Raw genomic sequence first — 230,686 nt, forward strand, 5'->3', positions numbered from 1 at the left:
AGCTTGCCCTTCCAGTTGCCGGGCCCCTTGCCTGGCGCCAACGGATTCTTGGGGAGGGTTTCATGTACAAGCGCACCGGGCTCGTCAGCTTTACGCTTACCGCCTTGGCCCTGGCGATCACCTGCGAGCGGCTCAACGCTGCCGAGACCGAGCATGTCGAGGTGGTCGGCCAGGCCGCCGCCATCGGCAGCGCCCTCAAGGAACAGCGCAGCTCCGACAGCATCAAGAGCGTGGTGCATGCCGACGGTGTGGCGCAGTTGCCGGACGAGAACGTCGCCGAGGCGGTGCAGCGCCTGCCGGGGATCAGTGTGGAGCGCGACCAGGGCGAAGGCCGGTTCGTCAGCGTGCGCGGCCTGGGCCCGGACCTCAACAGCGTGACCATCAACGGCACCCTGGTGCCGTCGCCCGAGAGCGAGCGCCGCGCCGTGGCCCTCGACGTACTGCCCTCGGAACTGGTGCAGTCGCTGTCGGTGATCAAGACCCTCACGCCGGACATGGACGCCAACTCCCTCGGCGGCACCGTCGACGTGAAAAGCCTGTCGGCGTTCGACCACAAGGGCCTGTTCTATACCGGCAGTACCGAGGCCAGCTATGACAAGAACACCGCCCAGACCAGCCCGAAATTCTCCGGCGCCGCCAGCAACCGCTTCAGCCTCGGCGACGGTGTCGACAACTTCGGCGTGGCCGCGGCCCTCAGTTGGCAGCAGCGTGATTTCGGCTCGGACAACGTCGAGACCGGCGGCGCCTGGGATTTCAGCAACGGCGCCAGGCTCAACGAGTTCGAACAGCGCGACTACGACATCCGCCGCGAACGCGCCGGTGGCGGGCTGAACTTCGACTACAAACCCGATGACCTGAGCAGCTACTACCTGCGCACCCTCTACAGTCGCTACAAGGACACCGAAACCCGCAACGCCGCCAGCCTCGAATTCGCAGACCCCCAGGCGACGGGCGAACTGGGCGAGGCCGAGGGTAAGCGCAAGCTGAAGAACCGCGAAGAAACCCAGCAAATCCAGTCCTACGTGTTCGGCGGCGAGCGCATGCTTGGCCTCTGGACCTTGAGCGGCCAGGCCGGCTACAGCCGCTCCAGTGAAGACAGCCCGGCGCATATTGCCGGGGCCACGTTCGACGGCGGTGACTTTGCCGACAGCGGCTTCTACGACACGGCCAAGCCACGCCCGATCATCGGCAGCGGCTTCTACGACCCCGGCAATTTCACCCTCGACAAGGTCGACTGGGAAAAACAGCACACCCAGGACACCGAGAAAAACCTGCGCCTGGACCTGGCCCGCGACTATGACCTGAGTGGCTACGCCTCCCAGTTCAAGTTCGGCGGCAAAGTCAGCCGGCGCCACAAGGACAACGACCTGGAGGCCTGGGCCTACAAGGACCTGGATGAACAGGGCTTGACTGACGAACAGCTCAACCTCAGCCAATTCCAGAAGGGTAATGTCGACTACCGCCTTGGCCGTTTCGGGCCGGGCATCAGCGCGGGTAACATCCGCCAACTGATCGGCGGCCTCAACCGCGATGACTTCTACGACCCCACCGAATCCAGGGTCAACGACTTCACCATTCACGAAGACATCAACGCCGGCTACCTGATGAACACCGTCGATATCGACGACTGGCGCTTCATCGCCGGGATGCGCTACGAGGGCACCGAGTTCGAGGCCAAGGGCACCGGCGCCACGGACGGCCAGTTCAGCGCCACCGAGACCAAACGCCGCTATCACCACTGGCTGCCAGGCCTGCATGCGCGCTACCAGATCGACAAGAACACCCAGGTGCGCGCTGCCTGGACCAAATCCGTGGTGCGCCCGACCTTCGGCCAGTTGGCCCCAGGTTTCGTGATCGATGATGACGAAGCCACCTTCGGCAACCCGGACCTCAAGCCCCTGGAATCGAGCAACCTGGACCTGGGCATCGAACACTTCATGGGCCGCGCCGGTACCGTGTCGGCGTTCGTGTTCTACAAGGACATCCAGAACTTCGTCTACAACACCGACGTCGCCGGCACTGGTGCCTGGGCCAACTTTGCCGAGGCCCACACCTTCGCCAACGGCGACAGCGCCAAGCTGTATGGCCTGGAACTGGCCTACTCGCAAAAATTCGACTGGCTGCCCGCACCGTGGAACGGCCTGCTGATCGGCGCCAACAGCACCTTCAGCCGCTCCAGCGCGGATATCGAGGGCTTCGACAGCGCCAGTGGCGGTAACCGCAAGCGCAACATCAGCCTGCCCAACCAGTCGGACACCGTCGGCAACCTGATGCTGGGCTGGGAAGACGACAGGCTCAGCCTGCGCGTTTCGGCCAACTACAAGTCGGCCTACCTGTACGAGCTGGCGTCGATCAACGACAAAGCCCACGACCTGCATGTGGATGCGCAGACCTTCGTCGATTTCAGCGCGCGCTATTCGCTGAGCAAAAACCTGCAAGTCAGCTTCGAGGCGCAGAACCTCACGGATGAGTCGTACTTCGTCTACACCGGCCACCGCAGCTACAACGGCCAGTACGAAGAGTACGGGCCCACTTACAAGCTGGGCCTGACCTTCACTCATTTCTAACCCACACCTCGGTCGAAATGTGGGAGGGGGCTTGCTCCCGATAGCGGTGTGTCTGGCAGCACATGCATTGACTGAGCCACCGCCATCGGGAGCAAGCCCCCTCCCACATTGGATCTTCACCGTATTGAAAGGATTTGTTTGTCCATGAGAATTTGCAAGCTGTTGCTGTTGATGGCGCTGTCAGGCCAGGTGTTCGCAGTTGACCTGGCCCTGGCTCCCTGGGCGCCGGGGTTGAATGCCGAAGCCGTGGTCTTCCTGCCCAACGCCACTGAACGCCTCGCCGCCAGCACCCGCGATGGCCTGTTGCTGCTTGACGATAAAGGCGTCGAACTGGCCCGATTCAAGGGTAATTTCAGCAGCCTCGACACACGCACCGTTGGCACTCAAACGCTGGTCGCCAGCCTCGACAACGATCGCCAACAGGCCTTGCTGATCAGCCTGGACAGCGCCGGCAAAACCTGGGGCAACCCCCTGTACCTGCCGACCCGCGATTACCCGGTGAACGGCCTGTGCCTGTACCGCGATTCGGCGGCAAACCTGTTTGTGTTCCTGGTGGGCGAGGAGGGCAAGGGCGAGCAATGGCTGGTGGGCAACGGCGCGACGCTGCTGGTCCAGGCGCAGCGTGTACGCGGGCTGCCGCTGCCGCCATCGGCGCAGTTCTGCCAGGTGGATGATGCGGCCGCGCGCCTGGTGGTGAACGAGGCCAATATCGGCTGGTGGGCCTACCCGGCGCACCCGGAAGCCGCGGTGAAACGCACGCCCGTGGCGCTGTTCGATGACCCCAGGCGCGAAGCCGGCGCCATGGCGCTGGTGCCGGGTGGAATGGTGGCCCTGGACCCGAAAACCGCGCAATTGCATCTGTTCCAGCAAACCGGCGAACGTTGGGTCGAGCAGTCGAGCCTGAGCTTGCCGGGCCTCAAGGAGCCGGAGCAACTGGCGATCCACGGCCGGCAGTTGCTGGTACGCGATGACGACAGCGGCCAGCTGTATCAGGGCCGCCTCGACTGGCAGGCCACACCGGTGCCAGTTGCCCCGGTGCTGCCCCACGTCGCCGCAGTGCGCCAGACCGAACCGGTGAGCCGCCAGGGCGATGCAGCGGATGATCCGGCCATCTGGATCCACCCGCACACCCCCGCGAAAAGTCGCGTGCTGGGCACCAACAAAAAACAGGGCCTGCTGGCCTACGACCTCAACGGCAAGCTGTTGCAGGAACTGGCCGTGGGCCGCCTGAACAACGTCGACGTACGCCCCAACTTCAAGCTTGGCGCGCAGACCGTCGACCTCGCCGTCGCCAGCAATCGCGATCACAACAGCCTGAGCCTGTTCAGCATCGACCGTCAGAGCGGCGAGCTGCAGGCAGTCGGCGAAGTGCCGACGCCGCTCAAGGAAATCTACGGCATCTGCCTGTTCCAGCCAGCCAGCGGCGAGCTCTATGCGATCGCCAATGGCAAGGACGGCACCTTCCTGCAATACCGCCTGAGTGCGCCGGCCGGGCGCGTGCAGGGCGAGCTGGTGCGCCAGTTCAAGGTCGACAGCCAGCCGGAAGGCTGCGTGGCCGACGATCAACGCCAGCGCTTGTTTCTCGGGGAAGAAGACGTCGGCGTGTGGGCGGTGGATGCGCGTGCCGACCAGCCCGCGACGCTGACCAGCGTGATCAAGGTGGGCGCGCAGCTGCACGCGGACGTCGAGGGCCTGGCGTTGTACCAGAGCCCCGCGCGGGATTACCTGGTGGTCTCCAGCCAGGGCAATGACAGCTACCTGGTGCTCGACGCCGAACCGCCGTTCGCCGTGCGAGGGGCGTTTCGCGTCGGTTTGAACGCCGCCGCCGGCATCGATGGCGCCTCGGAAACCGATGGCCTCGAGGCTACCGCCGTCAACCTGGGTGGGCCGTGGAGCCAAGGCATACTGGTGGTGCAGGACGGGCGCAAGCGCATGCCCGAGCAAGCCCAGAACTTCAAGTTCGTGCCCTGGGCCGAGGTGACCCGCGCCTTGCAATTGCCCTGAGCTGTCATCACCCAGTCATGCATTTTTAATCGAATAGGAGCTTCACCATGCACGCGACGATGGAACATATGACGATCTGGAGCTTGATCAGCGACGCCAGCCTATTGGTCAAGGCGGTGATGATCACCTTGCTGTTGGCATCGGTGATCAGTTGGTACCTGATCATCCGGCGCGGCACTGTGCTGCGGCGCATGGAGCGGCAGTTGCACGCCTTCGTGGTGCGCTTTCGCGCCGCATCGGATCTGCAACCGCTGTATCGCGACGCCGTGCAGGCGGGCGAGGGCGGTGTGACGCCGATTTTTATCGCCGGCCTGCAGGAATACCAGCACCTGCACAATCACGATCCCGCAGTGCTCGAAGGCGTGGAGCGCGCCTTGCAGGTGGCGATCACCGAGCAGGAGCTGGAGCTGGAAAAGGGCCTGCAATTTCTCGCGACAGTGGGCTCGGTCAGCCCCTACATCGGCCTGTTCGGCACGGTGTGGGGCATCATGAATTCCTTCCTCGGCTTGTCCCAGGTGCAACAGGCCACGCTGTCGACGGTGGCGCCGGGCATCGCCGAAGCCTTGATTGCCACGGCCATCGGCCTGTTCGCGGCGATCCCGGCGGTGATCGCCTATAACCGCTTTGCCGCGCGCAGCCAGAACCTGCTCACCCGTTACTACGCCTTCGGCAACGAACTGCAAGTGCGCCTGCACCGTGCCCTGCGCGGTACCCCGATCAACCTGGCCGTGGCCGCCTGAACAAGGAGCGAACCGATGTTGACCAGGCCGCAACGCAAGCACGGGCCCAAGGCCGAGATGAACGTGGTGCCTTACATCGACGTGATGCTGGTGCTGCTGGTGATCTTCATGGTCACCGCGCCCATGCTGACCCAGGGTGTGAAGATCGAGTTGCCCAAGGTCGCCGCCGAGGCGCTGGCCACCGACACCCGCCAGCAGATCCTCACGCTGTCGGTGCAGGCGAACGGCGGTTACTACTGGAACCTGGGCGGCGAGCTGGATACCCGGCACCAGACCGACAGCGCCGTGAGCCTGGAGGAAATGGGCGCCAAGGTCATGCAGGTGGTGGCGGCGCGCAGCGACACCCAGGTGTATATCCGCGCGGACGACAACGCCGGGTACGGCCGCGTGGTGGCGGCCATGGCGGTGTTGCAGAAGGGCGGTGTCAGCAACCTGGGGCTGGTGACCGAGGCCCCGCAATGACGGCGATGATCATGCACAGCCCGACACAGGCGCGGGCGCCACACAGCGACGGGATGTGGCGCATCAGCCTGGCAGCAAGCCTCGCCGTGGCGTTGCATGTGGCGGTAGTGGCGGCATTGATGCTGGGCTGGTCGCCGCAGACACCGCAGGTGGACGCGCCTCGGGTGATGCATACGCAACTGGTGATGATGCCGGCGCCGGCGCCTGAGCCTGTAGCGCCCGCATTGCCTGAGCCGGTTGCGGTCCCGGTACCGGTAGCGGCCAAACCGAAGGTTGACCCGCAGATCCAGGCGCAGAAAATCGAGAAGGCCGCTCTGGCGCGCAAACGGGTCGAAGCGCAGAGAATCGAGCAGCAACAGCAGCGCCTGGCCACCGAGCAACGCAATCGGGAGCTGGAACAGCAACGCCTGAACCAGGAGCGTGTGGCTTCCGAGAAAGCCCAAGTTGCTGTACCGGTAACCACTCCCGCGTTCGACAGCCGCCAGTACCAGCCCTTGAGCAAGGCCGCCCCGGACTACCCGGAGCGCGCACTGGATAAAAATATCGAAGGCGACTGTTCGGTGGAGTACACCGTCAATACCCAGGGCCGCGTGGAAAATCCCAAGGTGCTGGACGGCTGTCATCCGTTGTTTATCCGGCCTTCGCTGGCGGCGGCGAATACCTTTCGCTATCAGCCCAGGGTCGTCGACGGCCAGCCAGTCGCCGTGCCGGCGGTGCGCAACACTTTTCACTACCGCATCAAATAATGGCGAACACCGAACCAATGTGGGAGGGGGCTTGCTCCCGATTGCTGAGTGTCAGCCACTGCATCTTTTGACTGACCCACCGCTATCGGGAGCAAGCCCCCTCCCACAGTTGGTTTTGCATCAGGCGTTCGCTACGTTGGCTAACTCAAGGCCGTCCACGTAGCGCTCCAGATTGGCCAGAAACGTATCGGCAATCTCATTGCGGCTATTGGTCGAAATCGCCGACGTATGCGGCGACAACCGCACCCTCGGATGGCTGTACAACGGATGCCCATCCGGCAACGGCTCCGGCTCGGTCACGTCCAGTGACGCCAGGCCGATCTGGCCATTGTCCAGTGCCTCTAGCAATGCTTCCTGATCCAGCAACCCACCGCGCGCGATATTGATCAGGTGCAGCCCCGGTTTGGCGCTGCCCAGCACGTCACGGTTGATGATGTGCCGCGTGGCCTCGGTCAGCGGTGCTGCCACCACCAGGTGGTCGGCACGGGCGAACAGGTCGTGGATGTCCTTGGCGGCTTCTACACCCACGCCAAACGGTGCCAGGCTCTGCCGCAATGCGACGACATGGATGCCCAGGGCCAGGGCTTTCTGCGCCAGGCTTTGACCAATCGCGCCGAAGCCGAGGATGCCCAGGGTGGTGCCCTTGAGTGGGCGCAGGGCGGTGAATTGCCACTGCGCGTCTTTCACCCAAATGTCCGGCAAATGCTTGGACGCGGCAAAGATCGCCGCCAGGGCGAACTCGGCGAGGTTGTCGGCGGCGCTGCCCCGTGAGGTGGTGACAGGAGGGCCGTTGAACAGCCAATGCGGGTAGAAGTCGATGCCCGATGACACCAGGTGCACCCATTGTGCGCCGTAGGGCCAGCCCGGTGGTGGCGTATCCGGTGCGGTGTAGCCGCGCACATTGATAGGGCGCAGCAGCAGGATATTCGCCTGGGGCGGCAGGTCGCTCGGCACGCCGGCGGGCACGCCGATCACCTGGGCGTGGGGGTGCCGCGTGGCCAGACGTGCGCGGATTACGTCGTTGTAGTCCTCGTCCAACTGGCTGGCAATAATCAGCTGACTCATGTGCGTTCCTTCTGGCGTTGGGCGAACACCGCTTTACCGACGCCTTGCAGCACGGCGTCGTTCTGCGGGGTGTGGACGCGACTGCACAGCACATCGCGGTAGTGCCGTTGCAGTGGGCTGTGCCGTGACAGGCCGGGGTTGCCCGAGGCTTCGATGGCCAACTCGACCGCACGAATGGCGTTGCCGGTCACCAGGTACTTCAATTGCGCCGCGTTGGTGGCCGGCGTGTGGCCGTCGGCGGCGGCATCGAGCAGGCTGCGGTTGGCAAACAACAGGGTGTCGATATGGCCGACGGTCTCCTGGAAACGCGGCAAGGTGGACAGCGCCGCGCCGAGATTCGACGGCTGGCGTTCTTCGAGCCAGTTCACCAGCCAGTCCCGCGCGGCCTGGGCCACGGCGTCGTACACCGAGGACAGCAGCACCGACATCCACAGCAGGCCCTCGCCATCCAGCTCCGGCTGCGGCGCGCTGCGCGGGCTGACGCTGACGGCGTGGTCCAGCGGCACCAGCACGTTGTCGAGCACCACTTCATGGCTGCAGGTGGCGCGCATGCCCAGGTGATCCCAGGTGTCGATGATGCTCACACCGGGGCTGTCCTTGGGCACCAGCCAGGCGCCCACCAGCGGATCGGCGTCGTCGCTGCGCGCCCACACGCTGAACCAGCTCAGGCCATGGCTGCCGGTGGAGTAGATTTTGCGCCCGCTGATACGCCAGCCCTCGGCGCTGCGTACGGCGGTGGTCGCCGGCAAGCCGCCACGGGCCGGTGTGCCCAGGTCGGGCTCGACGCGCAGGGCATTGATCAGCGCGCCATGGCGCACCGCGTCTTCGCCGACGCGCACACGCAAGTGCCGGGGCCAGGTCTTGCTGTCCTGCAAGCGGCTGTGCTGCAGGTATTGCATCACCAGGATCAGCGCGGTGGAGGGCTCGCCCTTGGCAATCGCGCTGATGGCCTTGCGCGCCAGGGGCAGGCTGGCACCGCCGCCGCCGAGGGCGCTGGGCACGGTGAGGGCGATCAGACCGTGCTCATGCAGCCGCTTGAAATTATCGTGGGGGAAGGCGCCGCTTTCATCGTACAGGTGGGCGGTACTGGCCAGCTCGGCGCTGAGGCGTTCGAGCGTCGTGTCGAAATCGACCGCTTCCACAGCACGTAGGGACAATTGAGTCATGAGGATGTACTCGGTCAAAAATGTGGGAGGGGGCTTGCCCCCGATGGCGGCGTGTCAGGCGGCAGATTTATTGGCTGAACCACCGCTATCGGGGGCAAGCCCCCTCCCACAGGGGATGGTGTCAGGCCAGGGCTGTCTCAGGGGTTTCAACCACGCTATAGCGGTTGGCCGGCACCTCCAGTCCTAGGTTGTCGCGCAACGTCTGACCGCTGTACTCGGTACGAAACAACCCACGCTGCTGCAGCACCGGCACCACCAGCTCAGTGAAGTACTGCAAGCCATCGGGCAGCACCGAGTTGATGATGAAGCCATCGCTGGCTCCCTCTTCGAACCAGCGCTGGATCGCATCGGCGACCTGCTCCGGTGTGCCGACGAAGTCGCGCTTGGGCCGTGAGAAGCGCAGCGCCACTTCGCGCAGGGTCAGGCCTTCGTCCCTGGCCAATTGCTTGATGCGTTCGGAGCCGCCTTTCTGGCTGTTGGCGCCCAGGTCGCCGAGTTCCGGGAACGGAGCGTCAAGCGGGTATTGGCTGAAGTCATGGTCGTTGAACGGACGGCCGAGGGCGACGATGGCATCTTCGACGGTGACCAGTTCCACCGCCTGCTGATAACGGCTTTCCACTTCGGCGGCATCGCGCCCGACAATCGGGCGGATACCCGGCAGGATCGACAGGCTGTCGGGGTCACGCCCGAAGCCCTTGGCCCGGCGTTTCAAGTCGGCGGTATAGGCTTTGCCCTCGTCGACAGTCTCCACATGCACAAAGATCGCATCAGCATTCTGCGCGGCGAAGTTGCGCCCGTCTTCCGAGGTGCCGGCCTGGAAAATCACCGGCTGGCCTTGGCGCGAACGCGCGATATTCAGCGGGCCCTTGACCGAGAAAAATTCGCCCTGGTGGTTAAGCGCATGCAACTTGTGCGGGGTGAAGAATTCGCCGCTGTGCTTGTTATAGGCAAAGGCGTCGTCTTCCCAGGAGTCCCACAGGCCCTTGACCACATTCAGGTGTTCCTTGGCGATGCGGTAGCGCACGGCGTGAGGCGGGTGTTCGGCTTTGCCGAAGTTATCGGCGGTGCCGCTCAGCCACGAAGTGACCACGTTCCAACCGGCGCGGCCACCGCTGAAATGGTCCAGCGAGGCAAACTGGCGCGCCACCTGGTAGGGCTCGGTGTAGCTGACGGTCACGGTGGCGACCAGGCCGATGTGCGTGGTCAGCGCGGCCAGGGCCGACAGGATGGTCAGCGGTTCAAACCGGTTGAGGTAGTGCGGGCTAGACTTGGCGTGGATATGCAGGCTGTCGGCGATGAACACGAAGTCGAACCGGGCGGCTTCGGCCAGTTCGGTCTGCTGTCTGTAAAAGCCGAAATTCGTGCTGGCGTTGGGTTGCGCCTGCGGGTGGCGCCATTCGCCCCAACCGTGGCCGACACCGTGGACCATGGCCCCGAGTTTCAATTGACGTGGCTTGCTCATGTTCTGCTCCTTAGCGCGATGCTTGGGAATTGGGGGCACGCAGGGTGTTGAAGCTTTTGTCGAAGCCTTGGGACACGTCGATGCGCCGGCTCAACAGGCCTTCCTTCTGGTAGGTGTCGGCGGTGGTTTGCAGGCCGCTGATCACCGCGTCGTCAATCTGCACCGGGGACAGGTGGGTGTCCTTGGCCACTTCAATGTGCACCGCCAACGGCAGGCCGGTGATTTTGGCCTGGGCGGCGGCGTATTCGTCGGGGTGGTTGTTGGCCCAGGCGTAGGCCCGGTCGACACGGGCGACAAAGTCGTCCAGTTGCACGCGTTTGTCGGCAATGGCCTGGCTGGTGGCGGCGAAGTACAGGTGGTTGCTCAGCAGGTTCCTGCCGCTGACCAGCACACGGGCGTTGCTTTGTGAGGTGACCACGGTGGTGTACGGGTCCCAGGTCGCCCAGGCATCGGCGGTGCCGTTATCCAGCACCAAGCGGGACTCGGCGGGCAGCAGGAAAATGAACTGCACATCCTTTGAGGTCAGGCCGGCGCTGGCCAGGGCCTTGATCGCCAGGTAATGGCCGATGGAGCCGCGCCCGGTGACGATTTTCTTGCCCTTGAGGTCGGCTGCGGTCTTGATCGGCGAATCCTGGGGCACCAGCAACGCGGTGGTGTTACGCCCTTCGGCGTGGATGATGCTGATCACTTTGAGCGACGCACCGGCGCCCAGGGCGAACACATAGGGCGCATCGCCCAGGGCGCCGACATCCACCGCGCCGGCATTCAGCGCTTCGCCCAGGGGCGAGGCCGAGGGGAATTCCGACCACTTGATCTCGTAGGGTACGTTTTTAGTTTCGCCGGAGGCTTCCAGCAGCGCCTTGATCGTTGACTTCTGGTTGGCCACCCGCAGGGGTTGCAGGTCGGCGGCGTGGGCATTGGCAAGCAGGCCGAGCGCCAGGGCGCTGCCCAGCAGCAGGCGTGAGAGGGGGGTATTGAACAGCATGGGACAGACTCCAGGCGTTGGGTAAAGGAAGGTACCTCCGCCTGGAGAAGGGGTCGGATATCCGGGAACGGTGCTGCGGTGGATCAGATCACGTAGAAACCGTGGGTGCCGTCGCGGGCCAGTTGCTCGACCAGGCCGAACTCCCAATCCAGGTAGGCCTGCATGGCTTCCCGTGGGTTATCGGTGCCTTCATAGGGGCGGCGGTAGCGGTCGATACGCGGTGACGCCAGGTGCGTGTCGCCTTCTTCGAGCGGCAGTTGCGCAGCGATCCAGGCGGCGGTGCCGCCCTCCAGCAGGAACACTTGTTTGCCGGTCAGGGTTTCGACTTCGGGCACCGCCAGGCGCGCCAATTGGCTGCTGCCGCAGGTCAATACGTAGCGCTGCGCGCGGGGCACCTTTGCCAGCGCCTGGGGCAGTTGCGCACGCAACGTCCACCAGGCACCGGGGATATGGCGCTTCACGTAATTGGCGCTGGCGGTGAAGTCCAGCACCACCGTGTCGCCATGTTCGAGCCAGTCGGCGAGGGTGTGCGCGCTGATCAGTTCGGCCTGGGGTGGCGCGGGCACCGGCGCGACCCAGGCGCCGTGTTCGCTGAAATGCGCGGCGTGTACCTCGTCGAGCACATAGACGTCCCAACCCAGTTGGGCGAGCCAGGAGGCCGACATATTTGCACGCACGCCGTCATCGTCCACCAGCACCAGGCGCGCACCACGCACGCTGGCGACATGGTCGGTTTCCTGCACCAGTTGCCCGCCCGGTGTGGAGCGGGCGCCGGGCAGGTGGCCGGCCTCGAATTCTTCCGGGGTGCGGACATCGAACAGGTAGGTGGTGCGTGTCGCGTCCTGCTGCCAGCGTTGCAGATCATCGAGGGTGGCACGGCCGACGCGGGCCTTGTCGGCCACGCCGCGGGCCTTTTGGGCAGCGATCAGGCGATGTTCCTCTGACGTCGGCGCGAAGCGGCGTGCTTGACCATGGGCGAGTGTCTGCCCGGCCAGGGTCCAGCCGATGGTGCCGTTGCGCAGCGCCGACACCGGGTTGGCCACGCCAGCATTGATCAATGACTGGGTGCCGATGATGCTGCGGGTACGCCCGGCGCAGTTGACGATAATGCGCGTGGCCGGATCCGGGGCCAGTTCACGGGCGCGCAGCACCAGTTCGGCACCGGGCACGCTGATGCCGGTGGGGATGCTCATGGTCTGGTATTCATCGAAACGCCGGGCGTCGAGTACCACCACATCGGCCTGGCTCTCGAGCAGCGCCTGGACTTCCTCGGCCGCCAGGGACGGCGTGTGGCGCTGGCTTTCCACCAGTTCGCCAAAGGCCTTGCTCGGTACGTTGACGTCGATAAACAGCTCGCCACCGGCCTGGCGCCAACCCTCAAGCCCACCTTCCAGCAGGCTGACCTGGGTGTAACCCAGCGCAACCAGGCGTTCGGCGGCGCGCTCGGCCAGGCCTTCACCGTTGTCATACAGCGTGACCTGGGTATCGCGGCGTGGAATGCGCGCATACACCTCCAGTTCCAGCTTGGACAGGGCAATGTTTGCGGCAAACAGCGGGTGGCCTTCGGCGAACGGCGCTTCCTCGCGCACGTCTACCAGGGCGACTTCCTCATGGTCCAACAGGGCCTGGCGAATCTGGGCGTAGCTGCGGGTCGATACGGTGCTCATAGGGCAGGGCTCTTTTCTTTGGACAGGTCCCAGATATTCGGGAGGTAGGCGTTGGAATAACCGGAGATAAACAGCTTCTCGCTGCCGTCGGGTTGATACACCGCCCGACGCACCGCGCCGATGTTGGCGCCGTACACATGAATGCTGATGGACACCTGGTCGTCGTGGGCATTGCTGACTTGATGGATATCGCCGATCTTCGGCGACACCGCTTCGACCTGGCCCGGCAGCAGTTGCACCGGCGTGCCCTCGGCGACCAGCGCGCCATCGGGCGCCCGGGCAAAACCTTGGGAAAATTCCGCGCCGCGTAACATGCCGATCAGCCCCCACACCCGATGATCATGAATCGGCGTGCGTTGCCCCGGCCCCCACACAAAGCTGACGATGCTGAAACGCTGGCGCGAATCGGCATGCAGCAGAAATTGCTGGTAGCGCTCGGGGTCGGGTTGGGCGAATTCGTCCGGGAGCCAGTCATCATGGCTGACCAGTTGCGCCAGCAGCTTGCCGCCACGGTGCAGCAGGTCGCCCTCGCGCGGGTTGCCGTCGATCAGCTCAGCCAAGGCGCCGATGAAGGCGCGTAATCTCTCGGGGTGTCGGGCCTGGCTCATGAACATTCCATTCGCGGTAGTTGATGGGCTTATCTAAGCATAATGTTTGTTGTTAATATGCTATTTTTTAATGATTAGCTTATAGCTGTAAGTAATTTAGAATCGTCCTGTATAGCGTTAGACGTTATTGATCACAGCACGGGCTATTCAGACCGGGTGGCGCCAACTATGCTTGGCGCACATCTTAACGACTGTTCTCTATGTGCGGCCCAAATGAAAATTGACGATATCGATGCCTTTGTCGAAGTGATTCGTTGCCAGTCCATCAGCCATGCCGCCGAGTCGTTGCAGTTGACCCAGCCGGCCATCACCCGTCGCGTGCAGAATTTCGAGCAGGCGCTGGGGGTTGAGCTGTTCGACCGCAACACCAAACCACTCAAGCCAACGCGGATCGGCACCCGGGTGTATGAGCAATGCCGCTCGATCCTGCGCGAGATGGACGCGCTGCGCGAGCTGGTCGCCACTGACGCACCGCCCAGCGGCGTGCTGCGCCTGGGGGTGCCGCAGACCATCGGCGACGTGGTGCTGCTCGATGCGCTCAAGCACCTGCGCAGCGAGTACGCCGACCTGCGCGCCCAGGTGGCGACCGGCTGGGGCAGCCAGTTGGTCGGCAAGATCGAGCGCGGCGAGCTGGATGCGGCGGTGGCGTTATTCCCGGCGGGCAAGATTTTTCCGGACAACATCGTCGGGGAGTCCATCGGCAAAATGGACTTGGTGGTGGTGTGTGCCACGGCGCAACTGCCGAAAAAGCCGTGCAAGCTGGCCGACGTGTACCAGCACGGTTGGATCCTCAACCCGGACGGCTGCGGCTTCCGTGCCGGTCTACAACGTACCCTGTCGGACCAGGGCCTGGCCTTGCGGGTGAACCTGGAAACCTTCGGCACCGAGTTGCAATTGGGGCTGGTGGCGGATGGGCTGGGCCTTGGCCTGGTGCCGCGCCCGTTGCTTGCGCGCAGTGCCCATCGCGAGCAACTGGCGGTGATGCCGTTGAAGGACTTCAAGCCGGTGATGGATTTATGGCTGATCTATCCGCACTTTCTTGGCAACCTGCAAGGGCCGGTGGATGCGTTTGGCCAATGGGTGGCCGATTCCCTGCACAAGATCCGCAACGCTGCCTGAACCTCTGTGGGAGGGGGCTTGCTCCCGATGGCGGAGTTTCAGTCAAAGATGATTTGACTGACCCACCGCCATCGGGAGCAAGCCCCCTCCCACATTGGTTATGTGTTGTCGGCGTGGGATTTTATAAAAATTAATAATAATTAGCTTAGATTAAAATGTGCTTTTTATTATTTTTGCGCATCGCCTAGGCTGGCCGGGAAGTCCTTAAGGCCATCCAGGAAGTTTTGCCATGAGCAGCGTCACCTCGCTATCGAGCGTTTCCAGTACCGTCCGCCAACGCGTCACGCCAGAGGAATGGGAGGTGCGCGTCAAACTGGCCGCCGCCTATCGACTGGCGGCCTTGTACAACTGGACCGACCATATCTACACGCATTTCTCCGCCCGTGTGCCAGGCCCTGAGGAACATTTCCTGATCAACGCCTTCGGCCTGCTGTTCGATGAAATCAGCGCCTCCAACCTGGTCAAGGTCGACCTCGACGGCACCCTGGTCGATGACCCCACCGGCCTTGGCATCAACTACGCCGGCTACGTGATCCACAGCGCCATCCATGGCGCGCGCCACGACCTGCAGGCGGTGCTGCACACCCATACCCGCGACGGGATTGCGGTATCCGCGCAGAAGGACGGGCTGTTACCGATCTCCCAGCATTCCATCGCGTTTTCCGGACGCGTGGCCTATCACGGCTACGAAGGCGTGGCCCTGGACCTGGACGAACGCGAGCGGCTGGTGGCGGACCTGGGCGACAAGAGCGTGATGATCCTGCGCAACCATGGGCTGTTGACCGCAGGCATCAGCGTGGAGCATGCATTCCAGCAGCTGCAGGGATTGGAGCGCGCCTGCAACATCCAGATTGCGGCGCAGGCAGGCGGGAATGCGGAACTGGTATTTCCACCGGCTGAAGTGGTGGCCAGGGTCGAGCAGCAGGCCAAGGTCTTCAGCAGTGGGGAAGGCCCGGGGGTGGCGCGGCATTGGAATGCGTTGATCCGGCAGTTGGAGCGTAGGGATACCGACTACAAGAATTGAGTCATCGCCGGTCTGGATGCAGGAGGGGAGCAAGCCCCCCCTGCGCATTGAGAGGGGTTACTCAGCCCGGTTGTGCTGGATCTGCTGTTTAGCCAACTTCACCACATTTTCCTTAGTGAACCCGTACTTTTCCTGCAACTTTGCCAGCGGCGCCGACGCGCCAAAGCTGTTCATCACCACTTTGGCCCCGGTCTGCCCGACGTAGCGGTCCCAGCCCAACGGGCCGGCCTGTTCCACCACCACGCGCGCCTTCACCGCCGGCGGTAACACGCTGTCGCGGTAGGCCTGGTCCTGGTCTTCGAACAGTTCCCAACTGGGCATCGACACCACCTGCGCGGCAATGCCTTCGTCCGTGAGTTGTTCGTAGGCGGCGACCGCCAGGCTGACTTCACTGCCGGTGGCGATCAGGATCACTTCAGGCTTGTCTGCGCCGGCCAGCACGTAGGCGCCTTTGGCCGCACCGGAGGCGGCGGCATAGCGGCTGCGATCCAGGGTTGGCAGCGGTTGGCGCGACAACACCACGCAGCTTGGCCGATCGGTCTGCGCCAGCGCAACCTTCCACAATTCCAGGGTTTCATTCGCGTCCCCTGGGCGCAGGGTCAGCAGGCCTGGGGTGGCGCGCAGTTGGGTCAGGTGTTCGATGGGTTGGTGGGTGGGGCCGTCTTCGCCGACGCCGATCGAGTCATGGGTAAACACGAAGACCACCGGCAACTCCATGATCGCCGCCAGGCGGATCGGCGGTTTCATGTAGTCGCTGAACACCAGGAACGTCGAGGTGTACGGCCGCAGATAGGACAGCGCCATGCCGTTGGCAATTGCGCCCATGGCGTGCTCGCGAATGCCGAAGTGCAGGTTGCGCCCGCTGTAGTCATCGGCGCTGAAACGGCCGGCGCCGTCGAAGGTGAGGTTGGTCTTGGTCGAGGGCGATAGATCTGCCGAGCCGCCGAGCAGCCAGGGGATCTGTTGAGCGAAGGCGTTCAGCACCTCGCCGCCCGATGCCCGGCTGGCGACACCCTTGGCATCGGTCGCAAAGCGCGGCAGGTCGGCCTGCCAGTGCTCGGGCATTTCCCCGGCGCGCATGCGCTGCAGTTCATCGGCGCGTTGCGGGTCGAGGGATGACAAGGTCTGGTTCCACTCGGCATACAGCGGTTCGGCACGCTCATGCAGTGCGTCGCGCAACGTGGTGCGTGCCTCATCGGGCACCAGGAAACTGGAATCCTCTGGCCATCCATACGCGGCTTTGGTCAGGCGGATTTCATCCTCGCCCAACGGCTCGCCATGGGCCGCAGCGGTGTTGTGTTTGTGCGGCGAGCCGTAGCCGATCACGCTGTCGACCACGATCAGGGTCGGCGCGCCGGTATTGGCCTTGAAGGTTTCCAGCGCCACGCTCAAGGCTTGCAGGTCATTGGCATCGGTGACGTGCACGGTGTGCCAGCCATATGCCTGGAAACGCTTGATCACATCTTCACTGAAGGCCAGCTCGGTGTGGCCCTCGATGCTGATGGTGTTGTTGTCGTAGATCCAGCACAGGTTATCCAGCTGCAGATGCCCGGCCATCGACGCCGCTTCGCTGCTGATGCCTTCCATCATGTCGCCGTCACCGCACAGGGTGTAGACGTCGTAGTCGAACAGCACCTGGCCGTCGCGGTTGAACCGCTGGGCCAGCCACCGCTCGGCCATCGCCATGCCCACGCTGTTGGCACAGCCCTGGCCCAAGGGGCCGGTGGTGGTTTCCACCCCGGTGGTCATGCGGTATTCGGGGTGGCCCGGGGTTTTGGAGCCCATTTGCCGGAACTGCTTGATATCGTCCAGGCTGACCGCCGGTTGCCCGGAGCGCTTGCCGTGGGCATCGATTTCCACCACACCGGCCAGGTGCAGCAGCGAATACAACAGCATCGACGCATGCCCCACCGACAACACAAAGCGGTCACGGTTGGGCCAGTCGGGATGTTCCGGGTGGTAGCGCAGGAAGCGACTCCACAACGTGTAGCCCACCGGCGCCAGGCCCATGGGCGTGCCGGGGTGGCCCGAGTTGGCCTTCTGCACGGCATCCATGGCCAGGGTGCGGATGGTGTTGATGCATTGCGTGTCGGCAGCAGTGGCAGTGTGATTCATAAAACCGGTCTCCCTCGGGTGGCGATCTACAGTGGAGGGCAGGGCACGGCAAAGGTTTGATTGCATCGCCGGGGTTACGACGAACGGAGAGGGTTTGACCTTGAACATGACAAGACCCCTGGGAATGGGCTAGTTTCAAGGGTAGGCCATTGATCAACTTGTGGAGGTACGCCATGCCAGTGAAACACGACCTGTATCAGGACTTGGGGATGAGCAAGGAAGTTGTTCACGAACGCAGGGCGAGTGACAAGCGTCTGGACTCGTTGCTCACGCAATACGACGCTGCCGATGGGGAGGTGCTGAAGGCGGAGTCGGCAAGTGCCAACGATGAGGATGTGGAAAAACTGAAGAAGAAACGGCTGTTGATCAAAGATGAGATTGTCGCAAAGTTGAGTTGAGCAAACCCCCAACCCGTGGCGAGGGAGCAAGCTCCCTCACCACAACCCGTGCCCCATTCGAATGTGCATATTTTTTTATACCAGCAGCGTGCTCATGCATTGATCCACGGAACGCTGCTGCGTCTCGCCATACAGCTGCAACTCGTCAATCGTGCTGCGGCCCAGCGCCAGCTCGAACTCATCCTTGTTTGAATTCGCCGCGTAGTGACTCTGCGCCGCATCGCCCAGGTTCGACTGAAAAATCCCCGCCGCGCTCACCGGCAGGAAATCCTCGTACACCAGTGGTTCCACCTCCACATGCCCCGCGCTGATCAGTCCCTCCAGTGTGCGCGGTTGGTCGGACTTGCCGCGGGCCGCCAGGCCTGTTTCGCTGGGGAAGTAGCGGAAATACGCCAAGCCTTGCTCACGCATTTGCGCGTGGTCATCCGGGAAGGCCTGGAAGTGTTGCTCCATCAATTGTTCATAACGCGTGGCATTGGACTCGTTGGGGAAGGCACCGAGTTCATCGCGAGCGGCATTCAGCAGTTGGTCGTACAGGGCGCGCCCCTTGGGGGTGAGCGCGACGCCGCGTTGTTCGATTTCGCCGAAGCGTGCGCTGTGGCTGCCCTGGGCATCGGTAAAGCCAATGGTCTCGTCGAGGGCCTTGAAGCTGGTCTGGCGCAGCAGGATCGGGCACTTGCGCCGAGGTGGGCCTTCGATCACGGCTTTGGGGGTGATGCCGTGGCCGGGCATGGCCGCCTGCACCTGGTCGATGTCCAGGGTGCGCGGGGTGAGGTGATTGATGTGCGGGCCTCTGAAGGCCACTACGTCGGCGATCAGGCGATGCTGGTCGCTGAGCTGCCGATACTGCGCGGCCGTGACGGTGGCGGTGGGGTGCCAGCGAAACGTCTCCAGCGCCTGGCGTATGAATTCCTCGGCGTCAGAGGCTCCGAGGCCGCCGTCTGTTTCGGCCTGTTCGATCAGCGCCAGGGCGCCGGGGGTGAAGATCGAGCGCTTGGCCAGGGCGGTTTCGGCAAAGCTGCGCAGCGCCGGGCTTTCGATCAGTTCCAGGCGCAGCAGCGAGGTGAACACGCGAAACGGGCTGGTTTGCAGCGACTGTTCGTGGACGGCGCGAAAGGCCGTGGAATGGACCGGCACGCCAGCCGGTGTCAGGTCGTAATAGCCCACCGGTTGCATGCCCATGACCGCGAACAGACGGCTGATGGTCGCCAGCTCCGCAGCGGTACCCAGGCGGATCGCACCGTGGCGCTCCATGTCCAGGCGCTCGATCTCGCCGGTACGTTGCAGGTGCTCGGCCAGCTCCGGGTTGCTCTCCAGCACCTGTGCATTGGTCTGCGCCATCAGACTCATCAGCGCGCCGTACAACGGCACTTCATCCCTGTACATATCGGACATCGCCCGGGAAAAGCCCTTACGGATCTCGTCGGGGCTGATATGTGCGGTACCTGGCATAGAAAAATTCCTGAAGGCTGAGGCGAGGTGTGTGGCTTTCCCTGGATTTTGTTGGGCCCAAGAGGCGTGTGCAAACGAAGTTTCCTCTGGACTTCATTCTGCAAATGAATGAGGTGACACCCCTATGCAGTCTTCATGTGCATCCGGGCGGCATTGGGTTCTACACTGCTGCTCATCCGACCGGCGATGGAGGACTCAATGACGGCCGCACCTACACACCGACTGCTCGACACCCTCGAAGGTCAACGCCTGGCGACGGAGCATGCAGAAAGCTGGCGCGAGTGGGGGCCGTACCTGAGTGAACGCCAATGGGGCACCGTACGCGAGGACTACAGCGCCGACGGCGACGCCTGGGCCTATTTTCCCCATGAACATGCCCGCAGCCGCGCCTACCGGTGGGGCGAGGATGGCCTGGCCGGTTTCAGCGACAAGGCGCAACGCTGGTGCCTGGGCCTGGCGCTGTGGAACGAACGCGACGCGATCCTCAAGGAACGCCTGTTCGGCCTCGACAACGCCGAGGGCAACCACGGTGAAGACGTCAAAGAACTGTACTTTTTCGTCGATGGCGTGCCGAGCCATGCCTACATGCGCATGCTCTACAAATACCCCCATGAGGCATTTCCCTACGCCGACCTGATCGCCGAAAACGCCCGCCGTGGGTTGGCTGACGCTGAGTATGAAATCCTCGATACCGGCGTGTTTGACGATAACCGCTACTGCGACGTCAGCGTTGAGTACGCCAAGCATCAACCCGACGATATTTTCATGCGCATCACCGTGCACAACCGTGCCGAGCAGCCCACGCGCCTGCAGGTATTGCCCCAGCTGTGGGCGCGCAATGACTGGAGCTGGACCTTCGGCGCCCCCAAGCCCGGCTTGACCCTGGACGGTGACCGCGTGCGAGCGCGTCATCATGAGCTGGGCGACCGCCATCTCAGCGCCTGGGGCCAGGACAGCGTGGAATGGTTGTTTTGTGAAAACCTGACCAACGCCCCCAGGCTGGGTGGGCCGGCGGCGCCGGGGCCGTTCAAGGACGGTATCAACGATTACGTGGTCGGCGGTGTGCAAGACGCGATTCGCAGGGATACGGGCACCAAGGTGGCGGCGCGGTTCGTGCTGGAACTGGCAGGCGATGAGCGCAAAGTCCTGTACCTGCGCTTTGCCCCTGTGGACGCGCCCGAGGTCAACGCGCGCAAGCTGTTCGAACAGCGCCGCCAGGAGGCCGACGATTTCTACGCGGCGCTGCAACAGGGCATCGCCGACGACGATGCACGCAATGTGCAGCGTCAGGCCCTGGCCGGGTTGTTGTGGTCCAAGCAGTTGTACTATTTCGACGTGAACCAGTGGCTCGACGGCGACCCGGCCCAGCCCGCGCCGCCGCCCGAGCGCCTGCATCTGCGCAATACCCATTGGCGGCACCTGTCCAATTTCGACATTCTCTCCATGCCCGATACCTGGGAATACCCGTGGTATGCCTCGTGGGACCAGGGCTTTCAGGCGGTGGCGATGGCGCTGATCGATCCGGGCTACGCCAAGCAACAGCTGTTATTGCTGGTGAAGGACCGCTTCATGCACCCCAATGGCCAGTTGCCGGCTTATGAGTGGCGCTTCGACGATGCCAACCCACCCGTGCATGCCTGGGCCAGCTGGCGCGTGTATCAGCAGGACAAGGCGTTGACTGGTGTGGCCGACCTGGACTTCCTGGAGCGAATTTTCCACAAACTGCTGCTGAATTTTTCCTGGTGGGTCAACCGCAAGGACGCCGAGGGCCGCAACCTGTTCCAGGGCGGCTTCCTCGGGCTGGACAATATCGCCCTGTTCGACCGCTCTGCCGCGCTGCCGCCGGGCTATCAGCTGGACCAGGCGGACGGTACGGCGTGGGTGGCCGCCTATGCGCTGGACCTGATGCGCATCGCCCTGGAGCTGGCCAAGCGCAATGGCGTGTATGTGGATATCGCGGTGAAATTCTTCGAGCACTTCCTGTATATCGCCGGCGCCATCAACCGCGTCGACGACAGCGCCGACGGGCTGTGGGATGAGCAGGATCTGTTTTTCTACGACGTGCTGCACCGCCCCGATGGCGAGAGCGAACCGGTGCGCCTGCGTTCTCTTGTCGGGCTGATGCCGTTGTTCGCGGTGCTGGTGCTGGAGCAGCGCGAGCATGAAGGCCTGGCGGGCTTGCGCGAGCGGCTGTTGGGCTTCATGCACCATCGGCCGGATCTGGCCAGGCTGGTATCGCGTTGGAACGAACCGGGGCAGGGCAATCGGCTGCTACTGGCATTGCTGCGCGGCGAGCGCACCAAGGATTTGCTGCGGCGCATGCTGGATGACGATGAGTTCTTGTCGGCGTTTGGCGTGCGCTCCTTGTCCAAGGCCTTCGCCGAGCAGCCCCTGGCCTTGAAGATGAATGGCAACACCCTGTGCGCCAGTTACCAGCCCGGCGAATCCGACTCACGCTTGTACGGTGGCAACTCCAATTGGCGCGGGCCATTGTGGATGCCGGTCAACTACATGCTGATCGAGTCGCTGCGCGAATTTCATCGCTATTACGCGGATAACTTTTCGGTGGAGTACCCCAAGGGCAGCGGTTATCTGTCATCCCTGGAGGAAGTGGCCGACAGCCTCAGTCAGCGCCTGACCGGGTTGTTTCTAAGGGACGAAAATGGCCTGCGCCCGTCGATGGCGGCGTATGCGCAGTTGGAGGCGGACCCGCTCAGCCGTGACCTGGTGTTGTTCCATGAGTATTTTCATGGGGAAACTGGCAGGGGGCTGGGGGCGTCGCACCAGACAGGGTGGAGTGCGCTGGTGGCGTTGTTGCTGCAACCTAAAACTTAACGTGGGAGGGGGCTTGCTCCCGATAGCGGTGTCTCAGCCAGCTCACCTGTCACTGATACACCGCTATCGGGAGCAAGCCCCCTCCCACACTGGATCTTTATCTGACTCAGGATTGCCCTGGAATCAGGAAGGAAACAGCTCGCTCAGCTTCATGGCCAGCATCATGTCGCCTTCGGTGCGCAGTTTGCCGCCCATGAAGGCCTGCATGCCGTCGGTGGAGCCGTCGACAATGCCTTCCAGGGTTTCGCTGTCCATCACCAGGGTCACCTGGGCGTCCGGGTTTTCACCTTCCTGCAGTTCGCAGGTCTTGTCTTTGACTACCAGCGAAAAGTTCTTGGTGTCGTCGATACGGAAACCGAATACCAGGTCCAGGCCTTCGGCAGCGCTTGGGTTGAATTTGGCTTTCATTGCTTCTACGGCTTTAGCTACGTCAGTCATGGTTTCGATCCTTTAGGGTAGAGTCCAGTGACCTTGGGGTCACGGTTGGCCGCACTTCATCGGAAAGTGATGAACTGCGGCGCCTTCAACAGCTGCAAGTGGGTATGACTGTTGAAGGAAGCCAGTGCCACCTCGCGACCACGGAATTTCAGTTGGTTGAGCGAGGTGTTGACAATTTGCCAGTTCAGTTCGAATGCCTGGGCGGCCGGCATCCGAGTAATCAGGTGGAGCAGGGCGGTGATGGTGCCGCCGGAGGTAAATACCGCGATTTTCTGCGAGTTGTCGGCTGCTTCAAGGATGCGCTGCAAGCCGCCCTGGACACGCTCGACAAACCCCAGCCAGCTTTCCAGTCCCGGCGGGTCGTAGGTGCCGGCCAGCCAGCGCTCGATGATCAGGGCGAAGATGCGCTGGAATTCGCTGCGGTTCTGCGCACCATTGCGCAGGATGTGCACGGCGTCGGGTTCGGCGCCGAGCAAGTCGGGGAGCAGGCCGCGAATAATCGCCTCGCCGTCGAATTCGTTGAACGCGCTGTCGATTTCCAGCGGCGGAACCGGCAGGCCGAGGGCGCTGTATTGATCGAACGTGGCGGTGGCGGTGTGCTGCTGGCGGCGCAGGTCACCCGACAGGCAGCGATCGAACCTCAGCCCCAGGTCGGCCAGGTGGCGACCGAGTACCTGGGCTTGTTCCACGCCGACGGGCGACAAGACGTCATAGTCGTCTGCACCGAAGGAGGCCTGGCCATGTCGAATCAGATAGATGCTGCCCACGTCCGTTTTCCCGGTACGTTGAAAGTCCGGCGAGGTTATGAGGATGCCCGCGAGCTGTCAATGAAAAAACATACGCTTGTTTTAAAAGCCTGTTAGAGGTGCGCTGGTGGCGGTTTGGGCACTGGTCCGCGGGCATTGGCGCCGGTATGCTGGGCCATCCGCGCCTGGCGCAGTGCATTCTTAAGGAGACATATGGATTTTTTGGCCGAATATGCGAGCTTTCTGGCGAAGACCGTCACCCTGGTGGTCGCTATTCTGGTGGTGCTGATCAGCTTCGCGGCGCTGCGCAGCAAAGGGCGTCGCAAATCCGCTGGCCAGTTGCAGGTCAGCAAGCTGAACGATTTCTACAAGGGCTTGCGCGAGCGCCTGGAATCGAGCCTGCTTGACAAGGACCAGCTCAAGGCCCTGCGCAAATCCGAAAGCAAAGCCGAAAAAAAGCAGGGCAAGAAGAAGCCCGAGCCTAAGGCGCGGGTATTCGTGCTGGATTTCGACGGTGACATCAAGGCCTCCGCCACTGAAAGCCTGCGCCATGAAATCACCGCACTGCTGAGCCTGGCCACGCCCAAGGACGAAGTGGTGCTGCGCCTGGAAAGCGGCGGCGGCATGGTGCACAGCTACGGCCTGGCCTCTTCCCAACTGGCGCGCATTCGTCAAGCGGGTGTGCCATTGACCGTGTGCATCGACAAGGTCGCGGCCAGCGGCGGTTATATGATGGCGTGCATCGGCGAGAAGATCATCAGCGCCCCGTTCGCGATCCTCGGTTCCATCGGCGTGGTCGCGCAGTTGCCCAACGTCAACCGCTTGCTGAAAAAGCATGATATCGACTTCGAAGTGCTGACCGCCGGCGAATACAAACGCACGCTGACGGTGTTTGGCGAAAACACCGAGAAGGGGCGCGAGAAATTCCAGGAAGACCTGGACATCACGCACCAATTGTTCAAGAACTTCGTCTCGCGTTACCGCCCGCAGTTGGCGATTGACGAGGTAGCCACCGGAGAAGTGTGGCTGGGTGTCGCCGCCCTCGACAAGCAACTGGTCGACGAGCTGCAGACCAGCGACGAATACCTGGCCACCAAGGCCAAGACCGCCGAGGTGTTCCACCTGCACTACGCCGAGCGTAAAAGCCTGCAGGAGCGGGTAGGGCTGGCGGCCAGTGGTTCGGTGGACCGGGTGCTGCTGACCTGGTGGAGCCGGCTGACTCAGCAGCGGTTCTGGTAACCCGAGACTGCAAACACCGATCGATCGCTCCCACGCTCTGCGTGGGCGCGCATCCCGTGACGCTCTGCGTCACCCTCGCGCAGGCGGGACGCGGAGCGTCCAGGGCTGTATTCCCACGCGGAGCGTGGGAACGATCACCGGTCAGGCCAAGCGGGGCTGGATGGAATCCGCCAGCCGCGTGAGTATCAGGCAGCACGACACCGCCCCAGCATCCAGCGCCCCGAGCGATCGTTCACCCAGGCGGCTGGCCCTACCGATCTTCGCCACCAGGTCCCTGGTCGAATCACGCCCCTGGGAAGCAGCGCTCTTCATTGCTTCCAGCGCCGTATTGAACGAAGCCCCATCGGCATGCGCTCGCTCAAAGGCTTGCACCGCCGGAATCAGGGTGTCCATCAAACACTTGTCACCCACACCCGCCTCGGTAATGTCCTGCAACGACGTCAGGCCGCCGCGCAGCAAGCGGGCGAAGGTGGCGGCGTCAATGTCTTCACTGCCGCGCACTTCGTCGGCCATGCCGATAAACAGGCTGCCATACAGCGGGCCCATCGAGCCGCCGATGCCCTCCATCAGGCTCAGGGTCAGTTCGTCCAAGGCTGCCGCCAGGGTCAGTTGGCGACCTTCAAGCGCGCGCCCACAATGGGCGAAGCCCTTGGCCATGTTGATGCCGTGGTCACCGTCGCCAATCGCACCGTCGATTTCGCTGAGGTAGTCACGGTTGGCCACGATCACGCTGACCAGGTCGGCGACGATGGCGCTGCCGTCGTGGCTGGAAAAATGCTCACTCATGGTTCACTCCGCCTGGGTCATGCCGATGGAACGGCAGGGTTGGTCGATCAGGGTTTTCAGCTCCGCGTCCAGGCCGAGCAGGGTCAGGGTTACGCCCATCATTTCCAGGGAGGTGAAGTAGTTGCCGACATAGCAGCGGTGAATCTTCAAACCCTTGGCCGTGAGCTGGCGTTCCACCTCGGCATAGAACACGTACAGTTCCATCACCGGCGTGGCGCCGAGACCGGAGACCAGCACCACCACGCTGTCGTCCTGGCTGAAGTCGCGGTCTGCGAGGATGGGGGCGAGCATGCGCTCGGCCATGGCGGCGGCGGATTCGATGGGAATCACTTCGATGCCCGGTTCGCCATGATGGCCGATGCCCAGTTCCATCTGGCCGTCGGGGATCTGGAAGTTCGGCTTGCCCACTGCGGCGATGGTGCAGGGCGTGAGGCCGATGCCGATCGAGCGACAGTGGTCGACGGTTTTCTGCGCGACGCGAATCACGCCGTCCAGGTCGTAATGCTGGGCGGCGGCGGCTCCGCCGATCTTCCACATGAAGATTTCCCCGGCCACCCCACGACGCTTGGCGATTTCCGCCTGGGGCGCGGAGGCGACGTCGTCGTTGGCGACCACGGTGCGAATACGCATGTCTTTGCTGGCGGCCATTTTCATCGCCAGCTTCACGTTCATGTTGTCACCCGCGTAGTTGCCGTACAGGCAGGCCACGCCCGCGCCATGGTCGGCGGCGCGGAAGGCGTCGAAAAAGCTCTTGGCGGTAGGCGAGGAGAAAATCTCACCGACCGCCACCGCATCCACCAGGCCCGGGCCGACGTAGCCGAGAAAGGCCGGTTCATGCCCGGAGCCACCGCCGGTGACGATGCCGACACGGCCCTGGGCCGAGGGTTTGGCCTTGACGATGACCCGTGGGTTGGCTTCGTACTGGCGCAGTTCAGGGTGCGCGACCAGGACGCCGCGCAGCATGTCTTCGACCACTTGGTCCGGATCGTTGATGACTCGATTCATAACGCGGGTTCCTGTTTTTTTATTGGTTCACCGCTATCCGGTGTGGGAGGGGGCTTGCTCCCGATAGCGGTGGTTCAGTAATAGATGTGCTGACTGTCACACCGCCATCGGGGGCAAGTCGAATCGTCGCACCGCCCCTCCCACATGGATCTGTGGTGTGCTTAAGGCTCAAGTACCACCTTGAGCGACTTGTCGCCACGCTCCATCACCGCAAACGCTTCCTTGAAATCCGCCAGCGCAAACTTGTGGGTTACCACATCGCGCATGTCTATCTTGCGGCTGCCGATAAAATCGATGGCGCGCGGGTACATATACGGCCCCAGGTGTGAGCCGAGAATATCGAGCTCCTTGCGGTCGCCGATGATCGACCAATCCACCGTGGCTTCATCATTGAACACGCTGAATTCAACAAAACGTCCCAATTTGCGCAGCATCGCCAGGCCCTGGTTCACTGCCTTGTGGTGCCCGGTGGCTTCGATATAGATGTCGCAGCCGTAGCCATCGGTGATCGCGCGGATTTTCGCCAGCACATCGACTTCGGCCGGGTTCCATACTTCATCGGCGCCCATGCGCAGGGCCAGGGCGGCGCGTTCGGGTTTCATGTCCAGCACGATGAGTTTTTTCGGGTTGCGCAAACGCACCGCGCCGATGATGCCCAGGCCCAGAGTGCCGGCCCCGGCGACCACGACGATGTCGTCGTGGTCGACATCGGCGCGTTCCGCCGCGTGCAGCGAGCAGGCCAGGGGTTCGATCAGGATCGCTTCATCCGGGGCGATGGATTCCGGCACCTTATGGATGATGCCTTCCTTGGTGAAAATCATGTACTGGGCCATGGCGCCCTGCACATTGTTCTGGAAGCCGTAGAGGTCATGCTTCTGGCACATCCAGTATTGGCCGTGGTTGCAGAACCGGCAGCCCCAGCACGGCACGATCTGCTCGGAAATCACCCGCTCACCGACCGCCACGCCGCGTTTTTTCGCGCCAGGGCCAAGGGCAACCACACGGCACACGAATTCATGCCCGGGGATCATCGGCGGTTTCACGTAGCGCGGTTGCTCGGCATCGCCCCAGAACGACGGCGCGCCGCGATAGGTCTTGATGTCGCCCATGCAGATGCCGCACAGCTCGACCTTGGTGAGAATTTCATCAGGCCCGGGTGTGGGCACGTCGACGGTTTCCAGGCGGTAGTCTTCCGGGCCATGGCACACCACGGCCTGCATGGTTTTCGGGATGACTGGAGCGAGTTGTTCAGCACTGCGTTCGGTAACGGTGGACATGACAAACCCTCACGACATAAAGATGAATTACTGAATGCTGTAGCCGCCGTCGATCAGCATATTGGCGCCGGTGATCATCTGCGCGGCATCGCTGAGCAGGTACAGCGCCAGCCCGGCGATCTCCTCGGGCTGGGCGAAACGTCCCGCCGGGATCTGCGCCTTGGCCCGTTCGCCCACTGCTCCGGCCCAGGCTTGCTTGCCCAGGGCGGTCTCGACGATGGTAGGGGAGATGGCGTTGACGTTGATCTGCGGCGCCCACTCCATGGCCAATACCTTGGTCATGCCGACAATGGCGGCCTTGCTCGCGCAGTAGGCGACGTGGCGGTCCAGGCCGATCACGGCAGCCTGGGAGGCGAGGTTGACGATGCGCCCGCTGCCCTGGGCCAGCATGTGGCGGGCGCAGGCCTGGGCCACGAAGAAGCTGGCCTTGAGGTTGATATCCAGGGTGGTGTCCCAGGCGCTTTCGCTGACCTCGACGGCCTTGTCCAGCAACACCACGCCGGCGCTGTTGACCAGGTAATCCAGGCGTTGGAAGTGTTCGAAAACGTGATCGATGGTGGGTTGTATCTGGCCGATCTGGCCGAGGTCGACGGCAATGCCCAGATGCCCGGCACCGAGGCGGGCGGCCACCTCGACCACTGCCGGGTCGCGGTCCAGCAGCGCCACGCGTGCACCACGTTCCGCCAGCAGGGTGGCGCAGGCCAGGCCGATGCCGGCGGCGCCCCCGGTGATCACGGCGCAACGGCCGCTGAGGTCGAAGGCTTGGTTCCAGAAACCTGACATGAATGACTCCTCTTTCAATAACGCTGGAGATCCAATGTGGGAGGGGGCTTGCTCCCGATGGCGGTGTAACAGTGATAAATCAGGCGACTGACACACCGCTATCGGGAGCAAGCCCCCTCCCACAGTTGACTGCATTTCAAGTCAATAACTACTTACCGCCACTGACCTGCTTGTACAGCGCATCGGCGTTGGCATTCGTGACCGGCACCCATGGCAGGATGTAGTTCTTGGCCGTGCCATCCCCCCATTTCACGTCGTTGCCGTAGCGCGCCCAGATCACCGATTGCGGCTTGTAGTCCTTGCCGGCCAATGCGCGCAACGCCACGTCCAGCGCACCCTGGGACTGGGCCTGGGCATCCTGGAGGAAGGTGGTGACTTCGTCTTTTTTCGCCGCCTGGATCGCATCCGGCATGCCGTCGATGGAGGTGACGGGCACGTCCTTGGAAGTCAGCCCATGGGACTTCAACGCCTGTACCGCACCGAGGGCCATGTCGTCGTTCTGGGCGATGACGCCATTGATGCCTTTGGGGTGAGCGTTCAGCCAGTCTTCGGTAAGGGTCAGCGCCTGGGCGCGGTCCCAGTTGGCGGTTTTTTTCTCGATGATCTTGATGTCCGGGTGTTTGCCCAGCACTTCCAGTTCGCCCTTTTCCCGGTCGATCTGTGCCGACTGGCCAATCGGGCCCTGGATGATCACCACGTTGCCCTTGCCATTGAGCTTGTCGACCATGGCCTGGGCCTGCAGGCGGCCGCCTTCGACATCGTCGTTACCCACATACGGCACGTTGGCATCGGCTACTTTCGTATTGGAGGCGATGACCACCACGTCGTTGCTCATGGCGGCTTTCACCGTGCCGACGCCGGCCTTGGTGTCGATGGGTACGAACAGGATGGCGTCGTAGCGCTGGGTCACCATGTTTTCGATCTGGTTGTTCTGCGTCAGCGCGTCGTAGTTGCCGTCGAACACGGTCAATTGCACGGTGCCGTCCTTGACCGCAGGGTGTTCCTTGAGCTCGCGGACCCAGTTCTGCATGAACTGGCCCTTGAGGCCGTAGACGGCGGCGCCGATCTTGTAGGTTTTGCCATCGGCGGCCAGGGCGATACTGCTGGCCAGCAGGGTAAAGGTCGCCGCAGCGGCCAAGGTGGTACCCAGTTTCATAAGTAGAACTCCGGTTATTGTTGTGGGTCGTTCTCTAGCGTTTTTTCTTGCGCCACACGTCGATCAGTACTGCAAACACGATGATCAGGCCCTTGGCGACCTGCTGGTAATAGGAGGACACGCCGAGCAGGTTCAGCCCGTTGTTGATCACGCCGATCAACAGCGCGCCGAACAATGTGCCGACGATGCTGCCGGTACCGCCCGACAGGCTGGTACCCCCGATCACCACGGCGGCAATCGCATCCAGCTCATAGGAAACCCCGGCCTGGGGCAGGGCGGAGGTGGTGCGCGCCGACAGCACCACGCCGGCCAGTCCCGCCAGCAGGCCCGACACCACATACACCGAGAACAGCACCTTGCGCACACCGATACCGGAGGTGCGCGCGCTTTTTTCATTGCCGCCCACCGCGTACACATAGCGCCCGTACGTGGTGTAGCGCAGCACCATCCAGAAGATCAGTGCGACCACTGCGAAGATGATGATCGGCACGCCAATCGGGCCGATCTTGCCGATGCCCAGCGCCAGGTAGGCGTCAGGCAGGTCGGTGATCGGGCTGCCGTCGTTGAGGATGAAGGTCATGCCGCGGGCAATGCTGAGCATGCCGAGGGTGGCCACGAACGGCGGGATCGACAGGTTGGCGACCATGAAGCCGTTGACCACGCCGAGCATCGCCCCAGCGAACATCCCCGCGCTGACCGCCGCCAGCAGGCCATAGCCCTGGGTCGCGACCATGGCGCTGCACAGCCCGGCAAACGCCAGGATCGAGCCCACCGAGAGGTCAATGCCCTTGGTCAGGATCACATAGGTCATGCCCACGGCAAGGATGCCGTTGATGGAGGTCTGGCGCAGGATGTCCATCCAATTGCGCCAGGTCATGAAGTACTCGCTGGAAAACGCCATCACCACGCACAGCAAGATAAACACCAGCGGCAGGCCGAAGCGGTCGAGGGACAGGCGCACGCGGTTGCGCGGTGCGGCGGTAACGGGCGCAACAATCGTTTTGGCATTCATGAGGCAAGACTCAACAAGGCTTCCTGGGAAAGGGCGGTGTCGCTGCTGATGGTCACCAGCCGGCCGCCCTTGAAGACGGCGATGCGATCGCTCAAGTGCAGCAGCTCCGGGGCTTCCGACGACACCACGATGGCCGCGCCCCCGGCGCGTACGAACTGGTCGAGCAAGTGGTAGATCTCTTGCTTGGCGCCTTCATCGATGCCCCGGGTCGGTTCATCGCAGAGCAGGCAGATCGGTTCGGTGGACAAGCATTTGGCGAGCACCACTTTCTGCTGGTTGCCACCGCTCATGGAGGCCACCGGCAGGTCCAGGGAACTGGTCTTGATCTGCAGGCGCTTGACCATGTTTTCAGCCAATTGGGTTTCCTTGCGTGCGTTGATCAGCGACCAGCTCGACAAGCGCTTGTAAGCCGACAGCGCAATATTGGAAAGAATGCTGCCGGTGAGCACCAGGCCGCTGTCCTTGCGGTCTTCGGTGACCAGCGACATGCCGGCGTTGATGGTCGCCTTGGGCAGCCCGACAGGCATGGGCTTGCCTTGCAGGGTGACGCTGCCGGAGTCCGGCGTGGTCAGGCCGTAGATGCAATTGAGGAATTCGCTGCGCCCCGAACCCATCAGGCCGTAGATGCCGAGGATTTCGCCCTGGCGCAGTTGCAGGCTGATGTCGTGAAATTCGCCGTTGCGGCTCAGGTTGTCGACTTGCAGGCAGGTGGCGGCGGCGCACTCACGGCCGACCTTGTGGTCGATCCGCGTCAGCTCCTGGCCGACGATGCCGCGCACCAGGTGGTTGCGGTCGATATCGGCCATGCGTCCGCTTTCCACAAAGGCGCCGTCGCGAAAGATGCTGTAGTCGTCGGCGATCTGCGCCAACTCGCTCAGGCGGTGCGACACGTACACAATGCCCGCGCCGCGTGCAGTGAGGCGGCGAATCGCCTTGAACAGGGTTTCTGCCTCGCGCTCGCCGATGGCCGAGGTGGGTTCGTCCATGATCATCACCTGGCAGTCATGGCTGAACGCCTTGGCGATTTCCACCAGTTGGATCTGCGCCACGCTCAAGCGGTGCATGGGGCTGGTGGGGTCGACGTCGAACTCCAGGCCTTCGAGTAGCTCGCGGGTGCGGCGGTTGAGGGCCTTGCTGTCGACAATGCAGCCGGCGCGGCGCGGTTCGCGGCCCAGCCAGATATTTTCGGCGACGCTCATGTAGGGAATGGGTTCCAGCTCCTGGGTGATCATCGCGATCCCCGCCGCCAAGGCTTCGCTCGGGCGGTTGAACTGCACGGCAACGCCATTGAGCAGGATACTGCCGGCGTCGCGCGGGGTGATGCCCATCAGGATACTCAGGAAGGTCGACTTGCCGGCGCCGTTGCCGCCACACAGGGCATGCACGCTGCCGGCCCGCAGAGAGAGGCGCCCGTCACGCAGGGCAGGGACCCCGGCGTAAGCCTTGGCGACGTGTTCAGCCTGGAGCAGTAATGGCGTGGCCATCGGCGTGTCCTCGTGCTGTTAATTCTTATTAGGTCGCACAGTCATGTTTCGCTGTGAGCATATGTGTACCAAATGAAATTCTGATCAGTCAATCTCTTTCACTTGAAAGCGATGATTCTCATCTTGCGTGGTGGTATTGGCTTTTAATGCCGCATTAGCGGGAGCCTGAATAAAAACGAGCTTGACAGATCAGCCCATATGCCCGAGAAATGCCTGAGCGAAATTTCATTGAGTGATCATATGATCAGTCGTAAGTACGATGACGGCAGCGGAGCCAGACGCCATGAACACACCTTTCCCGGTGGCTATCGGATGCGATGAAGCGGGCTTTGAGCTCAAGGAATTGTTGAAGCGGCATATCGAAGCGCTGGGTTACCCGGTGACCGATTTCGGCACGCATTCCACCGCTCCGGTGCTGTACCCGGACATTGCTCTGGCGGTGGCCAATGCCATCACCGCTGGGCAGCAGCGTCTCGGCGTGCTGGTTTGTGGCACCGGGATCGGCATGGCTATTTCCGCCAACAAAGTGTTCGGCATTCGTGCGGCCCAGGCCCACGACACCTACTCGGCCGAGCGTGCGCGCAAGAGCAACGATGCGCAGATCCTGTCCATCGGCGCGCGGGTCATCGGCATTGAACTGGCCAAGAGCGTCGTCACCGCGTTCCTGGCCTCGGAGTTCGAGGCTGCGCGCTCGGGGGCCAAGGTCGAGCGCATCAATGCGATCGAGCGCGATGGGCATCAATAGTGGACGGCGCGGGGCAAGAGTCGGGAGAATGCGCCTTTGACGCCGAAACGGAAGCCCGTCCCCATGAGTGACAGTAGCCAGCGCATGGCCAGCGATATCGATCAGATGACCGAAGTGGCGATGCTCTATTACCTCGAGAACGTCACTCAGGAGGCTATCGCCAAGCGCTTCGACCTGTCGCGGGCCAAGGTCAGCCGCTTGCTCAAGCGGGCACGCGATGAAGGCATTGTCGAGGTGCGGGTGTTGCAGCACCCGGCGATGAACAACGAGCTGGAGCGGGCGCTGGTCGAGCGCTTCAAGCTGGATCGCGCGTTGATCGCGGTCGATCACAGCGACCCGGACACCCAGCGCTCGGCCGTCGCCAGCCTGGTGGCCAATTACCTGAATAAAACCCTGGGCGACGGCATGATCGTCGCGGTGGGCATGGGGCGTAACGTCGGCGCGGTGGCTGACAACGTCTTTCTGCCAGTGACGCGCAACTGCACGTTTGTCTGCGCCATCGGCGGTTCGCTCAAGGCCGGCGAGTACATGAACCCCGACCATATCTGCCGGCGCCTGGCCCTGCGCTTTGGCGGTGAAAGTGAAAGCCTGTACGCCCCGGCGCTGGTGGCCAACCCGGAACTGCGCGGTGTGTTGATCAATAACGACACGGTGCGCTCGACCCTGGACCGCGCGCGCCGCGCCGATATTGCCTTGATCGGCATCGGCGACATGAGCGAAAACAGCAACATGGTGCGCATGGGCTGGTTCTCGCCCCAGGAAATCGCCCAGGCACGCTTGTCCGGCACGGTGGGCGACATGATGGGTTACGACTTTATCGATATCCACGGCCAGCCGGCGGTCAACGCCATCCAGGGGCGGGTCATCGGCCTGACGGTGCAGGAACTGTTCCGCATTCCGGACGTGGTGGCGATTGCCAGTGAGAATACGAAGGCGGCAGCGACCTTGGGGGCGTTGCGATCGGGGGTGATCAATACCCTGGCAACGACCGTCACCAATGCTCACACCATCCTCGCGCTGGATGATGCCACCCGAAAATCCTGACACGCCGCAGATCAAAATGTGGGAGGGGCTTGCCCCCGATTGATCGTTCCCACGCTCCGCGTGGTAACGCCGCTCGGGACGCTCCGCGTCCCGCCAACGTCCGGTGACGCAGAGCGTCACGGGCTGCATTCCCACGCGGGAGCGTGGGCACGATCTTGACAGATGCGCTCACTGGCACACCGCCATCGGGAGCAAGCCCACTCCCACATGGGTTTTGTGTGAGTTTTTAGGACAGGTTTTGTAATAGTTTTGCATTGTAGGCAAATCGTATTTGGGCTGTAGGATTCAAGTCCTTTCGTTACCTCAGGACTTGCATGAACACCCTCTCGGAGCCTCCCAGTCGTCTTTCCCCAAGACCCCCGCCCAAGCACCCCATATTGCATCGACTAACCTTGTCCCGGTCCATTGACCGCGCTTTGCCGTGCCCGGCATTCTTGAATACAGAGACTCTATAAATGGAATGGTTAGCGGATCCAACGGCCTGGCTCGGCCTGGCGACCTTGATTGTGCTGGAACTGGTGCTGGGTATCGACAACCTGGTGTTTATCGCGATCCTGGCGGACAAGCTGCCGCCGGAGCAGCGCGACCGTGCGCGGCTGATCGGCTTGTCCCTGGCCCTGCTGATGCGCCTGGGCCTGCTGGCAAGTATTTCCTGGTTGGTGACGCTGACCCAGCCGCTGTTCGAAGTGTTCGACAAAAGCTTCTCCGGCCGTGACCTGATTATGCTGTTCGGCGGTGTGTTCCTGTTGTTCAAGGCCACCATGGAGTTGCATGAGCGCCTGGAAGGGCATGTGGCCCAGCATAAGGGCAATGTGGCTTACGCAATGTTCTGGCCGATCGTGGCGCAGATCGTGGTGCTCGACGCGGTGTTCTCCCTCGATGCGGTGATTACCGCCGTGGGCATGGTCGATGAGCTGGCGGTGATGATGATCGCGGTGATCGTGTCCATCGGCCTGATGATCGTGGCGAGCAAGCCGCTGACCCGCTTCGTCAACGCACACCCGACCGTGATCATGCTCTGCCTGGGCTTCCTGATGATGATCGGCTTTGCGCTGACTGCCGAAGGCCTGGGCTTCCATATTCCCAAAGGCTACCTGTACGCGGCGATCGGCTTCTCGATCCTGATTGAAGTGTTCAACCAGATCGCCCGTTCGCGGCGCAAGAAATCGGCCCAAGGCGTATTACCAGTGCGCGAGCGTACGGCCCACGCAGTGATGCGCTTGCTCGGCGGTCGCAGCCTGGCGGTGGAAGAGGTGGGTGAAGAGGTCGCCGACCTGCTGGGCGAGGTGGATACTGCGCAAGGCCCGCTGTTCGACCGACGCGAACGGGTGATGATCAGCGGTGTGCTGCAACTGGCCGAACGGCCGATCCGCACGATGATGACGCCACGGGCCAAGGTTGACTTTATCGACCTGGCGGACGATCCCGAGAGTATTCGCCTCAAATTGATGCATTCGTCCTACTCGCGACTGCCGTTGATCCGTAACGGAGCGGTGGATGAGCCCCTGGGCTTTGTGCACAAAAAGGAATTGCTCAAGGAGTATCTGGCCGGCAACGAGCCGAACCTTGAGCATCTGGCGCGTCGGGCGATCAACCTGCTGGAGAGCTTTTCGATCCTCAATGCCCTGGAGCAGATGCGTCAGGAATCCACCCACATCGCCTTTGTGATCAACGAATTCGGCGACTTCATGGGGGTGTTGAGCATGACCGACATCCTCGAGTCCATCGCCGGTGAATTGCCGGACGCCAGCGAAATCGAGGGGCCGGATATCGTCGAGGAGGGTGACGGATTTCGCGCCAGTGGCGCCTTGAATCTGAGCCAGGTCGGTCAGCGCACGGGCTTCAAGGCGGCGGCTACCGAGGATTATCAAACGCTGGCTGGCCTGCTGATGAGCCTGCTCGATCGTCTGCCTGTGGTGGGCGATAGCCTGGAATATGAGGGCTGGCGATTAACGGTGGCTGCGGTTGAAGAGCGGCGGGTGACCCAGGTGGTTTTGCGGCCTTGCTCCGGTCAAAGCGCATGAATAGCGCGTGCACGAACTGCTGTTGCTCCTCCACGGGGCCGAAACCCTTGTGCAGTTCCACCCTGTTGCCGCGCTCGTAGACCAGCAGCGTTGGCGTACCGGTAACGTCAGGGTGCCTTGGGGTGTGCGCGCAATCGAGCACCATGCGCACGATCCACGGATGTTGCCAGGCAACCTGTTCGAATAACGGGACTGCGCTGGCGCAGGCAGGGCAGTGCTCTGAAACGAACAGGATGAAGACCGGGCGCGGTGTGTTCAGCACGCGCTGGAAGTCCTTGGCGCTGGAAATTGTTCGCGTGGCTGCGCCCATGGTGATCTCCTGCCGCTAGCGTGGGTGTGTGGCAACGCTAAGCCGCTGGCTCACCCGCGTCTACTGTCAACCTTCACAGGTCCGGCCCACGCTCCAGCCGTTCCCGTGCCTTGCGCGCCTGGCTTGCGCACTTGCGGTATTCCTCATTGTCTCGGGCCGCTTTGGCGTCGCGGTAGTCATGGTGGTTCTGGCTGGTGTAGTTGGTGTCGAAGGCTTCCTTGAGTTTTTGCAATTCTTCCTTGCAGTCGCGGCGGTCGTTGCTGGCCAGGGCGTTGCCGGCCAGCAACGTGCCAATGATCAACAGGCTAAGGCTAAGCTTCATCAGGGCGGGATCCTTGTAGGAGCGAGCTTGCTCGCGAAAATCGTCAACGATAACGCGGGCAGCCTGCTTCTACCGGGTGGCTGGGCGTTCTTCGCGAGCAAGGGCTAGCCGCCCGCCTCGCTCCTACAGGCTAGCGCATCACATTGAATCTTCCATTTGCCCAGTGTTGGTGCGCAGTAACACTGTGTGAGGTCATGCGTAGCAGTGCACCGCAAAGTAATGGCGCGACGCCCTTACGGCATTGATGACTATCTCACTGATACCGATAGAGTTTTCCTACAGCATATTTTTCTTACCACGCCTATGGCACACTTTCTGCTGTCTATTCCGTTGTTACATACTAAGTTCCGGTATAGCGGAATACACAACTCCTGGAGTGCTTGTCATGCATCACCGACCTTCCGTGTTCAAAGCGTGTGTTTTTCTCTTCGCCGCATCGGCTACCGTTGCCAGCCTCGCGCAGGCAGCGGACAGCAAGCTCGATGATGTGCTCAAGCGTGGGCACCTCATCGTGGGTACAGGCAGTACCAATGCGCCGTGGCACTTCCAGGGAGCGGATGGCAAGTTGCAGGGGTTTGATATCGACATCGGCCGCATCGTGGCCAAGGGCTTGTTCAACGACCCGAGCAAGGTCGAGTACGTGGTGCAGTCTTCCGACGCGCGTATTCCCAATCTGCTGACCGACAAGGTCGACATGAGCTGCCAGTTCATCACCGTCACCGCCAGCCGTGCGCAGCAAGTGGCCTTCACCCTGCCGTATTACCGCGAAGGCGTGGGCCTGCTGCTGCCGAACAACAGCAAGTACAAGGAAATCGAAGACCTGCAGGCGGCCGGCGATGGTGTCACCGTGGCCGTGCTGCAGAACGTGTATGCCGAAGAATTGGTCCATCAGGCGCTGCCCAAGGCCAAGGTCGATCAGTACGACAGCGTCGACCTGATGTACCAGGCCGTGAACTCTGGTCGCGCCGATGCCGCCGCCACCGATCAGTCTTCGGTCAAATACCTGATGGTGCAAAACCCCGGCCGCTACCGCAGCCCGGCCTACGCCTGGAGCCCGCAGACCTACGCGTGCGCGGTCAAGCGTGGCGACCAGGACTGGCTGAACTTCGTCAATACCGCGCTGCATGAGGCCATGACCGGCGTTGAATTCCCCGCCTACAAGGCGTCGTTCAAGCAATGGTTCGGCGTGGACCTGCCAGAGCCGGCGATTGGTTTTCCTGTGGAATTCAAGTGATCCAGAACAATCGGGGCGTGCTTGACGGCGCCCCACTCAGGTACTGCCGACCATGAACTATCAGTTGAACTTTGCCGCCGTATGGCGTGATTTCGACACCTTGCTGGCGGGGCTCGGCCTGGGCCTGCAGTTGGCTTTGCTGTCGATCGCCATCGGCTGCGTGATCGGCCTGCTGATGGCGTTTGCCATGCTGTCCAGGCACCGGGCGTTGCGTGTGTTCGCTTCGGTGTATGTGACAGTGGTTCGCAATACGCCGATCCTGGTGCTGATCCTGTTGATCTATTTTGCCTTGCCGTCGCTGGGGATCCGCCTGGATAAAATCCCCTCGTTCATCATCACCTTGTCGCTGTACGCCGGGGCTTATCTGACCGAAGTGTTCCGCGCCGGGCTGTTGAACATTCCCAAGGGCTTGCGCGAAGCCGGATTGGCGATCGGCCTGGGTGAGTGGCGTATACGCGCGTATATCACCGTGCCGGTGATGCTGCGCAACGTGCTGCCGGCGCTGTCGAACAACTTTATCTCGCTGTTCAAGGACACCTCCCTGGCCGCTGCGATTGCGGTGCCGGAGCTGACTTATTACGCCCGCAAGATCAACGTCGAAAGCTACCGGGTGATCGAAACCTGGCTGGTGACGACGGCGCTCTACGTGGCCGCCTGTTACCTCATTGCCATGCTGCTCCGTTACCTGGAACAGCGTCTGGCGATCCGTCGTTAAGGAGGGTTTTCCATGTACGAATCCCCTAGCTGGCTGCATGAACTGTGGATCGCCCGGGAGACGCTGTGGGCCGGGTTCCAGACCAGCATTTACTGCTCGGCGCTGGCGATTATCTTCGGCACCCTGATCGGTATCTTCGCCGGGCTGGTGCTGACCTATGGCAAGTTCTGGATGCGTGCGCCGTTTCGCCTGTATGTCGACCTGATTCGTGGCACGCCGGTATTCGTGCTGGTGCTGGCGTGTTTCTACATGCTGCCGGCGCTCGGTTGGCAAATCAGTGCGTTCCAGGCCGGCGCGGTCGGGCTCACGCTGTTCTGTGGCTCCCACGTCGCGGAAATCGTGCGCGGTGCGCTGCAGGCCATCCCCCGTGGGCAACTGGAAGCGGGCAAGGCAATTGGCCTGACGTTCTACCAGTCCCTGGGCTACGTGCTGTTGCCCCAGGCGCTGCGGCAGATCCTGCCGACCTGGGTCAATTCCTCCACGGAAATCGTCAAGGCCTCGACCTTGCTCTCGGTGATCGGCGTGGCCGAGCTGCTGCTGAGCACCCAGCAAGTCATTGCGCGCACCTTCATGACCCTGGAGTTCTACCTGTTCGCAGGCTTCATGTTCTTTGTCATCAACTACGCCATCGAGTTATTCGGGCGCTACATTGAAAAGCGGGTGGCCTTGCCATGAATCAACCTCAAACAATCGAACCGTTGCTGAACATTCGTGGCCTGCGCAAGCAATACGGAGACGTTGAAGTGCTCAAGGGCGTCGACCTGAGCCTGCAGCGTGGCAACGTGGTGACCTTGATCGGTTCCAGCGGCTCGGGCAAGACCACCCTGTTGCGTTGCGTCAACCTGCTGGAAGAATTCCAGGGCGGGCAGATTACCCTCGATGGCGCGTCCATCGGCTATAGCGACGTGGCCGGCAAGCGCGTGCGTCACCCCGAGCGGGTGATCGCCCAGCACCGCGCCATGACCGGCATGGCGTTTCAGCAGTTCAACCTGTTCCCGCATCTGACCGCCTTGCAGAACGTGACCCTGGGTTTGTTGAAAGTTAAGAAAATGCCTAAGGACGAGGCCGTGTCGCTCGCGGAAAAATGGCTCGACCGTGTGGGACTTCTGGAACGTCGCAATCACTTTCCCGGCCAGTTGTCCGGCGGCCAACAACAGCGCGTGGCGATTGCCCGGGCCATTGCCATGAACCCCAGCCTGATGCTGTTCGACGAAGTCACCTCGGCCCTCGACCCGGAGCTGGTGGGCGAAGTGCTCAGCGTAATCAAGGGATTGGCGGAGGAGGGCATGACCATGTTGCTGGTCACCCACGAAATGCGCTTTGCCTATGAGGTCTCGGACAAGATCGTCTTCATGAACCAGGGTCGCATCGAAGAGCAAGGCTCGTCGAAGGACATCTTCGAGCGGCCGCAGTCACCGCGTCTGGCGGAATTTCTCAAGAGCATTCGTTTTTAATCAGGAGCTATTTTATGAGCATTACTCGTTACGGTACCGGCAGCACCGCCGGCGGCGGCCAGCCACGTCCTTTCGCCCGCGCGGTGGAAGCCGATGGTTGGTTGTATGTGTCGGGCCAGGTGCCGGCGGTGGACGGTGAAATCATCAATGGCGGGATCATCGAACAAACCCGTCAGACGATGCGCAACGTGGTGGCAATTCTGGAAGAGGCCGGCTACGAATTGAAAGACGTGGTGCGCGTCGGCGTATGGCTGGAAGACCCACGGGATTTCTGGAGTTTCAACAAAGTCTTCGGCGAATACTTCACCCCGGAACACGCCCCGGCGCGCGCCTGTGTGCAGGCCAACATGATGGTGGACTGCAAGGTGGAGATCGATTGCGTGGCCTACAAGAAAAAAGGCTAAATTGGCCCCACTCTCAAGACCATAGCCGTTCCAATGTGGGAGGGGGCTTGCTCCCGATAGCGGTTTACCAGCAACAGATATATGGACTGACACACTGCAATCGGGAGCAAGCCCCCTCCCACAGGGGTTCACAGTGCAGCACAAACCTATGACCGGACTGGAACTGCCATGACCGAAGACACCATCAAACGCCGCGCCAAAGGCCTGGACCGTGCGTTCGATATCCTCGATTTTCTCAAGGAAATCGGCCAGCCACTGCGCCCGAATGACATCGCCAGCGGCATCGGCAGCCCCAAGTCCACGGTCTACGAACTGGTCGCCTCGCTGCTCGAACGGCGCATCCTGGAAACCGTGGGCAAGGACGGTCACGTCTACCTCGGACGCCAGCTGTACTTCCTCGGCCAGGCGCATCTGCGCCACTTCGACCTGACCCGCGAGGCCGACCACGCCTTGCAGGAGATCGTCAGCCAGACCCACGAAACCGCGCAGATGTGCCTGCTCAACGGGCGCAAGTACACGGTGGCGCTGATGCGCGAAGGCCAGCGGCATTTTCGTATTTCCTCGGATATCGGCGAAAACGCGCCGATCCCCTGGACCGCCTCCGGGCGCCTGCTGCTCGGGCATTTGAGCGACCGGCAAATCATCGACTTGATCGATCCCGACGATTTCATCCTGCCGGATGGCCTGCGCCTGCCCCTGGAGACCTTCCTGGCGCAGATCCGCCAGGCCACCCTCGACGGGTTCTTCTCCTTCGACAGCGTCGCCGACACCTTTACCCACTGCTTTGCCGCCCCGGTGCGCGACGCGCAGGGCGTCAGCATTGCGACGCTGTGCATCGTCGCCCCGCGGGCCGATGCGAGCAAAAACTATCACGACTATCGCCGGGTGCTGATCGACAGCGCCAATAACCTGGCCCGGCGCATCAACGAATAGGAATTACCCATGTCTGCCTTCAATGCCGTTGAAAAAGGCGCCGCCGCAGTTGGCGCTCACCTGGTGCGCGATGTCAGCCTGCCGGCCTTGGTGCTGCACCGCGAGGCCCTGGAACACAACATTCGCTGGATGCAGCAATTCGTCAGTGACAGCGGCGCGCAGTTGGCGCCACACGGCAAGACCAGCATGATGCCGGCGCTGTTTCAGCGTCAACTCGCCCAGGGCGCCTGGGGCATTACCCTGGCCACTGCGGTGCAGACCCGCGCCGCCTACGCCGGCGGGGTGCGCCGTGTGCTGATGGCCAACCAACTGGTTGGCGCGCCGAACATGGCGCTGATCGCCGACCTGCTGGCCGACCCGGATTTCGATTTTCACTGCATGGTCGACCATCCGGACAACGTTGCTGACCTGGGCCTGTTCTTCGCCGCCCGTGGTCTGCGCCTGAACGTGATGATCGAGTACGGCGTGGTCGGTGGCCGTTGCGGTTGCCGCAGCGAGCAGCAAGTGCGCGAGCTGGCAGAGGCGATCAAGGCCCAGCCGGCCCTGGCCCTTACCGGTATTGAAGGCTATGAAGGTGTGATCCATGGCGATGAGGCGATCAGCGGCATTCGCGCGTTCGCGGCCAGCCTGGTGCGCCAGGCGGTAGACCTGCAAGACAATGGCTATTTCGACCTGCCCACCCCAATCGTGACGGCGTCGGGTTCGGCCTGGTATGACCTGATTGCCGAATCGTTTGAGGCGCAGAATGCCGCCGGCCGCTTCCTCAGCGTCCTGCGCCCCGGCAGCTACGTGGCCCACGACCATGGCATCTACAAAGACGCGCAATGCTGTGTGCTTGACCGTCGCAGCGACCTCGACGAAGGCCTGCGCCCGGCGCTGGAAGTCTGGGCCCATGTGCAGTCGTTGCCGGAACCGGGCTTTGCGGTGATCGCCCTGGGCAAGCGCGATGTAGCCTATGACGCCGGTCTGCCGGTGCCGCTCAAGCGCTACAAGGCCGGAATTCTACCGGCAGAGGGCGACGATGTGAGCGCGTGCCAGGTGACCGCCGTGATGGACCAACACGCGTTCATGACCGTGGCGCCGGGGGTTGAACTGCGCATTGGCGACATCATTTCGTTTGGTACTTCCCATCCATGCCTGACCTTCGACAAGTGGCAGGTGGGTTGCCTGGTGGATGAACAACTGCGGGTGATCGAGTCCGTGCGCACCTGCTTCTAGACCGAGTCGCGCCTATCGGGGGCAAGCCCCCTCCCACAGGGGAATGCATTCCAAATGTGGGAGGGGGCTTGCCCCCGATGAGTCCATCAGCCCCACCGAGACAGCAGCCATGACCACTAAACCGCGCATCGCCCTGATCGGCGAATGCATGATCGAACTGCAACACCGCGCCGACGGCAGCCTGCACCAGAGCTTCGGCGGCGACACCCTGAACGCGGCGGTGTACCTGCGCCGCGAGCTGGGCGACTTCGGCACTGTCGATTACGTCACCGCCCTGGGCGATGACAGTTTCAGCGATGCCATGTGCCAACAGTGGGCCGATGAAGGCCTCGGACTGGGCATGGTCCAGCGCCTGGCCGGGCGTTTGCCGGGTTTGTATTGCATCCAGACCGACGCCAACGGCGAGCGCAAATTCCTCTACTGGCGCAACGAAGCGGCTGTGCGCGACTGTTTTACCACGCCGGCCGCCGAGCCGATCCTGGCAGCCCTGCCGGGCTATGACTGGGTGTATTTCAGCGGCATCACCCTGGCGGTGCTGGGGGAAATCGGGCGTGAGCGTTTACTCGAAAGTCTGATCGAAACCCGGCGTCGCGGCGGTAAGGTCGTATTCGACAACAACTACCGGCCGCGTCTGTGGGCGAACATCGAGGCGGCCCGCGCGGCGTATCACCGCGTGTTGGCCGAGGTGGATATCGCCTTGCTCACCGAGGACGACGAGCGCGCGTTGTTCGGTTATGCCGACAGCGAGCAGGTGTTTGCGGCCTACCCGATGATTGAGGAGGTGGTGCTCAAGCGCGGCGCGGATGACTGTTTGATCCGCTGCGTCGGCGAGCGCTTTGCCGTGCCGGCGTTGAAGGTGGAGAAGGTAGTGGACACCACGGCAGCGGGGGATTCGTTCAGTGCGGCGTATTTGGCCGGTCGGCTCAAGGGCGGTTCGCCGGAGCAGGCTGCTTTGGCTGGGCATCGGTTGGCCAGCCGGGTGATTCAGGTGCCGGGTGCTTTGATACCCAGGTGAATGGCCGCCTGCGGCGGATCGGGAGCAAGCCCCCTCCCACAGTTAACCGCGTTTTAACTGAAAGAATGCAGTTGAATGTGGGAGGGGGCTTGCCCCCGATAACGGTGTAAAGCCAACCCATCAATCCCGGTAAAACACCTGCACCAAGTGATAACCAAACTTGCTCTTGACCGGCCCATGCACCACCCGCAGCGGTTTCTTGAAGATCACTGCATCAATGGCCCCAACCATCTGCCCTGGCCGCACTTCACCCAGATCACCGCCGCGCTTGCCCGACGGGCAAGTGGAGTACTTCTTGGCCAGCACATCAAAGGCTTCGCCCTTGGCAATGCGCTGCTTGAGCTGTTCGGCTTCTTCGCTGGTTTTCACCAGGATATGACGGGCTTGGGCTTTCATCGATCTCTACCAGGTGTGCGACGGCGCGCGATTATGCCTGAACTCAGGCATCGACGCCGATCATGCTGCGGATTTTGGTCGCCAGCAGGTCAATGGAAAACGGCTTGGCCACCATGTCCATGCCGTGCTCCAGAAAGCCCTGGCGCTCGGCGGCTTTTTCGGCGTAGCCGGTCATGAACAGCACGCGCAGCCCCGGCCGGTGCTGGCGGGCGATTTCCGCCAGTTGCCGGCCGTTCATGCCCGGCAGGCCGACGTCGGTCACCAGCAGGTCGACGCGTAAATCCGATTCCAGCAACGGCAGCGCGGTGCGCGCGTCTGCTGCCTGGTGCGCGGTGTAACCCAGTTCATCGAGCAAATTGACCACCAGCATGCGCACCGCCGGGTCGTCCTCGACCACCACCACCGCTTCGCCGGCCAGGGCCAGCGGCGCTTCGGCCAGGCTGGCGGGCAGGCTGCTTTCCAGCGCAGTGCCGTGCAGGCGCGGCAGGTACAGGCGCACGCAGGTGCCCTGGCCCGGTTCGCTCTGGATAGTCACGTGGCCCCCCGATTGCTGGGCAAAGCCGTAGATCATCGACAAGCCCAGGCCGGTGCCCTGGCCGATGGGTTTGGTGGTGAAAAACGGGTCGAAGGCTTTGGCGAGAATTTTCGGCGCCATGCCGCTGCCGTTGTCGCGCACGCCGAGCATCACGTAGTCGCCGGCCTTGACCGGCTCCAGGGTGGTGATATCGGTGCCGTCCAGATAGCTGTTGGCGGTTTCGATCAGCAGTTCACCGCCGTCGGGCATGGCGTCACGGGCATTGATTACCAGGTTGAGCAGCGCATTTTCCAGTTGGCTGGCGTCGGTGTTCACCGGCCAGATGTCTTTGCCAAGCTGCACGGTGAGCGTGATATGCGCGCCCTTGGTGCGGCGGAACAGATCTTCCAGGGACGCCACCAACTGGTTGGGATCGGTGGGGCGCTTATCCAGCGACTGGCGCCGCGAGAACGCCAGCAGCCGGTGGGTGAGGGCGGCGGCGCGGTGGGCGGAGGCCACGGCGGCATCGGCAAAGCGGCCGATGTCTTCGCTGCGGCCGGCGGCAATGTAGCGTTGCATCAGGTCGAGGCTGCCGATGATGCCGGTGAGCATATTGTTGAAGTCGTGGGCGATACCGCCGGTGAGCTGGCCCACGGCTTCCATTTTCTGCGCGTGGCGCAGCGCGTCTTCAGCCCGCTCGCGCTCGAACATTTCGTTGTGCAGGCGCTGGTTGGCCTCGGCCAGCGCCTGGGTGCGCTGGGCCACGCGCTCTTCGAGGTTTTCGTTGAGGTGGCGCAGGGCTTCTTCAGTGAGTTTGCGTTCGGTCTCGTCGATCACAAAGATGTAGAAACCGTTCACCGAGCCGTCAGTGCAGAAGCGCGGCAGGTACTTCATCAACGCATGGCGCGGCCGCCCGTCGCGATGCGGCGTGACGGTCATGAAGCTGCACGCCTTGCCGTTGAGCGCGGCGGCGATCTTGTCTGCGCGCCCGGCGTACACCTCGTCGCCCAGCACTTCGCGAATGGTCTTGCCGTACAGTTCCTGAGGCGTCTTGCCGTACCAGTCGAGGTAGGCGCTGTTGTTCAAGCGAAAGCATTGCTCGTGGTCGACATAGCCGATCAGCACCGGCATGGCGTTGATGATCAGTTGCAGTTCGGTCTGGCTTTGACGCAGCGCCTGCTCGGTGTGCTTGCGCTCGGTGAGGTCCAGTGCGGCACCGAGGAAACGGGCGGGGCGGCCTTGCGGGTCCTTGTAGCAGCGGCCACGGGCAAACACCCAGCGTACCTGGCCGTCGGCTTGCAGCAGGCGGTATTCCTCGGCGTATTCGGTGCCGAAGGTGATGCAATGCTTGATGCTGCGCGTGACCGTGCCACGGTCTTCGGGATGCACGCCGAGCAGGTAGGCGCTGATGGGCAGCAGGCCGGCGTCATCGGGGTCGACGCCGTGCAGGTAAGCGAAATGTGCGTCGGCGATAAACCGGTCTTCGCCGATGTCCCAGTCCCAGGTGCCTACCGCGTCGGTCGCCGCCAGGGCCAGTTGCAGTCGTTGCTCGGTGTTGTGCTGGGCCTTGAGGCTGTCTTCGGAGCGCTGTTGCAGTTCGAGGGCTTGGCGGCGCCGCTCGTTGGTTTCGATGGCCGTGACCAGGATGCCGGCCACGCGGCCGCTTTCATCGCGCACTGGGCTGTAGGTCAGGTCAAGCCAGATTTCAGTGTCGCGCTGGTTGCGCTGCAGCACGAAGCGCTGCTCGCTGAAGGTGCGCACTTGGCCGCTGAGCACCGCGTCGTAGACCGGCGCGGCGAAGCTTTGCAGCTCCGGCCAGGTCGCGTGCACCGGCTGGCCCAGGGCGCCGGGGTGCTTGTTGCCGGCCAGCCGGGCGAAACCATCGTTATACAGCTGGGTGAGCTGCTCGCCCCAGAGCAGCAGCATCGGCATGGGCGAATGCACCACGATATCCACGGCGGTGCGCAGACTTTGCGGCCAATCATTGGCCTCACCGAGGGGGCTTTGCGCCCAGTCCAGCCGCTCGATCATTGCTGCGGCTTCGCTACCGGTGGATGTTCCATTCATGAAAAAGCCTTGCGTATCACGCTTTGAAAAATGACAACACCCATTATTCCAAGAGACAACGACGGGTGGCTACCTCGAAAAATAGCACGCATTGCCGGGTTTTCTGCAAAACGCCGTATCAGGGCTGAAGCCTTTCATCTGTCACGCCAGCTCAGGGCGGTCGCGAAAGTGTTCGAGGGCCTCGGGGTTGGCCAGCGCATCGGTGTTTTTCACCGGTTCCCCATGCACCACATTGCGCACCGCCAATTCGACGATCTTGCCGCTGATGGTGCGCGGGATATCGGCGACCGCGAGGATTTTCGCCGGCACGTGGCGCGGTGTGGTGTTGGCGCGGATCACCTGGCGGATTTGCTGCTCCAGCGCCTCATCCAACTGGACACCTTCAGCCAGGCGCACAAACAGCACCACGCGCACGTCGTCTTGCCAGCGCTGGCCGATGGCGAGGCTTTCCAGCACCTGCGTGACTTTTTCCACCTGGCGATAGATCTCGGCGGTGCCGATGCGCACGCCGCCAGGGTTGAGCACCGCATCGGAGCGGCCATGAATCAGCAGGCTGCCGTTGGGACGTTGCTCGGCGTAATCGCCCTGGGCCCACACGCCGGGGAACTGGCTGAAATACGAGGCCCGCAACTTCTGCTGCTGCGGGTCGTTCCACAGCCCGATGGGCATCGCCGGGAAATGCCGGGTACACACCAATTCGCCTTTCTCGCCGACCAGTGGGCGGCCCTGCTCGTCCCACACTTCGATAGCCATCGCCAGGCTCTTGCACTGCATTTCGCCACGGCGCACCGGCAACACCGGGTTACCAATCACGAAGCAGGAGACAATATCGGTGCCGCCGGACATCGATGACAGGCACAGCTCGGCCTTGATCTCGCGGTACACGTAGTCGTAGCTCTGGGGCGACAGCGGCGACCCGGTGGAGATCAACCCTTTGAGGCTGCGCAAATCATGGCTGAGGCGCGGTTGCAGGCCGGCCTTTTCCAGGGTGGCGAGGAACTTGGGGCTGGTGCCGAACACGCTGATGCGTTCGGCGTCGATCAGGTCGATCAAGCGTTGCGGGCCCGGATGAAACGGAGAACCGTCATACAGCACCGCCGTGGCGCCCAGGGCCAGCACCGACACCAGCCAGTTCCACATCATCCAGCCGCAGGTGGTGTAGTAGAACAGGCAGTCTTCACGGGACAGGTCGGCATGCAGGCCATGTTCCTTGAGATGGGTGAGCAGGACGCCGCCGGTGCCGTGAATGATGCACTTGGGCACGCCGGTGGTGCCGCTGGAATAGAGGATATACAGCGGGTGATCGAACGGCACCGCGACGAACTCGGGCGTGCCGCCGGGTTGGTAGAAGTCGCGCCACAGTGCGACGCGCGCGGGCGTGCGGTAATCCGTGACCTGCGCCTGAGGGCGGGCATAGGGCACGATGATCAACAGTTCCAGGGACGGCAGCCGTGCGAGGATTTCATTGAGCTTGGCGCTCTGGTCGAGGGTCTTGCCGGCATAGCGATAACCGGCGCAAGTGATCAGCACCTTGGGCTCGATCTGGCCGAAACGGTCGATCACGCCTTGGGTGCCGAAGTCCGGTGAAGAGCACGACCAGATTGCCCCGAGGCTGGTGGTGGCGAGCATGCCGACCAGGGTTTGCCAGGTATTGGGCATGCACGCCGCCACACGGTCACCCACACCAACACCGGCCAAGCGCAGGCTGTTTTGCAGGCCGGCGACATGTTCGGCCAATTGCGCGTAGCTCAATTGCTCACGCTGGCCGTCTTCACTGATGGCAACCACCGCCGGGTGATCGTCGCGACGGCGCAGCAAGTGCTCGGCGAAGTTCAGGGTAGCGCCGGGAAACCACTGGGCGCTGGGCATGTCGGCGCTCTCGATCAACGTGGTGCTGGGCGGGCTGCGAAATTGCACCTCGAAGAACGCCACGATGGCCTTCCAGAAATCCGGGCGCTGGTCGATGCTCCACTGGTGCAGCGCGGGGTAGTCGCCCAGCTGCAGGTTGTGATGCGCATTGATGTAGCGGCGGAACTGGTCCATGCGCGTGTTGGCGATGCGTTCCGGGGAAGGTTGCCAGAGGATGTCGAACATTGCGGGGTCTCTTGTACTTGTATGAGGGGTGTCAGACAAAGCAAGTCCAATGTGGGAGGGGGCTTGCTCCCGATAGCGGTGTTTCAGTTTGCACATTCATTGACTGACCCACCGCTATCGGGAGCAAGCCCCCTCCCACATTTGGATATCTTCTGTTCGGTAGACCGTGGTTATTGGGCCAACCAACCGCCATCAATATTCCACGCCGCGCCACGCACCTGGCTACCGGCCTCACTGCATAAAAACAGCACCAGCTCACCCAGCTGCGGCGGTGTCACGAACTCCAGCGACGGCTGTTTTTCCGCCAGCAGATCATGCTGCGCCTGCTGCGGGCTCACCCCGTTGGCCGCGCGATCGTCGATCTGCTTCTGCACCAGCGGCGTCAGCACCCAGCCCGGGCAAATCGCGTTGCACGTCACGTTGCTGGTCGCGGTTTCCAGGCCCACAACCTTGGTCAGGCCGATCACCCCATGCTTGGCCGCCACATAGGCCGCCTTGCCCACCGAACCCACCTGGCCGTGCACCGAGGCGATATTGACGATGCGTCCCCAACCCTTGGCCTTCATGCCCGGCAGGCTCAAGCGCGTGCTGTGGAACACCGACGACAGGTTGATGGCGATGATCGAGTCCCAGCGCTCCACCGGAAAATCTTCCACCGCCGCCACATGCTGGATGCCGGCGTTATTGACCAGTATGTCGACGCCCCCGAACTCACGCTCGGCATACGCGAGCATTTCGGCGATCTGCGCCGGGTCGCTGACGTCTGCCGGGTGATGCCCGACCTTGCCGCCAAACGCCTGCACCTGGGCGATCACGCCGCTGGCATCGCCGAAGCCGTTGAGGATCAGGTTGGCGCCGGCCTTGGCCAGGCTCAGGGCAATGCCCAGGCCGATGCCGCTGGTGGAGCCGGTGACCAGGGCGGTCTTGCCGTTCAATGTCGTCATGAAAACCTCACACTATGCCGGTGGCGTAGAACGTACCGATCACCACGAACACCGCGAGGGTCTTGATGATCGTGATGCCGAAAATATCCTTGTAGGCTTCGCGGTGGGTCAGCCCGGTCACCGCCAGCAGGGTGATCACCGCGCCGTTGTGGGGCAGGGTGTCCATGCCGCCGCTGGCCATGGCCGCGACCCGGTGCAGCACTTCAAGGGGGATATTGGCCGCATGGGCCGCTGAAATAAAGCTTTCGGACATGGCGGCCAGGGCGATGCTCATGCCGCCGGACGCGGAGCCGGTGATCCCCGCCAGCAGGGTCACGGTAATGGCTTCGTTGACCAGCGGGTTGGGGATGCCCTTGAGCCAGTCCGCCAATACCAAGAACCCCGGCAACGAGGCGATCACGGCACCGAACCCGTATTCGGAAGCGGTGTTCATCGCTGCCAGCAGCGCGCCGCTGACCGCACTTTTGCTGCCCTCGGCCAGCTTGCTTTTGATCGCTGAAAAACCGCACACCAGCACCACGATAATCCCCACCAGCAACGCCGCCTGCACCGCCCAGATCGCGGTGAGCTTGGCGATTTCGGTAGTCACCGGGGCGCTCATGCCCGGCAGGCTGAGGCTGTGGGTCTTGCCGTACCACTGCGGGATCCAGTGGGTGAACAGCAGGTTCATCACCCCCACCAGAATCAACGGCGACAGCGCGATCCATGGGTTGGGCAGGGCCAGGTTCTCGGCGGTTTCCGGCTCGTTGCGCAGCTCGGTGCCATAGCCTTCACCCGCGCGCTGGGCCTTGTTGCGCTGGCGCGACAGGTAGAGCATGCCGGCGCAGAACACGAAGATCGTACCGATCAGCCCCAACCACGGCGCCGCCCAGGCGGTGGTGTTGAAGAAGGTGCTGGGGATGATGTTCTGGATCTGCGGCGTGCCGGGCAGGGCGTCCATGGTGAACGAGAATGCACCGAGGGCAATGGTGGCCGGGATCAGGCGCTTGGGGATATCGCTCTGGCGGAACATCTCCGCGGCAAACGGGTACACCGCAAACACCACCACGAACAGCGACACGCCGCCGTAAGTGAGCAGGGCACAGACCAACACAATCACCAGCATCGCCTGACGCGTGCCGAGCAAACGAATGGCGGCGGCGACGATAGAACGCGAGAACCCCGACAACTCGATCAGCTTGCCGAACACCGCCCCGAGCAGGAACACCGGGAAATACAACTTGATGAAACCGACCATTTTCTCCATGAACACCCCGGTGAAGGCCGGTGCGACAGCGGAAGGGTCAGTCAGCAGAACAGCGCCGAGGGCGGCGATCGGGGCAAACAGGATAACGCTATAGCCACGGTAGGCAGCCAACATCAGCAGCGCCAGGGCTGCCAGGGCAATGATCACACTCATGGTGTGTCTCCAATTGTTATTTTTGTGGGTGAAACGCTGGAGAAGGGCTATAGCGAGATGTGTGCCATGTTTTTAACTTATTGAAATATAAGTAAATTAACTATTTTGTCTGTGATGGTTTTCGACTTTGTCTCAATTTAGAGACCGCCACCGATCAAATGTGGGAGGGGGCTTGCTCCCGATAGCGGTGTGTCAGCTTATATATCCACTGGCTGATCCGCCGCCATCGGGAGCAAGCCCCCTCCCACAAAGGTTTGTCTTCATAGTGAGATTTGAGTCTCATGTTGGAGACTGCGCAATCCCCAAGGCCACCATCTTCTTGTACAGCGTCGAGCGCCCCAGTCCCAATCCTCTCGCCGCCTCCACCACATTCCCTTCGCAGCGCTCAAGTGCCGCCGTAATCACTTGCCTATCAAACCGCTCCCGCGCCGCCGCAAACGTCTCACCCTCGGCCGTGGCTACCGCACCACGCGCCACCGGCCTGAACGTGCCAATCGCAGCCCGAATCTCCCCGGCGTTCAACACCAGGTCATCGCTCAACAACGCCGCCCGCTCGAGCACGTTGCGCAGCTCACGGATATTTCCCGGCCAGGCATGCTGCGCCAACAGCGCCAGGGCTTCGCGGTCCAGTTCATGCTGGCTGCGCAGTTCCTCGAGGATGGCTTCGCTCAGCGCCGGAATATCCTCCAGCCGTTCACCCAGCGGCGGCACCTGGATCGGCAACACGTTCAGGCGGTAGTACAAGTCCGCACGGAACTCGCCACGCTTGATCGCCGCTTCCAGGTCCAGGGAGGTCGCCGCGATCACCCGCACATCGCTGTGCAGCATTTCGTTGGACCCCACCGGTTCGAATTCCTTTTCCTGCAGTACCCGCAATAACTTGCTTTGCAGCGGCAGCGGCATGTCGCCGATTTCATCGAGGAACAGCGTGCCACCCTGGGCGATCTGGAATTTGCCGGGACGGCCCTTGCGGTCGGCGCCGGTGAAGGCGCCCGGGGCGGTGCCGAAGAATTCGGCTTCGAGCAGGTCGTGGGGAATCGCCGCGCTGTTGATGCTGACGAACGCCTTGTGGGCTCGGGGCGATGCGCCATGGATAGCCTGGGCGAGCAATTCCTTGCCGGTGCCGGTTTCGCCCAGCAGCAGCACCGGCGATTCGGCGCTGGCACTGCGCCGCGCACGGCGCTTGACTTCAAGGCTGGCGGCGCTGGTGCCGATAAAGTGCGCGAAGTTGTATTTGCTTTGCCGCGAGCGCAACAGCGAACGCGTGGACGCCAGTTCCTGTTGCATGCTCAGGTAGCGCTCGATCAGCGGCGACAGGTTGCGCAGTTCATCGAACAGCGCAAAGCCAATCGCACCGATCACCGCGCCCGCATCGTCGTGGATCGGCAGGCGCATCACCACCAGCGGGCCCTTGGGCGTGTCCTGGATATCCAGCAGAATCGGCCGGTCGTTGCGCACCACCTGGCGCAACAGGCTGTTGGAAATCACCTGCTCGCAGGGTTGGCCGATGGCCTGCTCGGCGCTCTTGAGGCCGAAACGCTTGGCGTAGCGCTCGTTCATCCAGACGATATTCGCATCACGGTCAACGATCACCGTGCCTTCGCTGGACTGCTCGATGATCTCGAACAGCGACTGAATGGCCAGGCCGCGAACGTGTTGGTAGTCCTTGAGGTTTTCGGTGGTGTTCATAGTCATAGCGCCGATTGATGGTCCAGCAGGTGAAGCGTGGCGAGGGAGCCCGCTCGCCACTATAAACGCGCTTCTACAAGGGGATGTGCGCGGCAGCCAACAGCTCCTTGGTGTAGGGATGCTGCGGCGCTTCGAACACGGCATGGCTGGGGCCGCGCTCTACCACTTTGCCGTCCTTGACCACGATCATATCGTGCGCCATCGCCCGCACCACCGCCAGGTCATGGCTGATGAACAGGTAGGTCAGGCCGTATTTCTCCTGCAGTTCGCGCAACAAGGCCACCACTTGTTTTTGCACCGTACGGTCCAGCGCCGAGGTCGGCTCATCCAGCAGCATCAGCGCCGGCTTGAGCACCAGCGCCCGGGCGATAGCGATGCGCTGGCGCTGGCCACCGGAAAACTCATGGGGGTAACGGTGCCGACTGGCGGGGTCCAGGCCGACGTCCTTGAGTACCTGGATCACCTGGGCTTCGCGCGCGTCGAGGTTGCACGGGGCGTGCACTTCCAGGCCCTCGCTGATGATCTGTTGCACCGACATGCGCGGGCTGAGGCTGCCATACGGGTCCTGGAACACCACCTGCATCTGCTTGCGCCATGGGCGCATCTGTCGGTGGTTGAGCGGGTCGAGGGCCTCGCCCTGGAAGCGGATGCTGCCGGTGGAATCGAGCAGGCGCAGGATCGCCTGGCCCAGGGTCGACTTGCCCGAGCCGGACTCGCCGACAATCCCCAAGGTCTTGCCGCGTTGCACGCTGAGGCTGATACCGTCCACCGCCTGCAGGTAGCGCTTGGGTCGCAGCAGCCCGCCGCCGAGAGCAAACCGCACGCTCAGGTCGTTCACCTGCAATACGGTCTCGCGCTCTTCGCCGCACAACACTTCAGCCGAGGGCTCGGCGTCCAGCAGCAAGCGGCTGTAGGGGTGCTGCGGCGCGGCAAACAAGGCCTGGCAGTCGGCCTGCTCGACGATCTCTCCGGCGCGCATCACGCACACCCGCTGGGCGATGCTGCGCACCAGGTTGAGGTCATGGCTGATCAGCAGCAGTGACATGCCCAGGCGTTGCTGCAACGACTTGAGCAGCAGCAGGATCTTGCGCTGCACGGTCACGTCCAGCGCGGTGGTGGGTTCGTCGGCAATCAGCAACTCCGGCTCGCAGGCCAGGGCCATGGCGATCATCACCCGCTGGCGCTGGCCTCCGGAGAGTTGATGGGGGTAGGCCTTGAGCCGCTCCTGGGGTTTCTGGATGCCCACCAGGTCGAGCAGCTCGAGGATACGCGCCTGCGCCGCCTTGCCGCCCAGGCCCTTGTGCAGCAGCAGCGTCTCGCCGATCTGCTTTTCGATCGTGTGCAGCGGGTTCAGCGAGGTCATCGGCTCCTGGAAGATCATGGCAATGCGGTTGCCGCGCAGCTTTTGCAGGGCCTTAGGCGACGCGCCCATCAGCTCCTGGCCGCGATACTTCACCGAGCCGGTGCTGAGCGTGCCGGCTTCGGGCAGCAGTTGCAGGATCGAATGGGCGGTCACCGACTTGCCCGAGCCCGACTCACCCACCAGCGCCAGGCACTCGCCGGGGCGCACGTCCAGGTTCACATTGCGCACCACCGTGTGGCCGCTGAACGCCACGCTGAGGTCACGGATTTCGATCAGGTTCATATGCAATCACTCATGAGCGAGGGTCGAAGGCATCACGCAACGCCTCGCCGATAAACACCAGCAGCGACAGGATCAGCGCCAGGGTGAAAAACGCCGTCAGGCCCAGCCATGGGGCTTGCAGGTTTTGCTTGCCCTGGGCGATCAACTCGCCCAGCGACGCGCTGCCGGCCGGCATGCCGAAGCCGAGGAAATCCAGGGCGCTCAAGGTCGAAATCGCCCCGGTCAGGATGAACGGCAAATAGCTCAAGGTCGCAGTCATGGCATTGGGCAGGATATGCCGGCCAATGATCTTGCCGTCGCCCAGGCCCAGGGCGCGCGCGGCCTTGACGTACTCCAGGTTGCGCCCGCGCAGGAACTCGGCGCGCACCACATCCACCAGCGCCAGCCAGGAAAACAGCGCCATGATGCCCAGCAACCACCAGAAATTCGGCTCGACAAAGCCCGACAGGATAATCAGCAGGTACAGCACCGGCAGGCCCGACCACACCTCGAGGATGCGTTGCCCCAGCAAGTCCACCCAGCCGCCGTAGTAACCCTGCAACGCCCCGGCGGCGATGCCGATGGCGGCGCTGATCGCGGTCAGCGCCAGGGCAAACAGGATCGACACCCGTGCGCCGAAGATCACCCGCGCCAGCACATCCCGCGATTGGTCATCGGTGCCCAGCCAGTTCACCGTCGACGGCGGGCTGGGGGCAGGGCGGGCCAGCTCGTAGTTGGGCGTATCGTCGCTGAACGGGATCGGCGGGAACCACATCCAGCCGCCGTCCTGCTTGATCAGCTTCTGCACGTAGTCACTGCGGTAGTCGGCCTGGAACGGCAACTGCCCGCCGAACTGCTGTTCGGTGTAGCGCTTGAATACCGGGAAATACAGCTCGTGCTTGAAACTGAGCACCAGCGGCTTGTCGTTGGCGATCAACTCGCCACCGAGGGTCAGGATAAACAACCCGATAAATAGCCACAGCGACCACCAGCCGCGACGGTTTTTCTTGAAACGCTCGAAACGCCGACGAGCCACGGGCGATAGATTGAGCATCAGGCGTTCCTCGCGGCGAAGTCGATACGCGGGTCCACCAGGGTGTAACAGAGGTCGCCGATGAGTTTTATCAAGAGGCCGAACAGGGTGAAGATAAACAACGAACCAAACACCACCGGGTAGTCCCGTGAGACGGCCGCTTCATAGCTCATGCGGCCCAGGCCGTCGAGGGAGAAGATCACTTCGATCAGCAGGGAACCGGCGAAGAATACGCTGATGAACGCCTGGGGAATCCCGGAAATCACCAGCAACATCGCGTTGCGAAACACATGGCCGTACAGCACGCGGCGTTCGCTCAAGCCCTTGGCGCGTGCGGTGACCACGTACTGCCGGGTGATTTCGTTGAGGAACGAGTTTTTGGTGAGGATGGTCAAGGTGGCGAACCCGCCGATCACCAGCGCCGTGACCGGCAATACCAGGTGCCAGAAGTAGTCGGCAATCTTGCCCACGGTGCTCAGTGTTTCGAAGTTCTCCGACACCAGCCCGCGCACCGGGAACCAGTTCAGCGACGTGCCGCCGGCAAACACCACGATCAGAAACATCGCGAACAGGAACGCCGGCATCGCATAGCCGATCACGATGGCGGTGCTGCTCCACACATCGAAGCTGCTGCCATGGCGCACCGCCTTGCGGATGCCCAAGGGGATCGACACCAGGTAAGTGATCAAGGTGGCCCACAGGCCGAGGGAAATCGTGACCGGCATCTTTTCCAGGATCAGGTCGATCACCGTCGAGCCGCGAAAGAAGCTGTTGCCGAAGTCCAGTTGGGCGTAGCTCTTGAGCATCAGCCACAGGCGTTCCGGTGCAGGCTTGTCGAAGCCGTATTGCTTTTCGATGTCCTTGATCAGCTTCGGGTCCAGGCCACGGCTGGCCCGCGAGCCGCTGATGCCTTCGCCTGCGCCGGCGCCCACACCGCCGCCGCCGATGCCTTGCAGATGGGCGATGGCTTGTTCCACCGGCCCTCCGGGCGCGGCCTGCACGATCACGAAATTCACCAGCAGGATGATCACCAGGGTCGGGATGATCAGCAGCAGGCGCCGCACGATATAGGCAAACATCAGCGCGCATCCCCGCGTTTTTTCAGCTCGGCTTGCATCTGCTCATTGGTCAGCGGCGTCGGGCTGACTTCCCACCAGGTTTCCAGGGCTTCATCGTTTTTCGCCTCGATGGCCGGGCGGCCGAAGCGGTTCCACCACGCGGCGGACGTGCCGGGCGGGTAGTAGTTGGGAATCCACAGGTAGTTCCACTGCAGCACCCGGTCCAGGGCGTGGGCGTAAGTGAGCATCTGCGCCTGGGTGTCGGCCTTGACCAGGCCCTTGATCAGGCGGTCGACGGCCGGGTCCTGGAGCGCCATGTAATTGTTGGCGCCCGGGTCGAACGCAGCGGCGGAACCGAAGAAATTGTACAGCTCCATGCCCGGCGAGGTGGTAACCGGAAAACCGGTGACGATCATGTCGTAGTCCCGCGCCATCAAGCGGTTGACGTACTGGGAGGAGTCGATGCGGCGGATATTCAAGGTGATGCCGATCTGCGCCAGGTTGCGTTTGTACGGCAGCAGCAGACGTTCCAGGCCCGCCTGGGCGTTGAGGAAGGTGAACTCTAACGGCTCGCCCTCGGCGTTGACCAGTTTGTCGCCTTCAGGCTTCCAGCCCGCTTCTTCCAGCAGGGCCAGGGCCTGCAACTGTTTGTCACGGATCATGCCGCTGCCATCGGTAACGGGCGCCTTGAACACCTGGGTGAACACCTCATCGGGAATCTGCCCGCGCAACGGTTCCAGGATCGCCAGTTCCTCTTGGGTTGGTAACTGGGTGGCGGCGAGCGGGCTGTTGGAGAAATAGCTCTGCTGGCGGATATACAGGTTGCGCATCATCTGCCGGTTCGCCCATTCGAAATCCCATAGCATGGCGAGGGCCTGGCGCACGCGGCGGTCCTTGAACATCGGGTTTTGCACATTGAAGACATAGCCCTGGGCCGGTTGCGGCATCCCCTTGGCCAGATGCGCGCGTTGCAGGCGGCCATCGTCAAGGGCCGGGCCGTTATAACCGATGGAGTAGCCGGTGGCGGAAAACTCCCGATTGAAGTCGTAGGCACCGCCGCGCAGCACCTGGCGCGCCACTTCGATGTCGCCGAAATACTCAAGGCTCAAGTGATCGAAGTTGTACAGGCCACGGCTGACCGGCAAGTCCTTGCCCCACCAATCGGGGTCGCGGGTAAAGGTGATGGTGTTGCCGGAATCGATCTTGCTGACCTTGTACGGGCCACTGCCCAGTGGCGCTTCATAGCCGCCGCCGTTGGCGAAGTCGCGGCTCTTCCACCAATGTTCGGGAAACACCGGCAGGGTGGCGAGATCCAGGGGCAGGGTGCGGTTTTCATTGCTGGAGAAGTCGAAACGCACCTGGCGCTCGTTTTCGACTTCGACATGCTTGACGTCGGCGAACAGCGTGCGAAAACGCAGGCTGCCTTGGGTCATCAACAAGTCGAAGCTGTAGCGCACGTCTTCGGCGGTGATCGGTTTGCCATCGGCAAATCGCGCCTTGGGGTTGAGGTAGAACCGCAGCGACAGGCCGTCGTCGGCGCGTTCCATCTTTTGCGCGACCAGGCCGTAGACCGTGTAGGGCTCGTCCAGGGAGCGCTGGGCCAGAGGCGCATAAACCCAGCCGTCGATCTGGGAAACACCGATGCCTTTGTCGACATACGGCAATACATGGTCAAAGCGCCCGATTTCCAGGGCGGAGCGGCGCAGGCTGCCGCCTTTGGGGGCATTGGGGTTGGCATAGTCGAAATGGCTGAAGCCGTCGGGGTACTTGGCCGGCTCGCCATACACCGTGAGGGACGCTTGTGGCGCCGCAATCACGGCGTTGCTGGTCAGGAACACGACCAGGGTGATGCTGAACAGTCTGGGAAAAGCCAATCGCATTATCAGCCTTGAGCGCGGGTGAACAAGAATAGAGAGCTGTACGTTAACGGCTTAAACGTCGTCAGTCACCACATGCACAACGGCCCGCCAAATGGCGGGCCGTTGTCTACAACATCAGCACAGACTGAATCAGTCCTGGCGGCTGGTGACTTCCAGCAGGTGATAACCGAACTGGGTTTTCACCGGGCCTTGTACGGTATTGACTGGGGCGCTGAACACCACGCTGTCGAATTCCTTGACCATCTGGCCGGGACCGAACGAACCCAGGTCGCCGCCTTGACGGCTGGACGGGCAGCTGGAGTTGGCTTTGGCGACTTCAGCGAAATCAGCGCCGCCTTCGATCTGGGTCTTGAGTTCGTTGCACTTGTCTTCAGTGGAAACGAGGATGTGGCGGGCGGTGGCTTTGGCCATGGGAAATAACTCCTTAAGTAAAAAAACGGTGAGCCTACCGGATTCAGGCGGTTATTTCCTGGCAAAGTTCCGTCTACTTGCCCGAGCGGACCAGAAGCGGCCTGGCCCACGGGGTTCAGGCCAAAACGATGTAGTCGTTTTGTTGGATGATGGGGGCGTGCGGGCCTTGTACAAGGTGCACATAACGGCCGTCCACCAGGTCGATGGGCAGGCAATCGTCGATATCCATTACCGCGTCGGTGTGAGCCTGGGACCAGTGGCGCAACAGGTGCTGCTTGCCCTTGCTCATCGCTTCGCGTTTGTCGCGCGCCACCAGCAACAGGTAGTGATGCGCCTCGCCGAAGCGGTTGGCCTCATAGCCGCCGAGGTTGATGAAATACAAGCGAGGCGCATCGCCATGCGGCGCCAATTGGCTGAACTCGACCTTCCAACCGTCGACACCATCGACCGCCATCCACGAATCGATGTGCACGCCCTTGGGACTGCCAAACCAGGCGTCGCGCAATTGCGGGTAGGTGGCCTGTAGCGTATCCGCCACGGCAAACGCCACATCGTGTACTTCGATCCGGGCCCTGGGGTGCTTGCCCCCGAGCATCACAACAAACAGCATTGCGGGTGATTCCTGGCGATTGATCAGAGGCCAACCATACTGCGATTGAACCCTTTTGTCCGGTCAATGCCACACTGTTAATCCGCGAACTCATCAGGAGGTTGTCATGCGTACTATCGATCTGGCCGGTGTTCCCGTCCCTGTCATCGGCCAGGGAACCTGGCGCATGGGCGAAGACCCAAACCAGCGCCGCGCCGAAGTAGCCGCCTTGCAGCTGGGTATCGACGAAGGCCTGACCCTGATCGATACCGCTGAAATGTACGGCGAAGGCGGTGCGGAGGAGGTGGTCGGCGAGGCCATCAAGGGCGGCCGCGACCGGGTATTTCTGGTGAGCAAGGTCTATCCGCACAACGCCAGCAGCCAAGGCGTGCCCCGCGCCTGCGAAGCCAGTCTTCAGCGCCTGGGCACCGACTACATCGATCTGTACCTTCTGCATTGGCGCGGCCAGTACCCCCTTGCAGAAACTGTCGAAGCGTTCGAGCGTCTGCGCGAAGCTGGCAAAATCGGCCGTTGGGGTGTTTCCAACTTTGATGTGGCAGACCTGCAGGAACTGGCGTCCCCCGCGTGTGCGACCAACCAGGTGCTCTACAACATTGAAGAACGTGGTATTGAGTTCGACCTGCTGCCATGGTGGCAACAGCACCATCTGCCCTTGATGGCTTACTGCCCGATTGCCCAGGGCGGCGAGCTGTTGGCGAGCCCGACGCTCAAGCAGATTGCCCATCGTCATGAGGCCACCCCGCGCAAGTCTCTCTAGCCTGGGTCTTGCGTCAAGAAGGCGTGATCGCCATCCCCAAGGCAGTAACGCCCGACCACATACGGCAAAATGCCGCTGCTGCGAAGCTGGTGTTGGACGAGCATGACCTGGACGCGATCGACCGCGTATTTGGCGCACCCAAGCGCAAGCACCTGCTGGCGATGGTGTAGCGCGAGCAGGAACGGCACCTTTCCTGGGCCGTTCCCGCCACCGCCGCGGTTAGCCGGCTACTGGACTGCGCCAGTCGTCCGAGCCTGAAGTGCCGGCTACTTCATGGGTCCAGACGATCTTGCGATAGGTGAAATACACGTCCTCCAGATGGGTGAAGTGGGCGTTGTCCGGGTCCTGGCAATTGGGCATGCGCGACTGGATGTCCACGATCGTCGCGCCTTCCAGTTCAATGGTGAAGTAGTGCTCCTGGGTGCCTGCCGAAGAGGTGCGAAACCATTCCAACCGGCACGACACTTCTTCCCCCGAGGTCAGTGCGCTGAATAGCAGGGGCGAGGATTTGTCGAAGACCTTGCTGATCATCAGCGGTTTATGCACGCGCTGGCCGGTAGGCTGGCCCGATTGCGGGTCGCGGGGAATGATCACCTGATGGGCAAATGCCTGCACCAGAATCTGATCCTCGTGGCCTTCCTGATAAATGTTGCCTACCGAGTCCTGGGTAAATGTACCTGCGGTGATCAAACCTTGTTTGACACCGGTAACTGAGAGGTACGCGGGTGTTGGCATGACGGGTTTCCTTGTCTGATTGAGTAGGTGCTCCCGAACGGTCAAGTTGCCGGTCGGGTGAAATGCCTTTAACAAAAAGCGTGCCTGAAAGTGCGTGGGTCAATGAAATCAAGGTGTGAGAAGTTAAAGCGTTTCATATGGGGGTGATTTTGCGGATTTTTAGTATTTTAAGTTGCACATAAGTGCGCAGTTAATTGCTCATGGTGAGAAGTGAGTAATCAGGCGCAGTTGGCGGTGATCGCGGGTTATTTAACTTGATTAAGTGCGCAAATTACTGCGCAGGCCTTGATTTTAGAGGGTTCGTAGGAAATTCCTTAAGTGTGAGGCTGTGGCTTGCTGACTGTTTTTTTGATGGCTAAGGTTCGTTCACTTCGTTGTGTGTTGAACGAGGGTTAAGCGGAGCTCTGCTACGCATTTCCCAGTATCAAGTTTGCCTATTCAGCCTTAATAGTTGTGTGCAGCCCAAAAATGGTTCATTCAGAAAAGTTGTGCGCTTATTACCAGGAACTTGCACGGAAACCTTGTTCGCCAGGGGATTTTGCCGGCAATGACGTGCGCTTCTCGACTGAGTTTGAAACCGTGGAAGCCGAGGTTGCCAAGGCGCAATCCATACATGGCGCGAGCCTGCCGGACTGGCAGCAGGTCTGCGAATTCAGCGAGCGCCTGTTGCGTGAGCAATCCAAGGACCTGCGCCTCGCTGTGTGGCTCACCTGGGGACTGCATCAACGTGATTCATTCCCGGGGTTGCTGGCCGGCCTCGGTTTGCTGGTTTATCTCTGTGAGCATCACTGGGCGGTGGTTTATCCCACCAAGCTGCGCACCCGCGTTGCCGCATTGGGTTGGCTGGTGACGCGCCTGGCCCCGCTCTTCTCGCAGAACCTGTCGCTTGTCGATCGATTGCCCTTGTTCCAGGCGTTGCAGGCACACCTCGTGCGCCTTGATGAGCTATTGAACGAGCGCCTTGGCAGCGACGCCCCGCTGTTGTTGCCAATCCGGCGACAACTGGCGGAACGTCTGGCGCGTGCCACGCAAGACGGCGCGCAGTCAGCGGGCGCTGCGGGCGTGATCACCCAGGTCAAGCAGGCGCTCACGCAGTCGCTCAAGCCTGAGTTGCTGATCAACAATGAAAAAGATGCCCAAAAAGTGCTGCGCGCCTTACAGGAACAGGCCCGTACGTTGTGTGCCTGGTGGTTGCGCCAGAATGCCACCGACCTGCGGGCCTTGCGTTTGGGACGCACCTTGGCGTGGCTGAGCCTGGTCAATTATCCCGATGCCAACAGTGAGGGGGTGACGGCGTTGCGCCCGCTGGCTCCCGACAAGCTTAAACGTTACCAGGATCGTCTCAGCCAAGGCCATCACGCCGAGCTGTTGCTTGAGCTCGAGGTCAGCCTGGCGGGTGCATTGTTCTGGTTCGATGGGCTACGCATGCTCTGGGAATGCCTTGAAGCCTTGCACGCGAACCTGGCCATGACCGAGCTGGAAACGAGCTTCGCGCTGTTATTGCAACGTCTACCGAACCTGCCTGAATTGCGCTTCGACGACGGCACGCCGTTTGCGGGCCCGGCGACCTGTGAGTGGATCACACTTCATGTTGTTCGCCACCTGCACAAAGCCGAGCCTTTCAATGCCGTTGCCGATGGCGGCAGCGAACCTTGGGAAGCCGCCTTGCAGACGGTCATGCCCAGCTTGCGCAAGGACGGGCTCAAGGCTGCCGTCGGCGTGCTCAAGCAGGGTTTGCACAGCGCTGGCAGTGAACGCGCGCGCTTTCATTGGCGCCTGGCACTGGCCAGGTTGTGCATGCGCGCGGGCAAGCCTGACCTGGGCAGAATCCAACTGGAACAGCTGGACCTCGAATTACAGCGCGCGGGCCTGGACCGCTGGGAGCCGGAACTGGCCCTGCAAGTCGGCCGGCTCCTGTACCGCTGCTATGACCTGTTGCCGCAAAGCCACGCCGTGCGCGAAAGCAAAGACGCCACGCATCGCCGGTTGTGCCAGTTCGATCTGGAAGCAGTACTCGAATAAAAAACATCAAAAGGAGAAACACCATGGCCAAAGACGGTTCGGTAGCACCCAAGGAACGTATCAATATCACCTTCAAACCCGCACTGGGTGGTGCACAGGAGGACGTCGAGCTGCCGTTGAAACTGTTGGTGTTGGGGGATTTTTCCCAGCGCGACGACCCGCGCAAGCTTGAGGATCGCAAGCCTATCGGGATCGACAAGAACAGCTTCGACGAGGTGTTGGCCAAACAGGCCCTGAACTTGACATTGAGCGTGCCCAATCGCCTTCAGGATGACGCTGAGGTTGAAGAGTTGGCGGTCCAGGTGCGAATCAACTCGATGAAGGACTTCAACCCCGCCAGCCTGGTCGAGCAAATACCGCAGTTGCAAAAGCTGATGGTGCTGCGTGAGGCATTGGTGGCGCTCAAGGGCCCGCTGGGCAACACCCCGAGCTTCCGTAAAGCCATTGAGCAGGCGCTGGCCGATGACGACTCCCGTGCGCGGGTGCTGGCCGAACTGGGGCTGAGCAGCCCTGATGCCGAACCTATTCAGTAAAAGGACACTGATACCATGACGACTACCCAGTACAACACGCTGCCTCTGCCCAAAGCCGCCGACGAGTGCAGCATTCTCGACAATATCATTGCCCAGACGTTACTGAGCGCCGATGACGAGGCGTACAGCATCGCCAAGCGGGGTGTGTCGGCGTTTATCGAAGAATTGGTCAAGCCTCACAACCGCGAAGAACCGGTCAAGAAGCGTCTGGTCGACCGGATGATTGCCGAGATCGATGCCAAGCTCAGCCAGCAAGTTGATGAGATCCTGCACCACCCGGACTTCCAGGCACTGGAGGCAGCCTGGCGAGGGCTGCAACTGCTGGTCGAGCGCACCAATTTCCGCGAAAACATCAAGATAGAGCTGCTGAATGTCTCGCGGCAGGACCTGTTGGACGACTTCGAGGATTCCCCTGATGTTACCCAGTCGGGGCTTTACAAACATATCTACAGCGCTGAATACGGCCAGTTTGGCGGCCAGCCGGTGGGGGCGATCATCGCCAATTACTTCCTGTCCCCCAGCGCGCCTGATGTGAAACTCATGCAATACGTTTCCAGCGTTGCCGGTATGGCTCACGCGCCGTTCATCGCGGCCGCCGGGCCAGGTTTCTTTGGTCTGGAAAGTTTTACCGGCCTACCTGACCTCAAGGACCTCAGGGATCATTTCGAAGGCCCGCAGTTTGCCAAGTGGCAAAGTTTTCGCCAGAGCGAAGATGCCCGCTACATCGGCCTTACCGTGCCGCGTTTTTTATTGCGCACGCCGTACGACCCCCTTGAGTGTCCGGTCAAAACCTTTGCCTACCAGGAAAATGTGGTCAACAGCCACGAGCATTACCTGTGGGGCAATACGGCCTACGCTTTCGCCACTCGCCTGACCGACAGTTTCGCGCGCTTTCGCTGGTGCCCGAACATCATCGGCCCCCAGAGTGGCGGGGCAGTCGAGGACTTGCCGCTGCATCATTTCCAGAGCATGGGTGAGATTGAAACCAAGATTCCTACCGAGGTACTGGTTTCAGACCGACGCGAATACGAGTTGGCGCAAGAAGGGTTCATCGCCCTGACCATGCGCAAGGGCAGTGACAACGCTGCCTTCTTTTCCGCCAGTTCCGTGCAGAAACCCAAGACGTTCGGCATCAGCGAAGAGGGCAAGGCAGCGGAGCTGAACTACCGGCTTGGTACCCAGTTACCTTACATGATGGTGGTCAATCGCCTGGCCCACTACCTCAAGGTCCTGCAGCGCGAACAACTGGGCTCGTGGAAGGAGCGCACCGACCTGGAGTTGGAACTCAACAAGTGGATTCGCCAATACGTGGCGGATCAGGAAAACCCCAGTGCCGAGGTACGCGGGCGCCGTCCGCTGCGCGCAGCGCGCATCGTCGTCAGCGATGTCGAGGGTGAGCCGGGTTGGTACCGCGTCAGTTTGAGCGTACGTCCGCATTTCAAATACATGGGGGCGGACTTCACCTTGTCCCTCGTCGGCAAGCTCGACAAAGAATGAGCCGAGGCCAGGGGATGCGCCACCACAACAGCCTTTTCGAGCGCCTTGAGTCCGAGGTGTGTGCCAGCGAATGCCGTATGACGTCCGTCGCCGCGCATTTGACGAAAATGCTCAGCACCCGCGCAGGCAGCGTGCAGACGCTGCCGGATTACGGCTTGCCTGATCTCAATGATATGCGGCTCAGCCTGCATGAATCCCTGACCCAGTCACGCCTGCTGATCGAGCGTTTCATCCAGGCTTACGAACCACGGCTGGTGAATGTTCGCGTCAGGGTGCTCCCGCGCGTCCATGAAACGTTGGCACTGGCCTTTGCCATCGATGCCGGGCTGCTCATCGACGGTGGCACACAATCTGTCGTGTTCCATGCGCGCCTGGCGGATGCCGGGCAGGTAGAGGTCTGCGCAGATGGCCTTTAACCGCTATTTTCAAAGCGAACTCAGTGCCCTGCGACAACTCGGGCGGCGCTTTTCCGAGCGCAACCCGGCCCTGGCACCGTTTCTCGCCGAGACCGGTCAAGACCCGGATGTGGAGCGTTTACTCGAGGGTTTTGCATTCCTGACCGCGCGCCTGCGCCAGAAGCTCGATGACGAGCTGCCTGAGTTGACGCATTCCCTGATGCAGCTGTTATGGCCCAATTACATGCGCCCAATGCCTGCTTTCAGCATCCTGCAATTTGACCCGTTGAACTGCGCCGGCCCCAGCGTTCGCGTGGCACGGGACACCGCAGTGGAAAGCGTGCCCATCCAGGGCGAACGTTGCCGTTTCAGAACCTGCTATGCCACCGACGTAATGCCGCTGCAACTTCGTCGCCTGGATTACGCCTGCCAGGGCGAAGCAACCTGGTTGGACCTGCGCCTGACCCTGAGTACAGAGGGGAATTTCAGTGCGCTGACATTCGAATCGTTACGACTGCACCTGGCCGGAGACCACTATGTGAGCCAAGGCCTGTACCTCAGCTTGTTGCGACATCTGGATGGCATCCATCTGCAGCTATTGGACCAAAACGGTTTGCCGGTCAACGGGATCGATGGTCAACCTGCGACGCTACGGCTCAGCGCCAACCAGGTTCAGCCGGTGGGTTTTGCAGAGGAACACGCATTAATTCCTTACCCGCAAAACACCTTCCGTGGTTATCGCCACTTGCAGGAATATTTCACGTTTCCCGAGAAATACCTGTTTGTCGATGTTCAAGGGTTGGGTGCGCTGCATCGATTCCCCCAAGAGGTGCTTAAGCAGGCACATGGCATGGTGTTGCGCTTCGAGCTGCGCCCCCAGGGGCATGCGCTCCAGCGCCCCACCCTGGACAACGTCAAGCTGTACTGCACGCCTATCGTCAACCTGTTCAGTCACGACGCGATACCCATTCGGCTGGATGGAAAACAGGATGAATACCTGCTGTTGCCGGGGGAATATTCTCCGGAAAACGCCGGGGTGTTTTCCGTTGACCGTGTTACCGGATGGCGTCCTGGCGGCTTGGGCTATCAAACCTACGTGCCCTTTGAGTCGTTCGAGCATGACCATGATGGCGAAACTTCGCGGGCGCTACCCAGCTTCAGCATCCGTCAACGGCCGTCGGTCCAGCATGACGGGCTGGCTACCTGGATAGGCTTTGGCGATCGCTGCGAGCAGGGCCCGGAAACACTGTCGATCGAGCTGACTTGTACCAATGCCGGTCTGCCGCGACAGCTAAAGGCAGGTGAGATCAACCAGCCCGGCGAGCACACCCCTGAGTCATTGACGTTCCGTAACATCACTGCGCCAACCGCAAGTTTTGCGCCGCCACTGGACCAGGACTATCTCTGGAAGCTCATCAGCAACATGTCGCTCAACTATGTGTCGCTGACCGATATCAACGCCTTGAAAGTGATTCTCGCGACCTACGACCTGCCGCGCTATCACGATCGGCAGGCGCTGAAAATCAGCCAGAAAAAGTTGGGCGCGCTGCGCTCTATCCAGCACGAACCGGTTGACCGGTTGCACCGTGGCCTGCCGATTCGCGGGTTGCGGGTGGACCTGACAGTGGATCTCCTGGGGTTTGCAGGCCAGGGCGATCTGTTTGTGTTCGCTTCGGTCCTCAATCAGTTCTTTGCGCTTTACGCCAGCCTCAATTCGTATCACGAGTTGCGAGTGATCAGCACACAAGGAGACGTGTATCTATGGCCGTTCCGGATGGGGCAGCAACCCCTGCTTTGACTCAGCTTTGCCGTGCCATCCGCGAATACACGCTATTCCAGGCGGTGGTGCAGGTGGTCGCACGTTTACGTGAAGCTCATCCCCTGCTGGATGAGGATGCGCTGTATGACCAGCTGGAATTCCAGGCCAATCCAGGCCTGGGGTTTGCAGGACACGATATTGACCGTGTGGAGTTTTTCCTGGACCACGGGCGCTTGCGGGCGCGTCTGCGCATCAACGTGCTGGGGTTGTTTGGCGCGGGCTCACCGTTGCCCGCGTTTTATGCCGAGCAGGCGCTTGCGGAGCGCGCAGGTGGTAACCCCACGCGGGACTTCCTCGATATGTTCCACCACCGACTGCACCGTCTGATGTTACCGATCTGGCGCAAATACCGTTACCGGGCCTGCTTTCAACAGGGCGCCAGTGATGGGTTTTCCCAGCAAATGTTTGCGTTGATTGGCCTCGGCAGTCACGCGATACGGGACGCCTCGCTTCTTGATTGCAAGCGCTTGCTGCCTTACCTCGGGCTTCTGAGCCTGCGCGCGCACTCGGCTGCATTGATGGAGACCGTCCTGCGGTATTACTTCAAGCATGCCCAGGTGTTCATCGAGCAATGGGTCGAACGCACGGTGGACGTCGCGCATTCGCAGCGCAATGACTTGGGCCACGCCAACTGCACGCTTGGCCACGACCTGGTATTGGGGCGTCGCATCGCTGATCGCAGCGGCAAGTTCAGGGTGCACATCAAGGCGTTGGGTTGGCAGCGTTTTCACGACTTTCTGCCCACGGGAACGGCCTATGCCCCCGCATGCTCGCTGGTGCGTCTAACCGCGCGAGACGCGTTGCAATTTGACCTGCGCCTGGTACTGGCACCCGGCGAAATCAGGGCGTTGCATATCGGCGAAAACAATGTGTGCCGCCTGGGTTGGACCAGTTGGCTGGAACATGAGCGAGCGGACGGTGCGATCACGCTCGCCGGCCATTTTCATTAAGGATTGATGAGCATGATTAATGTGGACCTGCAACAACTGATCCGTACATTGACGGCCCAGACCCGCCGAGACCTGACGCGCGCGGCCGAGCGCTGTATGGCGCGTGGTGGCCATGAAGTGCTGGTGGAGGATCTGCTTCTGGCCTTGCTCGAGCATCCCGCCGGGTTGATGGCCAAGGCGCTGGCAGATGCCGACGTTTCCCTGGGCGAACTGCAAGCAGCCTTGCAGCCCAGGAGCGAGCAGAGCGCTACACGCAACCCGGTGTTCGCCCAGGCTTTGGTGCTGTGGTTACAACAAGCCGTGATGGTTGCACACGTAGAGTTGGGTCAACGTTCTGTCGATCACGGTGCGCTGTTGCTGGCACTTTTACAGCACCCGCTGGAGCATGCGGGCAGCCGGTATCACGCTGTGCTCAGCCGCCTGGATGTCGGCAGGGTGCGTGATTTTCTGCTGGGCCAGCCCAGCGAGCATCAGCCGATTGCCACGGAGTCGCTGTTGCAGCGCTTTACCCAGGACCTCACCCAGCATGCCCGTGAGGGCCGGATAGACCCGGTGCTGTGCCGCGAGCGCGAAATACGGCAATTGATCGACATCCTGGTGCGGCGGCGCAAGAACAACCCGATTCTCGTGGGGGAGGCCGGGGTGGGGAAAACGGCGATCGTCGAAGGGCTTGCGTTGCAGATCGCGGCTTTGCAGGTGCCCGAGGCCCTTAAAAGCGTTCGCGTGCTGACCCTCGATATGGGCTTGCTGCAAGCGGGTGCTGGCCTCAAAGGCGAGTTCGAGCGACGTCTCAAAGGTGTGATCGATGAAGTGAACGCATCGCCTGAACCGGTCATCCTGTTTATCGACGAAGCCCATACTTTGGTGGGCGCTGGCGCCCAGCCGGGAGGCCTGGACGCGGCCAACCTGCTCAAGCCGGCCCTGGCGCGCGGCGCGCTGCGTACGATCGCCGCTACCACCTGGTCGGAATACAAGCAGTACATCGAAAAGGACCCGGCATTGGCGCGGCGGTTCCAGCCGGTACTGGTCGAGGAGCCGAGTGTCGAGCAGGCAGTGTCGATTCTGCGGGGACTGGTGCCTGTCTATGAAGCGAGCCATGGCGTGTATGTCCGTGATGATGCGGTGGTAGCAGCGGCCCACATGAGCGCACGCTATCTGGTGGGCCGACAGTTGCCGGACAAGGCGGTGGACGTGCTGGACACCGCCTGTGCCAGCGTCCGCACGCGTCAGGCAATGCCGCCTGAGGCACTGCAGGCGCTACGCGCCGAACTGATCGAGGGCCAGCGGCAGGCGCGGGCGCTGAGTCGAGACTTTGATAGCGGATTGCCTGTGGATGCGCAGGCCCTTCAGGCGCTGAAGTTGCGCCTGGAAACCCTTGAGCACGAGCGCCAGGTACTGGAACAACAGTGGCTTGAGCACGATGGGCCGTTGGTGAAACCTGAGGTCTGCCCGCACGGCGTGGCGCATGTCATCGGCGCGTGGACCGGTATTCCCGTCGAGCAGTTGGCCCTTGAACCGAACACAAAAGTGCTTGGGTTTGCTGCGGCCATGCGCTCGCGCGTGCTTGGGCAGGACCACGCGGTGCAGGCCCTTGATCGTGCCTTGCGCGCCGTTGCCGCGGGGCTCAACAAGGTCGATGCCCCTGTCGGGGTGTTTCTGCTGGTGGGGCCAAGCGGTGTAGGCAAGACAGAAACAGCCCTGGCCCTGGCGGATCTTCTGTACGGCGGTGAACGGTTTGTCACCACCATCAATATGTCGGAGTACCAAGAGAAGCACGCGCTTTCCCGATTGATCGGTGCGCCACCGGGTTATGTCGGTTATGGCGAGGGCGGGGTTTTGACCGAAGCGGTACGCCAACGTCCCTATTCAGTCGTGCTGCTCGACGAGGTGGAGAAGGCCGACCCGGAGGTATTGAACCTGTTTTACCAGGTCTTTGACAAAGGGCGCGCGAATGATGGCGAAGGGCGGGAAATCGACTTTCGCAACACCGTGCTGCTGATGACGTCCAACCTCGCCAGCGACGCTATCAACGCGCTTTGCGCAGGCGGTCAACGACCTGAACCCCAGGTGCTGCAAGACGCCATTTACCCGGTGCTGCGTGCCCACTTCAAGCCCGCATTGCTCGCCCGTATGCGCGTCATACCGTATTACCCGATTGACGAGCAGGTGCTGCACGACGTGGCAGAGCTCAAGCTTGCGGGCCTTGGCCAACGGCTGCACTCGCGCAAACTGGCATTCACCTACACGCCAGAATTGGTCGCGCACATGACCGAGCGTTGCGCGGACGGTGACAGCGGTGCGCGGTACATCGACCAGTGGATCGAGCGCCATTTGTTGCCGCAGATGGTGGACGGTCTGCTCGGCGCCATGGCCATGGAGACCCCGGTTTCCGTGGTGCATGCGCGATTGGATGGCAACGGCCTGCCGCTCTGCGAGTTCAGCCAATGACCGACCTTGATCAATTGCCTGACCCGCTTGCCCACGCCAGCGCCTTGATCGGCTGCTTCACACGTATAGGCCTGGACAGTGACGGCGCTTCATTGCCCGGCGCGTGCGTCTCAGCGGTGGCGCAACTGAGTCACTGTGAGCTCACCCAGTTGTACCGGCTTGACGAAGCGACCGGCCGGCTTGAGCTGGCCGCCCAACACCTGAGCGCGACGCCCTCGGTGGCGGTGGCGACTTCAAGTATCGATCCGCGACATGTGCCTTTACTGCGCGACACACTGGATCAAGGCGCCGCGGTCAGTGTGGATGATGTGCAAAACAGCCCTTACGACCTGGGTTTCTTGCCGGTGCTCGCATCACCTTGGCGCGCCTTGTTGAGTGTGCCGCTGTTCAACCGCCTCAATACGCTCACGGGCGTGCTGCTATGCGCGGCCCAACGCCCGGCAGCGTTGCAAGGTTACGCGTCCTCGCTGGGCCAGTTCGCCAGCTTCGCCTTGCACCAACTGGCCCTGCTGCGCAGCCTGCGGTGGGTGCCGGCTGTTGCATCGCAAGGGCTCGCAGTATCGCTGACCGGCACGTATGGCCTGATCGGCAACAGCACAGCGATGGCGCAAACCTGCCAATTGATCAGCAAGGTGCTGCATACCCCTTACACCGTCCTGCTGCGGGGCGAAACCGGTACCGGCAAAGAAGTGGTGGCTCGGGCCATCCACCTGGCAGGGCCGCGTGCAGCCAAGGCTTTCGTGGTGCAGAACTGCGCTGCGTTCCCGGAAGGCTTGTTGGAGAGCGAGCTATTCGGCTACCGCAAAGGCGCATTTACCGGTGCCGAGCGCAACTATGCAGGGCTGTTCGACGCCGCCCATGGCGGCACGTTGCTGCTGGATGAAATCGGCGATATGCCGCTGACCCTGCAAGCCAAGTTGTTGCGGGTATTGCAGGAAGGTGAGGTTCGCCCATTGGGCGCCAGTGCTGCGCACAAGGTTGATGTGCGCATCATCGCGGCGACCCACCGTGACCTCTCAACCATGGTCGCCGAAGGCAGTTTTCGCGAGGATCTTTATTACCGGCTTGCCCAGTTCCCCATCCAGTTACCGGCCTTGCGTGAGCGAGACGGGGATGTGCTGCAGTTGGCACGGCATTTCGCCGACAAGGCGTGCGCAAGCCTGGGAAGGACACCTGTGGAATGGTCGAATATCGCCCTTGATCAACTGTCGAGTCATGCCTTTCCTGGCAACGTGCGTGAACTCAAGTGCCTGGTGGAGCGAGCCGTTCTGCTGTGTGACGACAACGTGATCCTCCCGGCGCACCTGTCGCTTCCCCAGGCGTCGGCCGCGACCGCCGTTGATGATGTCACGCTGCGCCAGCGTCTGGAGCGGGTAGAGCGCGTGTTCCTGCTCGATTGCCTGCACAAGAATCGTGGTAACCGGACCCGTACGGCGCGCGAGCTCGGCGTCGCGCGGCGCACGCTGCTTTACCGGCTTGCACGCTTGAATATCCCTTGCGGCGAAGCCAGCGGGGAGCGTTGAACGGTGCATCCGAGGATTGCCGAGATTATTGCCGCCCTCATCGATATGAAGTCGGCGGGCCCTTTCACCGAGGAGAAACCTGATGCCTGATCGTCCGTGGCACGTCGTCGTGCTTGTGTTGTGTCTGCTTGGCGGTTGTAACGCCAATTACGTATTCGATGATGCCCAATACCGTCCTTTGGGTGAGCCCCAGGCGGTGACCCGTGGCCGATAAGAAAGAGGGAGCTTGACCATGCGGCTTGTGTTTGAGGTAAGTGAGGCCGCAGGCGCAGACCCTGTGTCCACGGTGCGCAAAGTGTTTGACGGCGTGGGCGGTGTGATTGGGCGTGGCTCTGGCTGTGACTGGGTCATCCATGATTCCAGTCGGCTGCTCTCCAGTCACCACGGTTTGGTGGGTTACCGCGAAGGTCGCTACTTTCTGACGGATATCAGCAGCAACGGTATCGGCATGGCAGGCAGTTGCGAACGGTTGCACAAAGGGCAGGCGCGATTGATCGAAGATGGCGACGTGTTCGAACTGGGTGCGCTGTCGATACGTGCGCGGTTGATGGAGCCGACTCCACTTTTGCGTGAGCAGCCCATCACCACGGGAGTGCCGATTCCCGACGATGCCTTCCTGGCGCTGGACCCGTTGCGGGCACTGGACCTTGAGCATCAGCGACATAGCACGTCGGATGAACTGGCAGCTTTGAATGCGGGCGTTGGCGAGCCCGGGGCGTGGGCGGACCGGCATGCCGCCGACCGCGAGCATGTGGCAATGCCGTACCGAGTTGAGCCCGACAAGGAGCTTCCCGTAGCGGACTCTGTCGCGACGGCACCGCCGCCGGATGACGTCTTCTGGACGGAGTTTGCTGCGGCGCTGGGACTTGACCTGGGCCGGCTTGACGACGTTGCCCGAAAGGCGCTGGCGATCAAGGTGGCGCGCCTGTGTCGGCTGGAGGTTGAACGGCTGCAATACAGCCGGGCCTTTGAAGAACAGGTGCGCCTGATCTCAACCCTGCACAGCGATTATCCAGGATGATGTCCATGTATCGAGTCACCCTCACGCCCCTGTTGCTCACGCTCGGCCTGTTGGCTGGCTGCAGCGCCGTATCGCCTTTTTCGACATTGACCAAACTGGACCTGGTATTGACCGCCAGTGAGCAGGTCAACCCGGACCTTCATGGCCGACCCTCGCCGGTCGTGCTGCAACTGATTGAACTGCGCCATGGCGTAGCTTTCGAGAATGCCGACTTCTTCAGCCTGTACGACCACGCCGAGCAGGTATTGCCAAAGGATTGGGTGAGCAGCGAGGAAATAGAGCTGCGCCCAGGGGACCGACTGGCGCTCAAGCTGAGTGTCGGGCCAAAAAGTCATTTTGTGGGCGTGCTGGCGGCGTACCGAGACTTGCCGCACGTTCAATGGCGGCTGCTCGTTCCGCTCACCGCGCAGCAATTGAACCGTGCCGAGCTGGTACTGGACCACGACGGAATCCGGCTTGCCGACCCGCGCTCCGGCAAGGAGGTGCAGTGATATGCACGCGCATAAAGTCATTTGGCAGGAAGGCATGCTGTTGCGGCCGCAGCACTTGCAGCACAACGACCGCCATTACCAGCAACAGCTCAACCAGACGCGTTTGCTGGGGCCTGACGCCTGGGGCTTCCTCACGCTGGAACTCGATGTGCAGTACCTCAACATGGGCAAACTGGTGGTCACTCAAGCCAGCGGTGTATTGCCGGACGGTAGCCTGTTCGACCATGGCACCGCGATGGAGCCCCTGGTATTACAAGTACCCGCCAACCCGGGGGAACAGGCTGTTTACCTGGCGCTGCTGCTGGCAACCGGCAATCAGATTGAAGCCCGCCAACCGGAGCAGGGTGATGTCCTGGCGCGCTACCTCGCTTGTGAGGTGGAGGTAGGTGATTCGAACGCCGGTGCCGACGCTCGCTGTCGAATTCACTGCGCGCGACCTGATTTGCGTCTCCTGCTGGGTGAGCAGCACAAAGAACAGGGCTTCGTCAGACTCAAGGTTGCCCAGGTGCTGGAGTCTACCGACGCGGGGGGCGTGCGCCTGGATGCGGAGTTCGTCCCGACGTTCATTTTTATGCAGGATCGCGGGTATGTATCGTCTTGTCTCAAGGAGGTGATCGGCCTGCTGGCGTCGCGGGGGGATGCCATCGCGGCGCGGATCCGGGGCGAGAGCAGCGCCGCCGGCACGCAGGTCGGCGATTTCCTCATGCTGCAAGTGATCAATCGTACCGAGTTGGAGCTGCGCCACTGCCTGAGCCAGGCCCAGGTTCGCCCTGAAGCGGTATTCCGCGCACTGGTGGCGCTGCTCGGTGAGTTGTCGACGTTCGCCAGCGATAGCAGGCGCCCGACGCTGGATGTGCATTACCGGCACGCCGACCAGGGGGCAAGTTTCCGGGGCCTGATGGAGGCTGTGCGTGCCGTGTTGTCGGTCGTGCTGGAACAACACTCCATCGAGTTGCCGTTGCAACAACGTCAGTACGGCGTATTGGTTTGCCCGGTCAGCGACCTGAAATTGCTGGGTACTGCGACGTTCATCCTGGCGGCTACGGCGCAGTGTGATTCGGAGGCCTTGCGCCAACGCCTGCCGGCGCATTTGAAAGTCGGCGCGGTTGAGCGCATACGCGAATTGGTCAATCTGCACCTGGCGGGTATCAAGGTCAAACCACTGCCCGTAGCGCCGCGCCAGATCCCGTTCCACGCCGCCAAGACCTATTTCATGCTGGATATGAATGCCCGCGATATCGCCCAGCTGGAGCAGTCGGGTGGCTTCGCGTTCCATGTCGGGGGCGAGTTCGCCGGGCTTGAGCTGACCTTCTGGGCCATCAGGAATTGAATGCTATGGACAGTGAATACCCGCAGGACGAAAAAACCGTCCTGCTCGATCGCGACGGCCATGGGCCCGCGCAAGGGCCGCTCACGGAGTTTCCGGCGCCGCCGCGCTATGAACAATTGCAGGACCGGATGATCTACGCGAGCCAAGCACTGGGCGCACACAGCTTCACCACAGCGCTCAATCCCCTCGTGGTCGCCGCTTGGGAGCTATTGTCGCAAGTGGTCCAGCTCAAGGGCTGCTCCGGTCGGGAAAACCTCATCACGATCAACGACCGATTGTCATCCGCGGTGACTCAATTCGAAACCCGTGCGTTGCAGGGTGGCATTGAAAATACCCAGGTCATGTCTGCGCGCTACGTGTTGTGCAGCGTGATTGACGAAGCAGTCGTCACCACGTCGTGGGGCGCTCGAAGTGACTGGTCGAAGATGAGCCTGTTGAGTCGCTTTCATCACGAAACGTTCGGCGGCGAGAAAGTGTTCCAGTTGCTGGAACGCCTGGCGCGCGACCCGGTAAAACACTTGGCGATGCTGGAGCTGGTGTACCTGTGCCTGTCCCTGGGGTTCGAAGGTAAATACCGGGTGATGGAGCGGGGGGTAGTGCAACTCGAAGCCGTTCGAGATGGCCTGTATCGACAGATCAGGCAGGTGCGAGGCAATCCACCGTTGGCGCCGGTGTTGCCGGAAGGGCAGGGGCGCACGCGACGCAGGCACGTACGCGTCATTCCTGTTGGCGGATGTGTGGCCTTCACGCTGTGCGGTTTGCTCGCGATGTACACGGGATTCGCCTGGGTGTTGGAGCGAGACAGGGCAAGTGCGCTGCAAAGCCTTCAATTGTCGGCGTCGGATCTTACCCGCACGCCCTAGTAAACGCAGGGAGCAACGAATGAACGCATTCTTCAAGGGCGTGGGTGCCGTGCTGGCCAAGGTTTGGGTGTGGAGCCTGATGCTGGTGCTTTGCTGTGCTGCATTCGTGTGGTACGTCGGACCGCTGTTGGCCGTGGACGACTACCGGTTCTGGCAAAGCGCCACTGCCCGCCTGTTGACCCTCAGCGCTTTGTTTCTGCTGTGGGGATTGGCGATGGTCCTGGCGGGTGGGCGCCATGCTGCTGGACTCGAAAGGCCGGCTCCGCCAACCGCTCATCCGCCATTGAGAGCGGTGGAGGACGAGCAGAAGCACGTCCGTGGTCGTTTCAAGGACGCCCTCCACCGGTTGAAAACGTCTGCGCGCTATGGCGAGCGCAACGCACTTTGGCGCCATGATTTGCCCTGGTACCTGGTGATCGGTGAACCGCGCAGTGGCAAGACCCAACTGTTGGCGGCAGCGGGTTTGCAGTCACCGTTCGATCAGGCTGACACGCGCCCGACGGGCGGCAGCGGGCAGTGTGACTGGTACTTCGCCGATGAAGGGGTGCTTATCGACACGCCAGGGCGCTATCTGATTCAACCAGACCGTTCGGTGGACGCCGCCGGCTGGACCACGCTGTTGGCCAGTCTGAGGTGGCGGCATCGAGTGCGCCCGCTCAACGGCGTAGTGGTGACGCTGTCGGTAGACAGGCTCCTGAGCGGTAATGAGCACGACCTGGAGCAACTGGCGCGCCATGTCCATTCGCGCGTGCAGGAAATTCAGCAGGTACTGCAGGTGGATGTACCCCTCTACCTGGTGGTGACCCAGGCCGATCGACTGGCGGGGTTCATCGAGTACTTCGACTCACCGTCAGGGGACGAGGTCGGAGCGGTGCTGGGCCAACCTCTGGAGGCTGACAAGGCGGGCAATGACATCACCCAGGTTCGCCGAGCGTTCGAGCAATTACTGCAACGTTTGCACGGCGAATTGATTGAGCGATTGCACCAGGAGCGCGATGTCGAGCGCCGCGGGCGGATGCTTGATTTTCCCCAGCAGACCGCGCAAATAGGCGAGCGTTTGTGCCTGTTTATTGAGTGGGCTTTTTGCGCCCATCGCTACCAGCGCATCAGCGGCTTGCGCGGGTTCTACCTGACCTGTGCCAGCGACAGCCGCAGCCATTTCGTGCAGGGCCTGTTCAGTCGGGTGATCTTTGCCGGGGCGGACCTGGCCGCCTTGCAGACCCGGGAGCGCCAGCGCATCTGGCGGCGCAATGGGTTGCTGGGGATGGCGGCTGCGCTGGTCCTGGCGGGTGCCGGGGGGCTGTGGATGCACAGTTACGCGGCCAACCAACAACGTTTGGCTCATATCGCTGCACTTAGCGCCCCCGTCGTGCAAGGTAGCGATGAAACCTTGACGCTCCTGGCGCTGCTGGATGCTCGCTGGGCGGCGACCCAGGTGTTTCCCACACCAGGCGACGCTCCGCTGATCGAGCGAGCCGGCCTGTATCAGGGCGAGGTCAGCCGACCGTGGGTGGCACGCGCCTATGAGCAGGCGTTGCAGCAGCGGCTGCTGGGCCGCACTGTTGACCTGCTCGAAGAGCAGGTACGCGCCAGCCTCGGCGATCGCGAGCGCCTGCTCGACAACTTGCGTGCGTACCTGATGCTCAATCTGCGCGAGCGCCGGGATACCGCGTGGTTGGCGCAGCATATGGCCAGCCATTGGTCGCTGCAGTTTCCCGGTGATATGCCGGTACAGAAGCGCCTGAATGAACATTGGGCGCGACTGCTTGAGCAGCCATTTTCCGCCCGCCTCAATGACGAGCTGGTGGCTCAGGCGCGGGCCGCGCTGCGGGGCGAGTCATTGGCCGACGTGGTGTACCGGGTGCTGCGCGAACAATCGCGCGACCTGGAGCCGTTGCGTCTGGCCGAGGGCAAGGTCTTTGCCGCCATCGATCCGCCGGTTCCTGGCTTCTACACCAAAAGGTATGTGCAGTACTTCGAAGCGCAAGGCCCCAGGCTGGTGAACGCCATTGCCCAGGATAACTGGGTACTGGGCGAAGGCACTGACTTGAGCAGCGAGGATCTGCAGCGCTTGATGATCGAACTGCAACAGCGCTACTTCAGTGAGTATGCCCAGGCCTGGAGCGATGCCCTCGGTCGCATCAGGCTGCTGCACACCGACGGTCTGCGCGAGGATGCCGAACGTCTCGCGGGGCTGACGTCGGCTCAATCGCCAGTCCTTCTGCTATTGCAGCAGCTTCGTGAAAATACCCGTTTACTGCCGGGCCTGGAGCTGCCAGCAACGATGGCCCAGCCGTCAGGCGCGTTGGGCGTGGTCGCCAGGGCTGCGGTGGCGCAGGGGCAGGCTGCCTTGGGCGACTCGGCACGCCGGGCCTTGCAGCGGCGTTTTGAACCCTTGCATCAGTTGCTGGATGAGCAGCAGAACCCCAGCGCGGAGCTGGCCCAGGGGTTGCGCCTGCTCGACCAATTGCACCTGCAATTGGCGACGCTGAGCCGTGAGGGTTCGCCGGAGCAGGCGGCCTTTTTGCGGGCAAAGCGGCGCATGGACGGCCAGCAGGACGTGCTGGGCGACCTGCGTGCAGCGTCCAGCCGTTTGCCGCTTCCGCTTGCCGGTTGGCTTGAAGGGATTGGCGATCAGGCGTGGCGCCATTTATTGGACCAGGCCTATGCCCATGTCAATCAGCGCTACCAGAGCGAGGTGCAGGGGCTTTACGCCAGGGCGATTCGCCAACGGTATCCGTTCAACGCCCACGCGACGAATGATGTGGCCCTTGACGATTTTCGTGAGTTCTTTAAACCCCAAGGCGTGTGGGCGCGTTTTTACGAGGGGTACCTGCGCTCGTTTGTCACTGCGGATGGCACGCGCTACCGGTTGCGTGGGCTGGACGGACAGGGTTTGCCGACCTCACGTTCGCTGCTGGATCAACTGACGAAAGCCCAGGTCATCCGACGCAGCTTTTTCACCGAAGATCAGGGAGAGTTGGCGGTGGGTTTTACCTTGGCGCCCTACAGCCTGGATCAGTCCGTCAACCGAGCGATCCTGCGATTGGGTGGAAAGCAGCTGGAATACCGGCACGGCCCGATCATACCCATGACGTTCCGGTGGCCCATCGAAACAGATAACGGACGCGCCAGCCTCGTACTGGAGAGGGGGGGCGAATTGCGCCCCCTGGGTATCGAGAAGAGCGCCGGCGCCTGGTCGTTGTTCCGGTTTTTCGACTTGCTGCAACGCGAGCCTGCGAGTGACCGCAACGCGCAGATCGTCAAGGCCGACCTGGCCGGATTGCGCGCCAACTACCTGCTGACCAGCCAACGGACACCCAGCCCATTTGAGATGGACACGTGGCGCACCTTCCGTCTGCCGGAGCAACTGTGAACCCGATGCGGCCCACATGGCGCAGCGCCGGGCGTACACAGCGCGGGCAGTCACGGCCGCGCAATGAGGATGCCCTGCTCGATTGCCCGCAAGGAGGCTGTTGGGCCGTGGCGGACGGCATGGGCGGGCACCGGCACGGCGACGTCGTGAGCGAGTGGGTGATCAGCAGCCTGGCTTCGTTGTCGGCGCAGGGCAGCCTTGATCAGCGGGTCGATGCGGTTCGACAACGGCTGCAAGGTGTCAACCGGCGGCTGGCGGATGCGCGGCGCACCGGCAGTGCGACGATGGGGAGTACGGTGGTCACACTGTTGCTGGATAACGGGCGTGCGGCCTGTGTGTGGGCGGGGGACAGCCGCTGTTATTTGTGGCGTGAACAACGCCTGTACCAGCTGTCGAGAGATCATTCGCTGTTGCAGCGCCTCATGGACGAGGGTCAGTTGAGTGCGACGCAAGCTCGGGCCCACCCTGATGCCAGAGCCTTGACCCGGGCCATTGGCGCGCACGCGTCATTGCGGCTTGAGGTGCTGGAGCTCAGGACCCGCCCTGGCGATGTGTTTTTATTGTGCAGCGATGGTCTCTACCAGGCACTCAGCCATGTCCAGCTGGGCCTGGCGTTGAGTGCAGGCGGGCCGCAGCAGGTCGTGGAAAGATTGTTCGCCAGCGCGTTGCGCGCCCCGGCACGCGATGATTTGACCGCCGTCGTGGTGCACTCATGAGTGCGGCATCAACTCCCCCGGTTTTGCTCGTCGGCCGCTACCACCTTGAGCAGGTCGTGGGCCGGGGCGGGATGGGCGTGGTGTACCGTGCGCGGGACCTGTTACATGAGCAATTTGGCGAGCCTTGTTCCGCTGTGGCGCTCAAGCTGTTGGACGAGTCTTTGTCTGCATGCCCGGATGCCCATGTATTGCTGTTCAGCGAGTTTGCGCTGGCTCGCCGCCTGCGACATGAGCGCGTGGTGAGGGTGTATTCGTTTGAGGTGGATACATCCAGCCAGATCGCCTTTTTTACCATGGAGCTGCTGCATGGCCTGACGCTGGACCGACTGCTTGTGGAATGCCCTGATGGATTGCCGTGGGCAGAGCTGCAACCGATTGCCCTGCAACTGCTGGACGCGTTGGTTTATGCCCATCAACACAACGTGCTGCATGGCGATATCAAACCGGCCAATGTCATGGTGGGCGAAGCGGGCGTGCGTTTATTCGATTTCGGCCTTGGGCAGTCATTTGCGCAGACCCCGGCGGACTTGGCGGCGGTGAATCGCAGCCGGTTGAATGCCTGGACCCGGGCCTATGCGGCGCCTGAATTAATGGCGGGTGGCGCGTTGACGCCCGCTGCGGACCTCTATGGCGTGGCGTGCGTCCTGTATGAGCTGGCCCAGGGCAAGCGCCTCGGGGAACGCCAACCGGGCGCCGGGCTGCCTCGGCCCAGGCAGTTGCCCCGACGTTGCTGGCCGGCACTGCACACCGCCTTGGCGCAGGACCCGCAACGCCGGGCCCTGACGGTCGCCGAGTTGCGGCAGGTCATGGGGTGCAGGCGGCTTCGCTGGTTCGGCTAGCCAGCGCGTCAGCCGGCGAGGTCATGCAGTTGGCAGTAGTCGGCCCAACTCATGCCGGCCATCTGTGCGACTTCCTTGTGCACCTCGAGGCGTTGAGTTTCGAAGGCTTCGCTGGACTCGGCAGTCAGCTTGAGGGTCAGCTCCCAGGCGAACAGGCCCTGGCGCTCGGCCTGCGCCTCGAACGCTTCATACAGACGCTCGGTACGATACTGCGCCACGGTTTCTCCCCTGGCCTGGGCAGCCAGTGGGTTGAGGTTGTTCAATTCAGCGGCCACATCCGGGTGTTCGTGCAGGAACCGGTCCAGTGCGCGTTGATAGTTATCGCCAGGTGCTGACAACGCCAAGCCCCTCAGCGAGAGAGAGGGGAGTCGACGTCGGGTGCGTGCCCGTCGACGTGACGCCGAGCGCGCTTGCGCGACCTGCGCTGGAGCCAGCGTTGCAACGGTGCCAGTAAAAAGAACATCAGGTAGGCGACAAGCACTAACGTCAAATCTATCCAGGTCTCCGCGACGGGCCCGGTATACAGTTCGATGACGTTCTTGATGATAAATAGCAGCGCCACGCTGCACAGCCACAACAGGATGGTGACAAATAGGGGGCGCATTGTGCTGGACGGCTTATGGTGCATGGTAAGGCTCTCTCTCCTTTGTGCCTGCTTCTGGCCAGGCAATATTCCCTGAGTGGGCACCCGATGTTAACCAGGCTGTAACATCCTTTAACAAACGGAAACGCGGCGGATAATACCGACTCAGACAGGTTTAGGGGATGACTCAGGTCAGAAAGTTCGATTTTTTATCTAGGAATTTTCACAGCCCCCGGGGTTTTTTTGCTGAAAAGCCCGGGGAGATGGCGAAAAGCTTTCGCGCCGAGCATCAGGGCGTGTAGCGTTGACGGGTATTCCGGCGCTGATCTCCAGACCCCGCGAATACGGGCAGAGGGCGGCTCATGGCGCAAACGCTGTTCAAACTTTTCCTTACCCAGCGCCTGGCGGCCCTGGCCAGTATCGAGTCGTTGCGTGCGATTCGGGAGGGATTGTTGTGGATCCTGCCGTGCCTGTTGGTGTCTGCCGTTTTCCTGATCCTGTCCGAATGCGCCAAGGTGCTGGGCTTCAGCCCACCGATAGTGAGCTTTCTTTCGGGCCTGCATGACCGGATCAGCTCGGTGATTCCACTGCTGGTCGCCGCTTCCATTGGCTATATGCTGGCTATCCGGCACCGCTTGCCACAACTGCCAATAGCCTTTTTGTGCCTTGCCAACGTAGTGGTGGCCACGTTTCTTTTGCGCGAATACCCTCGGGCTTCGGCCACCTTCCTGCTGTTCATTGCCATCGCGTCGCCGCTGATCAATGTGCCGGCCATGGCCTGGCTGCACCGTTTGCGTTGGACTCGCCTGGTGCATGAAGACCTGATCGGACACAACCTCAAGGGCACGATCAACATGGTGCTGCCCGGTGCGATCACTGCGCTGGCATTGGTGGTGGTGTTGTCGTTGCTGCTGCAGATCCCCTATGTGGCGCAACTGCAGGGGCCGCAGGTGCTCAATACGTTACAGGCGCCTTACGGCAGCGGCCTGTTTGTGACCTTGATGAACTCGCTGTTGTGGTTTTTCGGAATTCATGGCGTGTATGCCATGCAGCCGCTGTTCGATGTACTGGATCAAGCCGTAGTACTCAACGGCACCGCGCTGGCGGCGGGTGAGCCGGTCCAATACCTGCTTAACAGCGGCCTGTTGGGCAGCTTCGCATTTATCGGTGGGTCGGGCGGCGCGCTGTGCCTGCTCCTGGCAATCCTGCTGTTTTCCAGGAGCCAGTCCATGCGGTTACTGGCGATGGCCAGTTTGCCGCTGTCGTTATTCAATGTCAGCGAAGTGCTGTTGTTCGGTTTGCCGATCATCCTCAACCCGCGGTTGTTCATACCCTTTCTGTTGGTGCCGGCGGTCAATGCGACGGTGGCGCTCGCGGTGGTGCAACTGGGTTGGGTAGCACCGGCCGTGGCCAGCGTGCCGTTTACCGCACCGGTGTTGCTCAATGCCTACCTCAGTACCCATGGCGACGTCGCGGCCGTGGTATTGCAGGTTGTACTGATGGGCCTGGGGACGCTGGTGTATGCGCCGTATGTACGAGCGATCCATCGCCAGGCCAGTGACGGCGGCACGGTATACCTCAAATCCCTGGACATGACGTTTCGCGGCCTGGAGGAGAAGGGGCGGTTGCTGGAGTTCGACCCGGTACTCGCGTCGCACCGCGCCCTGGCCCGGCAGGCCATTGAGTTGAACCGGATCCAGCAGATCAGCGACTACGAGTTCTATCTTGAGTTTCAGCCCCAAGTCTCCACCCGTAGCGGCCTGTGCACCGGCTGCGAAGCCTTGATGCGCGCCCGGGACAGCCAGGGCACGGTGCATTCACCCTGGGAGTTCCTGCAATGGTTGGCACAGGCGCGGTTGATGCCGGATGTGGACGTGTGGGTGGCGTCCCAGGCCGTACGCCAGTATCAACAGTGGAAGAAGGCCGGTTTTGAATTGCCCATGACCATCAATGTCTCCAGCGTCACCCTCAAGGACGCGGCTTATGGTAATCGCCTGGTGGAAATCCTCGCCCAGGCCCAGGGCTGGGTGTCGGTGGAGATCACCGAAGATGCGCTGGTCAGCGATATCCAGGCGACCCGTCAGACCATCCAGAAACTGCAGGCATTGGGGGCAAAGGTATATATCGATGACTTTGGCACCGGTTTTTCGGCGTTGAGTTACCTGCATCAGTTTCCGGTGGACTTCATCAAGATCGATCGCAGCTTCGTGGTTGCACAGCACGATCCCAAGGGCGCTCAGGTGCTGACCGGCATGCTGCGTTTCTGTGAGGCGCTTAACCTGGGCGTGGTGGTGGAAGGGGTCGAGACCGCCGAGCAATTGGCGTTTCTGAATACGGGGGCTGAGTTGTTCATTCAGGGCTGGTATTTCAGCAGGGCATTGCCGGGGCATGAAGTGCCGCAGTTTGTGCGGGAGCGGGCGGGGTTGGGGTGATCTGGCAGTCGTGTGCATAGGTATCTACACAACTTTGCAACTTTGTAGCAGCCTACGGTAACCACGATGCGAAGCGAGTCGCTCTTGATCTTGCTCTTGATCTAGGCGCCCCGTTAAACCACGCTGGCCGGAATTCGATATTGATTTGGGGGGTAAACCGGCAGGGATGCCGGTTTAGCCGCCCCGCGCCATGGATGGCGCGTGGCGGCGGCCCCCCAAATCAATGTCGGATTACGGGCACACCGAGCCTAGGCGAGGTGCCGAGTGGTGGGGCAAGAGCGTTTTGCTTACTTTTGCGCTTTTTGTACGGACCGGACACATGGTTGACGGGTGTGCGGGGACATGGTCGACACTTTGCGGCGAGCCAACTTCGTCGGAAAGCCATCATGCCTTGGACTACGAGAGACGCCATGAGCCTGAAAGAAGAGTTCGTTGCCTTAGCACGGCAACCCGGCAGCAACAAACGTGAGTTGTGTCGACGATTCGGTATCAGCCCACAAACAGCGTACAAGTGGCTCAAACGCTACGAGGCGCTGGGTCAGCCTGGTCTGCAAGAGAAATCCCGCAGGCCAGCGACCAGCCCTAAACTGACTCAGACGGCTTTGGAAGCCCAAATCATCGCACTTAGACAGGCCCATCCAGCATGGGGTGGACGCACCATTAGTAGCCTGTTGGAAAAGCGCATTGCTCCCAGCACCGTCACCAATGTCTTGCACCGCCATGGCCTGATTCAACCGCCTCAGAAGGAACATACGGCGACGTTGCGATTTGAACACGACGCGCCTAATGATCTGTGGCAGATGGATTTCAAAGGACATTTCGCACTGCAACAAGGTCGATGCCACCCCTGACTCTGTTGGATGACCACTCCCGGTTCAGCCTAGCCATTGATGCCTGTGATAACGAACGGGGAGCCACGGTGAAGGAGAAGATGATCGAGGTTTTCCAGCGCTATGGCTTGCCAGTTCGGATCAACGTTGATAACGGCGCTCCCTGGGGCTCGCCACGCAATCCGGGTGAAGTTTCAGAACTGAGTATCTGGCTGATTCGCCTGGGAATTCGGATCAGCTTCAGCCGTCCTCGCCATCCTCAAACCAATGGGAAGATCGAACGTTTCCACCGCTCGCTCAAAGCAGAAGTGCTTGATGGGCGTTATTTTTCCACACTGATGGAGGCTCAATCGGCTTTTGATCAATGGCGTGAGGTTTATAACCTGCAGCGCCCTCATCAGGCGCTGGGCTACAAGGTGCCTATGGACCGCTATCGGAGCAGTCCCTGGGCGTATCCACAGCAACTGTCGGAATTTGAATATGGCCCAGATGATGTGTTGGCTAAGGTTTATGACAGTCGATTTCGCTTTCAGAAACGCTACTTCAGCATCGCCAAAGGTCTGCGTGGACAACACATCGCAATACGTCCTAACGCTGAGAGAGATGGCTTATTTGACGTCTACTTCTGTCATCAATTTCTACGGACCTTCGACGTGAATAACCCTGACTACGGGGCATAATGTGTCCACTATGTCCCCGCACAGGTGTCAACCATGTGTCCGGTCCGTACACGCTTTTCAAAAGTGAGCCGCTGTAAAAGCGGAACCCATAACAGCCGTGACCGCAGAAACGGATATGTACTCGGTCCGATCCAACATCCTGGTCGGCCCAGAGGCCGCCATCGGGGGCAAGCCCCCTCCCACATTAGACCGCCTCGTAGCCCCGATTGGTCCGCTCGATCTCCTCGACCAGTGCGTCTATCCCCTCCAACCGTGCCCGATTGTCATGGTCCCAAGGATGAAAGCCCGGTTTGAAATAGTGCAGCCACGGCCGCAGCATGCGCGCAAAGATGCCCTTGGGGGCATACAGAAACTTGAGCATGCGCCAGAACCCCTGCAGATGCCCACCCGACTTGCGGTCGGCAATCAACAGGCGCACATGGAAATCGAACACCACCAGCCAGAACAGCAGCGTGGTAAACAGCATGGTGCCGGTGCGCAGCAAGTAGCGCTTGGGCCCAGGCGTGATCACCCGGTTCCACACATCGAAGGCCACCGCTTTATGTTCGGTTTCCTCAAGGGCGTGCCAGTACCACATCTGCTGGTAGCCCTTGAGTGAGTCGCCGAAACGCGACGGGTCGCTCAGCAGGATTTCCGCGAGCATCGCGGTGTAGTGCTCAAGGGCAATGGTCACCGCGAGGTTAAAGGACGGCGGCAAGTGCTTCTTTTGCAGGTCGAGAAAGAATTTCAAGCGGCGATCGAGGCTGTGCGCCGGCAGGCCTGCCGCTTGCAGCAGGTCGTTGTAGGCCACGTGTTCACGGCTGTGCATGGCTTCCTGGCCGATGAAGCCCTGGATTTCTTTCTTGAGGTCCGGATCGTCGATGCGGGAACGGTAGTGGCGCACGCTGTCCATGAAAAACAGCTCGCCCTGGGGAAACAGCAGCGACAGGGCATTGAAAAAGTGCGTGATGAACGGGCCTTGTTCATGCCAGTTGGTGATGCGCCCGGCGGGCAGGGCGAAGCGGATATCACGGCGAATCGGCAACATGGGGTGTGCTCCTGTTCAGAGACGGGGCTCGTCGTTGGTTTCAAACACGGGCGTGCGTGGTTTAGGCGCCATGCGCCTGCTGGCAAACACCACCAGCGCTTGATAGGCCGCCGGCAGGCACCGGGCGAGCAGGTCGAGCAAATACGCGTCGCGGCCGATCAGCACGCGGCGTTTGTTTTTGCGCACGCCTTGCAGGATCACCTTGGCGGCCTGGTCGGCGTCGGTGATAAACAGTTTTTCGAAATCGGCGCGCGCTTGTTGTTCGCTGTGGATAAGGAAACCGGTCATGTTCGCGTCGATCCGGCTGCTGCGGCAGATGTCGGTGCGAATCCCGCCAGGATGCACGCAGGTGGCGGAGACGCCGCAGCGTTGCAGGTCCAGCTCCTGGCGCAGTGCTTCGGTAAAGCCGCGCACCGCGAACTTGCTGGCGTTGTAGCCACTCATGCCGGGCTGGGCGAACAGGCCGAACACGCTGGAAGTGTTGACGATATGCCCGTCGCCACTGGCCTTCAGGTAAGGCAGGAACGCCTTGGTGCCATGCACCACGCCCCAGAAATTGATGCCGACGATCCACTCCAGGTCGGCATAGTCCACGCCTTCCACGGTGCTCGACAGCGCCACTCCGGCATTATTGAAGACCAGGTTGACCTGGCCATGCTCGGCCGCACACCGCGCCGCCCACTCCAGCATGGCTTGGCGGTCCGAGACATCCAGTACCTGGGTGGTGACGGTCACCGGCGACAGGGTCGAGGTCCTGACCAGGTCCCGCGTGTGCTCCAGCCCCTGGCTGTTCTTGTCGGCCAAGGCCAGGTGGCAACCCTCCCGTGCCAGGGCCAGTGCCAGTGCGCGACCCATGCCGGAGGCCGCTCCCGTAATTGCCGCCACGCGGCCGGTGAATGACTTCATGACAGACTGCCTTCTGTGGCGCAATGAGGGGTTGCTGCGGCGCGCGGCACAGGCACAACCGGCGCCCGGCTGACCACATAGTCCTTGAGCGCAAAATGCCGGGTGACTTGCTTGAACCGCCACGTCGAGCCGGGCCACAGCGTGGTGTTCTTGCCGGTACGCGGGTCGAGGTACCAGCTTTGGCAACCGCCGGTATTCCAGATGGTGCGCTTGAGCTTGCCTTGCAATTGCGCGTTGTAGGCCTGCTCCACGGCGGGTTTGACCTCCACCATGGCGATGCGTTGGCGCTGCATCTGTTGCACCGCATCAAGGATGTAAGCGACCTGGGCTTCGATCATCAGGATCATCGAGTTGTGCCCCAAGCCGGTGTTGGGCCCGACGATCAGGAACAGGTTGGGATAGCCCGGTACCGTGGTGCCTTTATAGGCATGGGCGCCGTCGTGCCAGGTGTCCATCAGGTCGATGCCGTTGCGCCCGATGATGCAGCCACGGGGCAGGGGATCGGCGGCCTGGAACCCTGTGCCGAAGATCAGGCAATCGGCGGGGTGCTTGACGCCGTCAGCGGTGATCACGCCATCGGCTTCGACCCGCAGCACCTGCTCGGTCACCACCTCGACATTACTGCGTGACAACGCCGGGTAGTAGTCGTTGGAGATCAGCACACGTTTGCAGCCGATGGTGTAGTCCGGCGTCAGAATCTTGCGCAGGGAAGGGCGGGCCACTTGTTTGCGCAAATGACGCAGGGCGATTTTCTGCACCATCTTCATCAAGCGCGGGTGCAGGGCAAAGCCCACCACGCGGCCTTCCAACGCCCAATAAAAGGCACTGCGCACCAGCCTTTGGGTCACCGGCAGATGCTTGAACAGCCAGCGTTCGACACCTGAGATCGGCCGGTCGGGTTTGGGCATGATCCAGGGCGGCGTGCGCTGGAACAGGTCCAGGTGCGCCACTTGCGGCGCAATCTGCGGCACGAACTGAATAGCACTGGCGCCGGTGCCGATCACCGCCACGCGCTTGCCCTTCAAACTGTAGTCATGGTCCCACTGCTGCGAGTGGAAACGCTTGCCCTTGAAACTGTCGAGCCCAGGAATATCCGGCAATGCAGGACGCGACAGGCCACCCATGCCCGACACCAGCACTCGCGCACTGACTTGGCGGCCATCGCTGAACGTCAGTTGCCAGCGTTGCTGCTGATCATCGAACACCGCCCGTTGCAGGCCCATGCCGAAACGCAGGTACGGCGCCAGCCCGAAACGCCGCGCGCATTGCTCCAGGTAAGCGCGAATCTCCGCTTGCGGGGCAAATTGGCGCGTCCAGTCGGGGTTGGGCGCAAAGGAAAAGGAGTAGACATGGGACTGCACGTCACAGGCACAGCCAGGGTAGTGGTTGTCACGCCACGTACCGCCGAGTGTGTCGGCCTGCTCAGCGACGAAGAAATCGCTGAGCCCGGCTTGCTTGAGTTTGATCGCCATGCACAGGCCGGCGAAGCCTGAGCCGATGATGGCGATGTCGATGGCGTCGCTGTGGGCATTCATAAGCGGTCCTTGGTGGGCATCGGATGTGCTCCTGTTTTTCTTTTGTGTTTTAGATAGAACACCATTGCAAAGGAAAATTGAATTATTTATTTTAAAAAAAGATTTTAAATAATCTACCTGAAAATTTCGCCTACGCTAGGACCTTGTTCGATCTATGCGACTTGTCCGACAGACGCGCATGGAGGCTGGGTCCAAGGTGTGGACGAAGGTTGAGGCCTGATCAATCCCGATCGGGTCGCCAACAGCAGGGAAGCAGAGGACCGAGCTATGGCTGTCGAGTGGGTTGTCGCTGCGGGTGTGGTGATAGGCGCGAGCGCTGTGTCGTGGGCTTTCAGCGCCTGGATGACACGGCGTATTGAAACCGCCGTTCCGATCAACGGGCGCGTCGTCGAGGTGGATGGCGAGCGCTTTCATTATGTAGACGAAGGCCAAGGCCCGGCGCTGGTGATGATCCACGGGCTGATGGGCAGCAGTCGCAACCTGACTTACGCGTTATCCGGTCAGTTACGTGGGCAGTTCCGCGTCATCAGCGTCGATCGCCCAGGGTCGGGCTACTCCAGTCGGCACAACCACACGGCGGCAGACCTGCCGACCCAGGCGCGCCAAATGGCCGCTTTTATCAAAACCCTCGAGCTGGATCAGCCGCTGGTGCTTGGGCATTCCCTGGGCGGTGCGGTTGCCCTGGCGTTGGCCCTTGACCATCCGCATTCGGTATCCGGCTTGATCCTGGTGGCGCCCTTGACCCATCCCCAGCGCATGCTGCCGTTGGTGTTCCTGCCCCTGGCCGTGCGCCCTGCCTGGCTGCGACGCTGGGTGTCGCGCACCTTGACCCTGCCCATTGGCCTGTTGACCAAGGGCTCGGTGGTCAAGGGCGTGTTCGCCCCCGATGCCGCCCCGCCAGACTTCGCTACGCGCGGCGGCGGTTTGCTGGGGATGCGTCCCGAGAACTTCTTTGCCGCGTCCACTGAGATCAACCGAGTCAACGATCACTTGCCGGACATGGTCAAGCGCTACCCGCTGCTGACGCTGCCAATCGGCCTCATCTACGGCGCCCGGGATAACGTGCTCGACTTCCAGAAACACGGTCAGGGCCTGGCCAGCAAGGTGCCCGGGCTGAAGCTGCAGGTGGTGGAAGACCGAGGGCACATGTTACCGATTACCGCCACGGAACGAGTGGTGGCGTTGGTCGAGCAGGTTGCCAAACGGGCTGGGCCTGCGCGAAGCGCCGCCGTATTGCAGCCCTCGTTTGCCATGGCGGGTAAATAACCATGCCATCCGATCTGCGGTTCCAGTGCGTCAACGCCCGCCCTAGACACCTGGCCGGCGCTCTGAAAAAGAGACTGCCCGGTCACGCAAAAAGGCCCGGATAAACTGGTTGACGACCTAACGATTCCGCGCTATTTATTTAAAAAATTATTTCAATTTCTAATTTGAAACATTTTTTGAAATGCCTAAGAGCGAATAAAATAATGAAAAAAACGCCTTTTATCGCATGGTTGATGTCTTGGAGCGGTCAGCGCTCCGCCCTCCTGTTTGCTGCCTTCGCCTGCGCTCGGAGGTGGGCATGAACCCGTCCCTGGCGGTGCCAGGCGTCTGGGCCGACGGCAAGCGTTACCTGTGGTGGCTCGGCATCATGCCCCTGGCGACGCCACTGCTCTCGGGGGCCCTGGCTATCGGCACCGGTATTCAGCAACTGTGGTGGATCGGTGTGCTGGTCATCTTCGGCCTGATCCCATTGATCGACGGCCTGTTGGGTGAAGACCTCAGCAACCCGCCGGAATCTGCCGTCAGCCATCTCGAATCCCAGCGCTACTACCGTTGGATCGTCTATACCGGCGTGCTGTTTGTGATCGCCTCGGTCGTGATCACCGGTTGGCTCGCCGCCGGCGGCATTGACTGGATCATCGGCGGCGGGCTGCTGCGGGCCACCGCGGCCCTCGATCCATCGAGCGGGCTGGCACATGCCGTAGCGTTCATTACCGCCCGCACTGAGCTGCACGGCCCCGTCAGTGGCTTCACTTATCTGGGCATGGCGATGTCCACCGGGGCCGCTACCGGCATCGCGATCAACACCGCTCATGAGTTGGGGCACAAACCCAAGCCATTGGAAGTGTTCCTGGCCAAGGTCACGCTGGCGCCGACGTTCTACGGGCACTTCTACACCGAACACAATCGTGGCCACCACGTACGCGTCGCCACACCGGAAGATCCGGCCAGTTCGCGCCTGGGTGAAAGCTTCTGGGCCTTCCTGCCGCGCTCGGTATGGTTCAGCGCTCGCTCTGCCTGGAACCTGGAGCGCGAACGCCTGCGCAAACTTGGCCTGCCGGCCTGGCACTGGAAGAACGCGGTGCTCAGCGCCTGGATGTACAGCGTGCTGCTCTGGGGCGCGATGATTGCCTGGCTGGGCGCGGCAGTGATCCCGTTCCTGATCATCCAGGGCGTCTACGGTTTCTCGTTGCTGGAAGTGGTGAATTACGTCGAGCATTACGGCCTCAAGCGCCAGAAATTGCCCAATGGTCGTTATGAGCGCTGTTCGCCGCGGCACTCCTGGAACAGTAATCGAATAGTCACCAATATCTTCCTGTTTCAATTGCAACGGCATTCCGATCATCATGCCAATCCCACGCGTAGTTATCAGTCGTTGCGCCACTTTGATGAGTCGCCGCAACTTCCCTATGGTTACGCGAGCATGATTGTCTGGGCCTATGTGCCGTATTTGTGGCGGCGCCGGATGGACCATCGTGTATTGAATCATTATGCCGGTGATATCAACTTGGCTAATCTCCAGCCTTCACAGCGCTTGAAGTATCTGGAGAAGTACAGCGGCGAAGCCAAGCCGTTTTAATTTGAAATAAAAACGCGTTTTTCGAGTGTATTTCGATAAGGATTTCTACGTCGATTGTTTGTTAGCTTAGTTGCAGGATGGTTGTTTACCCGAACGAAAATAATTTCAAGGGAAGGGCGTAAACATGCAAGTAACTCAGGTCACTATAAAGTTCACCGTTAATGTCGTACTGGCCGCGCTGGGCTTGATCGCGTGGCATCACGCACAGGCCGCACGTATCGAACCTGCCGGTAGCGCGTTTACAGCCCAGGGCCCAATCAGCTTCTCCAAAGGCGCGTTGATCAGTGCCGACTGCACCATCAAGGTGGCCGGCAAAGTGACGGCCGATGGGACATCCGTCAATATCGACAAAGTGGCGTTCGATGGCGGGCTCAAGTGCAGCCGGGTCGAAGCTATTAATTTGCCATGGATCTTGACTGCAAAGAATACAAAAAGCGGCTCGATGTCGAAGATCAGCGTGGACGTGCATGCATTCGGTCTGGGCGGCAAGTGCGGTCCTTCTACCGCAGTCGGTACGTGGGATAACGCCACCGGCAAGTTGGAGGCTGCCAATGTACCTATTGGTGATGACTGCACCATTAAAACGGTATTAATCAAGATGCCGCCTGATTTCAAAGTAGTTGAATAAGGTTGTCGGACTTAACTGAATTTGGCTGGAATACGAAGTTCTGCAGTTTCACCGTGACTTCGTGTTCATGGTCATTACCCCAGGCGAATAACTCGCCATTACATGTGAGGCAAAATAATGAAAAGCTTGAAAACCCTCGTTTGTGCAACTTCGTTTGCAATGTGCTTCGGCGCCGCGTCGATGGCCAGTGCGGCTTCCGTCTCTCCGGACGGTCCGTTCTCGACTAACGCCGGCACCATCGTGGTGAAGTCGCCTTCGTCTTTTGGCGCGGCAGTGACATGCGGCATCACTTTTACCGGCAACGTTAGCGGTGGCGTGGCCTCGATCAACGGCGCAACGCTGACCGGCGGCGGTCTGTGCGCCTTGCCAACGCTGACTAACCTGCCTTGGGTATTGACTGCTGCGACGGGCACCACCGGTACCGTGACCAATGTCGGCTACAAGATCAACTCGATCCCAGCCACCAACTGCGGACCAACCCCTATCGCAGTCACTTGGGCTGCAGGGACCAAAACCCTTTCGGCCGCCAATCAGTCGCTGAGCGGAAACTGCACTGTGGTTTCGCTGAACGTTGTGGCCCCGACGCTCACGGTAAACCCGTAAGCGCGTGACTCCGTAAAGGGCTGATCACCCGTTGAAATGCCGGCGCCCCCGCGAGGCGCCGGTCAACGGTAAATCGCATTCGCTTATCACCTATCCCTGATTGTCATACACCGCTCCAGTACAGGCGCTTTTGAACAACGCTCCATGGCTACACGACCCACCGGCAGGGGCCGGGCGCACATAATAATAGGGAGTACCGCATGAATAATAAGAAACAACACGCTTACAGGTTACTGGGACTGGCCCTGTTGGGAGGCCTGATCACTACGGGGCATGTGCAGGCGGGCGGGTTTTCCACGCCCACTTATGGCGCCCCCGGTTGGGGCCGCGCATTTGGTGGCGGTTCTCTGTTCAAGAATGACCCGAGTGCGGCGTACAACAACCCAGCGGCCATGGCGTTCATCGATTCAACCATCGTGCAGCAGACCGTCGATTACGCCCGGATCAAGATCAAATATTCCGGCCAGGCGTATGACCATAACGGCAACCCGGTGACCAATACGCCAGTGCTGGATGACCAAGGCAACCTGGGCGATCCGACCCTCAATACCAATAATGGCGGCCAGGGCGGTTTCACCGCATGGCTGCCCACTGGTTTTATGGTCATGCCTATCGGCGACCGCTTCGCTTTTGGCCTGAGCCAGGTCGTACCGCAAGGTATGAAAAGTACGTGGAACGAAAACTCAAAACTGCGGGATTTCGCGGTCGACACCAAAATCGAGACCATCGGCCTGACAGGCTCCTTGTCGTTCAAGGTCAATGATGAATTTTCGATCGGTGGTGGTGCCATCGTTCAGCGCAGCCAGGGCAACGTCAGTCAGAACGTTGATCTGTTGGCTGCCGCAGATGTTTCTCCCGGGCTTGGCGGCACTGGCTTTCCGACCGGTGTTGGGCATTCCCTGATACGCGTGAAAGTCGACAACATCTCGGTAGGCTGGTTTGGTGGCGTTGTGTGGAAACCGACGCAGCAAGACACGCTGGGTTTGAATTATCACGCCAAGATCAAAAACAAGATGACCGGCAAGTACGACGTTTATACGGACGCCATCGGTCGTAACACAATGACCAACCCTATTGGTCCGAACGGAGAGACGCTGGTTGAAATGGCCTATCCCGGTCTCAAGCTGTTCCCGGATGGCGCGCATGCCAGTGCGCAACTGGATATCCCGGCGACTGCTGCGATTGACTGGGTCCATCAGTTCAATGACCGCTGGACGCTCGGTGTGAGTGCTCAGTGGACTGAGTGGTCCTCGTTCCAGGATCTCACACTCAAGTCTCAGGGCTCGACCATTGTTGCCATTCCCTACAACTACAAAAACGCGTGGATGACCTCAATCGGCGGCGACTACAAAGCCACCGACGAACTCACCCTGCGTGCAGGTGTGGCGTATGACCAGACGCCTACCCGTAACTCCACGCGTGACCCGCGGATCCCTGATGGCGATCGTTATTTCCTGGCGTTTGGTGCCGGGTACGACATCAAGGCAGTGCCGGGCCTGTCAGTGGATGGCGCGTACTCGCACCAGTTCGTCGAAAAGGTCAACTTGAAAACCAAGAACGTCGATCGCCTCGGCGCTGCTCAACTGGACGGGAAGGCTGAGTCGTCAGGTGACGTCGTGAGCTTGTCGGCGACCTATAAGTTCTAGTCACGCACCTGACCGTGTTGAAGCCGGGTATTCAGCGCATCTTGAGACCCGGCGCACACTGACACGCTTACAGAACAAGCCGCAGAACCTAATCGGAGCCACATGACTGATGCAATTAGGCTGACTCGTTCAGCCCTGAATATTTTCGCCAAACCATTAAATAAAAATTTCAAAACAAAATTTGAATTTATTTTCCCGAGTTTGTAGTGTGGCTCTACGCCCCGCTCAATCCGAGCGGTCCGCACGGGTGCCACGCCCTGAATCAAGTAGAGGTATCCCATGGTTATCTGGTTATTGGTGGGTGTCGTCGCGGCGATTGCCCTGGCGTATCGACAAGCCGCTGCCACCCTGTGGCTGGGCGCCGGCCTGGTATGGCTGGCGGCTGGCTACCTGTTCAACGCAGTGGCCGCATTCGGCGCTACCGTCGCAGCGGTGCTGGTGGTGTTGCCGGCTTTGTTGCTGGCGATCAAACCCCTGCGCCGCGTGCTGTTGACCCGCAAGGCCTTGGGGCTGTTTCGTACGGTCATGCCGGCGATGTCCGACACCGAACGTGCGGCCATCGAATCGGGCACCGTGTGGTGGGACGCCGAGCTGTTCAGCGGCAAACCCAACTGGCAGCGCCTGCTGCAAGCCGCGCCGGCCACCCTGAGTGCCGAGGAGCAGGCGTTCCTCGACAACGAAGTCGAAACCCTGTGCGACATCGCCAACGATTGGGAAACCACCCAGGTGTGGCAAGACATGTCCCCGAGGGCTGGCAATACACCAAGGAAGCCGGCTTTCTCGGCATGATCATTCCCAAGCAGTACGGCGGCAAAGGCTTCTCCCACTACGCGCACTCCCAAGTGGTGATGAAACTGTCGACCCGCTGCTCGGCGGCGGCCATTTCGGTGATGGTGCCCAACTCCCTGGGCCCCGCCGAACTGCTGCTGCATTACGGCACCGAGGCCCAGCGCAACTATTACCTGCCGCGTCTGGCGCGGGGTGAGGATATTCCGTGCTTCGCGCTGACCAGCCCGTATGCCGGCTCCGATGCCGGGGCCATTCCCGATGTGGGGATTGTGTGCAAGGGCCTGTACGAAGGCGAGGAGGTGCTGGGGTTCAGCGTGACCTGGGACAAGCGTTACATCACCCTCGGCCCGATTGCCACGGTGCTGGGCCTGGCGTTCCGTGCCGAGGACCCGGAGGGTTTGCTCGGTGCCGCAGGTGCCCTGGGCATTACTTGCGCGCTGATTCCCACCTCCCATCCAGGCGTGAACAGCGGCCGTCGCCACTGGCCGCTGAATGCGGTATTCCAGAACGGTCCGACCACCGGCAAGGATGTGTTCATTCCGCTGGAGTGGGTGATCGGCGGTCGCGAACAAGTTGGCAACGGCTGGCGCATGCTGATGGAATGCCTGGCGGCGGGCAGGGCGATTTCACTGCCGTCGGCCAACGTCGGCCTGGGCAAAGTGGCGGTCCGTGGTACCAGCGCCTACGCCGCGATGCGTAAGCAGTTCGGTCTGCCCATCGGCAAGTTCGAAGGGGTGCAGGCACCGTTGGCCCGCATGGCCGGGCACTTGTATGCCTGTGATGCGGTGCGCAAGGTGTCGGTGGCGTCCCTGGATGCCGGCGAGAAACCTTCGGTCATCTCGGCCATCGCCAAATACCACGTCACCGAGCGCGCGCGAATGATCGTCAACGATGGCATGGACATCGTCGCCGGCAAGGGCATCTGCATGGGGCCCAATAATTTCCTGGCGCGCGCCTATCAGCAAAGCCCCATCGCCATCACCGTGGAAGGCGCGAACATCATGACCCGCTGCCTGATCATCTACGGCCAGGGCCTGATCCGCTGCCATCCCTATGTGCTGCGCGAAATGGAAGCGGCGCGCAACCCGGACCAGCGCAAGGCCCTGCGGGCGTTCGACAGCGCGATGTTCGGTCATGTGAGTTTTGTACTGGCCAACACCGTGCGTGCCACGGTACATGCGCTGACCGCCGGCCGGCTGCTTTCTGCGCCGGCCAAGACTGACCCGGCGCTGGCTTCCTGCTACCGCCAGGCCAATCGTCTGTCGGTGGTGCTGGCATTGGTCTCGGATGTTTCCATGGGGGTGCTGGGGGGCACCCTCAAGCGCAAGGAAAGTATCACCGGGCGCCTGGGCGATATGCTGTCGCAGTTGTACATCCTGTCTTGCGTGCTCAAGCGCTTTGAGGACGACGGCCGGCCCCAGGCCGACTTGCCGCTGGTGCATTGGGCGGCCCAGGACGCATTGTTGCGTGCCCATGAAGCGCTGGCCGAAGTGCTCGACAACTACCCGTCCAAAGCCGCTGCGGCAGTACTGCGGGCCTTGAGTTTCCCGTTTGGCATTCCTTTGCGCAAACCGTCGGATCGCCTGTTGGCCCAAGTCGCCGAGGTCGTACAGACCCCCGGCGAAACCCGCGACCGTTTGCTCGCCAACTCCTACATCCCGCGCCCGGAAATCGACAAGCTGGCCTATGGCGAACTGGGGTTCCGCCTGTTGCCCCAGGTGGAGCTGATCGAGGCACGGCTCAAGCCCGTCATCAAGCAAGGCCTGCTCGCGCCAATGCCGATTTCGTCTGCGGCCTTTACCGGCTGGCGCGTCAAGGCACGGGCGTTGGACCTGATCAGCGACGACGAAGACGCTTTGCTCGCACGCTATGTGGAATACGCCGACCACGGCATCCAGGTCGACGACTTCCCGCAGGACTTCGGTTTGCTGGAGGCCCTGCAGCAGCGCAAGCAGGCGTTGGAGCCCGCCAAACGTCGCGCCAGCCAAAGCGAAAACGCTTCGGTCAATTAATCCAAACGCGGTCCCAATGTGGGAGGGGCTTGCCCCCGATAGCGGTGGCTCAGATGCAGATTCACTGACTGACACTCAGCTATCGGGGGCAAGCCCCCTCCCACATTTGATCGGATTTACAAAGCAGGATTTGTGTTATGAGTGACCGCTACCTTTCTTTCGTCAATTCCCCCTGGGGGCGCCGCCTGGCCCAGGCCGTCGGCTTGCCGCAACCCTTGCCCCTGCAGCGCCATCGCAGCGGCCAGCACGGGTTGGCCAACCCGGTCATCGTCGCCGGGGCAGGGCGCCTGACCGAGCACGTACATCGCCTCTTCAGCAGCACCGACACCGTCGCCGCCACCCCGGCGACCGTCAAGGCGCCGTCGACGGTGAAGGTGCAGGGCGCGGTGTTCGATGCCACGCACGTGGCCGACCTGCAGCACCTGGATGAGCTCTATACATTTTTTCACGCCAACGCCAGACGCCTGAGCCAACACGCGCGCGTGGTGGTACTCGGCACCGCACCGGAACATTGCCAGGACTTGCCCCAGGCCGTCGCCCAGCGCGCGCTCGAGGGGCTGGTGCGCTCGTTGGCCAAGGAGCTGCGCCGGGCGATCACCGTGCAATTGATCTACGTGGCGCCGGGCGCTGAAGACGCGTTGGACAGCAGCCTGCGCTTTTTCCTGTCGCGCCGTTCGGCTTATGTGTCGGGGCAAGTGATACGCCTCCAGAAGCCGGTGGACAGTCACATCACCTTCCATTGGGACAAACCGTTCGCCGGCCGTCGTGCCCTGGTGACCGGCGCCTCCCGCGGCATCGGCCTGGCCATTGCCCAGGTGTTGGCGCGCGACGGTGCCCATGTGGTGTGCGTCGACGTGCCCCAGGCCCAGTCGGCGCTGCAGCAGGCCGCCGACAGTGTGGACGGTTCGGCATTGCCCCTTGACATCACCGCGCCGGATGCCGCCGCGTTATTGCAGGCGCATGTCAGCCAGTATGGCGCCTTCGATGTGGTGGTCCACAATGCCGGAATCACCCGCGACAAGACCATCGCCAAGATGACCGAAACCTCCTGGCGCAGTGTGCTGGCGGTCAACCTCGAGGCGCCGTTGCAGCTCAGCCAGGCGCTGCTGGACAACCACGGCCTGAACCCCGGTGGGCGGATTGTGTGCGTCTCGTCGATTTCCGGTATCGCCGGCAACCTCGGGCAGAGCAACTACGCCACGTCCAAAGCCGGGGTGATCGGCCTGGTGCAGGGCCTGGCCCGCGTGCGGCGGCGCAGCAGGTGACGGTGAATGCGGTGGCGCCAGGGTTTATCGAGACGCAGATGACCGCGAAAGTCCCGCTGTTGATCCGCGAGGCCGGGCGGCGCATGAATTCCTTGCTTCAAGGCGGCCAACCGGTCGACGTGGCCGAGGCCATCGCCTGGCTGGCGCATCCGGCGTCCGGTGGGGTCAACGGCCAAGTGGTGCGGGTGTGCGGTCAAAGCCTGCTGGGAGCCTGAACCATGGACTACGTGACCCAGATCATCGACCCGCCATCGCCCACGGCATGTGGACCCTGGGCCGTGCGCTGGCGGCACAGCAGCCACCGGGTGGCCTGGACCACGCCGAGGCCCATTGCGATTTCAAGTTGCCGATCTTCCTGCCCGGCCAGGTCGCCCTGTGGAGCCGCCCCGTGACCGGCCCGCTCCGTGAATTCGAAGTGCGCAATGTGGCCGGCGACAAACCGCATATGCGCGGGTTGTTGCTGTGGGATCAAACGCCTGGAATGAGAGCCTTACATGAGTGACTACAGCTTCAATCCGCCACCGACCCGACGCGTGGCGATCATCGGCGGTAACCGCCTGCCGTTTGCCCGTTCCAACACCGTGTATGCCCATGACAGTAACCAGGACTTGCTGGTGGCCGCCCTGCAAGGCCTGGTGGATCGCTACAACCTGCACGGTCAGCGCCTGGGCGAATTCGTCGCCGGTGCGGTGATCAAGCATTCGCGCGATTTCAACCTGGCGCGCGAGTCATTGCTGTCGACCACGCTGTGTGCGCAGACCCCAGCCTACGATGTGCAGCAGGCCTGCGGCACGGGCCTGGAAGCCGCGTTGCTGGTGGCCAATAAAATCGCGCTGGGCCAGATCGAAGTGGGTATCGCGGGAGGCGCGGACACCACCTCCGACGCGCCCATTGGCATCAACGAATCCCTGCGCCACACCTTGCTTGCGGCCAATCGGGCCAAGGGCATGGGCGACAAACTGAAGGCCTTGTTGAAGGTGCGCCCTTCGATGTTGTTCAAGCCGCTGCTGCCGCGCAATGGCGAGCCGCGCACCGGCCTGTCGATGGGCGAGCACTGCGAAGAAATGGCCAGGCGTTGGCAGATCAAGCGCCTGGCCCAGGATGAGTTGACCCTCTGCAGCCATCAACGCCTCGACGCGGCCTATAAGCGCGGTTTCTTCGACGATCTGATCAGCCCCCATCGGGGCCTCGCACGGGACAACAATCTGCGCGCCGACATCAGCCTGGAAAAACTCGCGAGCCTGGCGCCGGCCTTCGACCGCCAGGACGGCACGCTCACCGCCGGCAACTCAACGCCCCTGACCGACGGCGCTTCGGTGGTGTTGCTGGCCAGCGAAGCGTGGGCCGCTGCCAATGGCTGGCCGGTGCTGGCCTACCTGCGCACCGGCGAAACGGCGGCGGTGAATTTCGTCGACGGCACCGAAGGCCTGTTGATGGCCCCGGCCTACGCCGTACCGCGCATGCTCAAGCGCGAAGGCCTGGGCTTTGCCGATTTTGATTTCTTCGAAATCCACGAAGCATTCGCCGCCCAGGCGCTGTGCACGCTCAAGGCCTGGGAAGACCCCGACTACTGCCGCGAGCGGCTGGGCCTGGACGCACCGCTGGGCGCCATCGACCGCGCAAAAATGAATGTCAACGGCGGTTCGCTGGGCTGCGGCCATCCGTTTGCCGCCACCGGTGGCCGGCAACTGGCGGCGTTGGCCAAGGCCATCCATGAGCGCGGCGGCGGTCGCGGCTTGATCTCGATCTGTGCGGCAGGCGGGCTGGGTATTACCGCCATCGTCGAAAAGTAGCCCTATCCACAACAACAATAAGGACGCAGCCATGAACGCCATCAGCCTGGAACACACCGAACGCATCTGGTTGAACGCCTACCTGCCCGGCGTGCCGGCGGACATCGATGCCGCTATCGAGGCTTACCCCTCGTTGCGCGAAGTGTTCGTGGAGCACCTGGAAAAATTCCGCGAGCGGGTGGCGTATGTCAGCATCGGCACGCCCATGACTTACGCCGACTGGCACATCCAGGGCAGCGCATTTGCCGCGTGGCTGCAGGGCCAGGGGGTGAAGAAGGGCGACCGCGTCGCGTTGATGATGCCCAATTGCCTGCAGTACCCGATCTGCCTGCTGGGCACGATCCTGGCCGGCGCGGTGGTGGTCAACGTCAATCCGTTGTACACCGCCCATGAGCTCAAGCATCTGCTCAAGGACAGCGGCGCCGAGACTGTGGTGATCTTCGAAAACTTCGCCCACACCCTGGAAAAGGTCATCGCCGGCAGCAGTGTCAAGCGCGTGGTGGTGGCGGCCATCGGCGACCTGCTCGGCACCTTCAAGGGCGCGGCGATGAACTTCATCCTGCGCAGCGTGCAGAAACAGGTGCCGGCCTTCACGCTGCCTGGCTCGGTGCGTTTCAACCAGGTGCTGAAACAGGGGCGGGCGCTCAATTTTCTGCCCGTGAGCATAAGTCGCGATGAGCTGGCCTTCCTGCAATACACCGGCGGCACCACCGGCGATGCCAAGGGGGTGATGCTCAGCCATCGCAATATTATTGCCAACCTGTTGCAAGCCAAGGCCTGGGTCGGTGATCAACTGGACCAGCACAAGCAGGAGACCAACGTCACCTTGCTGCCGCTGTACCACATCTTTTCTTTGACGGTGAACTGCCTGATGTTCATGTGCCTGGGCGGGCGCAATATCCTGATTGCCAACCCACGGGACGTGAAACGGGTGCAGATGATCCTGCGCAAGGAGCGATTCAACGGGATCGCCGGGGTCAACACGCTGTTTAACGGTTTGCTGGAGAACAAGGAGTTCTGCGCGCGGGACTTTTCCGACCTGCGCATGGTGATCGCCGGGGGCATGGCCACGCACACAGCGGTGGCCAAGCGCTGGAAGGAAGTCACCGGCTTGCCGATCATCGAGGGCTACGGGCTGACCGAGTGTTCCCCGGTGGTGAGCATCAGCCCCATCGACATCAACCGCATGCGCGAGATGGAATTCACCGGCAGCATCGGCGTGCCCTTGCCGTCGACCTGGGTGCGCTTCGTGCGTGAAGACGGCGAAATCGCCGAAATCGGCGAGCAAGGCGAACTGCAAGTGCGCGGGCCGCAAGTGATGCAGGGCTACTGGAAGCGCCCGAAGGAAACCGCCGAAGTGCTGGATGCCGAGGGCTGGTTGTCGACCGGTGACATCGGCGTGATGGATGAGCGCGGCTACATCCGCCTGGTGGATCGCAAGAAGGACATGATCCTGGTCTCGGGTTTCAACGTGTACCCGAACGAAATCGAGGACGTGGTGGCGATGCATCCAGGGGTGGCGGAAGTGGCGGCGATCGGTGTGGAAGATGGCGTGACCGGCGAGAAGGTCAAGATCATCGTGGTGCGCAAGGACCCGAGCCTGACCCAGGAGCAGATCCTCGCCCATTGCCGGGAATATCTGACCGGCTACAAGGTGCCCAGGTACGTGGAGTTTCGCACCACCGAACTGCCTAAAACCACAGTCGGCAAAGTACTGCGCCGAGCCCTGCGCTGATATTGAAGGCGACTGCGATCAAATGTGGGAGGGGGCTTGCTCCCGATAGCGGTGTGTCAGCTAAAAATACACTGGCTGACACACCGCCATCGGGGGCAAGCCCCCTCCCACATTTAGATTGAGTTCACTTCGACCCAGCGCTCTTCAAGCGCCGCCACCCGAATCGCCGTCGCCAGCCGCTCCACCGCCCACGCCGCTTCAAAATCGGTGCCATCCGCACCTTGCCCCGCCAGCGCCATGATCAGTTCGTGAACCTCCAGCGTCTTCAACTCGTTGTACCCCAACTGGTGGCCCGCCGCCGGGCTGAACGCGGCATAGCCGGGCAGGGCCGGGCCGGCGAGCAAGCGCTGGAAGCCATCCTGGCCGGCTCGGCACAGGCGCAGCTCGTTCAAGCGCTCCTGATCGAACGCCAGCGTGCCCTGGGTTCCGCTGATTTCGAAGCTCAGGTGATTCTTATAGCCATGCTTGAGCCAACTGCTGCTCACCGTGCCGCGCGCGCCGTTGGCAAAACGCAACAGGGCATGCACCTGGTCGTCCACGGCGATGCTCTTGAGTTCATGGCTGCCTTTGAGGGCCGGCCGTTGAGCGTGGACGGTATGGGTATCGGCGCACACGCTGGCCACATCGCCCACCAGGTAATGGGCCATCGACAGCAAATGGCTGCCCAGGTCCGCCAGCGCGCCGCCAGCGTGTTCCACCTCGCAGCGCCACGACCAGGGCGAGGCCGGATCGGCCATGAAGTCTTCGCTGAATTCGCCCTGGAAACTGATGATCTCGCCAAGCTCGCCGCTGGCAATCATCTGTCGCGCCAGCACGATCATCGGGTTGTGCTGGTAGTTGTAGCCCACGCGCGTCACCACCCCGGCCGCGCTGGCAGCTCGACGCATGGCATCGGCCTGTTCCAGGCTGACGGCCAGCGGCTTCTCGCAGTACACCGCCTTGCCGGCCGCAATCGCAGCCATGGCCATGGGGTAGTGGAGGTGGTTGGGGGTGGTGATGGCCACGACATCGACCTTGGGATCGTCGATCAGCGCCTGCCAGTCGGCATGGGCCTGGGCAAACCCCCAGGCGCTGGCGCAACGCTGCGCGCGCTCGGCGTCCGCATCGGCCAGGGCCGCCAGTGTGAGCGTGACGGGCAGTTCGAACACCGCCCGAGCGTTGTTGAACGCCAGCGCGTGGGCGCGCCCCATGAAGCCTGTGCCGATCAAGCCGATTCCGAGTTCACGCATCGCCGTGGTCCTTTGGATTATTGTTTTCAGGAAGCGTATTAATGGAATAAATATTCTCAAAATTCAATAGATGGAATAAAAATTCATTAACGCATGGCGCCGTGATGATCGTTCCCACGCTCCGCGTGGGAACGCCGCCAGAGACGCTCCGCGTCCCATAACATCATCATTTGAGCTGATGCAGCTATATTCACCATGTGGCCAAACGCCGCCAGTTAACAAAAGATAACGTAGCGCCGATTGTCAGACGATTCCAAAGCCCGATAGGATGGCCCGTGCTTGCGCCAGGCGCTCTAGATTGCAGGTTTCAGAGCCCCGCGCAAAGCAACACGACCTAACAATAATAAATGGGAGAAAGGTCTATGAGTGAGCCTGTCATGGGTTGGGTTGTTTGCCGCCCACGCGCCGCACGCAAGCTTGCGTTGCTGGCCACAGCGCTCTCGCTGTTTGGCGCCGTTGCGTTACCCAGCGTCGTCCACGCCGCCAGCGATACCCCCGCCGCAGCGGTGTCTGCGATTGAATCCCCGAAGGCCGCCAAAGGCCTGATGATTGACGTGGTCCACGCCGGCCAGCGCCTGGTGGCGGTGGGTGACCGTGGGCACATCCTCTATTCCGATGACCAGGGCAGCACCTGGACCCAAGCCAAAGTCCCCACCCGGCAGTTGCTCACGGCGGTGTTCTTCGTCGATGCCAGCCACGGCTGGGCGGTCGGCCATGATGCGCAAATACTCGCCAGCAGCGACGGCGGCGCCAGCTGGACCCAGCAATACCAGGACCTCAAGCGCGAAGCGCCGTTGCTCGACGTATGGTTCAACGACGCCAATCACGGCCTGGCCGTGGGCGCCTACGGTGCGCTGATCGAGACCACCGACGGCGGCCAGACCTGGGAAGACGTCAGCGACCGCCTCGACAACGAAGACCAGTTCCACCTCAACGCCATCGCCTCCATCAAGGACGCCGGCCTGTTTATTGTCGGTGAGCAGGGCAGCATGTTTCGCTCCAGCGACGACGGCCAGACCTGGGAAAAACTCGAAGGCCCCTATGAGGGCTCGTTGTTTGGCGTGATCGGCACCGCTCAAGCGCAAACGCTGCTGGCCTATGGTTTGCGCGGCAACCTGTATCGTTCCACCGATTTTGGCAGCACCTGGGAGCCCGTCGAGTTGAACGCGGCGCGGGGAGCGCTGGAGTTCGGGTTGTCCGGCGCGACCTTGCTGGAGGATGGTGCCATCGTCGTCGTCGGCAATGGCGGCAGCGTGGTGGTCAGCCATGACGACGGCCAGACCTTCAGCGTATTCAACCGCCCGGACCGTATCTCACTCTCGGCGGTCACCGCGGCCGGCAACGGCAACTTGATCCTGGTCGGGCAGGGCGGCGTTCGCGTCGCTACAGCTGCTGGCGCCGAACCGCTCCTAAATAAAGAGCCAAAATAAGAAGAAGGCGGGAAATATGAGCAGTCATCACAACGATAAAGCGACCTTTCTTGAGCGCCTGATCTTCAATAACCGCCCGGCAGTGATCGTCATCTGCCTGCTGGTGAGTATCTTCCTGTTCTGGCAAGCGACCTTGATTCGCCCGTCCACCAGCTTTGAAAAGATGATTCCCCTCAAGCATCCCTTCATCGAGAAGATGATGGAGCACCGCAACGACCTGGCGAACCTGGGCAACACCGTGCGCATCTCGGTGGAAGCCAAGGACGGCGACATTTTCACGAAGGAGTACATGGAGACCCTGCGCCAGATCAACGACGAGGTGTTCTACATCTCCGGCGTCGACCGCTCGGGCCTCAAGTCGTTGTGGAGCCCCAGCGTGCGCTGGACCGAAGTGACCGAAGAAGGCTTCGCCGGCGGTGAAGTGATCCCGCAGAGCTACAACGGCTCGCCGCAAAGCCTCGACCAGTTGCGCAACAACGTGCTCAAGTCCGGCCAGGTCGGCCGGCTGGTGGCCAACGACTTCAAGTCGAGCATCGTCGATATCCCGCTGCTGGAGTCCTACCCGGACCCGCAGGACCAGGGCAAGTTGCTGGCCCTGGATTACCGCAAGTTCTCCCATGAACTCGAAGACAAGATCCGCGACAAGTTCGAAGCGCAGAACCCCAACGTCAAGATCCACATCGTGGGCTTCGCCAAGAAAGTCGGTGATCTGATCGATGGCCTGGTGATGGTGGTGCTGTTCTTCGGCATCGCCTTCGTCATCACCCTGATCCTGCTGCTGTGGTTTACCAACTGCCTGCGCAGCACCGTCGCGGTGCTCAGCACCACGTTGGTGGCGGTGGTCTGGCAGCTCGGCCTGATGCACTTCTTCGGCTTCGGGCTGGACCCGTATTCGATGCTGGTGCCGTTCCTGATCTTCGCCATCGGCATCTCCCACGGGGTGCAGAAGATCAACGGGATCGCCCTGCAGTCGAGTGAGGCAGACAACGCCCTGACCGCCGCGCGGCGCACCTTCCGGCAGCTGTTCCTGCCGGGGATGATCGCGATCCTCGCCGATGCCGTGGGCTTTATCACCTTGCTGATCATCGACATCGGCGTGATCCGCGAACTGGCGATCGGTGCGTCTATCGGCGTGGCGGTGATCGTGTTCACCAACCTGATCCTGCTGCCGGTGGCGATTTCCTATGTCGGCATCAGCCCGCGGGCCATCGCCCGGAGCAAGAAGGACGCGAACCGCGAACATCCTTTCTGGCGCCTGCTGTCGAACTTCGCCAACCCGAAAATCGCGCCCATCTCCATCGCCCTGGCAGTGCTCGCCTTCGGCGGCGGCCTCTGGTACAGCCAGAACCTCAAAATCGGCGACCTCGACCAGGGCGCGCCGGAACTGCGCCCCGACTCGCGCTACAACAAAGACAACAACTTCATCATCAGCAACTATTCGACCAGCTCCGACGTGCTGGTGGTGATGGTCAAGACCCGCGCCGAAGGCTGCTCGCGCTATGAAGCCATGGCGCCGATCGACCAGTTGATGTGGAAAATGCAGAACACCGAGGGCGTGCAGTCGGCGATCTCGCTGGTCACTGTGTCCAAGCAGATGATCAAAGGCATGAACGAGGGCAACCTGAAATGGGAAACCCTGTCGCGCAACCCCGACGTGCTGAACAACTCCATCGCCCGCGCCGATGGCCTGTACAACAACAATTGCTCCCTCGCGCCGGTGCTGGTGTTCCTCAACGACCACAAGGCCGAGACCCTCGACCGCGCCGTGCATGCGGTGCAGGACTTCGCCAAGGAGAACAACAAGGACGGTCTGGAATTCATCCTCGCCGCCGGTAACGCCGGGATCGAGGCGGCCACCAACGAGGTGATCAAGGAGTCGGAGCTGACCATCCTGATCCTGGTGTACCTGTGCGTGGCGACCATGTGCATGATCACTTTCCGCTCCTGGGCGGCGACCCTGTGCATCGTGCTGCCCCTGGTGCTGACCTCGGTGCTGGGCAACGCGCTGATGGCGTTCATGGGCATCGGCGTCAAGGTTGCGACCTTGCCGGTGGTGGCGCTGGGCGTGGGGATCGGCGTGGACTATGGCATCTACATCTACAGTCGCCTGGAAAGCTTCCTGCGCGCGGGCTTGCCGTTGCAGGAAGCCTATTACCAGACGCTCAAGTCCACCGGTAAAGCCGTGCTGTTTACCGGTTTGTGCCTGGCCATCGGCGTGTGCACCTGGATCTTCTCGGCCATCAAGTTCCAGGCTGACATGGGCCTGATGCTGACTTTCATGCTGTTGTGGAACATGTTCGGTGCGCTGTGGCTGCTGCCGGCACTGGCGCGCTTCCTGATCAAGCCCGAGAAGCTGGCGGGGCAGAAGGGCAACTCGCTGTTTGCCCACTGATTGCCCGAGCGACATAAAAAGACCGCAGCCTTGGCTGCGGTCTTTGCGCTTCAGGGGACGCCGGTCAGTGCGGCGCAGGTGCGATGGCTAAGAACAGTTGATCCTGAGGCGGCGCGATCAGTACATAGAGGATCTTCCTGACAGGTTCCGCCCCCGGCTCCTGCTGGCTCTTCAATCGCGCCTGCACATGCGCCTTGAGCAGGTCCTTCTGGGTGAATTTACGCTGGTCGGCAAGTTTCAGGTGCGCACGGGTATAGCGAGTGGGCGGCATGTTGGCTGCCGCATAGTGAAAATGGGCATACCACAACACGCTCGGCGGTTTTTGAGCTTTGTCATACACCGCGTACTCGGTGAAAAAATCGCCGCTGAGGGTAGGGCGCTGTGGATCAGCCGGGCTGGTCAGGTTGATGTCGATCTGCTGGTGCCGCCACAGGTAATCGAGGCTTTCCAGTGTCGGCCACTGCTGTTTGTAAGCGGCGCTGCAGACCTCCTGCGCCTTTCGCTGCATGTCCCTGGCTTCTGCCCGGTACTCGTCGATCAAGCCCTGGGCCGAGGGTTGGCCGGCGTGTTCCCGTGCAATCTCATCGGCAAGCTCGGTGAGCTTGCCGGCCTGGTCGCTGAGCAGTTCATCCCAGTCGCCGGGGTTGACCGCCTGCCGAGTGCCGGGAAATTCCAGCACTTGCTGTTGAGCGCTGATCACACGTTCGATACCGGCGCGCTGCTGGAGCAGTATCTGGCCCTCGCGCTTGAGTATTGCCAGTGGACGGGCCTGGGCTGGCGGTTGCGGCGCGGTCGCGAGGTCTTCGGCGATGTCTACCCATTCGCCGGCCTGCTCGCGAAACGAGGCGACGGCTTGCCCGGTAGCCGGGTCGGTGATGGTGAAGTGCTCGCGGTTGATGTGGCCATCGGCCGGCTTGAGGTCGCCGACGAGGTATTTTCTTCTACGGGTTTTAAAGATGCGTTTGGTCGGCGCTTTCGGGCGCAGGTTTTTTAATCGCGACTGTTCTACTTCCAGTTCCTCCTGCCTGCGGACCACGGCCTCCAGTTCGTTTTCGGCAAGGGTGCGGACATCTCGCAGTTCATTCACAAGCCGCTCGGCCATCGGGCGCAAGCGTGCCGGGTTGATCAGTTTGAGCGCCTCGATTGCCGTCTCATAACGGCGGTATTGATCGAGCACGGTGTTGTACACCTGATGCTGTTCATCAAGGGCAAAGCCGCTGCTGCTGCGTACTTCGATGTGAGACAGCAGCGCTTGGCTCAGGCTGGAATGGTCGACATGTTGCCTGTACAGCGCTTCCTGCGGCGACCTTTCAGTGGCCGACAGCTCAATGGCCACCCACGACAACGGGATCAGCGCGTTGATTTTCAGGCTCTCGGGGAAAAAGTGCTGCGGGTGCGCGATCATTGCCAGCAACTCTTCACGTATCGCACGACCCGCCACTGAGTCCTGTTCCAACAGCTCCAGTGTGGTCTCCATGTCGCGGGTGCCTACGGCCATGCGTTGCTGGATATCGGCCAACGCGATGGATTTGGCCGTGTGTTCATCATAGGGCGCAGCGTTGCCGAGCAGTTTTTCCAGCATCATGCGTTCAGACACATGACGCATCGGCTCGCCACTGTCGCTGAATTGAAGCGTGTCTGACCAAAAACCCAGGTAGGTATGGATTGCCAGTTGTTCGTCCCAGAGCGTTCTCAGGGTTTTTGCCCGGTCCTGAACGTGACTGCCGGCGCCGCCGTACCTTTCCAGGTCCTGCCCCACCTTGACCAGTTCATGGCGTGCCGGCAGCAACTGCGCGTGTCGTTCCTGCAGGGTGTCCAGCAGCGTTTCATAGTGGGCACGCAGCGTTGCATAGCTTTGCATTTCGCGCTGATGACGGGTTTCAAGGGTCGACTTTTGCGGGCCGGTTGCACTGTCCAGAAGCTTCCACACCAGCTTTAACGTCGCGGCCTGTTTGGTCAGGTCGGCGTGGGCGGTGCGCATTCGAACCAGCGAGGCGCGAAGTTCGGTCATCGGTGGCGTGAGCTCGATGCCAAGCGCTTGCATCCGCACTTGTAGCTGCTCGGTTTTGCGGCGGTTTTCCACTCGCAAGGTCGCAAGGCGCTTGGGACCTCCACCGCTCAGTTTCAGCCCGCGATCCAGGCTCCAATGCCCATTGCCGTCGGTTCTGAGCTTGACGCCAGGGTGGTCGGGCTTGTCGGGATGAATGATGAAGACTTCGTCAAAGCCTGGAACGACCCTGACCCGAAAGAACAGGCCGCCCACCGAGGCGTGCCAGAGGTGGTCGACCTTGAACAGACCTTTGAGGTTGCCCAGCGCAACGGCGACCGGCAGCGGCTGGGGCCAGGGCACGTTGACCTCGAGGAGTTTTTCCAGCAGGCGCGCCGAGGCGCTGTCGCCGGCCAGGGAGCGGTCAAAGTCCAGCAGGGTTCGGCCTCCACCGGGTGGCTCGGAGGGCAGGCCAACCACGCCGCGTTCGATCACCGCAGGGCTGGCCTGTGCACGCCTCAACGGCGGGCGTGGCGGCGATTCGATAACGGGGCTGCCTGGCGCTTCGGTCGCCAGCCCATGGTGCAGCAAGACCATGCCGATGTTGAGCAGCAGGTCGACCCACGCCAACTCCCTGGCAATCGGGTCTGCACTTTCCAGCGCCGGCAGGTCCTGCCTGAGGCCCATCGCCAGTTGCATGAGCCATCCGACGACCGCCAGGGGGCCGCGCACCAGCATCAACAAGGTGTTGAAGCCCAGTTGCACACCTTCCAGGATCAACGCCCAGCGGCTTTCAGCATTGGAGGTTGACTCGCGGTCGGCCTGGTCCAGAAGTTGACGGGCTTCGCAGACGAACAGGTATCGCATCAGTTGGCCGCTGTTCAGCGCCTGCAGGATCGGGTCGTTACTTTCATCATTGGCCGGTGCCAGCGTCGCCGGTTTCGGCACCTCAGGCAATGGATCGAATTCCGAGCCTATACCGCCGATACGCACATAGTGCGGCTGATTAAACCCCCCATTGCTGTAAATGGCCCTGGCGTCGTCCGCGAGCCAGGCCAGTACGCTGTCCTGCAGGGCGCCGGGCTGGGCGATGGCCGCCAGCAACGGGTCGCGGCCGGCAAACTCCAGCAAAGATTCGCCATAGGCCGGCCGGTAGAGCAGGTGCGGACCGGACTGCCCATTGCGCGGTTCGATAATGAACATGTTCTGCACCACATCAGCCTTGGCCCCAGGCTTGCGTTGAAAGGCCAGCGCGCGCATGACGATTTCATCGTTGTCGACCCAGCGCTCCGCACGCTCGGTGCCGACGACTGCCTGGACGCAACGAAAGCCACGTCGCGTAAGCCCCGCCTCAGCCTTTATCAGGTGTTCCAGCGCCTGGGTTTTCAGCTCGACAGGCCGTTGCCCGCAGAACAGGCGTTCGCGCCGTTCTGCCTCTTCGGTGCCGCTGAGCAACGCCTGTTGAATATAGACGGGGTAGTTGCGGCCGATATCCACCCGTTGGATCAGTTGCAGCAGGTAAGCCGGGGTCAGCCAGGCTTCAAGCTCGCGGCCACCGGTATGGCGTAATGTCATGCGGCCGCTGGGTCTTCCCGACAGGTTTTTCAGGGCCAGGTCGACCAGGCTCATGGACACGTGCTGAATGTAGCCACCTTGCAACGTGCCGACGGGCACATCGAAGGTCAGCTCCAGGTCTTCGGCCTTGTACAGCGCTTGTTCAAGGTCCGTGCAACTGCGTGTGCCCAGCATCACGGCATTGCGCTCCAGGCACAGTTGGTGATTCAAGTGGCTGGCGGCATAGGTGCGGATATCCTCCAGCCCATCCAGGTAGCCCGCGCCCTGCGTCAGGCGCCTGAGGTTGGCCTGTTCGATCAGGCATTGGCGATAGCTGAAGCGGTCGGCGGGCGAGGCGCCGCGCAGCCAGTCGGGGAGGGCGGCCTGGATCGGCGACAAGCTATCGATCGGCGTGAGCGGCGCGCGGGCAAACCACGAGGCCGGGTTGGTAGTCGACTCGAACAGCTGTTGCGCGGCGTCTATGGAGCTGGCGCGAGGCAGTTGTATCGCGGCGAGATCCTCCAGTTGCCGGTTGAGCACCAGCGCCGCTTGTACCTCGAATATATCGCCGTCCGGCTCGTAGCGGTGCCAGGTGATCTTGTCGGCGCTGAACTGCCGTGACAGGCGCTCGCCCCATGCCTGGCCGAAGGCGTCGAGGCTGGCGTAGGACTCGACCTGGCCGGACACGGCACACAACCATACGCGCTGGCCACTGACCACGAGCAGATCGCTGGACTGCACGGTCAGGGTGGTGGATTCCCGCAGCAGGTGCGTTTCCAGGGTGTAGGCATGGATCGAATTGTCGGGCCATGGCAGGCCCGCCCTGGCTTCACGAGTAGGGTAGTTGGCCAACGTGCTGAGTATTTGCAGTTGTTGGGCATCCTCGCCGGACTGACGAATCGCCGAGGTCCTCAGCACGCCTTGCAGCAAACTGGCCAGCCATCGCCAGCGACTGCCGCCGGCCTCGCTGTCCTGGTCCCAGTATTCGGTCAGTGCATCCTGATACCCCACAAACAGAATCAAGGGCAGTTCGCGTATCACCGCTTCGACGGCGCGCACGTCATAGCTGGAAGGCTCACCGGTCGGCGGGACGAGGCGGGTGCCGGTGGCGTCACTCAGGTAACCATCCAGGTTGTCGCGCACGGACAGGTCGGGGAAGCTGCCGTCGGCAATATGCTTGAGGGCCACCTCCAGCAGCGGATGCAGGCCCCGGCCGCCGCCGTCACGGGGCAGCGCCAGGCAAAGATCGGAGAGGGGCTTGGGCAGGTGCGGGAAGCGTTCCTTCAAGGTGTAGGTCAGCATCTGGGTCACGACTGAGCGCAGGGATGGGCGCGTGCGAAACTGCGTCTCCACTGCTTTTTGCAGAATGTTTTCAGCCGGAGGGGTCGGGGTGGTTGGCACGGGAGTCATCCTTTACGTGGGTTAGCTATGCCCTCGTAAAGTAATGGCAGCCACGGGCGTGATGCGGTAACCGACTACCGCTTGGCCATGGGAAACGGGAAAGACGCAGGGGATTGGCCTATCATCAGCGTTTTTTCCAGCGATGAATGATCCCGATGACTGCCAACGCCCTGCTTACTGAACTTCAAAACTGCGACATGCTCGAAATCGATGGGCTGCATGCCTTCGATTTCACCTCAGACGAGCAAGGCTTGCGCATGACCTGCATGGACGGCCGGGCCGAGAAACGCTGGACGTTCAGCCTCGCGCAAGTACAGGCCGCGACCTTTGATGATGCCTTGCAAAGCTGGACCCTCACCGGTGATTCGGGCGAGCACCGCCTGGTGTGCATGGCTGCCTTCACCGGCAACAATAACGACGAGGAAGACGAGCATGATGATGCGTAAATTCTGGCCGCTGCTGATGGCCGGCAGTGTGGGGGCGATGTCGGTGCAGGCTGCGCCGGCTGACACCTATGAGTTGTTGGTGGGCAGCTACACCGCTGGCGCCAGCGACGGTATTTATCGCCTGCAATTCGACAGCCGCACTGGCCAGTTCCAGGGCAAGCCGGTACTGGCAGCGAAGGCCGACAACCCTTCGTGGCTGACGGTCTCCAAAGACCAGAAGCACCTGTTTGTGGTCAATGAAAACGGTCCCGGCCAGCAAGACCCGGTCGGTCGCGTCAGCAGCTACAGCATCGACCCGAAGAATCATCAGCTCACCCTGATCAATCAGGTGCAGAGCCTGGGTAACGAGCCGACCCATTCGAGCATCGCTGCGGATGGGCGTTACCTGTTCGTCGCCAATTATTCGGTGGTGGAAGACCCGGGCGGCAGCCTGGCAATCCTGCCGGTGGACGCTACCGGCAAACTGTCGGCGCCGGTGCAGTTGAGCGGGCACCCGGCCAGTCGCGTCAACCCCGAGCGCCAGGCCTCCAACCACGTGCACTCAGTGGTGTCTTCGCCGGATGGCAAGTACGTGTTTGTGCAGGACCTGGGGGCGGACAAGGTATTTGCCTACCATTACGACCCCAAGGCCAATCACGAATTGCCGCTGACCCCGGCCAACCAGGCATCGGTGCAATTGCCACCGGGCAGCGGCCCACGTCACCTGCTGTTCAGCGCCGATGGCAAGCACGCCTGGCTGACCACCGAGATGAGCGCGCAGGTCGCGGTGTTCGATTATGCCGACGGCAAGCTCACCCAGACCCAGTTGGTCGACTACGCCGCCGGGCAACCGGTGTCCGACAAGGCCGGCGCCGCCGTGCATGCGTCCAGTGACGGCAAGTTCCTGTATGTGAGCAATCGCGGCACCGCCAACCAGATCATCGTGTTTGGCGTAGACCCGGCCACCGCCCACCTCAAAGAGCTGCAGCGCCGCAGCGTGGAAGGCGACCACCCGCGCGAGTTCAGCCTCGACCCGAGCGGCAAGTTCCTGCTGATCGCCAACCAGAAGAGCAACGAAATCGTGGTGCTCGAACGTGACCCCAACACCGGCCTGCTGGGTAAAACCGTGCAGAAGTTGCCGATCGATGCCCCCAGCGACCTCAAGTTCCTAGTGCGTCAATAAGCCACAGGCCCCGCAACGCGGGGCCTGACCCTAAGTATTAATTCCATTGATGACGGCTACTGTTTCAAAGCATTTCTAAGGTTCAACCCCCGGGCGTAAGTTTGGTTCCAAGGCCTTCCCAGGCCACTCAACCAAACGCACACAAGGGTTACCGACATGAATCTGAACCTCTTCTCCATCATCGCCGCTTCCGCTGTTTCCGCCACCGTGGCCTTGCCTGCCAACGCCAGCGTGGATGTCGCCGGGAAAAAATCCAGCACCAGCGCCTACACCCAGAAATACCTGCAGCAGAGCGCCAACTTTTATGCGGCGCTGGATCACAAGACCCAGGGCTAACATCAATCAACCTGTGGGAGGGGGCAAGCCCCCTCCCACAGGTTGATTGATGTTGGTTTCAGGGCTTTGCCATCACCGCGATAAACAGCGGTGACTCCAGAATCCGCTGTATCCACGCCTGAAGCCGTGGATACGGCGCCCCCGCAAACCACTCGCGATCCACATGGGCGAACTGCCGCACAAACGGCACGATGGCCGCGTCCGCCAGGCTCATGTGCGCGGCGAGCAAGTACTCACGATCCGCCAGCAAATCCTCCAACTTCTGCAAGAACACCTCGCCCTCGGCCCGATAATGTTCCATCGGCTGCTGCGGATAGCGTTCGGCGTACTTGTATCGATTCAAATGATGTTTAAACAGGATCACCTTGCAGTCGCCAATCGCCGGGGTCGTTTTGCGCCAATGCCCATTGCATGATCTCCAGGCTTTCCTCGATCACTCGACCTTCCATGCTCAGCACCGGAACCGTGCCCTTGGGCGACAGTGCCAGCATCTCGGCCGGCTTGGCCTTGAGGCTCACCTCGATAATCTGCACTGCCACCCCCGAGTAGCGCAGCGCCAGGCGTGCGCGCATCGCATAGGGGCAGCGCCGGAACGAGTACAGCAGCGCTTCGCTCACTTGACCTCCAGGGTGCTCAAGCCATTGCCCTGGCGCTTGACCTGAATCTGCACCGGGATGCGCTCGTGCATTTCCTGCACATGAGAAATCACCGCCACTTTGCGACCCTGGGCCTGCAAGCCATCGAGGGCGTCCATGGCCAATTGCAAGGATTCGGGGTCGAGGCTGCCGAAGCCCTCGTCGATAAACAGTGACTCGATTTTCAAGGTGCTGGAGGCCATCGACGCCAGGCCCAGGGCGAGCGCCAGCGACACCAGGAAGGTTTCACCGCCGGACAACGAGTGCACCGAGCGCAGTTCATCACCCATTTCCGTGTCCATCACCAGCAGGCCCAACATGCTGCCGCCACGCTTGAGGCGGTAGCGGCGCACCAGTTGGCGCAGCTGCACGTTGGCGTGATGCACCAGCAGGTCGAGGTTGTAGGCCTGGGCGATCTTGCGGAAAGTGTCGCCGGTGGCCGAGCCGATCAGCGCGTTCAGGCGTGCCCAGCGCTGCCATTCGTCATAGGCCTTGGTGATCTGTTCGGCCAGGGCGTGGTTGGCATCCTGGCGGCGCTGGTCCTCGGACTGGCGCGCGCGCAGTTCGGCGCAGTGTTTCTCGCCCTCGGCCAATTGCTGGTTGAGCGCGGCGAGGCTGCTGTCCAGCTGTTCGGCGTCCAGGTTGCCATTGTGCAAGGCCTGGTGCTCGGCGAGGCGTTGTTCGCGCTCTTGCAGCAGTACGCTGGCTTGTTCGACGGCTTTTTCGCAGGTGTGCAACTGCTGGCGCAGGTCGGTGACCTGGGCGTCGTCCAATGCCAGCAGACGCGCCAGGCCGTCGTCGTCCAGCTCGGGGTGCGCGGCGCGCCATGCGCTGATGCGCGTGTCCAGGGCCTGTCGTTCGCTCTCGAGCGCTTGCTGGCGCTCCTGTACGGCCTTGAGGTCGGCGACCAATTGCACCAGGGCGGAGTGAACGGCGTGCAACTCCTGGCTGGCATCGGCTTCGCTTTGGCGCGACTGGGCGACGGCCTGATCCAGTTGCTGTTGCCAGTGTTCGGCGCTGCCATGCTCGCCCAGCAAGGCGCTGAGCGTTTCCTGGGCGTCGCGGTGCTGGGTGGCCAGCTCGGCGACCTGCAGATTCAGCGCCTCCAATTGCTGCTGGCGATGCTGCTGGTGGGTCTGTTGCTTCTCGATGGCCTGCTGACGCTCTTGTTGTTCAGCCAGCTCATCACGCTGATGGCCCAGTTGTTCCAGGCGCTGGCTGACCTGCTGATCAAGCTGCAGGAAGGTCGCCGCCGGTTCACTGCGCAAGCCTTCCAGCGTCGCGCTGGGCAACAGGCTGGCGAAGCTTGCAAGTTCTGCATCGAGGCGTTCGCGGTCGTTGGCCAGGGCGCGCTGCTGGTCGAGCAACAGTTGGCGGGCCTGCTGGCTGGCGTCCTGGGCGGCTTGCAACTGCTGCTGCAAACGCCCGGCGTTCTGTTGCAGGTTGAGCAGGGCGCTTTGGCGCTGTTCGTCCTGGGCGATGCTTTGGGTCAGTTGCGCCAGTTGCTGGGCCAACCAGCTGCTGCGCTTGGCGGCGTCCTGGTTGAACAGCGCAGCGCACAGCGGATGCGCTTGCAGGCTTGGCGCCAACGCTTGCTGCTGCAGCGCAAGCTGTTCCTGCTGTGCCAGGAATTCCTTTTGCTGGGCGATCAGGCCACCCACTTCGCCACGCAGCTCGGTGAGCTTTTCCTTGAGGCTGTCGACGGCTTTCTGCGCCGTGGCCTCTTCGTTTTCATCGTGGCGCCCCAAGCTCTGCAACAACGCTTCGGGCTGGTGATACGGATGTTCGTGGCTGCCGCAGACGGGGCAGGGCTGGTCATCCTGTAACTGCTCGCGCAGTTCCTCGACGCTGGCACTGCGGGCCAGGCGCTGGCGCTCCAGCAGTTGCTTGGTCACCGTCAGGGTTTGCTCGGCCACCGTCAGTTCGGCTTTGGTTTGCAGGCCGGTCTGGTTCAGTTGCTCGCGCTGCTGCGCCGCCTCGGCGAGTTTTTGCGCCAGGCTGCTGGCCTGGGTGTCGAGCTGCTGCTGGCTGTCCCACAAACGTGCCAGGTCTTCGAAGGCACGTTGTTGCTTGCGATTGTCCTGCAAGAGGCTGGCGAGCAATTGCAGTTGTTCGGCCACTGCGTGCGGCTCGGCGCCGGCCTCCTGGTACAGCAGGTCCAGGGCTTCGCGCTGCTGGGTGAATTGCGCCACGGCGGCGGTGACGCGCTGTTCGAGTTGCGGCAGTTCGGTCTCGCCCTGATTCAGGCGATTGCCGATCAGCATCAGCTGTTGCAGGCGGTCGCGGTAGGCGGTCCAGGCGTCGCTCAGCGGTGCGAGGGCGGCGCTGCGCTCCAGTTCAGCGGCCAGGCGTTGCAGGCGCTCGCCGACCTGGGCCTGCTTTTCTTGCAGGCTGTTGAGCAAAATCTGACCTTCGCTGCAGGCGGTGGCGTGCTGCTGCTGGTCCTCGGTGCGCTTGGCCAGCTCCTTGGTCAAGTGGGCGAGGGTGGTCTGTTGTTCGAAGGCCTGGCGCAACAACGGCGCGGCCTGCGCCTGGTTCTGCTGGGCTTGCCCGAGTGCCGACTGGGCGCTGGCCTGCTGCTGTTGCGCCTGTTCCTGGCGGCTGTGCAGCACGGCCTGTTGCGCAAGGTGCTGCTGAATCTGCGTGGCGAGCGGTGCCAGCAAGGCGTCGAGTTCTGCGCGGCGCAGGAAGTGATGGCGCTGTGGGGCGAGCTGGTCCAGGCGCGTCAGGTCCTGGCGCTGCTGGCCCTGGCTGTCCCACTGTTGCTGGGCGTGCTGCAACTGCTCGGCAGCGCTTTGCTGGCGCTCCTGCCATTCGCGCAGTTCCTTGAGCCAGGTGTGCTGCAATTCCAACTGCTTGAGCTGGGCCTGGTGGGTCTTGAGTTGCTGTTGCGCCTGGTTCAGTTGTTGATCCAGCTCGGCGCGGGCTTCGGCGGCCAGGGGGACCACGCCGGTGGCCTGGTCCTGCAACTGTTTGTGGGCGTCCCTGGCGTCCTTGGCCTTGTCGAAGGCGCGGCGGCCCAGCTGGGTGTAGAGCGCGGTGTCGGTGAGCTTTTCCAGCAGTTCGCTGCGCTCGTTGTCGTTGGCCTTGAGAAAGGCACTGAACTCGCTCTGCGCCAGCAGCACCGCACGGGTGAACTGTTCGAAGTTCAGGCCCAGGGCCAGTTCCAGCTGGGTCTTGTATTCGGTTTTCTGGCTGGCCAGCAGTTGCTCGCTGTCCAGGTCGATCAGGCTCTGGCGGCTGCTCTGCAGCTTGCCGCTGGCCTTGTCGCGGGCGCGGTTGGCTTCCCAGCGCGCCCGGTAGCGCCGCCCGCTGACGCCGACGAAATCCACCTCGGCATAGCCCCCGCCGGTACCGCGCCTGAGCAGGGTGCGCGGGTCGCCGATGGAAATATCGCTGTCGGCATCCGGCATCTTCGCCTGGCCGGTATCGCCCAAACGCGGCACCGCGCCAAACAGCGCCAGGCACAGTGCATCGAGCAGGGTGCTTTTCCCGGCGCCGGTCGGCCCGGTGATGGCAAACAAACCGGCACTGGCCAGCGGCTCGGCGGTGAAGTCGATTTCGAACGGCCCGGCCAGGGACGCGAGGTTTTTCAGGCGGATGGCGAGGATCTTCATGGCTGTTCGTCCTCCTGTTGCACTTCCTGGAGCAGCACGGCGAAGTCCTTCAAGGTCTGTTCATCCACTTCGCTGCCGTAGCTGTCCTGCCAGGCGCGGCTGAACAGTTCCTGGGGCGTGAGCTGGTCGAGTTCGACCAGGCGCTCTTCGTCGCCGTCGGCGCGCGGGCCGTTGCCGGCGTATTCGGCGGCGATGCGCACCAGGCGCACGGCCTTGCCTTGCAGGGCGGTTTCGATCTGCTGGCGCAGGTCCGGTTGCGGTTCGTCGAGGCGCACGCGCACTTCCAGCCAGGGGTGGCGCTGGGTTTCGGCGAGCAGGTCGATGTCGGGCAGCTCGGCCAGGGCCTTGAGAATATCGGCCAGAGGCGCGGCTTCCAGGCGTTGCAGGTTGACCGAGCGCGGAATCAGCAGCGGTTCGACGCCGACCAGTCGTTCGCCCTGGAACGTCACGTCGAGCACCTGGTGCTTGTAGCTGATTTCGGAAAACGACAGCGGAATCGGCGAGCCGCTGTAGCGAATGCGCTCTTCGCCATTCACTTTTTGCGGTTTGTGCAGATGGCCGAGGGCAACATAGCCGACACTCTTATCGAACAGGCTGGCCGGCAGCGCCTCGGCATTGCCGATGATCAGGCTGCGCTCGGAGTCTTCCGACACCGAACCCCCGGCCATGTGCGCATGGCTGATGGCAACCAGCGCCTGGCCTTTCTTGCGTTTGGCGTTGGCGGCCGCGATCAGCCATTCATGCACTTGGCCGATGCCGCGCAGGTAATCATCGCCCAACTGCGCCCCCGTGACTTCCGCCGGGCGCAGAAAGGGCAGCGCCAGGCACCAGGCGACGATCTTGCCTTTGGCGTCCGGCAATGGGATCAGCAGGCGTTCGGCATCCAGTTGGCCGTCATCCAGCCACAGCACACGGCCCAACGCATGGGTGCGCAAACGGCGCATCAGCGGGGCGGGCAGCTCGATGCGCGAACCGGAGTCGTGGTTGCCGGCGATCATCACAATCGTCAGCGTGGGGTTTTGTTCGTGGGCGCCGATGATGAAGTCATACAGGCGCTCCTGGGCCTTGAGCGGTGGGTTGACCGTGTCGAAGATATCGCCGGCGATCAACAGCGCATCCGGGCGATGGGCCTTCAGTTGGCCCAGCAGCCATTCGAGGAAACAGGCATGTTCGAAGTCGCGTTCCTGGCCGTGCAGGTTTTGCCCAAGGTGCCAGTCGGAGGTGTGAAACAGACGCAAGGCGAACTCCGTGGAGAAGATGAAAAGGAGGGGAGTTTACCTGTTATATGAACACGCTGCTCCAGGCGGCGCAGGTCACATGTGGGAGGGGGCTTGCTCCCGATGGCGGTGTGTCAGTCGATATAGCTGTCGCTGATCCATCGCCATCGGGAGCAAGCCCCCTCCCACAGGGGTTGTGCGTTATGCCTGGGGTTGTAGGCACTCCAAGGCTCGGTCCGCCAGGGTGCGGGCCATGTCGATCAGGTGGGCGGTGGAACAGGCCATGTCGCGTTGGGCGCCGTTGAGGTCTTCAGCGGTCTGCGTTGCGGTAGTGGCGGCGCAGCGTAATAACGAGGCAATGCTGGCGATGGCGTCTTCGAAGCTCAGGTCTTCGTGGGCGACAAAAATCGGAAAGGGGGGATCGGGGACGAGTTTGTTCATGCGTGAAGCTCCTGCTTGGGTTGGGAGCCATTCTTTTGCCGATCTCACACGTCAAAAGGTGGCAGCTATGTGCGGGGTGAGATACCGGAAAGCAGGACCCGGCCAGACCAAAGTCTGCCCGCACATAGCCGCCATAGACGGTTGTAGCGCATGGCGCCTGCTAATACACGGGATCTCACACCCGATCGCTGATATGCAGCGACGAAGCGAAGGCTAGCCAGTGGATTGAGCAGGCGCAAGGCCGAAGGATTGTCTAGGAAACGTCCTGCAAATTAAAGCGATATGGATTGCTGGCCTTTACAATGCATGTCCAGCAGGCGGCGCAGGTCAACTGTGGGAGGGGGCTTGCCCCCGATGGCAATGGATCAGTGACAAGTATGTTGACTGACACACCGCTATCGGGAGCAAGCCCCCTCCCACAATTGGTTTGCACGGTGTCAGGGGCTATTTGGGGTAAAGCGGCGGCAAACTGGTGGTATCGGTGGCCGGGTCTTGTTGGCGCTCGGCCACGGGGATGGCTTTGATTGCACGCCACAGGTCTTCACCCAGCCAATACTGGCCACTTTCGCTGTACAGCGCGCCGTTCAACCCGTCCAACGCATCCGACAGCGGTACGAAGCGCGCCGCCATGTCGGCGAGGGTTTCCGGTTGTTGGCGGGCCCAGGCATCCAGGGCCTGGCGGGTGGCGTGGGGGTCGTTGGCCTGGGTCGCGCGCTTGAGGTCGTCGAGCAGGGTGCGCGGGCTGGGGCCGGTTTGCGCGGCGCGTTGCACGGCGGGTTGGCGGCGGGCGCGCCACCACAGGCCGAACCCCAGCAAGGTGGTGCAGGCCAGCAGCAAGGTGCTGAGCTGCCACAGCCACAGGCGTTCGTCATCCGGCGCGGTGATGACGGTCGGCATGGCGGGGGTGTCCACCACCAGGCTCGGGTTGACCGCCACTTGCAGGGTGCGGGCCGGCAGGCTGGTGCGTTCCAGGTGGTCTTCGTGGGTGTTCCACCACACCACTTCCACGGCGGGCAGTTCCAGCGCACCGGCACGGGTGGGCACCAGTGCTTCGCGGTCTTCGCGGCTGCCGATCAGGCCACGGTCGCTGGTCTGGTTGCCCAGTACCGGTTGGTCCGGGTAGCGGCGCAGGCCGTTGACGTCGGTACTGGGCAGCGCCGGCAGTTGCGCGCTGGACAGGCCCTCGACCTTGACTGTGAGGCTGCGCGTCAGCGAGTCACCGACCTGCACATGCTCAGGCGCCGGGTTCCAGGCTTCGTCCAGGCTCAGGCTGCGCGCCGGCAACCAGGGCGTGTCGGCGGGGTAGAACTCGGGCTTGGGCTTGACCGTCAGCGCAAGCGGCGCCGAGCTTGCGTGGATCAGCTTGCCCGGCTTGGTGCCCTGCAGCGTGTTCTCCTGGGGAGGGCGCGATTCCACCAGGGTCGCGCTGAAGGTCTGCGCTCCAATTGCCAAAGCCCCGCTGTGCTGCGGGTAGATCGCGTAGCGGGTTTCGATCACGCCATGGCGGATGCTGTTGATGACTTTTTCATAGGTGCGCGACTCGCCCAATTGCTCGACCCGTGCGTCGGGGATTTGCAGTGGCGTGAGGCTGCTGTCGTCATACAGCGACACCGAGTGATACACGCGTACGGTCAACAGGGCCTGGGCCTGCACGTAAACGCTGGTCTGGTCGAGGTTGGCTTCGACGAACACCGGTGCCAGTTCGGCGCTGGTGTTCTGGCTGGCGGTCTCCAGCACTTGCAGGGTGATCGGCTGGGTCTTGAGGTCGCCCACTTGCAGCGGCGGGATCACTACGGTGCCGTTTTCCCTGGGCAGCAGGGTGATGATCCAGCGCGTGGTTGCGTGGTTATCGCCGCCCAGGGTGGTGAGCTGGTTGATCTGGCGCGTGCCGCTGACTTCGAACTGCGCATCCAGGGGCGACAGGTCGGGCTTGCCGAACTGGGTCACGTCGCTGGATTCCACCGTCAGCTCCACCGTTTCCCCTGAGTTGAGGCGGCTACGGTCGACGCTGGCGACCAGGTTCGCCGCCTGGGCGTGGCCTGCCGACAAGGCGAGCAAGAGCAGAAGGGTGGTGCGGCGGCTCATCGAGTCTTGTCCTGATGTTGTTGCTGTTCGTACCAGAATTTGCGCCGCAGCAGTTCACCGGGGTTGTCCGGGATCTGTTGCAGCCATTGCTCCAACGCCTGGCGATGTTCGCCTTCGAGGCTGGCATCGGCGGGGCGTAGCGGCGGCGTGGTGGTTTGCTCGTCGCCGAGCTCGCTGCCTGGCACTTCGTTACCGTCGGTTGGCGGCGCGCCAGCGGTGTCGGTGGCGCCGTTGGCGGCTTGGCCCTGACCCTGAGTGGATTGTTCGCCACCCTGGGCATTTTGCCCGTCGGCGCCCGGTTGCGCAGTTTGGCTGGGTTGGGTGGTTTCGTCATCCTGGTTTTTTGCCGGTTCGTCAGGCTCAGGCTGGGCTTGTTCGCGCAGCAGGTTTTCCACCAGCGCCTTGTTCTTCAGGGCCGGTTGCAGATCGGGCTGGGCTTCCAGCGCCTGTTCGTAGGCATCGATCGCGGCTTCCAGCTCACCCGATCGGGCCAGGGCATTGCCGCGATTATAGTGGGCGTAGGCGTTGTCACCCTGGGCAAAACGCTTGATGGCTTCGGCATAGTTACCGGCTTCGTACAGGGCCACGCCTTGCCATTGCGGGTCCTGGAAGCGCTCGGCGGCCTCGGCCGGGCGTTTTTTCTTCAGCAGGTACTGGCCCTGCTGGTCGGGGCGCAGCCACAGGTCCTGGAATTCGAAGGCATAGCTGGGCTGCGGTGCGGCCATCAACAGCAGCGGCAGGCAGAACAGCCAGCCGCGACGCCCGGCGCAGGCGGCCAATAGCAGCAGCGGCAGGAGCAGCCAGTAACCCTGGTCGGCCCAGGCGTCCAGGCGCAGCAGTTGACCGTCGTCGCGCAAGGCCTGGGGCGGGTCGAGTACGCCGAGTTGGCGCAGGTCTTTGTCGTCCAGGCGCGCGGCTCGGTAGCGGCCGCCCATTTCGCTGGCGAACGCCTTGAGGGTCGGGCTGTCGAGGCGTGGGATCAGGATCGCGCCCTGTTCGTCCTTGAGGAATTCGCCGCTTTCCTGGGTGACTGGCGTGCCTTCACGGCTGCCGATGCCGAGGATCGACAAGCTCGGCGCCTGGCTGCCTTGCAACAGCAGCCGAATACCCTGGCGCTCCTGTTTGGACAGCGACGAGCCGATCAGCAGCAGGCGCCCCTGGCCGAGGCCGCCGTGCTTGAGCAGGGCCAGGGCTTTTTCCACGGCCAGGTCGGCGCGGTGGCCGGGCTCGGGCATGATCGAGGGGCGCAGCGCTTCAAGCAGGTTACGGCTGGTGGCCAGGTCATCCGACAGTGGCACCAGGGTGTGGGCGCTGCCGGCATACACGACGATGGCGGTTTGCGCATCGGTGCGTGCCTGCAGCAAGTCATACAGCTTGCGCCGCGCCTGTTCGAGACGGTTGGGCGGGCTGTCGGTAGCGAGCATTTGCGGGGTGAGATCCAGCAGCACCACCAGCGGGTCGGAAGGCTTCTGGCTGAGTTGTTCAACCCGTTGCCAACTGGGCCCGAGCAGCGCCAGCAACGCCAGCAGCCAGGCGATGCCCAGTACCACCCAGGGCGATTTGCTTTCGCGGCCGTTGCCGCCACTGAGCAGCGTGGCATGGAAGGCCTGGGGCAGGATGAGCTGCCAGCGCCCGGCGCGTTTTTGCCGGTGCCACAGTTGCCACAGCAACCAGCCGAGCAGCGGCAGCAGCAACAGCCACCAGGGGCGCAACCAGTGCGGCCACAAAGCGATCATCGACGCCTCCGCAAGCGCAGGCGCTTGAGGCGCTGGCGCCATTCCGGGCTCTGTGGCAGGAACATGCCCTTGCTCGACAGTTTGGTGTACAGCCGCTGCAAGGCGTTGTTCGGCCAGCGTTCGTGCACCACCAGCAACAGGCTGAGGAGCAGCGCCAGGGCCAGCGGGCCGCTGTATAACGCGTGGGTTGGGCGGGCCTGGGTGGGCTGCTGTTCGACGGGCTCGAGGGTATCGAGGGTGGTCTTGATCTGTTCCAGCTCGTTGCCATCGCGGGCGCGGAAATACTGGCCGCCCGTCGCCTCGGCGAGGGCCTTCAGCGCCGGTTCGTCGAGGTCCAGGCTCGGGTTCACGCCGAGAATGCCCAGGGAGCCGGTTTGCTCAGGGTCGGCGCCGATGCCGATCGGGTAGATTTTCACGCCTTCTTCAGCGGCCAGGCGCGCAGCGGTGAGCGGGTCGATTTGCCCGGCGTTATTGGCGCCGTCGGTCACCAGGATCAGCACGCGGCTTTGCGCCGGGCGCTGGCGCAGGCGTTTCAGGGCCAGGCCGATGGCGTCGCCGATGGCGGTGTTCTTGCCGGCGATGCCGATACGCGCTTCATCCAGCCAGGTGCGCACGGTGCTCCGGTCGAAGGTCAACGGCGCCTGCAGGTAGGCCTGACTGCCGAACAGGATCAGGCCTACGCGGTCGCCTTCACGGCCCTCGAGAAAATCCCCGAGCAAGTGCTGGACCAGCGCCAGGCGGCTGACGTCTTCGTCCTGCCAGTGCATGTCGGGAAAATCCATGGAGCCGGAGACATCCACCGCCACCAGCAAATCGCGGCCACTGGCGGCAATCGGCAGCGGCTCGCCTAGCCATTCCGGGCGGGCGGCGGCGGTCAAGAGCAACAGCCACAGCACCACGAACGGTGCCTGCTGGCGCCAGCCCGGCAGGTTCACCCGGGCGCGACGCCGGGCCAGGCTTTCGAGGTCGTTGAGGTAGCTGACTTTCAACGCGGGTTCGCCACTGTCGGCCGCCGGCAGGACCAGGCGCATCAACCACGGCAACGGCAACAGGACGAAGATCCACGGCCAGGCGAACTCAAACATGTTTGCGAATCCAGGTGTCGACGGCTTGGGTCAGGCCAGCGATGGCCTTGTCGTCGAGTTTGCATTCAGGCTTGTAGGCGCCTTCGACCAGCACCATCCAGCGCGTGAGGCCGGCGGCGGGGCAGCGGTTATCGAGGAACGCCAGCCATTTGCGGCCGTTGAGGGTGTGGCTTTGGCTGTAGGGGTAGTCGTTGCGGCACAGGCGCTTGAGCAAGCCATTGAGTTGCTGCAGCCACGCTCCGGCGGGCGCGCCGTCATAGGGTTTGGGCATCAGCGCCAGCTCGGCCAGGGCCGCAATGCGCAGCGGGTCCAGCGGTTGTTCGGCGCGGGCCACGGGGCGGCGCGTGGGCAGGAAACGGCGCAGCCACCACAGGCCCCAGCCCAGCATCGGGAGCAGCAGCAACAACAGCCACCAGCCCGGCGCGGGCGGCCAGAAGCCGATGGCTGGCGGGGCGATCAGCGGTTGCAGTTGGTCGAGGCTGCTCATTGTTTTCTGACCGGGCGTTGCGGGTTGAGGTATTCGCGCAGTTGCTCGACCATTTCACTCTGGGTGCTCAACGGCATCAACAAGACGCGCAGCTTTTGTGCCAGCAGCTCCCAGCGGGCGATGCGCGCTTCGGCCTGGGCCTTGTAGGCCTGGCGCAAATCGAAATTGAGCGTATCGAGTTCCAGTTGCGCGCCTCGTTGCGCGAAACGCAGCAGCCCGGCGGCGGGCAGGGCGTGGTCCAGCGGATCGGAGATGGGCAGCAGCAGCAAATCGCAATGACGCGACAACAGGCTCAGTTGCTGCTCGGCGCCTTCAGTCAGCGCCCGTTCATCACAGATCACAATGCCCAGGCTGCCGGGGCGCAGCACTTCGCGGCCACGACGCAGGGCCATGCCCAGCGCGTCGGCTTCAGGAAGGCTTTCGGTGTTCAGGCTCTGGTTGACCCGCACCAGGCGGTTAAGCAGTTGCAGCAGGCTTTGCTTGCTGCGCCGGGGTTTGATTTCGTAGTGCTCGCTGTCGCCGAACACCAGGCCGCCCACGCGGTCGTTATGCCCCAGCGCGGCCCAACCGATCAGGCTGGCGGCTTGTGCGGCGAGCACCGACTTGAACATCTGCCCCGAGCCGAAAAACAGACGGCAGCTTTGCTCGACCATGATGAAAATCGGCCGCTCGCGTTCTTCGTGGAACAGCTTGGTGTGGGGCTCCTGGGTGCGGGCGGTCACACGCCAATCGATGGTGCGCACGTCGTCCCCGGCCTGGTACACGCGCACCTGGTCAAAATCCACACCGCGCCCGCGTAGCTTGGAGTGGTGCAGGCCGATCAACGGGCTGCGCTGGCCGGGGGTGGAGAACAATTGCACTTCACGCACGCGATGGCGCATCTCGATCAGCTCACTGAGCGTGACGTGGATACCCGCGCTCGCGTTCATCGGCTTCAAGCGACGGCAACGACGTCAAGAATGCGTTGCACCACGCGGTCCTGGTCAACGCCTGCGGCTTCGGCCTCGAACGACAGAATGATGCGGTGGCGCAACACGTCGAACAGCACCGCCTGGATGTCTTCGGGGCTGACGAAGTCGCGGCCGGCCAGCCAGGCATGGGCGCGCGCGCAACGGTCGAGGGCGATGGAGCCGCGCGGGCTGGCGCCGTAGGCGATCCACTCGGCCATTTCCGGGTCGAACTTGGCCGGCGTGCGCGTGGCCATGACCAGCTGCACCAGGTATTCCTCCACCGCATCGGCCATGTACAGGCCGAGGATTTCCTTGCGTGCGGCAAAGATCGCCTGTTGGCTGACGCGGCGCTCGGGCTTGGTTTCGCCGTTGAGCGCTTCACCACGCGCCTGTTGCAGGATGCGCCGTTCGACGGCGGCATCCGGAAAGCCGATCTTGACGTGCATCAGGAAACGGTCGAGCTGGGCTTCCGGCAGGGGGTAGGTGCCTTCCTGCTCGATGGGGTTCTGCGTGGCCATCACCAGAAACAGCGGCGACAGCTCGTAGGTGCTGCGGCCCACGCTGACCTGGCGCTCGGCCATGGCCTCGAGCAGCGCCGACTGGACCTTGGCCGGTGCGCGGTTGATTTCGTCCGCCAGCACCAGGTTGTGAAAGATCGGCCCCTGTTGAAAGACGAAGCTGCCGGTTTCGGGGCGATAGATTTCGGTGCCAGTGATGTCGGCGGGCAACAGGTCGGGGGTGAACTGGATACGATGGAACTGCGCTTCGATACCTTCGGCCAGCTCTTTGATCGCCTTGGTCTTGGCCAGGCCCGGCGCGCCTTCGACCAGCATATGGCCGTCGGCGAGCAGGGCAATCAGCAGGCGATCGATGAGTTTTTCCTGGCCGAGAATCTGCGTAGAAAGAAAGGTTCGCAGCGCAAGCAGCGCTTCACGATGTTCCATCGATGACGGTTCCTGGAAAGATGAGCCCGGGTGTCAGGGAAAAACACCGGCCTGGGGCGCTTACTTTAATGCATCGTGGGGTGCGGCGACTAACGGCGTGACGGGTATTTTTGGCAAAACTTGTAGGAAATTTGTGTAGGTGGTGCGCTTTCTGTTGTGAAGGCCTTCAATGCGGATGAGGACCACTGTGGGAGGGGGCTTGCCCCCGATGACGGTGGGTCAGTCAATATTTCTGGCGACTGGCACACCGCTATCGGGGGCAAGCCCCCTCCCACATTTGATCCTGGGTGCAGCTCAAGTCCGCGTGTAGGTGCCAGTGCCTTTGAGGATGTTCTGCAGGGTTTCCTCGACCTCGGCCAGGTCGGAGGCGGCCGTGGCGTGGGTGATCTGCAACTGATCCTTGCCCCCCAGCGCATCCGCATCGCCGGCCGCCAGTTCGATCAATAAGCTGGTGTCGCCCAAGGTGACTTTCAGCCCATCCAGGGTCGAAGGCTCGTAATCCCAGGTCAGTTCCACCTCGTCTTCATCCGGATACCGGCTCAGCATGAACATCTCGCCGTTCTTGCCGTGGCAGCAGAGCATGGCCATGCGGTCTTCTTCGTCGTCGCACGGCGTCGCTATCAGGGCATCGGTTTTCAGTTGCAGCATGGGGAATCCTGTGTGGAGGAGGGCGTTTGCGCCGGGTGATTGTGCCATTGCGGCGAATTTTATGCTGCATTGTGTGTCAGACCGAGTGCATGACCTGGCGGGCCAAAGCAGTCATTTTTGATACTGGCGGGCCTGAATATTGCCGGTTGCCCAAGTCGCAACCCCACACCTGCTTACCGATGACCGAATATGTCGCAGCACCGCAAGCAGCCGGCTTCCTACACTCGTTAAGCTGCGCAACGGATGTGCCCCGCGCCAGGCGCCTGACCTGCCCGTCGTACCGTCACCCGGCGCGGTGTGCATCTTGTGGAAGTTGTATGTGACCTGACTGTCTTGTCCAGCTTCACCCACCTGTCACTCTGATTGGTTTATGGTGCTTGTCATCACGACCAGAACAGAGCTGACGGTCTCCCCGCAAGGGGATAACACGCGACGCTTCCATCAATAACAAGCCCAAGCGGAGTACCACAGATGGCGTTCTTCACCGCAGCCAGCAAGGCCGACTTCCAGCACCAACTGCAAGCGGCACTGGCGCAGCACATCAGTGAACAGGCACTGCCACAAGTGGCGCTGTTCGCTGAGCAATTCTTCGGCATCATTTCCCTGGACGAACTGACCCAGCGTCGCCTTTCCGACCTGGCCGGTTGCACCCTGTCTGCCTGGCGCCTGCTTGAGCGCTTCGACCACACCCAACCGCAAGTGCGGGTCTACAACCCCGATTATGAACGTCATGGCTGGCAGTCGACCCACACCGCGGTCGAAGTGCTGCACCATGACCTGCCATTTCTGGTGGACTCGGTACGTACCGAGCTCAACCGCCGTGGCTACAGCATCCACACCCTGCAAACCACCGTGCTCAGCGTGCGCCGTGGCAGCAAGGGCGAGTTGCTGGAAATCCTGCCCAAGGGCACCCAGGGCGAAGGCATCCTGCAAGAATCGCTGATGTACCTTGAGATCGACCGCTGCGCCAACGCCGCCGAATTGAATGTGTTGAGCAAAGAGCTCGAGCAGGTGCTGGGCGAAGTGCGCGTGGCCGTGGCCGATTTCGAGCCGATGAAAGCCAAGGTCCAGGACCTGCTGGCCGGTGTCGACGCCAGCGCGTTCGTGATCGACGGCGAAGAAAAAGCCGAGATCAAGAACTTCCTCGAATGGCTGGTGGGCAACCATTTCACTTTCCTTGGCTACGAAGAGTTCGTGGTACGTGACGAGGCGGACGGCGGTCATATCGAATATGACGCCAGCTCTTTCCTCGGTCTGACCAAACTGCTGCGCGCCGGCCTCACCGCCGAAGACCTGCGCATCGAGGACTACGCCGTGGCCTACCTGCGCGAACCGACCGTGCTGTCGTTCGCCAAGGCTGCACACCCCAGCCGTGTGCACCGCCCGGCTTATCCGGACTACGTGTCGATCCGCGAGATCAGCGCCGACGGCAAGGTCATCAAGGAACACCGCTTCATGGGCCTGTACACCTCCTCGGTGTACGGCGAAAGCGTGCGGGTGATCCCTTACATCCGCCGCAAGGTCGCGGAAATCGAGCGCCGCTCGGGCTTCCAGGCCAAGGCGCACCTGGGCAAGGAACTGGCCCAGGTGGTGGAAGTACTGCCGCGTGACGACCTGTTCCAAACCCCGGTCGATGAGCTGTTCAGCACGGTGATGTCGATCGTGCAGATCCAGGAACGCAACAAGATTCGCGTATTCCTGCGCAAAGACCCGTACGGCCGTTTCTGCTACTGCCTGGCCTACGTGCCGCGTGACATCTATTCCACCGAAGTGCGCCAGAAAATCCAGCAAGTGCTGATGGATCGCCTGAAAGCCTCGGACTGCGAATTCTGGACTTTCTTCTCCGAATCCGTGCTGGCCCGTGTGCAACTGATCCTGCGGGTTGACCCAAAGAATCGCCTGGACATCGACCCGCTGCAACTGGAAAAAGAAGTGGTGCAGGCCTGCCGCAGCTGGCAGGACGACTACGCCAGCCTGGTCGTAGAAAGCTTCGGCGAAGCCCACGGCACCAACGTGCTGGCGGACTTCCCGAAAGGTTTCCCGGCCGGCTACCGCGAGCGTTTCGCCGCGCACTCGGCCGTGGTCGACATGCAGCACCTGCTCAGCCTCACCGAAGCCAACCCGCTGGTGATGAGCTTCTATCAGCCGCTGGGCCAGGTTTCCGGCCAGCGCGAGCTGCATTGCAAGCTGTATCACGCCGACACCCCGCTGGCGCTGTCCGACGTGCTGCCGATCCTGGAAAACCTCGGCCTGCGCGTGCTGGGTGAGTTCCCGTATCGCCTGCGCCACGCCAACGGCCGTGAGTTCTGGATCCATGATTTCGCGTTCATCGCCGCCGAAGGCGTGAACCTGGATATCCAGCAGCTCAACGACACCCTGCAGGACGCGTTCGTGCATATCGTCCACGGCGATGCCGAGAACGATGCGTTCAACCGCCTGGTGCTCACCGCCGGCCTGCCATGGCGTGACGTGGCGCTGCTGCGCGCTTACGCCCGTTATCTGAAGCAGATCCGCCTGGGCTTCGACCTCGGCTACATCGCCAGCACCCTGAACAACCACACCGACATCGCCCGCGAGTTGACCCGGTTGTTCAAGACCCGCTTCTACCTGGCGCGCAAGCTCACCGCCGATGACCTGGAAGACAAGCAGCAACGCCTGGAACAAGCGATCCTCAGCGCCCTGGACGACGTTCAGGTGCTCAACGAAGACCGCATCCTGCGTCGCTACCTCGACCTCATCAAGGCGACGCTGCGCACCAACTTCTACCAGTCTGACGCCAACGGCCAGAACAAGTCGTACTTCAGCTTCAAGTTCAACCCCCATGCGATCCCCGAGCTGCCCAAGCCGGTGCCGAAGTTTGAAATCTTCGTCTACTCGCCACGCGTCGAAGGCGTGCACCTGCGCTTTGGCAACGTGGCCCGTGGCGGCCTGCGCTGGTCCGACCGTGAAGAAGACTTCCGTACCGAAGTGCTCGGCCTGGTAAAAGCCCAGCAAGTGAAGAACTCGGTGATCGTGCCGGTGGGCGCCAAGGGCGGCTTCCTGCCGCGTCGCCTGCCGTTGGGCGGCAGCCGTGACGAGATCGCGGCCGAGGGCATCGCCTGCTACCGCATCTTCATTTCCGGCCTGTTGGACATCACCGACAACCTCAAAGACGGCGCCCTGGTACCGCCGGCCAATGTCGTGCGCCATGACGATGATGACCCGTACCTGGTGGTGGCGGCGGACAAGGGCACTGCGACCTTCTCCGACATCGCCAACGGCATCGCCATCGACTACGGCTTCTGGCTCGGTGACGCGTTCGCCTCCGGCGGCTCGGCCGGTTACGACCACAAGAAAATGGGCATCACCGCCAAGGGCGCGTGGGTCGGCGTGCAGCGTCACTTCCGTGAGCGCGGCATCAATGTGCAGGAAGACAGCATCACCGTGGTGGGCGTCGGCGACATGGCCGGTGACGTGTTCGGTAACGGCTTGCTGATGTCCGACAAGCTGCAACTGGTCGCGGCCTTCAACCACCTGCACATTTTCATCGACCCGAACCCGAACCCGGCAACCAGCTTCGTCGAGCGCCAGCGCCTGTTCGAACTGCCGCGTTCGGCCTGGACCGACTACGACACCAGCATCATGTCCGAAGGCGGCGGTATCTTCTCGCGCAGCGCGAAGAGCATTGCCATCTCGCCACAGATGAAAGAACGCTTTGACATCAAGGCCGACAAGCTGACCCCGACCGAACTGCTCAACGCCTTGCTCAAGGCGCCGGTGGACCTGTTGTGGAACGGCGGTATCGGTACCTACGTCAAGGCCAGCACCGAAAGCCACGCGGATGTGGGCGACAAGGCCAACGACGCGCTGCGCGTCAACGGCAACGAGTTGCGCTGCAAGGTGGTGGGCGAGGGCGGTAACCTGGGCATGACCCAGCTGGGCCGTGTGGAATTCGGCCTCAATGGCGGCGGTTCCAACACCGACTTCATCGACAACGCCGGTGGCGTGGACTGCTCCGACCACGAAGTGAACATCAAGATCCTGCTCAACGAAGTGGTGCAGGCCGGCGACATGACCGACAAGCAACGCAACCAGTTGCTAGCGAGCATGACCGACGAAGTCGGCAGCCTGGTGTTGGGCAACAACTACAAGCAGACCCAGGCCCTGTCCCTGGCCGCGCGCAAGGCTTACGAGCGTGCTGCCGAGTACAAGCGCCTGATGAGTGACCTGGAAGCCCGTGGCAAGCTGGACCGCGCCATCGAGTACCTGCCGACCGAGGAGCAGCTCGCCGAGCGCGCCGCGGAGGGCAAGGGCCTGACGCGTCCGGAGCTGTCGGTGTTGATTTCCTACAGCAAGATCGACCTCAAGGAAGCGCTGCTCAAGTCCCAGGTACCGGATGACGAGTACCTGACCCGTGACATGGAGACCGCGTTCCCGCCGAGCCTGGTGGCCAAGTTCTCCGAGGCCATGCGTCGTCACCGCCTCAAGCGCGAGATCGTCAGCACCCAGATCGCCAACGACCTGGTCAACCACATGGGCATCACCTTCGTTCAACGGCTCAAAGAGTCGACCGGCATGAGCCCGGCGAACGTGGCTGGCGCCTATGTGATCGTGCGCGACATCTTCCACCTTCCGCACTGGTTCCGTCAGATCGAAGCCCTGGATCACCAGGTGTCCGCCGATGTGCAACTGGAGCTGATGGATGAGCTGATGCGCCTGGGCCGTCGCGCCACGCGCTGGTTCCTGCGCAGCCGTCGCAACGAGCAGGACGCCGGGCGTGATACCGCGCATTTCGGCCCGCACCTGGCGGCGCTGGGCCTCAAGCTCGACGAACTGCTGGAAGGCCCGACCCGCGAAGGCTGGCAGAACCGTTACCAGGCCTACACCCAGGCCGGCGTACCGGAGTTGTTGGCGCGCATGGTTGCAGGCACTACCCACCTGTACACCCTGCTGCCGATCATCGAAGCCGCCGACGTGACCGGGCATGACGCCGCCGAAGTGGCCAAGGCCTACTTCGCCGTCGGCAGCGCCCTGGACCTGCCGTGGTACCTGCAGCAGATCAGCGACCTGCCGGTGGCCAACAACTGGCAGGCCCAGGCCCGCGAAGCCTTCCGCGACGACGTGGACTGGCAGCAACGGGCGATCACCATTTCGGTACTGCAAATGGCCGACGCGCCACAAGACATGGAAGCCCGCGTGGCCCTGTGGCTTGAGCAGCACCAGGACATGGCTGATCGCTGGCGCGCAATGATGGTGGAAATTCGTGCAGCGGTTGGCACGGACTACGCCATGTATGCGGTGGCCAACCGTGAGTTGCTGGACCTGGCGTTGAGCGGTCAGTCGGTGATGCAGCCGGCGTGATGCCTTGGTAGTACCCATGTGGGAGGGGGCTTGCTCCCGATAGCGGTGAGTCAGTCATGGAGGTGGTGACTGACACACTGCTATCGGGGGCAAGCCCCCTCCCACATTTGGCTCTTCATTTATTTGGAGGTCAGCGATGTTTGAGTAATTTGCTTTCCAGGTGATCCAGGTGCTGGGTCATCAAGCCCACCGCAGCGCTTATGTCGCGCTGCTCGATCGCATCCACAATCGCCACATGCTCCTGCCACGCGCAATACGTGCAGGCTTTCGCTTCATATTGGGCAATCACCAACGACGTCAACGGCACCAGGCTGTTGAGGAACTGGGCCAGCGGGCCATTGCCTGCGATGGCGGCCAACAACAGGTGAAACTCCCCCGACAAGCGTAGCGCCGGCCCGCGCTGGTCACGCTCGATGCAGTCGCGTTCGCGGCTGATCAATTCCCGCAATTGACGTAGCTGTGCACCGGTGGCCTGGGCGCACACCAGTTGCACCACAGTGATTTCAGTCAGGCGCCGCGCTTCGAGGATCTGCCGCGTCTGGTGTGCATCCGGCGCCGCCACCTGGGCGCGGTGGTGGGGACGCAGGATGATCACCTGCTGATGGGACAGCTTGGCCAGCACCCGACGAATCACACTGCGGCTCACCCCAAAGGTTTCACCCAGGCTTTCTTCGGTAAAGCGGCTGGCCGGGGCGATGCGCTGCTCAAGGATCGCATCGAACAGGCGTGGGTAGATGTCATCCACCGAGGGCTTTTTGCCCGCTACCAGACGCAGTGCGGGAAGGAGGGGGTCGCGTTGCAGCGCGTGAGCGTTCATGGCTGGTCTCCAGAGTATCAACTGCCCAGATGGTCGTCCGGGATGTTCAAGCGAATGCCCATGCGCAGGCCTTCCTGCAGGATGTGCCGACGCATTTCGGCACTGGCCAGGGCGCTGTTCTTGTTACGGATGGCTCGCACCACCGCCTCGTTCTCGCGCAGGCGCTCGGCCAGGTGTTCAGGGGAATTGCGCAGCACCTGGGCGCTTTGCTTGAGCGCGTTGCTGGTTTGTTGCACCACGTTCTGGAAAATCGGGTTGGAGGTCAGGGCGAACAGTTCTTCGTGAAAGCCGATATAGGCGTTCATGCCGGCTTCGGCATCGTCGGCATCGAGGGCTTCGCGCATGTCCATCAGGGTCAGGCGCAGTTGGCCGATTTCCTTGCTGCTGATGGACTGGGCGACCAGGCCGACGATGAAGGGCTCGAGGGTGTAGCGCAGTTGCAGGATGTCTTCCAGGCTGGCGTCGGCCACCGCGTCGCTCGACTGCGGCCCGCTGACACTGGTTTCCAGCACCACCACGCCTTTGCCGGGCATGGAGCGCACCAGGCCGAGGGTCTCCAGCACGATTACCGCTTCACGCAGGCTCGGGCGGCTGATGCCCATCTGTTCGGCCAGTTCACGCTGGCCGGGCAGCATTTCCCCACGCCGCCACTGACCCCGCGCCAGGGCAGCGCGCAGTTTTTCTACGACTGAATTGACGACGGTTGAGGTGCTGATCACGTCGATGTCTCCTTAATGTTGCGAATACGATTGTCAGCTCAACAAGGATCAAAATGTGGGAGGGGGCTTGCCCCCGATGGCGGTGTGTCAGTCACACAATCATCAACTGGTAAATCCTATCGGGGGCAAGCCCCCTCCCACATTGGCCCTGTGTTGCTTTCAAAATTCCTGATGCGCCGGCACCACGGGCTTCTTGGCCTGAAAGGCATAACCCTGCTGGCCGTCGAGCACCTTGTTGGCACGCTGGATATCAATGTCTTTTTCCCAGCGCGCAATCGCCACGGTAGCGACGCAGTTGCCGATCAGGTTAGTCAAGGCGCGGCCAATGCCCATGAACCAGTCCACCGCCAGGACCAGCACCAGGCCGACCACCGGAATCGCCGGGATCGCCGTAAGCGTTGCCGCCAGAATCACCAGCGCCGAGCCCGGAATGCCGTGGGCGCCCTTGGAAGTGATCAACGATACCAGCAGGATGGTCAGCAGGTCGGTCATCGACAGTGGGGTGCCGGTGGCGTTGGCGATAAACACGATGGCCAGGGTCAGGTAGATCGAAAAACCATCCAGGTTGAATGAGTAACCGGTAGGAATCACCAGGCCAACGGTGGAGCTGCCGATACCCAGATGCTCCAGCTTGCGCATGATCTGCGGCAGCACCGCGTCGGACGACGCCGTGCCCATCACGATCAGCAGCTCTTCGCGCAGGTACTTGAGCAGCGGCAACATGCGCAGCCCGGAAAGGCGCATCACCAGGCCCAGAATCAGCCCGACGAAGGCAAAGCAGGTCAGGTAGAACAGGCCCACCAGGCTGCCCAGGTGTTGCAGGGAGTCCAGGCCGTAGGTGCTGGTGGTGAACGCGATGGCGCCGAACACGCCAATCGGCGCCAGGCGCACGATCATGCCCATGATGCGAAAAATCACATGGCTCAGTTCGTTGATCAGCCGCGAGATCCCGGAAGCCGCTTCACCCACCAGGTTCAGCGCGCTGCCGAACAACACGGAGAACAACAGCACCTGCAGCACGTTATTCTCGGCAAAGGCACCGATAACCGAGTTGGGAATCAGGTCCATCAGGAACTGGCTTGTGCCGCGAATGTGCTGGCCCTTGTCGGCCAGTTCATTCAGGCCGGCGGAGGACAGTTGCTCCAGATGAATATTCGCGCCGCTGCCGATGCCGGTGCTGAAGGCCATGATCAGGCCGAGCACCAGGGCGACGGTGGTCAGCACTTCAAAGTAGATCACTGACTTCAAGCCGATGCGCCCGACTTTCTTCAAGTCGCCGGCGCCGGAAATGCCGCTGACCACTACGCAGAACACGATCAGGCCGATCAGCATTTTGATCAGCTTGATAAAGCCATCACCCAGGGGTTTGAGTTGCGAGGAGAATTCGGGAAGGGCCAGGCCGCAAATGACGCCGAGCATCAGGCCAATCACGACTTGCAGGAAAATCGAACGCGAGCACCATCTGAGCATGGGAAGGATCTCTATTCGGTGCCCTGGTGGTTCCAGGGCTTAATTGTTGTGGTCTTACCGGTAAGTCCAGTGCGCGGCCAGTCTACGCCCGGTTTTTTTCAAACCACAAGCAAATATTCGGCGGTCGAGGGGCGCCGGTCTGACCAGTGCGCCTGCAACCGCGATGCTTGAGCGGTTGACGGGGCGCAAATTTTTTTGCGTATCATCCGCGCTCGGCATGCGAGGTGATAAATGGACCCATCAGGGCTGACAACGGACGAAACCGGGCGCACCCACTGCGCCTGGCGCAACGCCGCGCCGCAATACCCGCAGTACCACGACCACGAGTGGGGCGTGCCCGTGGCGGATGACATCCAGTTGTACGAGAAGATTTGCCTGGAAGGTTTTCAGGCGGGCATGGCCTGGATCACCATCTTGCGCAAGCGCGAGCAGTTTCGGCAGGCATTCGACGGCTTTGATTTTCACAAGGTGGCGCAGTACGGCGAGGCGCAGATCGAACGCTTGATGAACGACCCCGGTATCGTGCGTAACCGGGCGAAGATCCTGTCCACGATCAACAATGCCCGCCGCGCCTGTGAACTGGTGAGCGAGACCGGTTCCCTGGCGCGCTGGGTGTGGTCTTTCGAGCCGGGCCCCGAGGAGCGCCCGGCGCTGGTGGACATGGCGTACTGGACGGCCAACCCGACGTCACCGGCTTCGGTGCGATTGTCCAAGGCGCTGAAGAAACGTGGCTGGACCTTTGTCGGCCCGACCACGATGTATGCGTTGATGCAGGCGATGGGGATGGTCAATGATCATCTGCAGGGTTGCGTTCGCCGTGAGCAAATCGAAGCGCTACGCCGCCAATTCGAACGACCCTGAGTCATTGCGTCAGAGGTATTTGAGCCAGGTGATGTCCCTGCGCCGCGCCTTCAGGCCGGCAAACCAGCGCACCGGCCGATACAACGCGAGGGGCAGTGCGAACGCCGCCAACCACACGGCGCCCATGCTGTCGAAACCGAAGTAATTGCCGTGATTCAACCCAAACAACGCGACGGCAGCGACATACAACAGTTTGAGCACATACAGGTGCAACAGATAAAAGAACATCGGCGCCGCGCCAAATACCGCAAGGATGCTGATCCAGCGTTTCTGCGCGGCCCGTTCGAACGCCAGCAGCAATAGCAGGCCGATGCCCAGCGTCAGCGCCAGGAACAACAGCGAAGGCGGGTATTTGGTGATGTTGAAATAGCTCATCAATGTCTGCACGCCGCCGTCATAGGCCTGCCAGGGTTTTTCGCCATAGCCGTTGGCCGCCCGCAACAGCACAAAACCTACTAACGCGCCGGCACCCGCCAGCAGCAGATAACGTTGGCGCACGGCGGGCAGCGTGGCATTCGCAAACCACGGACCGAGGCCGTAGCCCAGGGCAATCACGCCGATCCACGGCAACACCGGGTACGTCACGCGCAGACGCAGGGTGCCTGCCACCTCGATCCAACTGCGCTCATGCAGGATCGACCAGGCAACCTGCAAGGCCGATCCGGGCGCGAAATGCACGCCATCGAGCAGGTTATGCCCGGCGATGATCGCCAGCGCCAGGGTGATCAGCAACGGGCGCGGTAACCACACCAGCGCGGCGAGGGCGAGCATGCTCACGCCAATCGCCCAGATCACCTGCAGGTAAATCCCACTGGGCGGCAACTGGAAGGTCCAGGCGAAGTTGACCAGCGTGAACTCCAACACCACCAGAAACAGACCCCGCTTGAACAAAAATGCCGACACCGCGCGCCGGCCCTGGTATTTCTGGCCATACAGCCAGGCCGACAAACCGGTGAGCAGCACAAACACCGGCGCGCACAAATGGGCGAGGGTACGGCTGAAAAACAGCGCCGGCTCGGTCGTATCGATGCTCATCGGGTCGCCCACCTGGCGGTGCAGCAGGAAGGTTTCGCGCACGTGGTCGAGCAACATGAACAGGATCACCAGGCCGCGCAGGGCGTCAATGGAAAGCAAGCGTGGGCGTAGGGCAACAGCGTCAGGCATGGGGGGCGGTTCACAAGGCAGGGCGGAGATGTGGCGTTATTGTATAACATTAATCAGCGCTTTGCCGCGTTGCGCCGGGGCATGCTCCGGCACGCTTAATCAGCTTTTTGTCAGGCAGCGCTATTCCCACCAGGAATGCCCCCATAAAAACCGCGCATTGTCTTTATCGTCCCGGATCTCGTAGCGTTAGGCCTCATTTCAAGGAGTTCGTCCATGAGCCACCGTCCGCTGCGCCTCTACGTTGATTCACTGTTTACCAGCCCTTATGCCCTGTCGGTGTTCGTCGCGCTGCAGGAAAAAGGCCTGGCATTTGAAACCGTGTCGGTGGACCTGGATGCAAGCGAGCATCAGGCGACGGATTACGCGCGGTTGTCACTGACCCAGCGGGTGCCCACGCTGGAGGACGGCGAGTTCTCCCTGTCGGAATCCTCGGCAATCACTGAATACCTGGACGAAGCCTACCCCGAGACGAGCGTTTACCCACTCGACCTGCAGCAGCGGGCGAGGGCGCGGCAGGTGCAAGCGTGGCTGCGCAGTGACTTGCTGCCGATCCGCCAGGAGCGTTCGACGCTGGTGGTGTTCTGCGGGCAGAAGATGCCGCCCTTGTCGCCACTGGCCGGCGCGGCGGCAGACAAGTTGATCAGCGTGGCGCAGGGGTTGCTGGCGGGTAACCCGGATTACCTGTTCGGCAGCTGGTCGATCGTCGAGGTGGACCTGGCGCTGATGCTCAATCGCCTGATCCTCAACGGCGACGCGGTGCCTGCCGAGTTGGTGGCGTACGCACGGCACCAGTGGCAAAGGCCGTCGGTGCAGGCGTGGCTCAACCAGCCACGCCCTGGGGTGTAGCGCTCTCGTTGATTTGCGCGACGCGCCGGTCCAGGTCTTCCCAGTCCGCCATGCCCAGCACGCGCGTGGTATTCAAGCCGCGCAGGTAGCCACGCAGCTGTTGGGCACTGGAAGCTTGCTCGTCGGCGCCACTGGCCTCGTTCAGCAGCACATTTTCATATTCGACCAGGTAATCGGCGACCCGCTCGCGAAACTCCGGCAATACGGCTTCGCGGATGCGGTCGAAGGTTTTCTGGTGAGGCTTCATGGCGTCGTCCTTATAGGTTTTATGGGGCTGGGCTGCCTGACACTATCGGTTCAAATGATAGTCACCATCAAGGATCACAAGTTCTGTTTTTATGGCAAAGGCGCAGAATCCGCTCATCGAAACGCTGCTCAAGGAACTGCGCGATGAGGACAATAATCCAGCTGGCTTTGATGACTCTGATGCTCGGCACTGTGGTGCTGGCCAACCCGGCGATTGCCGATGAGCTGCGTACAGGCCATTTGCTACCACTCGTTGCTAGCGTAGACTCCCTGCAGCGCGCGCAGTCGGTGGGGGTGTTGTACAGCGAAAACACGCGCGACAACCTCAGCTACCTCGAGCGCTACCACGCCATGGCGCTCAATGGCGCCAAGGATGCCCTGGATGCACGCATTCGCGAGGCGTTCGTCAACAGCTCCGATCCGGAACTGGCCATCGACTGGCTGATGCACTCGCTGCAAGGCGCGTTTGTCTCGGTGACTGTCTATGGCAGCCTGGATGAACTGGTGCAGGCGCATCCGGACGTGGTGGTGGTGCTCGATACCCATAGCCAGCTGCTGACACCGCGTAATGACGTGGTCGAGGCGCGCTTTACCGCGCGGTTCTATGACGCCGACCTGCAATACATCGCCAAGGCCGAAGGCTCGGTGGATAAGCGGGTGCCGTCGGTGTGGGTGCGTGACAAGTCAGCACTCGAGATTGCCGCGCAGATCGAGCAGCAGCGAGATGTGCAACAAGATGCCTTGAAGCAGTTCGATGCGTCGCTAAAAGCCTTGGTCCGCGCCGGTTGATACGCGGGCCGATGCAAACCTATCTGTTATTTTCAGGAATGTTTATGCGCTCTTTTTTCGCCCCGGCCCTGGCCTTTGCTTCCCTGCTGCTGACCGGTTGTATCACGGCGCCCAATGCCCCCTCGCTGACCCTGCAAACCACCAAGACTCCTGAAGGCTATGTGCAATGCGTATTGCCCAAGCTTGAAAAGCACGGCATCACCTCGACCGTGACCCAGAACTCACGCCACGCCAAGGTGCTGTTGACCAGCAAGGTCGCGGCCGATGATGTGCTGGAAGCCTACAAATCCCAGGACGGCACCAAGGTGTTCCTGTATGAGCGCAAGCCCCTGGCTTCGGCACTCAAGCCGTCGCGGCTGGAGCAGGCGGCGCAGGATTGCCAGTAATCTCAGCCACTGCACAAACAAAATGTGGGAGGGGGCTTGCTCCCGATGGCGGTATGTCAGTCAGCAAAACTGTAGCTGACCCACCGCTATCGGGAGCAAACCCCCTCCCACATTTGGATGGCGTTCGATTCAGGGCTTTGCTTCGTTGCTGAAGCTGTTCACGGTCTTGACCAGCCCTTGCGCTGCCAGCGTCACCAATTCACCGCCTTTTTCCACCGTCGCCAATGCCGGGTCCGAGCCCATGCGCCCGTCGGGGAAGCGCGCGCGGAAGTCCAGTGCCTCGCGGATCGGGCCGGTGTTGGCGATTTTCGGCGCGTAATCGGCTGACTTGATCGAGTCCGGATAGGCCCATTGCGTCACGGCGATCTCCGACGGTGTCGCGTGGCTGCCATGGCCCACCGGGAACTGGCGCTGCGCCAGGTCGGTGACGCCCTCCAAGTCCCACCAGTTGACCAGCTTCAGCGCGAAGCCGGCTGGGCGGCGGGCATAGCTGGCTTCGGCATAGAGCTCGGAAAACGCCGCTTCGATGGTGGCGATATTGCCGCCGTGGCCGTTCAGGAACAGGATCTTGTCGAAGCCATGCCCGGCCAGCGAGCGCACCCAGTCGCCGATCGCGGCGATAAAGGTGGAGGGGCGCAGCGAGATGGTGCCGGGAAAGCCCAGGTGATGCTGGGCCATGCCGATATTGAAGGTGGGGCCGACCAGGATGTCAGCATTCTTCTGCGCCTCGACGGCGATGATTTCCGGGCACATCCAGTCGGTGCCCAGCAGGCCGGTAGGGCCGTGTTGTTCGTTGGAGCCGATGGGGATCACCACCGTGCGGCTGCGCTCCAGAAACTGCCCGATCTCGATCCAGGTGGATTTATGTAGAAGCATGCGACGCTCTCTTTTATCTGTGGGGACAGGCTATCCGCCACGGATTGTACGACTACTCGCCACCTGTTGGGGTTTGCAATTGAGATAGGTCGAAGACTTCAACCAGCGCTGGTCGGGGTACCACGAGAACATGAACTGCCCGTCCTTGAGCTTGTCCACCACTTGGCGCGCGACTTGCGGGCGCACCGCCGGGCAGCCCTGGCTGCGGCCGATACGGCCTTCGCGCTTGCTCCACAACGGGCTGACGTAGTCGGCGGCATGAATCACAATGGCGCGGTCGCGGGCCAGGTCATTGAAACCGGGCTCCAGGCCGTCCATGCGCAGCGAGTAGCCGTGGGTGCCGAGGTAACTTTCCTGGGTGCGGAACAGGCCCAGGCTGGACTGGTGGCTGCCTTCGAGATTGGAGAACGCGGTGGCGAAGTTTTCACCGGATTTGGCACCGTGGGCCACCAGGTCGCGCAGGACCAAGGTTTTTTTGCGCAGATCGAAGATCCACAGCCGACGGGCGGTCGAAGGCTGGGAGTAGTCAATCACTGCCAGGCGATCGGAACGTTCCTCGCCGTTGCTGACAGCGCATTGCACCGCGTTCAGCGCGCTTTTCAGCACGATGGGATTGAGTTCTGGAGCCGAGCGCGCCAGGCTGCTATACAAAGAAGGAGGGGGGCCATTGGCGGCGAGCGCAACATTGCTCAGTAACGCCAGGCTCCCGGTGATCAAGCCCAGTTTGGTGATGCCGAGCCGGCGGATAAAAGTCAGCATCTACAGTCGATTCCCCGCTGTGGAGTGGAGCTAAGTCAATTGTTCAAAAAACACGCATGTTACTTGAGCATTTGCCTGCTCGTTACACCACTGGTCGCCACAGCCGAAGCGCTGCCGGTGGAACCGCTGCCGGTCACGACGCCTGCGCCGGTTGACTTGGCGCCGCTGCAACAAGCCCTGGCGCAGTTGCCCAGTGTCTGCCCGCAGCTCGCGCCGCGTATTGATGCCACCGCACAATTGCGTCTGCAAGCCTTTTACCAGCAGCAGGGCGACACGCCGCTGTGGTCGGATGACGCGCGCCGGCAAGCCTTGCACAGCCAGTTGCTGATGCTGGCCGACGACGGCCTGGACCCCACCCACTATAGCTTGCCCAGCGCAGATGCCACGGCCAACGTGCTGTGCAGCGATATCGCAGTCAGCCAGCAGTACCTGCAAGCCCTGCAGGACTTGCATTACGGGCGCCTGCAGCAGTCGCGCTTCGAACCGCTGTGGCACGCCCAGCCGCCGGCCGTCGATCCAAACACCGCGTTGCTTGCCTTCGCCGCCACCGGCCTGCGGGACATGGCCCTGGCGTTCGACCAGGCGCGGCCCAGCGCGGATTTGTATCGCAGCCTGCGTAACGCTTATTCCAGCGTGCGCCAGCAGCCGTTGCCGCATTGGGAGGCGGTCGGCGACGGGCCGCTGTTGCGCCCCGGCATGGAAGACCCACGGGTGCCGGAACTGGCACGTCGGCTCTACAGCGGCGGTTACCTGACCCAGGAACCCAAGGGCAGCGCCAAGCAGTACCGCGCCGAACTGGTCGCTGCGGTCAAGGCCTTCCAGCTCAGCCATTCCTTGCAGTCCGACGGGGTGATCGGCGCCGGCACCGTGGCCGAACTCAATATCAGCCCGGCGATGCGCCGCGACCAGTTGCGCATCAACCTCGAGCGGTTCCGCTGGCTGGCCCAGGACCTGGAGCCCGAAGGCGTGGTGGTCAACGTCGCGGCCGCGCAACTGAGCGTGTACCAGAGCGGCATTCCAGTGTGGCAAACCCGCCTGCAAGTGGGCCGCGCCGAGCGCCAGACGCCGTTGCTCAAGTCGCGTATCACGCGGTTGACCCTCAACCCCACGTGGACCATTCCACCCACCATCATGCGCGAGGACAAGCTGCCGGCCATCCGCCTCAACCCGGAATATCTGCGCCAGCAGAACCTGCAAGTGCTCGACGCCGAAGGGCACCCGCTGGCACCCGAGCAGGTCGACTGGGCGCGCCCCGGCAATATTTTGCTGCGCCAGGAGGCGGGGCCGCGTAACCCGTTGGGCAAGATCGTGATGCGCTTTCCCAACCCGTATTCGGTGTACCTGCACGACACGCCGAGCCAGCCGCTGTTTACCAAGGGGCCACGGGCGTTCAGCTCGGGGTGCGTGCGCGTTGAGCAACCGTTGTTATTGCGCGATCTGCTGGTCAGCCCGGCCGAACGCACGCGCACCGACGAGTTGCTGGCCACCGGCGTGACCCATGAATTCAGGCTGGCCACGCCGGTACCGGTGCTGCTGGGCTATTGGACGGTGGAAGTGGATCGCCAGGGCAGCCTGGTGTACGCGCCGGATATTTACGCGCGCGACCCGGTGTTGATCAAGGCGATGGGGGCTGTGCTGTAGTGTGGGAGGGGGCTTGCTCCCGATTGCGGTGGGTCAGTCAGCTTATCTGTAGCTGACACACCGTCATCGGGGGCAAGCCCCCTCCCACATTTGGATCTGCGGAGCGTTCAGTAGGCCTGTTCAGGCATCAACTGCTGGCGGCATTCCAGCACAAGCCGTGCGCCGCCCAGTTCGCTGGTGCCGACCTCCAGCTTGAAGCCATGCAGGTTGATGATCGCCGCGACAATCGACAGGCCCAGGCCGAAACCGCCTTGCTGATCACTTTCATCGACCCGGTAAAAGCGCTGGAACACCGACGCGCGTTCGGCGGCCGGAATGCCCGGCCCGGAGTCGAGGACGTCGATCCGCGTGCTGCCCAGGTCATTGACCGCGCGCAGGATCACCTTGCCTTGGGGCGGGGTGAATTTGATCGAATTGCTCAGCAGGTTGGCCAGGGCTTCGAACAACAGGGCGCGGTCGCCGGTAATCCAGGGCAGTGAGTCCGGGGTCTGCAGCACCAGCTCCAACTCACCTTCTTCTGCCAGGGGCAGGTAGAAGTCGTGCAGTTCGCGTAACAGCGGCAGTGGGTCCATCAGCAAAAAGCCTGAACGACGCTGGTGGTCTTCCAGTTCGGAAATACGCAGTAATCCGCGAAAACGTGCCATCAGCGTGTCGGTTTCGGCAATCGCGTCATCGAGTTTCACCGCATGGGCCGAGTCTTCCTCCGCTTGCTGCTTGATGCGGTACAGCTGTGCGCGCAGGCGCGTCAGCGGGGTGCGCAAATCGTGGGCGATGTTGTCGCACACGCCCTTGACCTCGTTCATCAGTTTTTCGATGCGGTCGAGCATGGCGTTGACGATGGCCGCGAGCATGTCCAGCTCGTCGCGCCGGTCGGACAGGGGCAGGCGGTGCGTCAAGTCGCCAGCGACGATGGCTTCGGCGCTGGCCTGGATCCCGCGAATGCGGCGCAGCGGACGCCGGCGCAGCAGGTGCCAGCCGGCGGCGCCAGGGATGATGGTCAATGACACGGCCCACAGCAGGGCATGCCAGATGATCCGGGTCACCCCGAACAGCGAACCGTTGGCGCGCACCAGCACCAGCCAACGGCCGTCTTCGGTGTGGGTGGCCACGGCGTCGCAGCTGTCCTTGGGCAGTTTCGGGTCATCGGAGTCGACGCAGTTGGCCAGGGCGTGGATCTTGCCATCCAGGGGCAGGTCGGGTGGTACTGCGCGGATCGGCCCGCTCAAGGGGCGAAACTGCTCGTCGAACAGACCATAGGCATCCACGCCCTTCATGTCGAAGGTCATGCTGGTGGTCAGTGCGTCTACCAGTTCTTCTCCGTCGAAATGCTGGAACAAATGCTGGCGCTGCATCAGCGAATGGCGCGACAGGTCGCTCAGATACCCCGACACCTCGTAATACAGCACCCCCATGAGGATGCAGCTCCACGCCACGAACAGCGAACTGTACAGCGCCAGCAAGCGGCTGCTGGAAGAGCGCCAGCCCTTAGAGGGGTTCAGCAATGACATAGCCCGAGCCTCGTACCGTGCGGATCAGCGGCGGCAGGCCCGGTGGGTCGATTTTTTTGCGCAGGCGACCGATGTGCACGTCGATCAGGTTGGTGCCGGGGTCGAAGTGATAGCCCCAGACTTCCTCGAAGATCATCATTCGCGACAGGATCTGCCCGGTGTTGCGCATCAGAAATTCCAGCAACTTGTACTCGGTGGGCAGCAGGCTCAGCGGCTGCTCGGCGCGGCTGGCTTCGCGGCTGATCAGGTTCAATTCGAGGTCGGCCACGCGCAGCGCGGTTTCGAATTCCTTGACCGTGCTTTTACGCCGCAGCAGCACCTCGACGCGGGCGGCCATTTCATCGGACGCGAAGGGTTTGGTCAGGTAGTCATCGCCGCCGGCGCGCAGGCCGCGCACGCGTTCGTCGACATCGGAGAGGGCGCTGATCATCAGGATCGGCGTCGACACCCCGATGGTGCGCAGGGTGGTGACGATGGCCAGGCCATCCAGTTCGGGCAACATGCGGTCAAGGGTGATCAGATCGTAATCACCACTGACAGCACGGACCAGGCCTTCGCGGCCATTGTCCACCCAGTCTACGTCCAGTCCATGGCTACTCAGCTCGGCGACGATCTCGCGGGCCGTTACGGCGTCATCCTCGATGGTCAAAATGCGGGTCATAGGATTACCTGGTGAGCGTTCACACTAGAAGTGCGGACATTTTGCCAAGAAGTTGCTGAATGTTTCCTAAATAAAACTTCATCTACCCAAAGCCGGTACTTCCAAGCCTTGCCCAATTCAGTGTGGGAGGGGGCTTGCTCCCGATAGCGGTGGGTCATTCTGTCAATGCTTAACTGATACACCGCTATCGGGAGCAAGCCCCCTCCCACAGAGAATGCATAACGCCCGCTCTCTATAGGCAATTCTTGCAACTTGCATGACTTTAGGAAGTTCAATTTAGTTAACTTGCTGAAATATAAGGATTTTATTTTTTGTTTACGCTGGCACGCTGCCTGCACTGTCCTTTTTGAGACTTGTAACACTATTTTTCATGCCTGGAGCAAAACAACAATGATCACATCCTCATCCACGCTGCAAGAGTCGAGCGCGCTCTCCGGGGTTTCCTGGGGGGCGATTTTTGCTGGTGCCGCTGCGGCGGCTGCGCTGTCCCTGATCCTGGTGCTGCTGGGCTTCGGCCTGGGCTTTTCGGCGGTATCGCCGTGGGCCGACAGCGGCATGAGTGCCAAGGGGCTTGGCATTTCCACGATTGTCTGGCTGGCTTTCACCCAAATCGTCGCGTCGGGCCTGGGCGGCTACATTGCCGGCCGGTTGCGCGTGAAGTGGGCCAACATGCATGGCGATGAAGTGTACTTTCGCGACACGGCCCACGGGTTCCTGGCCTGGGCAGTGGCGACGCTGATCACGGCGATGCTGGTGGTCGGTTCGGTGAGCAGTGTGGTCAGCGGCGGCGTCAAAGCCGGTGCCAGCGTGGCCTCGGGTGCCGCCAGCAGCATGACTCAAGCCGCCGGCAACGCAGCAAAAGGCGCACACAGCGGTGATTTCGGCTACTACGTCGACAGCCTGTTCCGCGACGATCGCCCTGCAGCTGTCAGCGATGACGCCGCCCATGCCGTGGTCGGTCGCATCTTCGCTCGTACCCTGAGCAATGATGGCCAACTCGCACCGGAAGACCGTACCTACCTGGCCCAGTTGATCAGCCAGCGCACCAACCTCAGCCAGGCCGATGCCGAAGCGCGTATCGACAAGGTGTATGGCGATGCCCGCAAAGCCATCGAAGATGCCAAGGTCAAAGCCAAGCAAGCCGCTGACACAGCCGCCAAAGTGGCTGCTTACACGTCGCTGTGGACCTTCGTTGCCCTGCTGATCGGCGCGTTCTTCGCCAGCTTCGCCGCCACCTTCGGCGGTCGCCGCCGCGATGCTGTGGTGTACGTCGAAACCGAAACCTACGTTCGTTAATTCAAGGAGAACATGATGCGCTCATTACTGCTGTGGTTCCTCGGCATTCCAATTCCGTTGATCATCCTGATCGCAATTTTCATGCACTAAACCCGAGTATTACTCGGTCCCATGTGGGAGGGGGCTTGCTCCCGATAGCGGTGGAACAGTCGATATTGCAAGCGACTGACACAGCGCCATCGGGAGCAAGCCCCCTCCCACATTTGGTTTGCGGTGAGCCCCGCTTCAGTCGTCGAACCCTACCTGCTCGTGAATCTCATCCACCTTCAGTTCCAAGCGATACGCCACCGCAATGAACAATGCCTGGCACAGGCACAACGTCGCGCTCAATGAGCGAAAGGCGAACGACGAGCCTTCATTGACCAATAACACCGCGTTTGCCCGCTTGGCCAGGGGCGACAGGTTGCTGTCGGTGATGATCAGGGTCTTGGCCTGATGGTGCTGGGCGATGCGCAGGCAGTGCTGGGTCTCTTTGCCGTAGGGCGTGAAGCTGATAGCGATGACCAAGTCATTGGCGCGCACGCTGCGCATCTGTTCGCGGTAGCTGCCGCCCAGGCCCGAGATCAGGTGGATGCGCTTGTTGGTGTGCTGCAGGTTGTAAACCAGGTAATCGGCCACCGCGAATGAGCGGCGCACGCCGACCACGTAGATATTGTCGGCATTCACCACCAGGTCGACGGCCTTGTCGAAGGCCACGTCGTCGAGCTCCATCCCCAGGCGCTCGATGCCCGACAGCGTTGCGTTGACGCATTCACGCGCCAGGTCGCCGCCGCTGGCCTTCTGCGACTTATTGGCGATCATGCTGCGGATGCGTTGCTGGTAGTTCTGCACCGGCGTGGTCTTGTGGGTGTACGCCTCGCGAAACAGCGCCTGCATCTCGCTGAACCCGCTGAAACCGAACCGCTGGGAGAAGCGCACGATGGCCGAGGGATGCACTTCGCATTCACGGGCGATGTCGCTGATGCGGTCGACCATGATCCGGTCGCTCTGCTGGCTCATGTAGCTGGCGATGCGCTTGAGTTGGCGCGGCAGGCTTTCGTATTCGTCGGTGATCAGCTGCAACAGGCGTTCGGCATTGATCGGAGGGCTGGCGATCGTATCTTCCAGGTGGGTCTCGGGATCGGTGCGGGACATGGGCAATCCTTCTGGCGTGTTCGTCTGGTGCGCTGATGGGTGGCGCAAGTCTACAGGGTAGGCGCAAAAAAATACCTCGGCATCACGGCCCGCCTGGGCTGCTGAAACGATGCACGACGGCTGCCGCAGCATTATGCTGGCTTATTGGAAAAAATATTCCACTAAAAATAATTATGGAATAAATATTGATTGCGGCCGCCGGACGTTCTAGTCTGCTCCCACCAAGAGCGTTTGCCGTCGCCACGGCGGCACAACGCAGGCTGATAAAAATAACAGGAGCCAGCATGGGCCAGACTCGTTTTGCCAGTGGGCGTCAATTGGATCTGATTTGCCTCGGACGCCTGGGCGTCGACCTCTATGCGCAGCAAGTGGGGGCGCGGCTTGAGGACGTGTCCAGCTTCGCCAAATACCTCGGCGGTTCTTCCGCCAACATCGCCTTCGGCACGGCGCGGCTGGGGCTCAAGTCGGCCATGCTCAGCCGCGTGGGCGACGACCACATGGGCCGCTTCCTCCTGGAATCCCTGGCCCGTGAAGGCTGCGACGTCAGCGCGGTCAAAGTCGACCCGGAACGCCTCACCGCCCTGGTGCTGCTTGGCCTCAAGGACCGTGAGACCTTCCCCTTGGTGTTCTACCGCGAAAACTGCGCCGACATGGCCCTGCGCGCCGAAGACATCAGCGAAACCTTCATTGCTTCCAGCAAGGCGCTGCTGATCACCGGCACGCATTTCTCTACCGATGGCGTGTACAAGGCCAGCATTCAGGCGCTGGATTACGCGGCCCGGCACAACGTCAAGCGCGTGCTCGACATCGATTACCGCCCGGTATTGTGGGGCTTGGCCGGCAAGGCTGATGGCGAGACCCGTTTCGTCGCCGACCAGCAGGTCAGCGAGCATGTACAGAAGATCCTGCCGCGCTTCGACCTGATCGTCGGCACCGAAGAAGAATTCCTGATCGCCGGCGGCAGTGAAGACTTGCTCGCCGCACTGCGCAAAGTGCGTGAACTGACGCCCGCGACCCTGGTGGTCAAGCTCGGCCCACAGGGCTGCACGGTGATCCATGGCGCTATCCCGGAGCGCCTGGAAGACGGGGCGATCTACCCCGGCGTGCGCGTGGAAGTGCTCAATGTGTTGGGCGCCGGCGATGCGTTTATGTCGGGCTTCCTCAGTGGCTGGCTCAACGACGCAACCGATGAGCGTTGCAGCCAGTTGGCCAATGCCTGCGGCGGCCTGGTGGTGTCGCGCCACGCCTGCGCGCCGGCCATGCCCACACCTGTCGAGTTGGAATACCTGTTCAACAGCCCGGTGCCAATTACCCGGCCGGACCAGGACGCGACCCTGCAACGCCTGCACCGCGTCAGCGTGCCGCGCAAAACCTGGAAGCAACTGTTCGTGTTCGCCTTCGACCACCGCTGGCAGCTGGTGGACCTGGCTCAACGCGGCGGCCAGGACCTGGCGCGCATCAGTGATGCCAAGCAACTGTTTATTCAGGCCATCGAACGCGTCGAGAAAAAACTGGCTGATCAAGGCATTGAAGCCGACGTCGGCCTGCTCGCCGACCAGCGCTTCGGCCAGGACGCGCTCAACGCGGCCAGCGGCCGCGGCTGGTGGATTGCCCGCCCGGTGGAAGTGCAGAACTCGCGGCCCTTGGCGTTCGAGCATGGCCGCTCCATCGGCAGCAACCTGATCGCCTGGCCTCAGGAACAGATCATCAAGTGCCTGGTGCAATTTCATCCCGATGACGCGCCGCTGCTGCGCCTGGAACAGGAAGCGCAGCTCAAGGCGGTGTACGAGGCGTCGATTGTCAGCGGGCATGAACTGCTGCTGGAGGTCATCCCACCCAAGGATCACCCCTCGACCTATCCGGACGTGCTCTACCGCAGCCTCAAGCGCCTGTACAACCTGGGCATCTACCCGGCGTGGTGGAAGATCGAGGCGCAATCGGCCGAGGACTGGAAAAAGCTCGACGAACTGATCGAAGAACGTGACCCGTACTGCCGTGGTGTGGTGCTGTTGGGCCTGAACGCCTCGGCCGAATGCCTCGCCGACGGCTTCCGGCAAGCCAGCCGAAGCACGACCTGCCGAGGTTTTGCCGTGGGCCGCACGATCTTCCAGGAACCGAGCCGTGCGTGGATGGCGGGGGAGATTGATGATGAGAGCTTGATTCAGCAGGTACAGGCCACCTTCGAACAGCTTATTACCGCCTGGCGCAGTGCCCGAAATTAAATCAGATCAAATGTGGGAGGGGGCTTGCCCCCGATGGCGGAGTGTCAGGCAACACTTCTGTGACTGAACTACCGCTATCGGGGGCAAGCCCCCTCCCACATAAAGCAGATTTTCAGTGTTAGTTGAAAACAATAAAAGGTGCAGCCATGCCCGCAATCCGAATTGGCATCAACCCGATCTCCTGGAGCAACGACGACCTGCCGGCCCTTGGCGGTGAAACGCCGCTGAGCACCGCCTTGAGCGAAGGCAAGGAAATCGGCTACGAAGGTTTTGAACTCAACGGCAAATTCCCCAAGGACGCCAAAGGTGTCGGCGACGTGCTGCGTCCCTATGACCTGGCGCTGGTGTCCGGCTGGTATTCCAGCCGCCTGGCGCGGCGTTCGGTGGCTGAAGAAATCGAGGCCATCGCCGGCCACGTCGAGTTGCTCAAACAGAACGGCGCGAGCGTATTGGTGTATGGCGAAGTGGCCGACTCGATTCAGGGTTCGCGCATCCGTTTGATCGAACGCCCGCGTTTTCACAGTGAGCAGGCGTGGCAGGCCTACGCCGACAAACTCACAGAACTGGCGCGGTTCACCCTGTCCCAGGGCGTGCGCCTGGCTTACCACCACCATATGGGCGCCTATGTCGAATCCCCCGAGGATATCGATCAGTTGATGGCACGCACCGGCCCGGAAGTCGGCCTGCTGTTCGACTCGGGCCACTGCTACATGGGTGGCGGCGAACCCCTTGAAGTGCTGCGCAAACACATCGAGCGCATCTGCCATGTGCATTTCAAGGACGTGCGCAAACCGGTGGTGCAACTGGCGCGCAACCAGATGTGGAGCTTTCCCGACTGCATCGTCAACGGCACCTTCACCGTACCCGGCGATGGCGATATCGACTTTGCCGAATTGCTCGATGTGCTGTTGGCCGCCAACTACGCGGGCTGGCTGGTGGTCGAGGCCGAGCAGGACCCAGCCGTGGCGCCCAGCTACATCTATGCAAAAAAGGGCTATGACACCTTGCGTGCGCTGCTCAACGAGAGGACTTAACCATGAGCTTGCTGGTCAAGAGCAATAAACGTGGGCAGACGATGGTCGCCCTGGAAGCCGGGCGCCTGGAGTATGTGGGTTTTAGCGCTTATCGCCTGAGCCTGGGCGAAACCTTGCCTGTCAGCGCCGGCGATAAAGAACTGTGCCTGGTGCTGCTCAGCGGCCGGGTGAATATCGAAGGCGAGGGCTTCGACTGGCAGAACCTGGGGGACCGTCAATCGGTATTCGAGGACAAATCCCCGTTCGCCGCCTACCTGCCGCCGGGCACCCAGGCCCAGGTCACCGCCTTGAGCGACGTGCAGATTGCCGTCTGCGCGGCACCCAGCACAGAAGGGTACGCGCCGCGCCTGATCCGCCCGGAAAACTGCAAGCGCAGCGTGCGTGGCAAGGGCGCCAACACCCGCTATGTGTGCGACATCCTGCCCGACAGCGAGCCGGCGCATTCGCTGCTGGTGGTGGAAGTGCGCACGCCGTCCGGGCATTCGTCGAGCTACCCGCCGCACAAGCACGACACCGATGACCTGCCGCACCAGAGCTTTCTGGAGGAGACCTACTACCACCAGGTCAACCCGCCCCAGGGCTTCGTGTTCCAGCGGGTGTACACCGACGATCGCAGCATCGACCAGGCCATGGCCGTGGAAAACAGTGACCTGGTGGTGGTGCCCAAGGGCTATCACCCGGTCAGCGTGCCGTACGGCTACGAGTCGTATTACCTGAACGTCATGGCCGGCCCCAAGCGTGCCTGGCACTTCCATAACGACCCGCAGCACAGTTGGCTGCTGGACCTCTGAACGGTTTTGCACGGAGAACAACAACAATGAAGTCGCCGTTACGTTTTGCCCTTAACCGCATGGTCGCGCCCAACCTGTCCCTGCCGGATTTCATCCAGTTGGCCGTGGCCTTGAAGTGCGACGCCATCGAGATCCGCAATGACCTCAAGGACCGCCAGATCGAATACGGCGCCCCGGCCAGCCGCGTGCGCCAATTGTGCGCGGCCCAGGGCATCACGGTGCTGTCGATCAACGCGCTGTACCCCTTTGATGTGTGGAATGACCAGCGCCGTGCCCAGGCGATCGAGCTGGCCACCTATGCCCGGGAATGTGGCGCGCAAGGCCTGGTGATGTGCCCGTTCAACGAGCCGGGCGACACCCGCAACGAAGCCCAGCGCGCCGCCGGTTTGCGCACGGCGTTAAGCGAGTTGGCGCCGATCCTGCGCGAGCACGGGATTCTCGGTTTTATCGAACCGCTGGGCTTCGAAGAATGCGCCATGCGCCGCAAGCGCGTGGCGGTGGACGCGATCCAGTCCATCGGCGGCCTGGATGTGTTCCGCCTGGTGCACGACACCTTCCATCATCACTTGGCCGGCGAGCACGAGTTCTTCCCTGAGCTGACCGGGCTGGTGCACATCTCCGGCGTGGAAGATGCCGAGGCGCCGCTCAATTCGATCCGCGACGGCCACCGCGTGCTGGTGGGCGAGGGCGACATCCTCGGTAACGCTGCGCAGATCGACACCTTGCTCAGCACTGGCTACAGCGGCTACCTGTCGTTCGAGCCGTTTGCCACAAGCGTGCATGAGTTGGCGGATATCCGGCAGGCCTTGGGGGCAAGCATCGCCCACCTGCAAAAACGTTAAGGGGCGCGACATGACCACAACCCGACTGACCATGGCCCAGGCCCTGGTGAAGTTCCTGGATAACCAATACATCGAAGTCGATGGCGTGCAGAGCAAATTCGTCGCCGGCGTGTTCACGATATTCGGCCACGGCAATGTGCTGGGCCTGGGCCAGGCGCTGGAGCAGGACAGCGGCGACCTGGTGGTGCATCAGGGCCGTAACGAGCAGGGCATGGCCCACGCTGCCATCGGTTTCGCCAAGCAGCACCTGCGGCGCAAGATCTACGCGTGTACCGCGTCGGTCGGGCCCGGCGCGGCAAATATGCTCACCGCCGCGGCGACCGCGACCGCCAACCGTATTCCGTTGCTGCTGTTGCCGGGCGATGTCTACGCCAGCCGTCAACCGGACCCGGTGCTGCAACAGGTCGAACAGTTCCACGACTTGAGCATCAGTACCAACGATGCGTTCCGCTGCGTGAGTAAATACTGGGACCGTATCAACCGCCCCGAGCAACTTATGACGGCGGCGATCCAGGCCATGCGCGTGCTCACCGACCCCGCCGAAACCGGCGCGGTGACCTTGGCGCTGCCCCAGGACGTGCAGGCTGAAGCCTGGGACTATCCCGACTATTTCCTGCAAAAGCGCGTGCACCGTATCGAACGTCGCCCAGCCACCGCCGCGATGCTTGGCGATGCGCTGGCGGCCTTCAGCGGCAAGCGCAAACCGTTGATCATCTGCGGTGGCGGGGTTAAATACTCCGGCGCGAATGCCGCGTTGCAGGCCTTCGCCGAGCGCTTCGATATTCCCTTCGCCGAAACCCAGGCGGGCAAGAGCGCGGTGGTGTCCAGCCACCCGCTGAACGTTGGCGGCATTGGTGAGACCGGCTGCCTGGCGGCCAACCTGCTGGCGCCCGAGGCGGACCTGATCATCGGCATCGGCACCCGTTATACCGACTTCACCACGTCGTCCAAATCGCTGTTCAAGCACACCGAGGTAAAGTTTCTCAACCTCAATATCTGCCCCGGCGATGCGTTGAAACTCGACGGCGTGCAAGTGCTGGCCGACGCCAAGGTTGCCCTCGAAGCGTTGGCCGATGCCCTCGGTGATTACCGTTCCGGCTGGGGCGAGCAGATTGCTGACGCCAAGGCGCAGTTGGATGCCGAGGTCGACCGCGTGCATCGGGTCGAATACCACGGTGATGACTTCGTCCCCGAAGTCGACGACCACCTGGACCGCGCGGTACTGCGCGAATTCATCGAGCTGACCGGCTCATGCCTGACCCAAAGCCGAGTGCTTGGCGTGCTCAATGCGACGCTCGCCGATGACGCAATCATCGTCGCCGCCGCCGGCAGCCTGCCCGGCGACCTGCAGCGCGCCTGGCGCAGCAAGGGCGTCAACACCTACCACGTCGAGTACGGCTATTCGTGCATGGGCTACGAGATCAACGCCGCCCTCGGCGTGAAGCTGGCCGAGCCGAGCAAAGAGGTGTACGCGCTGGTCGGCGATGGCTCCTACATGATGCTGCATTCGGAGTTGGCCACCTCGATCCAGGAGCGCCGCAAGATCAACGTGGTGCTGCTCGACAACATGGCCTTCGGTTGCATCAACAACCTGCAGATCGGCAACGGCATGGACAGCTTCGGCACCGAGTTCCGCTATCGCAACCCCGAGAGCGGCAAGCTCGACGGCGGCCTGGTGCCGGTGGATTTCGCCATGAGCGCGGCGGCTTACGGCTGCAAGACCTACAAGGTCAGCAGCGTGGAACAGCTTGAAGCGGCTCTGGCCGATGCGCGTACTCAAACCGTGTCGACCCTGATCGATATCAAGGTGCTGCCCAAGACCATGGTGCACGGCTACCTGTCGTGGTGGCGGGTGGGCGTGGCGCAGGTGTCCACCAGCGAACGCACCAACGCCGCCGCGAAAAAACTCAATGAACACCTGGCCAAGGCCCGGCAGTACTAATAACAAGAGGAGTGTTTGTATGTCGTTGAAGCTTGGAGTGATCGGTACCGGTGCCATCGGCCGTGACCATATTCGTCGTTGCAGCCAGACCCTGCTCAACAGCCAGGTGGTGGCGGTTACCGATATCAACCTGGAACAGGCGGCCAAGGTTGTGGCCGAGTTGAAGCTGGACGCCGAGGTATACCCGGATGGTCACGCGCTGATCAACTCGCCGCAGGTGCAAGCCATACTGGTGACCTCGTGGGGGCCGAGCCACGAGGAGTTCGTGCTCGCCGCCATCGCCGCCGGTAAACCGGTGTTCTGCGAGAAACCCCTGGCCGTGACCGCCGACGGCTGCCGCAGGATCGTCGAGGCCGAAGTGGCGCACGGCAAACGCCTGGTGCAAGTCGGTTTCATGCGCCCATACGACGAAGGTTATCGCGCCTTGAAAGCCGTGATCGACAGCGGCCAGATCGGCGAGCCGCTGATGCTGCACTGCGCGCATCGCAACCCGACGGTGGGCGAAAACTACAAGACCGACATGGCGATTACCGACACCCTGATTCACGAACTGGATGTGCTGCGCTGGCTGCTCAACGATGACTACGTCTCGGTGCAGGTGGTGTTCCCGCGCAAGACCAGCAAAGCCCTGGCCCACCTGCGCGACCCGCAGATCGTGCTGCTGGAAACCGCCAAGGGCACGCGCATCGACGTCGAAGTGTTCGTCAACTGCCAATACGGCTACGACATTCAGTGCGAAGTGGTGGGGGAGAGCGGCATCGCCAAATTGCCCGAGCCTTCCCAGGTGCAACTGCGCAGCGGCGCCAAGCTGTCGAATGCGATTCTGATGGATTGGAAGGATCGCTTCATTGGCGCTTATGACGTGGAATTGCAGGCGTTCATTGACAGCGTGCGGGCCGGGCAAGTGGGCGGGCCGTCGGCGTGGGATGGCTATGCGGCAGCGGTGGCGGCGGATGCGTGTATTGAAGCGCAGGGCAGTGGGCAGATCGTCAAGGTCAGCCTGCCAAACCGCCCACACTTCTACGGCTGACACTCGGTCAATGTGGGAGGGGGCTTGCTCCCGATTGCGGTGTGTCAGTTGGCAAATCAGGTGACTGATCCACTGTCATCGGGGGCAAGCCCCCTCCCACACTTGATTCGGTTTCCACTTCCAGTAAGGAGTGACTTCATGCGAATCGGACTGGTCGGCTATGGCCATGGAGGGCGCTTTTTTCATGCGCCACTGATTGCAACATTGCCGGGCGCCACGTTTGTGGGGGTGGTGACCCGTTCGCCCGAGCGGCGTCAGCAACTCAATACCGATCTGCCAGGGGTCAGGGCGTTCGACAGCATCGGCCAGATCGTCGAAGCCGGCGTCGATGCCCTGGTCATCTCCACCACCCTCAAGGGCCGCCCGGCGCTGGTGCTGGAAGCCATCGAACACGGCGTGGCGGTGGTCAGCGACAAGCCCTTCGCCGCCAACGCCGAGCAGGCCCAGGCCTTGATCACCGCCGCTGAACGCCAAGGCACGCTGCTCAGCGTCTATCAGAACCGACGTTGGGATTCGGATTACCTGACCCTGCGCAAACTCATCGACGCCGGTGCCTTGGGTGAGATCACCCGTTTTGAGTCCCGTGTCGAACGCTACAGCCCGCAGGCAGTGGGCAATGCCAGCGGCGGCGGCTGGTTGCGCGACCTCGGCAGCCATCTGGTGGACCAGGCCCTGCAATTGTTCGGCCCGGTGGACAAGGTATTCGCGCAATTGCAATTCACCCCTGAGCACCCCAACGTCGATCACGGCTTCTTCGTGTCCCTGACCCACGCCAACGGAGTGGTCTCCCATTTGTGGGGCAACGCCCTGCAGAACTGCCAGGCCCCGCGTTTTCGCGTCAGCGGCACCTTGGGTTGTTACACCGTGGACGGGCTGGATGGCCAGGAAGAAGCACTGATGGCCGGCAAGTCGCCGAAAACCGAAGGCGAGCACTGGGGCGCAGAAGAACATCGACGCTGGGGCTGGTTCGAACAGGGGCCGGAACGCGAGCGAGTGCCCTCTGAAAAAGGCTGCTGGACCCAGTTCTATCGGCAGTTGCAAACGGCGGTGCAAGGCCAGGGCCCATTGCCCGTGGACGCCTATGACGCGTTGGAAACCACCCGTATATTGGACGCTGCACGCCTGAGCGCCGAGCGCCAGCAGGTGGTTTCAACAAAAATAGAATAAAATTCTAAAACAGGTTGATATGGAAATTATTTTCCAATAAAGTCTTTTTCAGGTTGCATAAAGTACGTCTTGGGCTCGACCCCGGCGACTCAACAAAAACAAGATCAAAAACAACCAGGTACCGTCAGATGAAAATCTTCAACGCTGTACTGCGAGTTTTACGCCCTGCCCACACGCCACGCGCACTGCCCCGCGCCCGGCCGTTCTACTTCTCCTTCCTCAATGTGCTGTGCGTCGAAAACCAGGGCGCGCTGGTCTGCTGCATTCCAGGCGCGCCGGTGGTGCGGGTGCCCGCCGAGCGCTGATAAACGCAACGTCCATAAAACCAACAAGAAAGTGGAGACAGACCGTTCATGAAGACCCCGATCCGTTTTACCGCGCTGGCCCTGTCGATGCTGCTCGCCAGTGGCGTCGCCACGGCCGCCGACATCAAAGTAGGCGTGAGCATGTCCGCCTTCGATGACACCTTCCTTACCTACCTGCGCGAAGACATGGACAAGCAAGCCAAGTCCTATCCCAAGGGCGACGGCGTGCAACTGCAGTTCGAAGACGCCCGCGCCGATGTGGTCAAGCAACTGAGCCAGGTCGAGAACTTTATCAGCCAGAAAGTCGACGCCATCATCGTCAACCCGGTGGACACCGCCTCGACAGCCAACATCATCAAGGCCGCCACCGCCGCGAAAATTCCGCTGGTGTTCGTCAACCGCCGTCCCGACCAGAAAGACTTGCCCAAGGACGTGGTCGCGGTGACGTCCGATGACGTTGAAGCCGGCAAGCTGCAAATGCAGTACATCGCCGAAAAACTCGGCGGCAAGGGCAAGATCGTGATCCTGCTCGGCGACCTGGCGAACAACTCCACCACCAACCGCACCAAGGGCGTGAAGGAAGTGCTGGCCAACTACCCGGGCATCAAGATCGAGCAGGAACAGACGGGTACCTGGTTGCGCGACAGGGGCATGACCCTGGTCAACGACTGGCTGACCCAGGGCCGTGAGTTCAATGCCGTACTGGCCAACAACGACGAGATGGCTATCGGTGCGGCCATGGCGCTCAAATCGGCAGGCACCAAGCCCGGCACCGTGTTGATTGCCGGGGTCGACGGCACGCCGGACGGCCTCAACGCAATCACCAAGGGTGAGATGGCCGCCTCGGCGTTCCAGGATGCCAAGGGCCAGGCCGTGGGCTCGGTGGAAGCGGCGCGCAAGATGGCCAGGAACGAGCCGGTGGAGCAGAACGTGGTGATCCCGTTCAAGCTCATCACCCCGGACAACGTCAAAGACTTCAAGTAGCCCTGACCTCACAACCCTAAGCCGGCAGGGCGGTCACGGCCGCCCTGCAGATGGAGTACCTTCCTATGCTCGCTCATGCCACTGTCTCGCAGCCGCCGGGTATCCAGCCGCTGGCGCAGGACGAACCCTACCTGCTGGAAATTCTCAACATCAGCAAAGGCTTTCCCGGCGTCGTGGCCCTGGACGATGTGCAGTTGCGGGTGCGCCCCGGCACGGTGCTGGCGCTGATGGGCGAGAACGGTGCGGGCAAGTCGACGCTGATGAAAATCATCGCCGGCATCTATCAGCCCGATGCCGGCGAAATTCGCCTGCGCGGCAAGCCGATTGTGTTTGAAACGCCCCTGGCGGCCCAAAAGGCCGGGATTGCGATGATCCACCAGGAACTCAACCTGATGCCGCACATGAGCATCGCCGAGAATATCTGGATCGGCCGTGAGCAGCTCAACAGCCTGCACATGGTCAACCACCGCGAAATGCACCGCTGTACCGCCGAGCTGCTGGCGCGGCTGCGCATCAACCTCGACCCGGAAGAACAGGTCGGCAACCTGAGCATCGCCGAGCGGCAGATGGTCGAGATCGCCAAGGCCGTGTCCTATGACTCCGACATCCTGATCATGGATGAACCGACCTCGGCGATTACCGAGAAGGAAGTCGCCCATCTGTTTTCGATCATTGCCGACCTCAAGTCCCAGGGCAAAGGCATCGTCTACATCACGCATAAAATGAACGAAGTGTTCGCCATCGCCGATGAAGTGGCGGTGTTTCGCGACGGCCAGTACATCGGCTTGCAGCGTGCCGACACGATGAACAGCGACAGCCTGATCTCGATGATGGTCGGCCGTGAGCTGAGCCAGTTGTTCCCGGTACGCGAGACGCCGATCGGCGACTTGTTGCTGTCGGTGCGCAACCTGAGCCTGGACGGTGTGTTCACGGACGTTTCGTTTGACCTGCACGCGGGCGAAATCCTCGGCATCGCCGGGTTGATGGGCTCGGGCCGCACCAACGTGGCGGAAACCATTTTCGGCATCACCCCAAGCAGCAGCGGGCAGATCACCCTCGACGGCAAACCGGTGCGCATCAGCGACCCGCACATGGCCATCGAGAAGGGCTTTGCGCTGTTGACCGAGGACCGCAAGCTCAGCGGCCTGTTCCCGTGCCTGTCGGTGCTGGAGAACATGGAAATGGCGGTGTTGCCGCACTATTCGGGCAACGGTTTCATCCAGCAGAAAGCCCTGCGCGCCTTGTGCGAAGACATGTGCAAGAAGCTGCGGGTAAAAACCCCTTCGCTGGAACAGTGCATCGATACCTTGTCCGGCGGCAACCAGCAGAAGGCGCTCCTGGCGCGCTGGCTGATGACCAACCCGCGACTGTTGATCCTTGATGAGCCGACCCGTGGCATCGATGTGGGCGCCAAGGCCGAGATCTACCGCCTGATCGCCTTCCTCGCCAGCGAGGGCATGGCGGTGATCATGATTTCCTCAGAACTGCCCGAAGTGCTCGGCATGAGTGATCGGGTGATGGTGATGCACGAAGGCGAATTGATGGGCACCCTGGATCGGGCTGAGGCCACCCAGGAAAAAGTCATGCAATTGGCCTCCGGTATGACCGTGGTCCACTGACTCCAGAATAAGAAGGTAATTGGCTATGAACGCAATAACAGACAACAAGCCGGCGATGGCACCGGTCAAGAACCGTCGACGCATGCCCACTGAATTGAGCATCTTCCTGGTGCTGATCGGCATCGGCCTGGTGTTTGAACTGTTCGGCTGGATCGTGCGCGACCAGAGCTTTTTGATGAACTCCCAGCGCCTGGTGCTGATGATCCTGCAAGTGTCGATCATCGGCTTGCTGGCCATCGGCGTGACCCAGGTGATCATTACCACCGGCATCGACCTGTCGTCCGGCTCGGTGTTGGCCTTGTCCGCGATGATCGCTGCCAGTTTGGCGCAGACTTCCGATTTTTCCCGCGCGGTGTTTCCGTCCCTGACCGATTTGCCGGTGTGGATCCCGGTGGCGATGGGCCTGGGCGTGGGGCTGCTGGCGGGGGCGATCAACGGCAGTATCATCGCGGTGACCGGTATCCCGCCGTTCATTGCGACCCTGGGCATGATGGTCTCGGCCCGTGGCCTGGCGCGTTACTACACCGAAGGCCAGCCGGTGAGCATGCTGTCTGATTCGTACACGGCCATCGGCCATGGCGCGATGCCGGTGATCATCTTCCTGGTGGTGGCGGTGATTTTCCATATTGCCCTGCGCTACACCAAGTACGGCAAGTACACCTACGCCATTGGCGGCAACATGCAGGCGGCGCGTACTTCGGGGATCAACGTCAAGCGGCACCTGATCATCGTCTACAGCATCGCCGGCCTCCTGGCGGGCCTGGCAGGCGTGGTGGCCTCGGCCCGTGCGGCGACCGGCCAGGCCGGCATGGGCATGTCCTATGAACTGGACGCGATTGCGGCGGCGGTGATCGGCGGCACCAGCCTGGCGGGCGGGGTAGGGCGCATCACCGGCACCGTGATCGGCGCGCTGATCCTCGGCGTGATGGCCAGTGGGTTTACCTTTGTCGGGGTGGATGCGTACATCCAAGACATCATCAAGGGGCTGATCATCGTGGTGGCGGTGGTGATCGACCAATATCGCAACAAGCGTAAGCTCAAGCGCTGAGACAATATTGAGGACAGCACCGGTCAAATGTGGGAGGGGGCTTGCCCCCGATGGCCATAGGTATCTACACAACTTTGTAGCAGCCTACGGTAACCACGATGCGAAGCGAGCCGCTCTTGATCTTGCTCTTGATCTAGGCGCCCCGTTAAACCACGCTGGCCGGAATTCGATAGTGATTTGGGGGGTAAACCGGCAGGGATGCCGGTTTAGCCGCCCCGCGCCATGGATGGCGCGTGGCGGCGGCCCCCCAAATCACTGTCGGATTTCGGGCACACCGAGCCTAAGCGAGGTGCCGAGTGGTGGGGCAAGAGCGTTTTGCTTACTTTTGCGCTTTTCAAAAGTGAGACGCCGTAAGGGCGGAACCCTAAGCCGCCGTTACCGCAGCAACGGATATGTACTCGCTCTGATCCAACATCCTGGTCGGCTGTCAGGCCGCCATCGGGGGCAAGTCGAATCGTCGCACCGCCCCTCCCACATTTGGATCGCGCGGCATCAGTCAGATAGCTATAGGCCGCCAGGTCGCCACGGGAGCAAGCTCCCTCGCCACAGGTTCAGGGCTACGCCAAAGTTGTGTAGATACCTATGCCCCGATGGCGGTGGCTCAGTCAAACAGATGGCGACTGACACTCCGCAATCGGGAGCAAGCCCCCTCCCACATTGAGTAATGCGCCAGCTTGTTCAACCGTTTGTCTTCTATATAGCTCACCTGGACTGAATTTCTTGCTATAAACGCACTCCGATGACCGTTCGCCAAGCCCGTCCTGGTGCTTTTGGGGGTTGATCGGGAAAAATGCCTGTCATTTCAGTTGCTGCGCCTTCAAGTCGGCCTTAGACTGCCGCCCCTCGTAAATTGAGTGCCGGGTGGCGCTTGGAACGGATGGCGCCTTTCCGAGACCTGCAGAGGTCGGCCGGAACGCTCCCTTATTCGCCTTAATGCACGTATTTTTTATAGAGAAATCAATGACAAAGGAAAAGTTGCTGGCCATGCCGGCGGATGACTACATGAATGCCGAACAGCACGCTTTTTTTGAGAAGTTGCTGCAAGACATGAAAGTGGAACACCACGAGCGCATTGAACAGAACCGTATCGCCATTGAAAGCCTGGACACGCCTGCCGACCCGGCTGACGCTGCTTCCGTGGAAGAAGAGCGCACCTGGCTGGTCAATGCCATCGACCGCGACCAGCGCATGTTGCCGCAACTGGAGCGTGCCCTGGAACGTATCAAGGAAGATTCCTTTGGGTGGTGTGATGACAGCGGCGAGCCTATCGGCCTCAAGCGCCTGCTGATCAGCCCCACCACCAAATACTGCATCGAAGCGCAAGAGCGCCACGAGCAGATCGACAAGCACCAGCGTCAAGCCTGATGTGCTGCATGGGGGGCCGCAGGCTCGGCTCCCCAAAGAATTATTCGTTACGCCCTGGTTATTGATCTACTGCATGCACTTGCACTAAAGGCCCATGGATAATGGCCCGATAGTGGCGTTTAATGCAGACACAATAACGACAAGCAGCGGGGTAACGACAATGGCTGGAGACGGATCTCTGACGGGCGCAGCAGTGCCACCGCAATCGGTGGCGCGCGTGCTGCCCGGCTGGCTCACACCGCTCGCGCAGAGCGCCGCCCTGGTGCTGCTACTGCTGGGCCTGGCGTTTACCCGCTTGCCGATTTATGTGTGCCTGCCGCTGGCCTTGCTGGTGATCTGGCTACCCCGCCTGAAAAGTCCCAAACCTGGGGTGGCGCACGCTGCGGCCAGCGATGCGATTGGCGAGCTGACGCGCGATCTGTCCTATACCACCAGCCATAACGCACTCTCCGCTGCGGGCGTGGCCTATTCGGTCAAGCAGCTGGCGGCGCGTTTGCAGTCGCAGCTGGGCGCCTCCCAACAGATCGTCAGCAGCGCGCAAGTGATGATCAGCACCGAACAGGTCACTTCCCAGCTCAGCCGCCAGGCCTTGGGCGCGGCCAGCCAAGCCCATCAGCGCAGCAGCGAAGGCCGGGAAGTGCTGGTGCAGTCCATCACCCGCATGCATCAACTCAGCCAGCGTGCCGATGCAAGCCGCGAGCTGATCGAAGCCTTGAGCCAGCGCAGCGAGGAAATCCAGCGTGTGACGCTGGTGATCCAGTCTATTGCCAGCCAGACCAACCTGCTGGCGCTGAACGCGGCGATCGAGGCGGCGCGGGCCGGTGAACATGGGCGTGGCTTTGCCGTGGTCGCCGATGAAGTACGCGGCCTCGCTGGCCGCACGGCCACGGCCACGGATGAAGTCGGGGTGATGGTCGCTGACATCCAGCAACGTACCGCCCAGGTGGTGGAGCAGATTCGCCAACTGTCGGCGGACCTGCACACCGGTGTTGAACAGGTGGAACATGCCGGCGAGCACTTGGCGAGCATCGCCAGCCTGGCGGCGGATGTGGAAACCCAAGTCAGTGAAATCGCCCAGGGCACCGACACCAATCGCACGCAACTCGACAGCCTGTTCCACGCCGTGGAGCAGATGCGCAGCGACCTTGCGGTAAGCGATCAGCAAACCCGCCAGCTCGCCGACGCCGCTGTGCAAATGGAAGGGCAGGCGGAAACCATCAGCGAGCGCTTGGCGCAAGTCGGCCTGGATGACTATCACCAGCGTATCTACGACTTGGCACGCGAAGGCGCCAGGCGCATTGCCGAACAGTTCGAGGCGGATGCGCTGAGCCGCCGGATCAGCCTCGAGGATCTGTTTGACCGCAACTACACACTGATTGCGAATACCCGTCCGAGCAAATATAAAACCCGTTTTGACGCTTACACCGACCAGGTGTTGCCCGCCATTCAAGAGGCGCTGTTGCCACGTCATGAAGGCTTGGTGTTTGCCATCGCCTGCACCCAACAGGGCTACGTGCCGACGCATAACAAAGCGTTTTCCCACGCCTTGACCGGGGATGACCAAGTGGACGCAGTGCAGAACCGCACCAAGCGCAAGTTTGACGACCGTACCGGCATACGCTGCGGTAGCCATCAACAGCCCATGTTGCTGCAGACTTACACGCGCGATACCGGCGAGCTGATGCACGACTTGTCGGTGCCGATCATGGTCCAGGGGCGCCATTGGGGTGGTTTGCGTTTGGGCTACAAGCCGCAAGGTGCAAAGCCAGGGCGATAACGATACGACGCGTCACCGCCTTCACCAGCAGTGAGGAGGCGCAGGAATGCAAGGCTGCCTGGCAAGCGCTGATGCGCCGGAGCAAGCAGACAGCCTGCATTGCATCAAACGCTGGGAGACTCGTGCAGCAGGGCGTTGAGGTCATCGACCGCAGGCGCCCATTCGGCGTCGATATGCAATTGTTCCCTGAGGAAGGCCGCTTGTTGCTCGCTCCAGAACGGCGCGTCGATGAGTTTGACGTCATCCGGCAAACGGTGTTCGGCGGTGAAGCGTTCGATGGCTTCCTGGCTGGAATCCAGGCCTAGTTGTTCGAACAGGGTTTCAAGTGTCGGGGTGGTGGTGTCCATAACATTCTCCATGCGGGCTGATCATCGTCCTGCATGTGAGGGGTATGGCACGCCAGAGTTCTATCGGATTATCAAGAACTGAGTGCGCCTGAATCCACGGCGGCTTTCAGCTCCTTGGCGGCTTCTTTCGCTGCGATGGCCGCAGCGTCGACAGTTTTGAACCAGCGGTCTTTTTCTACCTGATGCGCTGTGACTGTGGTCAACGGCGGTTTGGCCCGCATGATGATGACCGCTTGGAACTCACCGTCTACTTCCCTGGCATCGCCATGGATAAAAAATTCGCCAATATCAAATTCCGTCACGTATAGGCTTCTCTTCAAGGTAACTGCACTGATGAAACCTGACCCGCACGGGGCAAACTCCAATGGACGGGTCAGTATGGCAGTTGTTGAAGGGCCGCTGTGCAGTAAAGTCAGCCAGGTGACGAAACGAGTGTGCCGTGCAGGCTATACAAGTTGGCTTCCAGGGCTTTGGCCAGTGCACACGCCTTGGTGTGATCGCTGCGAAAGCCTTTTATCCTGCCGCTGGTCACTTCCTGGATATGGAAAAAATTCCTTCCGGCCGGCACAACGCGATAAAGCACGGAATGGGAGTACCCATCGGGCGTAGGTAAGCAGTAGTATTGCGGTTCGCCTGGACATGATGAATGCGAGTGGAAGGACGTATCATCGTGTTGACGTCGTAGCATGCTCAGCTCCTGTCGATCGACCTTGTTGATATAGCCGCCACGTTTCGGGTGGTTTGACTTGTGTTGCTGTTTTAGTATTGTCGTTGGCGGCGCGTGCCTGGTTCCATGCCCAGGTGTTTTCTTTTGTGATGCGTGTCGGAAAACTGCGTTTTTAATCGGGTTATTCTCTGAAGTTGTTCGACCCGTATTCTCGGGTCGTTGAACCTGTGATTTGCTGTGTTGCCGGATGACCTCGTATAAGGGCCACCGCGCTTATCTGTACGGGTCTTATGGGTTTTCTTCAGGTTTTTAACGAGTCTGTGATCGTGCCGTAACGGCCGTTTTTTTGTGCTGCCCGCTCAAGCGGCCAGTGCTATTTCGATGTGGGGGCGTTTCCTTGGCAGTCAGTAATCTGGATATGCACGCGTTATTCGTGCTGGGTGATTTGCGCGCAAAGTTGGTCAAGCAGTTTCAATCTCGTTTTGTCTACGTCACCGAGCAGACACCGGAAGGTATCTACATCGCTGAGATCGATACCGAAGCGGCGTTGGTGGTGGACGACAAGCCACGCCTGGAACTCAAGGTCGGCGACCATTTTCGCGCGGCGGTATTGCCCAGCCGCGAAGGTGGCAAGTTCGAACTGAAATTCCGCGATATCAAGTTGACCGTATACGGCTTGGGCGACTACGCGTTTGTGTCATCGGCCGAGGGCGAGGGGATTGTGTTCAAGGAAGGCCACAGCGTCATGCTGGTATTTGCTGCTCACGAACAGCTGCAGGAAGGCCTGACCAAAACCCTCAAGGCCGTGACAGGCAAAGCCGCCAAGTGGCGCAAGGGCGAACTGGTGACGTTCAAGGCCAGCGAATAAATATCACCACGGCGAACTTCTTTTATCTTCCGGAACCTCTACTACAGTTGAGTTGACTTAACTATTCAGAGGCTTCGCGCTTAGCAGCAAAGCCGTCCGCTGATGGCTGCGATATCGCGAGGTGCGAGGGGATGAAAGGAATACGAACACTGTTGGCTGCATCGTTGACGGCCCTGGGCCTGTCACTGGCGTCAATGCCGGTATCGGCCGCCCAGGCGCCGGTGCACTTTGCCGACCTGAACTGGGAAAGCGGCAGCCTGATCACCGAGGTGCTGCGGTTCATTGTCGAGAAGGGCTACGACTTGCCCACCGACACCTTGCCCGGTACCACCATCACCCTGGAAACCGCCCTGGCCAAGAACGACATCCAGGTGATCGGTGAAGAGTGGGCGGGCCGCAGCCCCGTCTGGGTCAAGGCTGAGGCCGAAGGCAAGGTGGTGGGCCTGGGCGATACGGTCAAGGGCGCCACCGAAGGCTGGTGGGTGCCGGAGTACGTGGTCAAGGGAGACCCGAGCAAAAACATCAAGCCCCTGGCCCCTGACCTGAAAAGCGTAAACGACCTGGCGCGCTACAAGGATGTGTTCCAGGACCCTGAGTCTCCCGGCAAAGGGCGCTTTCTCAACAGCCCCATCGGCTGGACCTCGGAAGTGGTCAACAAGCAAAAGCTCAAGGCGTACGGCCTGGACGACAGCTACGTGAACTTTCGCAGCGGCTCGGGGGCGGCACTGGATGCCGAGATTGCGTCGTCGATCCGCCGGGGCAAGCCGGTGCTGTTCTACTACTGGTCGCCCACGCCGTTGATGGGCCGCTATAAATTGATTCAGCTGCAGGAGCCGCCGTTCGACGCCGAGGCCTGGAAGACGCTGACGGATGCGGACAATCCTGATCCCAAGCCGACGCGCTCGCTGGCCTCGAAATTGAGCATCGGCGTGTCTACGCCGTTCCAGAAGGAGCATCCGCAGATCGCGCAGTTTTTCGAGAAGGTTGAGTTTCCCATCGAGCCGCTCAACAAAGCGTTGGCAGCGATGAGCGAGCATCACACAGCACCCAGGGACGTCGCCCAGGCGTTCCTCAAGGAGCATCCAGACGTGTGGAAAGCGTGGTTGACGGACGATGTAGCGCGCAAGGTTGAGGCAAGCCTCAAGTAGAGCGCGGGTCAACCGGGGCGCATGAGAGAGCGGGCTGTCCCGGCGAGCCCGCTCCGCCGACGAAATACCTGCAGAAACCTTCAGGGCGACTATCCTCATTCGCACATTTCTATGAGGAGCCCGCCATGAGCTTCATCATCGCGCGCTGGATCGTCGCCATTTTCACCTGCATCAGCATGGTGCATCTGTACTGGGCCGCGGGCGGCAAACTCGGCAGCCTGGCCGCCATTCCTCAATTACCGGGCGAATTCGCCAGCGGGCCAAGGCCGGCGTTCAAACCCTCGGCGCTGGGCACCTTTCTGGTCGCCATGGGGCTGGTGGCGATTGCGCTGCTCGTCTGTCTGCGCGCCGGGCTGTATTTTTCGCCGGTGTCCCATGGGGCGCTGCAATGGGGGATCAGTGCGATTGCTGTGGTGATGTTTGCCCGGGCGATCGGCGATTCGGAGCTGGTGGGGTTTTTCAAAAAGGTGGTGGGCTCAAGGTTCGCCAGGCTGGACACCTACTTTTATTCGCCGCTGTGTCTGGTGTTGGGCGCTGGCCTGTTGGTAGTGGCATGGGCCTGAGATAAGGCAATCTGATGGCCCCTCTGTAACAAAATTCTCGCCAGAATCACTTTTATTTTCAGGTGGTTAGGTGAGGAAGCTAATGCGCACTGTTGGAATCATGCTGATTGCCTGTTCCCTGGCCGGCGGCGCGGCAGCCGCGCAGGCCCGGGAGTTGCGCGAGGGCGACAAGTATATGTGCAGTTGGGGCGCGGGCACGGCTGCCAGGGCTCAGGAACTCAAGCTTTCGGGGGTGTCGCTGTACGCCGCGCGGCAAAAGATCCAGACCATCAAATTCAACAAATCGTGGATGCGCATGATGGCCATGGGTATTACCGAGCAGACCTATGACAGCCGTTCACGGCTCAAACCTGAGGCGATTCGCCAGAGTTTTTACCAGGATTGCGTGCGCTATAAAGTGGCGCGTAAATAGTCTGGAATACGCACTGTACAATGAACAAACGGTGTGGGAAGTATGAAAGTGGAATATCTAATAACCCTTATTTATAAGTGGATTAAGTTCAAAGCCTTGCCCCTAACTCGCACCAAAAAGTGGCACAAATCTGCCTCTTTCCTTAAAAAACATGTGGTTATTGAATGACTTACGACTCTTCCATTCCGACGAAAGGAAGAAAATAATCTTGTGACGTGTTTTTGCAATCGCTACTATAGCCGTGCGTTCACCTCCCACGGTTTATGCATTTTTAAATCCCAAGTTTCCATCAGCTACTTGGGATTTTTTTTGCCTTGAATTTGACTCTGTGCACAGCAGTGCCAGCACGGCTCGCCAGTCAAGCCGTCGCGTCAGAGGCGACGCAGGAAGGACTTGACGATGTGCCGTGTGGCGTCAGTGGTGTCCAATTCATCGAGAGCGTTGTAGGCGTACCACTGGCAGTCGACGATCTCGTTGCACGGTCGCGCCTCGTCGATGTTCACCACTGAGGCCTCAAACACATGGTGCAGGGTGTCGCGGGCCTTCAGCTCCTGAAGGTACAGCAAGCCGTCCACGTTCAACCCGGTCTCTTCTTCCAGCTCGCGCTCTGCCGCGCCCACCGGGCGTTCGCCGCGTTCGACCTTACCGCCCGGCAACGCCCATTTCGATCTTGCCTTGCGCACAAAGAGGATATGCCCCTCGTGTTCGCATATGACCGTGGCCCGTATTTTCATCATCTTTGCCTGTAACGAAATCTCTGTCATAAAAGTGTAATGCAATTGTCATGCTAAGTGGTTATGGCGCGCCAGGGTGTGTATGTGGATACTGCCCGATTGACATAAACGAACGAGGAGAGCAGATGAGCACCGTACGTTGGGGCATGATCGGCTGTGGCAGTGTCACTGAATTGAAGAGTGGACCCGCTTTCTACAAAGCGCCAGGCTCCGCCCTGGTGGCCGTGATGGGGCGGCGCGAGGACGCCGTGCGCGATTATGCGACACGTCATGGGATTGCCCGCTTCTATACCGACGCCCAGGCCCTGATCGACGACCCCGAGGTGGACGCGGTGTACATCGCCACGCCACCCGACAGCCACCTCGAGTACAGCTTGATGGTGGCAGCGGCAGGCAAGCATTGCTGCGTCGAAAAGCCCATGTCGTTGAACGCCGAACAGAGCGCATTGATGCAACGCACCTTCGAGCGCGCCGGGCTGCACCTGTTCGTCTCTTACTATCGGCGCTCATTGCCACGCTTCCAGCAAGTGCGCAGCTGGTTGCAGGAAGGCCGTATCGGCGAGCTACGCCACCTGACCTGGACCCTGTGCAAGCCCGCGACACAGGCCGACACCAATCCCGCCAATTGGCGCACGGATCCGGCGATTGCCGGCGGCGGTTATTTTGCTGACCTGGCCAGCCATGGGTTCGACCTGTTCCAGTACCTGGCGGGAGATATCGTCGAAGTCTCGGGCTTCACCGCGCGGCAGGCCGGGCGTTACGCGGCGGAAGATGCAGTAACCGCCTGCTGGACCTTTGCCAGCGGTGCGTTGGGCATGGGCTGCTGGAACTTCGTGGCAGACCGCCGCGAAGACCGGGTCGAGCTGATCGGCAGTCATGGGCGCATCACGTTCTCGGTATTCGAAGACCAGCCGCTGCGTCTTGAAGGGGCGGTTGACGAGGTGCTGGAAGTGCCTTGTCATGCGCACATCCAATGGCACCACGTGCTTGCGATGAATGCCCATATCCGTGGGGAAGCCAAGCACCCTTCGCTGGCAATCGAGGCGCTGAAGACGGATCGAATCCTGGACAAGGTGCTACAACGTTACTCTCAACATCCCTAGCCGTCGCGATAGCGTGGTGATTCACTTTGTTTAAACGGATATCGCGATGAAATACTGGATGGTGGGGTGGCTGCTGATCGTCACTGGGGCAACGGCAGCGCCGCGCAGCCAAGGGCTGCCAGGGGAATTTGATTTCTATGTATTGTCGCTGTCATGGTCGCCGACGTTTTGCCTGACACACCCGGACAATGAACAGTGTTCGGGCAAAGGCTACGGGTTTGTCCTGCATGGCTTGTGGCCGCAGTACGCGCGGGGCGGGTGGCCGGCCTCCTGTGCCCCTGACGTGCGATTGACCAACGAGGAAATGCGCAAGGGCGCGACGCTGTTTCCCACCCGTGCGCTGCTCAAGCACGAATGGGCCAAGCACGGCACCTGCAGCGGGCTCGTGCCGCTGGATTACCTGGAGAAAACCGATACGGCACTGGGGGCGGTGGTCATTCCGCCACAACTGCAGCCGTTCAATACGCCGCCGTCATTAGCGGCCAGCGAGATCGAGGCGCTGTTTCGCGAGAGTAACCCACGCATGGGCAATCACGGGATGGCCGTCACCTGCAAAGGCAGAGTCCTGTCTGAAGTGCGGGTATGCCTGACCAAGGACCTGGCCTTCGCCGGTTGCCCGCGCAGTGTCAAAAGCCAGTGTCGCAGCGGCGATATCCGGATCCCCGCGCAGCGCTGAGCCTGGATGCCTCGCGCAGCTTGAGGGGCATTTTGTTCAATACCGAGTTCGCTCCAGCCTATACCGTGATGCCATCCCGTCTGGCATCACGAAAAGGAACCGCAATGAGCTTGATCATTTCCATGGCTGCCTTCGCCCTCGCCACCTCCATTACGCCAGGGCCGGTCAACGTGGTCGCCCTGAGCAGCGGCGCGCGCTTCGGGTTTGCCGCCAGCCAGAAGCACGTGTTCGGCGCTGCGCTTGGCTTCACGCTGCTGTTGATACTGATTGGCCTGGGCCTGCACGAGGTGCTGCTGCGCTGGCCGATCCTGACCCAGTTGATCCAGTGGGGCGGGGTGGCCTTTTTGCTGTACATGGCCTGGAAGCTCGCCGTGGATGATGGCCAATTGCAGGCCGATGGCGCCGCCACGGCGCCATCGGTGGTATACGGCGCGATCATGCAGTGGCTCAACCCCAAGGCCTGGCTGGCCTGTGTGGCGGGGATGGGGCTGTTTGCGGCGGATGGCGATGCCGGGCAAGTCTGGTTGTTCGCCGGTCTCTACCTGGTGATCTGCTACCTGTCGGTGGCGTGCTGGGCCTATGCCGGAACATTTCTGCGGCGCTACCTGCACAATCCCCAGGGTGTCAGAGTATTCAACCGCTCGATGGCCGCGTTGCTGGTGGCCAGTGTGGGTTATTTGCTGATGGCTTGAGTATTTCGCGGTATTGCCCGGGCGTGGCGGCGAAATGCTGTTTGAACGCGCGCTGGAAATGCGCCTGGTCGGCAAAGCCTGCGGCCAGGGCCACGTCGGCGATCAGCTCGCCATTGCGCAGTTGGGTGCGGGCGAACTGGATACGGCGATTGACCAGAAACGCATGGGGCGTCAGCCCGTAATACTGCTTGAAGGCGCGGATCAGATAAGACGGCGACAGCTCGGCCGCCTGGCAAATGTCCTCGAGCTTCAGGGCCTCGGTGCAGTGTTCACGGATGTAGTCAGCAGCTCGCTCCAGTTTGTGATTGACCTCCCGTACCGATGCGAGCGAAGGGTTCAGGCGCTGCTGCACCTCGCTGAAGTAGCTCACCAGCGCGCTCTGTTTGTGCAGCAGTTCAGCCCGCTCATCCACCAGCAGGCGGTACAACGCCAGCAAGCCGTTGTACAACGACGGGTCCCGCGTGTGTGGGGTGTTGAACGGGCGGTAACCTTGGTCGGTACTGAAGCCTAGTTGGTGCTGCAGGTCGGTCAGCCAGAGCGTGTCGAGGTAGAGCATATGGTAGGACCAATGCTCGTTTTCGATGGGATTGCAGGCATGCACATCGCCGGGGTTCATCAACACCACGGTGCCGGCGCTGATCTGGAAGGTCTGCGCGCCATGGTGGTAATAGCTGCGCCCGCGGGTGATTGCGCCAATGGAAACATGTTCATGGGCATGCCGCGTATACGTCACCTTGCGTCCGTCGGCGATGGTGCGCGCCTCGATGAACGGCAAGCGCTCATCGCGCCAGAAGCGCGGCGAGTGCGAAGGGTGGGCGCGAGTGTTCAACGACATGGCGAGGGCTCCGACGTTAAGCGGGCACCAGAAAGGCTGCTTCCAGTAATTGCCGAGTATAGGGGTGTTGTGGGTTGGCGAAAATCGCCCCGGCATCGCCTTGCTCCACTACCTGACCCTGCTTGACCACCATCAACTGGTGACTCAGCGCCTTGACCACAGCCAAGTCATGGCTGATGAACAGGTAGGTCAGGTTGTACTTGGCCTGCAAACCGCGCAGCAGTTCCACCACCTGGCGTTGCACGGTACGGTCCAGCGCCGACGTCGGCTCATCCAGCAGGATCAGGCGCGGTTTGAGCACCAGGGCGCGGGCGATGGCGATGCGCTGACGCTGGCCGCCGGAAAATTCGTGGGGGTAGCGATGCCGCGACTCCGGGTCCAGGCCGACTTCCTTGAGGGCGGCAATAATCGCCGCCTCCTGCTCGGCGGGCGTGCCCATCTTGTGGATGCGCAAGCCCTCGCCGACGATCTCGCTGACGCACATGCGCGGGCTCAGGCTGCCGAAGGGGTCCTGGAACACCACCTGCATTTCGCGGCGCAACGGGCGTACCTGTTGCTGGGTGAGGCGGTCGAGTTGCTGGCCTTCGAAACGAATGCCGCCCTGGCTTGCGATCAAGCGCAGGATCGCCAGGCCCAGGGTGGACTTGCCCGAGCCGCTTTCGCCGACGATGCCCAGGGTTTGCCCCTGGGGCAGGCTGAAGTTGATGCCGTCCACGGCCTTGACGTAATCGACGGTGTTGCGCAAAAAGCCTTTCTTGATCGGGAACCAGACTTTCAGGTCGTCCACTTCCAACAGCGGTGGCCCGGCGTCGTTGGTGGCCGGCCCGCCGCTGGGTTCCGCCGCCAGCAATTCCTGGGTGTAAGGGTGTTGCGGCGCCTGGAACAGCGCCTCGCAATCGGCCTGTTCGACGATGCAGCCCTGTTGCATCACACACACACGGTGCGCGATCCGGCGTACCAGGTTCAGGTCGTGGCTGATCAGCAACAACGCCATGCCCAGGCGTGCCTGCAGTTCCTTGAGCAATTCCAGGATCTTCAATTGCACCGTCACATCGAGGGCCGTGGTCGGCTCATCGGCGATCAGCAGCTCCGGCTCGTTAGCCAGGGCCATGGCGATCATTACCCGCTGGCGCTGGCCGCCGGAGAGTTCGTGGGGCAATGCCTTGAGGCGCTTGTGCGGCTCAGGGATGCCCACCAGCTCCAGCAGTTCGAGGGTGCGCTGGGTGGCGACCTTGCCGGTGAGACCCTTGTGCAGGCCGAGCACTTCGTTGATCTGTTTTTCGATGCAGTGCAGCGGGTTCAGCGAGGTCATCGGCTCCTGGAAGATCATCGCGATGCGGTTACCGCGAATGTGCCGCAGGGTCTTTTCCTTGAGCGTCAGCAGGTCTTGCCCGGCGTAGGCGATGGTGCCGGACGGGTGCCGCGCCAACGGGTAGGGCAGCAGGCGCAGGATCGAATGGGCGGTCACCGATTTGCCGGAGCCGCTTTCGCCGACCAGGGCCAGGGTTTCGCCGCGCTTGATATCGAAGCTGACGTTATTGACCACGCGATGGTGATGCTCGCCGGTGACGAACTCGACACTGAGGTCGCGGACTTCGATCAGATTGTCCTGATTCATCTCATTTCCTCGGGTCGAAGGCATCGCGAGCGGACTCGCCGATAAACACCAGCAGGCTCAACATGATCGCCAGCACGGCGAACGCGCTCATGCCCAGCCACGGCGCCTGCAGGTTGGATTTGCCCTGGGCCACCAGTTCACCCAGTGACGGCGAGCCGGCCGGCAGGCCGAAGCCCAGGAAGTCCAGGGCGGTGAGGGTGCCGATGGCGCCGGTGAGAATGAACGGCATGAAGGTCATGGTCGAGACCATCGCATTGGGCAGGATATGGCGGAACATGATCGCGCCGTTCTGCATGCCCAGCGCACGGGCCGCGCGCACGTACTCCAGGTTACGCCCGCGCAGGAATTCGGCGCGCACCACGTCCACCAGGCTCATCCACGAGAACAGCAGCATGATGCCCAGCAGCCACCAGAAATTGGGCTGCACGAAGCTGGCGAGGATGATCAACAGGTACAGCACCGGCAACCCGGACCAGATCTCCAGGAAACGTTGCCCGGCCAGGTCCACCCAACCGCCATAGAAACCCTGCAGGGCGCCGGCGATCACGCCGATGATCGAGCTGAGCACGGTCAGCGTCAGCGCAAACAGCACCGACACGCGAAAACCGTAGATGACCCGCGCCAGTACATCGCGGCCCTGGTCATCGGTGCCCAGCAGGTTGACGCTGGACGGCGCCGCCGGGGCCGGCACTTTCAGGTCGTAGTTGATGCTCTGGTAGCTGAACGGAATCGGTGCCCATAAGGTCCAGGCGTCCTTGGCCTTGAGCAGTTCCTGGATATACGGGCTCTTGTAGTTGGCTTCCAGGGGAAACTCGCCGCCGAAGGTGGTCTCCGGGTAGCGCTTGAGCGCCGGGAAGTACCAGTCACCGTCGAAGTGCACGGCCAGCGGTTTGTCGTTGGCGATCAACTCGGCGCCCAGGCTCAGCCCGAACAGGATCAGGAACAGCCACAGCGACCACCAGCCACGCTTGTTCGCCTTGAACCGCTCGAACCGGCGGCGATTGAGGGGGGACAGGTTCATCTCAATGCTCCCGGCTGGCGAAGTCGATACGCGGATCGACCAGGGTGTAGGTGAGGTCACCGATCAATTTCACGATCAGCCCCAGCAAGGTGAAGATAAACAGCGTGCCGAACACCACCGGATAGTCGCGGTTGATCGCCGCTTCAAAGCTCATCAGGCCGAGACCGTCGAGGGAGAAGATCACTTCCACCAGCAAAGACCCGGTAAAGAAGATGCCGATGAAGGCCGAGGGAAAACCGGCGATCACCAGCAGCATCGCGTTGCGGAACACATGGCCGTAGAGCACGCGGTGGTTGGTCAGGCCCTTGGCCTTGGCGGTGACCACGTACTGTTTGTTGATCTCGTCGAGAAAGCTGTTCTTGGTCAGCAGGGTCATGGTGGCGAAGTTACCGATTACCAGGGCGGTCACGGGCAGGGCCAGGTGCCAGAAGTAATCGAGCACCTTGGCGCCCCAACTCAATTCGTCGAAGTTATTCGACGTCAGCCCGCGCAAGGGGAACCAGTCCAGGTAACTGCCGCCGGCAAACACCACGATCAACAGGATGGCGAACAGGAACGCCGGGATTGCATAGCCGACGATGATCGCCGAACTGGTCCACACATCGAAATGGCTGCCGTGGCGCGTGGCCTTGGCGATGCCCAGGGGGATCGACACCAGGTACATGATCAGGGTGCTCCATAGCCCGAGGGAAATGGACACGGGCATCTTTTCCTTGATCAGGTCGATGACCTTGGCGTCACGGAAGAAACTGTCGCCGAAATCCAGCCGGGCATAGTTCTTGACCATGATCCACAGGCGTTCCGGCGCCGACTTGTCGAAGCCGTACATTTTCTCGATTTCCTTGATCAGCGCCGGGTCCAGCCCTTGGGCGCCGCGATAGCTGGAACCGGCCACCGCGACTTCGGCGCCGCCACCGGCGATGCGGCTGGTGGCGCCGTCAAAGCCTTCGAGCTTGGCGATCATCTGTTCCACCGGCCCGCCGGGGGCGGCCTGGATGATCACGAAGTTGATCAGCAGAATGCCGAACAGCGTGGGGATGATCAGCAACAGGCGACGAACAATATAGGCCAGCATTCAATCGCCTCCGCTCGCCGCTTCGGCGCTTTGTGTGGTGTCCAGGGGGATCGCCGGTTTGACGTCGGGTTTGGCCCACCAGGTGGCGGTGCCGACGTCATAGCGCGGCGAGACTTGCGGATGGCCCAGGTGGTCCCAATACGCCACACGGAAGGTCTTGATGTGCCAGTTGGGGATTACGTAGTAACCAAACTGCAGCACGCGGTCCAGCGCCCTGGCGTGGGCGATCAGGCTTTTGCGCGAGTCGGCGTCGATCAACTGCTCGACCAACTGGTCGACGGCGGGGTCTTTCAGGCCCATGTAGTTGCGGCTGCCGGGTTTGTCGGCGCTGGACGACTTCCAGAACTCACGCTGCTCATTACCCGGCGAGGTGGATTGCGGAAAGCTGCCCACCAGCATGTCGAAATCCCGCGAGCGCAGGCGGTTGATGAACTGCGACACGTCAACCCGGCGAATCACCAGGTCGATGCCCAGGTCGGCCAGGTTGCGCTTGAACGGCAGCAGGATGCGCTCGAATTCGGTCTGGGCCAGCAGGAATTCAATGGTGACCGGTTTGCCGGTGGTGTCGACCATCTTGTCGTCGACGATCTTCCAGCCGGCCTCTTGCAGCAGCTGATACGCCTCGCGCTGCTGCGCACGGATCATGCCGCTACCGTCGGTTTTGGAAGGCTCGAAGGACTGGGTGAAGACTTCGGCAGGGATCTTGTCGCGCAGGGGCTCGAGAATCGCCAGTTCATCCGGGCCGGGCAAGCCGGTGGCGGCCATTTCCGAGTTTTCGAAGTAACTGCGCGTGCGGGTATAGGCGCCATTGAACAACTGTTTGTTGCTCCATTCGAAATCCAGCAACAGGCTGATGGCCTTGCGCACCCGGACATCCTGAAACATCGGTTTGCGCGTATTGAACACGAAACCCTGCATACCGGTGGGGTTACCGTTGGGGATTTCTTCCTTGATCAAGCGGCCCTGGGTTACCGCCGGAATGTTGTAGGCGTTGGCCCAGTTTTTCGCGCTGAACTCCAGCCAATAATCGAACTGCCCGGCCTTCAGGGCTTCCAGGGACACGGTGCTGTCACGGTAATAATCGGTAATGCGGTTATCGAAATTGTAGAAACCCTTGGCGACCGGCAGGTCCTTGGCCCAGTAGTCCTTGACCCGCTCGTAGCGAATCATGCGCCCGGCCTTGACCTCAGCCACCTTGTACGGGCCACTGCCCAGCGGAATTTCCAGGTTGCCCTTGGAAAAATCCCGGCTGGCCCACCAATGCTTGGGCAGTACCGGCAACTGCCCGAGGATCAGCGGCAGCTCACGGTTGTTGGTGCGCTTGAATTTGAACAGCACCCGCAACGGGTCCTCGGCGACCACTTCATCCACGTCGGCGTAGTAAGTGCGGTAGAGCGGGGTGCCATCCTTGATCAGTGTCTGGAAGGTGAACACCACGTCTTCGGCGCGGATCGGGTGGCCATCATGGAAGCGTGCCTCGGGGCGCAGATAGAAGCGCACCCAACTGTTGTCCGGCGCCTTTTCGATCTTGCCGGCCACCAGGCCGTATTCGGTGATGGGCTCGTCCAGGCTCTGCATCGCCAGCGTGTCGTAGATCAACGGCAGATTGTCTGCGGGCACGCCTTTGCTGATGTAGGGGTTGAGGCTGTCAAAGCCGCCCATGGCTGACTCGCGGAAGGTGCCGCCCTTGGGGGCGTCGGGGTTCACGTAGTCGAAATGCTTGAAATCGGCGGGGTACTTGGGCGGCTCGTTATACAACGTCAACGCATGTTGCGGGGCGGCCTGGGCCGCGCTGCACAGCAACAGGCTGGCGAATAGAGTACTGCGCAAAGACATCATTGGGCTTTCTCCGAAGCTTTCAGCCACCATGCGCTCAAGCCCAGGCTGTAGGGCGGCGTGGTGACAAAGGCGAACCGGTTGCGGTACGCCAGGCGATGATAGTTGAGGTACCAATTGGGAATGCTGTAGTGCTGCCATAGCAGCACCCGGTCCAGGGCGCGGCCGGCGGCCAGTTGTTCTTCGCGGGTCTGCGCCGCGAGCAGTTGTTCCAGCAGGTGGTCGACCACAGGGTTGGCGATGCCGGCGTAATTCTTGCTGCCCTTGATGGCAGCCTGGCTGGAATGGAAGTACTGCCACTGTTCCAGCCCTGGGCTGAGGGTCTGGTTGAGGGTGACCAGGATCATGTCGAAGTCGAACTGGTCGAGGCGCTGCTTGTACTGCGCGCGGTCAACGGTGCGCAGGTGCGCGTCGATGCCGATACTGATCAGGTTCTCGACATAGGGCTGCAGGATGCGCTCCAGGTTCGGGTTGACCAGCAGGATTTCCAGGCGCAGCGGTTGCCCGTCCTGGTTCAGCAGGCGTTGGCCGGACAGCTTCCAGCCGGCCTCGCCGAGCAGGCCCAGGGCGCGGCGCAGGGTGTCGCGGGGGATGCCGCGACCGTCGGTCTGCGGCAGGCTGAAGGCCTGGGTAAGCAGCTTGGCCGGCAGTTGGTCGCGGTAGGGCGAGAGCATCAGCCACTCGTGACCGACCGGGACGCCGGTGGCGGAAAATTCGCTGTTGGGGTAGTAACTCAAGGCGCGTTTGTAGGCATTGCTGAACAGGGTGCGGTTGGTCCATTCGAAGTCGAACATCAACCCCAGGGCTTCGCGCACCTGGGTCTGGCTGAAGGCCGGACGCCGGGTGTTGATGAACAGGCCCTGGCTTTGGGTGGGGATGCGGTGGGCGATCTGTGCCTTGATAACCTCGCCGCGGTTCACCGCCGGGAAGTGGTAGCCGGTGTCCCAGTTCTTGGCCTGGTGTTCGATATAAATGTCGAATTCGCCCGCCTTGAAGGCTTCAAAGGCGACGTCGCTGTCGCGATAGAACTCCACCTCGACCTTGTTATAGTTATACAAACCCTGGTTGACCGGCAGGTTCTTGCCCCAGTAATCCTTGACCCGTTCGAACACCAGCTGGCGGCCGGGGGTGACCTTGCTGATGCGGTACGGCCCGCTGCCCAGTGGCGGCTCGAAGGTGGTGGCCTTGAAGTCGCGGTTCTTCCAGTAATGCTGGGGCAGCACGGGCAACTCGCCCAGGCGCAGGATCAACAGCGGGTTGCCGGCGCGCTTGAACACAAAACGAATGCGATGGCGATTGAGGATGTCGACCCGCGCCACTTCCTGCAGGTTGGTGCGGTATTGCGGGTGGCCTTCGGTCAACAGGGTTCGGTAGGAAAACGCCACGTCATCGGCAGTAATCGGTGCCCCATCGTGAAAACGCGCCTCGTGGCGCAGATTGAACACGACCCAGCTGCGGTCCTCGCTGTATTCCACCGATTGGGCAATCAGGCCGTAGCTGGACGTCGGCTCGTCGCCGGAAGGGGCGTACTGGCCGGTGCCGACCATCAGCGGTTCGTTCAGCTCATTGACGCCATACTGCAGGAAATTGCCGGTGGAAACCGGGCTGGTGCCCTTGAAGGTATAAGGGTTGAGGGTGTCGAACGTGCCAAAGGCCATCACCCGCAGTGTCCCGCCTTTCGGCGCTGCAGGGTTTACCCAATCGTAATGGGTGAATTTGGCCGGGTACTTGAGTGTGCCGAACTGCGCGTAACCGTGGCTCTCGGTAATCGTCGCGTTCGCAGCAAAGCTCAAGGCCAGACTTATTAGTAGAAGGAGGGAACGCTTCAAGTCAGAGATCCGATCCGGGCGGCTTGGGCTTTATGATCGGTACAGTAACAGCTTGTTCCGGATGGAAAAAGGCTGCTGAGAGCACTGAAGATCCAATGTGGGAGGGGGCTTGTCCCCGATAGCTTTGTGCCAGTCAGTACATAGGCTAACTGACCCACCGCTATCGGGAGCAAGCCCCCTCCCACAATTAGCTCTTCAATGTTCTTGAGGTATCAGCGCGGTCCGGAAACCACCAGCATCTGCCCAGGCTTCAGCGCCTGGCCGGTGCGTGGGTTCCAACGCTTGAGATGTTGCATCTCGACGTTGAAGCGCTTGGCGACCATGTACAGCGAGTCGCCTTTCTTGACCTTGTACTGCACCGGTTTGGTCGCGGCGGCTTTACGCGTGTCCTGCATGACCAGGGTCTGGCCGACCTTGAGCGCCTGGCCGTTGAGCTTGTTCCAGCGCTGCAGGTCATGCACATCGACCTTGTTGGCCTTGGCGATCAGCGTGAGGTTGTCGCCAGTGCGCACCTTGTAGCTGCGGGTACGCCCGGCCACCGCCTTGGTCTCGACTTCGTCGAACACCGGCTTTTTCGGGCGCATGCTCAACAATTCTTCCGGCTTCATCGTCGACAGGGTGCTGGTGAGCAGTTGCGCCTTGGAGGTAGGCACCAGCAAATGCTGGGGGCCGTCCAGGGTGGTGCGTTGTTTCAGGGCCGGGTTGAGCTGGAACAGCTCGTCTTCATCGATTTCCGCCAGCGCGGCGACCCGGGACAGGTCCATGCTTTGCTTGACTTCAACCACTTCGAAATACGGTGTGTTGGCGATCGGGTTGAGGTTGACGCCATACGCCTCGGGGCCAGTACCACCTGGGACAACGCCAGGAATTTGGGCACGTAGTCCTTGGTTTCCTGGGGCAGCGGCAAGTTCCAGTAGTCCGTCGGCAGGCCGAGCTTCTCGTTGCGCTCGATGGCCCGGCTCACCGTGCCTTCACCGGCATTGTAAGCCGCCAGGGCCAGCAGCCAGTCGCCGTTGAACATGTCATGCAGGCGGGTCAGGTAGTCCAGGGCGGCGGTGGTGGAGGCGGTGATATCGCGGCGGCCATCGTAGGCGCGGGTCTGGCGCAGGTTGAAGTAGCGCCCGGTGGACGGAATGAACTGCCACAAGCCGACCGCATCGCTGCGCGAATAGGCCATTGGGTTGTAGGCACTTTCAATCACCGGCAGCAGCGCCAGCTCCAGGGGCATGTTGCGTTCTTCAAGGCGCTCGACGATGTAATGAATGTAGAGGCTGCCGCGTTCGCCGGCGTTCTCCAGGAAGGACGGGTTGCTGGCGAACCACAGGCGTTGTTGCTCGATGCGCGGGTTGACCCCTACGCCGTCCTGCAATTGGAAGCCCCGACGCATGCGTTCCCAGACATCCTGGGGCACTTCGGGGCTGGGCTTCTCTGAGAGCCAAATAGGTTTTTGCTTGATCTTGGCAGCAAGATTGGGTTTGGGTTGCACGGTGGATTGTGCAGCGTAATGAGTCGATTGGCAGCCCGCCAGAGTTGCGGAAACGGCCACCGCCACGGCTTGAGCCAGGCGGGTCAATGCGTCTGAAGAAATGGATTTACGAATAGATGACGACATTGGCTGGAAGTAAGTTCCGGGCAAAAATGTCGGGCGATTCTAGAAAGCGCTTCGGTTCCGGTCAACCATTCAGAAATTACGTATCAGTTTGCGTCTGCTTAGAACTTATCTTTCCAAGCCCTCAAGCTAGCAAACACCTCGGCCCCAGAGCGGTTGTCGCGTCCGTTCCGTTCGTCCGCTTTTTGTTTAACGGATGTTTCAGAGGTGCGTAGAAAAGGGTTAGTGCGTTTTTCCAGGGCCAGGTTGGACGGCAGCGTCATCTCGCCACGGGCGCGCAATTGAGCGACTTCTGCCACTCGTTCAGCGATGTCGGCATTATCCGGTTCCACGGCTTGGGCAAACTTGAGGTTACTTTGTGTGTATTCGTGGGTGCAGTACACCAGGGTGTCGGCAGGCAGGGCTGCCAGGCGTTCCAGGGACGCGTACATCTGTTGCGGCGTGCCTTCGAACAGGCGACCGCAACCGGCGGCAAACAGGGTGTCGCCACACAGCAGCACGCCTTGATGGTAGTAGGCGATGTGGCCGAGGGTGTGGCCGGGCACGGCGTACACGGCGAAGTCCCAGCCGAGCACGGTGATGCGGTCGTTGTCCTGCAAGTCGACGTCCCGAGCCGGGATGTTTTCGTTCGCAGGGCCGTAGACGTTGGCGCCGGTGAGCTTTTTGAGTTGCTCGACACCGCCGACATGATCATGGTGATGGTGAGTGACCAGGATGTCGCTGAGTACCCAGGCCGGGTTCTGCTCAAGCCAGGCGATTACCGGCGCGGCATCACCGGGGTCGACCACGGCGCAACGGTGGGTTTGCTCATCCTGTAACAACCAGATGTAGTTATCGGTGAAGGCGGGCAGGGCACTGATCTGTATCATTCTTCGATTCGCCAAGCTGAACACATTGGTGCATCTTAGAACGTCTAGGCGAGTTGGAGAATGCAATGACTGATAAAGCGTTCGCCCGGGCCGATCCTGAGTGGCTGGCCCTGATCGGTGCAGCCCGCGAATGGTTGTCCGGGCCGCTTGGGCAATTTCTGCTGGATGAAGAGCGGCGCATGCTCGATGACGAGCTGGGCCGGTTCTTTGGTGGCTATCTGGTGCATTACGGCCCGTCGGCCGAAACGCCGCCGTGCGCACCGCAGGTACAACGCAATGTACGCCTGGGGGCGCCGTTGCCGGGTGTGGAAATCGTCTGCGAGGAGCAGGCCTGGCCGCTGAGCGAACACGCCGCCGATGTGGTGGTGTTGCAGCACGGCCTGGATTTTTGCCTGTCTCCCCACGGCTTGTTGCGCGAAGCCGCCAGCAGTGTGCGTCCCGGTGGCCATTTGCTGATTGTCGGCATCAACCCCTGGAGCAGTTGGGGCCTGCGCCACGCGTTTGCCCAGGACGGCCTGCGCCAGGCGCGCTGCATCGCGCCTTCACGGGTGGGCGACTGGCTGAACCTGCTGGGCTTCGCGCTGGAGAAACGCCGCTTCGGGTGCTATCGTCCGCCGCTTGCGTCCGCCAAATGGCAGGGGCGCCTCGCCGGCTGGGAACGCCGCGCAGGTGCCTGGCAACTGTCGGGTGGGGGCTTCTATTTATTAGTGGCGCGCAAGATCGCGGTCGGGCTGCGGCCGGTGCAGCAAGTGCGCCGCGAACCGCTCGCCAAGCTGGTGCCGATGCCACTGGCCAAGGTCAACCGCGAACAGCGCGAACCGTAAAACCTCTTTTGATTCAGGCTCAATAACCGATGACCGATAGCGTAGAACTCTTCACCGATGGCGCCTGCAAGGGCAACCCCGGCCCCGGCGGCTGGGGCGCATTGCTGGTGTGCAAGGGCGTGGAGAAGGAGTTGTGGGGCGGCGAAGCCAACACCACCAACAACCGCATGGAGCTGATGGGCGCCATTCGCGGCCTGGAAGAGCTCAAGCGGCGCTGCAACGTCCTGCTGGTGACCGATTCGCAATATGTGATGAAGGGCATCAACGAGTGGATGGTCAACTGGAAGAAGCGCGGCTGGAAAACGGCGTCCAAGGAACCGGTCAAGAATGCCGACCTGTGGCAATTGCTCGATGAGCAATGCAACCGGCATGACATCACCTGGAAATGGGTGCGTGGGCATATCGGTCATCCCGGCAATGAACGGGCTGACCAGCTCGCCAACAGGGGCGTGGATGAAGTGCGCGGCTACAAGCAGAGCTGAAGCTGGCTGACGTGTTAACATCGCGCCCTTTGACTCACCCCACACCGTTGAGAGCTGAACCCTGATGGCCATCCGATCCGTTGTACTCGATACCGAAACCACCGGCATGCCGGTGACCGATGGTCACCGGATCATCGAAATCGGCTGTGTCGAACTGATGGGCCGCCGTCTGACCGGTCGTCACTTTCACGTCTACCTGCAACCGGACCGCGACAGTGACGAAGGCGCGATCGGCGTCCACGGCATCACCGACGAGTTCCTCAAGGGCAAGCCGCGCTTTGCCGAAGTGGCCGATGAGTTTTTCGAGTTCATCAACGGCGCCCAACTGATCATTCATAACGCGGCGTTCGACGTCGGCTTCATCAATAATGAATTTTCCCTGATGGGGCAGATGGATCGAGCGGATATTTCCCAGCACTGCTCGATCCTCGACACCTTGATGATGGCCCGCGAGCGTCACCCGGGCCAACGCAACAGCCTCGATGCCTTGTGCAAACGTTACGGCGTGGACAACTCCGGCCGTGAACTGCACGGCGCCTTGCTCGACTCCGAGATTCTGGCTGAGGTCTACCTGGCCATGACCGGTGGGCAGACCAGCCTGTCGCTGGCCGGTAATGCCTCCGATGGCAACGGTTCGGCAGAAGGCTCGGGCAATCGTCCCTCGGAGATCCGTCGTCTGCCGGCTGATCGCAGGCCTACGGCTATCATCCGTGCCAGCGAGCAGGATCTGGCCGAGCATGCCGCGCGATTGGACGCGATCGCCAAGGCAGCCGGTGCGCCGGCGTTGTGGACTCAATTGACCCAACAATGATCCTGGTTTGATGCAGTAAAAAAAATGTGGGAGAGGGCTTGCCCTAATGCCAGTCAGTTAAGGCGACACCGAACCTGTGGCGAGGGAGCTTGCTCCCGCTGGACTGCGCAGCAGTCCCATTGTTTGGGGCCGCTTCGCGCCCCAGCGGGAGCAAGCTCCCTCGCCACAAGTTAGTTCTCGCTCCTGCTACTTCTTAACTGACTGGCATTAGGGCTTGCCCCCTCCCACAGGGTGCTCATGACATGGGCGTCAGACTTTGAACTGGCGCAAGAGCCCGTCAAGCTGCTCACTCAAGCCGCGCAATTGCGCGCTCGCCACGCTCGACTGTTCAGCCGCCAGCGCGGTGCTGTGGGACAAGCCGGCCGCCTGGGTGACGTTCTGGTTGATGTCTTCCACCACATGAGCCTGTTGCAGGGTGGCACTGGCAATCGAGGCGTTCAGGCCGTTGAGATTATGCAGCGCCTGGCCGATGGCACTGAGGCTTGCACCGGCCAGGCCGGCTTGTTCGATGGTCAGTTGCGAGGCGCTGTGGCTGTCGCTGATGACCTTGACCGCCGCTTCCGAATGGCCCTGCAGCCGCTCGATCATCGCCTGGATCTCAGCCGTGGATTTCTGCGTGCGCTGGGCCAGCAAGCGTACCTCATCGGCCACTACGGCAAACCCACGACCCTGCTCGCCGGCGCGTGCGGCCTCGATGGCGGCGTTGAGGGCGAGCAAATTGGTTTGGTCGGCAATTGAACGAATCACTTCCAGCACGCCGCCGATCTGGGTGCTCTCGCTGGACAGGGTGCGGATAACCTCCACGGCCTGGCTGATGGTGCTGGAGAGCTGGTCGATCTGCTGCAAACTGCCGTCGATGTTGACCTGGCCTTGTTGCGCCTGGGCTTGGGCGTCGCGCATTTCGCTGGCGGCGTGCTCGGCGTTCTTGGCCACGTCCTGCACGCCGTAGGTGACTTCATTGATCGCGGTGGCCACCAGTTCCATCTGTTGCGACTGCTGCTGGCTGCGGTCGTGGGCCTGGCTGGCGTTGTGGCCCAACTCGGTGGACGACTCGCCCAGGGCGTTGGCGCACACCTGCAATTGGCCGACCACCTGGCGCAATTTGGCGGTGAAGGTATTGAAGTGCTGGGACAGCTGGGTGACCTCGTCGCGCCCGTGGGTATCGAGGCTGCGGGTCAGGTCGCTTTCACCGCTGGCGATGTTGCCCATGGCATTCACCGCCGCCTGCAACGGTTGCAGGATGCTGCGCGCGATCAACAGCACCAGCAGGGCCATGATCAGCGCGATGCCCAGGCCGATGGCAGAGGCTTTCCACACCTGGACGGTGAACTCGCCCTGCACGTCGTCCACGTAGACGCCCGAGCCGATAATCCAGCCCCAGGGTGCGAACAACTGGATGTAGGAGGTTTTCTGCACCGGCGCATCGGCCCCCGGTTTCGGCCAGCGGTAATTGACGATGCCGGCGCCCTTGGCCTTGGCCAGGCTCACGAACTCGTTGAACACCGCAAACCCGTCCGGATCGCGGATCGCCGAGAGGTTCTGGCCGTCCAGCTTGGGATTGGCCGCGTGCATGATCATCACGGGGGTGAGATCGTTGATCCAGAAGTAATCGTCGTGGTCGTAACGCAGGCCGCGCACTGCGCTCAGGGCTTGCTGCTGCGCGGCTTCGCGGGTGAGCACCCCGGTTTTTTCCAGGTTCTGGTAGTAGCCCAACACGCCGCTGGCGGTTTGCACCACGTGCTGGGTCTGTTGACGCTTGGCCTGGTAGAGGTCGTCATGGATCTGTTTGAGCATCAACGCGCCCAAGGTCAGCAGCATCAGCACGGCGACTACCAGGATCAGCCAGAGGCGTCGGCTGATCGACATATTGCGCAAACTGTTCATCGTCCTGTCACTCCGTGCCTTTTATAATTGTGGGTGTTGCATCGACTTTTTCGGCTTGTCTGATAGGCTTTCGGCCCGTAATCGAAAAACCTGAGTACTGCCTGATTTTTCACGGAATTTTTGCAGTCCGGCATTGAGAATCGATGCCGGGCGCTGCAGCGCGCTCGTTGTCAGTGAACTTAAAAAACATAAGAGGCATGCCAGGCGCGTGACCTTTGGAGAAAGCATGGATTTTTGGACTGCCATACAGGCATTGATTCTTGGCGTGGTCGAGGGGCTGACGGAGTTCCTGCCGATCTCCAGCACCGGCCACCAGATCATCGTCGCCGACCTGATCAACTTCGGCGGCGAGCGTTTCGAGGCATTCAATATCATTATCCAGTTAGGCGCGATCCTGGCCGTGGTCTGGGAGTTTCGCCGCAAGATCCTCGATGTGGTCATCGGCTTGCCCACTCAGCGCAACGCCCAGCGCTTCACCGTGAACCTGATCATCGCCGTGTTGCCGGCGGTGGTGCTGGGGGTGATTTTCGCTGACCTGATCAAGCATTACCTGTTCAACCCGATCACCGTGGCCACGGCCCTGGTGGTGGGCGGCGTGGTCATGTTGTGGGCTGAACGTCGCCAACATGCCGTTCATGCCGAAACCGTGGACGACATCACCTGGAAAGACGCGCTCAAGGTCGGCGTCGCCCAGTGCCTGGCCATGATCCCAGGCACTTCGCGCTCCGGTGCGACGATTATCGGCGGCCTGCTGCTCGGCCTGTCGCGCAAGACCGCCACCGAGTTTTCATTCTTCCTGGCCATGCCGACCATGGTCGGTGCAGCGCTGTACTCGGGCTACAAATACCGCGACCTGTTCCAACCGGCAGACTTGCCGGTGTTCGCCATCGGCTTTGTCACCTCGTTCATCTTCGCGATGATCGCGGTCAAGGGCCTGCTCAAGTTTATCGCCAACCACAGCTACGCGGCCTTTGCCTGGTACCGGATCGCGTTCGGCCTGGTGATCCTGGCGACCTGGCAATTCGGCTGGATCGACTGGACCGCCGTCAAGCCATGAACATTCAGCATCCGCGCCTGAAGGCGTTGGTCCTGCTAGTGCTGTGCGCCGCGCCGTTGCTGGGTGCGGCGCTGCTGTGGCAGCGCGGCGAGACGGTCATCCCACTGGCGGCCTACGGGGTGGTCAGCGTGGCGGCGTTCTTTCTGTACTGGAGTGACAAGCGCAAGGCCCAGACAGAGGGCCGGCGCATCCCGGAAAACATCCTGCACGCCGTCGAGCTGGCGGGCGGTTGGCCGGGGGCGTTGATCGCCCAGCAAGTGTTCCGGCACAAGACGCGCAAGGTGTCTTACCAGGTGCTGTTCTGGGTGATCGTGCTGCTGCACCAGGTGTTCTGGCTGGACCAGCTTTTTCTCGGCGGCACGCTGCTGTCGATCCTATAGCAACAACCCCACCTGCGTGCGCTTGGGCAACTTGCTCACCACCAATTGGTGGGAGCGCTGCAACAAACCACGCAGTTCCTCGGGCGCCAGCGGGTAGGGCGTGTTCATGATGATCCATTGCGCGCGTGCCAGGTACGGCGCCGGGTGGATGCCTGGGCGGTCGACGTGGCCGAGGAACAGTTCCTTGTCGACCTTGAACGCCAGCGAGTCGCCGCGCAGGTTCTGCAGCGCGAACATCTTGTTGCCGGCAATCGAGAACACCCGTACGCCGCCCCATTTGTAGTCCTCGCGTGCGCCCGGCAGGCTCAGGCAGAATTGCGCGACTTGCGCTTCGGTCATGCTCATAGCAGGCGATCTCCACAGCCTTTGAAACCTTCTTCCAGGTAGTCGATCCAGGCGCGAATGGCCGGCAGCACGCCGCGCCGGTGCGGGTACACGGCCTGCAGCCAGCCGCCGGGTAACGACCATTGCGGCAGCAGCTGCACCAGTCGGCCGCTGGCCAGTTCCTCTTCGCAATACATCATCGGCAGCACCGTGAAGCCCACGCCCATGAGGGCGCTGGTCTTGCGTACGATAAAGTCTTCGATGCCCAGGCGCGCCTCCATGACCAGCTCGTGAGCGTTGCCCTGCGGGTCGATGATGCGCTGGTGCACCATGCGGTCCGCCTCGAGTGCGCCCATTATCGGTAATTGCCTGAGGTCGTCCAGGCTGTCGACCTGCCGATCACGCAGCAGTGCCGGGCTGGCCACCAGCACTGTGTGTGCCTGGCGCAGGCGTTTGGTGACCAGCAACGGGTCTTCGTCGCCCAGTTCGCGCACGCGCAAGGCTACGTCGATCCCTTCGCCCACCAGGTCGACGCGGCGGTTGACCAGGGTCATGTCCAGTTGCACCAGCGGGTGGGCGGCGAGAAAGCCGGCCACCAGTTCCGGCAGGATCTGTTGGGCCAGGCCGACCGGGCAAGTCACCCGCAGACGCCCACGGGGCTCGGTGGACATGCTGGCCACGGCCTCATCGGCCATCTCCGCTTCCAGCAACATCGCCTGGCAGTGGCGCAGGTAGCGCTCGCCGACGGCGGTCAGGGTCAGTTGCCGGGTGGTGCGTTGCAGCAGGCGCGCGCCCAGGCGTTCCTCCAGCTCGGCAATGCGCCGCGACAGGCGCGACTTGGGAATCCCCAGCAGGCGGCCGGCGGCGGCGAAACCGCCGGCTTCGACGACTTTGGCGAAATAGTAGAGGTCGTTGAGGTCTTGCATGGTCAGCCTATTGTCCTGTCAGTGGGACAATCTATCGCATTCCAGATGGCTTATCGACTATTGGTTGGATGCGTAGCATCAACACCATCTGATCGCCCCTGTCGATCCCACCTCGGAGATCCATCATGAAACTGTTGCATATCGATTCCAGCATCCTCGGCGACAACTCCGCTTCCCGTCAGCTCAGCGCCGGCGTGGTCAAGGCATGGGAGGCCGCCGAGCCGGGCGTGGAAGTGACTTACCGTGACCTCGCCAGTGAAGGCATCAACCACTTCTCCGGCGCCACCCTGGGGGCGTTGGGCACCGCTGCCGAACTGCGCGATGCCGCGCAAAAGCATGAAGCCGAACTGAGCGCATCGTCGCTGGCTGAATTCCTCGCCGCCGATGCCGTGGTGCTAGGTGCACCGATGTACAACTTCACCATCCCGACCCAGCTCAAAGCCTGGATCGACCGCATCGCGGTTGCCGGCCAGACCTTCCGCTACACCGAGGCCGGCCCTGAAGGCCTGTGCGGCAACAAGAAAGTCATCATCGTTTCCACCGCCGGCGGCCTGCATGCCGGCCAGGCGTCCGGTGCCGCCCATGAAGGCTACTTGAAGTTGCTGTTCGGCTTTCTCGGCATCACTGATATCGAAATCGTACGTGCTGAAGGCCTGGCCTACGGCGACGAAGTGCGCAGCAAAGCCTTGAGCGACGCCAAAGTGCTGATCAGCGAGCACTTGTTCGCCGCTGCGTAAGGCTTTTGTAAATGTTCGTCGCGGCCGGTTTCAATCTGAAGCCGGGCGTCTAAACTCTGTATTCTGTTCGCCTGAGCGCGAGCGGAGTACGGAGTTTTTGCATTTATGGCCCAGGTTATGCACGCTTGGGTTGACTACCCTGGAATTTTCATACGGCATGCCGGTTCTCACGCAGCAAAGGTGGACATCCCCATGATGCGTCTCTGTGCTGTTTTGGTTCTTTCCCTGTGCGGCGGCCTGCTTTCAGTGCACGCCGCGCCTGCGCCGCACCCGCATTGGAGTGTGGGCTTTCATCGCATGAGCGTTCTGGACCCGCTGGATTCGCAGCCGATGAAGGCCATTGCGTTCTACCCCTCCACCGACACCGAGCACACCACGACGTTGGGCGCCTACCATGTGGCGGCCGGCGAAGACGCCAAGGTTGCCATCGGCCGTTTCCCGATGCTGATGCTGTCTCACGGCAATACCGGTACGCCGCTGGCTCTGCATGACCTGGCCACTTCGCTGGCGCGCAAGGGCTTTGTGGTGGTGGCGGTGCTGCACCCCGGCGACAACTACAAGGATCACAGCCGCCTGGGCACCGTGAGCAATCTGTATGGCCGGCCGATCCAGATTTCCCAGGCAATCACCGCGACGCTGGACGACCCGATGCTGTCGCCCTTCGTCGACATCGACCAGGTGGGCGTGATCGGCTATTCGGCCGGCGGTGAAACTGCGCTGATCCTGGCGGGGGCCAAGCCGGATTTCGAGCGTTTGCGCCGCTATTGCCAGCAGCGCCCGGAGGACCGTGACGCCTGCACCACCAAAGGCGAACTGGTGGTCGACCGTGACGACTTGCAGCCCCAGGCCGACCCGCGCATCCATGCGCTGATGCTGATGGCGCCGCTGAGCCTGATGTTTGGTCGCCACACCCTGGCTGACGTGCACGTACCGGTGCTGCTCTACAGCGGCGATGGCGACAAGTTGGTGGCCGTGGACAAGAACGCCGCCGCCCTGGCGCGCAAACTGCCGGAGCCGCCCGACTTCAAACTGTTGGCCGGGGCAGGGCACTTCGTGTTCATGGCGCCGTGCGACAGCGACCAATTGGCGACGATGCCGGCCATCTGCACCGATGCCGACGGCGTCGACCGTGAGGGCATCCACCGCGATCTGGTCTCCGAGGCCGGGCGCTTTTTCAGTCACACCCTCGGCGAGGCCACCCGTGCCGGGTTACAGACGGCCGATCAGTAAGCGCGACGCTTGAGCAGCACGGTCAGTGCCAGCGCCGTGACTGACAGCAGCGCTGCGCAGAAGAAGATCCAGCCATAGCCGAGGTTCAGCGCCACCGCGCCCATCAAGGGGCCGGCAATCGCCAGGGCCAGGTCGAAAAACACCGCATACGCACTCAGCCCGGCGCCACGGCTACTGTCTGGCACGCGCTTGATGGCCTCGACCCCGAGCGCCGGGTACACCAGTGACAAGCCAAAGCCGGTCAACCCCGCGCCAATCAACGCTACGCCGGTCGACGGCGCCAGCCACAACAGCGTAAGGCCCAGGGTCTCGATGAGCATGCAGGCGATGGCGGCGGTGAAACCGCCCACGCGGCTGATGGCGGAAATGAACACCAGGCGCGACAGGATAAAACACACGCCAAATACCGTCAGGCAGTACGCCGCGCCGGTCCAGCCGCGATTGAGGTAATACAGGGTGATAAAGGTGGTCAGCGTGCCGTAGCCAATCGAGGCCAGGCACAGGCTGGCGCCAAACGGTGCGATACGTCCGAACACCGCCCAGAACGGCAGGCGCTCGCCACGCACCACTGGCACCGAGGGTTTGTTGCGGATCAGCACCAGGCCCAGCGCGGCCAGCCCCGTCAGCGCCACGCCCAGGCTGGCGAAGCCATAGTCGGCCACCATCACCACCCCCAGCGGCGCGCCAATGGCGATGGCGCCGTAGGAAGCGATACCGTTCCAGGAAATCGACCGGGCCGTGTGTTCGGTGCCGACCGCGCCCATGCACCAACTGATGGTGCCCACGCCAATCAAGCCCTGGGCCACGCCCAGCAACAGCCGGCCGGCGATCAGGATGGTCAGGCTCAACGCCGGCAGGTCCTCCAGCAGCACCGCGATAAACGTCAGCACGCCACTGATCAGGATGCCAGCCAGGCCCAGCACAATGGCGCGCTTGGTGCCGACGTTGTCCGACATGCGCCCGGCCATCGGCCGGCTGAGCAAGGTGGCCAGGTATTGCGAACCGATGGTGACCCCGGCCACGACGGCGCTGTAGCCCAAATGCTCGTGCACATAGCCTGGAATTACCGCAATCGGCAGGCCGATGCAGATAAAGGCAATGAAAGTGTAGAAGACGATGGAGACGATCTGCAGGGTGATCGACAGGGAGGAGGGGGCGGCAGGCATGTGAACTCGTTCGCTGGCGGGCGGTGCGGTCATGATGCCACTGCGCTGTTCAATGTGGGAGGGGGGGTTGCCCCCTCCCACATTGGAACCTGTTTGGCCCGGCAGCTATGCGCTGTTCTTAGAACATCACACCCTGGCTACGCAGGTAGTCGTCATAGGTGCCGCTGAAGTCGATCACGCCGTCTGCGCTCAACTCGATGATGCGGGTAGCCAGGGACGATACGAACTCGCGGTCGTGGCTGACGAAGATCAGCGTGCCCGGGTAGTTCTCCAGCGCCAGGTTCAGCGCTTCGATGGATTCCATGTCCAAGTGGTTGGTCGGTTCGTCCATGATCAGCACGTTCGGCTTTTGCAGGATCAGCTTGCCGAACAGCATGCGGCCTTGTTCACCACCGGAGATCACTTTTACCGACTTCTGGATTTCGTCGTTGGAGAACAGCATGCGGCCCAGGGTGCCACGGATCATCTGCTCGCCCTGGGTCCATTGGCCCATCCAGTCGAACAGGGTGAGGTCGTCTTCGAAGTCATGGGCATGGTCCTGGGCGTAGTAGCCCAGTTCCGCGGCGTCGGTCCACTTGATGCTGCCGGCGTCCGGGGTCAGTTCGTTGACCAGGGTGCGCAGCAGGGTGGTCTTGCCGATGCCGTTCGGGCCGATGATCGCCACGCGCTCGCCGGCTTCAACCTGGAAGCTGAAGTCTTTGAACAACGGCTTGCCGTCAAAACCTTTGGCCATCTTCTCGACCATGACCGCCTGGCGGTGCAGCTTTTTGTTCTGTTCGAAACGGATGAACGGGCTCACACGGCTCGAAGGCTTGACCTCGGCCAGTTGGATCTTGTCGATCGCCTTGGCGCGGGAAGTGGCCTGCTTGGCTTTCGAGGCGTTGGCCGAGAAGCGGCTGACGAAGGACTGCAGTTCGGAAATCTGCGCCTTCTTCTTGGCGTTGTCCGACAGCAGTTGCTCGCGGGACTGGGTCGCCACGGTCATGTACTCGTCGTAGTTGCCCGGGAACAGGCGCAGCTCGCCGTAGTCCAGGTCAGCCATGTGGGTGCACACGCTGTTCAGGAAGTGACGGTCGTGAGAGATGATGATCATCAGGCTGGAGCGCTGGGTCAGGATGTTTTCCAGCCAGCGAATAGTGTTGATGTCCAAGTGGTTGGTCGGTTCGTCGAGCAACAGCACTTCCGGGTCGGAGAACAGCGCCTGGGCGAGCAATACGCGCAGCTTCCAGCCGGGCGACACTTCGCTCATCGGGCCGAAATGCTGTTCCAGGGGAATACCCAGGCCCAGCAACAGCTCACCGGCGCGGGATTCGGCGGTGTAGCCGTCCATCTCGGCGAACTCGGTTTCCAGCTCGGCCACGGCCATGCCATCTTCTTCGCTCATTTCCGGCAGCGAGTAGATGCGGTCGCGTTCAGCCTTGACCTTCCACAGCTCTTCGTGGCCCATGATCACGGTGTCGAGCACGGTGAATTCTTCGTAGGCGAACTGGTCCTGGCGCAGCTTGCCCAGGCGCACGTTTGGCTCGAGCATGACCTGGCCGCCGGACGGTTCAAGGTCGCCGCCGAGGATTTTCATGAAGGTCGACTTGCCGCAACCGTTGGCACCGATCAAACCATAGCGGTTGCCGGCGCCGAACTTGACCGAGACGTTCTCGAAGAGCGGCTTGGCGCCGAACTGCATGGTGATGTTAGCTGTGGAGATCAATTACTTTACCTATCAATGGGTTGCGAGCGTGACGGCAGGAGCCTTCAGGCATGCGTCAACAGCGACATCGAGGCGCGAAACCCGGTCGCTGAGCGCAAAATCTGGGATGTGTGTTGGAATTTGGCGCGCATTGTCGCATATGTCAGGCGACAGGTGTATGGCGAGCGAAGGATGGTTTTGCCAGTGTCTCGGGCATGGCCAGCCCTACCAGCAGCAAAGCGACGGCCGCCACCCCGGCCAGGGTCAGGAAGGCGGCGTTGTAGCCGGCCATTTGCACCACGAAGCCTGCCAGGCTGCTGCTCAGCGCCGCGCCCAGGCCAAATACCGTGGACAGCGCGCCGAGGCTGACATTGAAGCGGCCGGTGCCTTGGGTCAGGTCCTTGACGATCACGGGGAACAGCGCGCCGAAAATGCCGGCGCCGATGCCGTCGAGCATCTGCACGGCAACCAGCCAGTAGGGGTCGCTGGAGAGGGTATAAAGCACGCCGCGCAACGGCAGAATCATGAAGCCGGCCAGCAGCAGCGGCTTGCGCCCCCAGAGGTCGGCCTTGGCCCCCACCAGCATAGCCGTCGGCACCATCACCAATTGCGCGGCGACGATGCAGGCCGAGGTCAATGGCGTGGCCATCTGCAGGTTGATCTGCGACAGCTTCTGGCTGACCAGCGGCAGCATCGCGGCATTGGCCAGGTGAAACAGCGCACAGCAGATGGCGAACAGCAACAAAGGGCGGTTGGCGAGCAAGACGTTCAGGCCCGAGGGCTGCTCATGGTCAGTATGATGCGCGGGGTCGAAGCCCCGAGCCACCTCATGGTCGATCGCCTTGCCCGGCACGCAACCGACCGCGATGACACTGGCGACGGCCATAAACGCCATCAGGTAAAACACCACCACCGGCCCGAACAGATAGGCCAAACCCCCGGCCAGCAGTGCTGCCACGGCATTACCGGCGTGATTGAAGGTTTCGTTGCGTCCGGTACGCCGAGTAAACGCACGCGGCCCGGTGATGCCAAGGGAAATCGCGGAAATCGCCGGGGCGAACACCGATGCGGCGATGGCGCTGGCGGCCTGGGTCAGTGCCACCCAGCCAAACGAACTGACGAAGGGCAGCATCAGGCAACTGAGCGTTACAAGCAGCGCGGCAAGTGCAATCACCGCGCGTTTGCTGCGGGTACGGTCGATCAATGCGCCTGCCGGGCCCTGGGTGACCAACGCGGCAATGCCCGCCAGGGTCATGACCACGCCAATGCTGGCCGGGTCCCATTGATGGACCGCCAGCAGATAAATCGCCAGGTACGGGCCCAGGCCGTCGCGCACATCCGCGAGGAAGAAATTCAGGCTGTCCAGGGACAAGGCAGTGCGCAGGTCTGAGTGATGGGCCACGATGCAACCTTCCAGAGCGCAGTCCAGGGGCCGGACACGCGTTGGGCTAGTGACCTGCGCGCCTGGCGATAAGTTTCGCGCTGGCTCGGGGCGTTTTTTCTGCGCGCAAAAAAAGCCCGCACATAACGGCGGGCCAAGGGGATCACTGGAGTAGGTAGGCTTCACCCTATAAGCCAGAACGTGAAGGCCTTGTGAAAATGCCGTGATCAAAGCGGATAAGAGCGCCGTTCAGGCCCGGCGTACGAAGGTGCGCATGGTTTGCCCCGGGCCGGTACTGAATACGGTGGGCCGGGGCATGCCTTCATCGGCAGCGATAAATACAAAATGATCACCTTCGAGCCGGTAGCTGGCCGGTAGCGACTTGCCGGCGTCCGCGCCGATGGCGTCCACCCAGGTGATGCTCTTGGGCGTGGTGTCGGCGTCCAGGACAAAACGCCCCGCCAGCAAGAGGTCGCCCTCGACCGTGACGACTTCAAACGTGTCCCCGCTGATCTTGGTGATGGCACCTGGCGCGCTATGTGCATCGGCAGGGTTGAGTACGCCGTTGTCTTCCAGAGCGGTTTGCTCCCAGGCACCTTGCAGGGCGTGGTAATCCGTGACTGACGGGGATGACATGCAACTTCCTTTTGCTGAAGGGGGGAAGGGGATTGTATCCGCACAGGGGCAGTGCTTTCAGGTGGCGGGATTTTTTCTTTATGGGACAGCTATTTGACAGCATTTTCATGTTGTATTAACTACGCTTGTACGGTGATTAATCCCACATCAAAATATCTTTCTGGCTACACATCGACATAAAGCAGAAATAATCCTTAAATACGCGGGATTTTTCGTCAGACTCAGTAGTCAGATTGCCATTGGTCCGCCGTGCTCAGGGCGTTGTCCCTGATTTGAAGCTTTTAGGGCTTCTTCGAGTGATGGCCTTTTAGTATTAATTAAGGTGTGCTTATTTTGAATCGTACTTCCCCGCCAGCGTCTGATGAAATTGATCTGTTTGAATTGTTTCACGCCATCTGGCGACAAAAAAAGCTGATCGTGGGTTGTACGGTTCTGGCGGGAGTTTTAGGCGCGGGGTATGCCTTCCTGGCTCCCAAGACCTACGAGGTCAGCAGCGTGCTACGGCCTGCGGCGATCAACGAGCTGGACGCGTTGAACCGCTCTGAAGTGTATAAATTGCCGCCCGCCGATGCGTTGCTCAAAGTGGGCGCGCAATTGGACTCCTACGAGGCTCGCCTTGGGTTCTTCAAGGACCACGAGGAGTTGTTCAAGGCGTTTCAGAAACCAGGGCAAACCCTGGAGCAGAGTTTTGAAGCCTTCAATCGGAACTCGGTCAATCTGATCCTGCCGGACCCGAAGAAGTCCGACTCGCTGAGCAACTACATCCGTCTGGAATTGCAGTACCCGACCGATGTTGATGGGGTGAAAATTCTCAACGGGTTTGTCGACTACGCCATTGCCGCAGAGCGTCAGCAGGTCGGCGCCGACCTCAAGGTGATCGTGAACAACCGGCTGGCTGAGCTCAAGGGCAAGATCGACGCCGCCCGAGCCAACTACGACACCGAAAAGGAATCGAAAATCGCCAAGTTGCTCGAGGCGGACCGTCTCAAGCGCGCCCAATTGCAGGACGAACTCAGCGCCCTGCGCTTGCAGATGAAAATGGAGCGGACCAACCGCCTGGCGGAATTGGCTGAAGCCATCGGCATCGCTCAGTCCATGGGGATCAGGACACCGACCACGCCATCCTCCATGGCCGACTCCGCGCGAACCGGCTCGAGCCAGGTGATGCGCACCGAAGTCAACAATCAGAAAATTCCGCTGTACTTCATGGGTACCGAGGCCCTGGAGGCCGAGCGCGCCGCGCTGCAAAAGCGCACCAGCGATGACTTCACCAATCCGCGTATTGCCGAAATTGGCAAGGAACTCCAGCTGTTGGACGCCAACCGCGAAGTTGAAGTGCTGCGCAAACGTGGCAATGAAGACATCTTCCTGCAGGACGTCGAGCCGCTTCGCGCCGAAGTCGCCAGGTTGCGTGGTTTGAACATCGACATGAGCAACCTGAAACTGGTGACGATTGACCGTCGCGCTCAGGAGCCTCTGGCACCGATCAAACCGAAAAAAGCTCTGGTCATTGCGTTGAGCCTGGTGGGCGGGTTACTGCTCGGGCTGATGGTCGCGCTGGTCCGCCACCTCATGTTTACCCAGCGTCAGGCGGTACCGTATTCGGCATTGGAAGACAGCAGTTTTTCACGCCGCGAACGTAAGGACGATCAGCTTTAAGCCGTAGCGACGTCTCTGGCCGGCGGGTCCTGGGGCCCGCCTGCGCAACCTCCCCAACACACTCAGTGGACAGCTTTTCACAATTCTTAGTTAACCTTTGGTTACAAAGTATGGCTAAATAACGGCCAATGGTCACACATCGGAGGGTCCTCCAGCCGGTCGTGTCGCCTGTATGTGAATTGTGATTTCAGGTGCTGCTTATCCATCCTCGGCCGTTGTGGGCACGCAGGAGCAGCCTGTTCTCTCCCTGACGTGTGACGAATCCCTTGAAACTCATCATTGTTGCTCTCTACGTTGCCTCCATCGCGTATGTACATTTGCGTGGCCGGGTGCGACACAAGTTGGGCCGCCAGCTTAGCGACCACTCGACGTTCCTGGCGCCGATCAACTGCTTCCTTTATCTGTTCTCCAGGCAACCGGGCCGCCCCTTTCTGTCGCCCAGCGATTTTCCGGACCTGAGCCCGTTGCAGGCGCACTGGGAAGAGATCCGTCAGGAAGCCCAGAACCTGATGCGCGCCGGAGAGATCAAGCGCTCGGAGCAATACAATGACGTGGGCTTCAACTCGTTCTTCAAGTCCGGCTGGAAGCGCTTCTATCTGAAGTGGTACGGCGACAGCCATCCTTCGGCAATGAAGCTGTGCCCGCGCACCACCGAACTGGTGCAAAGCATCGGCTCGATCAAGGCCGCGATGTTCGCCGAGCTGCCGCCGGGCTCCAAACTGGTGCGTCACCGTGACCCCTATGCTGGCTCCTACCGCTATCACCTGGGGCTGGATACCCCAAACGATCCGGGCTGCTATATCAATGTGGACGGCGAGAGCTATTACTGGCGCGACGGCGAGCCGGTGATGTTCGACGAGACCTATATCCACTACGCGGAAAACACCACGGCCCACAACCGCATCATTCTGTTCTGCGACATCGAGCGGCCGATGAAATACCGCTGGGCAGCCGCGTTCAACCGCTGGTTCAGCCGCAATGTGATGGCCGCTGCGGGTTCGCCCAATGATGAAGGCGACAAGACCGGCGGCCTCAACCGCGCTTTTACCCGCTTGTACAAGATCCGTTTGCGCGGCAAGGAGCTCAAAAAGCGCAACCGCACGCGCTACTACCTGGAAAAGTGGGCGATCTTCGCTTGCCTCGCGCTGATCTTCATCCTTATCTGAACCCCACCGTGGCGCGGATCACTGCGGTGGTTTGGCGCCCAGCTTGTCCCACATCTTCTTGCTGATCTTCTGTCGATTGGCATAGCCGGCCCAGGGGTCGGTCTTCAAACTCTGCAAGCGTTCGTGCAGGTTGGCGACTGTCCATTGCTGGGAACTGCGCAACCCATTCAACTCTTCCCGGCTGATCGGTACCGAAACCGGTAGGCCGGGTCGCGCCCGCACGGAGTAAGCGGCTACCGTGCTGGCGCCCCGGGCGTTGCGCAGATAATCGATGAAGATTTTGCCCACGCGGTTTTTCGGGCCGCTGGTGGCGGTGAAGCGCTCGGGCAGTTGCTGGGTCATGAATTGGGCGATGGCCTTGGCGAAGGCTTTCACGCTGTCCCAGTCGTCTCGCCGGGCCAGCGGTACGATCAGGTGCAAGCCTTTGCCACCGCTGGTTTTGACGAAGGCCTGCAAGCCCAATTCATCCAGCACCGAGAGGGTCAGTTGCGCAGCTTCCAGCATGGCCTTCCAGGGCAGGGCGGGGTCCGGGTCGAGGTCGAGTACGAACAGGTCGGGGGTTTCGATCTTGTCCGTGGTGGCGCCCCAGGTGTGCAGCTCGACCGTGCCCATTTGCACGGCGCCGACCAGGGCGTCTGCAGTGTCTATTTCCATCAGGCGTGCATGGCCGGGGTCCAGGGCCTGGTCCAGTTGCTTGATGTGCGGGATCGTCATGCGTTCGATGTGCTTCTGGAAGAACTGTTCGCCTTCGATGCCCTCCGGCGCCCTGAGCAGCGACACGGGCCGGTTGCGCAGGAAGGGCAGGATCCATGCGCTGGTGTCGGCGTAGAACTGCGCCAGTTGCTGCTTTTGCGTACCGCTCTGCTTGTCGATGACGCGATCAGGGTGGGTGATTTTCAGGTCCTTCACGGTTTTCACCTCCTTCTCGGTTTTTTTCGCCGCCGGCGCCTTGACCGATTTGGCCGCGCGCGGCAGTTCGTGAATGATCTGCGCGGCGGGCTTGTCGGTGCGCATGCCCACAAACGCGGCCTGGCGCACCACGCCTTCACGGGTCCATTCAGCAAATTGCACCTCGCCGACCAGGCTCGGCTCGACCCAGTGCACGCCACGCGCCTGGGCGCTGGTCAACGGCTTTTGCAGTGGCGAGTCGTCACGTTCGAGCGCGGTGAGCTTGGTGTAGATGGCTTTCAGTGACGCCTGGTCGAAGCCGGTGCCCACACGCCCGGCGTATGCCAGCCCGGCGTCGTCGTTGACCGCCAACAGCAGCGCGCCAAACCCGGTGCGCGAGCCTTGGGGGCGGGTATAACCGACAATCACAAACTCCTGGCGCAAGCGGCATTTGAGCTTGATCCAGTCGTCACTGCGCCTGGACACATAAGGGCTGCCGGCACGTTTGCCGATGACGCCTTCCAGGGCCAGGTCGCAGGCGCTTTCGAAAATGTCGTGGTGGTTGGCCGCAAACGCTTCGGAGAAGCGCAGCAGCTTGCTCTTGCTGGCGGACAGCGCGGATTTGAGCGCGGCGCGACGCGTTTCGACCGGGTCTTCGCGCTGATCGCGGCCATTCAGAAAGGGCGCGTCGAACAGGTAATAGACGATGTCTAGGCTGCGGCCGATGTCGAAGGCATTCTGCAACGCCTGGAAATCCGGCAGGCCGTCGCCGTTGAGGCTGACCACCTCGCCGTCCAGCCAGCTGTCCTTGAGCTTGAGCGCTTGCAAAGCCTTGGCCTGACGCGGCAGGCGCTCGGTCCAGTCGTGCCCGTTGCGGGTGAACAGGCGCACTTCACCTCCTTGGATGCGCGCGAGGATGCGGTAACCGTCGAACTTGATCTCGTACTGCCAGTCACCTTCGGGTGCCCGATCGACCAGGGTGGCCAGTTGCGGGGAGAACTGCTCGGGCACGGCGGTGGCCTGCTTGCGCGTGCTCGCCTTGGGAGCTGCCTTGGCTGCCGCTTTGGTTTTCGCCTGAGTCTTGGCCTTGGGCTTGCCGACCACCGCGTCGCTCAGCACGCTGGCGGGTTCGGCCTGGACGATATCGTATTCGGCGATGGGCCGTGCCTGCTGGTCTTTTTCCTTGATCAGCAGCCATTGTTGCTTGTCGCCGCTGCCCTTGAGCCGGGTGCGCACCAAGGTCCAGTCCCCCGAGAGTTTCTCGCCGACCAGGCTGAATTTGAGTTTGCCGGCCGCGTAGGCCTTGTGCGGGTCGTCATGGGGTTGCCAGATGCCGCGGTCCCACACGATGACATCCCCGGCGCCGTATTGGCCGGCGGGAATACTGCCCTCGAAGCCACCGTAACTCAGTGGGTGGTCTTCAACGTGGACCGCCAGGCGCTTCTGGCTCGGGTCCAGGCTCGGGCCTTTGGGCACCGCCCAGCTCAACAGCACGCCGTCGAGTTCCAGGCGAAAGTCATAGTGCAGGTTACGCGCATCATGTTTCTGGATCACAAAGCTCAGGGCCGAGGCTTTGCGCTTGCCGGCCGGTGAGTCGCCGGCGGGTTCGGCGGTAATCCCGAAGTCGCGTTTACGGTTGTACTCGCTCAGGGGCTTTGCCATGTCGTTCTCCAGCCAATGGCAGGCTCAAGAGGCCTTTTTGTTGGATTTCTTCGCAGCGGGTTTTTTCGCCGCAGGTTTGCCCGCCAAGCTGCGCTTGAGCAGTTCCGTCAGGTCGATCACATCGGCCGATTTGCGCTCTTCGCTGCCTTCGGTCGATTCCACGTCTTCGATCTTGCCGGCCTTGGCCTTTTTCTCCACCAGCGCCATGATTTTTTCCTGGAAGCTGTCGCGGTATTCCTCGGGTTGCCAGTCGGCGCTCATGTCTTCCACCAGGCGCTTGGCCATGTCCAACTCGCCCTTGGCCAGGGTGGGTTTGGTCACATCGCTGCCCAGCTCCAGCTCATCCAGGCTGCGCACCTCGGCGGGCCAGCGCAGCATGACCAGCACCAGGGCCGACTCCAGCGGCATCAATGCGGCAAGGTGCTGCTTGGTATGCAACACCACATTGGCCAGGGCGACCTTGCCGGTTTTTTTCAGGGTTTCGCGCAGCAGTGCGTAGACCTTGCCGCCGCGTTTATCCGGGGCCAGGAAGTAGGGCGTATCGATGTTCTGCAGGGGGATCTGGTCGCTGGCGACAAAGGCGATGATTTCGATGGTTTGGGTCGACTTGGGGTGGGCTGAGCGGATCTCATCTTCGCTGAGCACCACGTAGCGGCCTTTTTCGTAAGCTACGCCCTTGACGATATTTTCCTTGGTGATTTCCTTGCCCGTGGCCTTGTTGATGCGCTTGTAGCCCACCGGGTCCATGCTGCGTTTGTCCAGCCAGTCAAAATCGACGCCTTGGGCAGACGTCGCCGACACCAGCGACACCGGGATGTGAACCAAACCGAAACTGATGGCGCCTTTCCAGATTGACCGGGGCATAAGTGCATCTCCTACAAAGATAAGTCTGTGTTCTGGTGACTCGTGGGCCTGGGCAAAAGTTTCGGCGAGCGGATGCTCGGACAGATCGTGTTACACCTGATGAGCAACTATTTAATGTCGCCAGACGAACCCCTGGGGTAGCGTGTTATCGAAAGCACGTACTCCTCGGCATAGAGAGGCATCGTCATGAACCGTTATGTGCGTCATCTTGCAGCGCTGGTTGCAGTGCTGGGCTCGGGCTTGGCCCTGGCGCAAAACCTGCCGGGTCGTTACGAATCCAACAACAGCCCTATCCACCGGGCCAACCCCAACAGCATGCAGGGCACCCAGCCCAATGCGCCGGCCGTTCGCGGTATCCAGACCGCGCCGACCCAGCCTCGGCCTACCGTGGAAAACGGCGGGATTGGCAACAGCTATCCCAAGCGTGACGCCGCGCCCAGTCGCCCGAATACCGAAACCAAAGCTCCCACCTATGATGCCAACGGCAATCGCCGGTAAGGATCCGTCTTATGTTTCTACGTAAAACCCTGCTAGCCGCTATTTGCGCAACCACGCTGCTGCCAATGGCTGCGGTTCAAGCCGCCGATGCCCAACAGTTTCCCAGTGAGCAAGGCAGCATTACTGCGACGCCAGTCGCGAAGGGCCTGAATCGCCCCTGGGCGGTGGCGTTCCTGCCGGACAGGCAAGGTTTCCTGGTGACCGAATTGCCCGGCCAGCTGCGCTTTGTCAGCCCGGACGGCAAGCTGTCCGCGCCATTGACCGGCGTGCCCCAGGTGTGGGCCAAGGGGCAGGGCGGTTTGCTTGATGTGGTGCTGTCGCCCGACTTCAAGCAAGACCGCATGGTCTACCTGTCGTACGCCGAAGGGGGCGGCCAGGACGGCAAGGCCGGGACCGCCGTGGGGCGAGGGCGCCTGGCCGATGACTTGAGCGGTTTGAAGGACTTCACGGTGATCCTGCGCCAGGAGCCCAAGCTGTCCACCGGCAACCACTTCGGCTCACGCCTGGCGTTTGACCGTGACGGCTACCTGTTCGTGACCCTGGGCGAAAACAATGTGCGGCCCACCGCCCAGGACCTGGACAAGCTGCAAGGTAAAGTCGTACGCATTTATCCGGATGGTCGCGTGCCCGATGACAACCCGTTTGTTGGCCAGCCAGGGGTACGCCCCGAGATCTGGTCCTACGGCCAACGCAACCCACAGGGCCTGGCGTTGAACCCCTGGAGCGGGACGATCTGGGAAAACGAACATGGGCCACGGGGCGGTGATGAAATCAACATCATCGAGCGCGGCAAGAACTACGGCTGGCCGTTGGCGACGCACGGCATCAACTATTCCCTCACGCCGATCCCCGAGGCCAAGGGCAAGACCGCTGAAGGCACCGTGGCACCGCACCATGTGTGGGAGAAGTCACCGGCGATCAGTGGCATGGCGTTCTACGACGCCGACCGTTTCAAGGCCTGGCAGCACAACCTGTTTATCGGCGCGCTGGCCAGCAAAGAGCTGATCCGGCTGCAGTTCGATGGCGACAAGGTCGTCCATGAAGAACGTCTGCTGGGTGATTTGAACGCGCGGATTCGCGATGTGCGGCAGGGGCCGGATGGCTATCTGTATGTGCTCACGGATGAGGATGATGGGGTGCTGTATCGAGTTGGGCTGAATCAGGACTGAGTAACAGCCGCGCGGATCGTTCCCACGCTCCCGCGTGGGAATGCAGCCCCTGACGCTCGCGTCACCTGTGTGTATTAGGGACGCGGAGGCATTCCCACGCAGAGCGTGGGAACGATCGGGCTACAGACTTAATTCGGACAATCCCGGATGATCATCCGGCCGCCGTCCCAGCGGCCAGTGGAACTTGCGTTCACTTTCTTTGATCGGCAGATCGTTGATGCAGGCAAAACGGTTGGCCATCAGGCCGTTTTCATCGAACTCCCAGTTTTCATTACCGTACGAACGGAACCAGTTGCCCGAGTCATCGTGCCATTCGTAGGCATAGCGCACTGCGATGCGGTTGCCGGTGAAGGCCCATAGCTCTTTGATCAGTCGGTAATCCAGCTCTTTGGCCCATTTGCGCGTGAGGAAGCCCTTGGCCTCTTCGCGGTTATGGGCAAACTCGGCGCGGTTGCGCCACTGGGTATCCAGCGTGTACGCCAGTGACACCCGTTGCGGGTCGCGTGAGTTCCAGCCGTCTTCGGCCAGGCGCACTTTTTCGATGGCCGACTCGCGGGTAAAGGGCGGCAGGGGTGGGCGGACTTCTGGGTTAGAGGACATGGAACGGCTCCTGAAAAGTTATGAAAGTGCATCGACAGTAGTTCAAAGCCCCAATAGGGTCCGCGCCATCGCTTGCGCAGTATCGGCAGCCGTTGAATCGCCCATCACCAGGGCAACGGTAATGGCTCCATCGATCAGGATCAGCAGCTGCGCGGCCTGCCGTTGCGGGTCGGGGGCGCCATGTGCTTGACACAGTTCAAGCGCGTACTCGAACAGTTTCTGTTTGTGGGCCTTGGCCAGCAGGCGTACCGGCGCTTGCGCGTTGCCGGTTTCGCCACTGGTATTGATAAAGGCGCAGCCGCGAAAATCCGCCGAGCCGAACCAGCTTTTCAGCGCGCTGAACAGCGCCAGCAGGCGTTCGCCACTGTCTTCATGGCGCTCGACTTGCGTGCGCAGCCAGCGCATCCAGCGTTCGTCGCGGCGCTGCAGGGCGGCAATCACCAGCTCATCCTTGTTGCTGAAGTAGCGATAAATGCTTTTTCTCGAGACGCCGGCGGTTTTCACCAGCAAGTCCATGCCGGTGGCGGCGATACCGTGGCGATAAATCAACTTCTCGGTGACGTCGAGAATAATGTCGCGGGTTTCATTAAGAATCATATCGTTCATGCCTCAGACAGTAGAACGATCGTTCTTCTTGGTCAATGGGCATTTTTCCCTGTGCGGCGACGAGACCTGAGCACCCCCATGGTGTAAGCTTTGGGCCTCTTCGGATTCGACCCATTGCGAGCCTTATGCCGTCGTTCTTCAAACGCTCCCTGTTGCCTAAACTGCGCGGTTTCCCGCTGTCCACCGATGCCATCGAGGTGCTGCCCAGCGCCGATGCCTATCGGCGTTGCCTGCTGGAAAAAATCCCCCAGGCCACCCGGCGCATCTACATCGTTGCGTTGTACTTGCAGCAGGATGAGGCGGGGCAGGAGATCTACGACGCACTGCACGCCGCCAAAGCCGCACGGCCGGAGTTGGACATCGTCGTGGTGGTCGACTGGCTGCGCGCCCAGCGTGGCCTGATCGGCGCCGGCAAGCAGCCGGGCAATAGCGCCTGGTACCAGGCCATGACCCAGGGTCACGCCAGTGAAGTGCCGGTGTACGGCGTGCCGGTACAAACCCGCGAGCTGTTCGGCGTGCTGCACCTCAAGGGGTTTGTGATCGACGACACGGTGCTGTACAGCGGCGCCAGCCTGAACAACGTGTACTTGCACAAATTCGACAAGTACCGCTTCGACCGTTATCACCTGATCCACAGCCAGGCGCTGGCCGACTCCATGCAGCACCTGGTGGAGCATGGCCTGGTAGCGTCCAAGGCGGTGCATCGCCTCGACCTGCCCAACCCGCCCACCACCCGCAGCCTGCGCAACGACATCGGTGACCTGCGCAGCCGCCTCAAGCATGCGGCGTATGACACCAGCGCCGGGCAGTTGCCCAATGGGCACTTGCAGGTCAGCCCGTTACTCGGTGTCGGCAAAAACAACCCGCTCAGCCGGGTGATCCTCGAGCTGATCGCCAGCGCCCAGCAGCAACTGACTATCTGCACGCCGTACTTCAACCTGCCGCTGCCGGTGACGCGCGAGATCAACCGGGCCCTGGCGCGCGGGGTGAAGATCGACATCATCGTCGGCGACAAGACCGCCAACGACTTCTACATTCCGCCCAGCGAACCCTTCAAGGTGATCGCGGCGTTGCCGTATCTGTATGAAATCAGCCTGCGTCGCTTTGCCAAGCGCCATCAGCCGATGATCGACAGCGGCCAGTTGAACCTGCACCTGTGGCACGACGGCGACAACAGTTACCACCTTAAAGGCCTGTGGATCGACCAGCGCTACACCCTGCTGACTGGCAATAACCTCAACCCCAGGGCGTTCCGACTCGACCTGGAAAACGCCTTGCTGATCGACGACCCCCAGGGCCAGTGGCTGGCGCCGCGTGCGCAAGAGCTTGCGCATATTTTCCAGCACACCACGCGCATTGCCGGCTACCAACAGCTGCAGACGCTGGTGGATTACCCGGTGGCGGTGGGCAAGTTCCTGCGCCGGGTCAGCCGGGTACGCATCGAGCGGTTGCTCTACCGGATCCTGTAAAACCACCAGGCACACAAAAACACCCAGGCTCTTCACGGGGCCTGGGTGTTTCTGTGTGTGGGGCGCTTAGTTCAGGCCCAACTTGCCGCGCAGCATCGACAGGTCTTCAGCCAAGGTATTGACCGGGCCCACCAAGGCCTTGCGGTCGTTATCCTTGACCTTGTCGTAGGTCTGAAAACCACCGTCCGGGGTCATGTACTTGGCCAGGATCTTGTCCACGGTGGCGAAGTTCTTGTCGACCTTGGCCAGGAATACCTTGTCTTGTTTCTCGATCTGGCCACGGAACAGGTCAACGATTTTCTTCGCACCGTCAATGTTGCCCTGGAAGTCATACAAGTCGGTATGGCTGTAGCGGTCTTCTTCGCCGGAAATCTTGGTGGCGGCGACTTCTTCGAGCAGCGCTGCGGCACCGCCGACAACTTTTTCCGGTGGGAAGGTCAGGCCGTCGACCCGGGTTTTCAGGTCGAGCACGTCGCTGTTGAGCTTGTCGGCGATGGCGTCGAGGCCTTGGGTGGTGTTTTCGGAGAACAGGCTGTATTCGATGCGGTGAAAGCCGGTGAAGTCTTCGGCCTTCACGCCTTTTTCGTGATCGTCGACCCGTGAGTCGATGGAGGCGTCGAGGTCGCTGAACAGCTCGGCGATCGGCTCGATGGATTCATAATGCACGCGGGTCGGCGCATAGAGTTTCCGGGCGGTGGGCAGGTCGCCTTTTTTCACGGCGTCGGTGAAGGCCTGGGTTTGGGTGACCAATTCACCGATCTCTTCGGTGACATAGATTTTGTAGTCCGACACCGGACCGACCAGGTCCAGCGGCGCCGTGGCGGCAAAGGCGGACAGTGGCGAAACGGTCATCAGCAACGACAACGCGAGGGTCGACTTCTTCATGGGACGGTATCCGCTCTGAGTGTTTTTTAGGTAGGGGCAGTGGTTCGAGGGTGCGTTGCTGCAAGCAGCGTGCGCCCGATGAAATCGTCGGGCCCCGTGACCCCCGGCAAGGTGAAGAAATAGCCGCCGCCGACCGGCTTGAGGTATTCCTCCAAGGGCTCGCCGTTGAGCCGGGTTTGCACGCTGATAAAGCCTTTCTCCAGGTCAGCCTGGTAACAGATGAACAACAGTCCCATGTCCAGCTGACCGTTTTTATTGACGCCGTTGGAGTAGTTGAACGGCCGCCGCAGGATCAGGTTGGCCTGGGTCTGCGGAGTGCGCGGGTTGGCCAGGCGGATATGGGCATCGAGCTTGGTCAGCTTGCCTTCCGGGTCCTTGCTGTAATCAGGGACCTCGGATTCCTTGTGGCCATCCATCGGCGCGCCGGTGGGTTTGACGCGGCCGATGATGCTTTCCTGTTCCTGCAGTGGGGTACGGTCCCAGCGTTCGACGAAGTTGCGGATGATGCGCACCGCCTGGTAGCTGCCGTTGGCCGCCCAGGCCGGTTCGTCACTGCCCGGCTGCACCCACACGATCTGGTCCATGGCCTTGGCGTCGTTGGAATTGGGGTTGGCCGAGCCATCGCGAAAGCCTAGGAAGTTACGCGCACTCTGCGCCGGCTCGCCGGGTTTGGCCGGCGCCTGGGGCGGTACGCTGCCTTCCTGTTTCCAGCGCACCAGCAGCAGGTCGGGCAGGTTCTTTACGATGTCGCGCAGGGCGTGGATGTTGGTGTCCGGGGTGTTGGAGCTGAACTGCAGGCTCAGGTCGCCGTGGCACTGCGAAGGTTCCAGCGCATCGTTGGGGAAACCGACCATACGCGTCAGGCGCTTGGGCTTGGCCGCGCCGAGGCCGAAGCGTTCATCGAACAACGACTCACCGACCGAGACCGTGATGGTGAGGTTATCCGGTGTCACCACCGGGCCGAGGATGCCGGAGTCGGTGGGCGGCAGTTTCGGGTCGACTTGCGGCACGGTGCCGCCGGTCATCAGGAAGGCGATGCGCTCGTTCAAGGTGCGGAACAGGCGCTCCAGGTCTTCACGGTCACTGGCCAACACGTCGAACGCCACGAGCATGCCGCAGGCGGGACGCGGGGTGACGATGCCGCTCTGGTGCTTGCCGAGGAATGCGTGGTGGTCCTGGGTCTTGTCACTGCGTGGCGCGGTGGTGACTTGCTCGGCGGCCGCCGCCATGGCCGGGCAGGTCAGGGTGCTACCGGCAATCGCGGCGCCGGTGGCGGCCATGCCCAGCAGGACACGGCGGCGTTGGAGGTCAAATTGTGCTGAATCACTCATGTATGCGTTCGTCTCACTGCAGGCCGGAAAGGCCAAGGGCGGGGTCGATTCCATCGAGTGCGGCGGCCAGGGCCTTGGCCTTGTCGGCGATCTGCTTGCGCTGATCGGCGTTCACGCTGTCATAGGTGGCGTAGCCGGTGTCGACCTTGAAGCCTTGGAGTTCGGCATCAAAGGCGGCGAGGGCGCTGTCGACGTTGGGTAGCAGCTCGGCGGCGGACTTGGTCAACAGCGGCCGCATCAACTCGACGACCTTGTGGGCAACCTCCAGGTTGGCGGCGAAACCGTTAAGGTCGATGTGGCTGTAGCGTTCCTCTTCACCGCTGGTGGCGCGTACATCCGCCAGGCTATTGAGGTTGCGCACCACAATGCTCACCAGTTGCTCCGGCGGCAGGGACTGGGCCAGCAGTTGCTGCTTGAGGGTGCTGACGTCGTTGGCCAACCGTTGCGCGACGGGCGCCAGGCCGTCGAGGCTGCGCTGCTGAAACAGGCTGTATTCCAGGCGATGGAAGCCACTGAAGGCCGGGTCTTGCTCGCGCTTTTCAAAATAATCGGCGCGGGCGTTGATCGCGTTGTCCAGCTCGGCCAGGCGCTGCGATGCCGGCGCCAACCGTTGGTAGACTTCGCGAGCCGGTACATACAGGGCCTGGGCCTGGGCGAGGTCACCGGCATCGATCGCGTGTTGCAACGCGGTGACCGCCTTCACCAGTGCAGTGCCCTGGCCGCTCAGGTAAACGCGGAACTCCGACAGCGGCCCGATAAACGCCACCATCGACGGCTTGGCCTTGGCCTGGGCCTCGGATTGCGCAGTCGGCGTGACATGCAAGGTGCCGCGGGGGTTGCTCAGCAGGCCGCAGGTGATCGCGTAGTCGCCGGGCTGCAGGTTGGCATTGATGACCTGGCTCAGGCCGGGGGCAATATTTTCCCGCTCTTCGACGACCAGGACGCCATCGAGGATTTCCCATTCCACCGCGCGGTCGGAGCGGTTGATGATGCGAAAACTCGCACGCCCGGCGGGCACCGTCAGGGCGTTGGGCTCGCAAGCGTGGCCGTGGATGGTCACCGCGATCTCATTCTGGTTGGCCTGGCGCTTGCTGGCAGCCAACTGCGCGGCGTAATAGAACAGGCCACCGGCGGCGATCATCACGACCACCGAGCCGGCCACGGCCCAGCGCAGCGCGCGGGACGACGGAGCCGGTTGAGGGGTTGGGTTGGACAAGAGACGGTCCTTACTGGCTGGAGACGGAAGAAGTGGAGGTGACAGGCTTGGCCGAAGGCGACGGCAGAAAGAACATCACCAGCGCCACCACCAGGTAAATCAGATAGGCGCCGAGGGTGCTGACGGTCGGTGCTTCCTGATAACCGAACATACCGGCAAGCACTGAGCCCAGCGGGCTGTCCATGGGCAGCGCGGCGCTGAAATCGAACAGCACGGTCTGCAGGTGATTCCACACGCCCGCTTCGTGCAAGGCTTGCACCGAGTTGGCGAGAATGCCGGCCGCCACCACGAGGATGAACAGGCCGGTCCAGCGGAAAAACGCACCGAGGTTCAGGCGCATGCTGCCGGTGTAGATCAGGAAACCGACGATGATCGCCAGGATCAGGCCGAGCAGGGCGCCGATAGGTGCACCCGGGCCCTCGCTCTGCTGGAACACGGCGAGCAGGAAGAACACCGTTTCCAGCCCTTCGCGGGCCACGGCGAAGAACACCATGGCGATCAACGCGAAGACTTGATGCCGCGAGCCGGCCAATGCGTGGTCCAGGGACGCATGCAGCGAATGTTTGATCGAGCGCGCCACCTTGCGCATCCAGAACACCATAGAACTGAGAATGCCCACCGCGACCAGTCCGACGATGCCTTCGAACAATTCCTGCTGTTTCTGCGGGAATTCGGCACTGACCAGTTCCAGCCCTCCGCCCACCAGCAACGCCAGCGCCGCCGCGAGAAACACGCCGATCCACACAGCGGGCATCCACTGGCCGCGCCCGGTCTGTTGCAGGTAGCTGGCGATGATGCCGACGATCAACGCCGCTTCAATGCCTTCGCGCAGCATGATTAAAAAAGGAACGAGCATCGGGCACCAGGGCGTAACTAGATAGGAGGCTAAGTTGTAACATAATGATACTCATTGCCAAACAAGAAATATTGACCTTTGCTGAACGTGGGCTGAACGGTGGTGGCGAAGCGCAACCGCCCTTATCATGCAGGCCACCCGAACCGCAGCCGGATTGCCCAACAGCCCATGTCGGAAAAAGACACCATCTCCATCCACCTCGTGCGCGAAGCCCTGCTGCAGAGCTGTGCGCCGGGCGCGGCCACCGTCGAGGCGTTGAGCAAAGTCGGGATTGACCCGGCGCTGCTGGAACAGCCCGGCGCACGCGTGGCCGCCACCGCTTATGCGCGCTTGTGGCGTTTGCTCGCACGACGCAGTGATGACGAGTTTTTTGGCATGGACCCGCGCAAGCTTAAATCCGGCAGCCTGGCGTTCCTGTGTCGTGCCTGCATGGCACAACCGAGCCTGGTGGCCGGCCTGGAAACCGGCCTGGATTTTCTTTCACTGATGTTTGAGCGCCTGCCTGCCCAGTTGGTGCGCCAACAAAGCCTGGCGGAAATCGTGTTGCTCGAACCGGAGCCCGAGCCCAAGCGCGCGTTCACCTATTTCACTTACTGGATGATCGTCCACGGCGTCGCCTGCTGGCTGGCGGGGCGGCGCATCCCGATTCTGGCCATCGAGTTGCGCTGCGCACGGCCGGACTTTTGTGATGATTACCAAGTGATGTTTTCCGACAACCTACGCTTTGATCGGCCACGCACCCGCATGATCTTTTCCGCCGAGTGCCTGGACCTGCCGATCAAACGAACCCCACAGGAATTGCAGCGTTTCCTCAGCCACGCGCCGGCCAATATCCTGGTCAAATACCGCGACCCGCAAAGCCTTGCCAGCCGCATCAAGCATGACCTGCGCCACATGCCCCCACACACCTGGCCGGAGACCGACGGCCTTGCCGCCACCCTGTGTATCTCCGCATCCACCCTGCGCCGCCGCCTGGCGGAAGAAGGGCAGACCTACCAGGGCCTCAAGGACAGCGTGCGCAAGGAACTGGCGATTGTGTGGCTGGCTGAGCCGCAGATCAGCTTCGCCCAGATTGCCGAGCGGTTGGGGTTTGCCGATACGAGCTCGTTTTATAAGGCGTTTCGTAAGTGGAGCGGGTCGAATCCGGGGCATTATCGGAGTTTGATTTTGAATGAAGCAACGCCGCACACATAGCGCTGGTGCGGGACTAGGAAATAACTGACTAATTCCTACTCCTTGGTATGACAGAGCGGTCCTTCTTGTTTTTAGGATGTGACTGGCATACTTGGAACAACAAATCGTGCACCGTTTTAACCACGGTCTTACTTTGTGGTTATGCGCAAATTACAGATAATGGTGCGAAGCCAAAGTTGGGTAAGCCGTACGCGTTGAGTTATTAACCAACCTACGTAGGGTGAGCTTATGAGTCGTTTTATTGCATTACCTTTTGCAGCGTTGATATTGGTATCCGCTCAGGCATCTGCACTGTGCTTGAATATCTCGGAGAGTTTTAGCGGGACAGTAGAGCCGGAAACTGAAGTTACCGTACATGGGCCATTCGTAATAACGGGTAGTAATGGATGTTCTAATGCGAATATTGAGGCAGTGATTTCAGCGGCGGGTGCGGGGAGAGCTCCCCAGATATCCATCGAGCGTGAAGTCGGCTCCTCTTGGACGAAGGTTGCGGCCAATCCTTTGTCTCCTCGGGTGTCTTGGCTGGGGCCTCTCGGTACATATAGAGTCAGGGCGCACAATCCTGATACCGGCTTGAAGGCCTTTTCCGGAACTGTCAGATACGGACGCTAGGCAGCAGTGATAGCAGTGTGTCAGAGCCCTGGCACGCTGCTACCTTCTTGTTGCTTCATTATCAGGCCCGCTCCTCCACCGACAAATCATGTTTTGACGAATTTGCGAAATACGCGAGGGCATTAATGGCACGATTGGCGTCAAACATGCCCTGTATATATTCCGGAATGCCCTGTGAGCGGCCTACGTCTGGGTTGCTTTTTACAAATGCAAGGTAGCCCTCCAGCTTTTCGTCGAGCAGCGCAATTGCATTGAATTTCACATGCGTGTTCGTTTGTCTGCCGGTGGCGTCAGAGGCGCCATCTCCGGATATGAAAATCAGGAAAGCCTGCTCATCGATTACTTTACTATCGAACAATCGCCTCCCTACCTGCTTAAGCTCATCGGTGCTGATAGACGTCATATCATACTTCTTCAAAAACTCTTTCAAATCCGCTAGCTCGCCTTGCCGCCACATTCGCAGTTCGTCAACGGCGTTTGACTCTTCCGTGATTGTGAACGCATTCGTGACCTTTTCCGGGTTCTTGATGACGAACGCATCCGTCTGTTTGGAAAGCACATTAGGTATTGTCACTCTCATGTCCATGTCGTCTCCTTATAGATGAAGGGTACGTCCCGTTATCGACCTCTTTTGAATGATATTTAAGACATTTGGAAATTTGGGAAGTGTCTGACGGATAAGGATTACCAACAGGCAAAAACTGTTTGACTCACTGATAACCGCGCAAAAAAAAGCCCCGCGACCGAATGGATCGCAGGGCTAAAAATTGGCTGGATGCGACCAACCAAAGGAGCTCTTTACATCACTTGGCGGTAGCGACCACCGTATCCGGCTGCCAGCCACCTCCCAGCGCCTTGTAGATCGCAACGATGCCGCGATACAGATCCACTTCGGCCTGGGCCTGGGAGTCTTCGGCGGCCAGGCGTTCGCGTTGGGCGTCGAGCAGGACCAGGAAGTCCACGGTGCCTTCGCGGTAGCGGATCGCGGCCAGGTCGGCGGCGGCGCGGCTGGATTCGCTTTGGCGGATCAGCGAGACCAGGCGTTGCTGACGCTTGCCGTAGTCACTGAAGGCGTTTTCAGATTCTTCCAGGGCCAACAGCACTTGCTGTTCGTAGTTCGCCAGGGCGCCATCGGCTTCGGCGTCCGCGCCGCGCAAGCGGGCGCGCACGCTGCCGAGATCGAAGGCAGCCCAGGTGATGCTCGGGCCAAGGGCCCAGGCATTGGCGGCGGACGAGCCGATCTGCGAGCCGCGCCCGGCGGTGAAGCCGAGGAAGCCGCTGAGGCTGACCCGTGGGAACAGGTCGGCCTTGGCCACGCCGATGCGTGCGGTGGCGGCCGCCAGTTTGCGCTCGGCGCTGAGGATGTCCGGGCGCCGTTGTAGCAGTTGCCCAGGGTCGCCAATCGGCAGCGCCTTGGCAATCGCCGGCAGGTCTTTCGGGCTCAGGTCCACGCTCAGTTTGTCGGGGCGCTGGCCGAGGAGGGTGGCGATGCGGTTACGCTCGCGCACTTGCTCGGCCTGCAGTTGCGGCACGCTGGCTTCCACCGACGCAAGGCGCGCATCGGCGCGTTCCACGTCGAGTTGGTCGCCCACGCCGGCATCGCGCAGGCTGACGGTGATGCCGCGGGAGTCCTGCTGGTTTTTCAGGTTGTCCAGGGCAATGCGTTCACGCAGTTGCGCGCCACGCAGTTGACCGTAGGCATCCACCAGTTCAGCGATCATGGTGACTTGCAGCTGGTACAAGTCCGCCTCGGCGGCCTGCTGGTCTGCGTCGGTGGCTTCCAGGTTGCGCTGGATGCGACCGAACAGGTCCAGTTCCCAGGCCATGTCCAGGCCGAGGTCGTAGCGCTCGGTCTTGACGCGGCGGGTGGTCTGGCCGGGAATCTGGCCCTTGCCCTGGTCACTGCTGACGCGGCTGGTGATGGTCGGCATGGCGTCGTTGCTGGCGTCATCGCGGATCGCACGGGCCGCCCGCAGACGGGCAAAGGCGACGCGCAGGTCGCGGTTGCCCTGCAGCGACTGGCTGACCAACTGGTTGAGGGTCGGGTCCTCGAACTGCTGCCACCAGATGCCTTCGAACTTGGCATGGTCATATTGCTTGGCATCGGCGGCGGCCGTGATGTTGGCCGCCTCCGGAGTCTGGGTTTTGTAGTCCGGGCCCACGGCACAGGCGCTCAGCGCCAGTACCAGCAAGCTCGGCAGGAATACTTTCACGCTCATTGCTGTGTCTCCAGCTTCAAGGCCTTGGCCGCTTTGCGTGCTTCGCTGCGCTCCACATAGCGACGGATCAGTACGTAGAACACCGGCGTCAGCAACAGACCGAAGAAGGTCACCCCGATCATCCCGGAGAACACCGCCACGCCCATGGCATGCCGCATCTCGGCACCGGCACCGCTGGACAACACCAGTGGCACCACACCCATGATGAAGGCGAACGAGGTCATCAGGATCGGCCGCAGACGCAAGCGGCAGGCTTCCAGTACCGCGGCGAGCGGGTCGAGGCCTTCCTGCTGTTTATCCTTGGCGAACTCGACGATCAGGATCGCGTTCTTGCAGGCCAGGCCCACCAGTACGATCAGGCCGATCTGGGTGAAGATGTTGTTGTCGCCGCCGGAGATGATCACCCCGGTGATGGCCGACAGCAGCGTCATCGGTACGATCAGGATCACCGCCAATGGCAGGCTCCAGCTTTCGTATTGGGCGGCCAGTACCAGGAACGCCAGCAGTACGCAGAGCGGGAACACGAACAGCGCGGTGTTGCCCGAGAGGATTTGCTGATAAGTCAGGTCGGTCCACTCGTAGGTCATGCCGTTGGGCAGTTCATCCTTGAGCAATTTCTCAATCGCGGCCTGCGCCTGGCCGGAGCTGTAACCCGGTGCGGCGTTGCCGTTGATTTCAGCGGTGATAAAGCCGTTGTAGTGCATCACACGGTCCGGGCCCGAGGTGTCGCTGACCTTGATGAAGGTCGCCAGCGGGATCATCTCGCCTTTGTTGTTACGCACTTTCAGCTGGCCGATCTGGTCGGAGTCCTGGCGGAACTGTTGCTCGGCCTGCACGTTGACCTGATAGGTACGCCCGAAGCGGTTGAAGTCGTTGGCGTACAACGAACCCAGGTAGACCTGCAGCGTGTCGAAGATGTCGCTGATTGCCACGCCGTGGGTCTTGGCCTTTTCACGGTCGATGGCGGCATCGACCTGCGGCACGTTGACCGTGTAGCTGGTGAACAGGCCGAACAGCTCAGGCACGCCGTGGCTTTTGGTGATGACGTTCTGCACTTCTTTGTACAGCTCGTCATAGCCGAGGTTGCCACGGTCCTCGATCTGCAGGCGGAACCCGCCGATCGTGCCCAGGCCTTGTACCGGCGGCGGCGGGAAGATCGCCATATAGGCTTCTTCGATACTGGCGTACTGGCCGTTCAGCGCACCGGCAATCGCACCCGCCGACATGCTCGCGTCTTTACGCTCGTCGAACGGTTTCAGGGTCACGAACACGATGCCGCTGTTCGGGCTGTTGGTGAAACCGTTGATCGAAAGGCCGGGGAACGCAATCGCGCTTTCCACGCCAGGTTGCTTCAGGGCGATGTCCGACATGCGCTTCATCACGCTTTCGGTACGGTCCAGGCTCGCCGCGTCGGGCAGTTGGGCGAAGGCCACCAGGTATTGCTTGTCCTGGGCCGGTACGAAACCGGTCGGCGTGTGGGCAAACCCGAAGAATGTCAGCACCATCAGGCCGGCGTACACGAACAGGGCGATACCCGTGCCGCGAATCACCCGGCGCACGGTACCGACGTAGCCATGGCTGGCCTTTTCGAAAAAGCGGTTGAAGGGACGGAACAGCCAGCCACCGAAGATCTTGTCGAGGAACCTGGAGAAACGGTCCTTCGGTGCGTCATGGGCGCGCAGCAACACGGCCGCCAGGGCAGGGGACAGCGTCAGCGAGTTGAATGCCGAGATCACCGTCGAGATGGCAATGGTCAAGGCAAACTGTTTGTAGAACTGCCCGGTCAAGCCACTGATAAAGGCGGCCGGAATGAACACCGCACACAGCACCAGCGCCGTGGCGACGATCGGGCCGGTCACTTCGCGCATGGCTTTTTCGGTGGCCGGGAACGGCTCCAGGCCCAGTTCGATATTACGTTCGACGTTCTCCACCACCACGATGGCGTCGTCCACCACGATGCCGATGGCCAGTACCAAACCGAACAGCGACAAGGCATTGAGTGAGAAGCCGAACAGGTGCATCACCGCAAACGTACCGATCAACGACACCGGTACCGCCACCAATGGAATGATCGAGGCGCGCCAGGTCTGCAGGAACAGGATCACCACCAGCACCACGAGGATCAGCGCTTCGAACAGGGTGTGCACCACCGCTTCGATGGAGCCGCGTACAAAGATCGTCGGGTCATAGGCGATGCGGTAATCCATACCGGCCGGGAAGCCTTTTTTCAGCTCGGCCATCTTGGCGCGCACATCGTTGGAGATATCGATGGCGTTGGAGCCTGGCCGCTGGAAAATCGGAATCGCGACGGCAGGCTGGTTATCGATCAGCGAGCGCAACGCGTATTGGCTGGAGCCCAGCTCGACCCGGGCGATGTCCTTCAGACGGGTGATCTCACCGTTGGCGCCGGCGCGAATCACAATGTTCTCGAACTCCTCCTCGGTGACCAGGCGGCCCTGGGTATTGACCGACAACTGGAAGCTGGTGTCACTCGGCGCCGGCTGGGCGCCCAGGGCACCGGCGGCCACTTGACGGTTCTGTTCGCGGATCGCGTTGACCACATCGGTTGCGGTCAGGTTGCGCGAAGCGGTCTTGTTCGGGTCCAGCCACACGCGCAGCGAGTAGTCGCCCATGCCGAACAACTGCACGTCGCCGACGCCGCCCAGGCGGGCCAGCTCATCCTTGATATTGAGGATCGCGTAGTTGGACAGGTACAGCATGTCGTAACGCTGATCCGGGGAGGTCAAGTGCACCACCATGGTCAGGTCGGGAGAGGCCTTGTCCACGGTGATACCGATGCGCGTCACTTCCTCAGGCAGTTTTGGCTGAGTCCGCGTCACCCGGTTTTGCACCTGCACCTGCGCGTTGTCCAGGTCGGTGCCCAGGGCGAAGGTGATGGTCAGGGTCAGCTTGCCGTCGGCGGTCGACTGCGAAGACATGTACAACATGTTCTCGACGCCGGTAATGGCTTGCTCCAGCGGAGCCGCCACGGTTTCGCCGATGACTTTAGGGTTGGCGCCGGGGAAGTTGGCGCGTACCACCACGGTCGGCGGCACCACTTCCGGGTACTCACTGATGGGCAGTTGGAACAGCGAGATTGCACCGGCGATCAGGATCAACAGCGACAGCACCGCTGCGAAGATCGGCCGCGAAATGAAGAACTTGGAAAAATTCATCTTGAGTCGTATCCCTTAACCGCGTGGAGTCGCGCTGCTGGCGAGCTTGGGCGCGGGTTTTTCCGGCGCCACTTGCTCCAGGTTGCTGGCTTCAAGCGCTTGTCGTTGTTGGGCCAAGGCGGCGAGGGTTTCCTGGCTGGCCATCGGAATGGTTTCCGGTGCGACCGGCGAACCTGGGCGTGCGCGCTGCAGGCCCTTGACGATAATGGTGTCGTCCTTGTTCAAGCCGCTGCGCACGATGCGCAGGCCTTCGATCTTCGGGCCCAGTTCGACGGCGCGATAGGCGGGCTTGTCGCCCTCCATCACCAGCACGAACTTCTTGCCCAGGTCGGTGCCCACGGCTTCGTCGTTGATCAGCACGGCGGAGTAGGTGCCGCTGCCCACCAGCTTCAAGCGCGCATACAGGCCAGGGGTGTATTCGCCCTTGCTGTTATCGAACACCGCGCGCCCACGGATGGTGCCGGTGGCCGGGTTGACCTGGTTATCGACGAAGTTCATCTGGCCCAGGTGCGGGTTGCCGGTTTCATTCGACAGGCCCAGGTACACCGGAGTGGTTGCGCCGCGACGGCCTTGGCGGGCCAGCTCGGTGTACTTGAGGAACACCCGTTCATCGGCGTCGAAGTAGGCGTAGACCTTGTCGGTGGAGACCACGCTGGTCAGCGCGGTGGTGTCGGCGGTCACCAGGTTGCCGGCGGTGATCTCGGCGCGGCTGACGCGGCCGCTGATCGGCGACGTGACGCGGGTGAAGCTCAGGTTCAACTTGGCCAGGTCCAACTGCGCCTGGATCCCGGCAACAGCGGCGCGGGCTTCCTGGGCGGCGGTGGTGCGCGAGTCGGCCAGTTCGGCGGAGATCGCATTGCTCTGGCGCAGGCGGTCACCGCGTTGCGCTTCGTTATCGCTGCGGGTGGCGGCGGCTTTCGTTTGCGCAAGCTGGGCTTCGAGGCGGCGTACCTCGGCCTGGAACGGACGTGGATCGATCTGGAACAGCAGGTCGCCTTTCTTGACCAAAGCGCCTTCGGTGAAAGCGACTTGGTCAATCTGGCCCGACACGCGTGGACGAATCTGTACGGTTTCCGGTGCTTCCAGGCGCCCGGTGAATTCATCCCACTCGTTGACCGGCTGCTCGAGCACCTTGGCCACGCTGACTTTCGCCGCTGGCATGGCGGCCGCTTGGTCCGGGGTCTTGCCGCACGCGCTCATCACCACCACGGCCAGGATCGCCAGGGGGAAGCGCAAATGTTTGAGTGACTGTTCCATGAGGTGCATCCGCCAATGTATTGAGATGGGCGGATCATGCGCGGGGAGACGGTATGTCACGAATCGAATGAAGCAAAGGTAACTATCATTCGGAATGATATAAGCGCGCGGACAGCCCTCCAGCATGGGGGTTTCGTTAGGGTGCTATCAATGCCCTTGATGGCAACAGTCTATTGCGCAGGCTGTAAGAGACTCACGCGGGAGCGCCGTTATCCCTTCAACACCAACGACATGCCCGGATAGTGGGCGCAGATGAACTCCACAAACGCGCGAACCTTCGGCGCCGCAAGGCGCCTGGATGTATGCAGCACCCACAGCGCGGGTTCCATTCCGTGCACCGTGCCCCACTGGACCAACTCGCCACGGGCAAGCTGGTCCCCGGCAATGGACTGTGGAATCAGGGCGGCGCCTGCACCGGCGACAGCCGCATCCCGCACCATCAGTAATGAAGAGAACCGTAGCTTGGGCTTAGGCTCCAGCACCAGCTCCCCGCCATCGAGATGCCAGTGGGTGGGCTCGAAACTCGACGTCACGATAGCGGCAACGGGCCGGACCGCGCCGGGCAGCGGCTTGAGCACCTCCGGCGCCGCCACCACGACCAGCCGGTCTTTAGCGAAACAGCGACCAACCAGGCTGCTGTCCGGGCTGGGGTTGATGCGGATGGCAACGTCAAAGCGTTCCTCTACAAGGTCAACCAGGCGATCCTCGGCGACGACTTCGATCTCCACTTCAGGGTAGGCGGCGCAGAACTCGGCGCCAATGCGCCCCATCGCAAGCTGCGAGAACAAAACCGGGGCAGCCACGCGCAAGCGTCCGCGCGGTGTCGAGATGCCCTCACGAGCCGCCGTCAAGGCTTCGATCACCTCGCCCAGCGGACCTTCCGTGCGTGTCATCAGCACTTCGCCGGCTTCGGTGAGTTTCAAGCCGCGTGCGCTGCGCTCGATCAGCCTGACGCCCAGTTGCTCTTCCAGGTCAGCGATGCGGCGCGACAAGGTCGCCTTGGCTATACCGCTCGCACGGCTGGCCTTTCCGAGCCCTTCATTGGTGGCGACGAGGGCAAAATCGATCAGCGCGTTCAGGTTCATAGTGTTCCACTTTTGAAACGAAGTGTCTGGATTTTGGCGTCTGTGCTCCGCTTGCGCAACAGCATATCGTTGAACACATCGCAGCGAGCGTTGCGGATTTCACTCACTGACTCACCTAAACCCACTGCAGGAGTTTCACCATGAGCATTCTGGTTATCGGCGCCACCGGCACGATTGGTTCACTCGTCACCCAAGGCCTTGCCGAGGCGGGCGCCGACGTCAAGGCCCTGGTTCGCCAGGCGGGCAAGCGTGATTTCGCCAAAGGCGTCACCGAGGTTGTCGCGGACCTCACCGATGTCGTCTCCCTGCGCGCCGCGCTGTCGTCGGTACGCACGCTGTTCCTGCTCAATGCCGTGACGCCCGACGAGGTCACCCAAGCCCTCATCACGCTGAACCTCGCGCGTGAGGCGGGGATCGAGCGCATCGTTTACCTGTCGGTGATCCATGCCGACACCTTCACCCATGTGCCGCACTTCACCGGCAAGCACACGGTTGAGCGCATGCTCGAAAGCCTCGATATGCCCGCGACGATCCTGCGTCCCGCTTACTTTATGCAAAACGACCTGATGGTCCGGCAGACGATCCAGGACTACTCGGTATACCCGATGCCCATTGGCTCGGCCGGGGTTTCAATGATCGATACGCGCGACATCGCCGATGTAGCCGTGGCAGAACTGTTGCGACGCGATAAAGCACCTTCCGCACTTGAGCGCGTAACCCTGGAATTGGTCGGGCCAACCGCACTGACAGGTGCTTCCGTGGCGAAGATCTGGAGTGCCGCCCTGGGCCGCGAAATCGCTTACGGCGGTGACGACGTAGTGGCCTTCGAAGGGCAACTGGCTGCCTACGGCCCCGGTTGGTTGGCGTACGACATGCGCTTGATGATGGCCGCTATCCAGACGTTCGGCATGCACGCCGCCGAAGGTACCGTGGAGCGGTTGGAGGCGATCATCGGGCATCCGTTGCGTGCCTATGAGGACTTTGTGCGTGAAGCGACGGCCGGCTTCGTCAGCCAACCGCACTAGCAGCGCCGTATCGCCGTCGAACCGCAACGCTGCAGCAATTCAATCTGGTCCGCCGGCACCAGCGTACGCAGGGTCTTGTACAGCACCCGGGTTTCCAGCAGGTTCCACACCCGCAGCATGGTTTCCAGCGCGTCCAGGGGTTTGCTGATGAAATCCCGGGCGCCCAGGGCCAGGGCGCGCAGGCGCGTGTCGCGGGTTGCGTCGGCGGTGAGTACCAGGATCGGCAGGTATTCGCCTTGAGGGATGCGCCGGTTGAGTTGTTCCAGCACGGCAAAGCCGTCGAACTCCGGCATGTGCAGATCGAGGATCACCAGGTCCGGCTCGAAGCTGTTGAACAACTCCAGGGTGCGCAGCGGCTGGGTGCTGCTCAGCACGTTGGTCAGCCCCTCGCGCGCCAGCAGTTGCTCCACCAGGTCGAGGTTCGGGCGTTGGTCGTCGATGATCAGGATACGCAGGTCGAGGTTCACGCAGGCCCCGGAAAAGCTTGGTCGAGGTGGGCGAGAAACCCAGGCACGTTGATCGGTTTGTTCAACACGGCGGTGGCGCCGGCCTTCAGCAATGCCTGGCGGGTCAGGTCGCTGGCGTCGGCGGTGATCATCAGCACCGGTGTGTCGCGGCTGATCGGTGACTGGCGCAAGCGTTGCAGCACCTTCAAGCCATCGATGTCGGGCAGCGCCACATCCAGCAGGATCAGCTGTGGCGCATGCTGCGCGGCGAGGTCCAGCCCCAGTTGGCCTTGCATGCTCGACAGCAGGCGTATGCCGGGCCGGCGTTGCAGCAGGGTTTCGATCAGCGCCAGGCTGGAGAGGTTGTCTTCGATGCATAACACCTTGCCCTGGAACGTGCTGACGACGGGGGCAGGGCGCTCCAATTCGGGCTCGATGCCGGGTGTGGCGCCACTGTGGGCGTGGGCCATGCGCACGAAGGGCAGTTCCAGGGTGAAGCGCGAGCCGATGCCGGGCTGGCTCTGCACCTTGAGTTGGCCGTCCATGTTTTCCAGCAGGCTTTTACTCAGGGCCAGGCCCAGGCCGCTGCCTTCCACATTCGGGTCGGCCCCCAGGCGTTCGAACGGCTTGAACAGTTGCCCGATGTGATCGGCGGCGATGCCGTTGCCGGTGTCGCACACTGACACGCTGATCCGCTGCCCCTGGATGCCGATCTCAAGACTCACCTGGCCATCGCGGCGGTTGTATTTGATCGCATTGGACAGCAGGTTCAGCAGCACCTGGGTCAGGCGTTGGCGGTCGGCGACGATGCCGGTATCCGCCGCCAGTGCCGGCAGCGGCTGGAGTTGCACGCCCGCGTCGGCGGCCATGGGCGACACCAGGGTCAACGCCTCTTGCAGGGCACTCGCCAGCGGGATCGGTGCGATGTTCAACGCCAGGCTGCCGGCCTCGATCTTGGCGATGTCCAACACTTCGTTGATCAGCGTGAGCAGGTGCTGGCCGGCGCGCAGAATGTGCCCGACATTGGCCTGTTGCGCCTTGGGCACGTCCATGTCCAACAACTGTGCGAAGCCCAGGATCGAGTTGAGCGGGGTGCGCAGTTCATGGCTCATGCGCGAGAGGAATTCGCTTTTGGCACGGCTGGCGCGTTCGGCTTCCTCGCGGGCGGTGCGCAGGGCGATCTCCGCCGCACGGCGGTCGGTAATGTCGCGGGTGATCTTGGAGAACCCGCGCAGCGCCCCGGTAGCGTCGTGTTGCGCGGTGATCACCACGCTGGCCCAGAACCGCGTGCCGTCCTTGCGGCAGCGCCAGCCTTCTTCGGTGTAGTCGCCGTTGCGGGTGGCTTCGCGCAATGCCAGATCGGGGTGCTGCGGGCATTCTTCGGGCAGGTAGAACAGGGAAAAATGCTGACCGATGATCTCCTGTTCGGTATAGCCCTTGATCCGCTGCGCACCGTTGTTCCAACTGGTGACATGGCCCGCTGTGTCGAGGGCGAAGATCCCGTAGTCCTTGACCCCGTCGATGATCAGCCGCAGGCGCTCTTCGTTGTCGCGCAATGCCCGTTCGCGTTCGGCCAGCAATAACCCGGCCTCCACCAGGCGGGTGCCCAACTGGCCGATTTCGTCTTTTTCCGGGGGCTGGGGCAGCAGCGGCGAGCCCTGGGCCAGGCGCTGGGCGTTGCGCTGTACATTCTGCACTCTGGCCACGATGCCCTTGGACAGAAACAACACCGCCACAATCGCCCCGAACAGCCCGCAGATCGCCGCCAGCCAGGTGGACAGCAACAGCCTTTGGCGGGTGTCGGACGCTGCGGCGCTGCGCTCGGCCAGCAGCGAGTCTTCAAGGGTGAGCATGGTGCTGATGTGTTGGCGCAGGGCATCGAGGATGTGTTTGTTGCTGATCAGGATGGCGCTGATGGCTTGCGGTGTGGCCTTGCGGTCCTTGAGCATTTGCTCCAGCCCGTCGACCTTGGCCTCGATCAGCGGTTTGATCGCGCTGAGCTGCTCGCGCACGCGCGGGTCTCTCACATTGCGGTCAAGCCGGCGCAGGGCTGACTCGATCTGCGGCTTGGCGTTCAGGTAGGTGGGCAGGAAGTCTTCGCGGTGGGTGAGCAGGTAACCGCGCACGCTGGCGGCGGCTTCGGCGAGCAGGGTATGCACGGCCTGGATATCGCCTTGCACGCGTAACACGCGGCGCACATCTTCTTCGGCGCGGGCGGTCTGGCGCTCCGTGGTATAGATCAGCACCAGGGACAGCAACAGCACCACCAGGGGCAGCGAAATGACCACCAGCGCTTTGCCGCGTAACGGCAGGTCGGCCCAATATTTTTTCATCGGCAGCGCTTCATGGTGGCGTCACCAGGCCCAGGGCGATGCCCCGCACGGCGGCCTGGGTGCGGTCGGCCGCGCCGAGTTTGCCGATCACCCGCTCGACATGGGCCTTGGCCGTGCCGGTGGTGATGCCCAGCTGTTCGCCGATGGCCCGGTTACTCATGCCGTTGGCGACCAGGCCGAGCACCTGGCGCTCCCGTGGGGTGAGTGGCTCGCCGGGGGCGGCGCCGCTGGCCTGGCGTTCGGTCATGCGCCGCAGCAGCCGGGCGCTGACCGCCGTGTTAAGCGCTTCGCCGCCGGCGGCCACCTGTTGCAACGCCTGGATCACCTCGGCGCGGCTGGCATCTTTGAGCAGGTAGCCCACTGCACCGGCTTGCATGGCCGCCTCGAGGTACTCGGGGCTGTCGTCCATGGTGAACATCACCACCTTCACCTCCGGCAGGCGTTGTTGCAGCAAGCGGGCGGCGCCCAAACCGTTGAGGCCGGGCATGCGGATGTCGAGGATGACAATGTCCGGGAGCAGTCGCTCACACAACTCCACCGCTTGCAGGCCATCGCTGGCTTGACCGACCACCTCGAACTGCGGATGGCCGGCCAGCAGGGAGACGAAGCCGGTGCGCGTGACTTCATGATCGTCCGCCAGCACCAGGCGCAAGACGTGGGTCATTGAGGGACTCCGATCCGGTGGGCTGGCACGCGAGCGTGCAGCCGGGTACCGCCGTCGGTGGCGCTGGCGCAGGTAAAGCTGCCGCCCAGCAGGCTGGCGCGCTCCTGCATGGTGGCGAGGCCCAGGTGCTGGGCGTCATCGAGTGACGGCTCCGACGTGAAGCCCTTGCCATTGTCATCAACCCGCAGCGACGCGTGACCGTCACGCAGCGCCAGGGTCAATTGCACTTGGCTTGCGCGCGCATGCTTGAGCACATTGTTGATGGCTTCCTGGCCGATCCGGAACAAGGCGATCTCCACCTGGCTGGGTAAGCGCGTGTCACAGTGTGCCTGCCAGAGCACGTTGATGCCGGCGTCACGCAGGCGGTCGGCTTCTTTGTCCAGCGCTTTGAACAGACCGAAATCATCCAGCACCGTCGGACGCAGGCCCGCGATCAGTTGCCGGCCCTCACCGACCGAGTGTTGGGCCAGGGTCAGTATCGCCTGCAGGTCGGCGGCCAATGCGTCCGGCAGCGGCGGGCAACGCCCGGCGAAGCCTTGCAGCCGTTGGTGCAGACCCGCGAGGGTTTGCGCCAGGCCATCGTGCAGGTCGTAGGCCACACGCTTGCGTTCATCCTCCTGGGCGCGAAGCAAGCGGTTGACCAGGTCGGACAGGGTTTTGTCGCGCGTCTTGAGGGTGCTCAGCAGGCGATCGTTTTCAAGGTGGGCAGCCAGCAAGGTGGCGAGCAGTTGCAGCGATTCGCTGTCCTCATGCTCCGGCGTGCGCAGGCTGACGCTATTGCCCAGCACCAGTACGCCAATGGCAGGGCCGTCGCCGGCGCGCAACGGCACTTGCAAGACACTGGGCAAGTTCTCTGATGGCCGTTCCTGCCAGCACGGCGTGCGCAGGCTACGGTCGGCGAGGTGGGCGAGGCCGCTCAATCGCGCCGGGTTGCCATGGCGGGCGCTGGTGTGTGCGATGCCGTCGGCGTCCCACTCCTGCAGCAGCCCGTGGTCCATCGCCAGAAACCCACAGGCCCGCGCGAGTACGCGCTCGCGCATGGCGTCGGGAGCCAGTTCGCGCAGTTGCTGCCCGGTATCCACCAACAGGCGCAGGCGCGCCGTACGACTTTCCGACTGGCGGAAATGCGCGCGCATGGCCAAGGCGCTGCCGGGGTCATGGGGGTTGTCATGCACGGATAATGCTCCAGTGGACGGCGGGCGCGAGGTGGATGTATTAAACATCGTTGAACACCTTGGCGCTATCTGCCAAATGGCATAGGTAAACACCTCCGGTTGGCCGATGGCGGGCGCGGGGGAGGAGGGCAAAGTGGGCTCAACGACGACCACTGGAGTAACACCATGAAATTCAAGATCGCGCCGCTTGCCCTGATGTTTGCCCTGAGCGCACCGATTGTTCACGCTGCCGAGACAGCCCCCTATGTCTACCGTGAGGTGGCCCAGGCGCCGGCCAATGTGAAAGACCGCGAGATTGCCGGGCTGTTCGACCGCTGGAACAGCGCCTTGCAGACCGGCAACGTTAAATCGGTAGTGGACCTCTACGCACCAGGCGCTGTGTTGCAGCCGACCGTGTCCAACCAGGTTCGCACCACGCCGGAGCAGATCACCGACTACTTCAACCACTTCCTGATGCTCAAGCCGGTGGGCCAGATCAACTACCGCGAGATCCGCCAACTGGGCAGCAACGTCGCCATGGACAGCGGTGTGTACACCTTTACCCTGACCGAATCGGACGGCAAGGTGCGCCAGGTGCAGGCACGCTATACCTTTGTCTATGAGCAGGTGGGCGGGCAGTGGAAAATTCTCAACCATCACTCTTCGGCGATGCCGGAAGTGCAGGTCAAACACGCCGGGAAGTAACCGCTTGAGCAAAATGCCCATGCCTGTGCCGGTGTGGGCTTTTTGCGTTCAGCGCCGTTGAAGGGCTGACGTTACGCGGCTGTAATGCACGAATGGCGTTTTTCTTGCGCCCATTCTTTGCTCTATAAATCCAATAAATCGTGGGTAATCGTATAGTTTCAGACGTTAACACCCAAAATACTGGATTTAACAAGCTTGTTAGTCACTGTGGTTAATTCTATAGTTACGGGGGTTAACTGGCAGAGCATGGGCTGGGTACACACTATGTTGGATTTAAGCTTCAGCAAGCCGAGCGAGGTCGTCAAGCGCCTCTGCGATCGCTTGCGCACAGAGCGTCTGGCGCTGGACATGACACAAGCCGACCTGGCCGGACGTGCCGGCATCGGCACCAACACCGTGTCCAACCTTGAAGCCGGGCGCAATGTCGGGTTCGAGAACCTGGTCCGGGTGGCGATGGCCCTTGGCCGGACCAAGGAACTCGAAGGCCTGTTCCTGCCTAAGCTGGACAGCATCGAGGATATTCGACGCTACGAAAACAGCGCCAACCGTCTGCGTACCAAGAGGAAGCCCGGCAATGCTTGAGCAGGTGAATGTCTTCTACGGGGGCTGGGGCGAGCGGTGGCAATGGGGCACGCTGGTGTCCACGACCGCCTTGACCGGTCGCCCATTGATCCTGTTCGAGTACACCCATCAAGCCAGGCAAAGGGGCTTGGAACTGTCCTCCTATACGCTGCCGTTGGAGGGGGCTCAACTGCGCCGAGACTTTCCAGACCACCAGCTGTACTTGCCAGGGCCTGTTTACGACGCGTTGCCGGATGGGTGGGGCATGTTGTTGATGGACCGACTGTTCCGGCGCCGCGGGCTCACCACCGCGCGCATCGGCCCACTGGAACGGCTGGCCTACGTCGGCAGCAGCGCGATGGGCGCCATGACATTCGAGCCCGTGGTACCCGAAGGGCTGGAATCCACTGCCCACATTTCGCTGGAGCGGCTTGCCACCGAAGTGCACCAAGTGCTCCATGGCGATGGGGGCGAGTTCCTGCAGACGTTGCTGCTGGTGGGCGGCTCGCCTCAAGGCGCCAGGCCCAAGGCCCTCGTCTATCGCGATCCGGAAACGGGAAGGTTCACCACCGCCGTCACGCCGGGTTTTGAGGCATGGTTGATCAAGTTCCCGGCCAAAGAAGAACAGGCCGAGGTGTGCGCCATCGAAATGGTGTATGCCCAATGCCTGCGCCTGTGCGGTATCGAGACCGCTGACACGCAGTACTTCAGTCTGCCCGGTGGGTTGGCAGCGTTCGCCAGCAAGCGATTTGACCGCCGGGACGGCGTGCGCATCCCCATGCAAAGCCTCGCGGCCTTTACGGGGGCCAATTACCGGTCTCGTGGGGTGTTGGACTATGTCAACTTCTTGCGGGCAACGCAGATGTGTACCAATGATGTGCGAGAAATGGCGGTGGCCTTCGAGCGTGCCGTCTTCAATGTTGCGTTCAACAACAGAGACGATCATCCCAAGAATTTTGCCTATGTCATGTCCAAAGGCGGTCAGTGGAGACTGTCCCCGGCTTATGACGTGACCTTCTGCGAGGGGCCAGGCGGTTACCACCAGATGGACGTTATGGGAGAAGCCCTGTCGATTTCTCGCGCACATATGCTCAGGCTTGCCGAGGAAGCCGAGCTGCCCCCGGAGGTTGCAGGCCGAGTGATTGACGGCATTTGTGAAGTAGCGAGCCGGTTTGCAAGCATCGCCGAAGAGCTGTACCCACAGGCGATTAACCGAGACACCTTGCGCATGATCCAAGGTCGCATCGATCAGAACGTGGCTCTGTTACAACTCGATCAAAAGGGAACCCTCAGCTCAGGATCGAAGCCGCCACGGCGAAAGAGCCCCTTCAAAAAGTGAAACGGCTCGGTGCAGGAAATGGTTGAAGCGCGCGGCATCACGCCGCAACCCCGCCTGTTGGCCGCCAATCAGGCACAGATGGGTCATCTGGCCCATCACTTCGGCTTCGCCGGGCCTGTGTACCACGCTGCGGCAGGTGCGTATGGCGAAGTCCAGGCGTCTTGCGTCAACACGCTGCTGGAACTCGCCCACCAACGGATCGTGCAGCGACCAGGCGCGGATGGAAATTTCCCGCCCGGGTTGTTTCTCAGCGGCAATACTCAAGTAGCGTTTCAAGGTTTCGCCGGCGCTATGACCTTGCGCGGCATAAGCGAGCATGCGCTCCGTGTAGTCTTCCTCCCAGGCGGCCAGCAAGGTGCGGACAAAGTCTTCGCGATTGCGGAAATGGTGATAGAAGGATCCACGGGTCACATTCAAGCGGCGCGACAGACTCTCGGCCGACACGCCAGAATGCCCCGCTTGGTCGAGCGCCTCAAAACCCGCCGCTATCCAATGGTGCCGCGTTAGTGTGCTCACCCGTTATCACTCCCTATTTAGCGCCATACAGGCTGTGTATGGTGCGCAAACGATGGATAGGCTACGAACACCCGCATAGATGGCCGCTGCGTTTTGCAGGCCTGCCTGTTCATGGAGTTCGCCTTGAAGAAAATCGTTCTGGTTGCTTTCGACCACTTCACCGATATCGACCTGTTCCTGATGTGGGACATTCTAGGCCGCAATACGCAGGACTGGCACGTGCGAATAGTGGGTGCCAGTCCCACGGTGCGATCGGCGCACGGCCTGCCTGTTTCGGTGCACGGTCCGCTTCGCGAGGCCAACAGTGCCGACGCGGTATTGTTCGTCAGCGGTAAGGAAGGCATACCCGCTGCACTTGCCGCCCCGGATTTCCTGCCGGTGTTTGAACTTGACCCCAAACGCCAGCGCATCGGCGCCATCTGTGCCGGCGCTTTCATTCTCGAACGGCTTGGGCTGCTCAGCGGCCAGGCCACGACGCACCCGGATGCACGATCACAGCTGCAGGCTCTTGGAGTTGAGTGCATGGACCGGCCTCTTGTCTTCCACGGAAACGTTGCAACCGCTGGCGGATGCCTTTCGGCGCTCTATCTGGTGGGATGGCTGGTGGAGTCCTGGTTCGATGTCGACAAGCGCCGTGCGACTTTGCTTCCGGTACTGCCAACCGGCCAGCAAGCGCTCTATGATGCCTTGATCGGGCTCAGTATTCGGCAAGCAGAAGTGGGCACGTTGACGACATCCCTTTGATCCATGCTCATGTCCCTTGGCACTCAGAAGAGATCCCCCCGATGCCCCGAGAATTCGCGCTCGTTACGGCCGTGCCTGTCCCCTCAAGGTCCGGCATCACCCACCTTTATCAATCGATGCACCTGGCTGACGCTTTTGCGATTCGGCTCCCGGCGGGCACGTCCGGTGACGCGGATGTGCTGGCGCGATTCATCCTGTCCCACCAGCCAGCGTGGGTCGGCTGGCTCATGACGGTGCGCGACACGATCGTTGCCTGTTTTGGTCTCAAGACCGCCAGGTACCTGGCATCACTGGCTGATCGGGTAGGCGTCTTCAAGGTCTATAGCACCCACCGCAGCGAAATCGTGTTGGGCGAAGACGACAAGCACCTGGACTTTCGCATATCGGTCCTGTGTGCGGATGAGGCCGAGCCAGACGGCAGTCGCCAACTGGTTTTTTCAACCGTTGTCCACTGCCACAACCGCCTGGGCCGGGCCTACATTTTTGTTATCGCGCCGTTTCACCGCTGGGTTGTCAAGGCCAGTCTCGCTCGGGCGGCGCGCGTCGGTTGGCCGCTGGCTAGCTGCCCCTGAAGCGCAGGGCGCAGCGCTCCATTCATCAGCACTTCAGTTCAGCGAACGGCTGACATCATGCAGGCGCACGTCGCTCAGGTTGCCGGTGGAGGCCAACAGGTGCAACTGGGCCATCAGAATGGCATAGCGCTGTTGGACCAGACGTTGCTGGGTATCGGTGACCACCTGTTGGGCATCCAGCACATCGGTGTTGATGCGCGAACCGGCTTCGAAGCCGTGGGTCACGGTGGCGAGGTTGATCTGGCTGGAGTTCAGCACCTGCTTGAGT

The 230,686-nt window shown here is 61.7% G+C and carries 192 protein-coding genes and 8 pseudogenes (1 of these 200 cut by a window edge); 101 read left to right on the forward strand and 99 right to left on the reverse strand.

What is annotated here, in order from left to right; translation table 11 throughout:
* The first annotated feature begins 62 nt into the window (after positions 1–62).
* The 5 genes from C4J93_RS12155 (at position 63) to C4J93_RS12175 (ending at position 6,519) form a co-directional block, all read left to right on the forward strand.
* The gene (locus C4J93_RS12155; RefSeq protein WP_124429436.1) at positions 63–2,567 is read left to right on the forward strand and encodes a TonB-dependent receptor; all 2,505 of its coding nucleotides are present in this window, start codon (positions 63–65) and stop codon (positions 2,565–2,567) included.
* 144 nt (positions 2,568–2,711) lie between these two features.
* Entirely contained in the window at positions 2,712–4,571 is a 1,860-nt protein-coding gene (locus C4J93_RS12160) for a phytase (protein WP_124429437.1), read from the forward strand.
* Positions 4,572–4,618: 47 nt separating this feature from the next.
* On the forward strand, positions 4,619–5,311 hold the full coding sequence (gene tolQ / locus C4J93_RS12165) for a protein TolQ (protein ID WP_124429438.1): 693 nt from the start codon (positions 4,619–4,621) through the stop codon (positions 5,309–5,311).
* A gap of 15 nt (positions 5,312–5,326) precedes the next feature.
* Entirely contained in the window at positions 5,327–5,773 is a 447-nt protein-coding gene (tolR, locus tag C4J93_RS12170) for a protein TolR (protein ID WP_124429439.1), read from the forward strand.
* Positions 5,770–6,519, forward strand: coding sequence for an energy transducer TonB (locus C4J93_RS12175; protein ID WP_124429440.1), 750 nt, complete (start codon positions 5,770–5,772; stop codon positions 6,517–6,519). The genes tolR and C4J93_RS12175 overlap by 4 nt, the downstream gene beginning before the upstream one ends.
* A 120-nt stretch (positions 6,520–6,639) precedes the next feature.
* Here the strand turns inward: C4J93_RS12175 and C4J93_RS12180 are convergent, their stop codons facing one another.
* The 6 genes from C4J93_RS12180 to C4J93_RS12205 form a co-directional block, all read right to left on the reverse strand.
* Complete coding sequence (locus tag C4J93_RS12180; protein WP_124429441.1) at positions 6,640–7,584, reverse strand: D-isomer specific 2-hydroxyacid dehydrogenase family protein; 945 nt, start codon at positions 7,582–7,584, stop codon at positions 6,640–6,642.
* On the reverse strand, positions 7,581–8,750 hold the full coding sequence (locus C4J93_RS12185; RefSeq protein ID WP_124429442.1) for an acyl-CoA dehydrogenase family protein: 1,170 nt from the start codon (positions 8,748–8,750) through the stop codon (positions 7,581–7,583). The genes C4J93_RS12180 and C4J93_RS12185 overlap by 4 nt, the downstream gene beginning before the upstream one ends.
* Before the next feature lie 121 nt (positions 8,751–8,871).
* A complete protein-coding gene (locus tag C4J93_RS12190) occupies positions 8,872–10,212 on the reverse strand; it encodes an LLM class flavin-dependent oxidoreductase (protein ID WP_124429443.1) in 1,341 nt (446 codons plus the stop codon).
* Positions 10,213–10,222: 10 nt separating this feature from the next.
* A complete protein-coding gene (locus tag C4J93_RS12195; RefSeq protein WP_124429444.1) occupies positions 10,223–11,197 on the reverse strand; it encodes an ABC transporter substrate-binding protein in 975 nt (324 codons plus the stop codon).
* An 83-nt stretch (positions 11,198–11,280) separates the two neighbouring features.
* Positions 11,281–12,864 (reverse strand): rhodanese homology domain-containing protein, encoded by a 1,584-nt coding sequence (locus tag C4J93_RS12200; protein WP_124429445.1) that lies wholly within the window; start codon positions 12,862–12,864, stop codon positions 11,281–11,283.
* Positions 12,861–13,472, reverse strand: coding sequence for a cysteine dioxygenase (locus tag C4J93_RS12205; RefSeq protein WP_124429446.1), 612 nt, complete (start codon positions 13,470–13,472; stop codon positions 12,861–12,863). Before C4J93_RS12205 ends, C4J93_RS12200 begins: the two co-directional genes overlap by 4 nt.
* Positions 13,473–13,685: 213 nt before the next feature.
* Here C4J93_RS12205 and C4J93_RS12210 point away from each other — a divergent pair, with 213 nt between their 5' ends.
* Together C4J93_RS12210 and C4J93_RS12215 are read left to right on the forward strand one after the other, a co-directional pair.
* Positions 13,686–14,591, forward strand: a complete 906-nt coding sequence (locus C4J93_RS12210; RefSeq protein ID WP_124362582.1) for a LysR family transcriptional regulator — start codon at positions 13,686–13,688, stop codon at positions 14,589–14,591.
* Between the two features lie 229 nt (positions 14,592–14,820).
* Entirely contained in the window at positions 14,821–15,615 is a 795-nt protein-coding gene (locus tag C4J93_RS12215) for a class II aldolase/adducin family protein (RefSeq protein ID WP_124407025.1), read from the forward strand.
* 57 nt (positions 15,616–15,672) lie between these two features.
* Here the strand turns inward: C4J93_RS12215 and tkt are convergent, their stop codons facing one another.
* Complete coding sequence (gene tkt, locus C4J93_RS12220; protein WP_124429447.1) at positions 15,673–17,730, reverse strand: transketolase; 2,058 nt, start codon at positions 17,728–17,730, stop codon at positions 15,673–15,675.
* Positions 17,731–17,903: 173 nt separating this feature from the next.
* Here tkt and C4J93_RS12225 point away from each other — a divergent pair, with 173 nt between their 5' ends.
* Positions 17,904–18,128: a DUF465 domain-containing protein gene (locus C4J93_RS12225; RefSeq protein WP_124370504.1), complete on the forward strand. Its 225-nt coding sequence runs from the start codon at positions 17,904–17,906 to the stop codon at positions 18,126–18,128.
* Positions 18,129–18,203: 75 nt separating this feature from the next.
* On the opposite strand, the gene C4J93_RS12230 is transcribed toward C4J93_RS12225, so the two are convergent.
* On the reverse strand, positions 18,204–19,580 hold the full coding sequence (locus C4J93_RS12230; protein WP_124429448.1) for a VOC family protein: 1,377 nt from the start codon (positions 19,578–19,580) through the stop codon (positions 18,204–18,206).
* Between the two features lie 198 nt (positions 19,581–19,778).
* On the opposite strand from C4J93_RS12230, the gene C4J93_RS12235 reads away from it, so the two are divergent.
* Positions 19,779–22,415, forward strand: coding sequence for a glucosidase (locus tag C4J93_RS12235; RefSeq protein ID WP_124429449.1), 2,637 nt, complete (start codon positions 19,779–19,781; stop codon positions 22,413–22,415).
* Positions 22,416–22,538: 123 nt separating this feature from the next.
* Here the strand turns inward: C4J93_RS12235 and C4J93_RS12240 are convergent, their stop codons facing one another.
* Positions 22,539–22,853 carry an SCP2 sterol-binding domain-containing protein gene (locus C4J93_RS12240; protein WP_005788868.1) on the reverse strand — a complete coding sequence of 105 codons (315 nt, stop codon included), beginning with the start codon at positions 22,851–22,853 and terminating at the stop codon, positions 22,539–22,541.
* Positions 22,854–22,909: 56 nt separating this feature from the next.
* The gene (locus C4J93_RS12245; RefSeq protein WP_124429450.1) at positions 22,910–23,620 is read right to left on the reverse strand and encodes a histidine phosphatase family protein; all 711 of its coding nucleotides are present in this window, start codon (positions 23,618–23,620) and stop codon (positions 22,910–22,912) included.
* A gap of 192 nt (positions 23,621–23,812) precedes the next feature.
* Between C4J93_RS12245 and sohB the strand changes: the two genes are divergently transcribed.
* Positions 23,813–24,838: a protease SohB gene (gene sohB / locus C4J93_RS12250; protein WP_124370507.1), complete on the forward strand. Its 1,026-nt coding sequence runs from the start codon at positions 23,813–23,815 to the stop codon at positions 24,836–24,838.
* Positions 24,839–24,979: 141 nt separating this feature from the next.
* Here sohB and dhaL read toward each other — a convergent pair whose 3' ends face one another.
* The 7 genes from dhaL to C4J93_RS12285 form a co-directional block, all read right to left on the reverse strand.
* The gene (gene dhaL, locus C4J93_RS12255; RefSeq protein WP_124429451.1) at positions 24,980–25,624 is read right to left on the reverse strand and encodes a dihydroxyacetone kinase subunit DhaL; all 645 of its coding nucleotides are present in this window, start codon (positions 25,622–25,624) and stop codon (positions 24,980–24,982) included.
* 3 nt (positions 25,625–25,627) lie between these two features.
* Positions 25,628–26,629, reverse strand: a complete 1,002-nt coding sequence (locus C4J93_RS12260; RefSeq protein WP_124429452.1) for a dihydroxyacetone kinase subunit DhaK — start codon at positions 26,627–26,629, stop codon at positions 25,628–25,630.
* A 161-nt stretch (positions 26,630–26,790) separates the two neighbouring features.
* Positions 26,791–27,906: a zinc-binding dehydrogenase gene (locus tag C4J93_RS12265; protein ID WP_124429453.1), complete on the reverse strand. Its 1,116-nt coding sequence runs from the start codon at positions 27,904–27,906 to the stop codon at positions 26,791–26,793.
* Positions 27,907–27,933: 27 nt separating this feature from the next.
* Positions 27,934–28,689, reverse strand: a complete 756-nt coding sequence (locus tag C4J93_RS12270; RefSeq protein ID WP_124429454.1) for an SDR family oxidoreductase — start codon at positions 28,687–28,689, stop codon at positions 27,934–27,936.
* 148 nt (positions 28,690–28,837) lie between these two features.
* A complete protein-coding gene (locus C4J93_RS12275; RefSeq protein ID WP_124366823.1) occupies positions 28,838–29,845 on the reverse strand; it encodes a substrate-binding domain-containing protein in 1,008 nt (335 codons plus the stop codon).
* Between the two features lie 34 nt (positions 29,846–29,879).
* Positions 29,880–30,857 carry an ABC transporter permease gene (locus tag C4J93_RS12280; RefSeq protein WP_124429455.1) on the reverse strand — a complete coding sequence of 326 codons (978 nt, stop codon included), beginning with the start codon at positions 30,855–30,857 and terminating at the stop codon, positions 29,880–29,882.
* Positions 30,854–32,341, reverse strand: coding sequence for a sugar ABC transporter ATP-binding protein (locus C4J93_RS12285; RefSeq protein ID WP_124370514.1), 1,488 nt, complete (start codon positions 32,339–32,341; stop codon positions 30,854–30,856). The genes C4J93_RS12280 and C4J93_RS12285 overlap by 4 nt, the downstream gene beginning before the upstream one ends.
* Positions 32,342–32,624: 283 nt before the next feature.
* On the opposite strand from C4J93_RS12285, the gene rpiB reads away from it, so the two are divergent.
* From rpiB to C4J93_RS12305, 3 genes are all read left to right on the forward strand, one after another.
* Positions 32,625–33,086, forward strand: coding sequence for a ribose 5-phosphate isomerase B (gene rpiB / locus C4J93_RS12290; protein WP_124414546.1), 462 nt, complete (start codon positions 32,625–32,627; stop codon positions 33,084–33,086).
* A 63-nt stretch (positions 33,087–33,149) separates the two neighbouring features.
* The gene (locus tag C4J93_RS12295; protein WP_124362603.1) at positions 33,150–34,130 is read left to right on the forward strand and encodes a sugar-binding transcriptional regulator; all 981 of its coding nucleotides are present in this window, start codon (positions 33,150–33,152) and stop codon (positions 34,128–34,130) included.
* 455 nt (positions 34,131–34,585) lie between these two features.
* A complete protein-coding gene (locus C4J93_RS12305) occupies positions 34,586–36,154 on the forward strand; it encodes a TerC family protein (RefSeq protein WP_124429457.1) in 1,569 nt (522 codons plus the stop codon).
* Positions 36,155–36,227: 73 nt separating this feature from the next.
* On the opposite strand, the pseudogene C4J93_RS12310 reads toward C4J93_RS12305, so the two are convergent.
* Positions 36,228–36,464: pseudogene (locus tag C4J93_RS12310) on the reverse strand (thioredoxin family protein); the annotation flags it as partial.
* A gap of 73 nt (positions 36,465–36,537) precedes the next feature.
* The gene (locus tag C4J93_RS12315; RefSeq protein ID WP_124362606.1) at positions 36,538–36,786 is read right to left on the reverse strand and encodes a hypothetical protein; all 249 of its coding nucleotides are present in this window, start codon (positions 36,784–36,786) and stop codon (positions 36,538–36,540) included.
* Positions 36,787–37,171: 385 nt separating this feature from the next.
* Here C4J93_RS12315 and C4J93_RS12325 point away from each other — a divergent pair, with 385 nt between their 5' ends.
* The 8 genes from C4J93_RS12325 (at position 37,172) to C4J93_RS12360 (ending at position 43,759) form a co-directional block, all read left to right on the forward strand.
* The gene (locus tag C4J93_RS12325) at positions 37,172–38,020 is read left to right on the forward strand and encodes a transporter substrate-binding domain-containing protein (protein ID WP_124362608.1); all 849 of its coding nucleotides are present in this window, start codon (positions 37,172–37,174) and stop codon (positions 38,018–38,020) included.
* Positions 38,021–38,072: 52 nt separating this feature from the next.
* Complete coding sequence (locus C4J93_RS12330; protein ID WP_124362609.1) at positions 38,073–38,735, forward strand: amino acid ABC transporter permease; 663 nt, start codon at positions 38,073–38,075, stop codon at positions 38,733–38,735.
* Between the two features lie 12 nt (positions 38,736–38,747).
* A complete protein-coding gene (locus C4J93_RS12335; RefSeq protein WP_124366828.1) occupies positions 38,748–39,410 on the forward strand; it encodes an amino acid ABC transporter permease in 663 nt (220 codons plus the stop codon).
* The gene (locus C4J93_RS12340) at positions 39,407–40,189 is read left to right on the forward strand and encodes an amino acid ABC transporter ATP-binding protein (RefSeq protein ID WP_124362611.1); all 783 of its coding nucleotides are present in this window, start codon (positions 39,407–39,409) and stop codon (positions 40,187–40,189) included. The genes C4J93_RS12335 and C4J93_RS12340 overlap by 4 nt, the downstream gene beginning before the upstream one ends.
* Positions 40,190–40,203: 14 nt before the next feature.
* A complete protein-coding gene (locus C4J93_RS12345) occupies positions 40,204–40,593 on the forward strand; it encodes a RidA family protein (RefSeq protein WP_032896881.1) in 390 nt (129 codons plus the stop codon).
* A 168-nt stretch (positions 40,594–40,761) separates the two neighbouring features.
* Complete coding sequence (locus C4J93_RS12350; RefSeq protein WP_124429459.1) at positions 40,762–41,526, forward strand: IclR family transcriptional regulator; 765 nt, start codon at positions 40,762–40,764, stop codon at positions 41,524–41,526.
* Positions 41,527–41,535: 9 nt separating this feature from the next.
* Positions 41,536–42,744, forward strand: coding sequence for an amino acid deaminase (locus C4J93_RS12355; protein WP_124429460.1), 1,209 nt, complete (start codon positions 41,536–41,538; stop codon positions 42,742–42,744).
* Between the two features lie 109 nt (positions 42,745–42,853).
* Positions 42,854–43,759 (forward strand): sugar kinase, encoded by a 906-nt coding sequence (locus C4J93_RS12360; protein WP_124429461.1) that lies wholly within the window; start codon positions 42,854–42,856, stop codon positions 43,757–43,759.
* Positions 43,760–43,879: 120 nt separating this feature from the next.
* On the opposite strand, the gene C4J93_RS12365 is transcribed toward C4J93_RS12360, so the two are convergent.
* The 12 genes from C4J93_RS12365 to C4J93_RS12420 all read right to left on the reverse strand — a co-directional run bounded on the left by C4J93_RS12365 (position 43,880) and on the right by C4J93_RS12420 (position 59,478).
* Entirely contained in the window at positions 43,880–44,155 is a 276-nt protein-coding gene (locus C4J93_RS12365) for a peptidylprolyl isomerase (protein WP_124362615.1), read from the reverse strand.
* A 43-nt stretch (positions 44,156–44,198) separates the two neighbouring features.
* Positions 44,199–46,736: a PAS domain-containing sensor histidine kinase gene (locus tag C4J93_RS12370; protein ID WP_124429462.1), complete on the reverse strand. Its 2,538-nt coding sequence runs from the start codon at positions 46,734–46,736 to the stop codon at positions 44,199–44,201.
* 141 nt (positions 46,737–46,877) lie between these two features.
* Positions 46,878–48,830 carry an acetoacetate--CoA ligase gene (locus tag C4J93_RS12375; protein ID WP_124429463.1) on the reverse strand — a complete coding sequence of 651 codons (1,953 nt, stop codon included), beginning with the start codon at positions 48,828–48,830 and terminating at the stop codon, positions 46,878–46,880.
* 170 nt (positions 48,831–49,000) lie between these two features.
* A complete protein-coding gene (locus C4J93_RS12380) occupies positions 49,001–49,774 on the reverse strand; it encodes a 3-hydroxybutyrate dehydrogenase (protein ID WP_124366834.1) in 774 nt (257 codons plus the stop codon).
* 7 nt (positions 49,775–49,781) lie between these two features.
* Entirely contained in the window at positions 49,782–51,173 is a 1,392-nt protein-coding gene (locus C4J93_RS12385; protein ID WP_124407044.1) for a GntP family permease, read from the reverse strand.
* 279 nt (positions 51,174–51,452) lie between these two features.
* Entirely contained in the window at positions 51,453–52,862 is a 1,410-nt protein-coding gene (locus C4J93_RS12390) for a sigma-54-dependent Fis family transcriptional regulator (RefSeq protein WP_124429464.1), read from the reverse strand.
* Positions 52,863–52,935: 73 nt separating this feature from the next.
* Positions 52,936–54,507, reverse strand: a complete 1,572-nt coding sequence (locus tag C4J93_RS12395) for an ABC transporter ATP-binding protein (RefSeq protein ID WP_124429465.1) — start codon at positions 54,505–54,507, stop codon at positions 52,936–52,938.
* Between the two features lie 10 nt (positions 54,508–54,517).
* The gene (locus tag C4J93_RS12400; protein ID WP_164484536.1) at positions 54,518–55,540 is read right to left on the reverse strand and encodes an ABC transporter permease; all 1,023 of its coding nucleotides are present in this window, start codon (positions 55,538–55,540) and stop codon (positions 54,518–54,520) included.
* The gene (locus tag C4J93_RS12405) at positions 55,540–56,598 is read right to left on the reverse strand and encodes a microcin C ABC transporter permease YejB (RefSeq protein WP_124429466.1); all 1,059 of its coding nucleotides are present in this window, start codon (positions 56,596–56,598) and stop codon (positions 55,540–55,542) included. The genes C4J93_RS12400 and C4J93_RS12405 overlap by 1 nt, the downstream gene beginning before the upstream one ends.
* Entirely contained in the window at positions 56,598–58,457 is a 1,860-nt protein-coding gene (locus tag C4J93_RS12410; RefSeq protein ID WP_124429467.1) for an extracellular solute-binding protein, read from the reverse strand. Before C4J93_RS12410 ends, C4J93_RS12405 begins: the two co-directional genes overlap by 1 nt.
* Before the next feature lie 129 nt (positions 58,458–58,586).
* A complete protein-coding gene (locus C4J93_RS12415; protein WP_057722107.1) occupies positions 58,587–58,868 on the reverse strand; it encodes a peptidylprolyl isomerase in 282 nt (93 codons plus the stop codon).
* A 115-nt stretch (positions 58,869–58,983) separates the two neighbouring features.
* Positions 58,984–59,478 carry a DUF1543 domain-containing protein gene (locus C4J93_RS12420; RefSeq protein WP_124429468.1) on the reverse strand — a complete coding sequence of 165 codons (495 nt, stop codon included), beginning with the start codon at positions 59,476–59,478 and terminating at the stop codon, positions 58,984–58,986.
* 106 nt (positions 59,479–59,584) lie between these two features.
* On the opposite strand from C4J93_RS12420, the pseudogene C4J93_RS12425 reads away from it, so the two are divergent.
* Positions 59,585–60,405 (forward strand): annotated as a pseudogene (locus C4J93_RS12425) (aldo/keto reductase).
* Positions 60,406–60,454: 49 nt separating this feature from the next.
* Here C4J93_RS12425 and C4J93_RS12430 read toward each other — a convergent pair.
* Positions 60,455–60,970: an Hcp family type VI secretion system effector gene (locus tag C4J93_RS12430; protein WP_124362628.1), complete on the reverse strand. Its 516-nt coding sequence runs from the start codon at positions 60,968–60,970 to the stop codon at positions 60,455–60,457.
* Between the two features lie 468 nt (positions 60,971–61,438).
* Between C4J93_RS12430 and tssA the strand changes: the two genes are divergently transcribed.
* The 16 genes from tssA to C4J93_RS12510 all read left to right on the forward strand — a co-directional run bounded on the left by tssA (position 61,439) and on the right by C4J93_RS12510 (position 80,793).
* Positions 61,439–62,992 (forward strand): type VI secretion system protein TssA, encoded by a 1,554-nt coding sequence (gene tssA / locus C4J93_RS12435; protein ID WP_124429469.1) that lies wholly within the window; start codon positions 61,439–61,441, stop codon positions 62,990–62,992.
* 23 nt (positions 62,993–63,015) lie between these two features.
* Positions 63,016–63,525: a type VI secretion system contractile sheath small subunit gene (gene tssB, locus C4J93_RS12440; protein WP_124429470.1), complete on the forward strand. Its 510-nt coding sequence runs from the start codon at positions 63,016–63,018 to the stop codon at positions 63,523–63,525.
* A gap of 15 nt (positions 63,526–63,540) precedes the next feature.
* Entirely contained in the window at positions 63,541–65,022 is a 1,482-nt protein-coding gene (gene tssC / locus C4J93_RS12445; protein ID WP_124429471.1) for a type VI secretion system contractile sheath large subunit, read from the forward strand.
* Between the two features lie 14 nt (positions 65,023–65,036).
* On the forward strand, positions 65,037–65,438 hold the full coding sequence (tssE, locus tag C4J93_RS12450; protein WP_124429472.1) for a type VI secretion system baseplate subunit TssE: 402 nt from the start codon (positions 65,037–65,039) through the stop codon (positions 65,436–65,438).
* On the forward strand, positions 65,428–67,215 hold the full coding sequence (gene tssF / locus C4J93_RS12455) for a type VI secretion system baseplate subunit TssF (protein ID WP_124429473.1): 1,788 nt from the start codon (positions 65,428–65,430) through the stop codon (positions 67,213–67,215). Before tssE ends, tssF begins: the two co-directional genes overlap by 11 nt.
* Entirely contained in the window at positions 67,179–68,186 is a 1,008-nt protein-coding gene (tssG, locus tag C4J93_RS12460; protein WP_124429474.1) for a type VI secretion system baseplate subunit TssG, read from the forward strand. Before tssF ends, tssG begins: the two co-directional genes overlap by 37 nt.
* Positions 68,187–68,198: 12 nt before the next feature.
* Positions 68,199–70,634: an AAA family ATPase gene (locus C4J93_RS12465; protein WP_124429475.1), complete on the forward strand. Its 2,436-nt coding sequence runs from the start codon at positions 68,199–68,201 to the stop codon at positions 70,632–70,634.
* Positions 70,631–72,157, forward strand: a complete 1,527-nt coding sequence (locus C4J93_RS12470; RefSeq protein WP_124429476.1) for a sigma-54-dependent Fis family transcriptional regulator — start codon at positions 70,631–70,633, stop codon at positions 72,155–72,157. Before C4J93_RS12465 ends, C4J93_RS12470 begins: the two co-directional genes overlap by 4 nt.
* 82 nt (positions 72,158–72,239) lie before the next feature.
* Positions 72,240–72,371: a type VI secretion protein gene (locus C4J93_RS12475; RefSeq protein ID WP_124362636.1), complete on the forward strand. Its 132-nt coding sequence runs from the start codon at positions 72,240–72,242 to the stop codon at positions 72,369–72,371.
* Positions 72,372–72,389: 18 nt separating this feature from the next.
* Positions 72,390–73,178, forward strand: a complete 789-nt coding sequence (tagH, locus tag C4J93_RS12480; protein ID WP_124429477.1) for a type VI secretion system-associated FHA domain protein TagH — start codon at positions 72,390–72,392, stop codon at positions 73,176–73,178.
* 5 nt (positions 73,179–73,183) lie between these two features.
* Positions 73,184–73,669, forward strand: a complete 486-nt coding sequence (gene tssJ, locus C4J93_RS12485; protein WP_124370543.1) for a type VI secretion system lipoprotein TssJ — start codon at positions 73,184–73,186, stop codon at positions 73,667–73,669.
* A gap of 1 nt (position 73,670) precedes the next feature.
* On the forward strand, positions 73,671–74,999 hold the full coding sequence (gene tssK / locus C4J93_RS12490; protein WP_124429478.1) for a type VI secretion system baseplate subunit TssK: 1,329 nt from the start codon (positions 73,671–73,673) through the stop codon (positions 74,997–74,999).
* Positions 75,000–75,004: 5 nt separating this feature from the next.
* Positions 75,005–75,862, forward strand: a complete 858-nt coding sequence (gene icmH, locus C4J93_RS12495; RefSeq protein ID WP_124429479.1) for a type IVB secretion system protein IcmH/DotU — start codon at positions 75,005–75,007, stop codon at positions 75,860–75,862.
* Between the two features lie 19 nt (positions 75,863–75,881).
* Positions 75,882–79,238 carry a type VI secretion system membrane subunit TssM gene (gene tssM / locus C4J93_RS12500; protein WP_124429480.1) on the forward strand — a complete coding sequence of 1,119 codons (3,357 nt, stop codon included), beginning with the start codon at positions 75,882–75,884 and terminating at the stop codon, positions 79,236–79,238.
* A 5-nt stretch (positions 79,239–79,243) separates the two neighbouring features.
* Entirely contained in the window at positions 79,244–79,954 is a 711-nt protein-coding gene (locus C4J93_RS12505) for a PP2C family serine/threonine-protein phosphatase (protein WP_124404031.1), read from the forward strand.
* A complete protein-coding gene (locus tag C4J93_RS12510; protein WP_124429481.1) occupies positions 79,951–80,793 on the forward strand; it encodes a serine/threonine-protein kinase in 843 nt (280 codons plus the stop codon). The genes C4J93_RS12505 and C4J93_RS12510 overlap by 4 nt, the downstream gene beginning before the upstream one ends.
* Positions 80,794–80,801: 8 nt before the next feature.
* On the opposite strand, the gene C4J93_RS12515 is transcribed toward C4J93_RS12510, so the two are convergent.
* Together C4J93_RS12515 and C4J93_RS12520 are read right to left on the reverse strand one after the other, a co-directional pair.
* Complete coding sequence (locus C4J93_RS12515; protein ID WP_124362644.1) at positions 80,802–81,131, reverse strand: DUF6388 family protein; 330 nt, start codon at positions 81,129–81,131, stop codon at positions 80,802–80,804.
* An 11-nt stretch (positions 81,132–81,142) separates the two neighbouring features.
* A complete protein-coding gene (locus tag C4J93_RS12520; RefSeq protein ID WP_124429482.1) occupies positions 81,143–81,421 on the reverse strand; it encodes a hypothetical protein in 279 nt (92 codons plus the stop codon).
* A 317-nt stretch (positions 81,422–81,738) separates the two neighbouring features.
* Here C4J93_RS12520 and C4J93_RS12525 point away from each other — a divergent pair, with 317 nt between their 5' ends.
* On the forward strand, positions 81,739–83,808 hold the full coding sequence (locus C4J93_RS12525; RefSeq protein ID WP_124429483.1) for an EAL domain-containing protein: 2,070 nt from the start codon (positions 81,739–81,741) through the stop codon (positions 83,806–83,808).
* Positions 83,809–84,194: 386 nt separating this feature from the next.
* Positions 84,195–85,318: pseudogene (locus C4J93_RS12535) on the forward strand (IS481 family transposase).
* 184 nt (positions 85,319–85,502) lie between these two features.
* Here the strand turns inward: C4J93_RS12535 and C4J93_RS12540 are convergent.
* Genes C4J93_RS12540 through C4J93_RS12550 form a run of 3 tightly spaced genes read right to left on the reverse strand, consistent with a single transcriptional unit; the run spans position 85,503 to position 88,786 of the window.
* Complete coding sequence (locus C4J93_RS12540; protein WP_124362647.1) at positions 85,503–86,345, reverse strand: metal-dependent hydrolase; 843 nt, start codon at positions 86,343–86,345, stop codon at positions 85,503–85,505.
* Positions 86,346–86,360: 15 nt separating this feature from the next.
* Entirely contained in the window at positions 86,361–87,251 is an 891-nt protein-coding gene (locus C4J93_RS12545; protein ID WP_124429485.1) for an SDR family oxidoreductase, read from the reverse strand.
* Positions 87,248–88,786 (reverse strand): NAD(P)/FAD-dependent oxidoreductase, encoded by a 1,539-nt coding sequence (locus C4J93_RS12550; protein ID WP_124429486.1) that lies wholly within the window; start codon positions 88,784–88,786, stop codon positions 87,248–87,250. Before C4J93_RS12550 ends, C4J93_RS12545 begins: the two co-directional genes overlap by 4 nt.
* A 267-nt stretch (positions 88,787–89,053) precedes the next feature.
* Here C4J93_RS12550 and C4J93_RS12555 point away from each other — a divergent pair, with 267 nt between their 5' ends.
* From C4J93_RS12555 to C4J93_RS12600, 10 genes and pseudogenes are all read left to right on the forward strand, one after another.
* Positions 89,054–90,052 (forward strand): alpha/beta fold hydrolase, encoded by a 999-nt coding sequence (locus C4J93_RS12555; protein ID WP_124429487.1) that lies wholly within the window; start codon positions 89,054–89,056, stop codon positions 90,050–90,052.
* A 298-nt stretch (positions 90,053–90,350) separates the two neighbouring features.
* Entirely contained in the window at positions 90,351–91,631 is a 1,281-nt protein-coding gene (locus C4J93_RS12560) for an alkane 1-monooxygenase (protein WP_124429488.1), read from the forward strand.
* A gap of 124 nt (positions 91,632–91,755) precedes the next feature.
* Positions 91,756–92,259: an alkane oxidation protein activator PraA gene (praA, locus tag C4J93_RS12565; RefSeq protein WP_124429489.1), complete on the forward strand. Its 504-nt coding sequence runs from the start codon at positions 91,756–91,758 to the stop codon at positions 92,257–92,259.
* 117 nt (positions 92,260–92,376) lie between these two features.
* Positions 92,377–92,862 (forward strand): alkane oxidation protein activator PraB, encoded by a 486-nt coding sequence (gene praB, locus C4J93_RS12570; RefSeq protein WP_124370554.1) that lies wholly within the window; start codon positions 92,377–92,379, stop codon positions 92,860–92,862.
* A 200-nt stretch (positions 92,863–93,062) separates the two neighbouring features.
* A complete protein-coding gene (locus tag C4J93_RS12575) occupies positions 93,063–94,508 on the forward strand; it encodes an outer membrane protein transport protein (RefSeq protein WP_124429490.1) in 1,446 nt (481 codons plus the stop codon).
* Between the two features lie 279 nt (positions 94,509–94,787).
* A pseudogene (locus C4J93_RS12580) lies at positions 94,788–97,309 on the forward strand (acyl-CoA dehydrogenase).
* A 137-nt stretch (positions 97,310–97,446) separates the two neighbouring features.
* Positions 97,447–98,789: pseudogene (locus tag C4J93_RS12585) on the forward strand (3-oxoacyl-ACP reductase).
* Between the two features lie 26 nt (positions 98,790–98,815).
* Positions 98,816–99,076, forward strand: a pseudogene (locus tag C4J93_RS12590) (acyl dehydratase); the annotation flags it as partial.
* The gene (locus C4J93_RS12595; RefSeq protein ID WP_124429491.1) at positions 99,069–100,367 is read left to right on the forward strand and encodes an acetyl-CoA C-acetyltransferase; all 1,299 of its coding nucleotides are present in this window, start codon (positions 99,069–99,071) and stop codon (positions 100,365–100,367) included. The pseudogene C4J93_RS12590 and the gene C4J93_RS12595, both read left to right, overlap by 8 nt.
* A 31-nt stretch (positions 100,368–100,398) precedes the next feature.
* The gene (locus C4J93_RS12600) at positions 100,399–102,102 is read left to right on the forward strand and encodes an AMP-binding protein (RefSeq protein ID WP_124429492.1); all 1,704 of its coding nucleotides are present in this window, start codon (positions 100,399–100,401) and stop codon (positions 102,100–102,102) included.
* Positions 102,103–102,215: 113 nt separating this feature from the next.
* On the opposite strand, the gene C4J93_RS12605 is transcribed toward C4J93_RS12600, so the two are convergent.
* Complete coding sequence (locus C4J93_RS12605; RefSeq protein ID WP_124404047.1) at positions 102,216–103,331, reverse strand: Gfo/Idh/MocA family protein; 1,116 nt, start codon at positions 103,329–103,331, stop codon at positions 102,216–102,218.
* A gap of 377 nt (positions 103,332–103,708) precedes the next feature.
* Between C4J93_RS12605 and C4J93_RS12610 the strand changes: the two genes are divergently transcribed.
* Together C4J93_RS12610 and C4J93_RS12615 are read left to right on the forward strand one after the other, a co-directional pair.
* Complete coding sequence (locus tag C4J93_RS12610; RefSeq protein WP_177413549.1) at positions 103,709–104,761, forward strand: YCF48-related protein; 1,053 nt, start codon at positions 103,709–103,711, stop codon at positions 104,759–104,761.
* Positions 104,762–104,777: 16 nt separating this feature from the next.
* Entirely contained in the window at positions 104,778–107,153 is a 2,376-nt protein-coding gene (locus tag C4J93_RS12615; RefSeq protein ID WP_124362662.1) for an RND family transporter, read from the forward strand.
* Positions 107,154–107,217: 64 nt separating this feature from the next.
* On the opposite strand, the gene C4J93_RS12620 is transcribed toward C4J93_RS12615, so the two are convergent.
* On the reverse strand, positions 107,218–112,095 hold the full coding sequence (locus tag C4J93_RS12620) for a hypothetical protein (RefSeq protein WP_256660174.1): 4,878 nt from the start codon (positions 112,093–112,095) through the stop codon (positions 107,218–107,220).
* A 155-nt stretch (positions 112,096–112,250) separates the two neighbouring features.
* Between C4J93_RS12620 and C4J93_RS12625 the strand changes: the two genes are divergently transcribed.
* The 3 genes from C4J93_RS12625 to C4J93_RS12635 all read left to right on the forward strand — a co-directional run bounded on the left by C4J93_RS12625 (position 112,251) and on the right by C4J93_RS12635 (position 114,039).
* The gene (locus tag C4J93_RS12625; protein ID WP_124429495.1) at positions 112,251–112,541 is read left to right on the forward strand and encodes a DUF5629 family protein; all 291 of its coding nucleotides are present in this window, start codon (positions 112,251–112,253) and stop codon (positions 112,539–112,541) included.
* Positions 112,528–113,703, forward strand: a complete 1,176-nt coding sequence (locus C4J93_RS12630) for a lactonase family protein (protein WP_124429496.1) — start codon at positions 112,528–112,530, stop codon at positions 113,701–113,703. Before C4J93_RS12625 ends, C4J93_RS12630 begins: the two co-directional genes overlap by 14 nt.
* 156 nt (positions 113,704–113,859) lie before the next feature.
* Entirely contained in the window at positions 113,860–114,039 is a 180-nt protein-coding gene (locus C4J93_RS12635; RefSeq protein ID WP_124366879.1) for a hypothetical protein, read from the forward strand.
* A 58-nt stretch (positions 114,040–114,097) separates the two neighbouring features.
* Here the strand turns inward: C4J93_RS12635 and C4J93_RS12640 are convergent.
* The 11 genes and pseudogenes from C4J93_RS12640 to C4J93_RS12690 all read right to left on the reverse strand — a co-directional run bounded on the left by C4J93_RS12640 (position 114,098) and on the right by C4J93_RS12690 (position 127,884).
* Positions 114,098–114,656: pseudogene (locus C4J93_RS12640) on the reverse strand (glutathione S-transferase).
* Positions 114,653–118,291, reverse strand: coding sequence for an AAA family ATPase (locus C4J93_RS12645; protein ID WP_124429497.1), 3,639 nt, complete (start codon positions 118,289–118,291; stop codon positions 114,653–114,655). The pseudogene C4J93_RS12640 and the gene C4J93_RS12645 overlap by 4 nt, the downstream one beginning before the upstream one ends.
* Positions 118,288–119,529: an exonuclease SbcCD subunit D C-terminal domain-containing protein gene (locus tag C4J93_RS12650; RefSeq protein WP_124429498.1), complete on the reverse strand. Its 1,242-nt coding sequence runs from the start codon at positions 119,527–119,529 to the stop codon at positions 118,288–118,290. Before C4J93_RS12650 ends, C4J93_RS12645 begins: the two co-directional genes overlap by 4 nt.
* 180 nt (positions 119,530–119,709) lie before the next feature.
* Entirely contained in the window at positions 119,710–119,949 is a 240-nt protein-coding gene (locus tag C4J93_RS12655) for a DUF6124 family protein (protein ID WP_124362673.1), read from the reverse strand.
* A 444-nt stretch (positions 119,950–120,393) separates the two neighbouring features.
* On the reverse strand, positions 120,394–122,034 hold the full coding sequence (locus C4J93_RS12660) for a BatD family protein (RefSeq protein WP_124429499.1): 1,641 nt from the start codon (positions 122,032–122,034) through the stop codon (positions 120,394–120,396).
* A complete protein-coding gene (locus C4J93_RS12665) occupies positions 122,031–123,770 on the reverse strand; it encodes a VWA domain-containing protein (protein WP_124429500.1) in 1,740 nt (579 codons plus the stop codon). The genes C4J93_RS12660 and C4J93_RS12665 overlap by 4 nt, the downstream gene beginning before the upstream one ends.
* The gene (locus C4J93_RS12670; protein WP_124429501.1) at positions 123,767–124,855 is read right to left on the reverse strand and encodes a VWA domain-containing protein; all 1,089 of its coding nucleotides are present in this window, start codon (positions 124,853–124,855) and stop codon (positions 123,767–123,769) included. The genes C4J93_RS12665 and C4J93_RS12670 overlap by 4 nt, the downstream gene beginning before the upstream one ends.
* Positions 124,848–125,342 (reverse strand): DUF4381 domain-containing protein, encoded by a 495-nt coding sequence (locus C4J93_RS12675; protein WP_124366887.1) that lies wholly within the window; start codon positions 125,340–125,342, stop codon positions 124,848–124,850. Before C4J93_RS12675 ends, C4J93_RS12670 begins: the two co-directional genes overlap by 8 nt.
* Positions 125,339–126,271 (reverse strand): DUF58 domain-containing protein, encoded by a 933-nt coding sequence (locus C4J93_RS12680; RefSeq protein ID WP_124362678.1) that lies wholly within the window; start codon positions 126,269–126,271, stop codon positions 125,339–125,341. Before C4J93_RS12680 ends, C4J93_RS12675 begins: the two co-directional genes overlap by 4 nt.
* Before the next feature lie 5 nt (positions 126,272–126,276).
* Positions 126,277–127,236 carry a MoxR family ATPase gene (locus C4J93_RS12685; protein WP_020301524.1) on the reverse strand — a complete coding sequence of 320 codons (960 nt, stop codon included), beginning with the start codon at positions 127,234–127,236 and terminating at the stop codon, positions 126,277–126,279.
* Positions 127,237–127,530: 294 nt separating this feature from the next.
* A complete protein-coding gene (locus tag C4J93_RS12690; RefSeq protein WP_124429502.1) occupies positions 127,531–127,884 on the reverse strand; it encodes a hypothetical protein in 354 nt (117 codons plus the stop codon).
* A gap of 471 nt (positions 127,885–128,355) precedes the next feature.
* Here C4J93_RS12690 and C4J93_RS12695 point away from each other — a divergent pair, with 471 nt between their 5' ends.
* Positions 128,356–133,224, forward strand: coding sequence for an NAD-glutamate dehydrogenase (locus C4J93_RS12695; RefSeq protein ID WP_124429503.1), 4,869 nt, complete (start codon positions 128,356–128,358; stop codon positions 133,222–133,224).
* A 130-nt stretch (positions 133,225–133,354) separates the two neighbouring features.
* Here the strand turns inward: C4J93_RS12695 and C4J93_RS12700 are convergent, their stop codons facing one another.
* From C4J93_RS12700 to C4J93_RS12710, 3 genes are all read right to left on the reverse strand, one after another.
* A complete protein-coding gene (locus tag C4J93_RS12700) occupies positions 133,355–134,041 on the reverse strand; it encodes a GntR family transcriptional regulator (RefSeq protein ID WP_124429504.1) in 687 nt (228 codons plus the stop codon).
* A 17-nt stretch (positions 134,042–134,058) separates the two neighbouring features.
* Positions 134,059–134,760 (reverse strand): FadR/GntR family transcriptional regulator, encoded by a 702-nt coding sequence (locus tag C4J93_RS12705; protein WP_124362682.1) that lies wholly within the window; start codon positions 134,758–134,760, stop codon positions 134,059–134,061.
* Between the two features lie 159 nt (positions 134,761–134,919).
* Positions 134,920–136,230: a C4-dicarboxylate transporter DctA gene (locus C4J93_RS12710; RefSeq protein ID WP_124362683.1), complete on the reverse strand. Its 1,311-nt coding sequence runs from the start codon at positions 136,228–136,230 to the stop codon at positions 134,920–134,922.
* Between the two features lie 231 nt (positions 136,231–136,461).
* Here C4J93_RS12710 and C4J93_RS12715 point away from each other — a divergent pair, with 231 nt between their 5' ends.
* Complete coding sequence (locus tag C4J93_RS12715) at positions 136,462–137,091, forward strand: DNA-3-methyladenine glycosylase I (RefSeq protein WP_124370573.1); 630 nt, start codon at positions 136,462–136,464, stop codon at positions 137,089–137,091.
* A gap of 9 nt (positions 137,092–137,100) precedes the next feature.
* Here the strand turns inward: C4J93_RS12715 and C4J93_RS12720 are convergent, their stop codons facing one another.
* A complete protein-coding gene (locus C4J93_RS12720) occupies positions 137,101–138,255 on the reverse strand; it encodes a DUF1624 domain-containing protein (RefSeq protein WP_124429505.1) in 1,155 nt (384 codons plus the stop codon).
* Between the two features lie 213 nt (positions 138,256–138,468).
* On the opposite strand from C4J93_RS12720, the gene yfcF reads away from it, so the two are divergent.
* Positions 138,469–139,101 carry a glutathione transferase gene (yfcF, locus tag C4J93_RS12725; protein WP_124429506.1) on the forward strand — a complete coding sequence of 211 codons (633 nt, stop codon included), beginning with the start codon at positions 138,469–138,471 and terminating at the stop codon, positions 139,099–139,101.
* Here the strand turns inward: yfcF and C4J93_RS12730 are convergent.
* On the reverse strand, positions 139,076–139,348 hold the full coding sequence (locus C4J93_RS12730; RefSeq protein WP_124362687.1) for a hypothetical protein: 273 nt from the start codon (positions 139,346–139,348) through the stop codon (positions 139,076–139,078). The two genes, yfcF and C4J93_RS12730, sit on opposite strands and share 26 nt — an antisense overlap.
* Positions 139,349–139,491: 143 nt before the next feature.
* On the opposite strand from C4J93_RS12730, the gene C4J93_RS12735 reads away from it, so the two are divergent.
* On the forward strand, positions 139,492–140,136 hold the full coding sequence (locus C4J93_RS12735) for an ATPase (protein WP_124429507.1): 645 nt from the start codon (positions 139,492–139,494) through the stop codon (positions 140,134–140,136).
* A 44-nt stretch (positions 140,137–140,180) separates the two neighbouring features.
* Positions 140,181–140,522, forward strand: coding sequence for a hypothetical protein (locus tag C4J93_RS12740; RefSeq protein WP_124404065.1), 342 nt, complete (start codon positions 140,181–140,183; stop codon positions 140,520–140,522).
* 129 nt (positions 140,523–140,651) lie between these two features.
* Here C4J93_RS12740 and C4J93_RS12745 read toward each other — a convergent pair whose 3' ends face one another.
* Positions 140,652–141,398 carry a creatininase family protein gene (locus C4J93_RS12745; RefSeq protein WP_124366896.1) on the reverse strand — a complete coding sequence of 249 codons (747 nt, stop codon included), beginning with the start codon at positions 141,396–141,398 and terminating at the stop codon, positions 140,652–140,654.
* A gap of 30 nt (positions 141,399–141,428) precedes the next feature.
* Entirely contained in the window at positions 141,429–142,157 is a 729-nt protein-coding gene (locus tag C4J93_RS12750; RefSeq protein WP_124362691.1) for a murein L,D-transpeptidase catalytic domain family protein, read from the reverse strand.
* Positions 142,158–142,196: 39 nt separating this feature from the next.
* Here C4J93_RS12750 and C4J93_RS12755 point away from each other — a divergent pair, with 39 nt between their 5' ends.
* Positions 142,197–143,798, forward strand: coding sequence for a murein L,D-transpeptidase (locus C4J93_RS12755; protein WP_124429508.1), 1,602 nt, complete (start codon positions 142,197–142,199; stop codon positions 143,796–143,798).
* A 107-nt stretch (positions 143,799–143,905) separates the two neighbouring features.
* Here C4J93_RS12755 and C4J93_RS12760 read toward each other — a convergent pair whose 3' ends face one another.
* A complete protein-coding gene (locus tag C4J93_RS12760; RefSeq protein WP_124429509.1) occupies positions 143,906–145,306 on the reverse strand; it encodes a HAMP domain-containing sensor histidine kinase in 1,401 nt (466 codons plus the stop codon).
* Positions 145,284–145,967, reverse strand: coding sequence for a response regulator transcription factor (locus C4J93_RS12765; protein ID WP_122539638.1), 684 nt, complete (start codon positions 145,965–145,967; stop codon positions 145,284–145,286). The genes C4J93_RS12760 and C4J93_RS12765 overlap by 23 nt, the downstream gene beginning before the upstream one ends.
* 390 nt (positions 145,968–146,357) lie before the next feature.
* On the opposite strand from C4J93_RS12765, the gene C4J93_RS12770 reads away from it, so the two are divergent.
* Positions 146,358–147,263, forward strand: a complete 906-nt coding sequence (locus tag C4J93_RS12770; RefSeq protein ID WP_124362694.1) for a hypothetical protein — start codon at positions 146,358–146,360, stop codon at positions 147,261–147,263.
* A 225-nt stretch (positions 147,264–147,488) separates the two neighbouring features.
* Here C4J93_RS12770 and C4J93_RS12775 read toward each other — a convergent pair whose 3' ends face one another.
* Together C4J93_RS12775 and C4J93_RS12780 are read right to left on the reverse strand one after the other, a co-directional pair.
* A complete protein-coding gene (locus C4J93_RS12775; protein ID WP_124362695.1) occupies positions 147,489–148,397 on the reverse strand; it encodes a MurR/RpiR family transcriptional regulator in 909 nt (302 codons plus the stop codon).
* 82 nt (positions 148,398–148,479) lie between these two features.
* Entirely contained in the window at positions 148,480–148,683 is a 204-nt protein-coding gene (locus C4J93_RS12780; RefSeq protein ID WP_124362696.1) for a hypothetical protein, read from the reverse strand.
* On the opposite strand from C4J93_RS12780, the gene iolC reads away from it, so the two are divergent.
* From iolC to C4J93_RS12840, 13 genes are all read left to right on the forward strand, one after another.
* Positions 148,682–150,619 carry a 5-dehydro-2-deoxygluconokinase gene (gene iolC, locus C4J93_RS12785; protein ID WP_124429510.1) on the forward strand — a complete coding sequence of 646 codons (1,938 nt, stop codon included), beginning with the start codon at positions 148,682–148,684 and terminating at the stop codon, positions 150,617–150,619. The genes C4J93_RS12780 and iolC overlap by 2 nt on opposite strands.
* 146 nt (positions 150,620–150,765) lie before the next feature.
* The gene (gene iolE, locus C4J93_RS12790; protein ID WP_124429511.1) at positions 150,766–151,653 is read left to right on the forward strand and encodes a myo-inosose-2 dehydratase; all 888 of its coding nucleotides are present in this window, start codon (positions 150,766–150,768) and stop codon (positions 151,651–151,653) included.
* 2 nt (positions 151,654–151,655) lie between these two features.
* Positions 151,656–152,444, forward strand: a complete 789-nt coding sequence (gene iolB, locus C4J93_RS12795) for a 5-deoxy-glucuronate isomerase (protein ID WP_124429512.1) — start codon at positions 151,656–151,658, stop codon at positions 152,442–152,444.
* 26 nt (positions 152,445–152,470) lie between these two features.
* Positions 152,471–153,286 (forward strand): TIM barrel protein, encoded by an 816-nt coding sequence (locus tag C4J93_RS12800; RefSeq protein WP_124429513.1) that lies wholly within the window; start codon positions 152,471–152,473, stop codon positions 153,284–153,286.
* Positions 153,287–153,296: 10 nt separating this feature from the next.
* Entirely contained in the window at positions 153,297–155,228 is a 1,932-nt protein-coding gene (gene iolD / locus C4J93_RS12805) for a 3D-(3,5/4)-trihydroxycyclohexane-1,2-dione acylhydrolase (decyclizing) (protein ID WP_124429514.1), read from the forward strand.
* A 19-nt stretch (positions 155,229–155,247) separates the two neighbouring features.
* Complete coding sequence (locus C4J93_RS12810) at positions 155,248–156,258, forward strand: Gfo/Idh/MocA family protein (RefSeq protein ID WP_124429515.1); 1,011 nt, start codon at positions 155,248–155,250, stop codon at positions 156,256–156,258.
* A gap of 138 nt (positions 156,259–156,396) precedes the next feature.
* Positions 156,397–157,425 carry a Gfo/Idh/MocA family oxidoreductase gene (locus C4J93_RS12815; RefSeq protein WP_124429516.1) on the forward strand — a complete coding sequence of 343 codons (1,029 nt, stop codon included), beginning with the start codon at positions 156,397–156,399 and terminating at the stop codon, positions 157,423–157,425.
* Positions 157,426–157,553: 128 nt separating this feature from the next.
* Positions 157,554–157,730: a hypothetical protein gene (locus tag C4J93_RS27135; protein WP_163001556.1), complete on the forward strand. Its 177-nt coding sequence runs from the start codon at positions 157,554–157,556 to the stop codon at positions 157,728–157,730.
* A 48-nt stretch (positions 157,731–157,778) separates the two neighbouring features.
* The gene (locus C4J93_RS12820) at positions 157,779–158,714 is read left to right on the forward strand and encodes a sugar ABC transporter substrate-binding protein (protein WP_124404074.1); all 936 of its coding nucleotides are present in this window, start codon (positions 157,779–157,781) and stop codon (positions 158,712–158,714) included.
* Positions 158,715–158,779: 65 nt separating this feature from the next.
* The gene (locus C4J93_RS12825; RefSeq protein ID WP_124362705.1) at positions 158,780–160,333 is read left to right on the forward strand and encodes a sugar ABC transporter ATP-binding protein; all 1,554 of its coding nucleotides are present in this window, start codon (positions 158,780–158,782) and stop codon (positions 160,331–160,333) included.
* A 25-nt stretch (positions 160,334–160,358) separates the two neighbouring features.
* Entirely contained in the window at positions 160,359–161,381 is a 1,023-nt protein-coding gene (locus tag C4J93_RS12830; RefSeq protein ID WP_124362706.1) for an ABC transporter permease, read from the forward strand.
* A gap of 960 nt (positions 161,382–162,341) precedes the next feature.
* A complete protein-coding gene (locus C4J93_RS12835) occupies positions 162,342–162,746 on the forward strand; it encodes a TraR/DksA C4-type zinc finger protein (RefSeq protein WP_003191666.1) in 405 nt (134 codons plus the stop codon).
* Positions 162,747–163,290: 544 nt separating this feature from the next.
* Complete coding sequence (locus C4J93_RS12840; protein ID WP_372238180.1) at positions 163,291–164,523, forward strand: methyl-accepting chemotaxis protein; 1,233 nt, start codon at positions 163,291–163,293, stop codon at positions 164,521–164,523.
* A gap of 104 nt (positions 164,524–164,627) precedes the next feature.
* Here C4J93_RS12840 and C4J93_RS12845 read toward each other — a convergent pair whose 3' ends face one another.
* From C4J93_RS12845 to C4J93_RS27140, 3 genes are all read right to left on the reverse strand, one after another.
* Positions 164,628–164,870 carry a DUF2789 domain-containing protein gene (locus tag C4J93_RS12845; protein WP_124366908.1) on the reverse strand — a complete coding sequence of 81 codons (243 nt, stop codon included), beginning with the start codon at positions 164,868–164,870 and terminating at the stop codon, positions 164,628–164,630.
* A 71-nt stretch (positions 164,871–164,941) separates the two neighbouring features.
* Positions 164,942–165,172, reverse strand: coding sequence for a hypothetical protein (locus C4J93_RS12850; RefSeq protein ID WP_124362709.1), 231 nt, complete (start codon positions 165,170–165,172; stop codon positions 164,942–164,944).
* Between the two features lie 110 nt (positions 165,173–165,282).
* The gene (locus C4J93_RS27140; RefSeq protein WP_164485254.1) at positions 165,283–165,453 is read right to left on the reverse strand and encodes a hypothetical protein; all 171 of its coding nucleotides are present in this window, start codon (positions 165,451–165,453) and stop codon (positions 165,283–165,285) included.
* Between the two features lie 481 nt (positions 165,454–165,934).
* Between C4J93_RS27140 and C4J93_RS12855 the strand changes: the two genes are divergently transcribed.
* The 4 genes from C4J93_RS12855 (at position 165,935) to C4J93_RS12870 (ending at position 168,528) form a co-directional block, all read left to right on the forward strand.
* A complete protein-coding gene (locus tag C4J93_RS12855; protein ID WP_057725140.1) occupies positions 165,935–166,405 on the forward strand; it encodes a hypothetical protein in 471 nt (156 codons plus the stop codon).
* Positions 166,406–166,536: 131 nt separating this feature from the next.
* Positions 166,537–167,553, forward strand: coding sequence for an ABC transporter substrate-binding protein (locus C4J93_RS12860; protein ID WP_124429518.1), 1,017 nt, complete (start codon positions 166,537–166,539; stop codon positions 167,551–167,553).
* Between the two features lie 125 nt (positions 167,554–167,678).
* Positions 167,679–168,116, forward strand: coding sequence for a DUF3995 domain-containing protein (locus C4J93_RS12865; RefSeq protein WP_124429519.1), 438 nt, complete (start codon positions 167,679–167,681; stop codon positions 168,114–168,116).
* Between the two features lie 82 nt (positions 168,117–168,198).
* Positions 168,199–168,528: a hypothetical protein gene (locus tag C4J93_RS12870; protein ID WP_124362714.1), complete on the forward strand. Its 330-nt coding sequence runs from the start codon at positions 168,199–168,201 to the stop codon at positions 168,526–168,528.
* A 371-nt stretch (positions 168,529–168,899) separates the two neighbouring features.
* Here the strand turns inward: C4J93_RS12870 and C4J93_RS12875 are convergent, their stop codons facing one another.
* Positions 168,900–169,262 (reverse strand): NUDIX hydrolase, encoded by a 363-nt coding sequence (locus C4J93_RS12875; protein WP_124365144.1) that lies wholly within the window; start codon positions 169,260–169,262, stop codon positions 168,900–168,902.
* Between the two features lie 125 nt (positions 169,263–169,387).
* Between C4J93_RS12875 and C4J93_RS12880 the strand changes: the two genes are divergently transcribed.
* From C4J93_RS12880 to C4J93_RS12890, 3 genes are all read left to right on the forward strand, one after another.
* Positions 169,388–170,365: a Gfo/Idh/MocA family protein gene (locus tag C4J93_RS12880; protein ID WP_124429520.1), complete on the forward strand. Its 978-nt coding sequence runs from the start codon at positions 169,388–169,390 to the stop codon at positions 170,363–170,365.
* Between the two features lie 46 nt (positions 170,366–170,411).
* On the forward strand, positions 170,412–171,041 hold the full coding sequence (locus tag C4J93_RS12885) for a ribonuclease T2 (protein WP_124429521.1): 630 nt from the start codon (positions 170,412–170,414) through the stop codon (positions 171,039–171,041).
* 104 nt (positions 171,042–171,145) lie between these two features.
* Complete coding sequence (locus C4J93_RS12890; RefSeq protein WP_124429522.1) at positions 171,146–171,733, forward strand: LysE family translocator; 588 nt, start codon at positions 171,146–171,148, stop codon at positions 171,731–171,733.
* On the opposite strand, the gene C4J93_RS12895 is transcribed toward C4J93_RS12890, so the two are convergent.
* The 8 genes and pseudogenes from C4J93_RS12895 to gloB all read right to left on the reverse strand — a co-directional run bounded on the left by C4J93_RS12895 (position 171,675) and on the right by gloB (position 182,425).
* Positions 171,675–172,568, reverse strand: a complete 894-nt coding sequence (locus C4J93_RS12895; RefSeq protein WP_124429523.1) for an AraC family transcriptional regulator — start codon at positions 172,566–172,568, stop codon at positions 171,675–171,677. The two genes, C4J93_RS12890 and C4J93_RS12895, sit on opposite strands and share 59 nt — an antisense overlap.
* Before the next feature lie 16 nt (positions 172,569–172,584).
* Complete coding sequence (locus tag C4J93_RS12900) at positions 172,585–174,186, reverse strand: ABC transporter ATP-binding protein (protein ID WP_124429524.1); 1,602 nt, start codon at positions 174,184–174,186, stop codon at positions 172,585–172,587.
* A gap of 1 nt (position 174,187) precedes the next feature.
* On the reverse strand, positions 174,188–175,207 hold the full coding sequence (locus tag C4J93_RS12905) for an ABC transporter permease (RefSeq protein WP_124429525.1): 1,020 nt from the start codon (positions 175,205–175,207) through the stop codon (positions 174,188–174,190).
* Position 175,208: 1 nt separating this feature from the next.
* Positions 175,209–176,282, reverse strand: coding sequence for a microcin C ABC transporter permease YejB (locus C4J93_RS12910; protein ID WP_124362722.1), 1,074 nt, complete (start codon positions 176,280–176,282; stop codon positions 175,209–175,211).
* Entirely contained in the window at positions 176,283–178,121 is a 1,839-nt protein-coding gene (locus tag C4J93_RS12915) for an extracellular solute-binding protein (RefSeq protein ID WP_124429526.1), read from the reverse strand.
* Positions 178,118–179,947: an extracellular solute-binding protein gene (locus C4J93_RS12920; protein ID WP_124429527.1), complete on the reverse strand. Its 1,830-nt coding sequence runs from the start codon at positions 179,945–179,947 to the stop codon at positions 178,118–178,120. Before C4J93_RS12920 ends, C4J93_RS12915 begins: the two co-directional genes overlap by 4 nt.
* Positions 179,948–180,159: 212 nt before the next feature.
* A pseudogene (locus C4J93_RS12925) lies at positions 180,160–181,559 on the reverse strand (transglycosylase SLT domain-containing protein).
* Between the two features lie 98 nt (positions 181,560–181,657).
* Positions 181,658–182,425 (reverse strand): hydroxyacylglutathione hydrolase, encoded by a 768-nt coding sequence (gene gloB, locus C4J93_RS12930; RefSeq protein WP_124407110.1) that lies wholly within the window; start codon positions 182,423–182,425, stop codon positions 181,658–181,660.
* 65 nt (positions 182,426–182,490) lie between these two features.
* On the opposite strand from gloB, the gene C4J93_RS12935 reads away from it, so the two are divergent.
* The 3 genes from C4J93_RS12935 to dnaQ all read left to right on the forward strand — a co-directional run bounded on the left by C4J93_RS12935 (position 182,491) and on the right by dnaQ (position 184,542).
* Complete coding sequence (locus C4J93_RS12935; RefSeq protein WP_124429528.1) at positions 182,491–183,249, forward strand: class I SAM-dependent methyltransferase; 759 nt, start codon at positions 182,491–182,493, stop codon at positions 183,247–183,249.
* A 29-nt stretch (positions 183,250–183,278) separates the two neighbouring features.
* Entirely contained in the window at positions 183,279–183,731 is a 453-nt protein-coding gene (gene rnhA / locus C4J93_RS12940; protein ID WP_057725161.1) for a ribonuclease HI, read from the forward strand.
* 70 nt (positions 183,732–183,801) lie between these two features.
* Complete coding sequence (gene dnaQ, locus C4J93_RS12945; RefSeq protein WP_164485286.1) at positions 183,802–184,542, forward strand: DNA polymerase III subunit epsilon; 741 nt, start codon at positions 183,802–183,804, stop codon at positions 184,540–184,542.
* 249 nt (positions 184,543–184,791) lie between these two features.
* On the opposite strand, the gene C4J93_RS12950 is transcribed toward dnaQ, so the two are convergent.
* Entirely contained in the window at positions 184,792–186,426 is a 1,635-nt protein-coding gene (locus C4J93_RS12950) for a methyl-accepting chemotaxis protein (protein ID WP_124429529.1), read from the reverse strand.
* Between the two features lie 226 nt (positions 186,427–186,652).
* Here C4J93_RS12950 and C4J93_RS12955 point away from each other — a divergent pair, with 226 nt between their 5' ends.
* Positions 186,653–187,483 carry an undecaprenyl-diphosphate phosphatase gene (locus tag C4J93_RS12955; RefSeq protein ID WP_124429530.1) on the forward strand — a complete coding sequence of 277 codons (831 nt, stop codon included), beginning with the start codon at positions 186,653–186,655 and terminating at the stop codon, positions 187,481–187,483.
* Positions 187,480–187,863, forward strand: a complete 384-nt coding sequence (locus C4J93_RS12960; RefSeq protein ID WP_124429531.1) for a DUF1294 domain-containing protein — start codon at positions 187,480–187,482, stop codon at positions 187,861–187,863. Before C4J93_RS12955 ends, C4J93_RS12960 begins: the two co-directional genes overlap by 4 nt.
* Here C4J93_RS12960 and C4J93_RS12965 read toward each other — a convergent pair.
* Together C4J93_RS12965 and C4J93_RS12970 are read right to left on the reverse strand one after the other, a co-directional pair.
* A complete protein-coding gene (locus C4J93_RS12965) occupies positions 187,858–188,208 on the reverse strand; it encodes an MmcQ/YjbR family DNA-binding protein (protein ID WP_124362732.1) in 351 nt (116 codons plus the stop codon). The genes C4J93_RS12960 and C4J93_RS12965 overlap by 6 nt on opposite strands.
* Entirely contained in the window at positions 188,205–189,113 is a 909-nt protein-coding gene (locus C4J93_RS12970) for a LysR substrate-binding domain-containing protein (protein WP_124362733.1), read from the reverse strand. The genes C4J93_RS12965 and C4J93_RS12970 overlap by 4 nt, the downstream gene beginning before the upstream one ends.
* Before the next feature lie 125 nt (positions 189,114–189,238).
* Here C4J93_RS12970 and C4J93_RS12975 point away from each other — a divergent pair, with 125 nt between their 5' ends.
* Both C4J93_RS12975 and C4J93_RS12980 read left to right on the forward strand, forming a co-directional pair.
* Entirely contained in the window at positions 189,239–189,850 is a 612-nt protein-coding gene (locus tag C4J93_RS12975) for an FMN-dependent NADH-azoreductase (RefSeq protein ID WP_124429532.1), read from the forward strand.
* A gap of 192 nt (positions 189,851–190,042) precedes the next feature.
* Positions 190,043–191,080 (forward strand): dienelactone hydrolase, encoded by a 1,038-nt coding sequence (locus tag C4J93_RS12980; RefSeq protein ID WP_124366929.1) that lies wholly within the window; start codon positions 190,043–190,045, stop codon positions 191,078–191,080.
* Here C4J93_RS12980 and C4J93_RS12985 read toward each other — a convergent pair.
* The 4 genes from C4J93_RS12985 to C4J93_RS13000 all read right to left on the reverse strand — a co-directional run bounded on the left by C4J93_RS12985 (position 191,074) and on the right by C4J93_RS13000 (position 195,947).
* A complete protein-coding gene (locus C4J93_RS12985; RefSeq protein WP_124429533.1) occupies positions 191,074–192,246 on the reverse strand; it encodes an MFS transporter in 1,173 nt (390 codons plus the stop codon). The genes C4J93_RS12980 and C4J93_RS12985 overlap by 7 nt on opposite strands.
* 118 nt (positions 192,247–192,364) lie before the next feature.
* On the reverse strand, positions 192,365–193,951 hold the full coding sequence (locus C4J93_RS12990) for an ABC-F family ATPase (RefSeq protein ID WP_124429534.1): 1,587 nt from the start codon (positions 193,949–193,951) through the stop codon (positions 192,365–192,367).
* Between the two features lie 142 nt (positions 193,952–194,093).
* Positions 194,094–195,332: an MFS transporter gene (locus C4J93_RS12995; protein ID WP_124429535.1), complete on the reverse strand. Its 1,239-nt coding sequence runs from the start codon at positions 195,330–195,332 to the stop codon at positions 194,094–194,096.
* 228 nt (positions 195,333–195,560) lie between these two features.
* Positions 195,561–195,947 (reverse strand): TIGR03067 domain-containing protein, encoded by a 387-nt coding sequence (locus C4J93_RS13000; protein WP_124429536.1) that lies wholly within the window; start codon positions 195,945–195,947, stop codon positions 195,561–195,563.
* A gap of 333 nt (positions 195,948–196,280) precedes the next feature.
* Here C4J93_RS13000 and C4J93_RS13005 point away from each other — a divergent pair, with 333 nt between their 5' ends.
* Both C4J93_RS13005 and lpxO read left to right on the forward strand, forming a co-directional pair.
* Positions 196,281–197,606: a Wzz/FepE/Etk N-terminal domain-containing protein gene (locus C4J93_RS13005; protein WP_124429537.1), complete on the forward strand. Its 1,326-nt coding sequence runs from the start codon at positions 196,281–196,283 to the stop codon at positions 197,604–197,606.
* Positions 197,607–197,872: 266 nt separating this feature from the next.
* Entirely contained in the window at positions 197,873–198,772 is a 900-nt protein-coding gene (gene lpxO / locus C4J93_RS13010) for a lipid A hydroxylase LpxO (RefSeq protein ID WP_124429538.1), read from the forward strand.
* 18 nt (positions 198,773–198,790) lie between these two features.
* On the opposite strand, the gene ligD is transcribed toward lpxO, so the two are convergent.
* On the reverse strand, positions 198,791–201,322 hold the full coding sequence (gene ligD / locus C4J93_RS13015; RefSeq protein ID WP_124429539.1) for a DNA ligase D: 2,532 nt from the start codon (positions 201,320–201,322) through the stop codon (positions 198,791–198,793).
* 24 nt (positions 201,323–201,346) lie between these two features.
* Positions 201,347–202,186, reverse strand: a complete 840-nt coding sequence (locus C4J93_RS13020; RefSeq protein WP_124429540.1) for a Ku protein — start codon at positions 202,184–202,186, stop codon at positions 201,347–201,349.
* A 186-nt stretch (positions 202,187–202,372) separates the two neighbouring features.
* Between C4J93_RS13020 and C4J93_RS13025 the strand changes: the two genes are divergently transcribed.
* Positions 202,373–202,684 carry a hypothetical protein gene (locus C4J93_RS13025; RefSeq protein ID WP_124429541.1) on the forward strand — a complete coding sequence of 104 codons (312 nt, stop codon included), beginning with the start codon at positions 202,373–202,375 and terminating at the stop codon, positions 202,682–202,684.
* An 11-nt stretch (positions 202,685–202,695) separates the two neighbouring features.
* Positions 202,696–203,853: a PQQ-dependent sugar dehydrogenase gene (locus tag C4J93_RS13030; protein WP_124429542.1), complete on the forward strand. Its 1,158-nt coding sequence runs from the start codon at positions 202,696–202,698 to the stop codon at positions 203,851–203,853.
* A gap of 120 nt (positions 203,854–203,973) precedes the next feature.
* Here the strand turns inward: C4J93_RS13030 and C4J93_RS13035 are convergent, their stop codons facing one another.
* On the reverse strand, positions 203,974–204,453 hold the full coding sequence (locus C4J93_RS13035; RefSeq protein WP_124366944.1) for a nuclear transport factor 2 family protein: 480 nt from the start codon (positions 204,451–204,453) through the stop codon (positions 203,974–203,976).
* A gap of 42 nt (positions 204,454–204,495) precedes the next feature.
* Positions 204,496–205,059 (reverse strand): TetR/AcrR family transcriptional regulator, encoded by a 564-nt coding sequence (locus C4J93_RS13040; protein ID WP_124429543.1) that lies wholly within the window; start codon positions 205,057–205,059, stop codon positions 204,496–204,498.
* A 125-nt stretch (positions 205,060–205,184) separates the two neighbouring features.
* On the opposite strand from C4J93_RS13040, the gene pssA reads away from it, so the two are divergent.
* Entirely contained in the window at positions 205,185–206,528 is a 1,344-nt protein-coding gene (pssA, locus tag C4J93_RS13045; protein ID WP_124429544.1) for a CDP-diacylglycerol--serine O-phosphatidyltransferase, read from the forward strand.
* Between the two features lie 66 nt (positions 206,529–206,594).
* Here the strand turns inward: pssA and efeO (C4J93_RS13050) are convergent, their stop codons facing one another.
* The 4 genes from efeO (C4J93_RS13050) to efeU are packed head-to-tail and all read right to left on the reverse strand — an operon-like array spanning position 206,595 to position 210,816.
* A complete protein-coding gene (gene efeO, locus C4J93_RS13050) occupies positions 206,595–207,413 on the reverse strand; it encodes an iron uptake system protein EfeO (protein ID WP_124429545.1) in 819 nt (272 codons plus the stop codon).
* A gap of 26 nt (positions 207,414–207,439) precedes the next feature.
* Complete coding sequence (gene efeB, locus C4J93_RS13055; protein ID WP_124429546.1) at positions 207,440–208,744, reverse strand: iron uptake transporter deferrochelatase/peroxidase subunit; 1,305 nt, start codon at positions 208,742–208,744, stop codon at positions 207,440–207,442.
* 13 nt (positions 208,745–208,757) lie between these two features.
* Positions 208,758–209,960, reverse strand: a complete 1,203-nt coding sequence (gene efeO / locus C4J93_RS13060; protein ID WP_124429547.1) for an iron uptake system protein EfeO — start codon at positions 209,958–209,960, stop codon at positions 208,758–208,760.
* A 10-nt stretch (positions 209,961–209,970) separates the two neighbouring features.
* Complete coding sequence (gene efeU, locus C4J93_RS13065) at positions 209,971–210,816, reverse strand: iron uptake transporter permease EfeU (protein ID WP_124404106.1); 846 nt, start codon at positions 210,814–210,816, stop codon at positions 209,971–209,973.
* Positions 210,817–210,984: 168 nt separating this feature from the next.
* On the opposite strand from efeU, the gene C4J93_RS13070 reads away from it, so the two are divergent.
* Positions 210,985–212,010 carry an AraC family transcriptional regulator gene (locus C4J93_RS13070; protein ID WP_124429548.1) on the forward strand — a complete coding sequence of 342 codons (1,026 nt, stop codon included), beginning with the start codon at positions 210,985–210,987 and terminating at the stop codon, positions 212,008–212,010.
* Positions 212,011–212,683: 673 nt separating this feature from the next.
* On the opposite strand, the gene C4J93_RS13075 is transcribed toward C4J93_RS13070, so the two are convergent.
* The 5 genes from C4J93_RS13075 to C4J93_RS13095 form a co-directional block, all read right to left on the reverse strand.
* Positions 212,684–213,208 carry a hypothetical protein gene (locus C4J93_RS13075; RefSeq protein WP_124429549.1) on the reverse strand — a complete coding sequence of 175 codons (525 nt, stop codon included), beginning with the start codon at positions 213,206–213,208 and terminating at the stop codon, positions 212,684–212,686.
* Positions 213,209–213,425: 217 nt separating this feature from the next.
* Entirely contained in the window at positions 213,426–214,841 is a 1,416-nt protein-coding gene (locus C4J93_RS13080) for an efflux transporter outer membrane subunit (RefSeq protein ID WP_124429550.1), read from the reverse strand.
* Positions 214,838–218,017 carry an efflux RND transporter permease subunit gene (locus tag C4J93_RS13085; RefSeq protein ID WP_124362755.1) on the reverse strand — a complete coding sequence of 1,060 codons (3,180 nt, stop codon included), beginning with the start codon at positions 218,015–218,017 and terminating at the stop codon, positions 214,838–214,840. The genes C4J93_RS13080 and C4J93_RS13085 overlap by 4 nt, the downstream gene beginning before the upstream one ends.
* A gap of 15 nt (positions 218,018–218,032) precedes the next feature.
* Complete coding sequence (gene mexE / locus C4J93_RS13090; protein ID WP_124362756.1) at positions 218,033–219,274, reverse strand: multidrug efflux RND transporter periplasmic adaptor subunit MexE; 1,242 nt, start codon at positions 219,272–219,274, stop codon at positions 218,033–218,035.
* A 209-nt stretch (positions 219,275–219,483) separates the two neighbouring features.
* Complete coding sequence (locus C4J93_RS13095; protein ID WP_124429551.1) at positions 219,484–220,359, reverse strand: LysR family transcriptional regulator; 876 nt, start codon at positions 220,357–220,359, stop codon at positions 219,484–219,486.
* 140 nt (positions 220,360–220,499) lie between these two features.
* On the opposite strand from C4J93_RS13095, the gene C4J93_RS13100 reads away from it, so the two are divergent.
* Positions 220,500–221,384 carry an NmrA/HSCARG family protein gene (locus C4J93_RS13100; RefSeq protein WP_124429552.1) on the forward strand — a complete coding sequence of 295 codons (885 nt, stop codon included), beginning with the start codon at positions 220,500–220,502 and terminating at the stop codon, positions 221,382–221,384.
* Here C4J93_RS13100 and C4J93_RS13105 read toward each other — a convergent pair.
* From C4J93_RS13105 to C4J93_RS13120, 4 genes are read right to left on the reverse strand one after another with little or no spacing between them, the layout of a single operon-like run.
* Positions 221,381–221,851 carry a response regulator gene (locus tag C4J93_RS13105; protein ID WP_124362759.1) on the reverse strand — a complete coding sequence of 157 codons (471 nt, stop codon included), beginning with the start codon at positions 221,849–221,851 and terminating at the stop codon, positions 221,381–221,383. The two genes, C4J93_RS13100 and C4J93_RS13105, sit on opposite strands and share 4 nt — an antisense overlap.
* On the reverse strand, positions 221,848–224,163 hold the full coding sequence (locus C4J93_RS13110) for an ATP-binding protein (protein WP_124429553.1): 2,316 nt from the start codon (positions 224,161–224,163) through the stop codon (positions 221,848–221,850). Before C4J93_RS13110 ends, C4J93_RS13105 begins: the two co-directional genes overlap by 4 nt.
* Positions 224,164–224,173: 10 nt before the next feature.
* Positions 224,174–224,827, reverse strand: coding sequence for a response regulator transcription factor (locus tag C4J93_RS13115; RefSeq protein WP_124429554.1), 654 nt, complete (start codon positions 224,825–224,827; stop codon positions 224,174–224,176).
* Positions 224,824–226,050 (reverse strand): sensor histidine kinase, encoded by a 1,227-nt coding sequence (locus C4J93_RS13120; protein ID WP_372238164.1) that lies wholly within the window; start codon positions 226,048–226,050, stop codon positions 224,824–224,826. The genes C4J93_RS13115 and C4J93_RS13120 overlap by 4 nt, the downstream gene beginning before the upstream one ends.
* Before the next feature lie 117 nt (positions 226,051–226,167).
* Between C4J93_RS13120 and C4J93_RS13125 the strand changes: the two genes are divergently transcribed.
* The 3 genes from C4J93_RS13125 (at position 226,168) to C4J93_RS13135 (ending at position 228,586) form a co-directional block, all read left to right on the forward strand.
* On the forward strand, positions 226,168–226,686 hold the full coding sequence (locus C4J93_RS13125) for an SgcJ/EcaC family oxidoreductase (RefSeq protein ID WP_124429555.1): 519 nt from the start codon (positions 226,168–226,170) through the stop codon (positions 226,684–226,686).
* Positions 226,687–226,950: 264 nt separating this feature from the next.
* Positions 226,951–227,268: a helix-turn-helix domain-containing protein gene (locus C4J93_RS13130; protein WP_124366960.1), complete on the forward strand. Its 318-nt coding sequence runs from the start codon at positions 226,951–226,953 to the stop codon at positions 227,266–227,268.
* A complete protein-coding gene (locus C4J93_RS13135) occupies positions 227,261–228,586 on the forward strand; it encodes a type II toxin-antitoxin system HipA family toxin (protein WP_124429556.1) in 1,326 nt (441 codons plus the stop codon). Before C4J93_RS13130 ends, C4J93_RS13135 begins: the two co-directional genes overlap by 8 nt.
* Here the strand turns inward: C4J93_RS13135 and C4J93_RS13140 are convergent.
* Entirely contained in the window at positions 228,542–229,102 is a 561-nt protein-coding gene (locus C4J93_RS13140; protein ID WP_124429557.1) for a TetR/AcrR family transcriptional regulator, read from the reverse strand. The two genes, C4J93_RS13135 and C4J93_RS13140, sit on opposite strands and share 45 nt — an antisense overlap.
* A gap of 123 nt (positions 229,103–229,225) precedes the next feature.
* Here C4J93_RS13140 and C4J93_RS13145 point away from each other — a divergent pair, with 123 nt between their 5' ends.
* Complete coding sequence (locus C4J93_RS13145) at positions 229,226–229,846, forward strand: DJ-1/PfpI family protein (RefSeq protein WP_124370647.1); 621 nt, start codon at positions 229,226–229,228, stop codon at positions 229,844–229,846.
* A 41-nt stretch (positions 229,847–229,887) separates the two neighbouring features.
* Positions 229,888–230,418 (forward strand): DUF2867 domain-containing protein, encoded by a 531-nt coding sequence (locus C4J93_RS13150; protein ID WP_124429558.1) that lies wholly within the window; start codon positions 229,888–229,890, stop codon positions 230,416–230,418.
* A gap of 33 nt (positions 230,419–230,451) precedes the next feature.
* On the opposite strand, the gene C4J93_RS13155 is transcribed toward C4J93_RS13150, so the two are convergent.
* Positions 230,452–230,686, reverse strand: partial view of a TolC family outer membrane protein gene (locus C4J93_RS13155; protein WP_124366965.1) — the 3' end only. 1,109 nt of this gene lie beyond the right edge of the window; the window shows 235 of its 1,344 coding nt (coding positions 1,110–1,344); its start codon lies off the right edge, out of view; the stop codon is at positions 230,452–230,454.

Source organism: Pseudomonas sp. R2-37-08W (genome assembly GCF_003851705.1).
Classification (GTDB): Bacteria; Pseudomonadota; Gammaproteobacteria; order Pseudomonadales; family Pseudomonadaceae; genus Aquipseudomonas.

Coding starts and splice junctions, on each gene's coding strand:
- C4J93_RS12155 (WP_124429436.1), top strand. CDS start 63: ATGTACAAGCGCACCGGGCTCGTCAGCTTTACGCTTACCGCCTTGGCC.
- C4J93_RS12160 (WP_124429437.1), top strand. CDS start 2,712: ATGAGAATTTGCAAGCTGTTGCTGTTGATGGCGCTGTCAGGCCAGGTG.
- tolQ (WP_124429438.1), top strand. CDS start 4,619: ATGCACGCGACGATGGAACATATGACGATCTGGAGCTTGATCAGCGAC.
- tolR (WP_124429439.1), top strand. CDS start 5,327: ATGTTGACCAGGCCGCAACGCAAGCACGGGCCCAAGGCCGAGATGAAC.
- C4J93_RS12175 (WP_124429440.1), top strand. CDS start 5,770: ATGACGGCGATGATCATGCACAGCCCGACACAGGCGCGGGCGCCACAC.
- C4J93_RS12180 (WP_124429441.1), bottom strand. CDS start 7,584: ATGAGTCAGCTGATTATTGCCAGCCAGTTGGACGAGGACTACAACGAC.
- C4J93_RS12185 (WP_124429442.1), bottom strand. CDS start 8,750: ATGACTCAATTGTCCCTACGTGCTGTGGAAGCGGTCGATTTCGACACG.
- C4J93_RS12190 (WP_124429443.1), bottom strand. CDS start 10,212: ATGAGCAAGCCACGTCAATTGAAACTCGGGGCCATGGTCCACGGTGTC.
- C4J93_RS12195 (WP_124429444.1), bottom strand. CDS start 11,197: ATGCTGTTCAATACCCCCCTCTCACGCCTGCTGCTGGGCAGCGCCCTG.
- C4J93_RS12200 (WP_124429445.1), bottom strand. CDS start 12,864: ATGAGCACCGTATCGACCCGCAGCTACGCCCAGATTCGCCAGGCCCTG.
- C4J93_RS12205 (WP_124429446.1), bottom strand. CDS start 13,472: ATGAGCCAGGCCCGACACCCCGAGAGATTACGCGCCTTCATCGGCGCC.
- C4J93_RS12210 (WP_124362582.1), top strand. CDS start 13,686: ATGAAAATTGACGATATCGATGCCTTTGTCGAAGTGATTCGTTGCCAG.
- C4J93_RS12215 (WP_124407025.1), top strand. CDS start 14,821: ATGAGCAGCGTCACCTCGCTATCGAGCGTTTCCAGTACCGTCCGCCAA.
- tkt (WP_124429447.1), bottom strand. CDS start 17,730: ATGAATCACACTGCCACTGCTGCCGACACGCAATGCATCAACACCATC.
- C4J93_RS12225 (WP_124370504.1), top strand. CDS start 17,904: ATGCCAGTGAAACACGACCTGTATCAGGACTTGGGGATGAGCAAGGAA.
- C4J93_RS12230 (WP_124429448.1), bottom strand. CDS start 19,580: ATGCCAGGTACCGCACATATCAGCCCCGACGAGATCCGTAAGGGCTTT.
- C4J93_RS12235 (WP_124429449.1), top strand. CDS start 19,779: ATGACGGCCGCACCTACACACCGACTGCTCGACACCCTCGAAGGTCAA.
- C4J93_RS12240 (WP_005788868.1), bottom strand. CDS start 22,853: ATGACTGACGTAGCTAAAGCCGTAGAAGCAATGAAAGCCAAATTCAAC.
- sohB (WP_124370507.1), top strand. CDS start 23,813: ATGGATTTTTTGGCCGAATATGCGAGCTTTCTGGCGAAGACCGTCACC.
- dhaL (WP_124429451.1), bottom strand. CDS start 25,624: ATGAGTGAGCATTTTTCCAGCCACGACGGCAGCGCCATCGTCGCCGAC.
- C4J93_RS12260 (WP_124429452.1), bottom strand. CDS start 26,629: ATGAATCGAGTCATCAACGATCCGGACCAAGTGGTCGAAGACATGCTG.
- C4J93_RS12265 (WP_124429453.1), bottom strand. CDS start 27,906: ATGTCCACCGTTACCGAACGCAGTGCTGAACAACTCGCTCCAGTCATC.
- C4J93_RS12270 (WP_124429454.1), bottom strand. CDS start 28,689: ATGTCAGGTTTCTGGAACCAAGCCTTCGACCTCAGCGGCCGTTGCGCC.
- C4J93_RS12275 (WP_124366823.1), bottom strand. CDS start 29,845: ATGAAACTGGGTACCACCTTGGCCGCTGCGGCGACCTTTACCCTGCTG.
- C4J93_RS12280 (WP_124429455.1), bottom strand. CDS start 30,857: ATGAATGCCAAAACGATTGTTGCGCCCGTTACCGCCGCACCGCGCAAC.
- C4J93_RS12285 (WP_124370514.1), bottom strand. CDS start 32,341: ATGGCCACGCCATTACTGCTCCAGGCTGAACACGTCGCCAAGGCTTAC.
- rpiB (WP_124414546.1), top strand. CDS start 32,625: ATGAACACACCTTTCCCGGTGGCTATCGGATGCGATGAAGCGGGCTTT.
- C4J93_RS12295 (WP_124362603.1), top strand. CDS start 33,150: ATGAGTGACAGTAGCCAGCGCATGGCCAGCGATATCGATCAGATGACC.
- C4J93_RS12305 (WP_124429457.1), top strand. CDS start 34,586: ATGGAATGGTTAGCGGATCCAACGGCCTGGCTCGGCCTGGCGACCTTG.
- C4J93_RS12315 (WP_124362606.1), bottom strand. CDS start 36,786: ATGAAGCTTAGCCTTAGCCTGTTGATCATTGGCACGTTGCTGGCCGGC.
- C4J93_RS12325 (WP_124362608.1), top strand. CDS start 37,172: ATGCATCACCGACCTTCCGTGTTCAAAGCGTGTGTTTTTCTCTTCGCC.
- C4J93_RS12330 (WP_124362609.1), top strand. CDS start 38,073: ATGAACTATCAGTTGAACTTTGCCGCCGTATGGCGTGATTTCGACACC.
- C4J93_RS12335 (WP_124366828.1), top strand. CDS start 38,748: ATGTACGAATCCCCTAGCTGGCTGCATGAACTGTGGATCGCCCGGGAG.
- C4J93_RS12340 (WP_124362611.1), top strand. CDS start 39,407: ATGAATCAACCTCAAACAATCGAACCGTTGCTGAACATTCGTGGCCTG.
- C4J93_RS12345 (WP_032896881.1), top strand. CDS start 40,204: ATGAGCATTACTCGTTACGGTACCGGCAGCACCGCCGGCGGCGGCCAG.
- C4J93_RS12350 (WP_124429459.1), top strand. CDS start 40,762: ATGACCGAAGACACCATCAAACGCCGCGCCAAAGGCCTGGACCGTGCG.
- C4J93_RS12355 (WP_124429460.1), top strand. CDS start 41,536: ATGTCTGCCTTCAATGCCGTTGAAAAAGGCGCCGCCGCAGTTGGCGCT.
- C4J93_RS12360 (WP_124429461.1), top strand. CDS start 42,854: ATGACCACTAAACCGCGCATCGCCCTGATCGGCGAATGCATGATCGAA.
- C4J93_RS12365 (WP_124362615.1), bottom strand. CDS start 44,155: ATGAAAGCCCAAGCCCGTCATATCCTGGTGAAAACCAGCGAAGAAGCC.
- C4J93_RS12370 (WP_124429462.1), bottom strand. CDS start 46,736: ATGAATGGAACATCCACCGGTAGCGAAGCCGCAGCAATGATCGAGCGG.
- C4J93_RS12375 (WP_124429463.1), bottom strand. CDS start 48,830: ATGTTCGACATCCTCTGGCAACCTTCCCCGGAACGCATCGCCAACACG.
- C4J93_RS12380 (WP_124366834.1), bottom strand. CDS start 49,774: ATGACGACATTGAACGGCAAGACCGCCCTGGTCACCGGCTCCACCAGC.
- C4J93_RS12385 (WP_124407044.1), bottom strand. CDS start 51,173: ATGAGTGTGATCATTGCCCTGGCAGCCCTGGCGCTGCTGATGTTGGCT.
- C4J93_RS12390 (WP_124429464.1), bottom strand. CDS start 52,862: ATGAACACCACCGAAAACCTCAAGGACTACCAACACGTTCGCGGCCTG.
- C4J93_RS12395 (WP_124429465.1), bottom strand. CDS start 54,507: ATGAACCTGATCGAAATCCGTGACCTCAGCGTGGCGTTCAGCGGCCAC.
- C4J93_RS12400 (WP_164484536.1), bottom strand. CDS start 55,540: ATGCTCAATCTATCGCCCGTGGCTCGTCGGCGTTTCGAGCGTTTCAAG.
- C4J93_RS12405 (WP_124429466.1), bottom strand. CDS start 56,598: ATGTTTGCCTATATCGTGCGGCGCCTGCTGCTGATCATCCCGACCCTG.
- C4J93_RS12410 (WP_124429467.1), bottom strand. CDS start 58,457: ATGCGATTGGCTTTTCCCAGACTGTTCAGCATCACCCTGGTCGTGTTC.
- C4J93_RS12415 (WP_057722107.1), bottom strand. CDS start 58,868: ATGGCCAAAGCCACCGCCCGCCACATCCTCGTTTCCACTGAAGACAAG.
- C4J93_RS12420 (WP_124429468.1), bottom strand. CDS start 59,478: ATGCTGTTTGTTGTGATGCTCGGGGGCAAGCACCCCAGGGCCCGGATC.
- C4J93_RS12430 (WP_124362628.1), bottom strand. CDS start 60,970: ATGCCAACACCCGCGTACCTCTCAGTTACCGGTGTCAAACAAGGTTTG.
- tssA (WP_124429469.1), top strand. CDS start 61,439: ATGGTTCATTCAGAAAAGTTGTGCGCTTATTACCAGGAACTTGCACGG.
- tssB (WP_124429470.1), top strand. CDS start 63,016: ATGGCCAAAGACGGTTCGGTAGCACCCAAGGAACGTATCAATATCACC.
- tssC (WP_124429471.1), top strand. CDS start 63,541: ATGACGACTACCCAGTACAACACGCTGCCTCTGCCCAAAGCCGCCGAC.
- tssE (WP_124429472.1), top strand. CDS start 65,037: ATGCGCCACCACAACAGCCTTTTCGAGCGCCTTGAGTCCGAGGTGTGT.
- tssF (WP_124429473.1), top strand. CDS start 65,428: ATGGCCTTTAACCGCTATTTTCAAAGCGAACTCAGTGCCCTGCGACAA.
- tssG (WP_124429474.1), top strand. CDS start 67,179: ATGGCCGTTCCGGATGGGGCAGCAACCCCTGCTTTGACTCAGCTTTGC.
- C4J93_RS12465 (WP_124429475.1), top strand. CDS start 68,199: ATGATTAATGTGGACCTGCAACAACTGATCCGTACATTGACGGCCCAG.
- C4J93_RS12470 (WP_124429476.1), top strand. CDS start 70,631: ATGACCGACCTTGATCAATTGCCTGACCCGCTTGCCCACGCCAGCGCC.
- C4J93_RS12475 (WP_124362636.1), top strand. CDS start 72,240: ATGCCTGATCGTCCGTGGCACGTCGTCGTGCTTGTGTTGTGTCTGCTT.
- tagH (WP_124429477.1), top strand. CDS start 72,390: ATGCGGCTTGTGTTTGAGGTAAGTGAGGCCGCAGGCGCAGACCCTGTG.
- tssJ (WP_124370543.1), top strand. CDS start 73,184: ATGTATCGAGTCACCCTCACGCCCCTGTTGCTCACGCTCGGCCTGTTG.
- tssK (WP_124429478.1), top strand. CDS start 73,671: ATGCACGCGCATAAAGTCATTTGGCAGGAAGGCATGCTGTTGCGGCCG.
- icmH (WP_124429479.1), top strand. CDS start 75,005: ATGGACAGTGAATACCCGCAGGACGAAAAAACCGTCCTGCTCGATCGC.
- tssM (WP_124429480.1), top strand. CDS start 75,882: ATGAACGCATTCTTCAAGGGCGTGGGTGCCGTGCTGGCCAAGGTTTGG.
- C4J93_RS12505 (WP_124404031.1), top strand. CDS start 79,244: ATGCGGCCCACATGGCGCAGCGCCGGGCGTACACAGCGCGGGCAGTCA.
- C4J93_RS12510 (WP_124429481.1), top strand. CDS start 79,951: ATGAGTGCGGCATCAACTCCCCCGGTTTTGCTCGTCGGCCGCTACCAC.
- C4J93_RS12520 (WP_124429482.1), bottom strand. CDS start 81,421: ATGCACCATAAGCCGTCCAGCACAATGCGCCCCCTATTTGTCACCATC.
- C4J93_RS12525 (WP_124429483.1), top strand. CDS start 81,739: ATGGCGCAAACGCTGTTCAAACTTTTCCTTACCCAGCGCCTGGCGGCC.
- C4J93_RS12540 (WP_124362647.1), bottom strand. CDS start 86,345: ATGTTGCCGATTCGCCGTGATATCCGCTTCGCCCTGCCCGCCGGGCGC.
- C4J93_RS12545 (WP_124429485.1), bottom strand. CDS start 87,251: ATGAAGTCATTCACCGGCCGCGTGGCGGCAATTACGGGAGCGGCCTCC.
- C4J93_RS12550 (WP_124429486.1), bottom strand. CDS start 88,786: ATGAATGCCCACAGCGACGCCATCGACATCGCCATCATCGGCTCAGGC.
- C4J93_RS12555 (WP_124429487.1), top strand. CDS start 89,054: ATGGCTGTCGAGTGGGTTGTCGCTGCGGGTGTGGTGATAGGCGCGAGC.
- C4J93_RS12560 (WP_124429488.1), top strand. CDS start 90,351: ATGAACCCGTCCCTGGCGGTGCCAGGCGTCTGGGCCGACGGCAAGCGT.
- praA (WP_124429489.1), top strand. CDS start 91,756: ATGCAAGTAACTCAGGTCACTATAAAGTTCACCGTTAATGTCGTACTG.
- praB (WP_124370554.1), top strand. CDS start 92,377: ATGAAAAGCTTGAAAACCCTCGTTTGTGCAACTTCGTTTGCAATGTGC.
- C4J93_RS12575 (WP_124429490.1), top strand. CDS start 93,063: ATGAATAATAAGAAACAACACGCTTACAGGTTACTGGGACTGGCCCTG.
- C4J93_RS12595 (WP_124429491.1), top strand. CDS start 99,069: ATGAGTGACTACAGCTTCAATCCGCCACCGACCCGACGCGTGGCGATC.
- C4J93_RS12600 (WP_124429492.1), top strand. CDS start 100,399: ATGAACGCCATCAGCCTGGAACACACCGAACGCATCTGGTTGAACGCC.
- C4J93_RS12605 (WP_124404047.1), bottom strand. CDS start 103,331: ATGCGTGAACTCGGAATCGGCTTGATCGGCACAGGCTTCATGGGGCGC.
- C4J93_RS12610 (WP_177413549.1), top strand. CDS start 103,709: ATGGGTTGGGTTGTTTGCCGCCCACGCGCCGCACGCAAGCTTGCGTTG.
- C4J93_RS12615 (WP_124362662.1), top strand. CDS start 104,778: ATGAGCAGTCATCACAACGATAAAGCGACCTTTCTTGAGCGCCTGATC.
- C4J93_RS12625 (WP_124429495.1), top strand. CDS start 112,251: ATGACTGCCAACGCCCTGCTTACTGAACTTCAAAACTGCGACATGCTC.
- C4J93_RS12630 (WP_124429496.1), top strand. CDS start 112,528: ATGATGATGCGTAAATTCTGGCCGCTGCTGATGGCCGGCAGTGTGGGG.
- C4J93_RS12635 (WP_124366879.1), top strand. CDS start 113,860: ATGAATCTGAACCTCTTCTCCATCATCGCCGCTTCCGCTGTTTCCGCC.
- C4J93_RS12645 (WP_124429497.1), bottom strand. CDS start 118,291: ATGAAGATCCTCGCCATCCGCCTGAAAAACCTCGCGTCCCTGGCCGGG.
- C4J93_RS12655 (WP_124362673.1), bottom strand. CDS start 119,949: ATGAACAAACTCGTCCCCGATCCCCCCTTTCCGATTTTTGTCGCCCAC.
- C4J93_RS12660 (WP_124429499.1), bottom strand. CDS start 122,034: ATGAGCCGCCGCACCACCCTTCTGCTCTTGCTCGCCTTGTCGGCAGGC.
- C4J93_RS12665 (WP_124429500.1), bottom strand. CDS start 123,770: ATGATCGCTTTGTGGCCGCACTGGTTGCGCCCCTGGTGGCTGTTGCTG.
- C4J93_RS12670 (WP_124429501.1), bottom strand. CDS start 124,855: ATGTTTGAGTTCGCCTGGCCGTGGATCTTCGTCCTGTTGCCGTTGCCG.
- C4J93_RS12675 (WP_124366887.1), bottom strand. CDS start 125,342: ATGAGCAGCCTCGACCAACTGCAACCGCTGATCGCCCCGCCAGCCATC.
- C4J93_RS12680 (WP_124362678.1), bottom strand. CDS start 126,271: ATGAACGCGAGCGCGGGTATCCACGTCACGCTCAGTGAGCTGATCGAG.
- C4J93_RS12685 (WP_020301524.1), bottom strand. CDS start 127,236: ATGGAACATCGTGAAGCGCTGCTTGCGCTGCGAACCTTTCTTTCTACG.
- C4J93_RS12690 (WP_124429502.1), bottom strand. CDS start 127,884: ATGCTGCAACTGAAAACCGATGCCCTGATAGCGACGCCGTGCGACGAC.
- C4J93_RS12695 (WP_124429503.1), top strand. CDS start 128,356: ATGGCGTTCTTCACCGCAGCCAGCAAGGCCGACTTCCAGCACCAACTG.
- C4J93_RS12700 (WP_124429504.1), bottom strand. CDS start 134,041: ATGAACGCTCACGCGCTGCAACGCGACCCCCTCCTTCCCGCACTGCGT.
- C4J93_RS12710 (WP_124362683.1), bottom strand. CDS start 136,230: ATGCTCAGATGGTGCTCGCGTTCGATTTTCCTGCAAGTCGTGATTGGC.
- C4J93_RS12715 (WP_124370573.1), top strand. CDS start 136,462: ATGGACCCATCAGGGCTGACAACGGACGAAACCGGGCGCACCCACTGC.
- C4J93_RS12720 (WP_124429505.1), bottom strand. CDS start 138,255: ATGCCTGACGCTGTTGCCCTACGCCCACGCTTGCTTTCCATTGACGCC.
- yfcF (WP_124429506.1), top strand. CDS start 138,469: ATGAGCCACCGTCCGCTGCGCCTCTACGTTGATTCACTGTTTACCAGC.
- C4J93_RS12730 (WP_124362687.1), bottom strand. CDS start 139,348: ATGAAGCCTCACCAGAAAACCTTCGACCGCATCCGCGAAGCCGTATTG.
- C4J93_RS12735 (WP_124429507.1), top strand. CDS start 139,492: ATGAGGACAATAATCCAGCTGGCTTTGATGACTCTGATGCTCGGCACT.
- C4J93_RS12740 (WP_124404065.1), top strand. CDS start 140,181: ATGCGCTCTTTTTTCGCCCCGGCCCTGGCCTTTGCTTCCCTGCTGCTG.
- C4J93_RS12745 (WP_124366896.1), bottom strand. CDS start 141,398: ATGCTTCTACATAAATCCACCTGGATCGAGATCGGGCAGTTTCTGGAG.
- C4J93_RS12750 (WP_124362691.1), bottom strand. CDS start 142,157: ATGCTGACTTTTATCCGCCGGCTCGGCATCACCAAACTGGGCTTGATC.
- C4J93_RS12760 (WP_124429509.1), bottom strand. CDS start 145,306: ATGTCATTGCTGAACCCCTCTAAGGGCTGGCGCTCTTCCAGCAGCCGC.
- C4J93_RS12765 (WP_122539638.1), bottom strand. CDS start 145,967: ATGACCCGCATTTTGACCATCGAGGATGACGCCGTAACGGCCCGCGAG.
- C4J93_RS12770 (WP_124362694.1), top strand. CDS start 146,358: ATGATCACATCCTCATCCACGCTGCAAGAGTCGAGCGCGCTCTCCGGG.
- C4J93_RS12775 (WP_124362695.1), bottom strand. CDS start 148,397: ATGTCCCGCACCGATCCCGAGACCCACCTGGAAGATACGATCGCCAGC.
- iolC (WP_124429510.1), top strand. CDS start 148,682: ATGGGCCAGACTCGTTTTGCCAGTGGGCGTCAATTGGATCTGATTTGC.
- C4J93_RS12780 (WP_124362696.1), bottom strand. CDS start 148,683: ATGCTGGCTCCTGTTATTTTTATCAGCCTGCGTTGTGCCGCCGTGGCG.
- iolE (WP_124429511.1), top strand. CDS start 150,766: ATGCCCGCAATCCGAATTGGCATCAACCCGATCTCCTGGAGCAACGAC.
- iolB (WP_124429512.1), top strand. CDS start 151,656: ATGAGCTTGCTGGTCAAGAGCAATAAACGTGGGCAGACGATGGTCGCC.
- C4J93_RS12800 (WP_124429513.1), top strand. CDS start 152,471: ATGAAGTCGCCGTTACGTTTTGCCCTTAACCGCATGGTCGCGCCCAAC.
- iolD (WP_124429514.1), top strand. CDS start 153,297: ATGACCACAACCCGACTGACCATGGCCCAGGCCCTGGTGAAGTTCCTG.
- C4J93_RS12810 (WP_124429515.1), top strand. CDS start 155,248: ATGTCGTTGAAGCTTGGAGTGATCGGTACCGGTGCCATCGGCCGTGAC.
- C4J93_RS12815 (WP_124429516.1), top strand. CDS start 156,397: ATGCGAATCGGACTGGTCGGCTATGGCCATGGAGGGCGCTTTTTTCAT.
- C4J93_RS27135 (WP_163001556.1), top strand. CDS start 157,554: ATGAAAATCTTCAACGCTGTACTGCGAGTTTTACGCCCTGCCCACACG.
- C4J93_RS12820 (WP_124404074.1), top strand. CDS start 157,779: ATGAAGACCCCGATCCGTTTTACCGCGCTGGCCCTGTCGATGCTGCTC.
- C4J93_RS12825 (WP_124362705.1), top strand. CDS start 158,780: ATGCTCGCTCATGCCACTGTCTCGCAGCCGCCGGGTATCCAGCCGCTG.
- C4J93_RS12830 (WP_124362706.1), top strand. CDS start 160,359: ATGAACGCAATAACAGACAACAAGCCGGCGATGGCACCGGTCAAGAAC.
- C4J93_RS12835 (WP_003191666.1), top strand. CDS start 162,342: ATGACAAAGGAAAAGTTGCTGGCCATGCCGGCGGATGACTACATGAAT.
- C4J93_RS12840 (WP_372238180.1), top strand. CDS start 163,291: ATGATCAGCACCGAACAGGTCACTTCCCAGCTCAGCCGCCAGGCCTTG.
- C4J93_RS12845 (WP_124366908.1), bottom strand. CDS start 164,870: ATGGACACCACCACCCCGACACTTGAAACCCTGTTCGAACAACTAGGC.
- C4J93_RS12860 (WP_124429518.1), top strand. CDS start 166,537: ATGAAAGGAATACGAACACTGTTGGCTGCATCGTTGACGGCCCTGGGC.
- C4J93_RS12865 (WP_124429519.1), top strand. CDS start 167,679: ATGAGCTTCATCATCGCGCGCTGGATCGTCGCCATTTTCACCTGCATC.
- C4J93_RS12870 (WP_124362714.1), top strand. CDS start 168,199: ATGCGCACTGTTGGAATCATGCTGATTGCCTGTTCCCTGGCCGGCGGC.
- C4J93_RS12875 (WP_124365144.1), bottom strand. CDS start 169,262: ATGAAAATACGGGCCACGGTCATATGCGAACACGAGGGGCATATCCTC.
- C4J93_RS12880 (WP_124429520.1), top strand. CDS start 169,388: ATGAGCACCGTACGTTGGGGCATGATCGGCTGTGGCAGTGTCACTGAA.
- C4J93_RS12885 (WP_124429521.1), top strand. CDS start 170,412: ATGAAATACTGGATGGTGGGGTGGCTGCTGATCGTCACTGGGGCAACG.
- C4J93_RS12890 (WP_124429522.1), top strand. CDS start 171,146: ATGAGCTTGATCATTTCCATGGCTGCCTTCGCCCTCGCCACCTCCATT.
- C4J93_RS12895 (WP_124429523.1), bottom strand. CDS start 172,568: ATGTCGTTGAACACTCGCGCCCACCCTTCGCACTCGCCGCGCTTCTGG.
- C4J93_RS12900 (WP_124429524.1), bottom strand. CDS start 174,186: ATGAATCAGGACAATCTGATCGAAGTCCGCGACCTCAGTGTCGAGTTC.
- C4J93_RS12905 (WP_124429525.1), bottom strand. CDS start 175,207: ATGAACCTGTCCCCCCTCAATCGCCGCCGGTTCGAGCGGTTCAAGGCG.
- C4J93_RS12910 (WP_124362722.1), bottom strand. CDS start 176,282: ATGCTGGCCTATATTGTTCGTCGCCTGTTGCTGATCATCCCCACGCTG.
- C4J93_RS12915 (WP_124429526.1), bottom strand. CDS start 178,121: ATGATGTCTTTGCGCAGTACTCTATTCGCCAGCCTGTTGCTGTGCAGC.
- gloB (WP_124407110.1), bottom strand. CDS start 182,425: ATGATACAGATCAGTGCCCTGCCCGCCTTCACCGATAACTACATCTGG.
- C4J93_RS12935 (WP_124429528.1), top strand. CDS start 182,491: ATGACTGATAAAGCGTTCGCCCGGGCCGATCCTGAGTGGCTGGCCCTG.
- rnhA (WP_057725161.1), top strand. CDS start 183,279: ATGACCGATAGCGTAGAACTCTTCACCGATGGCGCCTGCAAGGGCAAC.
- C4J93_RS12950 (WP_124429529.1), bottom strand. CDS start 186,426: ATGAACAGTTTGCGCAATATGTCGATCAGCCGACGCCTCTGGCTGATC.
- C4J93_RS12955 (WP_124429530.1), top strand. CDS start 186,653: ATGGATTTTTGGACTGCCATACAGGCATTGATTCTTGGCGTGGTCGAG.
- C4J93_RS12960 (WP_124429531.1), top strand. CDS start 187,480: ATGAACATTCAGCATCCGCGCCTGAAGGCGTTGGTCCTGCTAGTGCTG.
- C4J93_RS12965 (WP_124362732.1), bottom strand. CDS start 188,208: ATGAGCATGACCGAAGCGCAAGTCGCGCAATTCTGCCTGAGCCTGCCG.
- C4J93_RS12970 (WP_124362733.1), bottom strand. CDS start 189,113: ATGCAAGACCTCAACGACCTCTACTATTTCGCCAAAGTCGTCGAAGCC.
- C4J93_RS12975 (WP_124429532.1), top strand. CDS start 189,239: ATGAAACTGTTGCATATCGATTCCAGCATCCTCGGCGACAACTCCGCT.
- C4J93_RS12980 (WP_124366929.1), top strand. CDS start 190,043: ATGATGCGTCTCTGTGCTGTTTTGGTTCTTTCCCTGTGCGGCGGCCTG.
- C4J93_RS12985 (WP_124429533.1), bottom strand. CDS start 192,246: ATGCCTGCCGCCCCCTCCTCCCTGTCGATCACCCTGCAGATCGTCTCC.
- C4J93_RS13000 (WP_124429536.1), bottom strand. CDS start 195,947: ATGTCATCCCCGTCAGTCACGGATTACCACGCCCTGCAAGGTGCCTGG.
- ligD (WP_124429539.1), bottom strand. CDS start 201,322: ATGGCAAAGCCCCTGAGCGAGTACAACCGTAAACGCGACTTCGGGATT.
- C4J93_RS13020 (WP_124429540.1), bottom strand. CDS start 202,186: ATGCCCCGGTCAATCTGGAAAGGCGCCATCAGTTTCGGTTTGGTTCAC.
- C4J93_RS13025 (WP_124429541.1), top strand. CDS start 202,373: ATGAACCGTTATGTGCGTCATCTTGCAGCGCTGGTTGCAGTGCTGGGC.
- C4J93_RS13030 (WP_124429542.1), top strand. CDS start 202,696: ATGTTTCTACGTAAAACCCTGCTAGCCGCTATTTGCGCAACCACGCTG.
- C4J93_RS13035 (WP_124366944.1), bottom strand. CDS start 204,453: ATGTCCTCTAACCCAGAAGTCCGCCCACCCCTGCCGCCCTTTACCCGC.
- C4J93_RS13040 (WP_124429543.1), bottom strand. CDS start 205,059: ATGAACGATATGATTCTTAATGAAACCCGCGACATTATTCTCGACGTC.
- pssA (WP_124429544.1), top strand. CDS start 205,185: ATGCCGTCGTTCTTCAAACGCTCCCTGTTGCCTAAACTGCGCGGTTTC.
- efeO (WP_124429545.1), bottom strand. CDS start 207,413: ATGAAGAAGTCGACCCTCGCGTTGTCGTTGCTGATGACCGTTTCGCCA.
- efeB (WP_124429546.1), bottom strand. CDS start 208,744: ATGAGTGATTCAGCACAATTTGACCTCCAACGCCGCCGTGTCCTGCTG.
- efeU (WP_124404106.1), bottom strand. CDS start 210,816: ATGCTCGTTCCTTTTTTAATCATGCTGCGCGAAGGCATTGAAGCGGCG.
- C4J93_RS13070 (WP_124429548.1), top strand. CDS start 210,985: ATGTCGGAAAAAGACACCATCTCCATCCACCTCGTGCGCGAAGCCCTG.
- C4J93_RS13075 (WP_124429549.1), bottom strand. CDS start 213,208: ATGGACATGAGAGTGACAATACCTAATGTGCTTTCCAAACAGACGGAT.
- C4J93_RS13080 (WP_124429550.1), bottom strand. CDS start 214,841: ATGAGCGTGAAAGTATTCCTGCCGAGCTTGCTGGTACTGGCGCTGAGC.
- C4J93_RS13085 (WP_124362755.1), bottom strand. CDS start 218,017: ATGAATTTTTCCAAGTTCTTCATTTCGCGGCCGATCTTCGCAGCGGTG.
- mexE (WP_124362756.1), bottom strand. CDS start 219,274: ATGGAACAGTCACTCAAACATTTGCGCTTCCCCCTGGCGATCCTGGCC.
- C4J93_RS13095 (WP_124429551.1), bottom strand. CDS start 220,359: ATGAACCTGAACGCGCTGATCGATTTTGCCCTCGTCGCCACCAATGAA.
- C4J93_RS13100 (WP_124429552.1), top strand. CDS start 220,500: ATGAGCATTCTGGTTATCGGCGCCACCGGCACGATTGGTTCACTCGTC.
- C4J93_RS13110 (WP_124429553.1), bottom strand. CDS start 224,163: ATGAAAAAATATTGGGCCGACCTGCCGTTACGCGGCAAAGCGCTGGTG.
- C4J93_RS13115 (WP_124429554.1), bottom strand. CDS start 224,827: ATGACCCACGTCTTGCGCCTGGTGCTGGCGGACGATCATGAAGTCACG.
- C4J93_RS13120 (WP_372238164.1), bottom strand. CDS start 226,050: ATGTTTAATACATCCACCTCGCGCCCGCCGTCCACTGGAGCATTATCC.
- C4J93_RS13125 (WP_124429555.1), top strand. CDS start 226,168: ATGAAATTCAAGATCGCGCCGCTTGCCCTGATGTTTGCCCTGAGCGCA.
- C4J93_RS13130 (WP_124366960.1), top strand. CDS start 226,951: ATGTTGGATTTAAGCTTCAGCAAGCCGAGCGAGGTCGTCAAGCGCCTC.
- C4J93_RS13135 (WP_124429556.1), top strand. CDS start 227,261: ATGCTTGAGCAGGTGAATGTCTTCTACGGGGGCTGGGGCGAGCGGTGG.
- C4J93_RS13150 (WP_124429558.1), top strand. CDS start 229,888: ATGCCCCGAGAATTCGCGCTCGTTACGGCCGTGCCTGTCCCCTCAAGG.